The sequence below is a fragment of the Pannonibacter phragmitetus genome (assembly GCF_050510895.1).
GTDB classification, from domain to species: Bacteria; Pseudomonadota; Alphaproteobacteria; order Rhizobiales; family Stappiaceae; genus Pannonibacter; species Pannonibacter phragmitetus_B.
Genome location: NZ_JBNINT010000001.1, coordinates 3,877,769 through 4,107,178, shown reverse-complemented (window position 1 = coordinate 4,107,178; position 229,410 = coordinate 3,877,769). Strand labels below are relative to the sequence as shown.

190 protein-coding genes and 36 pseudogenes (1 of these 226 running past the window's edge) are annotated in these 229,410 nt (G+C 61.8%); 117 read left to right on the top strand and 109 right to left on the bottom strand.

Features of this window, described 5'->3' with window-relative positions:
* Positions 1-116 precede the first annotated feature (116 nt).
* Both ACQB61_RS19765 and ACQB61_RS19760 read left to right on the top strand, forming a co-directional pair.
* Entirely contained in the window at positions 117-1,340 is a 1,224-nt protein-coding gene (locus tag ACQB61_RS19765; RefSeq protein ID WP_430514426.1) for a hemolysin family protein, read from the top strand.
* A gap of 96 nt (positions 1,341-1,436) precedes the next feature.
* Positions 1,437-2,327 carry a sulfite oxidase heme-binding subunit YedZ gene (locus tag ACQB61_RS19760; protein ID WP_430514004.1) on the top strand — a complete coding sequence of 297 codons (891 nt, stop codon included), beginning with the start codon at positions 1,437-1,439 and terminating at the stop codon, positions 2,325-2,327.
* An 8-nt stretch (positions 2,328-2,335) separates the two neighbouring features.
* Here ACQB61_RS19760 and ACQB61_RS19755 read toward each other — a convergent pair whose 3' ends face one another.
* A complete protein-coding gene (locus tag ACQB61_RS19755) occupies positions 2,336-2,794 on the bottom strand; it encodes a Crp/Fnr family transcriptional regulator (protein WP_430514003.1) in 459 nt (152 codons plus the stop codon).
* Between the two features lie 67 nt (positions 2,795-2,861).
* A complete protein-coding gene (locus tag ACQB61_RS19750; RefSeq protein WP_430514002.1) occupies positions 2,862-3,545 on the bottom strand; it encodes a response regulator transcription factor in 684 nt (227 codons plus the stop codon).
* A 194-nt stretch (positions 3,546-3,739) separates the two neighbouring features.
* Between ACQB61_RS19750 and ACQB61_RS19745 the strand changes: the two genes are divergently transcribed.
* From ACQB61_RS19745 to ftsY, 4 genes and pseudogenes are all read left to right on the top strand, one after another.
* Positions 3,740-4,282 carry a L,D-transpeptidase family protein gene (locus ACQB61_RS19745; protein ID WP_430514001.1) on the top strand — a complete coding sequence of 181 codons (543 nt, stop codon included), beginning with the start codon at positions 3,740-3,742 and terminating at the stop codon, positions 4,280-4,282.
* A gap of 146 nt (positions 4,283-4,428) precedes the next feature.
* The gene (gene dapF, locus ACQB61_RS19740) at positions 4,429-5,346 is read left to right on the top strand and encodes a diaminopimelate epimerase (RefSeq protein WP_430514000.1); all 918 of its coding nucleotides are present in this window, start codon (positions 4,429-4,431) and stop codon (positions 5,344-5,346) included.
* Positions 5,343-6,610 (top strand): annotated as a pseudogene (mtaB, locus tag ACQB61_RS19735) (tRNA (N(6)-L-threonylcarbamoyladenosine(37)-C(2))-methylthiotransferase MtaB). The gene dapF and the pseudogene mtaB overlap by 4 nt, the downstream one beginning before the upstream one ends.
* A 33-nt stretch (positions 6,611-6,643) precedes the next feature.
* Positions 6,644-7,903, top strand: coding sequence for a signal recognition particle-docking protein FtsY (gene ftsY, locus ACQB61_RS19730; RefSeq protein ID WP_430513999.1), 1,260 nt, complete (start codon positions 6,644-6,646; stop codon positions 7,901-7,903).
* Positions 7,904-7,939: 36 nt separating this feature from the next.
* Here the strand turns inward: ftsY and ACQB61_RS19725 are convergent, their stop codons facing one another.
* Positions 7,940-8,377: a hypothetical protein gene (locus ACQB61_RS19725; protein WP_430513998.1), complete on the bottom strand. Its 438-nt coding sequence runs from the start codon at positions 8,375-8,377 to the stop codon at positions 7,940-7,942.
* A 257-nt stretch (positions 8,378-8,634) separates the two neighbouring features.
* Between ACQB61_RS19725 and queC the strand changes: the two genes are divergently transcribed.
* From queC to queF, 4 genes are read left to right on the top strand one after another with little or no spacing between them, the layout of a single operon-like run.
* Positions 8,635-9,324 (top strand): 7-cyano-7-deazaguanine synthase QueC, encoded by a 690-nt coding sequence (gene queC, locus ACQB61_RS19720; protein WP_430513997.1) that lies wholly within the window; start codon positions 8,635-8,637, stop codon positions 9,322-9,324.
* Positions 9,317-9,703, top strand: coding sequence for a 6-carboxytetrahydropterin synthase QueD (queD, locus tag ACQB61_RS19715; RefSeq protein ID WP_430513996.1), 387 nt, complete (start codon positions 9,317-9,319; stop codon positions 9,701-9,703). Before queC ends, queD begins: the two co-directional genes overlap by 8 nt.
* Positions 9,700-10,428: a 7-carboxy-7-deazaguanine synthase QueE gene (queE, locus tag ACQB61_RS19710; RefSeq protein ID WP_430513995.1), complete on the top strand. Its 729-nt coding sequence runs from the start codon at positions 9,700-9,702 to the stop codon at positions 10,426-10,428. The genes queD and queE overlap by 4 nt, the downstream gene beginning before the upstream one ends.
* A gap of 2 nt (positions 10,429-10,430) precedes the next feature.
* Positions 10,431-10,898 carry a preQ(1) synthase gene (queF, locus tag ACQB61_RS19705; RefSeq protein WP_430513994.1) on the top strand — a complete coding sequence of 156 codons (468 nt, stop codon included), beginning with the start codon at positions 10,431-10,433 and terminating at the stop codon, positions 10,896-10,898.
* On the opposite strand, the gene ACQB61_RS19700 is transcribed toward queF, so the two are convergent.
* The 10 genes and pseudogenes from ACQB61_RS19700 to ACQB61_RS19655 all read right to left on the bottom strand — a co-directional run bounded on the left by ACQB61_RS19700 (position 10,880) and on the right by ACQB61_RS19655 (position 20,056).
* Positions 10,880-11,536 carry a CbiQ family ECF transporter T component gene (locus ACQB61_RS19700; protein ID WP_430513993.1) on the bottom strand — a complete coding sequence of 219 codons (657 nt, stop codon included), beginning with the start codon at positions 11,534-11,536 and terminating at the stop codon, positions 10,880-10,882. The two genes, queF and ACQB61_RS19700, sit on opposite strands and share 19 nt — an antisense overlap.
* A gap of 7 nt (positions 11,537-11,543) precedes the next feature.
* Positions 11,544-12,314, bottom strand: a complete 771-nt coding sequence (locus ACQB61_RS19695) for an energy-coupling factor ABC transporter ATP-binding protein (protein ID WP_430513992.1) — start codon at positions 12,312-12,314, stop codon at positions 11,544-11,546.
* 391 nt (positions 12,315-12,705) lie between these two features.
* Positions 12,706-13,349 (bottom strand): annotated as a pseudogene (locus ACQB61_RS19690) (DNA-3-methyladenine glycosylase family protein).
* Between the two features lie 16 nt (positions 13,350-13,365).
* Positions 13,366-13,686 (bottom strand): DUF1992 domain-containing protein, encoded by a 321-nt coding sequence (locus ACQB61_RS19685; RefSeq protein WP_430513991.1) that lies wholly within the window; start codon positions 13,684-13,686, stop codon positions 13,366-13,368.
* Positions 13,683-14,750, bottom strand: coding sequence for an ATP-dependent carboxylate-amine ligase (locus tag ACQB61_RS19680; RefSeq protein WP_430513990.1), 1,068 nt, complete (start codon positions 14,748-14,750; stop codon positions 13,683-13,685). The genes ACQB61_RS19685 and ACQB61_RS19680 overlap by 4 nt, the downstream gene beginning before the upstream one ends.
* A gap of 45 nt (positions 14,751-14,795) precedes the next feature.
* Complete coding sequence (locus tag ACQB61_RS19675) at positions 14,796-15,449, bottom strand: outer-membrane lipoprotein carrier protein LolA (protein WP_430513989.1); 654 nt, start codon at positions 15,447-15,449, stop codon at positions 14,796-14,798.
* A 130-nt stretch (positions 15,450-15,579) separates the two neighbouring features.
* Positions 15,580-17,724 (bottom strand): annotated as a pseudogene (locus ACQB61_RS19670) (DNA translocase FtsK); the annotation flags it as partial.
* The gene (locus tag ACQB61_RS19665; RefSeq protein ID WP_430514425.1) at positions 17,667-18,335 is read right to left on the bottom strand and encodes a DNA translocase FtsK 4TM domain-containing protein; all 669 of its coding nucleotides are present in this window, start codon (positions 18,333-18,335) and stop codon (positions 17,667-17,669) included. The gene ACQB61_RS19665 and the pseudogene ACQB61_RS19670, both read right to left, overlap by 58 nt.
* 122 nt (positions 18,336-18,457) lie before the next feature.
* The gene (locus ACQB61_RS19660; RefSeq protein ID WP_430513988.1) at positions 18,458-19,681 is read right to left on the bottom strand and encodes an aminotransferase class I/II-fold pyridoxal phosphate-dependent enzyme; all 1,224 of its coding nucleotides are present in this window, start codon (positions 19,679-19,681) and stop codon (positions 18,458-18,460) included.
* A 120-nt stretch (positions 19,682-19,801) separates the two neighbouring features.
* A complete protein-coding gene (locus ACQB61_RS19655) occupies positions 19,802-20,056 on the bottom strand; it encodes a DUF1674 domain-containing protein (RefSeq protein WP_430513987.1) in 255 nt (84 codons plus the stop codon).
* A 222-nt stretch (positions 20,057-20,278) separates the two neighbouring features.
* Between ACQB61_RS19655 and htpX the strand changes: the two genes are divergently transcribed.
* The 6 genes and pseudogenes from htpX (at position 20,279) to ACQB61_RS19625 (ending at position 28,811) form a co-directional block, all read left to right on the top strand.
* On the top strand, positions 20,279-21,304 hold the full coding sequence (gene htpX, locus ACQB61_RS19650) for a zinc metalloprotease HtpX (protein ID WP_430513986.1): 1,026 nt from the start codon (positions 20,279-20,281) through the stop codon (positions 21,302-21,304).
* Between the two features lie 196 nt (positions 21,305-21,500).
* Positions 21,501-22,930 (top strand): annotated as a pseudogene (rsmB, locus tag ACQB61_RS19645) (16S rRNA (cytosine(967)-C(5))-methyltransferase RsmB); the annotation flags it as partial.
* A gap of 141 nt (positions 22,931-23,071) precedes the next feature.
* A complete protein-coding gene (locus ACQB61_RS19640; protein ID WP_430513985.1) occupies positions 23,072-24,052 on the top strand; it encodes a heparinase II/III family protein in 981 nt (326 codons plus the stop codon).
* A gap of 72 nt (positions 24,053-24,124) precedes the next feature.
* Positions 24,125-24,820 (top strand): annotated as a pseudogene (locus tag ACQB61_RS19635) (heparinase II/III domain-containing protein); the annotation flags it as partial.
* Positions 24,821-24,928: 108 nt separating this feature from the next.
* Positions 24,929-26,545, top strand: coding sequence for a bifunctional phosphoribosylaminoimidazolecarboxamide formyltransferase/IMP cyclohydrolase (purH, locus tag ACQB61_RS19630; protein ID WP_430513984.1), 1,617 nt, complete (start codon positions 24,929-24,931; stop codon positions 26,543-26,545).
* Between the two features lie 169 nt (positions 26,546-26,714).
* A complete protein-coding gene (locus tag ACQB61_RS19625) occupies positions 26,715-28,811 on the top strand; it encodes a methyl-accepting chemotaxis protein (protein ID WP_430513983.1) in 2,097 nt (698 codons plus the stop codon).
* Between the two features lie 59 nt (positions 28,812-28,870).
* Here ACQB61_RS19625 and ACQB61_RS19620 read toward each other — a convergent pair.
* The 6 genes and pseudogenes from ACQB61_RS19620 to ACQB61_RS19595 form a co-directional block, all read right to left on the bottom strand.
* Positions 28,871-30,226, bottom strand: a pseudogene (locus tag ACQB61_RS19620) (MFS transporter).
* Between the two features lie 10 nt (positions 30,227-30,236).
* Positions 30,237-30,440, bottom strand: coding sequence for a DUF1737 domain-containing protein (locus ACQB61_RS19615; RefSeq protein WP_430513982.1), 204 nt, complete (start codon positions 30,438-30,440; stop codon positions 30,237-30,239).
* Positions 30,441-30,476: 36 nt separating this feature from the next.
* Entirely contained in the window at positions 30,477-31,367 is an 891-nt protein-coding gene (locus ACQB61_RS19610; protein ID WP_430513981.1) for an HpcH/HpaI aldolase/citrate lyase family protein, read from the bottom strand.
* A 224-nt stretch (positions 31,368-31,591) separates the two neighbouring features.
* Positions 31,592-31,987: a response regulator gene (locus ACQB61_RS19605; RefSeq protein WP_430514424.1), complete on the bottom strand. Its 396-nt coding sequence runs from the start codon at positions 31,985-31,987 to the stop codon at positions 31,592-31,594.
* A 36-nt stretch (positions 31,988-32,023) separates the two neighbouring features.
* A pseudogene (gene hpt, locus ACQB61_RS19600) lies at positions 32,024-32,551 on the bottom strand (hypoxanthine phosphoribosyltransferase); the annotation flags it as partial.
* Positions 32,523-33,551, bottom strand: a complete 1,029-nt coding sequence (locus ACQB61_RS19595; protein WP_430513980.1) for a zinc-ribbon domain-containing protein — start codon at positions 33,549-33,551, stop codon at positions 32,523-32,525. The gene ACQB61_RS19595 and the pseudogene hpt, both read right to left, overlap by 29 nt.
* A gap of 195 nt (positions 33,552-33,746) precedes the next feature.
* Between ACQB61_RS19595 and ftsE the strand changes: the two genes are divergently transcribed.
* From ftsE to ACQB61_RS19575, 4 genes are all read left to right on the top strand, one after another.
* Positions 33,747-34,406 (top strand): cell division ATP-binding protein FtsE, encoded by a 660-nt coding sequence (gene ftsE / locus ACQB61_RS19590; protein WP_072242530.1) that lies wholly within the window; start codon positions 33,747-33,749, stop codon positions 34,404-34,406.
* Between the two features lie 164 nt (positions 34,407-34,570).
* Positions 34,571-35,470 carry a cell division protein FtsX gene (locus ACQB61_RS19585; RefSeq protein WP_430513979.1) on the top strand — a complete coding sequence of 300 codons (900 nt, stop codon included), beginning with the start codon at positions 34,571-34,573 and terminating at the stop codon, positions 35,468-35,470.
* A 29-nt stretch (positions 35,471-35,499) separates the two neighbouring features.
* Positions 35,500-36,315, top strand: a complete 816-nt coding sequence (locus tag ACQB61_RS19580) for a YdcF family protein (RefSeq protein WP_430513978.1) — start codon at positions 35,500-35,502, stop codon at positions 36,313-36,315.
* A 62-nt stretch (positions 36,316-36,377) separates the two neighbouring features.
* The gene (locus tag ACQB61_RS19575; RefSeq protein ID WP_430513977.1) at positions 36,378-37,145 is read left to right on the top strand and encodes a lysophospholipid acyltransferase family protein; all 768 of its coding nucleotides are present in this window, start codon (positions 36,378-36,380) and stop codon (positions 37,143-37,145) included.
* 21 nt (positions 37,146-37,166) lie between these two features.
* On the opposite strand, the gene ACQB61_RS19570 is transcribed toward ACQB61_RS19575, so the two are convergent.
* Positions 37,167-37,691, bottom strand: a complete 525-nt coding sequence (locus tag ACQB61_RS19570; protein ID WP_430514423.1) for a gamma-glutamylcyclotransferase — start codon at positions 37,689-37,691, stop codon at positions 37,167-37,169.
* A gap of 103 nt (positions 37,692-37,794) precedes the next feature.
* Here ACQB61_RS19570 and ACQB61_RS19565 point away from each other — a divergent pair, with 103 nt between their 5' ends.
* Both ACQB61_RS19565 and ACQB61_RS19560 read left to right on the top strand, forming a co-directional pair.
* Positions 37,795-38,379 (top strand): DUF2125 domain-containing protein, encoded by a 585-nt coding sequence (locus ACQB61_RS19565; RefSeq protein WP_430513976.1) that lies wholly within the window; start codon positions 37,795-37,797, stop codon positions 38,377-38,379.
* Positions 38,292-38,819 (top strand): DUF2125 domain-containing protein, encoded by a 528-nt coding sequence (locus ACQB61_RS19560; protein WP_430513975.1) that lies wholly within the window; start codon positions 38,292-38,294, stop codon positions 38,817-38,819. The genes ACQB61_RS19565 and ACQB61_RS19560 overlap by 88 nt, the downstream gene beginning before the upstream one ends.
* Positions 38,820-38,989: 170 nt before the next feature.
* On the opposite strand, the gene ACQB61_RS19555 is transcribed toward ACQB61_RS19560, so the two are convergent.
* Positions 38,990-39,478, bottom strand: coding sequence for a GNAT family N-acetyltransferase (locus tag ACQB61_RS19555; RefSeq protein WP_430513974.1), 489 nt, complete (start codon positions 39,476-39,478; stop codon positions 38,990-38,992).
* A 204-nt stretch (positions 39,479-39,682) separates the two neighbouring features.
* On the opposite strand from ACQB61_RS19555, the gene yddG reads away from it, so the two are divergent.
* The gene (yddG, locus tag ACQB61_RS19550) at positions 39,683-40,570 is read left to right on the top strand and encodes an aromatic amino acid exporter YddG (RefSeq protein WP_430513973.1); all 888 of its coding nucleotides are present in this window, start codon (positions 39,683-39,685) and stop codon (positions 40,568-40,570) included.
* 31 nt (positions 40,571-40,601) lie between these two features.
* On the opposite strand, the pseudogene ACQB61_RS19545 reads toward yddG, so the two are convergent.
* From ACQB61_RS19545 to argH, 4 genes and pseudogenes are all read right to left on the bottom strand, one after another.
* Positions 40,602-43,114 (bottom strand): annotated as a pseudogene (locus tag ACQB61_RS19545) (TIGR02302 family protein).
* Between the two features lie 249 nt (positions 43,115-43,363).
* Positions 43,364-44,629, bottom strand: coding sequence for a diaminopimelate decarboxylase (gene lysA / locus ACQB61_RS19540; RefSeq protein WP_430513972.1), 1,266 nt, complete (start codon positions 44,627-44,629; stop codon positions 43,364-43,366).
* A gap of 73 nt (positions 44,630-44,702) precedes the next feature.
* On the bottom strand, positions 44,703-44,858 hold the full coding sequence (lptM, locus tag ACQB61_RS19535) for an LPS translocon maturation chaperone LptM (RefSeq protein WP_430513971.1): 156 nt from the start codon (positions 44,856-44,858) through the stop codon (positions 44,703-44,705).
* 126 nt (positions 44,859-44,984) lie between these two features.
* Positions 44,985-46,370: an argininosuccinate lyase gene (gene argH, locus ACQB61_RS19530; protein WP_430513970.1), complete on the bottom strand. Its 1,386-nt coding sequence runs from the start codon at positions 46,368-46,370 to the stop codon at positions 44,985-44,987.
* A 55-nt stretch (positions 46,371-46,425) separates the two neighbouring features.
* On the opposite strand from argH, the gene ACQB61_RS19525 reads away from it, so the two are divergent.
* Together ACQB61_RS19525 and ACQB61_RS19520 are read left to right on the top strand one after the other, a co-directional pair.
* Positions 46,426-46,662 (top strand): hypothetical protein, encoded by a 237-nt coding sequence (locus ACQB61_RS19525; RefSeq protein ID WP_430513969.1) that lies wholly within the window; start codon positions 46,426-46,428, stop codon positions 46,660-46,662.
* Between the two features lie 26 nt (positions 46,663-46,688).
* Complete coding sequence (locus ACQB61_RS19520; RefSeq protein ID WP_430513968.1) at positions 46,689-47,099, top strand: TlpA disulfide reductase family protein; 411 nt, start codon at positions 46,689-46,691, stop codon at positions 47,097-47,099.
* Positions 47,100-47,256: 157 nt separating this feature from the next.
* Here the strand turns inward: ACQB61_RS19520 and ACQB61_RS19515 are convergent, their stop codons facing one another.
* The 13 genes and pseudogenes from ACQB61_RS19515 to ACQB61_RS19455 all read right to left on the bottom strand — a co-directional run bounded on the left by ACQB61_RS19515 (position 47,257) and on the right by ACQB61_RS19455 (position 56,824).
* Positions 47,257-47,481 carry a hypothetical protein gene (locus tag ACQB61_RS19515; protein ID WP_430513967.1) on the bottom strand — a complete coding sequence of 75 codons (225 nt, stop codon included), beginning with the start codon at positions 47,479-47,481 and terminating at the stop codon, positions 47,257-47,259.
* Positions 47,482-47,538: 57 nt separating this feature from the next.
* Positions 47,539-47,784: a hypothetical protein gene (locus ACQB61_RS19510; protein ID WP_430513966.1), complete on the bottom strand. Its 246-nt coding sequence runs from the start codon at positions 47,782-47,784 to the stop codon at positions 47,539-47,541.
* Positions 47,785-48,146: 362 nt separating this feature from the next.
* On the bottom strand, positions 48,147-48,347 hold the full coding sequence (locus ACQB61_RS19505; RefSeq protein WP_430513965.1) for a hypothetical protein: 201 nt from the start codon (positions 48,345-48,347) through the stop codon (positions 48,147-48,149).
* Positions 48,348-48,410: 63 nt separating this feature from the next.
* Positions 48,411-49,904 carry a class I adenylate-forming enzyme family protein gene (locus tag ACQB61_RS19500; protein ID WP_430513964.1) on the bottom strand — a complete coding sequence of 498 codons (1,494 nt, stop codon included), beginning with the start codon at positions 49,902-49,904 and terminating at the stop codon, positions 48,411-48,413.
* Between the two features lie 7 nt (positions 49,905-49,911).
* Positions 49,912-50,793, bottom strand: a complete 882-nt coding sequence (locus ACQB61_RS19495; RefSeq protein WP_334250827.1) for a 3-hydroxybutyryl-CoA dehydrogenase — start codon at positions 50,791-50,793, stop codon at positions 49,912-49,914.
* 183 nt (positions 50,794-50,976) lie between these two features.
* Positions 50,977-51,915, bottom strand: coding sequence for an electron transfer flavoprotein subunit alpha/FixB family protein (locus tag ACQB61_RS19490; protein ID WP_430513963.1), 939 nt, complete (start codon positions 51,913-51,915; stop codon positions 50,977-50,979).
* A 27-nt stretch (positions 51,916-51,942) separates the two neighbouring features.
* Positions 51,943-52,692, bottom strand: a complete 750-nt coding sequence (locus ACQB61_RS19485; RefSeq protein WP_430513962.1) for an electron transfer flavoprotein subunit beta/FixA family protein — start codon at positions 52,690-52,692, stop codon at positions 51,943-51,945.
* Positions 52,689-52,901 (bottom strand): hypothetical protein, encoded by a 213-nt coding sequence (locus tag ACQB61_RS19480; RefSeq protein WP_430513961.1) that lies wholly within the window; start codon positions 52,899-52,901, stop codon positions 52,689-52,691. Before ACQB61_RS19480 ends, ACQB61_RS19485 begins: the two co-directional genes overlap by 4 nt.
* A 4-nt stretch (positions 52,902-52,905) precedes the next feature.
* A complete protein-coding gene (locus ACQB61_RS19475) occupies positions 52,906-53,601 on the bottom strand; it encodes a rhomboid family intramembrane serine protease (protein ID WP_430513960.1) in 696 nt (231 codons plus the stop codon).
* Between the two features lie 130 nt (positions 53,602-53,731).
* A pseudogene (locus ACQB61_RS19470) lies at positions 53,732-54,306 on the bottom strand (cob(I)yrinic acid a,c-diamide adenosyltransferase).
* A 51-nt stretch (positions 54,307-54,357) separates the two neighbouring features.
* A complete protein-coding gene (locus tag ACQB61_RS19465; protein ID WP_019964346.1) occupies positions 54,358-54,555 on the bottom strand; it encodes a twin transmembrane helix small protein in 198 nt (65 codons plus the stop codon).
* Between the two features lie 91 nt (positions 54,556-54,646).
* Positions 54,647-55,525, bottom strand: coding sequence for an SDR family oxidoreductase (locus ACQB61_RS19460; protein WP_430513959.1), 879 nt, complete (start codon positions 55,523-55,525; stop codon positions 54,647-54,649).
* A 36-nt stretch (positions 55,526-55,561) separates the two neighbouring features.
* Positions 55,562-56,824, bottom strand: a complete 1,263-nt coding sequence (locus ACQB61_RS19455; RefSeq protein WP_430513958.1) for a ubiquinone biosynthesis hydroxylase — start codon at positions 56,822-56,824, stop codon at positions 55,562-55,564.
* Between the two features lie 192 nt (positions 56,825-57,016).
* Here ACQB61_RS19455 and tesB point away from each other — a divergent pair, with 192 nt between their 5' ends.
* Entirely contained in the window at positions 57,017-57,880 is an 864-nt protein-coding gene (tesB, locus tag ACQB61_RS19450) for an acyl-CoA thioesterase II (RefSeq protein ID WP_430513957.1), read from the top strand.
* A 4-nt stretch (positions 57,881-57,884) separates the two neighbouring features.
* Here tesB and ACQB61_RS19445 read toward each other — a convergent pair whose 3' ends face one another.
* Both ACQB61_RS19445 and ACQB61_RS19440 read right to left on the bottom strand, forming a co-directional pair.
* On the bottom strand, positions 57,885-59,087 hold the full coding sequence (locus ACQB61_RS19445; protein ID WP_430513956.1) for a CobW family GTP-binding protein: 1,203 nt from the start codon (positions 59,085-59,087) through the stop codon (positions 57,885-57,887).
* Between the two features lie 27 nt (positions 59,088-59,114).
* Positions 59,115-60,548 carry a D-alanyl-D-alanine carboxypeptidase family protein gene (locus ACQB61_RS19440; protein ID WP_430513955.1) on the bottom strand — a complete coding sequence of 478 codons (1,434 nt, stop codon included), beginning with the start codon at positions 60,546-60,548 and terminating at the stop codon, positions 59,115-59,117.
* 303 nt (positions 60,549-60,851) lie between these two features.
* Here ACQB61_RS19440 and ACQB61_RS19435 point away from each other — a divergent pair, with 303 nt between their 5' ends.
* The 8 genes from ACQB61_RS19435 to ureG all read left to right on the top strand — a co-directional run bounded on the left by ACQB61_RS19435 (position 60,852) and on the right by ureG (position 66,855).
* Complete coding sequence (locus ACQB61_RS19435; protein ID WP_430513954.1) at positions 60,852-61,724, top strand: urease accessory protein UreD; 873 nt, start codon at positions 60,852-60,854, stop codon at positions 61,722-61,724.
* Between the two features lie 26 nt (positions 61,725-61,750).
* On the top strand, positions 61,751-62,053 hold the full coding sequence (locus ACQB61_RS19430) for an urease subunit gamma (RefSeq protein ID WP_019964339.1): 303 nt from the start codon (positions 61,751-61,753) through the stop codon (positions 62,051-62,053).
* Positions 62,054-62,122: 69 nt separating this feature from the next.
* A complete protein-coding gene (locus ACQB61_RS19425; RefSeq protein WP_430514422.1) occupies positions 62,123-62,428 on the top strand; it encodes an urease subunit beta in 306 nt (101 codons plus the stop codon).
* A 65-nt stretch (positions 62,429-62,493) separates the two neighbouring features.
* The gene (gene ureC, locus ACQB61_RS19420) at positions 62,494-64,206 is read left to right on the top strand and encodes an urease subunit alpha (RefSeq protein ID WP_430513953.1); all 1,713 of its coding nucleotides are present in this window, start codon (positions 62,494-62,496) and stop codon (positions 64,204-64,206) included.
* Positions 64,207-64,254: 48 nt separating this feature from the next.
* Positions 64,255-64,866 (top strand): glutathione S-transferase family protein, encoded by a 612-nt coding sequence (locus tag ACQB61_RS19415; protein WP_430513952.1) that lies wholly within the window; start codon positions 64,255-64,257, stop codon positions 64,864-64,866.
* Positions 64,863-65,480 carry an urease accessory protein UreE gene (locus ACQB61_RS19410; protein ID WP_430513951.1) on the top strand — a complete coding sequence of 206 codons (618 nt, stop codon included), beginning with the start codon at positions 64,863-64,865 and terminating at the stop codon, positions 65,478-65,480. The genes ACQB61_RS19415 and ACQB61_RS19410 overlap by 4 nt, the downstream gene beginning before the upstream one ends.
* Positions 65,481-65,521: 41 nt before the next feature.
* Positions 65,522-66,238 (top strand): urease accessory protein UreF, encoded by a 717-nt coding sequence (locus ACQB61_RS19405; RefSeq protein ID WP_430513950.1) that lies wholly within the window; start codon positions 65,522-65,524, stop codon positions 66,236-66,238.
* Positions 66,235-66,855, top strand: coding sequence for an urease accessory protein UreG (gene ureG, locus ACQB61_RS19400; protein ID WP_430513949.1), 621 nt, complete (start codon positions 66,235-66,237; stop codon positions 66,853-66,855). The genes ACQB61_RS19405 and ureG overlap by 4 nt, the downstream gene beginning before the upstream one ends.
* A gap of 21 nt (positions 66,856-66,876) precedes the next feature.
* On the opposite strand, the gene ACQB61_RS19395 is transcribed toward ureG, so the two are convergent.
* Both ACQB61_RS19395 and ACQB61_RS19390 read right to left on the bottom strand, forming a co-directional pair.
* On the bottom strand, positions 66,877-68,319 hold the full coding sequence (locus ACQB61_RS19395) for a TrkH family potassium uptake protein (protein WP_430513948.1): 1,443 nt from the start codon (positions 68,317-68,319) through the stop codon (positions 66,877-66,879).
* 197 nt (positions 68,320-68,516) lie between these two features.
* Positions 68,517-68,900 (bottom strand): VOC family protein, encoded by a 384-nt coding sequence (locus ACQB61_RS19390; RefSeq protein ID WP_430513947.1) that lies wholly within the window; start codon positions 68,898-68,900, stop codon positions 68,517-68,519.
* A gap of 366 nt (positions 68,901-69,266) precedes the next feature.
* Here ACQB61_RS19390 and ffh point away from each other — a divergent pair.
* The 4 genes and pseudogenes from ffh (at position 69,267) to rimM (ending at position 72,187) form a co-directional block, all read left to right on the top strand.
* Positions 69,267-70,846, top strand: a pseudogene (gene ffh, locus ACQB61_RS19385) (signal recognition particle protein).
* Positions 70,843-71,181: a chorismate mutase gene (locus tag ACQB61_RS19380; RefSeq protein ID WP_430513946.1), complete on the top strand. Its 339-nt coding sequence runs from the start codon at positions 70,843-70,845 to the stop codon at positions 71,179-71,181. Before ffh ends, ACQB61_RS19380 begins: the two are co-directional and overlap by 4 nt.
* Before the next feature lie 18 nt (positions 71,182-71,199).
* Complete coding sequence (gene rpsP, locus ACQB61_RS19375; RefSeq protein ID WP_430513945.1) at positions 71,200-71,571, top strand: 30S ribosomal protein S16; 372 nt, start codon at positions 71,200-71,202, stop codon at positions 71,569-71,571.
* Between the two features lie 58 nt (positions 71,572-71,629).
* Positions 71,630-72,187: a ribosome maturation factor RimM gene (gene rimM, locus ACQB61_RS19370; protein ID WP_050474046.1), complete on the top strand. Its 558-nt coding sequence runs from the start codon at positions 71,630-71,632 to the stop codon at positions 72,185-72,187.
* Here the strand turns inward: rimM and ACQB61_RS19365 are convergent.
* The gene (locus ACQB61_RS19365; protein ID WP_430513944.1) at positions 72,133-72,627 is read right to left on the bottom strand and encodes a VanZ family protein; all 495 of its coding nucleotides are present in this window, start codon (positions 72,625-72,627) and stop codon (positions 72,133-72,135) included. The two genes, rimM and ACQB61_RS19365, sit on opposite strands and share 55 nt — an antisense overlap.
* Before the next feature lie 192 nt (positions 72,628-72,819).
* On the opposite strand from ACQB61_RS19365, the gene trmD reads away from it, so the two are divergent.
* The 5 genes and pseudogenes from trmD to ACQB61_RS19340 all read left to right on the top strand — a co-directional run bounded on the left by trmD (position 72,820) and on the right by ACQB61_RS19340 (position 78,351).
* The gene (trmD, locus tag ACQB61_RS19360) at positions 72,820-73,518 is read left to right on the top strand and encodes a tRNA (guanosine(37)-N1)-methyltransferase TrmD (protein WP_430513943.1); all 699 of its coding nucleotides are present in this window, start codon (positions 72,820-72,822) and stop codon (positions 73,516-73,518) included.
* A 249-nt stretch (positions 73,519-73,767) separates the two neighbouring features.
* Positions 73,768-74,253, top strand: a complete 486-nt coding sequence (gene rplS, locus ACQB61_RS19355) for a 50S ribosomal protein L19 (RefSeq protein WP_430513942.1) — start codon at positions 73,768-73,770, stop codon at positions 74,251-74,253.
* Positions 74,254-74,513: 260 nt separating this feature from the next.
* Positions 74,514-75,925, top strand: a pseudogene (gene leuC, locus ACQB61_RS19350) (3-isopropylmalate dehydratase large subunit).
* A gap of 284 nt (positions 75,926-76,209) precedes the next feature.
* Complete coding sequence (locus ACQB61_RS19345) at positions 76,210-76,767, top strand: HNH endonuclease (protein ID WP_026355668.1); 558 nt, start codon at positions 76,210-76,212, stop codon at positions 76,765-76,767.
* Positions 76,768-76,944: 177 nt separating this feature from the next.
* Entirely contained in the window at positions 76,945-78,351 is a 1,407-nt protein-coding gene (locus ACQB61_RS19340; RefSeq protein WP_430513941.1) for a pilus assembly protein TadG-related protein, read from the top strand.
* Positions 78,352-78,439: 88 nt separating this feature from the next.
* Here the strand turns inward: ACQB61_RS19340 and acs are convergent.
* Positions 78,440-80,376, bottom strand: a pseudogene (gene acs / locus ACQB61_RS19335) (acetate--CoA ligase).
* A 181-nt stretch (positions 80,377-80,557) separates the two neighbouring features.
* Positions 80,558-81,225, bottom strand: a pseudogene (locus ACQB61_RS19330) (YggS family pyridoxal phosphate-dependent enzyme).
* A 330-nt stretch (positions 81,226-81,555) separates the two neighbouring features.
* Here ACQB61_RS19330 and leuS point away from each other — a divergent pair.
* From leuS to holA, 3 genes are read left to right on the top strand one after another with little or no spacing between them, the layout of a single operon-like run.
* Positions 81,556-84,162, top strand: coding sequence for a leucine--tRNA ligase (leuS, locus tag ACQB61_RS19325; RefSeq protein ID WP_430513940.1), 2,607 nt, complete (start codon positions 81,556-81,558; stop codon positions 84,160-84,162).
* Entirely contained in the window at positions 84,149-84,712 is a 564-nt protein-coding gene (lptE, locus tag ACQB61_RS19320) for an LPS assembly lipoprotein LptE (RefSeq protein ID WP_430513939.1), read from the top strand. Before leuS ends, lptE begins: the two co-directional genes overlap by 14 nt.
* 12 nt (positions 84,713-84,724) lie before the next feature.
* The gene (gene holA, locus ACQB61_RS19315) at positions 84,725-85,768 is read left to right on the top strand and encodes a DNA polymerase III subunit delta (protein ID WP_430513938.1); all 1,044 of its coding nucleotides are present in this window, start codon (positions 84,725-84,727) and stop codon (positions 85,766-85,768) included.
* A 71-nt stretch (positions 85,769-85,839) separates the two neighbouring features.
* Here the strand turns inward: holA and ACQB61_RS19310 are convergent, their stop codons facing one another.
* The 9 genes and pseudogenes from ACQB61_RS19310 to hemE form a co-directional block, all read right to left on the bottom strand.
* Positions 85,840-86,763: a ParB/RepB/Spo0J family partition protein gene (locus ACQB61_RS19310; RefSeq protein WP_430513937.1), complete on the bottom strand. Its 924-nt coding sequence runs from the start codon at positions 86,761-86,763 to the stop codon at positions 85,840-85,842.
* Between the two features lie 110 nt (positions 86,764-86,873).
* Positions 86,874-87,698 (bottom strand): ParA family protein, encoded by an 825-nt coding sequence (locus ACQB61_RS19305; protein WP_430513936.1) that lies wholly within the window; start codon positions 87,696-87,698, stop codon positions 86,874-86,876.
* A complete protein-coding gene (rsmG, locus tag ACQB61_RS19300; RefSeq protein WP_430513935.1) occupies positions 87,695-88,417 on the bottom strand; it encodes a 16S rRNA (guanine(527)-N(7))-methyltransferase RsmG in 723 nt (240 codons plus the stop codon). Before rsmG ends, ACQB61_RS19305 begins: the two co-directional genes overlap by 4 nt.
* On the bottom strand, positions 88,395-90,275 hold the full coding sequence (gene mnmG / locus ACQB61_RS19295; protein WP_430513934.1) for a tRNA uridine-5-carboxymethylaminomethyl(34) synthesis enzyme MnmG: 1,881 nt from the start codon (positions 90,273-90,275) through the stop codon (positions 88,395-88,397). The genes rsmG and mnmG overlap by 23 nt, the downstream gene beginning before the upstream one ends.
* Before the next feature lie 346 nt (positions 90,276-90,621).
* The gene (gene mnmE / locus ACQB61_RS19290) at positions 90,622-91,974 is read right to left on the bottom strand and encodes a tRNA uridine-5-carboxymethylaminomethyl(34) synthesis GTPase MnmE (protein WP_430513933.1); all 1,353 of its coding nucleotides are present in this window, start codon (positions 91,972-91,974) and stop codon (positions 90,622-90,624) included.
* Positions 91,975-92,295: 321 nt separating this feature from the next.
* Entirely contained in the window at positions 92,296-92,871 is a 576-nt protein-coding gene (locus ACQB61_RS19285) for a GNAT family N-acetyltransferase (RefSeq protein ID WP_430513932.1), read from the bottom strand.
* A 112-nt stretch (positions 92,872-92,983) separates the two neighbouring features.
* Positions 92,984-94,248: pseudogene (gene rho, locus ACQB61_RS19280) on the bottom strand (transcription termination factor Rho).
* A 280-nt stretch (positions 94,249-94,528) separates the two neighbouring features.
* Positions 94,529-94,957 (bottom strand): protoporphyrinogen oxidase HemJ, encoded by a 429-nt coding sequence (gene hemJ / locus ACQB61_RS19275; RefSeq protein ID WP_430513931.1) that lies wholly within the window; start codon positions 94,955-94,957, stop codon positions 94,529-94,531.
* Positions 94,958-94,967: 10 nt separating this feature from the next.
* A pseudogene (gene hemE, locus ACQB61_RS19270) lies at positions 94,968-95,994 on the bottom strand (uroporphyrinogen decarboxylase).
* A gap of 432 nt (positions 95,995-96,426) precedes the next feature.
* On the opposite strand from hemE, the pseudogene ACQB61_RS19265 reads away from it, so the two are divergent.
* The 5 genes and pseudogenes from ACQB61_RS19265 (at position 96,427) to dnaQ (ending at position 100,166) form a co-directional block, all read left to right on the top strand.
* Positions 96,427-97,276 (top strand): annotated as a pseudogene (locus ACQB61_RS19265) (pyruvate, water dikinase regulatory protein).
* Between the two features lie 33 nt (positions 97,277-97,309).
* Positions 97,310-97,902 (top strand): annotated as a pseudogene (locus ACQB61_RS19260) (Maf family protein).
* Complete coding sequence (locus ACQB61_RS19255) at positions 97,899-98,741, top strand: shikimate dehydrogenase (RefSeq protein WP_430513930.1); 843 nt, start codon at positions 97,899-97,901, stop codon at positions 98,739-98,741. The pseudogene ACQB61_RS19260 and the gene ACQB61_RS19255 overlap by 4 nt, the downstream one beginning before the upstream one ends.
* Complete coding sequence (gene coaE / locus ACQB61_RS19250; RefSeq protein ID WP_430513929.1) at positions 98,738-99,325, top strand: dephospho-CoA kinase; 588 nt, start codon at positions 98,738-98,740, stop codon at positions 99,323-99,325. The genes ACQB61_RS19255 and coaE overlap by 4 nt, the downstream gene beginning before the upstream one ends.
* A gap of 118 nt (positions 99,326-99,443) precedes the next feature.
* Positions 99,444-100,166 (top strand): DNA polymerase III subunit epsilon, encoded by a 723-nt coding sequence (gene dnaQ / locus ACQB61_RS19245; RefSeq protein ID WP_430513928.1) that lies wholly within the window; start codon positions 99,444-99,446, stop codon positions 100,164-100,166.
* A gap of 313 nt (positions 100,167-100,479) precedes the next feature.
* Here the strand turns inward: dnaQ and ACQB61_RS19240 are convergent, their stop codons facing one another.
* Positions 100,480-101,466, bottom strand: a complete 987-nt coding sequence (locus ACQB61_RS19240; protein WP_430513927.1) for a 2-hydroxyacid dehydrogenase — start codon at positions 101,464-101,466, stop codon at positions 100,480-100,482.
* A gap of 268 nt (positions 101,467-101,734) precedes the next feature.
* Here ACQB61_RS19240 and ACQB61_RS19235 point away from each other — a divergent pair, with 268 nt between their 5' ends.
* Positions 101,735-102,286, top strand: a complete 552-nt coding sequence (locus tag ACQB61_RS19235) for an SH3 domain-containing protein (protein WP_430513926.1) — start codon at positions 101,735-101,737, stop codon at positions 102,284-102,286.
* Positions 102,287-102,384: 98 nt separating this feature from the next.
* On the opposite strand, the gene fabI is transcribed toward ACQB61_RS19235, so the two are convergent.
* From fabI to fabA, 3 genes and pseudogenes are all read right to left on the bottom strand, one after another.
* The gene (gene fabI / locus ACQB61_RS19230) at positions 102,385-103,197 is read right to left on the bottom strand and encodes an enoyl-ACP reductase FabI (RefSeq protein ID WP_430513925.1); all 813 of its coding nucleotides are present in this window, start codon (positions 103,195-103,197) and stop codon (positions 102,385-102,387) included.
* Between the two features lie 78 nt (positions 103,198-103,275).
* Positions 103,276-104,490: a beta-ketoacyl-ACP synthase I gene (fabB, locus tag ACQB61_RS19225; protein WP_430513924.1), complete on the bottom strand. Its 1,215-nt coding sequence runs from the start codon at positions 104,488-104,490 to the stop codon at positions 103,276-103,278.
* A 111-nt stretch (positions 104,491-104,601) separates the two neighbouring features.
* Positions 104,602-105,107 (bottom strand): annotated as a pseudogene (gene fabA, locus ACQB61_RS19220) (3-hydroxyacyl-[acyl-carrier-protein] dehydratase FabA).
* Between the two features lie 501 nt (positions 105,108-105,608).
* Between fabA and irrA the strand changes: the two are divergent.
* Positions 105,609-106,049 carry an iron response transcriptional regulator IrrA gene (gene irrA / locus ACQB61_RS19215; protein WP_430513923.1) on the top strand — a complete coding sequence of 147 codons (441 nt, stop codon included), beginning with the start codon at positions 105,609-105,611 and terminating at the stop codon, positions 106,047-106,049.
* Between the two features lie 4 nt (positions 106,050-106,053).
* Here irrA and ACQB61_RS19210 read toward each other — a convergent pair whose 3' ends face one another.
* Positions 106,054-106,590 (bottom strand): GNAT family N-acetyltransferase, encoded by a 537-nt coding sequence (locus ACQB61_RS19210; RefSeq protein WP_430513922.1) that lies wholly within the window; start codon positions 106,588-106,590, stop codon positions 106,054-106,056.
* Positions 106,587-107,369, bottom strand: coding sequence for an endonuclease III (gene nth, locus ACQB61_RS19205; protein ID WP_430513921.1), 783 nt, complete (start codon positions 107,367-107,369; stop codon positions 106,587-106,589). The genes ACQB61_RS19210 and nth overlap by 4 nt, the downstream gene beginning before the upstream one ends.
* A gap of 75 nt (positions 107,370-107,444) precedes the next feature.
* On the opposite strand from nth, the gene ACQB61_RS19200 reads away from it, so the two are divergent.
* The gene (locus tag ACQB61_RS19200; RefSeq protein ID WP_430513920.1) at positions 107,445-107,984 is read left to right on the top strand and encodes a DUF2244 domain-containing protein; all 540 of its coding nucleotides are present in this window, start codon (positions 107,445-107,447) and stop codon (positions 107,982-107,984) included.
* Positions 107,985-108,074: 90 nt separating this feature from the next.
* Positions 108,075-108,719, top strand: a complete 645-nt coding sequence (locus tag ACQB61_RS19195; protein WP_430513919.1) for a DUF2799 domain-containing protein — start codon at positions 108,075-108,077, stop codon at positions 108,717-108,719.
* A gap of 16 nt (positions 108,720-108,735) precedes the next feature.
* Here ACQB61_RS19195 and ACQB61_RS19190 read toward each other — a convergent pair whose 3' ends face one another.
* From ACQB61_RS19190 to ACQB61_RS19165, 6 genes and pseudogenes are all read right to left on the bottom strand, one after another.
* Positions 108,736-109,908, bottom strand: coding sequence for an MFS transporter (locus tag ACQB61_RS19190; RefSeq protein WP_430513918.1), 1,173 nt, complete (start codon positions 109,906-109,908; stop codon positions 108,736-108,738).
* 205 nt (positions 109,909-110,113) lie between these two features.
* Positions 110,114-111,397 (bottom strand): TRAP transporter large permease, encoded by a 1,284-nt coding sequence (locus ACQB61_RS19185; protein ID WP_430513917.1) that lies wholly within the window; start codon positions 111,395-111,397, stop codon positions 110,114-110,116.
* On the bottom strand, positions 111,394-111,924 hold the full coding sequence (locus ACQB61_RS19180; RefSeq protein WP_430513916.1) for a TRAP transporter small permease: 531 nt from the start codon (positions 111,922-111,924) through the stop codon (positions 111,394-111,396). Before ACQB61_RS19180 ends, ACQB61_RS19185 begins: the two co-directional genes overlap by 4 nt.
* Before the next feature lie 5 nt (positions 111,925-111,929).
* Positions 111,930-112,916 (bottom strand): TRAP transporter substrate-binding protein DctP, encoded by a 987-nt coding sequence (gene dctP / locus ACQB61_RS19175; RefSeq protein ID WP_430513915.1) that lies wholly within the window; start codon positions 112,914-112,916, stop codon positions 111,930-111,932.
* 37 nt (positions 112,917-112,953) lie between these two features.
* A pseudogene (locus ACQB61_RS19170) lies at positions 112,954-113,900 on the bottom strand (hydroxymethylglutaryl-CoA lyase).
* Positions 113,897-115,084 (bottom strand): CaiB/BaiF CoA transferase family protein, encoded by a 1,188-nt coding sequence (locus ACQB61_RS19165; RefSeq protein WP_430513914.1) that lies wholly within the window; start codon positions 115,082-115,084, stop codon positions 113,897-113,899. The pseudogene ACQB61_RS19170 and the gene ACQB61_RS19165 overlap by 4 nt, the downstream one beginning before the upstream one ends.
* 107 nt (positions 115,085-115,191) lie before the next feature.
* On the opposite strand from ACQB61_RS19165, the gene ACQB61_RS19160 reads away from it, so the two are divergent.
* Positions 115,192-116,124: a LysR family transcriptional regulator gene (locus tag ACQB61_RS19160; RefSeq protein WP_430513913.1), complete on the top strand. Its 933-nt coding sequence runs from the start codon at positions 115,192-115,194 to the stop codon at positions 116,122-116,124.
* 12 nt (positions 116,125-116,136) lie between these two features.
* Here ACQB61_RS19160 and mutS read toward each other — a convergent pair whose 3' ends face one another.
* The gene (mutS, locus tag ACQB61_RS19155; protein ID WP_430513912.1) at positions 116,137-118,881 is read right to left on the bottom strand and encodes a DNA mismatch repair protein MutS; all 2,745 of its coding nucleotides are present in this window, start codon (positions 118,879-118,881) and stop codon (positions 116,137-116,139) included.
* Positions 118,882-119,025: 144 nt separating this feature from the next.
* On the opposite strand from mutS, the gene ACQB61_RS19150 reads away from it, so the two are divergent.
* A complete protein-coding gene (locus ACQB61_RS19150) occupies positions 119,026-121,308 on the top strand; it encodes an NADP-dependent malic enzyme (RefSeq protein ID WP_430513911.1) in 2,283 nt (760 codons plus the stop codon).
* 77 nt (positions 121,309-121,385) lie between these two features.
* On the opposite strand, the gene ACQB61_RS19145 is transcribed toward ACQB61_RS19150, so the two are convergent.
* Positions 121,386-123,380, bottom strand: coding sequence for a methyl-accepting chemotaxis protein (locus tag ACQB61_RS19145; protein WP_430514421.1), 1,995 nt, complete (start codon positions 123,378-123,380; stop codon positions 121,386-121,388).
* 407 nt (positions 123,381-123,787) lie between these two features.
* On the opposite strand from ACQB61_RS19145, the pseudogene ACQB61_RS19140 reads away from it, so the two are divergent.
* Together ACQB61_RS19140 and trpB are read left to right on the top strand one after the other, a co-directional pair.
* Positions 123,788-124,353 (top strand): annotated as a pseudogene (locus ACQB61_RS19140) (phosphoribosylanthranilate isomerase); the annotation flags it as partial.
* A 108-nt stretch (positions 124,354-124,461) separates the two neighbouring features.
* Positions 124,462-125,667 carry a tryptophan synthase subunit beta gene (gene trpB, locus ACQB61_RS19135; protein ID WP_430514420.1) on the top strand — a complete coding sequence of 402 codons (1,206 nt, stop codon included), beginning with the start codon at positions 124,462-124,464 and terminating at the stop codon, positions 125,665-125,667.
* A 160-nt stretch (positions 125,668-125,827) separates the two neighbouring features.
* Here trpB and ACQB61_RS19130 read toward each other — a convergent pair whose 3' ends face one another.
* Positions 125,828-125,983, bottom strand: coding sequence for a hypothetical protein (locus ACQB61_RS19130; RefSeq protein WP_430513910.1), 156 nt, complete (start codon positions 125,981-125,983; stop codon positions 125,828-125,830).
* A 335-nt stretch (positions 125,984-126,318) separates the two neighbouring features.
* Here ACQB61_RS19130 and trpA point away from each other — a divergent pair, with 335 nt between their 5' ends.
* The 3 genes and pseudogenes from trpA (at position 126,319) to ACQB61_RS19115 (ending at position 129,614) form a co-directional block, all read left to right on the top strand.
* The gene (gene trpA, locus ACQB61_RS19125) at positions 126,319-127,146 is read left to right on the top strand and encodes a tryptophan synthase subunit alpha (RefSeq protein WP_430513909.1); all 828 of its coding nucleotides are present in this window, start codon (positions 126,319-126,321) and stop codon (positions 127,144-127,146) included.
* Positions 127,147-127,182: 36 nt separating this feature from the next.
* Positions 127,183-128,097, top strand: a complete 915-nt coding sequence (gene accD, locus ACQB61_RS19120; RefSeq protein WP_430513908.1) for an acetyl-CoA carboxylase, carboxyltransferase subunit beta — start codon at positions 127,183-127,185, stop codon at positions 128,095-128,097.
* Positions 128,098-128,298: 201 nt separating this feature from the next.
* Positions 128,299-129,614 (top strand): annotated as a pseudogene (locus tag ACQB61_RS19115) (bifunctional folylpolyglutamate synthase/dihydrofolate synthase).
* A gap of 231 nt (positions 129,615-129,845) precedes the next feature.
* On the opposite strand, the gene ACQB61_RS19110 reads toward ACQB61_RS19115, so the two are convergent.
* The 3 genes and pseudogenes from ACQB61_RS19110 to ACQB61_RS19100 all read right to left on the bottom strand — a co-directional run bounded on the left by ACQB61_RS19110 (position 129,846) and on the right by ACQB61_RS19100 (position 132,819).
* Complete coding sequence (locus ACQB61_RS19110) at positions 129,846-130,217, bottom strand: cupin domain-containing protein (protein ID WP_430513907.1); 372 nt, start codon at positions 130,215-130,217, stop codon at positions 129,846-129,848.
* A 90-nt stretch (positions 130,218-130,307) separates the two neighbouring features.
* A complete protein-coding gene (locus ACQB61_RS19105; protein WP_430513906.1) occupies positions 130,308-131,156 on the bottom strand; it encodes an AraC family transcriptional regulator in 849 nt (282 codons plus the stop codon).
* A 137-nt stretch (positions 131,157-131,293) separates the two neighbouring features.
* A pseudogene (locus ACQB61_RS19100) lies at positions 131,294-132,819 on the bottom strand (YifB family Mg chelatase-like AAA ATPase).
* A gap of 202 nt (positions 132,820-133,021) precedes the next feature.
* Between ACQB61_RS19100 and ACQB61_RS19095 the strand changes: the two are divergent.
* Positions 133,022-133,843, top strand: a complete 822-nt coding sequence (locus ACQB61_RS19095; RefSeq protein ID WP_430513905.1) for a cyclase family protein — start codon at positions 133,022-133,024, stop codon at positions 133,841-133,843.
* A 27-nt stretch (positions 133,844-133,870) separates the two neighbouring features.
* On the opposite strand, the gene gshB is transcribed toward ACQB61_RS19095, so the two are convergent.
* From gshB to ACQB61_RS19055, 8 genes and pseudogenes are all read right to left on the bottom strand, one after another.
* Complete coding sequence (gene gshB / locus ACQB61_RS19090) at positions 133,871-134,815, bottom strand: glutathione synthase (protein ID WP_094462570.1); 945 nt, start codon at positions 134,813-134,815, stop codon at positions 133,871-133,873.
* 202 nt (positions 134,816-135,017) lie between these two features.
* Positions 135,018-135,800: a succinate dehydrogenase iron-sulfur subunit gene (locus ACQB61_RS19085; protein WP_019964270.1), complete on the bottom strand. Its 783-nt coding sequence runs from the start codon at positions 135,798-135,800 to the stop codon at positions 135,018-135,020.
* 55 nt (positions 135,801-135,855) lie between these two features.
* Positions 135,856-136,635 (bottom strand): FkbM family methyltransferase, encoded by a 780-nt coding sequence (locus ACQB61_RS19080; RefSeq protein WP_430513904.1) that lies wholly within the window; start codon positions 136,633-136,635, stop codon positions 135,856-135,858.
* A gap of 74 nt (positions 136,636-136,709) precedes the next feature.
* Positions 136,710-138,448: pseudogene (gene sdhA / locus ACQB61_RS19075) on the bottom strand (succinate dehydrogenase flavoprotein subunit).
* 92 nt (positions 138,449-138,540) lie between these two features.
* The gene (sdhD, locus tag ACQB61_RS19070) at positions 138,541-138,924 is read right to left on the bottom strand and encodes a succinate dehydrogenase, hydrophobic membrane anchor protein (RefSeq protein WP_430513903.1); all 384 of its coding nucleotides are present in this window, start codon (positions 138,922-138,924) and stop codon (positions 138,541-138,543) included.
* Positions 138,925-138,935: 11 nt separating this feature from the next.
* Positions 138,936-139,340 (bottom strand): succinate dehydrogenase, cytochrome b556 subunit, encoded by a 405-nt coding sequence (sdhC, locus tag ACQB61_RS19065; protein ID WP_430513902.1) that lies wholly within the window; start codon positions 139,338-139,340, stop codon positions 138,936-138,938.
* A gap of 252 nt (positions 139,341-139,592) precedes the next feature.
* Positions 139,593-140,496: pseudogene (locus tag ACQB61_RS19060) on the bottom strand (glutaminase).
* 72 nt (positions 140,497-140,568) lie between these two features.
* On the bottom strand, positions 140,569-141,237 hold the full coding sequence (locus ACQB61_RS19055; protein ID WP_430514419.1) for a sulfate transporter family protein: 669 nt from the start codon (positions 141,235-141,237) through the stop codon (positions 140,569-140,571).
* A 290-nt stretch (positions 141,238-141,527) separates the two neighbouring features.
* On the opposite strand from ACQB61_RS19055, the gene ACQB61_RS19050 reads away from it, so the two are divergent.
* Positions 141,528-142,256, top strand: a complete 729-nt coding sequence (locus ACQB61_RS19050; RefSeq protein ID WP_430513901.1) for a class I SAM-dependent methyltransferase — start codon at positions 141,528-141,530, stop codon at positions 142,254-142,256.
* A 13-nt stretch (positions 142,257-142,269) separates the two neighbouring features.
* Here ACQB61_RS19050 and recR read toward each other — a convergent pair.
* The 10 genes and pseudogenes from recR to ACQB61_RS19000 form a co-directional block, all read right to left on the bottom strand.
* Positions 142,270-142,877: pseudogene (gene recR, locus ACQB61_RS19045) on the bottom strand (recombination mediator RecR).
* A gap of 311 nt (positions 142,878-143,188) precedes the next feature.
* Positions 143,189-143,509, bottom strand: coding sequence for a YbaB/EbfC family nucleoid-associated protein (locus ACQB61_RS19040; protein WP_430513900.1), 321 nt, complete (start codon positions 143,507-143,509; stop codon positions 143,189-143,191).
* Positions 143,510-143,526: 17 nt separating this feature from the next.
* Positions 143,527-144,606, bottom strand: coding sequence for a tryptophan--tRNA ligase (gene trpS, locus ACQB61_RS19035; RefSeq protein WP_430513899.1), 1,080 nt, complete (start codon positions 144,604-144,606; stop codon positions 143,527-143,529).
* Between the two features lie 269 nt (positions 144,607-144,875).
* A pseudogene (locus ACQB61_RS19030) lies at positions 144,876-146,269 on the bottom strand (lipid II flippase MurJ); the annotation flags it as partial.
* Between the two features lie 79 nt (positions 146,270-146,348).
* Positions 146,349-149,168: a [protein-PII] uridylyltransferase gene (locus ACQB61_RS19025; RefSeq protein ID WP_430513898.1), complete on the bottom strand. Its 2,820-nt coding sequence runs from the start codon at positions 149,166-149,168 to the stop codon at positions 146,349-146,351.
* 127 nt (positions 149,169-149,295) lie between these two features.
* Positions 149,296-149,667, bottom strand: coding sequence for a helix-turn-helix domain-containing protein (locus ACQB61_RS19020; RefSeq protein ID WP_430513897.1), 372 nt, complete (start codon positions 149,665-149,667; stop codon positions 149,296-149,298).
* A 36-nt stretch (positions 149,668-149,703) separates the two neighbouring features.
* The gene (locus tag ACQB61_RS19015) at positions 149,704-150,321 is read right to left on the bottom strand and encodes a Smr/MutS family protein (protein WP_430513896.1); all 618 of its coding nucleotides are present in this window, start codon (positions 150,319-150,321) and stop codon (positions 149,704-149,706) included.
* The gene (locus tag ACQB61_RS19010; protein WP_430513895.1) at positions 150,318-151,127 is read right to left on the bottom strand and encodes an MltA domain-containing protein; all 810 of its coding nucleotides are present in this window, start codon (positions 151,125-151,127) and stop codon (positions 150,318-150,320) included. Before ACQB61_RS19010 ends, ACQB61_RS19015 begins: the two co-directional genes overlap by 4 nt.
* Positions 151,128-151,191: 64 nt before the next feature.
* Positions 151,192-151,548, bottom strand: a complete 357-nt coding sequence (locus ACQB61_RS19005; RefSeq protein ID WP_430513894.1) for a hypothetical protein — start codon at positions 151,546-151,548, stop codon at positions 151,192-151,194.
* Positions 151,545-152,272, bottom strand: a pseudogene (locus ACQB61_RS19000) (Tim44/TimA family putative adaptor protein). Before ACQB61_RS19000 ends, ACQB61_RS19005 begins: the two are co-directional and overlap by 4 nt.
* Positions 152,273-152,548: 276 nt before the next feature.
* Between ACQB61_RS19000 and ACQB61_RS18995 the strand changes: the two are divergent.
* The 3 genes and pseudogenes from ACQB61_RS18995 to polA all read left to right on the top strand — a co-directional run bounded on the left by ACQB61_RS18995 (position 152,549) and on the right by polA (position 157,270).
* The gene (locus ACQB61_RS18995) at positions 152,549-153,034 is read left to right on the top strand and encodes an FxsA family protein (protein ID WP_430513893.1); all 486 of its coding nucleotides are present in this window, start codon (positions 152,549-152,551) and stop codon (positions 153,032-153,034) included.
* 166 nt (positions 153,035-153,200) lie between these two features.
* A pseudogene (locus ACQB61_RS18990) lies at positions 153,201-154,195 on the top strand (acyltransferase family protein).
* Positions 154,196-154,270: 75 nt separating this feature from the next.
* A pseudogene (gene polA, locus ACQB61_RS18985) lies at positions 154,271-157,270 on the top strand (DNA polymerase I).
* A gap of 25 nt (positions 157,271-157,295) precedes the next feature.
* Here the strand turns inward: polA and ubiB are convergent.
* Positions 157,296-158,879 carry a 2-polyprenylphenol 6-hydroxylase gene (ubiB, locus tag ACQB61_RS18980; protein WP_430513892.1) on the bottom strand — a complete coding sequence of 528 codons (1,584 nt, stop codon included), beginning with the start codon at positions 158,877-158,879 and terminating at the stop codon, positions 157,296-157,298.
* Between the two features lie 3 nt (positions 158,880-158,882).
* Positions 158,883-159,630 (bottom strand): annotated as a pseudogene (gene ubiE, locus ACQB61_RS18975) (bifunctional demethylmenaquinone methyltransferase/2-methoxy-6-polyprenyl-1,4-benzoquinol methylase UbiE).
* Between the two features lie 268 nt (positions 159,631-159,898).
* Between ubiE and mutM the strand changes: the two are divergent.
* The 8 genes and pseudogenes from mutM to gyrB all read left to right on the top strand — a co-directional run bounded on the left by mutM (position 159,899) and on the right by gyrB (position 170,266).
* The gene (gene mutM, locus ACQB61_RS18970) at positions 159,899-160,804 is read left to right on the top strand and encodes a bifunctional DNA-formamidopyrimidine glycosylase/DNA-(apurinic or apyrimidinic site) lyase (protein ID WP_430513891.1); all 906 of its coding nucleotides are present in this window, start codon (positions 159,899-159,901) and stop codon (positions 160,802-160,804) included.
* Positions 160,805-160,952: 148 nt separating this feature from the next.
* On the top strand, positions 160,953-161,726 hold the full coding sequence (locus ACQB61_RS18965) for an enoyl-CoA hydratase (protein ID WP_430513890.1): 774 nt from the start codon (positions 160,953-160,955) through the stop codon (positions 161,724-161,726).
* A 176-nt stretch (positions 161,727-161,902) separates the two neighbouring features.
* Entirely contained in the window at positions 161,903-162,169 is a 267-nt protein-coding gene (rpsT, locus tag ACQB61_RS18960; RefSeq protein ID WP_019964246.1) for a 30S ribosomal protein S20, read from the top strand.
* A 649-nt stretch (positions 162,170-162,818) separates the two neighbouring features.
* Complete coding sequence (locus tag ACQB61_RS18955; protein ID WP_430513889.1) at positions 162,819-163,247, top strand: rhodanese-like domain-containing protein; 429 nt, start codon at positions 162,819-162,821, stop codon at positions 163,245-163,247.
* A 165-nt stretch (positions 163,248-163,412) separates the two neighbouring features.
* On the top strand, positions 163,413-164,900 hold the full coding sequence (dnaA, locus tag ACQB61_RS18950) for a chromosomal replication initiator protein DnaA (protein ID WP_430513888.1): 1,488 nt from the start codon (positions 163,413-163,415) through the stop codon (positions 164,898-164,900).
* Positions 164,901-165,111: 211 nt separating this feature from the next.
* Positions 165,112-166,230 carry a DNA polymerase III subunit beta gene (dnaN, locus tag ACQB61_RS18945; RefSeq protein WP_430513887.1) on the top strand — a complete coding sequence of 373 codons (1,119 nt, stop codon included), beginning with the start codon at positions 165,112-165,114 and terminating at the stop codon, positions 166,228-166,230.
* A 295-nt stretch (positions 166,231-166,525) separates the two neighbouring features.
* Positions 166,526-167,637 (top strand): annotated as a pseudogene (gene recF, locus ACQB61_RS18940) (DNA replication/repair protein RecF).
* A gap of 175 nt (positions 167,638-167,812) precedes the next feature.
* A complete protein-coding gene (gene gyrB / locus ACQB61_RS18935; protein WP_430513886.1) occupies positions 167,813-170,266 on the top strand; it encodes a DNA topoisomerase (ATP-hydrolyzing) subunit B in 2,454 nt (817 codons plus the stop codon).
* A 98-nt stretch (positions 170,267-170,364) separates the two neighbouring features.
* Here gyrB and ACQB61_RS18930 read toward each other — a convergent pair whose 3' ends face one another.
* Positions 170,365-171,342: a sugar-binding transcriptional regulator gene (locus ACQB61_RS18930; RefSeq protein WP_430513885.1), complete on the bottom strand. Its 978-nt coding sequence runs from the start codon at positions 171,340-171,342 to the stop codon at positions 170,365-170,367.
* 300 nt (positions 171,343-171,642) lie between these two features.
* Between ACQB61_RS18930 and ACQB61_RS18925 the strand changes: the two genes are divergently transcribed.
* From ACQB61_RS18925 to ACQB61_RS18905, 5 genes are all read left to right on the top strand, one after another.
* Positions 171,643-173,052 (top strand): PTS galactitol transporter subunit IIC, encoded by a 1,410-nt coding sequence (locus ACQB61_RS18925; RefSeq protein ID WP_430513884.1) that lies wholly within the window; start codon positions 171,643-171,645, stop codon positions 173,050-173,052.
* A complete protein-coding gene (locus tag ACQB61_RS18920) occupies positions 173,049-173,516 on the top strand; it encodes a PTS sugar transporter subunit IIA (protein WP_430513883.1) in 468 nt (155 codons plus the stop codon). Before ACQB61_RS18925 ends, ACQB61_RS18920 begins: the two co-directional genes overlap by 4 nt.
* Positions 173,517-173,546: 30 nt before the next feature.
* Positions 173,547-173,834: a PTS sugar transporter subunit IIB gene (locus ACQB61_RS18915; RefSeq protein ID WP_019964237.1), complete on the top strand. Its 288-nt coding sequence runs from the start codon at positions 173,547-173,549 to the stop codon at positions 173,832-173,834.
* A gap of 75 nt (positions 173,835-173,909) precedes the next feature.
* The gene (locus ACQB61_RS18910; RefSeq protein ID WP_430513882.1) at positions 173,910-175,019 is read left to right on the top strand and encodes an HPr family phosphocarrier protein; all 1,110 of its coding nucleotides are present in this window, start codon (positions 173,910-173,912) and stop codon (positions 175,017-175,019) included.
* Positions 175,020-175,021: 2 nt separating this feature from the next.
* Entirely contained in the window at positions 175,022-175,858 is an 837-nt protein-coding gene (locus ACQB61_RS18905) for a phosphoenolpyruvate--protein phosphotransferase (protein ID WP_430513881.1), read from the top strand.
* 124 nt (positions 175,859-175,982) lie between these two features.
* On the opposite strand, the gene ACQB61_RS18900 is transcribed toward ACQB61_RS18905, so the two are convergent.
* Positions 175,983-176,645 carry a tannase/feruloyl esterase family alpha/beta hydrolase gene (locus tag ACQB61_RS18900; protein WP_430513880.1) on the bottom strand — a complete coding sequence of 221 codons (663 nt, stop codon included), beginning with the start codon at positions 176,643-176,645 and terminating at the stop codon, positions 175,983-175,985.
* A complete protein-coding gene (locus tag ACQB61_RS18895; RefSeq protein ID WP_430513879.1) occupies positions 176,549-177,667 on the bottom strand; it encodes a tannase/feruloyl esterase family alpha/beta hydrolase in 1,119 nt (372 codons plus the stop codon). The genes ACQB61_RS18900 and ACQB61_RS18895 overlap by 97 nt, the downstream gene beginning before the upstream one ends.
* A 287-nt stretch (positions 177,668-177,954) precedes the next feature.
* Here ACQB61_RS18895 and ACQB61_RS18890 point away from each other — a divergent pair, with 287 nt between their 5' ends.
* The 13 genes from ACQB61_RS18890 to ACQB61_RS18830 all read left to right on the top strand — a co-directional run bounded on the left by ACQB61_RS18890 (position 177,955) and on the right by ACQB61_RS18830 (position 189,434).
* Positions 177,955-178,428: a low molecular weight phosphatase family protein gene (locus ACQB61_RS18890; protein WP_430513878.1), complete on the top strand. Its 474-nt coding sequence runs from the start codon at positions 177,955-177,957 to the stop codon at positions 178,426-178,428.
* A 145-nt stretch (positions 178,429-178,573) separates the two neighbouring features.
* Positions 178,574-178,948: a DedA family protein gene (locus tag ACQB61_RS18885; protein ID WP_430513877.1), complete on the top strand. Its 375-nt coding sequence runs from the start codon at positions 178,574-178,576 to the stop codon at positions 178,946-178,948.
* An 8-nt stretch (positions 178,949-178,956) separates the two neighbouring features.
* Complete coding sequence (locus tag ACQB61_RS18880) at positions 178,957-179,718, top strand: hypothetical protein (protein ID WP_430513876.1); 762 nt, start codon at positions 178,957-178,959, stop codon at positions 179,716-179,718.
* Positions 179,712-180,593: a phosphatase PAP2 family protein gene (locus ACQB61_RS18875; protein ID WP_430513875.1), complete on the top strand. Its 882-nt coding sequence runs from the start codon at positions 179,712-179,714 to the stop codon at positions 180,591-180,593. Before ACQB61_RS18880 ends, ACQB61_RS18875 begins: the two co-directional genes overlap by 7 nt.
* Positions 180,594-180,697: 104 nt before the next feature.
* Positions 180,698-181,129 (top strand): YeeE/YedE family protein, encoded by a 432-nt coding sequence (locus ACQB61_RS18870; RefSeq protein WP_430513874.1) that lies wholly within the window; start codon positions 180,698-180,700, stop codon positions 181,127-181,129.
* 5 nt (positions 181,130-181,134) lie between these two features.
* A complete protein-coding gene (locus ACQB61_RS18865) occupies positions 181,135-181,593 on the top strand; it encodes a DUF6691 family protein (RefSeq protein WP_430513873.1) in 459 nt (152 codons plus the stop codon).
* Positions 181,594-181,616: 23 nt separating this feature from the next.
* Positions 181,617-182,510 (top strand): MBL fold metallo-hydrolase, encoded by an 894-nt coding sequence (locus ACQB61_RS18860; RefSeq protein ID WP_430513872.1) that lies wholly within the window; start codon positions 181,617-181,619, stop codon positions 182,508-182,510.
* A 129-nt stretch (positions 182,511-182,639) separates the two neighbouring features.
* Positions 182,640-184,424, top strand: a complete 1,785-nt coding sequence (locus ACQB61_RS18855) for a SulP family inorganic anion transporter (protein ID WP_430513871.1) — start codon at positions 182,640-182,642, stop codon at positions 184,422-184,424.
* 191 nt (positions 184,425-184,615) lie between these two features.
* Positions 184,616-185,617 (top strand): alpha/beta hydrolase family protein, encoded by a 1,002-nt coding sequence (locus ACQB61_RS18850; RefSeq protein WP_430513870.1) that lies wholly within the window; start codon positions 184,616-184,618, stop codon positions 185,615-185,617.
* 96 nt (positions 185,618-185,713) lie between these two features.
* Positions 185,714-186,889, top strand: coding sequence for a hypothetical protein (locus tag ACQB61_RS18845; RefSeq protein WP_430513869.1), 1,176 nt, complete (start codon positions 185,714-185,716; stop codon positions 186,887-186,889).
* Between the two features lie 4 nt (positions 186,890-186,893).
* Positions 186,894-187,403 carry an MmcB family DNA repair protein gene (locus ACQB61_RS18840; protein WP_430513868.1) on the top strand — a complete coding sequence of 170 codons (510 nt, stop codon included), beginning with the start codon at positions 186,894-186,896 and terminating at the stop codon, positions 187,401-187,403.
* Between the two features lie 67 nt (positions 187,404-187,470).
* Positions 187,471-189,090, top strand: a complete 1,620-nt coding sequence (locus tag ACQB61_RS18835) for an FAD-binding domain-containing protein (protein ID WP_430513867.1) — start codon at positions 187,471-187,473, stop codon at positions 189,088-189,090.
* The gene (locus ACQB61_RS18830) at positions 189,087-189,434 is read left to right on the top strand and encodes a DUF2256 domain-containing protein (protein WP_430513866.1); all 348 of its coding nucleotides are present in this window, start codon (positions 189,087-189,089) and stop codon (positions 189,432-189,434) included. The genes ACQB61_RS18835 and ACQB61_RS18830 overlap by 4 nt, the downstream gene beginning before the upstream one ends.
* On the opposite strand, the gene ACQB61_RS18825 is transcribed toward ACQB61_RS18830, so the two are convergent.
* Together ACQB61_RS18825 and rsmI are read right to left on the bottom strand one after the other, a co-directional pair.
* The gene (locus ACQB61_RS18825) at positions 189,326-189,658 is read right to left on the bottom strand and encodes a YraN family protein (RefSeq protein WP_430514418.1); all 333 of its coding nucleotides are present in this window, start codon (positions 189,656-189,658) and stop codon (positions 189,326-189,328) included. The two genes, ACQB61_RS18830 and ACQB61_RS18825, sit on opposite strands and share 109 nt — an antisense overlap.
* Positions 189,576-190,637 (bottom strand): 16S rRNA (cytidine(1402)-2'-O)-methyltransferase, encoded by a 1,062-nt coding sequence (gene rsmI / locus ACQB61_RS18820; RefSeq protein WP_430513865.1) that lies wholly within the window; start codon positions 190,635-190,637, stop codon positions 189,576-189,578. The genes ACQB61_RS18825 and rsmI overlap by 83 nt, the downstream gene beginning before the upstream one ends.
* A gap of 120 nt (positions 190,638-190,757) precedes the next feature.
* On the opposite strand from rsmI, the gene ACQB61_RS18815 reads away from it, so the two are divergent.
* The 16 genes and pseudogenes from ACQB61_RS18815 (at position 190,758) to ACQB61_RS18740 (ending at position 207,888) form a co-directional block, all read left to right on the top strand.
* Positions 190,758-192,020 (top strand): penicillin-binding protein activator, encoded by a 1,263-nt coding sequence (locus tag ACQB61_RS18815; protein WP_430513864.1) that lies wholly within the window; start codon positions 190,758-190,760, stop codon positions 192,018-192,020.
* Between the two features lie 11 nt (positions 192,021-192,031).
* Positions 192,032-193,247 (top strand): annotated as a pseudogene (gene coaBC / locus ACQB61_RS18810) (bifunctional phosphopantothenoylcysteine decarboxylase/phosphopantothenate--cysteine ligase CoaBC).
* Between the two features lie 231 nt (positions 193,248-193,478).
* Positions 193,479-194,207 (top strand): annotated as a pseudogene (locus ACQB61_RS18805) (transposase).
* Between the two features lie 174 nt (positions 194,208-194,381).
* Complete coding sequence (locus tag ACQB61_RS18800) at positions 194,382-194,981, top strand: glycosyltransferase (RefSeq protein ID WP_430513863.1); 600 nt, start codon at positions 194,382-194,384, stop codon at positions 194,979-194,981.
* Positions 194,965-195,594 carry a glycosyltransferase family 4 protein gene (locus ACQB61_RS18795; RefSeq protein ID WP_430513862.1) on the top strand — a complete coding sequence of 210 codons (630 nt, stop codon included), beginning with the start codon at positions 194,965-194,967 and terminating at the stop codon, positions 195,592-195,594. The genes ACQB61_RS18800 and ACQB61_RS18795 overlap by 17 nt, the downstream gene beginning before the upstream one ends.
* Before the next feature lie 57 nt (positions 195,595-195,651).
* On the top strand, positions 195,652-197,106 hold the full coding sequence (locus ACQB61_RS18790; protein ID WP_430513861.1) for a lipid II flippase MurJ: 1,455 nt from the start codon (positions 195,652-195,654) through the stop codon (positions 197,104-197,106).
* Complete coding sequence (locus ACQB61_RS18785) at positions 197,106-198,074, top strand: D-glucuronyl C5-epimerase family protein (protein ID WP_430513860.1); 969 nt, start codon at positions 197,106-197,108, stop codon at positions 198,072-198,074. Before ACQB61_RS18790 ends, ACQB61_RS18785 begins: the two co-directional genes overlap by 1 nt.
* Positions 198,074-199,201 (top strand): hypothetical protein, encoded by a 1,128-nt coding sequence (locus ACQB61_RS18780; RefSeq protein WP_430513859.1) that lies wholly within the window; start codon positions 198,074-198,076, stop codon positions 199,199-199,201. The genes ACQB61_RS18785 and ACQB61_RS18780 overlap by 1 nt, the downstream gene beginning before the upstream one ends.
* A complete protein-coding gene (locus ACQB61_RS18775) occupies positions 199,195-199,746 on the top strand; it encodes an O-antigen ligase family protein (protein WP_430513858.1) in 552 nt (183 codons plus the stop codon). Before ACQB61_RS18780 ends, ACQB61_RS18775 begins: the two co-directional genes overlap by 7 nt.
* On the top strand, positions 199,746-201,638 hold the full coding sequence (gene asnB, locus ACQB61_RS18770; RefSeq protein WP_430513857.1) for an asparagine synthase (glutamine-hydrolyzing): 1,893 nt from the start codon (positions 199,746-199,748) through the stop codon (positions 201,636-201,638). The genes ACQB61_RS18775 and asnB overlap by 1 nt, the downstream gene beginning before the upstream one ends.
* Positions 201,625-202,644, top strand: a complete 1,020-nt coding sequence (locus ACQB61_RS18765; protein WP_430513856.1) for a class I SAM-dependent methyltransferase — start codon at positions 201,625-201,627, stop codon at positions 202,642-202,644. The genes asnB and ACQB61_RS18765 overlap by 14 nt, the downstream gene beginning before the upstream one ends.
* A pseudogene (murJ, locus tag ACQB61_RS18760) lies at positions 202,641-204,121 on the top strand (murein biosynthesis integral membrane protein MurJ). The gene ACQB61_RS18765 and the pseudogene murJ overlap by 4 nt, the downstream one beginning before the upstream one ends.
* A gap of 58 nt (positions 204,122-204,179) precedes the next feature.
* Positions 204,180-205,265 (top strand): non-hydrolyzing UDP-N-acetylglucosamine 2-epimerase, encoded by a 1,086-nt coding sequence (gene wecB / locus ACQB61_RS18755; RefSeq protein WP_430513855.1) that lies wholly within the window; start codon positions 204,180-204,182, stop codon positions 205,263-205,265.
* A 206-nt stretch (positions 205,266-205,471) separates the two neighbouring features.
* Positions 205,472-206,062, top strand: a complete 591-nt coding sequence (locus ACQB61_RS18750; protein WP_430514417.1) for a sugar transferase — start codon at positions 205,472-205,474, stop codon at positions 206,060-206,062.
* A gap of 5 nt (positions 206,063-206,067) precedes the next feature.
* Positions 206,068-206,358 (top strand): hypothetical protein, encoded by a 291-nt coding sequence (locus tag ACQB61_RS18745; RefSeq protein ID WP_430513854.1) that lies wholly within the window; start codon positions 206,068-206,070, stop codon positions 206,356-206,358.
* A gap of 375 nt (positions 206,359-206,733) precedes the next feature.
* Positions 206,734-207,888, top strand: coding sequence for a DegT/DnrJ/EryC1/StrS family aminotransferase (locus ACQB61_RS18740; RefSeq protein ID WP_430513853.1), 1,155 nt, complete (start codon positions 206,734-206,736; stop codon positions 207,886-207,888).
* A gap of 106 nt (positions 207,889-207,994) precedes the next feature.
* Here the strand turns inward: ACQB61_RS18740 and ACQB61_RS18735 are convergent.
* From ACQB61_RS18735 to ACQB61_RS18705, 7 genes and pseudogenes are all read right to left on the bottom strand, one after another.
* Positions 207,995-208,246 (bottom strand): annotated as a pseudogene (locus ACQB61_RS18735) (transposase); the annotation flags it as partial.
* A 94-nt stretch (positions 208,247-208,340) separates the two neighbouring features.
* Positions 208,341-209,432 carry a DegT/DnrJ/EryC1/StrS family aminotransferase gene (locus ACQB61_RS18730; RefSeq protein WP_430513852.1) on the bottom strand — a complete coding sequence of 364 codons (1,092 nt, stop codon included), beginning with the start codon at positions 209,430-209,432 and terminating at the stop codon, positions 208,341-208,343.
* Between the two features lie 10 nt (positions 209,433-209,442).
* Entirely contained in the window at positions 209,443-210,018 is a 576-nt protein-coding gene (locus tag ACQB61_RS18725; RefSeq protein ID WP_430513851.1) for an acyltransferase, read from the bottom strand.
* Positions 210,015-210,959, bottom strand: coding sequence for a Gfo/Idh/MocA family oxidoreductase (locus tag ACQB61_RS18720; protein WP_430513850.1), 945 nt, complete (start codon positions 210,957-210,959; stop codon positions 210,015-210,017). Before ACQB61_RS18720 ends, ACQB61_RS18725 begins: the two co-directional genes overlap by 4 nt.
* Before the next feature lie 9 nt (positions 210,960-210,968).
* Positions 210,969-212,267, bottom strand: coding sequence for a nucleotide sugar dehydrogenase (locus ACQB61_RS18715; RefSeq protein WP_430513849.1), 1,299 nt, complete (start codon positions 212,265-212,267; stop codon positions 210,969-210,971).
* A 600-nt stretch (positions 212,268-212,867) separates the two neighbouring features.
* Positions 212,868-214,826 (bottom strand): polysaccharide biosynthesis protein, encoded by a 1,959-nt coding sequence (locus tag ACQB61_RS18710; RefSeq protein ID WP_430514416.1) that lies wholly within the window; start codon positions 214,824-214,826, stop codon positions 212,868-212,870.
* Between the two features lie 142 nt (positions 214,827-214,968).
* A complete protein-coding gene (locus tag ACQB61_RS18705) occupies positions 214,969-215,442 on the bottom strand; it encodes an Lrp/AsnC family transcriptional regulator (RefSeq protein ID WP_430513848.1) in 474 nt (157 codons plus the stop codon).
* A gap of 105 nt (positions 215,443-215,547) precedes the next feature.
* Between ACQB61_RS18705 and ACQB61_RS18700 the strand changes: the two genes are divergently transcribed.
* The 8 genes and pseudogenes from ACQB61_RS18700 (at position 215,548) to ACQB61_RS18665 (ending at position 224,120) form a co-directional block, all read left to right on the top strand.
* Positions 215,548-216,072, top strand: a complete 525-nt coding sequence (locus ACQB61_RS18700) for an aminotransferase class V-fold PLP-dependent enzyme (protein WP_430513847.1) — start codon at positions 215,548-215,550, stop codon at positions 216,070-216,072.
* A complete protein-coding gene (locus ACQB61_RS18695; protein ID WP_430513846.1) occupies positions 216,069-216,998 on the top strand; it encodes an aminotransferase class V-fold PLP-dependent enzyme in 930 nt (309 codons plus the stop codon). Before ACQB61_RS18700 ends, ACQB61_RS18695 begins: the two co-directional genes overlap by 4 nt.
* 78 nt (positions 216,999-217,076) lie before the next feature.
* Positions 217,077-217,988 carry a methylated-DNA--[protein]-cysteine S-methyltransferase gene (locus ACQB61_RS18690; RefSeq protein ID WP_430513845.1) on the top strand — a complete coding sequence of 304 codons (912 nt, stop codon included), beginning with the start codon at positions 217,077-217,079 and terminating at the stop codon, positions 217,986-217,988.
* Between the two features lie 163 nt (positions 217,989-218,151).
* Positions 218,152-218,508 carry a hypothetical protein gene (locus tag ACQB61_RS18685; protein ID WP_430513844.1) on the top strand — a complete coding sequence of 119 codons (357 nt, stop codon included), beginning with the start codon at positions 218,152-218,154 and terminating at the stop codon, positions 218,506-218,508.
* Positions 218,505-219,464: a histidine kinase dimerization/phospho-acceptor domain-containing protein gene (locus ACQB61_RS18680; protein ID WP_430513843.1), complete on the top strand. Its 960-nt coding sequence runs from the start codon at positions 218,505-218,507 to the stop codon at positions 219,462-219,464. Before ACQB61_RS18685 ends, ACQB61_RS18680 begins: the two co-directional genes overlap by 4 nt.
* Positions 219,356-220,552: a response regulator gene (locus ACQB61_RS18675; RefSeq protein WP_430513842.1), complete on the top strand. Its 1,197-nt coding sequence runs from the start codon at positions 219,356-219,358 to the stop codon at positions 220,550-220,552. Before ACQB61_RS18680 ends, ACQB61_RS18675 begins: the two co-directional genes overlap by 109 nt.
* 278 nt (positions 220,553-220,830) lie before the next feature.
* Positions 220,831-221,726 (top strand): annotated as a pseudogene (locus ACQB61_RS18670) (GNAT family N-acetyltransferase).
* A gap of 534 nt (positions 221,727-222,260) precedes the next feature.
* Positions 222,261-224,120 (top strand): transglycosylase domain-containing protein, encoded by a 1,860-nt coding sequence (locus tag ACQB61_RS18665; protein ID WP_430513841.1) that lies wholly within the window; start codon positions 222,261-222,263, stop codon positions 224,118-224,120.
* Here the strand turns inward: ACQB61_RS18665 and ACQB61_RS18660 are convergent, their stop codons facing one another.
* From ACQB61_RS18660 to hemW, 5 genes are all read right to left on the bottom strand, one after another.
* Positions 224,121-224,858, bottom strand: a complete 738-nt coding sequence (locus tag ACQB61_RS18660; RefSeq protein ID WP_430513840.1) for a M48 family metallopeptidase — start codon at positions 224,856-224,858, stop codon at positions 224,121-224,123.
* Positions 224,859-225,039: 181 nt separating this feature from the next.
* A complete protein-coding gene (locus tag ACQB61_RS18655) occupies positions 225,040-225,462 on the bottom strand; it encodes a DUF2852 domain-containing protein (RefSeq protein ID WP_430513839.1) in 423 nt (140 codons plus the stop codon).
* A gap of 258 nt (positions 225,463-225,720) precedes the next feature.
* Entirely contained in the window at positions 225,721-227,316 is a 1,596-nt protein-coding gene (phaZ, locus tag ACQB61_RS18650) for a polyhydroxyalkanoate depolymerase (RefSeq protein WP_430513838.1), read from the bottom strand.
* 417 nt (positions 227,317-227,733) lie between these two features.
* Entirely contained in the window at positions 227,734-227,952 is a 219-nt protein-coding gene (locus tag ACQB61_RS18645; protein ID WP_430513837.1) for a hypothetical protein, read from the bottom strand.
* A gap of 421 nt (positions 227,953-228,373) precedes the next feature.
* On the bottom strand, positions 228,374-229,410 hold the 3' portion of the coding sequence (gene hemW, locus ACQB61_RS18640) for a radical SAM family heme chaperone HemW (RefSeq protein WP_019964187.1). It continues 121 nt past the right edge of the window; 1,037 of the gene's 1,158 nt are visible here — the last part of the coding sequence; its start codon lies off the right edge, out of view; the stop codon is at positions 228,374-228,376.

The window sequence follows — 229,410 nt, the reverse complement described above, 5'->3', positions numbered from 1 at the left end:
ATGGCATCCGGATGCCGGCATGACGCAGATATCGGCTTCCAGCTTGCGTGGATCAGCCCGTGTATTTCGAAATTGCCATCGTCGTCTGTCTCACCTTGCTCAATGGCGTTCTGGCCATGTCGGAACTTGCCGTTGTCTCGTCCCGGCCCGTGCGGCTGAAATTGCTGGCCGATCAGGGAAGCCGGGGAGCGGCGGTGGCGCTGCGGCTGTCGGAAGATCCGGGGCGGTTTCTTTCCACGGTGCAGATCGGCATCACGCTTGTGGGGGTTCTGTCGGGCGCCTTCTCCGGTGCAACGCTGGGCGCACGCCTCTCCGGCTGGCTGCTGACGCAGGGCCTGCCGCCTGCCGCTGCCGATGCATTGGGTGTCGGCTCGGTGGTTGTTGCCATCACCTACATGTCGCTGATCGTAGGCGAACTCGTGCCCAAGCAGATCGCCCTGCGCGCGCCCGAAAGCGTTGCCGCCCGCGTTGCTCCTGCCATGTTGATCCTGTCAAAGGTGTCGGCACCCCTCGTCTGGCTGCTTGACCGGTCGGGACGTGGCGTGCTGCGGCTTCTGGGCCAGCAGGACGGCGCGGGTGAAACGGTGACGGATGAGGAAATCCGCACGGTTCTGGCAGAAGCACAGAGCGCGGGCGTCATCGAGAACGAAGAGTCCGAGATGATCTCTGGTGTCATGCGCCTTGCCGACCGCACCGCGCGGGGCCTGATGACGCCGCGCCGCGATGTTGAGGTGCTGGACCTGGAGGACAGCCCGGAGGAAATCCGAACCTTCCTGCGCCGCACCACCCGGTCACGCCTGCCAGTGCGGCGGGGAAGCTCGGACGAGGTGTTGGGCGTTGTCACCGTCAAGGATGTGCTCAGTGCCTATCTGGATGCAAGAGATGCGGCCATTGAACCGCTGATGCGCCACGCGCCGGCCGTGTCCGACCGGGCAGGCGCGCTGGCCGTCATCCAGACGCTGCGCAAGGCTCCGGCGCATATGGTTCTGGTCTATGACGAATATGGCCACTTTGAAGGCATCATCACCCCCGGTGACGTGCTGGAAGCGGTGACCGGCGCCTTTGAAGATGAGAATTCAGCAGAACCTGCGCTGTTCCAGCGCGAAGATGGCTCCTGGCTGGTCGCAGGCTGGATGCCGGTGGACGAGTTCGCCGCCGGGATGGGTTTTCCGCTCGATCCGGACCCGGATTACGAAACCGTCGCAGGCTTCGTGCTCGACACGCTCAAGTATCTGCCCAGCCTCGGCGAAAGCTTCACTGCCAAGGGCTGGCACTTCGAAGTCCTCGACCTCGATGGCCGGCGGGTCGACAAGCTGCTGGTGCGCAAGCTGGAAGAGTGAGGCGCAAACTCACGCAAGCTTGAAAAATCCTGAGGCGCAGGTGTTCCGTAGACAGGCTAGAACCTGGCTTGTGGATTTTCCGGAGCGATTGACAAGATGAGCAATGTATCAGGCCTGCGCCCGGTGGCGGTGTTTCTGCCCTGGACGGACCGGCAAGGGCGGCTGTCGGGCCTGAAGCTTGCCGTCTTCCTCATCGCCCTTGCTCCGGCGCTCTGGTATCTGACCCGCGCCTCCATGGGGCTGATCCAGCCGGAACCAGCGCGCCAGCTCGTTTTTGTCAGCGGTGACTGGGCCATGCGCTTTCTCGTGGCAACACTGGCCGTCTCACCGCTGCGGCGCATCACCGGCTGGGGCAAGCTTGCCGGTATCCGCCGCATGCTGGGGCTGACCGCTCTGGCTTATGGCCTTGCGCACCTGATGCTCTATGTGATCCGTGAAAATCTCGACCTGTGGCGGGTCACGTCCGAAATCGTGCTGCGCTTCTATCTCACAATCGGCTTTGCCGCGCTGGCGGCCATGGTGGCGCTGGGGGTGACCTCGACGGACAGCGCCATCCGCCGCATGGGCCCGCGCTGGCACAAGCTGCACAAGCTCGTCTATCCAGCCACCGCACTGGCCGCCTTCCATTATTTCCTGCAATCCAAATCGGATGTGAGCCAAGCCACCCTGCTGGCGGGGCTGTTCCTGCTGGTGATGATCTACCGGGGAGCGGCGCGTCTGAAACTGCCGCTCGCCTCACCGCTGGCACTGGCGGGGCTTGCCCTTGTGGCCGGGCTTGGAACGGCAGGGACCGAATATCTCTGGTATCACCTTGCCACGGGCGTTCCGGCGGAGCGGGTGTTCCTTGCCAACTTCAATTGGCAGCTCTTCACCATGCCCGCACAGATCCGGCCGTCCTGGTGGGTGGTACTGGCGGGCCTGCTGACCGCCCTGATGCCGCTGATCAGCGCAAGACTGCTGCCGCAACCGGCGCGGCGGCGGCACTGAATGAAAGCCTATTCGCCTTTCACGCGCGCCTTCAGCTCATCCATGATGGTGTTCAACTCGGCCATTTTCTCGCCGATGGGCACAAGTCCCGCGACCGTGGTCTGATAGCGCGCTGCGTAGCTGTCGAACAGGCGGCGGGCGAGCTCGGGAAACTCCTGCACCATGCGCTTGAACAAGGCGCGGCGGATGCGGATGACCCGCACCGGGCCAATGCAGACCGCACGGGCGGGGCGCCGGGTTTCCACCAGCATGGCAGTTTCGCCCAGCAGCACACCGGGCCCCACCATTTCCACTTCCAGGAAACCGTGGGTGCTCTTGCGCTGCAGGCTGACATTACCCTTGGCAATGACGATGCCGCTGTCGGCCCGCTCACCCTCGTCAAAGACAAAGGACCCTGAAATCAGATCCATGGCTTCAGCGCTGAAGGCAAGCAGGCGCAACTGGTCGTCGGAAAAATCCGACAACATGGGAATCTGCCGAAGAATCGCGATGTCCTGAACGAGGCTCATGCCTCAGTGTTATGCCGCAAATGGCTCACGGCACAAGCTTATATCCACCGGCTTCCGTCACCAGAAGCTCCGCATTGGAGGGGTCACGCTCGATTTTCTGCCGCAGGCGGTAGATGTGGGTCTCCAGCGTGTGTGTGGTGACGCCGGAATTGTAGCCCCAGACCTCATGCAGCAGCACGTCGCGGGTCACCGCCCGCTCGCCTGCCCGGTACAGGAACTTCAGGATCGAGGTTTCCTTTTCTGTCAGGCGCACCTTGCTGCCGCGCTCGTCCACCATCAGCTTGGCGGCGGGGCGGAAGGAATAACGGCCGATCGTAAAGGTCGCGTCCTCGCTCTGCTCGTGCTGGCGCAGATGAGCGCGCACGCGGGCCAGAAGCACAGCAAACTTGAAGGGCTTGGGCACATAGTCGTTGGCACCTGCCTCAAGGCCCAGGATCGTGTCACTGTCCGTATCATGCCCGGTAAGCATGATCACGGGCGCCTTGAAACCGGCCTTGCGCAGAAGCTTTACACCCTCGCGCCCATCCAGATCCGGCAAGCCCACGTCCATCAGCAGAAGATCAACCTGTCCTGCCTTGGCAGCAGCAATTCCTTCCGAAGCAGTTGATGCCTGCTGCGTGGTGAATTCGTCATAGAGCGAGAACTGCTCGACCAGCGCCTCGCGCAGGTCATTGTCGTCATCCACGATGAGAATGGTGCGTGCGTTCATCTGCAGTCCTCGTTCCCTTTCGGCACTTCTGGCCAGATCGGCTTCGGCAAATTCAGTGCCTTTCATGCAATGGCGTAAAGATGGGAAAAAATCACCGTGGTTTTTAGTTTGATCCGTCAATTCTGCTTCACATCCACTTTACATCCGATTGATGACGATGGATCAACCCGATGCAACGCGAGCCAAAAGAGACCATGACCTATCCTGCCGCCTCTGCGGAGAAGAGCCTCATCGTGCGCGCCCTGCCAGGCAATCCCTGCCGCGGCACACTGACACTGGGCGCACTGACCGTACCCTGTGCCCTTGGCAAGGGCGGCTTGACCTTGCGCAAGCGTGAAGGCGACGGGGCGACGCCGGTTGGCCGCTTTGCCGTGCTGGACGTGTTCTACCGGCCTGACAGAGGACGCCGGCCGGAAACGGCCCTGCCCGTCACGGCACTGAGCCCGGATGACGGCTGGTGCGATGATGCGCGCCATCCGCGCTACAATGCCCCTGTCCGCCTGCCCTTTGCCGCCAGCCACGAGAAGATGTGGCGGCAGGACGGGGTCTATGACATCGTCGTGGTGCTGGATTACAATCTGAAGCCAGCCGTCAAGGGCAAGGGTAGCGCCATCTTCTTCCACCTCGCCCGGCCCGGCTACACGCCGACCGAGGGCTGCGTGGCCGTGGCGGAACCCCACATGCGCCGCCTGCTGAAGGCCCTGCGCCCTGGCGCGGTGATGGACATCCGGCGTTAAGGGCAGCTCAGCGAAGCTATTGGCCGAACCTCTGGCAATCCGCCGCCATTTCCGCCATATAGAGGGAAACGGGGTCCGCTGACCCTGGACCTCCCGGCACAAACCTTCTGCAACCCGGCTTGCAGAACCTGACAGGCACCGCGCCGATGCGCAGACCGTTTTTGAAGATGAATGGCCTTGGCAACGATTTCGTTGTCTGGGATGCCCGCGAAGCACCGCTGCGGCTGAGCCATGAGGTGATTGCTGCACTGGGCGACCGCGCCTCCGGCATCGGCTTTGACCAGATGATCACCGTCGAGCGTTCGCCTTCCGGGGCGGATGCATTCATGCGCATTCACAATTGCGACGGATCGGAAGTCTCTGCCTGCGGCAACGCCACCCGCTGCATTGGCCGCCTGCTCCTGGAGGAACAGGGCGTTGATGCCGTGAGCATCGAAACCCGCGCCGGACTGCTGCTGGCCCGCAAGGCAGATGAAAGCGCACGTTCAGTCACCGTCGACATGGGCGAGCCGCGCTTCAACTGGAATGAGATCCCGCTCGCCGAGGAGTTTGCCGACACCCGTGCGGTGGAACTGCAGATCGGCCCGATTGATGAGCCCATCCTGCACACGCCCGCCGTCGTCAGCATGGGCAATCCGCATGCGGTGTTCTGGGTATCCGACGTGGAGGCCTATGACCTTGGCCGCATCGGCCCGCTGCTGGAGCATCATCCGCTGTTCCCGGAAGGGGCCAACATTTCTCTGGCGCAGGTGATTTCGCGCAAGGAGATCCGCATGCGGGTGTGGGAGCGTGGCGCAGGCCTCACCCGCGCCTGCGGCACCGGTGCCTGTGCCGTGGCCGTGGCAGCCGCCCGTGACAACCGCGCCGACCGCACCTCGACTGTGCATCTGCCTGGGGGCCCACTGACCATCAGCTGGCGGGAGAGCGACAATCACGTGCTGATGACCGGCCTGACAGAAGTTGAATACGAGGGTGAAGTGGACTTCGAGACCATGACCTTCACCTGCACCGGACCGGGGGATGCAGAGCTGGATGCCGCCCCCGCCATGGAGACCGCCCTGTGAGCATTGATGTCGTCACCTTCGGCTGCCGGCTGAATTCCTATGAATCGGAAGTGATGAAGCGCGAGGCGGAAGCTGCGGGCCTCAAGGATGCCATCCTGATCAACACCTGCGCGGTTACCTCCGAAGCGGTGCGTCAGGCGCGTCAGGCCGTGCGCAAGGCCCGCCGCGACAATCCGGAAGCCAAGATCATCGTCACCGGCTGTGCCGCCCAGACCGAAACATCCAAGTTCTCCGAAATGGAGGAAGTGGATCTGGTGCTCGGCAATTCGGAAAAGCTGGAACGCGCCTCCTATGGCCGCATCGCCCAGTTCGGCCTTGATGCCAGCGAGAAGGTGCGCGTCAACGACATCATGAGCGTGCGCGAAACCGCTGGTCACTTGATCGACGGGCTGGAAGGCCGCGCCCGCGCCTTCGTGCAGGTGCAGAATGGCTGCGATCACCGCTGCACCTTCTGCATCATCCCCTATGGCCGGGGCAATTCGCGCTCGGTGCCCATGGGCGTCGTCGTCGATCAGGTGCGCCGCCTCGTGGAAAACGGCTACCGCGAAATCGTCATCACCGGCGTGGACATCACGTCCTATGGCGCCGACCTTCCCGGCACGCCGCGCCTTGGCACGCTGGTGGCCAAGATCCTGAAACTGGTGCCGGAGCTGAAGCGGCTGCGGCTGTCATCCATTGACTCCATCGAGGCCGATGACGAGCTGATGCGCGTCATTGCCGAAGATGAACGGCTGATGCCGCATTTCCACCTGTCGCTGCAGGCCGGCGACGACATGATCCTGAAGCGCATGAAGCGGCGGCACCTGAGGGCGGACACCATCCGCTTCTGTGACGAGGTGCGACGCATGCGCCCGGATGTGGTCTTCGGCGCCGATATCATCGCCGGTTTCCCGACCGAGACGGAGGAGATGTTCGCCAACACTCTGGCGATCGTCGATGAATGCGGGCTGACGCATTTGCATGTCTTCCCCTTCTCCCCCGCCCGGGCACGCCGGCAGCGCGCATGCCGCAGCTGGCCAAGGGCCTGATCAAGGAGCGTGCCGCACGGCTGCGCCTCAAGGGCGAGGCGGCGCTGGCGGCTCATCTGAGTGCCGAAGTCGGCCTGCTGCGCCCCATTCTGCTGGAGCGCGAAGGGCTGGGGCGGACCGAGCAATTCACACAGGTCGAGGTGGATGGCGGCGAGGCCGGGCAGATCATCGAAACCCGCATCACCGGCCACACCGGGCGCCATCTTCTCGGCGCGCTTCTTTCACAGGCCGCCTGAGGGCGGGACAGACTTCAGCGGCAGGACAGGTTCATGAGCGAGAAGAAGCGCGGCTTTCTGGGCCGTTTGTTCGGCGGCAAGGACAGCGCCGGCACGGCTGCGGACGAATCCCGGCCCGAGGCGGAACTGGAAACGGAAATCCTGGCCGGCGAAAAGGCTGCATCTCCGGCCCCAGAGGCTAAGGTTGAGGCTGAGGCTGAGGCGGAATCCGCTGAAGAAGTAGCCATCGAGACGGCACTTCCCGCAGAACAGCCGGAGCCTGAGGCCGCAACCGAGGCTGAGCCCGAACTGGTGAACGAACCGGCGGAAGAGGCAGCGCCGCTTGCTCCCGTCCCCGTTCCTGCGCCGGTTGCCATTGCTGAACCGCAAGGGAAGCTCTCCTGGTTCCAGCGCCTGCGCAAGGGCCTTGCCCGCTCGTCCTCGGCACTGACCGAAGGCATTTCGGCGATTTTCACCAAGCGCAAGCTGGATGCGGGGATGCTGGAGGATCTGGAGGACATTCTCCTTCAGGCAGATCTTGGCCTCGAGACGGCTGGTGCCATTACGGAGCGCCTGTCGGAAGGCCGGTTCGACAAGGAAATCTCGCCGGAGGAAGTCCGCAAGATTCTGGCCGATGAAGTCCGCAAGGTTCTGGAGCCTGCCGCCCGCCCGCTGGACCTCAACCGGGGCCACAGCCCGCATGTGGTGCTGATGGTGGGCGTCAACGGCACCGGCAAGACCACAACCATCGGCAAGCTGGCGGCAAAGCTCTCTTCGGAAGGCAAGACCGTGATGCTGGCGGCGGGCGACACGTTCCGCGCCGCCGCCGTCGAACAGCTGAAGATCTGGGGCCAGCGCACCGGTGCCGAAGTGGTGGCCCGGGAAGCGGGCGCGGATGCCGCCGGTCTAGCCTTTGATGCCATGCAGGAGGCGAAAGACAAGGGCGTGGATGTTCTGCTGATCGACACGGCAGGCCGGCTTCAGAACAAGGCTGAATTGATGGCGGAACTCGAAAAGGTGGTCCGTGTCATCCGCAAGCAAGCGCCCGATGCCCCGCATGACGTGATCCTGACGCTGGATGCCACAACGGGCCAGAACGCCATGAACCAGGTGGAAATCTTCGGCAAGGTGGCAGGTGTCACCGGCCTCGTCATGACCAAGCTGGATGGCACCGCCCGCGGCGGCATTCTTGTTGCCATCGCTGCCAGGCACAAGCTGCCGGTGCATTTCATCGGCGTCGGCGAAGGCATCGACGATCTGGAACCCTTCTCCGCCGAAGACTTTGCCGAGGCGATCGCCGGACTGGCGCGGTAAGGACCGCAAGCCTAAGCGGCGGCGGCACTCACGTCGCTAGATTGACGGCGTGATGCTCGATCTGGCCGCCGTGATCCTCGTAGGCGTGGCGGACGACGGCGGGGGTTGATGGTCGCGGGTGGCCCGTTGCGGCAGGGAACGGTTGCTGGAAACTGAGCTATGGGGACCTGATGGCTGGCGCAGCGCCTGCTCGGCCGCAGCCCTGTAGGCGGCAATGCCATCCAGCGTATGACTGACTTCCGGGCTCGTATCGACCAGAACGGCTGGCTCCTCGGCCTGAGGTTCCGAAGGATCTGCAGCAAGCGTATGGTTTTCGCCTGCCAAGGCTCCTTCAAAGCCCTCGCCAGATTGCTGTTCCCCAGCCTGTTGTTCGTTGTGCTGCTCGTGCTCCCGCTCGCGGCGGCGCTGGTCGCTGTGTTCGGTTGCCTGCACGATGCTGGCTGACGGCAACACCCGTTCCAATCCTGATGACATGGGGCCCTCCTGGCCATTTTGCTGCCTGTGGCGGCCTGCCGGGCCTTCTGGCCCTCCGTCTCTGTCCCATTTCAAACGGGACGTGGCCGAATCATCTCAACAAAGAGTTAACGATTCTTTACGCAAGGTAAACGGCAAAATCCGGGCGCTTTTCCCTTCCCTTTTACGGAACTGCTGCTAAAAGGCGCCCGTCTGCCTTCCGGGGCAGTCAACCGGTCGCAGCCTACCCGGTTCCAGCGAAAACAAGGGACACATCTTTGAAAACGCTTGTCGTCTGTTCCGGCGGAATGGATTCCGTCACCCTTGCGCACAAGGTTGCGCAAGAACACGAGCTGATCGGGCTCGTTTCCTTCAACTACGGCCAGAGGCACCTCAAGGAGCTGGACTTTGCCAGAACCTGTGCGGATGATCTGGGCGTCGAGCATATCGTTATCGACATTTCCGGCATCGGCCGCCAGCTCTCCGGCTCGGCCCTGACGGATGACGTGGCCGTTCCCGATGGCCACTATGCCGAAGAAACCATGCGCATCACCGTGGTGCCGAACCGCAATGCCATCATGCTGGCCATTGCGTATGGCATTGCCGCAGCGCGCGGGGCAGAAGCCGTGGCAACCGCCGTGCATGGCGGGGATCACTTCATCTATCCAGATTGCCGCCCCGGCTTCACAGAGGCCTTCGAGACCATGCAGCGCCAGGCGCTGGCAGGTGTAGCGGATGTGCGGCTCTACACGCCCTATGTCAACACGGACAAGGCCGCCATTGCCGCAGAAGGTGTACGGCTTGGCGTCGACTACACCCGCAGCTGGTCCTGCTACAAGGGCGGCGAGATCCACTGCGGGCGCTGCGGCACATGTGTGGAGCGGCGCGAGGCCTTCCATCTGGCGGGAGCGGAAGATCCAACCATCTATGCCGACCCGGATTTCTGGAAGGAGGCCTGCGGTGTTTAGGATCGCCAAGGAGTTTCACTTCTCCGCCTCCCACCAGCTCTTCGGCCTGCCCGAAGATCATCCCTGCGCCCGGCTGCATGGGCACAATTATGTGGTCGAAGTGGAGCTGATGTCCGAAACGCTGGACAGCGTTGGCTTCGTGCGGGACTACCGGGAGCTTGGGCCCTTCAAGAACTGGCTCGACGACACCCTCGACCACCGCCACCTCAACGATGTGCTCGGCAACGATAACGTCACCGCCGAGCGCATGGCCAGGCTCTTCTACGACTGGTGCAAGGCGCGCTGGCCCGAGGTGAGCGCAGTGCGCGTGCGCGAGACGCCAAAGACCGTGGCCGAGTACCGTCCGAAAGGCAGCTGCGGCTGCGGGTGCGGCGCATGAGCGGCGAGACCTTGCGCATCAGCGAAATATTCGGTCCCACCATCCAGGGCGAAGGCGCTCTGATCGGCATGGCCACTGTCTTCGTGCGCACCGGCGGCTGCGATTTCCGCTGCTCCTGGTGCGACACGCTGCATGCAGTGGACAGCGCCTACCGGGACACCTGGACGCCCATGAGCGCTGACGCCGTAATGGACGAAGTGCGGCGCCTGTCCGGCGGCGAGCCGCTGATGGTCACCGTTTCGGGCGGTAATCCGGCCATCCAGCCGCTGGGGCGGCTGATTGAACTGGGCAAACGCGAGGGCTACCGCTTCGCGCTGGAAACGCAAGGCAGCCTGTCGCGGGACTGGTTCAGGGCTCTCGACGTCCTCAGCCTCAGCCCCAAGCCGCCGTCCAGCGGCATGGCTTTTGACCGCAAGGCACTGGCTGATGCGGTGGCAGCGGCTGGCCCCAACACGGCAATAGCGCTGAAGTTCGTCGTCTTTGACGAGGCGGATTACGCCTTTGCCAGAGAGGTGGCGCGCGCCTATCCGCATCTGCCGGTCTATCTGCAGCCCGGCAACCACACACCGCCGCCTGCGGACAAGGAAGATGCGGTGATCGACATTCCCGGCATCATGGCGCGGCTGCGCTGGCTGATCGACCGGGCCGCCAATGACCGCTGGTTCGAGGCCAGCATCCTGCCGCAGCTTCATACCCTCATCTGGGGCAACCTTCGCGGAGTATGACCATGAGTGACAAGACCATCTATCAGAACCTGACCCAGCTCGGGTCCTCCACCGCCCTGCCCCAGAGCCCGGAAGACGCCGTGCTGGAGCGCGTGCCCAACCCGCAGGCGGGCACCGGCTACATGGTCCGTTTCGTGGCACCCGAGTTCACCTCGCTCTGCCCGATCACCGGCGCGCCGGATTTCGCCCATCTGGTCATCGACTATGTGCCCGGCGACTGGCTGGTGGAGAGCAAATCCCTGAAGCTTTTCCTCGGCTCCTTCCGCAACCATGGCGCCTTCCATGAGGATTGCACCGTGTCGATCGGCAAGCGGCTGGTGGATTTCCTCTCGCCCCAATGGCTGCGCATCGGCGGCTACTGGTATCCGCGCGGCGGTATCCCGATCGATGTGTTCTACCAGACTGGCCCGGCACCTGAAGGTGTATGGATCCCCGATCAAGGCGTGCAGCCCTATCGCGGGCGGGGGTGAGGGGCCTCAGCCCCTTTTCTTCCCCCGTTCCGCCGTACCGAACCCGTCAGCGCCGCCGCGTGCAACAAGGGCTTCGCCCACGTGGTCGGCCATGGCAAGGGCCTGAAGGGCAAAGGGGCGAGAAGCCGCCAGCTGCTGCGCTTGCCGGTGCGGGCCTGATAGGCTTCCCGCTGGGCAGCGCTCAGCGCCAGCAGCACCGGCACGAAGCGCAGAACAAGTGTAACGGCCAGCGCCGGGCGGCGCGGCGAAACGCCAAAGAAGGCCAGCGGCCGGAACAGGGGCGAAATCGCCTCCAGCATGTCATCCATGCGCGTTGTCATGGTGACGAGATTGGCCAGCATCACCAGCAGCAAAAGCCGCAGCAGCACCACAACGCCGCCCATGAGCGAGCCGGACAGCCAGTGCAACGCCAGCAGCACGGCAAACAATGGCAGCAGCGGGCGCAAGAGCGAGAGCTGCCGCAGAGCCGACCGGCCCAGCGCCGCATAGGCGGCCAGAACCAAACCACAGCCAGCCGCCAGAATGACGGCATTTTCCACGGGGAAGAGCATCAGGCTGGCGGCAGCCAGACCGATGAGTTTCGCGCCCGCAGGCAGGCGGTGGAGAAGGCTGGTTCCGGGCAGATAAAGCGAGATCACGCGCGCCTCACAACAGGCCGGAGACGGCGGCGCGCCGCTCGATATCATCCACATAGGCGGGCAGTACCGCGCCAGGCTCGCCGTCCATGCGGATCTGACCGTCCTGCAGCCACAGCACCCGGTCGAAATCGCGGATCAGCTCCAGATCATGGCTGACCATGATCAGCTTTTGCTCCAGCCCCCGGATCAGCGACATGATCTGGCGCGTGGCAAGGCCATCAAGGCTGGAAAAGGGTTCGTCAAAAACGATAAGCCCCGGCTGCATCACCAGCACCGCCAGAATGCAGATGAGCTGCTTCTGCCCCTCCGACAAATCGAGGAAAGGCCGCTCTGCCAGATGAGCGCAGCCATGAGCCTCCAGAAAGCGCCGGGCATTCAGCCGGGCGTCTTGCCGGAATTGGCCAAGCTGTGTCAGGCCGAAGGCAATCTCCTCCTCCACCGTCGGGAAGATCGCCTGATGATCCGGGTTCTGGAAGACAAAACCGACATGGCGCGGCAGGTTCGCCCGCGCCTGCCGCGTGTCCGCGCCGTAGATCTGCAAGATGCCACTGTCCGGCAGCAGCAGGCCGTTGAGCAGGCGCACGAAGCTGCTCTTGCCAGACCCATTCAGCCCGATCAGCGCAATCCGGCGCTCGCTCAAGGTGAGGCTCAGCCCGTCCAGCACGGTCTTGTCCCCGCGCTTCAGGCTCACCTGATCAAACACGGCATAGTCGGCCCGGCGCGGGTCGCAAGCCGTCTCCGTCTTGCCGCTGCCGGGTTTGAGGCGCCAGAAGGCCATGGGCAGTGATCCGTTTTGCTCTGTTGCAGCCTGAATAGAAGAAAGATGGCCCTCTGCCTATGGGGTATTCCGGCACTCCTCATCCTGGAAAGGACCGGACACCGCAGGCGCCCTGCCCTTACCGGCTCATGCCTCGGGCATAAAGATAAGCGCCCAAGCAGAACAGGCCCGCGAAACCAGCCAGGATGGCAATGTTCAAAGCCGTAAAATCATCCCACTCAAAAAGAAAACAGCCAGAAGAACAAAGCCGGAGGGGATCATGAGAACCCAGCCGAGCATTCCAAACAGAATGTCAAAACACGCTCTCAGGAAATTCATGCAGGCTCCATTGGCCGGGATGGCGAGCAAGTCTTGAACATCACGAATGCCGCAGAAAAACGGCGGGTCTGCCTCAAAGCGGCTGGCTGTCGCGCCCCTCGCGGGCAGCCTTGTACCAGGCCCAGAACAGGCGGGCGGCGACACCGCGCCAGGGAGCCCAGGTCTCCGCCAGCTCATCCAGCGCGCGGGGGCTGGGGCGCTCAGTCAAGGCGAAAGCATCACGCACCGCATTTTGCAGGGCAATGTCGCCGCTGGGAAAGATGTCCGGATGACCGGCGCAGAAGAGAAGGTAGATATCCGCCGTCCAACGGCCGATGCCCTTGACCTGGCATAGCTCCTCCCGGGCCACATCGGCCGGAACGCTCGCAAGCGCCTGAAGATCCAGCCCCCGCTGACGGCATCAGCCAGCGCCCGCACGGCACGGATCTTGGGCCGCGACAGCCCCGCGCCGCCCAGCGCCTCTTCCGTGTGGGAGAGCAAAACATGCGCCTCCAGCGGATCGACGAGGGCGGCGAGCCTTGCGCCGATGGCATTGGCGCTGGCGACGGACACCTGCTGCGAGATGATGATCTGCACCAGCGCCGCAAAGCTCGGCGGACGGCGGCGCAGGGGAACTTCGCCAGCAAAGGAAATCACCGCTGGCAGGCGCGGATCAGCGGCGGCAAGAGCGGCAAGGCCCGCAGCGATATGCTCCGGCGTTTCGATGATCACGCTCATCCCCACAATCCCCGCTTCATCCGCCGAAGAAACTGCGGCGGGCTTCCCGCTCCATCTCCAGCCGCATTTGCAAATCAGCGAGCTTCCGCATCTCGCGCTTGCGGGCGTCTTCGCCCACCGTCTCCTGGAGAATACGGGCCTGGTCCTGCACCGCCTTCTGAAGATCGATTTCGCGCGGCAGCGCGCCAGCCTCGGCCATGATACGGAAGCCGATGGCCTCCGCGCTGCCGCCATCGGCTGCCAGGTTCAGCGGCTTGCCCGCGCCCTTGAGATTGTCAAACTGGCCTTCGGCCTGCGCCTTGAGAATCTGGCTCTCGGCAAGATCAGAAAGTCTCATGCTGCTTCTCCGGCGCGGCCGCCAGACGACAGATGACGGGTCAGCGCGTCAAAGATCTTCGCATAGATTTCTTCCACACGCAGCGCCTCTTGCGGGCCAAGCCGGTGAAAATGGCTAAGACCCGGCGCCGCATTCACCTCAAGAATGGCATAGGGTCCGGACGTTGCGGCAATGTCCGGGCAGATGAGATCAAGACCGAACAGCCGCAAGCCCACGGCCTCACCCGCCTTGCAGGCGACTTCCGTGAAATGAGGGCTGATCGTGCCGGTCACATCCACCGCACTGCCGCCGGAAGAAAGGTTCGCATTCGGCAGCAGAGCCACGGCTGCACCGGCTTCCGGCACATGGTCAAGATCAAGGCCGCTGGTGGCAAGAAAGGCGAGAATACGCGGATCATCCGCGGCAATCTTCGAGCCCTTGCCGCCGGCGGCAAAGCCCTGCGTTGCCCGCGTGATCAGCGCCCGCAGAGAGGAAGCGCCATCGCCGGTCACAGAGAAGGGCCGCCGCTCGAACACGGCCAGCACCTCCCCATCCAGCACCAGCACCCGGTAGTCGCGCCCCCTCACCTCTTCCTGCACCAGAATGCGGTCGTAGGAGCGCCCCAGAACGGCGAGTGCGGCAGAGAGGCCCTGTTCGTCCTGCACCCGCAGAATGCCGCGCCCTTCCGAATCGTCATTGGGCTTCACGAACAGCGGAAATCCCGTTTCGCGGGCAAAGGCGATTGCCTCAGCCTCGCCATTCAGTTTCGCTGCAACCGCCGGGTTCTTCACCTCGATGTCGCGGATGAAACCGGGCGAACTGATCAGCATCCCGCGCGGCACACTGAGACCGGCAGCTTCCAGAAAGAAGGCGCCATAGGCCTTGTCGCGGGCAATGGCAGAGGCAGCGGCAGGATTGATGTCGAAGCCTGCGCCCTTGAAGAAAGCGCGGCGCCCGCCCGGTGCCTCCACATAGCCGGCATAGCCGTATGCGGGTTCGGCAAACACAATCAGCCCATGTGCCGCCGCATGACGGCGCAGCAGCACAAGAGCCAGTGGTTCACGGCGGGAAGGATCGGAAGTCATGCAGCGGCAAGGCCCTGAAGCAGGCAGCCGCTGCAAGGGGCCGGATCAATTCCGGTTCTGGCGGGCGGCAGCCAGATAGTCGATGACGAAGAGCTTCGGATTCGAAGGCCCGTTCGCCGTCACATTATAGATTGCCACCGACGTGTCCATGCCTTGCGAATCCGTGACGGTCCACTGCTTCAGATCAAAGGTCTGGGCATCGAAGATGAGTGTCAGCTTGCCGGAATTGAAGGTGGTCTGGTCCTCCACCACCACCGTCACAAGGTCAGGCTCCACCACCACGCCAACCACATTGGTGTCCTTGGTGAGGTCGATCTGCTCGGCCAGCAGGAAGCGCAGCGGGGTCTCGCTCAGAGGCCAGATGTCCTGCGTCTGCACCTTGCGGTCCAGCACGGACACGGACTTGCCATCGGCGATGATGTCGAGCTGTGCGGGCGGATTGTAGTAGAAGCGGATCTTGCCCGGACGTTCCAGATAGAACTTGCCTTCCACCTGCCCGCCCTCGGGGCCAAATTGCACGAAGTCGCCATGCATGGTCTTCACCGAGTTGAAGTAGGTGTTGACCTCGTTCAGCGTCTCCTGCTCCTGCGGGCTCAGCGGCGCGCGCTGCTGCGCGGCGGCAGGCGACAGGGCCGCTGCCAACGTCAGCACGATGGCTGCGGACCAGGACAGGATGCGATGCGAGCGGATGGACATCATGATAGTGCTCAGGGCTCCTTCAGGGCGGCTCGGGAGGAAAGCAGTCTGAAAGCAACCTGGCCGCTTCCCTCAATGCCTGTTGCCCTGTTCTAGTTCCCGCTTGTGGCGAGGTTGCGGCGGACGGGGCGGATCAGTAGTCCTCGTCCACCCCGTTCTTCACCAGAATCTCGCGCTTTCCGGCGTGGTTGGCGGCGCTGATCACGCCTTCTTGTTCCATCCGTTCGATCAGCGAGGCGGCGCGGTTGTAACCGATGCCAAGGCGGCGCTGCACGTAGGAAGTCGAGACCTTCTTGTCGCGCAGCACAACGGCCACTGCGCGGTCATAGAGATCATTGCTCTCGTCAGAGCCGGAGACCGCATCATAGGGGTTCTCCTGCAGCTCTTCCTCTTCGGTGACCGCCTCCAGATACTGGGGCGAGCCCTGCAGCTTCAGATGCGCAACGATCTGCTCCACCTCGTCATCGGCGACGAAGGGGCCGTGGACACGCTGGATGCGCCCGCCGCCAGCCATGTAGAGCATGTCACCCATGCCCAGAAGCTGCTCGGCGCCCTGCTCGCCCAGAATGGTGCGGCTATCGATCTTGGACGTCACCTGGAAGGAGATGCGCGTCGGGAAGTTGGCCTTGATCGTACCGGTGATCACGTCCACGGATGGGCGCTGGGTGGCCATGATGATGTGGATGCCGGCGGCACGGGCCATCTGGGCAAGGCGCTGGATCGCGCCTTCGATGTCCTTGCCGGCCACCATCATCAGGTCGGCCATTTCGTCGACGATGACCACGATGAAGGGCATCGGCTCCAGCGGCAGATCTTCTTCCTCGTAGATCGGCTGGCCGGTCTCGCGGTCAAAGCCCGTCTGCACCGTGCGGGAGAAGCTCTCGCCCTTTTCCAGCGCCTGCTTCACGCGCATGTTGTAGCCGTCGATGTTGCGCACGCCCATCTTCGACATCTTCTTGTAGCGCTCTTCCATCTCGCGGACGGTCCACTTGAGCGCCACGACCGCCTTCTTCGGGTCGGTCACCACCGGGGTCAGAAGATGCGGGATGCCGTCGTAGATCGACAGTTCCAGCATCTTCGGGTCGATCATGATCATCTTGCACTGGTCCGGCGTCATCCGGTACAGCAGCGACAGGATCATGGTGTTGATCGACACCGACTTGCCCGAGCCGGTGGTACCGGCAACGAGCAGATGCGGCATGCGGGCCAGATCCGCGATCACGCTTTCGCCGTTGATCGTCTTGCCCAGCGCCATGGCGAGCTTCGCCTTCGACTTCTCGAAATCCTCTGCCGCCAGCAGTTCGCGCAGATACACCGTCTCGCGCTTCTGGTTCGGCAGCTCGATGCCGATGGCGTTCTTGCCGGGGATCACGGCAACGCGGGCGGAGATCGCGCTCATGGACCGGGCGATATCATCGGCAAGGCCGATGACGCGGGACGACTTGATGCCGGGCGCAGGCTCCAGCTCATAGAGCGTTACCACCGGACCGGGGCGCACCTCGATGATCTCGCCGCGCACGCCGAAGTCCTCCAGCACACCTTCGAGGATGCGGGCATTCTGTTCCAGCGCATCGGCGGACAGACCCGGCGTCTTTCCGGCCGGCTTGGGCTCGGCCAGAAGCCGCAGCGGCGGCAGTTCATAGGAATCCGGCCCGTCCAGAAGTGAGGTCTGGGCCTCGGCCTGAACACGGCGGCCCGGTTGCGGGCGCGGGGCCTGCGGCACGACGCGGGCACCGCCCTGTGCCTGGGCGCCCGGCGCGGCGCGTCCCTGATCCGGGCTTGCAATGCCAACGGGACGGCCCAGCGGCGGACGGTCCAGCGGCGCCTCTTCGCGCGCCCGGCCACGGCCACGCGGAGCAACCGGCACAGGCTCTTCCACATCGTAGCCGTCATCGTCCATATCGAACGGCGGCTCGTCATAGGCGGAGGCGTCTTCCTCGTCCCCGTAGTATTCCTCGTCCTCTTCCACCTGCGGCGCCCGGCCCATGACCGGACCACGCGACGTCACGCGGCGCGGCGCCTCGCGGGTGCCGCGGGCATCGGGATAGAGATCGTCAAGGCCATCGTCCTCCTCGCCGGGAACGAAACGGTCCTTCAGCGCACGCCGCAGCGACCCGAAACGGCTTGTGGGCGGAGCAGCGTATTCGTCCTCTGCATCTTCCTCCACATAGTCGTCTTCCTCATCCTCCCGCACACGGCGCCGGGACAAGCCAAGCCCGGTCATGCGCTGCACGGCCGACTGGGCCTGCAGGCGCCAATGCGCGGCAGCACCCATAAGGGCGGCGAACCGCGGTTCGCGCTCGTCCTCGTCGTCGTCATCAAAGTCCAGCTGTTCCTGCACCTTTCGGCCGCGCATCTGCTGGCGGGCGGTGCGGGACGGCAGGGAGGGACATCCTCCTCCTGATCCTGATAACGCTCGCGCATGTCGCCAAACCAGGCGCCGGCAGCCACGAGCAGGAAGACGGCCGGAAGCCCCAGCCCCAGCACTCCCGTGATCGTCGCAGCGCCGGGCGTCAGGTTCTGCGTCAGCAGCGAGGGGACATAGTGCATGGCATCCCCGGCAAAGCCGCCGAGACCCGTCGGCAGGGGCCAGCTTTCCGGCACGGGCAGCGCCGCAACGGCCCCGGCACCCAGAAGCGTACCCACAAACCAGAACATGATCCGGCGGAAGCCGATACGCATGGTCTTGCCGGAGAGAAGCCGCCAGCCCCACAGCACCACAGGCACCAGAAACACAGCTGTCGCCAGGCCGATGGACTGCATCAGGATATCGGAGATAATAGCCCCCGGTGTGCCCAGCGCATTGCGCACAGGCTCGCCCGTCGCATGGTTCAAGCTCGGATCATTCACCGACCAGGTGGCAAGGCTCGCCGCCAAGGCGGCCGCCATAGCAATCACCAGAAGCCCGGCCGCGCCCACCAGATTGCGGCGGACGAAGCGCTTCAGCGGGCTTTCGGTGTCGAGAATATGCGCTGCACCCCGTCCGGAGCCGCGCATGGCTGTTGCCCGTCTCATGCCGCACCTCCCAGCCAGCGCGCCACGCGCTCCAGCGCCTCACCCGTCAACGCGGACGGGGCACACAGGCCAACGCGGATATAAGGATCACCCGGATTGCGGCCACCGGCATGGGTGGACGCCAGATAGGAACCGGGCAGCACCTTGACGCCCGCCTCGCTCCACAGCCGCTCGGTCACGCTGACCGCACCACCCCAGCGGCTCACATCCAGCCACAGGAAAAAGCCGCCTTCCGGCGTGACTGGCCCCAAAATGGGCGACAGCAACCTTTCGGCGATTTCGTATTTCTCGTTGTAGAGGCGGCGGTTTTCCATCACATGCGCCTCGTCGCCATAGGCGCGGGCGGCGAGCGCCTGCGCAGGCAGCGGCACCTGCGGCGCGGCAAGACCGCGGAACTTCACCCAGCGCGACAGGAACTCCGGGTCACCCGCAGCAAAACCGCAGCGAAGACCAGCAAGATTCGACCGTTTCGACAGGGAGTTGAGCGCCACCACCATGGAATAGCCCTCGCCGAGGGCATGGGCCGCTTCCAGAACGCCCGGAGGCGGCGTGCTGCGGTAGATCTCCGAATAGCACTCGTCGGCAAAGATGTAGAACCGGTGGCGGCGGGCAAGGCCTATCAGTTTCTGCCAGTAGGCAAGGCTCGCCACCGCTCCCTGCGGATTGGCGGGCGAGGCCACGTAGAAGGCGATGGTGCGGTCCAGCAGCTCCGGCTCCAGTGCATCCAGATCCGGCAGGAAGCCGGTTTCTGCGCCCGTATCGAGCATGACCGCCTCGGCCCCGGCAATATGGGCTGCGGCTGCATAGGTCTGGTAGAACGGGTTGGGCAGGATCACCGCCGGGCGGGCCACGTCCTTGGCCAGCTGATCACGGGCAGAAATCGCGCCGAAGGACAGGCCCTCGCGCGAGCCGTTGAGCGGCAGAACGCCCTTGTCCTTGTCGATGGTGCCGCCGAGATTGTAGCGCCGGTCCAGCCAGGCCGCTATGGCCGCACGGAAGGCGGGAGAGCCTTCGATCGGCGGATAGCGGCGGAAATCAGCCAGATTTTCCATCAGCACTTCGCCCGTGAAGGGCGGCAGCGCATGCTGCGGCTCGCCAATGGTCAGCACAATAGGGTCCGCACCGGGGCGCGTATCGCCCAGAAGCGCGGCAAGGCGCTGGAACGGATTGGCGTCGGGCAGGGCCGCGCGCGGATTTGAGGCAGGCATCGTGGACGTCATCTGACCTTCCGGACACTCGAACACACTTTGCCCGGACGTTAACGCGCCTCTGGTAAATCCCTCATTAACCAAGCAGCCATCACAGCTCGTTACCGCTGCTGCACAGGCAGTTGTCCACCGTCAGAAATCGACGGTGATCCCCTTGATTTCCCAATCCTCATAACGGGTTGGCTCCAGTCCGCCGCGCCCGTCCAACTCTTTTGCCATCGCCTGCTGGCGGGCGTCGATTTCTGCACGGCGCGCTTCGGCTTCCTTCAGCGCACGCTGCGCTGCGGGGAAGGTCCTCGAATCGCCGCTGCGGTGCGGGGGCCGGCTCTGCCGTGGCCTCAGGCTCTGCGGGCGCGGCACGCTGGGGAAAGGGAACGACCACGCCACGGTTCTCTGAAACACCGGCTTCGGGGCCGTTTGCTCCGCTGTTCTCGTCGTCGTGCATGGAGATCTCCATCTGCTGCCCCGCCAGACGCCGCTCCAAGACAGGTTGAAGACTGGCAGACTTGCGGGAAATCGGGCTGATACCCATCATATAGGGTACTGGCGGGAGCGCAAAACTCCCGTCCGGCTTAGCGCCGCAATTAAGCGCGACGAGGACCGAAGGCAATGAACTATTTCCGCACTGCCATGCTTCTGGCCGCCATGACCGCCCTGTTCATGGGCGTTGGCTTTGTGATCGGCGGACAGAGCGGCATGATGATCGCGCTGGTGATCGCCGGTGCGATGAACCTGTTCAGCTACTGGAATGCGGACAAGATGGTGCTGTCCATGCACCATGCGCAGGAGGTGGACGAGCGCAGCGCGCCCGAACTGTTCCGCATGGTGCGCCAGCTGGCGCAGAACGCGCAGCTGCCGATGCCCAAGGTCTATATCATCAACAACCCGCAGCCGAATGCCTTTGCCACGGGCCGCAACCCACAGAATGCCGCCGTGGCCGCAACCACCGGCCTGCTGGAGCGCCTGAGCATGGAAGAAGTTGCCGGCGTGATGGCGCATGAGCTCGCGCACATCAAGAACCACGACACGCTGATCATGACGATCACTGCGACGATTGCCGGTGCCATCTCCATGCTGGGCAACTTCGCCTTCTTCTTCGGCGGCAACCGGGAGAACAACAATCCTCTCGGCTTCATCGGCGTGCTGGTGGCGATGATCGTCGCCCCGCTTGCTGCCATGCTTGTGCAGATGGCGATTTCCCGCACCCGGGAATATGCCGCCGACCGCATGGGCGCCGAAATCTGCGGCCAGCCGATGTGGCTCGCCTCGGCGCTCGCCAAGATCGCGGGTGGCGTGGAGCAGATCCACAATCCGGATGCGGAGCGCAGCCCGGCAACGGCGCACATGTTCATCATCAACCCGCTGTCAGGTGAGCGGATGGACAACCTGTTCTCCACCCACCCGAACACCGCCAACCGCATCGCCGCCCTGCGCGATCTGGATGGACAGATGGGCGGGCGCGGCAACAGTTCCGGTGGCTTTGGCGGGAGCTGGAACCCGGCTCCGGCGCAAACCCGCAGCCAGCCGTGGGGTGGCGCCGGTGGCAGCACAGAAAACGGATCGGGCCCTTCAGGACCTTGGGGAGGCCGTGAATCTTCCCGTCCTTCGGACAAACCCAAGGGCCCATGGGGCTGAAACCGCTTGGGGTTGAGCCGGAAGACTGATCTGCGGTAGAAGCTCTGGATCATAACCTTGAGCGCAACAGGCGGCACCTCAGCCTGCCAAGCGCCGAAGGACCACCAGACATGTTATGCCAGAGGCGCGGCGAGCACCGGTTCGCGGCGCCTTGACTCAATCCGGCAACATAGCCAACCCAACAAAGGCCACTGCTTTGAACGAACCCACCGGCTCCCGCCCGAAATCCCCCTCCCGCTCCTCCGGCGGCAAGGATGCGCCGTTCCGCAAGCCGGGACAGGGCGGCAAGGCAGCTGGCGCGGCGAATGGCAGCAGCTCCCCCGGTCGGCCAGCCCCCGGTTTTGCCGCCCGCAAGGTGGCCGCCGACATTCTGGGCAACGTGGTGCACAAGCACCGCACGCTGGATGCCGAATATGACGTGACCTCGGGCCATTCCGGTTTCCGGGCACTGGAGCCGAAGGACCGGTCACTGGTGAAGGCCATCGTCGCGGCAGCCTTGCGCCGCCGGGGCCAGCTCGATGCCATTCTGGCGGAACTGCTCGACCGGCCCATTCCGGAGCGCACCGGCCGCGTGACCGACATCCTTCACGTCGCTGCCGTGCAGATCCTTTTCCTTGATGTTGCCGACCATGCGGCCGTGTCCCTGGCTGTGGATCTTGCCGGATCTGACAAGCGGGCAAGGCCTTACAAGGGCCTCGTCAACGGTGTGCTTCGCCGCCTGGCGCGGGAGAAGGACACGCTGTCCACCATTACTGGCTCCGGTCCAGCGGGCCTGCCCCTGTGGCTCGCCACCCGCTGGCGTGAGACCTATGGCGCGGATACCTTTGAAGCGATCCTGCGCGCCCATCTCGAAGAGCCGGCACTCGATCTCACCGTCAAGAGTGATGCGGAAGGCTGGGCAGAACGCCTCGGCGGCCGTGTGGTGGCAGCCGGATCGGTCCGCCTGTCGCGCAAGGGCGCGGTAGACGGGTTCGAGGGCTTCAATGAAGGCGGCTGGTGGGTGCAGGATGCCGCTGCCTCCCTGCCCGCCTGCCTGCTGGGAGACCTCACCGGCAAGCGCGCCGCCGACCTTTGCGCTGCTCCCGGCGGCAAGACCGCACAGCTTGCCACGCAAGGCGCCGATGTGACGGCAGTGGACATTTCCGAAAAGCGGCTGAAGCGCGTACATGCCAATCTGGAGCGGTTGGGCCTTTCAGCCCATGTCGTTGCCGCGGACCTGCGCAAATACGAGCCGGACGCGCCATTCGACGCGATCCTCCTCGATGCCCCCTGCAGCGCCACAGGCACCATGCGCCGCCATCCGGACGTGGCCTGGACCAAGCGACCCGCCGATGTGGCGACGCTGGCCGCCATTCAGGCAGAACTGCTGCGCAAGACCGTGACCTGGCTGAAGCCGGGCGGCGTGCTGGTCTATTGCACCTGTTCCATGGAGCGCGAAGAAGGCGAAGACCAGATTGCCGCTCTGCTGGCCGAGGTGCAGGAATCGCGCTGGAGCCAGTGCGGCCCGAAGAAATCGGCGGCCTTGCCGAGTGCATCACGCCGGAGGGCTATCTGCGCACCCTGCCCTGCCATCTCGGGGGCGGCACGGAGCCGGAAGGCGGGCTCGACGGTTTTTTGCCGCCCGTCTGCGGCGGCTTTAACTGCCCTGTAACCACTCTGACCCGCAATGGACAGCTGAGAGCTAACCCTAACAGTTCGTTACCTCTTATGGTGAAAGGGCAAGTCAATTTCATTCCGGCGCCAGCACAAGGGCGGTGAGACACTGCCATGACGATCCGGGCGATGGGTGAGCAGGGGCGCATAGGGCGCCTGCTGCTCCATCATCTCTGGCAAAATGGCCTGCGCTGGCTGCATGGCGGACCCCTGTTCCGCTGGCAGCCATTTGCGGGAACGCCCTCCCGTTTGCTCATCGCCCCCCAGGATCTGCGCACCGCCGACCAGACCAACGCCCTTGATATCTATGGCGGCCGTTTCCTTTTCTCCGGCAAGGTGGTCGAAGCCAAGGGCCGTTCTCCCTTCGAATTGAAGGGTGAAGATCCCGCCTGGCAGCGCGAGCTGCACAGTTTCGGCTGGTTGCGCGACCTGCGCGCCGCCGAAAGCCTCGTCGCCCGCCAGAATGCCCGTGCTCTTGTCGATGATTGGATCCGCCTGTGCGGCCGCTGGGCCCCCATCGCCTGGGAACAACCTGTCGTGGCGCGGCGCGTACTGTCCTGGCTCGCCCAGTCGCCACTGGTGCTCGAAGATGGCGATGCCGAGTTCTACCGCCGTTTTCTGCGATCGCTCGGGCGTCAGGTCCGTTATCTGCGCCGTACCATCAACGAGACCCCTGATGGCGTGCCACGCCTTCAGGCGGCGCTTGCCGTTGCAGCTGCCAGCATTTCCATGGCAGGTCAGGGCCGCTACGTGCGCCAAAGCCTCAGGCGGCTGGAGCACGAGTTGCAGCGCCAGATCATGCCCGATGGCGGCCACGTGTCACGCAATCCCAGCGCGATCCTCGACATTCTCACTGATCTTCTGCCCATCCGGCAGGCCTTCGTGACGCAAGGGCTGGAGACGCCCGCCGGCATGATGCAAGCCATCGACCGGATGATGCCGATGGTGCGCTTCTTCCGCCACGTGGACGGCGCCTTCGCCCATTTCAACGGCATGGGCTCCACCCCCACCGACCTGGTGGCGACGATCCTTGCCTATGATGATGCGCGCGGCGCCCCTCCCGGCAATGCCCCTTCTCCGGCTATCAGAGGCTGATGGGCGGGGACACGGTGGTGCTGATGGACACCGGCACACCGCCGCCGCCACTGCTGAGCGAGATCCGCCCATGCTGGCTGCCTGTCCCTCGAAATGTCCTCCGGACGCCACCGGCTGATCGTCAATTGCGGCGTTTCCGGCTGGGCCAGCGAAGGCTGGCGGCAGGTCGCCCGTTCCACGGCGGCCCATTCGACGGCTGGCATGGAAGACAGCTCCTCCTGCCGCTTCCTGACGGAGAAGCCTTTCACCGGATGGCTTGGCACCCCGATCCTGACCGGTCCGACCAGCGTGCCCGTCAACCGCGAGGAAGACGCCATGGGAACGCGCGTCACCGCCTCCCATGACGGCTATGCCCACCGCTACAATGTGCTTCATGAGCGCGACATACGCCTGTCCAGCGACGGATCCGTTCTGGATGGCATTGATCTGTTCTCGACGCTGGGCGCCCTGACTCATCACGATCATTTCACCATCCGCTTCCATCTGCATCCGCTCATCAAGCCCAGCCTTCTGCGCGCAGGCACCGCCGCGCTGCTGATGGCACCAGATGGCGAAGCCTGGGAATTCAATGCCTCTGGCGCGGAACTGGCACTGGAAGAATCCGTCTATCTGTCGGATGTCTATGGCCACCGCCGCACCCAGCAACTGGTGCTCTATGGCCGTATCAGCCAGTCCAGCCAGGCCGCATGGCAGTTCCGCCGCACGGCCACTGCCCGCCATGGGCGGCGCGAGCGGACCGGCACGCAGGAACCGGAACTGCCGCTGTAAGCAAACCGGAAGCTGATTCGCGTCCTGTGGCTTCTTGCGCTTCCGTTTATGCCCCGTTCGTGCTAGGGCCACGGCCACTTTCCATCCTCAGATCTGCGAGGCAAGGCCATGGCCGTGGTGTCCAAGGGGGTTCCCGTTCCCCCGCTCGTTTCCGTCAAGCGCGCCCTTCTTTCCGTTTCCGACAAGACCGGACTGCTCGACTTTGCCCGCGGGCTGTCTGAGCGCGGCGTGGAGCTGATTTCCACTGGCGGCACCCGCAAGACGCTGGCGGACGCCGGCCTGCCGGTGAAGGACATCTCGGAAGTGACCGGATTCCCGGAAATCATGGACGGCCGGGTCAAGACCTTGCATCCGATGGTCCACGGCGGCCTGCTGGCCATCCGCGACGATGCCGAGCACAAGGCTGCCATGGACACCCATGGCATCGGCGGCATCGACCTGCTCTGCGTCAACCTCTACCCCTTCGAGGACACGGTTGCCTCCGGCGCGGACTACGCAACAGGCGTCGAGAACATCGACATCGGCGGCCCGGCCATGACCCGAGCTGCCGCCAAGAACCACGCCTATGTCACCGTTGTTGTCGACCCGGCAGACTATGCTGCGGTTCTGTCCGCACTGGATGAGAACAACGGCCAGTCGCCGATCGATCTGCGCAAGAAGCTGGCACAGAAGGCCTTTGCCCGCACAGCAGCCTATGATGCAGCCGTGTCGAACTGGCTGGCTTCGCAGATTGGCAACGAGGCCCCCGATTACCGCGCCATGGGCGGCAAGCTGGCCGAAGTCATGCGCTACGGCGAAAACCCGCACCAGACGGCAGGCTTCTACACCACCGGCGAACGCCGCTCTGGCGTCGCCACCGCCCGCCAGCTGCAGGGCAAGACGCTGTCCTACAACAACATCAACGACACGGACGCCGCCTTCGAGCTGGTCAGCGAATTTGACCCCAACCGCACCAAGGCCGTTGCCATCATCAAGCACGCCAACCCCTGCGGCGTTGCGGAAGGCTCCAGCCTGAAGGCCGCTTACGAGCTGGCGCTGCGCTGTGATCCGGTCTCGGCCTTCGGCGGCATCGTCGCCCTCAACGATACGCTGGATGCGGAAGCGGCCGAAGAGATCGTCAAGATCTTCACCGAGGTGATCATCGCCCCGGCTGCCACGGACGAGGCCATCGAAATCGTGGCGAAGAAGAAGAACCTGCGCCTGCTGGTCACCGGCGGCCTTGCCGATCCGCGTGCAGCCGGTCTTGCCATCAAGTCCGTCGCCGGCGGCCTGCTGGTCCAGTCGCGCGACAATGGCGTCATCGACGATCTCGATCTCAAGGTGGTGACGAAGCGCGCCCCGACGGCGCAGGAACTGGCCGACCTCAAGTTCGCTTTCCGCGTTGCCAAGCACGTCAAGTCCAACGCCATCGTCTATGCCAAGGACGGTGCCACGGTTGGCGTGGGTGCAGGCCAGATGAGCCGCGTCGACAGCGCCCGCATTGCCGCCCGCAAGGCGCTCGATGCGACTGAAGCTGCCGGTCTTTCCACGCCGCTGACCAAGGGCTGCGTGGTCGCTTCCGATGCCTTCTTCCCCTTCGCCGACGGGCTGCTCTCCGCAGCGGAAGCAGGCGCTACGGCCGTTATCCAGCCGGGCGGATCCATGCGTGATGATGAAGTCATCGCTGCTGCGGATAAAGCAGGCCTGGCGATGGTACTGACCGGCATGCGTCACTTCCGCCACTGAGAAAAGGTGCATCGCAAATCACCACAACCCATAATACTTGAACTTTTTAGCTTCCAGAGGCGCCAAACCTGCTTCTGGAAGCTTTTTCTTAACGGGCTTCAGTGTTTCCTGACCCTACGAGAGTTCTGCCAGGACAAAAGAATTCCTGGAGGCCAGAAGGGGTCCCTGAATGTTGAAGCAGGCAAAGATCGCAACCAAGCTTGCGGCGGTCAGCGTGACTGCGCTGGCGGGTGTTCTTGCTGTCGGAATTGGTGTCATTGGATATCAAGCGACGTCTGCAACCAGGCAGCTTGCGATCCAGCAAGTTGAAGCCATCGCGCAGGAACAGGCAGAGTATGTTTCAGGCGTACTTGAAGCAGGACTTATGCCTGCTCAAGGTCTTGGCAATGCGTTGAATGCGCTGAAGCGCAGCGGCCCCATCGACAGGCAGGGGTGGACCAACATCCTGCAGGATGCGATGCAGACCTACCCCAACCTGGCCGGCAGCTGGGGCATGGTTCTCGAAAACAATCTGGATGGACGTGACGCGGAATTCGCCAACCAGCCAGGTCATGATGAGGCCGGAATCTGGCGTCCCTACTTCTACCGGAACCAGGGCAAGGTCGACTTCAGCCCCATCCCTCCGCTTAAGCCATCGCCTGAAGGCGACTGGTTCCACGTTGCCTACAAGACTGGCAAAGACTTCGCCACGGAACCCTACACCTGGGAGACCGACGGCGTTGTCATGACAGGCATTTCATTCAGCACCCCGATCCGTGATGGCAGCAAGGTCATCGGCGTAACCGGCGGCGACCTTCTGCTCACCGATCTGACGACAACCCTGTCTGCCCAGAAACCCATGGGCACCGGCCAGGTAAGCCTTCTGTCACAAGCCGGGGTCTGGGTCGCCAACACAAATCCGTCGCTTCTCGGGAAAGCGTGGACGGAGGCCAAGGGACCTGAAGAGGCCGCTTTCGGCGCTCAGGTTCTCAATGCGGTCAAGTCAGCCCAGCCCTTCTCCTACACCGCATATGCTGAAGCGGCTGAGGGAGACATGATCAATATCATCCGCCCCGTCGCGATCGGCGATACGGGCGCCACCATGGCAGTGGTGGTCAGCGTTCCGATGGCGACCGTGAATGCCGCCTCGACGCAAATCATCTACACCATCCTTGGTATTGGCGTTGTCCTGCTCGCGGTCGTCGCATTCGCGGTCATGTTCTTCAGCAACCGCATCGTCCGCCGTCCGCTGGAACGGGCCGTCACAACCATCAACGCCCTGATCGATCAGCGCTACGACATCGCCATTCCCGACAAGGAGCGCGGCGACGAGATCGGCCATATCAACCAGGCCCTCGAAATCTTCCGCGAGAAGGCGAAGCAGGCGGAAGAGCTTGTCGAGCAGCAGGAAGAGCAGCAGCGCCAGCGCATTCTGCGCGCCGAAGCGGTGCGGGATCTGTCCCAGTCCTTCGATGCCCGTATTTCCAAGCTCACCGCGACGGTCTCGAGCCTCGTAGGCGACCTCAACAACGCCTCCAACGTGCTGACTTCCGGCGCAGATGATACCAGCGCCAAGAGCACAGCAGTGGCTGCCGCCTCCGAAGAGGCTGCCGCCAACGTGGAAGCCGTTGCGTCTGCGGCCGAAGAGCTGCTGGCCTCCGTGTCCGAGATCCGCCGCCAGATGGAACAGTCTGCCGGAATCGCCGGCCAGGCCGTGCATCAGGCGCAGGCTACCAATGGCAAGATCGAGGCTCTGGCCGATGCTGCCAGCCGCATCAACGAAGTGGTGGCGCTGATCCAGGCCATCGCCGAACAGACCAACCTTCTCGCCCTCAATGCCACCATTGAGGCGGCCCGTGCCGGCGAGGCAGGCCGCGGCTTTGCGGTCGTGGCGGCAGAAGTGAAGGAACTGGCCAACCAGACCGCCAAGGCAACGGAGGAAATCTCCAGCCAGATCCAGTCGGTCCAGTCGGAAACGGCCAATGCGGTGAAGGCCATTCAGGAGATTTCCTCGACCATCGAGCAGATCAACGAAATCTCCGGCAGCATCCAAGTTTCCGTGGACCAGCAGGGCCTGGCAACCACCGAAATCGCCCGCAACATCCAGGAAGCCTCGAACGGCACGCAGGAAGTGACACGCAACATCGTTGCCGTGTCCGCTTCGGCCAATGAGACCGGCGAAACGGCCCGCAAGGTCAGCTCTTCGGCCGCAATCCTGCAACAGGAGGCAAGCGAGCTGCGGCAGGAAGTGGAGCAGTTCCTTCGGGACATCCGCCAGAGCGCCTGAGAGGCAATAGCATCCAGCTTAAAATCACAGCCCCGGCCAACGCCGGGGCTGTTGCCGTTTCAGCGCCGCTTCAAACCGGCAAGAACAAAAGCACCGGCAGCAAAGAAGACCAAAATGACCGCCATGCCCGCCGCCTGACTGGCCGTGGCTGTCGTGACAAGAGCAACGGAAAGCGGGGCGAGGAAACTCGTCACCTTGCCGGAGAGCGCGAGAAGACCGAAAAACTGGCCCTGCCGGCCCACGGGCGCCAGATGCACCAGAAGGCTGCGCGCCGCTGATTGCAACGGTCCGGCGAGCGCGCCGATACAGCCCCCAGAACCAGGAACATCAGATCCGGCAGGGACCCGAACAGGGCACCAGGCGCGGCAGGCGTTACACCAACGATGAAGAACACGGTGTCCCGATCTACAGAGACAAGGCCGAGACCGCACAGGAAAAGCCCGGCGAGCGCTCCGAGAATGACCGGGCGCGAACCGATACGGTCATCCAGCCAGCCGCCGGTCAATGCGCCGACGGTGCCGGTGATCGTAAGCAGGATGCCGAAGGTGCCGATCTGGATCGTGCCCCAGCCGAGCACGCCGGCCGCATAAATGCCGCCAAAGGCAAACAGCGCCACAAGCCCATCGTTGTAAAGCATGTTGGCGACGAGAAACCGCGCCATGCCAGGCACTTGCCGCACTTCGGCAAGGCTGTGGCGCAGGGAAGCAAGGCCCTGCCGGACGGCAGCCCCGCCCCCATGCGGCGCGGCTCGTCGGGCGTGAAAAGGAACATCGGCAGCACGAAGACAAGGAACCACAGCGCCGAGAACGGTCCTGACGCCCTGTCCCCTCGCGCGAGGCCGGATCAAGCCCGAAAAGCGGATCTGCGCCCAGCAGGGTCTTGCCCGTTTCCGGATTGGCCGCCATGAAGCCCAGCACGATGACGAGGCTGACGAGACCGCCCAGATAGCCGACCGCCCAGCCAGCACCCGACAGACGGCCGAGCCTGTCACGCGCCACCAGCGAGCCCATCATGGAATTGTTGAAGACGGTGGCAAATTCAACGGCGAGCGTGCCCAGCGCATAGCCCGCCAGCGCCACGGCAATGCCGTAGCCGGTGCCGGGAATGGCCCACCAAAGGGCAATGCAGGACAGCACGTAAGGCACAGCCAGAGCTGCGATCCAGGGCTTGCGCGCGCCACCCGCATCGGCAACGCAGCCAAGGAACGGGGCGAGCAGCGCAATGACCAGCCCCGCTACCGAGGTGGCATAGCCCCAGAGCGCCTGCCCTTCCGCCGGGCTGGCGGCAAGGGCGGAGGCAAAATAGGGCGCGAAGACGAAGGTCGTTACCAGCGTGAAGAAGGGCTGGGCTGCCCAGTCGAACAGAACCCAGCCAGCGACGCCAGCAGCCCCTGCCTTCGGCCCCTTGGTACCCATCAAACGCGGCTCAGTAGTCGCCGAGCTTGATTTCCGGGGAATAGTCGCCCGGCACTTCCTTGGTCACGGCCTGACCGCAGACAACGATGCCGCGCGTGGCATCAAAGGTCAGTTGCGGCGCACCGGCCAGTTCCCAGCCCTTATTGAGGGCCTGGGTGACGCGGTGGCAGAACTGGCTGTCATCGGGACCGGTGATAAAGCGGTAGAGTTTCATGGCAATCTTTCCAGGAACAAGGATGACTCCGGCATATCATTCCTGCGCAGATGCCGCCATGGCCTTGGCAATGGCCAGCACGCGAAGCCCCATGTCTGCATGCAGCCGCTCCACCATCTTGCCGTCGATCTGGATGGCCCCCTTGCTGGCATTCTCCGGCAGGGCGAAGGCATCATTGATCTTCTGTGCCCAGGCGATCTCCGCCTCCGAGGGCGAAAAGGCCGCATGGCAAGCCTCGATCTGCTTCGGGTGGATCAGCGTCTTGCCATCCATGCCCATCTCCGCCCCTTGCGCGCATTCGGCGGCAAAACCGTCCAGATCGTTGAAATCGTTGTAGACGCCATCAAGAATATCGAGCCCTCCTGCCCTTGCCGCGGCAACGCAGGTCATCAGCCAGGGCATCATGACGGCCCTCCCCGGCAGCAGACGGGCGCGGGTTTCCTTGGCAAGGTCATTGGTGCCCATGACGAGGCAGGCAAGCCGGGTTTCGGGATCCCGCCCCGCCGAGGCAATGCTGGCCGCATGCAGCATGGCGAGCGGTGTCTCCATCATCGCCCAGAGCTTCACGGAGACAGGAGCGCCTGCCAGCTTAAGCCGGTGCGCCACCCGCTCCACATCAGCAAGCGACGAAACCTTGGGCAAGAGGATGGCATCGGGGGCAGCCGCAACAGCTGCCTCCAGATCCGCCTCGCCCCATTGGGTATCAAGGCCGTTGATGCGGATCACCGCTTCACGCCCTGCGAAGGCGCCAGCGCTCACGGCCTCGCACACCTGCTGGCGGGCGGCCTCCTTGGCGTCGGGCGCCACGGCGTCTTCCAGATCCAGCAGCAGGCAATCCACGCCGAGGCTGCGCGCCTTTTCCAGTGCTCTGGCGTTTGAACCAGGCATATAGAGCGCCGAGCGGCGGGGCTTGAAGCTTGCGGTCACGAGCGGTCCTCCTGCGTGTCTTTGCGGCAGTGCGTTTCTGCAGTGCGAAAGCGAGAGCGCAAAAGCTAGACGGTGGCCGCCACTTTTTCCACTCGCCTTTCGGCGGGTGTGTTTTGAAGCTCGCGGTGGCAGAGTGCCAAGCCACCCAAAACAAAAACCCGGCGAAAACGCCGGGTTCACACATGGCAGAGCTGTTACGTCCTGTAAGACAGCAGCTTGGCTGCTCAGGCTGACAAGCGGCGCTGTTCGCGGACCACGCCGTGGATGGCGTCACGCACGGCCTGACGGATATCAGCCAAGGAAAAGGGCTTGGTGATGACATCATGCACCAGCTCGTCGAGGCCGTTCGTACGCTCACGCTGATCGGCGAAACCGGTCATCAGCAGGATCGGAAGGCTCGGCCAGTCGCGGGCAGTGGCCAGCGCCAGCGCGATGCCATCCATCACCGGCATCTTGATGTCGGACAGCAGCAGATCGAAGCTGCCTCTCTCACGGACAAGCGTTTCCAGTGCCGCTCCGCCATCTTCCGAGGCACAAACGGTGTGGCCATCCAGTTCAAGGGCGCGTTTCACAAAGCTGCGAACCGCCTCGTCATCTTCCGTCAGAAGAATCCGGGCCATATCACACTCCCGTTGTTTCGCGAGGGGTGTAGCCTCTTCCTCGGCCACATACCCGATGAAGGGCAACTGCCGCCAAGCGTGCCCCATGTCCATCCCGTAACCCACCACAAACTTGTCCGGACAGTTAAAGCCCACATAGTCAGCCTGAATATCGGCCTTTCTGTGATGCGGTTTGTCCAGAAGTGCGGCGACCTTGACCGAACGCGCGCCCCGTTCAAGAAGCCTGTCCTTGGCAAACTTCAGGGTACGTCCGGATTCCAGAATATCATCCGCCAGTATGATATCGCGATCCTTAACAAGACTTTCAACGTCACGCAGAACCTGAACATTTCCAGAGCTTACGGTACCTGCCCCGTAGCTGGACAAATGCATGAACTCCATTTCGAGTTCCAGGCCGGCACGGTGCATGGCGCGCACCAGATCTGCGGCAAAAATGAAGCTGCCCTTGAGCACAGCCACGACCAGCAACTGATGCGGACGGGACGAGGCAACTTCCCCAGCAAGGCTCTCCACCCGTGCGGCGATCTCTGCTTCATCATAAAGTGTATGGATCACCGGCTTCATCTTGTCGCTTCTGCTGCTTGTCCTGAGCGGCGGTCCACAAAGCGGACCTGAATATCTGCGGCGTCTGCGGGGGATCTGTCAGCCTGGTCCTGAAGCGCGTGTCTGCGCCAGGCTCCAATGCCACCGCACGCGGTTCGAGGGTCCAGGCGTAAATCTCCTGCTGATCCTCGCTTCGCAGCGACAGTCGTACCGCAGGTACTGCGGCAGGCTCTTCCGAAACGCTCTGGATTGTCCCCTCGACAACCAGAACGATGGTCCCCTCATCGACTTCCCTGAATGTTCTCAAATCACGGAACTCAAGTCCGCGCAAGTTCACCGGAAGTCCCATCATGTCGAACAGACTGGCAAGGTCCGGAGCGTGTTTGACCACAAACTGGCGGTTCGTGAAGATAAGTGCACTGAACCCTGCCGCCAAAAGAAAGATCAAAAGGCCACCAGTGCGGCGCAGGTTGTTTACTGTCACGTGACGGGTCAGGAATGACCAGTCGCGCTCCCGCTTGGGTTTTTTCTTGTTAACCTTGATCTTCTTGCGCTTGGCAAGGGACTCGATGTCAATTGTACGGCGAGCATTTTCATCCTCGTCCGTTTCATCATTCTCATCGGAGGCCACTACATCTGGGTATTCCGGAGGAGAGTCTCTACCAGTCTTTGATTTACCTTGAGTATCCACAGATCCTTTGGCAGGCTCGGGCTCCTCGTCCTCAAGCGCACGTCCCTGGGCAAGGGCTTCTTCCTCCGTGGCATCCTCTGCCCATGCCGCTTCATCCTCGTCCTCATCCGTCTCCGGCTCATCCTCGATGGCCATTGCAGGCTTCGCGGCCGCTCTTGCGGCACCTCCCGAAGATACGGCTGCGGGAGCCGGCGCGGGGATGTCTTCCTTGCGTGGACTGATGAACCAGCGGTTCCCGCAGCGCGCGCATTTCACGCTGCGCCCTTCCGGGCCAACCATTTCCGGCTTTATGTCATACGAAGTATCGCAGTCCGGACAGGTGATCTTCATGTTTGGGAGACCCTCGCTCCACGGCCTCACGGGGCCTTGATGGTGCCATCCATGATGCGGATGATAGCAGTCCGGTGCTGAATTGGGGGAAGACCTGCGTCAGAGCTCCCCAATTCTGGTCCAGAGGACAATCATATGTTTAATGAAGCGTTAAAGGGATGGCACTAGGGTGAGCGCCGTCCACGGAGGTTTTGCGTGATCCGTTTTGAGAACGTCGGGCTGAGATACGGCATGGGGCCGGAAATCTTGCGCGACCTGACATTCAGCATCGAGCCACAGTCGTTTCAGTTCCTGACCGGGCCCTCCGGCGCGGGCAAGACAACGCTGATCCGCTTGCTGTTTCTGTCGCTGCGGCCCACGCGCGGCCTCATTCGCGTGTTCAACCGGGACATGGCGACGATCGCCAAGAAAGAGCTGCCGGAGCTGCGCCGCCGTATCGGCGTGGTGTTTCAGGACTTCCGGCTTCTGGACCATCTGACGACTTACGAAAATGTCGCCCTGCCGTTGCGCGTTCTGGGCAAGGAAGAGGCAAGCTACCGCTCGGACGTGGTGGAACTGCTGAAATGGGTGGGCCTTGGCGAGCGCATGCATGTGCTCCCGCCGGTGCTCTCGGGCGGCGAAAAACAGCGTGCAGCCATCGCGCGGGCGCTGATCACCCGGCCGGACATGCTGCTGGCGGATGAGCCGACGGGAAACGTCGACCCTCCCCTTGCCCGCAGGCTGTTGCGGCTGTTCATTGAACTCAACAGGCTTGGCACATCCGTCGTGATTGCCACCCACGACATTACCCTGCTTGAACAGGTGGAGGCGCGCCGGATGGTTCTGGCGGACGGACGCCTTTCCATTTTCGACTGAGGGCATGGGGAAGGCACCACAGATGGCATCCAAGGCCCCGCCGCAAAAAGACCAGCGCGAAAGCGCCGCAACAGCAGAAGAGCCGCCCCAAGCTGCCGCGCCCTTCACTGAAGCTGTCTTTGCGCGGCAAGATGAAAACTGCCGCAGGCAGGCAGGATACCCGCTTGCGGCCGTCAGCGGCCATCGTGCCATCGCAGTCTGTCGCAGGGCGCGCCCTGACGCTCGTCGTCGCCATCATGAGTTTTCTGGCCTGCCTCACCGTCGGCTCCGTGTCCGTCGTTTGGGAAGCGGCCCATGACTGGAGCAATGACCTCGTGCGGGAGGTGACCGTGCAGATCCGCCCCGCCGACGGGGTCGACATGCTGCGCGAGATCGACAAGGCCGTGGCGCTGACACGGGAGTTTCCCGGCATCGGCACGGTGCGCGCCCTGTCGGATGAGGAAACCCGCGAGTTGCTGCAACCCTGGCTCGGCGCAGGCCTTGACCTCGAAACGCTGCCAGTACCGCGCCTGATCCAGGTGACGGTCAGCAATCCGCAGGAACTGGATCTTCCGGCGCTGAAGCAGTCGATCGAACAGAATGTCCGCGGCGCCAGCCTCGATGATCACAGCATCTGGACCTCCCGCCTGGCCGCCATGGCCGGCGCTGTGGTGGCCGGAGGCTTCGGCATCCTGGCGCTGGTGCTGTTTTCCATGGTGCTGAGCGTGATCTTTGCGACCCGTGCGGCCATGGCCGGAAACCGCGACGTTGTGTCCGTGCTGCATTTCGTCGGTGCAAGTGACAGCTTCATCGCCCGGGAGTTCCAGCGCCACTTCCTCGTGCTGGGCCTGAAGGGAGGAATTGCCGGCGGGCTTGCCGCTTCCTTCTGCTTCATTCTGCTGGAAGTCTTCACCCGGCAAACATCCGGCATGGCCGGTGCGGACCAGATGTCGGCACTGTTCGGTTCCGTGGCAGTCGGCACGCCGGGTTACTTCGGAGTGGTCGGCATCGTCTTCATCGTCGCGGTGCTGACGGCGGTGACTTCCGGGCTTGCGGTCAAATCCCACCTTGCCAAAATCGACTGACTGCAACATCCATCCAAGAAACAGCCGAATTGGTCTATAATCTCCGCAAGATGAAACCTGCGCCTTCGGACAAACAGCCTGATGCTGCCGCCCCTGCACCGGTCCCGGAGGACCGGCTGCGGGCCGAAGCTCTGCTGGCTGCTGCTGAAGACCAGGCAAGTCACGAGGCTGATCAGACCTTTGCGCCCGAAGCAGAGCAGCAGGCTGCGCCGCAGACGCCGCCGCCACGCCGCAGGGGCTACAAGCGCTGGCTTCTGCTGAAGGCGCTGGGGATTGCCGTTGCGCTGGTGGGCCTGTGGCTGCTCGTTTCCTTCATCCGCTTCACCATCGATGTCGTCACCATCGATCAGCCGCAGAATCCGCGCGCCGATGCCATCGTGGTGCTGACCGGCGGCCAGGAGCGGATCGAGACCGCGGTCCAGCTGCTGCAACAGGGCCGCGCCCAGCGCCTGCTCATTTCCGGCGTCTATCCGGCCACCACCGCACGCCAGTTGCGGCTGCGCACGGAGGCGGAGCGGGACCTCTTCAACTGCTGCATTGATCTGGACAAAAAGGCCCTCAACACCATCGGCAATGCCACCGAGGCAGCCATATGGGCCAAGACAAACGGTTATGCCTCGCTCGTGCTCGTCACCAGCGCCTATCACATGCCGCGCGCAGAGATGGAGCTGAATGCGGTCATGCCGGATCTGGTAGTCATTCCATATCCGGTCTTTGCAGGCGACTTCAATGTGGAGCGATGGTACGCGGAGCCGCGGACCTTACGGCTTCTCCTGAGGGAATTTGTGAAGTATACCCTCGCGCGGCTGCGGGTGAGCACGCTTGGCGTTTCTGCTGGCGGCTGAGGGCTGGCCTGTTCCGCCACTGTCCGTTTCTGCCTTGCTTCTAGCTCCGATGCGGTTTTCTCATGATCTATCTGCGCTCGCTTCTTTTCCAGATTGCCTTCTATCTGCTGACACTGGTCCAGATGGTGGTCTACAGCCCCTTCGTCTTCCTGGCGCCGCGCCGGATGGCCTGGGTGGTGGTGCCGGTCTGGGCGAAGGTCAATCTGGCGCTGCTGCGCTGGATCGCCGGGCTCAAGGTGGAATACCGGGGCGTCGAAAACATCCCGCAGGGCGGTTTTCTGGTGGCCTCCAAGCATCAATCCGTCTGGGAAACCTTCGCGCTCATCCCGTTCTTTCCGGACCCGACCTACATTCTGAAGCGTGAGCTGCGCTGGATTCCGATCTTCGGCTGGTATACGGCCAAGATGAAGCAGATCCCCATCAACCGGGGCAAGCGCTCTGCGGCCCTTGCGGCCATGATGGCGGCTGCCCGTGAGGCGATTGCCGAAGGCCGCCAGATCCTCATTTTTCCGGAAGGCACACGCCGGCCGGCCGGGGGCGAGCCTCAGTACAAGTATGGCATTGCCCACCTTTACCGGGACCTCGCCTGCCCGGTCCTGCCGGTAGCGCTCAATGCAGGGCTCTACTGGCCGCGCAAGAGCTTCCTGATCCATCCCGGCACAGTGCTTGTCGAGTTCCTGCCCGCCATTGAACCGGGTCTTGAGCCGGCGGTCTTTTTCGAGACGCTGACGGAGCAGATCGAAAGCACATCCAACCGCCTCCTCGAGGAAGCCCGGCAGGCAGAGCGGCCCTCGCCGGTTCTGGCCAGAATTACGCCCCGCAACGTCTGACCCGGCTAAAGCCTCCAGGGCTCAGGCCATTTGCCTCAGCCGCAGAGCCAGCCAGGAAACGCGGGCATCGTGGATGCCCAGCTCTTCCAGATGGCTGGCCGTGTTCAGCACATATTCCGGGTTGGCGCCGGACTGGCCCACAGCCCCATCCACCAGCTCCAACTGACGTTCCAGCGGCAGCACGCCCGCATATTGCGGGTGCTGCCGGTCAACGAGATACGTGAGCGCCGTGGCCATTGTACCATCAGCAAAGCGCACGGGCCGCAAGGCCTCCAGATAGACCATGGTCGCCTGTTCGCGGGCACGCAGATATTCGATTGTCTCGCCCCGGTCCCTGTCCGCCACGCGGAAGGCCATGCCCCGGCAGGCGCCGCCGCGGTCCAGCCCGAAGACAAGACCCGGCCGCTCCGGCGTGCCCCGGTGCACCCAGGAATAGACGCAGAGCGAGCGGTGGGCACCGTGCAGCAGCGCCGGACGCTTCTCCTCAAACGGGAAACCGGGCTTCCAGATGAGAGAGCCGTAGCCAAAAACCCACAAATCGCCCATATCGGTCACGATACCTTGTTTTGCCTGAGCCGCGCACTTAGCAATGCGCCGGGCAAGTTTCAATGGCCGTGCTGCGGCAGCGCCGCGGCATCAGAGGACAAACATGACCGAAACGACTTCCGCGCCGCGCAAAACCTCCAGCCGCAAGTTCATCTACCTCGCCGGAGCCGTGGTCCTTGTGGCTGGTGGATGGAGCGCGGCCTGGGTTGCAGCCCGCAGCTTCGTCAACAGCCAGATTGATGCCACCTTGCAAAACGCAGCGGCCATGGGATTCGAGATCGCTTGCAGCGAGCGGAGCCTTGGCGGCTATCCGTTCCGCTTCGAGCTGACCTGCAAGGACTTTGCCCTGCGCACACCACCGGGCCATTTTGTCAGTGTCGCAGAGCTTCGCGCCGTCGCACTCGCCTATAACCCGCAGCACATGATCATCGAAGCAGACAGCCCCATGGCCTCTTTTTCGCCCGGCGATGGGCCCATCCAGGAAGGGGCTTGGGAGAGCCTGCGCGCCAGCCTGCGTTTTGACGGCATGAGCCTGCGCCAGCTGGATGCAGTGGTCTCTGCCCCCGTTTCTTTTCGTCCGAAAATCCGGGTGCAGGCGAAGTGTCCCTGGCTGGTGGCGAGCTCCATCTCAGGGCCAATCCGGCCCAGCCGAAGGATCTCGATCTTGCTCTCAGCTTTACAGGCCTGAAGGTGAAGGCGGAGGACCAACCCGGTGACGGCAGCTTCGTAGGACAGATTTCCGGCGGTGCGCCGCTGTTGTCCGGCACCGTTCCGCAGGACCTTTTTGCCAGCACGGATGGCCACCCGGCATTGACAGTGTCTTCGCTGAAGCTCAGCTCCGGCAGCACGAGCCTTGCAACCTCCGGCCAGATCCGGCTTGAGACCAACGGCACCCTGTCCGGCGAATTGCCGCTGACTGCAGTCGAGCCCAATGGCATCAAGGGTGCCCTCGCGCCCTTCTTTCCCGAAACCTCCGGTTTCCCCGAGGCACTGCAGGGTGCTGTCATCAGTTTCGGCAAGGCAACGCAGGTGGAGGGCAAGGCGGCGGTGGAAGCCAAGGTACAGCTCACCAACGGCTCTGCCCGCATCGGAATCCTGCCTTTCGCGCAGATTGATCCGGTGTATTGAGGGGAGCTTCAAGTTCCTTTGACCACGTGAGACCCCACCGCATTCGTCATGCCATGATCAAGTCATGGCATGACGAAAAAGAGGGCGGAGCAAGCGCGTCTGTGGCCAATACTCCGCAAGGCTGCCCCGGATCTGGCATGCAGCATCCGGGGCGCTTCGCAGCAGGCTTCTCAGGCAGACGCCAGCCGGTCGATGGCGATGATGTAGCTCTTGTGGTGATCGGGCTCAGCGATCTGGTCATAAAGAGCAAGTGCAGGGGCGTTCTTGCTCGGCACGATCCAGCGCAGCTGCAGCCAGCCACGGCTTTGCCCCTCGGTGACGAGAGCCTGGATCATCTTCCGGGCAATGCCCTTCTGGCGGAATTCCGGACGGACATAAATGTGGTCCATCTGCCCGGAGCGCAGACCGGTGATCAGTTCCGGCAGATCGAAGAAGACCGCAAAGCCGACAAGCTGGCCATCTGCAAAAGCGCCGATCACCTCGGCGGAACGGTCGCCCAGAATGCGCTCGGCATAGAACTGGTCCGGACGGCGCGGGGCGCCGCGCTTGAGGGCCTGGGCATTTTCAGCAATCAGGGGCGCAAGGTGCAGGGCATCGTCGGGGCCAAGAGCCTTGATGTCGAGCTTGGTCAATTCGGTCTCCGCTATGGATCGGATCATCGTTACATGCGCAACATGTCCCGAACCGGCGGGACGATCAAGCACCTGATGCGGCGGCATAACCTGCCCAAGGGCGCTTGAGCCTTGCTAAAGCTGTTGCAGCTGCACAATGCACGCAGATGAGGCATGCCTGTCCTTGCGCCACCTCAAGGACTATGTATTTCTGTCACTGCAAAACCTGCCGCAACGTTTCCTCAGGATGCCATGACTGACCAAGCCGCCCGATTCCGCGCCACACTCATTGGCCTCACGGCCGTGCTCATGTGGGCCACTCTTGGTGTCTTCGGTGCCGGGTCCGGCGCAGTGCCGCCATTTCTGCTCAACGCGCTCTGCTTCGGTCTGTCGGGTCTTCTGGCATGCCTGTGGCTCGCCTTTCGCGGAAAACTGTACACCTTGCGCCAGCCGCTGAAGGTCTGGGCCTTCGGCACGCTGGGGCTGTTCGGCTTTCACTTCTTCTATTTCACCGCGATCCGCAACGCGCCGCCGGTCGATGCCAATCTCATCAACTACACCTGGCCGCTGCTGATCGTGGTCTTCTCCGCCCTGCTGCCGGGCGAGAGGCTGAAGCTGCATCACGTCCTGGGAACCGTGCTTGGCCTCGGCGGTGCGGCCCTGCTGGTCAGCAAGGGAGAAGGGCTCAGCCTTGATCCCGCCTTTGCCCTTGGCTATGGCGCGGCTGTGGCCTCTTCCCTGTTCTGGTCCACCTATTCGGTGCTCTCCCGCCGCCTGGGCGAAGTGCCGACGGAAGCGGTGGCAGGCTTCTGCCTGATGACCGCGCTGCTCTCGGCCCTGTGCCATCTGGTTCTGGAAGACACTGTTTGGCCATCCGGCACGGTGGAGTGGGCCAGTGTCGTGGCCCTTGGCCTGTTGCCGGTCGGTCTTGCCTTTTTCACCTGGGACATTGGCGTCAAGCGCGGCGACATTCAGGTTCTGGGCGCGGCGGCCTATTCGGCCCCGCTCCTCTCCACGCTGCTTTTGATCGCCTTCGGCTTCGGCACCTTCACCTGGATCGTCGGCGCCGCCTGCATCCTGATCACCATCGGCGCGGTCATCGCCGCAAAGGACATGATCTTCAAACGCGCCGCCGCGTGATTGACGAGGGCGCCAATCTTGCCCCTATCCGTCAGTAGCTGCGCAGCAGCCGCTCCAGATAGTCGAGTTCCAGCTTCGGACGGGCGGGATCTGAGAAGCGGCGGCGCAGCTCCTCAAGGATGCGGCGCGCCCGCTGCACGTCGATCTCGTCCGGCACCTTCACCTGGCTGCCAAGATCCGGCCCCTGATTGCGGCGCGGACGGCCAAGAGGGTCCGTATCCATGGGCGAGCGCTGGCTCAGACCCTGCCCTTCACCCATGCCCATCATCTGCTCGCCCAGCTGCTGGGCACCGCGGCGCAATGCGTCAAGGGCATTTCCCTGCTCACCGACGGCCTGATCGCCCTGCCCCTGCCCAAGGGACCGCTGGGCCTGGCCCATGGCGTCGCCCGCCTCGCCCAGCCCCTCGTTCTGCGACAGGCCATTGCGCTCCATCTGCTCCATCAGCTGCTGAAGCTGTTGTGCAAGGTCACCCTGGCCCTTCTGCAGCTGGTCGAGCAGGTCGCGCAGCTGCTCTTCAGTCATCTGCTGGCCCTGACCACCGTTCTGCCCGCCGTTCTGGCCATCCTGCTGGTCACCTTCGCCCTCGCCCTGCTGCCGCTCGCCATTCTGGCCATATTCGCCCTGCTGCTCTTGCTGCTGGTTGAAACGGTGGGTCTGGTCCATCAGCTCCTGCTGGCGCTGGATCATCTGGCCAAGCTGGTTCAGCATCTCCATCATTTCGTTGGTGAGGCCGTCCGGCGCCATCTGCGGGCGCCCAGTCTGCAGATTCTCCATCATCCGCTGCATCTGTGCCAGAAGATCGCGGGCTGCATCGCGTGAGCCGCTACGCGCCAGTTCCTCGATCCGGTTCAGCATCTCATCGAGATCACGCGTGCTCAGGCTCTGCTGATTGGGATTGAAAGGCTGCATGGCCTGCGGGTTCTGGCGCAGCTGTTCCGTCAGCGCCTGCATATAGTCCTGCAGGGCCTCCCGCAGCTCCTGCGTCAAACGGGCAATCTCTTCATCGGATGCCCCTTCTTCCAGAGCCTTGCGCAAAGCCTCCTGCGCATCGCGCAAAGCCCGCTCGGCCATGGAAAGGTCACCATCCTCGATGGTCAGCGCCAGATCCCACAAGAGCGGCAGCAGCTCCTTCAGCTGCTCGTCGCTTCGGGCGGCAATCAGATTGCGATAGGCAAAGGCAAGGCCAAGATGCACGCGCGGCTCAACGTCAAAAGCTTCCGGCGCCAGCAGCAGCGCATCAAAGGCATCGATCACGCGAAGCTGGGAATTGGCATCCAGCGCCAGATCCCGGCGCTGCTCCACCACGGCTCTGGCGAGCGGCTTGGAAAAGCGGCGCTGCGGCAGGGTGAAAGCTGCCGGTTCCGACATGCCTGTCTGCCCTGCCTCATCGCGGGCAATCAGCGTCAGCAACACTTCGGAGCCTGCCCAGGGATGGGACGTCAGGTCGCGGATCGTCTCGCCGGGCTTGGCCGAACCAGACGCCTGCGGCGGCACAGAAAGGGGAACTGCGGCGCCTCAACCAGCGGGCGCGGCTCTGCATTGGTATCAGACGCTTTCGGTGCAGGCGCGATCTGCGCCTCTGCACCGGTGACGCGGTAGTCGTCCTGCGCCAGATAACTGAGTTTCAGCGCACCGCTGAGCTGGGCCTCCGGATCATCCAGCAGGCGGATAGTCGGGGGCAGATCCGGCTGCACGTCAAACGGCCAGGCGGCGATGACTGTGCCATCCTGCTGCAGCTCATAGGAGCCACTTTCGGAAAGCGTCAGCCGCTGCTCTTCAACACCGGTGGTCTGCGTTGCAGCGGCATCATCCTCCTGCGCCGGAGTGACCGGCGCGCCATCCTTGTAGATGGCAAGGCCCGAGGTACCCTGCGCCCGCAGGGTCAGTACGCTGCCGGCAGGGACCTTCAGCGGCACGGAAGGATCGCGCAATGTGGCGCTCTCCCCGGTGAGATAGATGGGTGCGCGGGCCGTGTAGAGCGGCGGCGTCACCCAGGCATCGATGCGGCTGGCCACTTCCTCCACATCCACCGGCGAGGTGAAGGCCGAGCCAAGGCGGTTCAGTCTCATCCCGTCCTGCGTGACCGCAAATCCGGTCACCAGCAGCATCAAGGCAACCACGCGCAACGCATAGGGATCGCGGCGGAACGCCTCGGGGTGGGCAAGGCCGGACCGCATGGACCGCAGCGTTTCGGCCATGCGGCGCTTGTGCATTTCCCACAAGGCCAGCGTTTCAGGGCTGGCACTGCCGGATGGCAGGTCATCCTCAATCGCCGTAAGAGGCCGGTGGGAGTGCCCGCTGACCAGCTCCACACGGTGCAGGGCCTCCTGACGGCTGGGCCAGCGCAGGCCCGCAAGCGGGCGCAACGACCAGAGGAACGCTCCGGCCAGCGCAGCCACCAGCAGAAGCCGGAGCCAAACGGGCACGATGAGCCAGGTTCCCACCAGCGAAAGACCGGCGAACAGGGCAAGAATGATGAAAGGCAGATAGAGCGCAGGCCAGAGCCGTTCCCAGAACAGCGCAACACGGCTGCGCCAGACCACGGCCTTGAGACGCTTGTCTACCGCCGCCCGCGTCAGATCCTGCGGAAGAGACAGCCTGTCGCTGTCCGTCACGGCAATCTCCTGCCCGGATGGAAAAGCACGCTCAACTGGGCCCTGTTCCGCCAAACCGTATCTCTCCGCGTTCAGCCCTCAACCCCGCAATGATCTAGAGTGGGGCAAAGCGGGTCTGACGGCAACCCGCCCAGGTGATCAAAGACAATCAAATCCGCCGTGATCGTCTTGCCCGCGTCAAAGCCAATCCGGCATCTTGTCCAGTGCCAGCAGGTCCTCATAGGACGGGCGCGGACGGATCACGGCATATTGTGAGCCATTCACAAGGACTTCGGGCACCAGAAGCCGCGAATTATAGCTGGAGGATTGTGTCGCGCCGTAGGCACCGGCGGTGTAAACCGCCAGGAGATCCCCTGCCTTCACCTCCGGCAGCTCGCGGCCCAGGGCGAGATAGTCGCCCGTTTCGCACACCGGGCCCACTACGTCGGCGATGATTCGCCCACTGTCTGCAGCCGGCTCCACCACCGGTCCAACCTCGTGCCAGGCATCATACAGCGTCGGCCGGATCAGATCGTTCATGGCCGCATCGACAATGACGAAGGACTTGTCCTCGCCCTTCTTCACATAGATCACGCGGGTGACCAGAATGCCGGCATTGCCTGCAATCAGGCGGCCCGGCTCAAAGATCACCTGACAGTCCAGCCGCTCCACATGTTTGCGAACGACGGCTGCATAATCGTCCGGATGCGGCGGCGGGGTGTTGTCAAAGACATAGGGCACACCCAGGCCACCGCCGAGATCGACATGATCAATCTCGTGCCCGTCGGCGCGCAGCTGTGCCACAAGCTCGCCGAGCCGGGAAAACGCCGCATCGAAGGGCTCCAGCTCGGTGATCTGCGAGCCGATGTGCATGTCGATGCCGCTGACCTTGATACCCGGCAGGCGCGCAGCCTGGGCATAGACCTCACGGGCGCGCTTCCATGGAATACCGAACTTGTTTTCCGACTTGCCGGTGGAGATCTTGGCGTGAGTACGCGCATCCACATCCGGGTTGATACGCAGCGACACCCGCGCCGTCTTGCCCAGCGCTTGCGCCACACGCGAGAGCTGGATCAGCTCCGGCTCGGATTCCACATTGAAGCAAAAGATACCCTGCTCAAGGCCAAAGGCATGCTCGGCCTCGGTCTTGCCGACGCCGGAGAACATGATGCGCTCTGCCGGTGTGCCGGCGGCCAGTGCACGGCGGGCCTCGCCTTCAGAGACAACATCCATCCCTGCGCCCAACCGTGCCAGCGTGCGCAGGACGGCCAGATTGGAATTGGCCTTCACCGCAAAGCAGACCAGGGACGGAATGCCCTGCAACGCCTGCGCAAAGACACGGTAGTGCCGCTCCAGCGTCGCCGCAGAATAGCAATAGAACGGCGTGCCCACTGCTTCCGCCATGGCCGTGACACTGACGTCCTCCGCATGGAGAACGCCGTTTTTCATCTCGAAATGATGCATGGCAAATCCCGGAACACCGCAGGCCGCACGCCCTTACGGCAGAAGCATCAGGCTTTCAGAACGGGCTGGCAGATCAGGCCAGCTGAGCGGCAGCCAGATGCGGCATCACCTCAATGGCGGCAGCGGGACGCGGCTTTTCAAGGGAACCACGGCGGCCACAGGCCGAAACGGCCAGACCCAGGCAGAGAAGGCAGGTGGCAGCAGTCAGAAAGCGCCGGTTCTTCAGCATGTCAGACCTCGTATCTTGAAATTCCCGGATGCGATGTCGTCGCACGCCTTCCCGCGTACGGCAAGCCCCGCGCCGGGCACAAAGGAAAGCGCCCATCCCGGTGGAGACGGGCGCCTTGCCTGTTCCTCAACCCTTGGCCAGCTGCTTCAGCCAGCGGCGGGCCTGCTTGCGCACATTGGCCGGAGCCGTGCCGCCATAGCTGGTGCGGCTCTTCACCGACTTGTCGACGGTCAGCACCGAATAGATCTCGCGGGTGATGCGCGGCTCAATCTCCTGCATCACCGCCAGAGGCACCTTTTCAAGTTCAACGCTCTCAGCGACCGCATAGCCGACAATCTTGCCAGTGACGTGATGAGCATCACGGAAAGGCATACCAAGCACCCGCACCAGCCAATCGGCCAAATCCGTGGCCGTGGAATAGCCGGAGCCTGCGGCCTTCTTCAGGCGCTTCAGCTGCGGCTCCATGTCCCGCACCATGCCGGTCATGGCGGCAAGTGCCAGCGACAGGGACGGCAGGGCGTCGAAAGCCTGTTCCTTGTCTTCCTGCATGTCCTTGGAATAAGCGAGCGGCAGGCCCTTCATCATCACCAGCAGCGCCATCATGCCGCCGTAGATACGGCCAGTCTTGGCGCGCACCAGTTCAGCGGCATCCGGGTTCTTCTTCTGCGGCATGATCGAGGAACCGGTCGAGAACTTGTCCGACAGCTTGATGAAGCCGAACTGGGCCGAGCACCACAGCACGATTTCCTCGGCAAAGCGCGACAGGTGCATGGAGCAGATGGACGCAGCAGCCAGCGCCTCGATGACAAAGTCACGGTCGGACACGCCGTCGAGGGAGTTCGCCATGGGCCGGTCGAAGCCAAGCGCCTTCGCGGTCGCTTCCCGGTCGATCGGGAAGGACGTGCCGGCAAGTGCGGCAGACCCCAACGGGGACTCGTTCATGCGCTTGCGGGCATCTGCAAAGCGGCTGCGGTCGCGGGCGAACATCTCAACATAGGCCATCATGTGGTGGCCGAATGTGACCGGCTGAGCGGACTGGAGATGGGTGAAGCCCGGCATCACGTCGGCGGCATGGGCCTCGGCCTTTTCGGCCAGCGCCACCAGCAGCTCGGCCAGCTGACCATCAAGCGTATCGAGCGTGTCGCGCACCCACAGGCGGAAATCGGTCGCCACCTGGTCATTGCGCGAGCGGGCGGTGTGCAGGCGTCCGGCCGGCGCACCAATCAGCTCGGCCAGGCGCGCCTCGATGTTCATGTGGATGTCTTCGAGGGCACGGGAGAAGGTGAATTTGCCCGTTTCGATCTCTGACAGGATCGTGTCGAGACCGTGAACAATTTTTTCTGCATCCTCGCCCGCGACAATCTGCTGCGCGGCCAGCATGCGGACATGGGCCTTGGAACCCTCTATATCCTGCTTGTATAGCTTCTGGTCGAAGCCGATGGACGCGTTGATCTCTTCCATGATCGCGTCCGGGCCTTCGGCGAAACGGCCGCCCCACATGCGGTTGCTCATATGACTGCCTCTTGATAGACGCCCCGGAGAGGTGCCCTTGCCAGGTGAAGAAGACATGAAGCCGACAAGACAGACCCGCAACGGTTACAGACGTCCGCTGGTTGCGGTCGCTGCGGCCGGTCTGCTTTCAGCCATTGCGGCGGTATACGTGATTGGCAGCCCCGGTGGCAACACAAGCGCAGGGAAAAGCTGCCAGGCTTCGCTGGCATCGGCCTCCGCTGCCAAACCCTTTGCCAAGGGCGACGTCGCCGCTTTCCTGCCCGCAAAAATCCTCTTGATCTCAGCGATCTGAAGTTCAAGGGACCGAATGGAGAAGATGTGAGCGTCGCTCAATTCACCGGCAAGACGGTCCTGTTGAACCTCTGGGCCACCTGGTGTGCCCCTTGCCGCAAGGAAATGCCTGCACTGGACCGGCTGGCTCAGACACGCAATGGCGATGACTTTGCGGTGGTGACAGTGAATCTGGACCGGGGTGGACCCGAGAAACCCAAGACTTTCCTTGAGGAAATCGGCGTCGAGTCTCTGACCTACTACTCGGATGCATCCAACGCCGTGTTCCAGGACCTGCGCAGCAAGGCCCGCGCAACAGGTTTGCCCACGACGATCCTTGCCGGACCTGACGGCTGCGAGATCGGAACCATGTACGGTCCGGCCGAATGGGACCAGGAGGATGCGCTGCAGCTGATTGATGCGGTACGGGCAAAACCGGCAGGGGACGCCGCAGGCTGACACTCGAATCTGGGACATTTGCGGCTTCGCAGAAAGACGAAGCCTCTCTGCTCCAGCCCGCAAGCGGGTTCAAGACGGATCAGAAAAAATTGAGCACTCGACGGCCAAAGCCCCGCGAAAGCGGGGCTGTGGATTTCTTTTGATGTGACAGCCGCCGTCAGGCGGTGATGTCCACCGCATTGCCGAGACCAGGAATTTTGCGGGTTTCGCGCTGCTCTTCCTGGCGGGACGTCTCCTGCACGGTCTCACGCTGCTCTTCGGTCTGACGTTCCGACGCCTGACGCTCGACCCGGGCCGTGTCCTGCGCAGCCCTTGCGGAATAGTCAGAGCGCAGGTTTGCCGTTGCAAGGTCAGCCGATGCAGTTCCGGAAATTGCAACCATAACTCAAGCCCTTTCCAGTTGATGCCTGCGCCAGCCAGAGCCCGGAGGATGCCGGGATCAGGCCGTCACATCAACGCGGTTGCCCATGCCGGCGACAGCACGGCGCGCGATGCGATCGGCATCTTCACTCAGTTGCTCTGCGCGGTTCGCCTTACTGTTCGCTTCTCGGTTGACCGCTTCGGCCAGCATGGCGCTGCGCCGGGCGTTAAACTCCTCGAACCGTTCAGTGCGGCGTTCCGAGAGGTTTTTGTCCTCCCTCAGCGCAGAGGCTGGAACACCGCGGTAACTTTCGATCTCCGCCATGTGAACCTCCATCGTGAGCATCGGCCGGCGAACGGCCAGAATGCTGGAATGCCACGAAGGGTAATATAGGCCACAGACCCAAAGCAAACATTAGTACGAATCAGGCAAATTGTATAAAATTTTATTAAAATTTGTAATTACGCTAGGTTAGATCAGAAATAACGTTATAAAATCAGATTGCCGCCAATAGATTGTTAACTATTGATTAACCATGATCTCGGAATGCCCAAATATTGCGAGATCCCTAACCCGGCTTGCGCCAGTTGATTTTATCAGAGGAAAACTTGGTAAACGGCCTAAAGGCTCCGCCCGGCACCGGTCTTGATCCGGCCGGGCGCTCAATGAAGCAAATTTTGAGGGGGTCAGACGGTAACGTCGACGAGACCGCCGGTTCCTGCGGCAAGCGGCGCAGATCCGGAACCGGAGGAAGCTGCCTGATCCAGCATGGCCACGATGGACTGATCCGGCTGCATGGACATCTTCAGCATCTTGGCCTGAAGCTGCTGCTGGGTCTGGGCCTGCGTTGCCCCGACAAGCGCGGCTGCGATGGATGCGCTGCTCATGGATCTACCTTTCCTGACGGCGTCCAGTGTCGCGCCAGAAGGTTAATCTGCCGTTAACACCTTTCAGAATGCTTCACGCCACAGCGCCTTGCGCTGCAGCTTGCCCGAAGGCGTGCGGGGCAGATCCGGCAGAAGACGGTAGACCTTGGGCCGCTTGTATTCCGCCAGCCGTTCCGCCGCGAAGATGGCAACAGCATCTGTGTCCAGCACCGCAGCGTCGCGCGGTACAAGGAAAGCCGTGACAAGGCTGATGCCATTTCCGGCAGGCACTGCCGTCACAGCCACATCCGCCACATCTGGATGGGTGGCCAAGACCCGTTCCACTTCTTCCGGCGCAACGCGATAGCCGAAGGCATTCATCACATCGTCGGCACGCCCTTCATACCAGAGATAACCATCCGCATCCTGCCGGGCCCGGTCGCCTGTTAGGAACCAGTTGCCGCGCATCACCTCCGCCGTGTCTTCGGGCCGCTGCCAGTATCCGAGCATCAGGCCCGGATCATCCCGCGAAACGGCCAGGAGGCCCGTTTCGCCAAAGGGCAACGGGGTATCACCGCCCTCCTCCGGCAGAATGGCGACGGAGCGTCCGGCCTGCGGCTTGCCAGGGCTGCCGGGACGCGTAGGCACCTGCGGGCCGCTGGAGACATAGGTCGATATCTCGCTCATGCCCAGCGCTTCATAGAGCGGGCGACCGCTGCGGCGCGTCCACTCCTCATGGAGCGCGGCTGGAAGCGCCTCTCCTGCCGTCAGTCCGTGGCGCAGGGCCGGGAAGCGGTGCAGCGTAACATCGCCGTATTTCAGAATGCGCCGGTAAAGGCTCGGCACCGCCGCAAAAAGCGTTGCGCCTGTGGCCTCCAGCAGGTCCGGCCACACTTGCGGATCGCGCGGGCCGTCATAGACAACACTGGTGGCACCATTGGCCCAAGGGTCCATCAAGCCAACGCCGAGTGTGTAGGTCCAGTTGAAGGCGCCTGCATGCAGCAGCCGGTCAGAGGACGAAATGCCGTACCACCCCTGATCCATGGGACGGCGCCCAGACGCGGCACGCTGCGCATGCAGCACGCCCTTGGGGCGGCCGCTGGTGCCGGAGGTATAGACGATGAAGGCCGGATCATCCGGCTGGGTGGCAGCAAAGCTGCCCTGCGGCGCGCTCTTAAGCGTGGTTATGCTTTCCGGCCCGATGAAGCGGATCCCGGCACACGGCTGCGGCAAAGGCGTTTCCCCGTCATGAATGACGGCAACAGCCCCGCTGTCAGCCAGAAGCATGTCGCATTCCGGCCCGGTCAGGAGCGCGGAACTGGGCACGGGCACCAGACCGGCGGCAATGGCGCCAAAGAAGAAGAGCGGAAAATCGCTGGAATGGCCGATACGCAGGAGAACCCGGTCCCCTTGCCTCAGCCCCTCACCCGCAAGGCCTCCTGCAACAGACAGCACACCTGCGGTCAGATCCCCATAGGTCCAGCGTTCCAGCATTGCCCCGCCCGGTCCCACCACCTCCAGCGCGACTGCGCCCGGATCGGGCGCTGCGCGGGTGAGGCAGTAGCGGGCGAGGTTCACGGTAGCCTCAGCGGGTCGGAACCGGGGTCTCGCCGCGATAGTCGTAGAAGCCGCGACGCGTCTTGCGGCCAAGCCAGCCGGCCTCGACATATTTCACCAGCAGCGGGCACGGGCGGTACTTGCTGTCGGCAAGGCCCTCATAGAGCACCTGCATGATGGAGAGGCAGGTGTCGAGACCGATGAAGTCGGCCAGCTGCAGCGGGCCCATCGGATGGTTCGCGCCCAAACGCATGGCCGTGTCGATGGATTCCACCGAGCCAACGCCCTCATAGAGCGTATAGATGGCTTCGTTGATCATCGGCAGCAGAATACGGTTGACCATGAAGGCCGGGAAGTCTTCGGCAACGGCCGTGGTCTTGCCAAGGCGGGCCACGAAGCCCTTGGCGGCCTCGAATGTCTCGTCTTCGGTGGCAATTCCGCGCACCAGCTCCACCAGCTCCATGATCGGAACCGGGTTCATGAAGTGGATGCCGATGAAACGCTCCGGCCGGTCTGTCGAGGCGGCAAGGCGCGTAATGGAAATGGACGAGGTGTTGGTCGCCAGCATCGCTTCCGGCTTCAGCACCGGGCAGAGCTGGGAAAAGATCTTGCGCTTGACCTGCTCGTTCTCGACAGCAGACTCGATGACGAGATCCACATCGGCCAGCATGTCGAGGTTTTCCGCGCCATGCAGCCGGTCGAGAGCTGCGGAGCGGTCTTCCTCGGAAATCTGGCCCTTGGACACCTGACGGGCCATGTTGCCATTGATCGATGCCAAACCGGATTCGATCCGGTCGCGGGACAGGTCGTTCAGATAGACCTGATATCCGGCCACGGCGCAGACATGGGCAATGCCACTGCCCATCTGACCCGAACCGATCACACCGACTTTCTTGATCTCGACCACCATCGTCTCATCCGATCCTGTTGCAGGCCATGGCGCAAATGCACGCAAGCCGCGCTATTCTTTACAAGGTTCATCGCATCGGGCAAGGACCAGCGCAACAAAAGCGGGTCAATCCGTCTGCCTGCCCCTTCAGAAGCAGTTCAGGCTGCCGGGAGATCCGCGGCAGCCTTAACCATGTGTGTGCCCTCAGGCCTTTTCGAGTTCTGCCTTCAGCTGCGGCAGGATTTCGAACAGGTCCCCAACGAGGCCGTAGTCCGCCACTTGGAAGATCGGAGCTTCCTCGTCCTTGTTGATGGCGACGATGACCTTGGAGTCCTTCATGCCGGCGAGGTGCTGGATGGCACCGGAAATACCGCAGGCAATGTAAAGCTGCGGAGCAACCACCTTGCCGGTCTGGCCGACCTGCCAGTCGTTCGGGGCATAGCCCGCATCGACTGCAGCGCGCGAGGCACCGACAGCTGCACCCAGCGCATCCGCCACCGGCATGATGACTTCCTGGAACTTCTCCGCAGAGCCCAGCGCACGGCCACCCGAGATGATGATCTTGGCCGAAGCCAGTTCCGGACGGTCAGAGCGGGACAGCTCTTCACCGGCAAAGCTGGACAGGCCGCCGTCTGCAGGCGCTGCCACATCCTCGATGGCCGCCGAACCGCCCTCGCCTGCAGCGGCGAAGGAAGCGGTGCGCACGGTGATCACCTTCTTGGCATCGCCCGACTTCACGGTCTGGATGGCGTTGCCGGCATAGATCGGACGCTCAAAGGTCTCGCCGTCGATCACGGTGGTCACGTCAGAGATCTGCATCACGTCGAGCAGGGCTGCAACGCGGGGCAGGATGTTCTTGCCGCTGGCGGTGGAGGCGGCAACGACGGCGTCGTAGCTGCCAGCCAGCGAAACGATCAGGTCTGCCACCGGCTCGGCCAGCTGATGAGCAACAGCACCGCCTTCAGCCACCAGAACCTTGGCAACGCCTGCGAGCTTTGCGGCGGCCTCAGCTGCAGAGCGGGCGCCTTCACCAGCAACCAGCACATGCACATCGCCGCCGAGCTTTGCCGCAGCAGTCAGGGCCTTGGCGGTTGCATCGTTCAGGGTGCCACCGGCGTGTTCGGCCACAAGAAGTGTCGTCATGGGTTTTTATCCTCCTGTGACGGGTCCTCAGAGGACGCCGGCCTCGTTCTTCAGCTTGGACACGAGCTCGGACACCGAGCCAACCTTCACGCCCGCCTGGCGGGATGCCGGCTCGACCGTCTTCAGCACGGTCAGGCGCGGGGAGACATCGACACCGAAATCATCCGGGGTCTTCTCGTCGATCGGCTTCTTCTTCGCCTTCATGATGTTCGGCAGGGACGCATAGCGCGGCTCATTGAGGCGCAGATCCGTCGTGACGATGGCCGGAAGCTTCAGCGTTACGGTCTGCAGACCGCCGTCCACTTCACGGGTCACGTCCACACTGCCGTCACCGACGCTGACCTTGGAGGCAAACGTGCCCTGGCCCCAGCCGAGCAGCGCCGCCAGCATCTGGCCGGTCTGGTTGCTGTCATCGTCGATGGCCTGCTTGCCGAGGATCACGAGACCCGGCTCTTCGGCTTCAACAACCTTCTTGAGGATCTTGGCAACGGCCAGCGGCTCCACCGTGGCGTCGGTCTTCACCAGGATGCCCCGGTCAGCGCCCATGGCCAGCGCGGTGCGCAGGGTTTCGGTGGCCTGAGCCGGCCCGATGGACACCACAACCACTTCCGTCGCTTTGCCCGCTTCCTTGAGGCGCAGGGCCTCTTCAACGGAGATCTCGTCGAAGGGGTTCATCGACATCTTCACGTTGGCCAGCTCGACACCGGAACCATCCGGTTTCACGCGAACCTTGACGTTGTAGTCGATCACCCGCTTTACGGGCACAAGGATTTTCATGGGTCTTTTCCTCCCGCTTCGGCGGCTTTTTTGCCGCACTGCGTCAACAGGTAGAGCCAGCTTACAATCCCGCAGAGAAAATGGCGGGTTTCAGCCAATACTTGCATTCGGGGCGCGACGGTAAACACCCGGACGCCGGGTGTCAACGATGGCGCTACGGAAGCTCCGTCCACTTCTTGCTGCGTTGCAAAGGCCTGGCTGCGCCCCATACGCTCATGCCTCCAGGCCACGGTCGAACAATCTCACGCCCGGGCGGCGCATCACCAGCACAAGAACGGCACCAGCCATAATGCCCCCGGCATGGGCCACCCAGGCGACCTCACTCCTCTGGAACAGGAAGAGATTGGCGATCTGCACGATAATCCAGCCGCCCAGCAGCCACAGGGCAGGCAGACGCAGAGGGATGCGCCCCATGAACAGCACCCAGACCCGCACCCGTGGATGCAGCATCAGATAGGCCGAAACAATGCCGGAAACTGCCCCGGATGCGCCGATCAGCGGCACATCCGAAGCCGGGTCGAGCAGCGCGAAGGCAAGCCCGCCCGCCGCCGCGCACAGAAGATAGAAAGCGAGAAACTTCAGATGCCCCATGGCGTCCTCGACATTGTCGCCGAAGACCCAGAGGAACAGCATGTTTCCCGCCAGATGCATGACATCTCCATGCAGGAAGGCATAGCTGACAAGCGATGCCTTCGCAGGCAGAATCATCAGCTCCGGTGCCAGATCCTTCGTGTCAAAGAACACGGACGGGATGAGCCCGTAGGAATAGGCGCTGGCAATGGCCACATCACCAAGGCCCCCGCCTTGAATGAGCAGATACACCAGCACATTGGCCAGGATCAGCGACCAGGTGACCACGGGCCTCAGCACGTGGCGCAAGGGGTTATGGTCGTAGAGGGGAAAGAACATCCGGCTCTGCCTGATCCCTGTTTTCTCTCTTGCCAGGTCTTAAGATGCTAACGCATCAAGCCCTGAATTGCTCAAACGCCGCACGGGCTTGGACCCTATCCCGACGAGTCCGGCTCATCGGGATAGGGTCTTACCGGTTCTTGCCGGGCACCCAGAGGACGTCGCCTGCGCCCTTGTCATTCAGATACCGGGACGCGACAAAAAGAAGTCAGACAAACGGTTCATATAACGCGTGGCCGCCGGGTTGATTCGCTCCTCCGCCGCCAGATGCACCATCAGCCGCTCGGCCCGGCGCGAGACGGTACGGGCAAGGTGCAGATAGGTGGCCGCCGGTGTGCCGCCCGGCAGCACGAAGGAGCGCAGCGGCTTTAGGTCCGCATTCAGCAGATCGATGGCATTTTCCAGCGCCGTAACCTGTGCATCGGTGATGCGCAGCGGCTCGTAGCCCAGATCCTTGTCCGTTTCCGGCGTTGCCAGATCGGCGCCAAGGTCGAACAGGTCATTCTGGATGCGGCCGAGAATGGCATCCACCTCAGCATCTACCCCCTCAAGCGCCAGACGGACGAGACCAACCACCGAGTTGGTTTCATCCACCGTGCCATAGGCCTCGATGCGCAGGTCATACTTGGGCCGCCGCTCACCGGAGCCCAGCGCGGTCGTACCGTCGTCGCCCGTCTTCGTATAGATCTTGTTCAGAACAACCATGCTGCATTACCTCCCGGGCGCTTGTGTCTTGATGCGGCTCTCAGGCGCGCGTCAGGGTTTGGGTCCCAGGAAATAGAGCGCAGCCATGATGATGACGATGGCAAGAAACTGCAGGCCGACACGCCAGCGCATCAGCTGCTGCGAGCGGTTGGATGAACCGCCGCGCATCATGTTCCAGAGTCCGAGCAGCAGCACGACTGCCACCGCGCCAACCGCAACCGGAACCAGATAATAAAAGAAACTGCCCATTTCCTGTACCCCTCAGGCGGCGGGATACCCGCCACCGCTGTGCCTCGCTTACGCAAATCTGCCAGACGCAGACCTGCACAAGAAGACGATCTCACTCTTCCCCGTCCGCCGCCTTCAGCAGCACCCGGTCCAGAGCACGGGTGGTGAGGAACCGGCGGACAATGTTCATCCAGATGGTTGGTTTGGTCACCCGGTAGCGCGCCCTCGGCCGGCTGGCCTCAACGGCGTGCGCCAGCTTTTCAACGACGGCTTCCGGCGGAAGTTTCCAGGGACCGGGTTCACCGTTCTCCATCCGCTTCAGCCGCCGCTCATAGGTGGCCCGGTGCGGTGAGGCCATCATGCCTTCCTTGCCGATCCAGCGATGGAAGTTTGCCAGCGCATTTTCGGTAAAGCGGGTGCCGATCGGTCCCGGCTCGATCAGGCTGACGTGGATGCCCGTGCCATGCAGTTCCTGCCGCAAAGTGTCGGAATAAGCCTCCAGCGCGAATTTCGACGCCGTGTAGGCACCCCGGTATTTCATGGCGATGAAACCAAGGATGGACGAGCACTGCACGATGCGCCCTGCCCCTTGGGCGCGCATCACCGGAATGACCTGCCGGGTCAGATCGTGCCAGCCGAAGAAATTCGCCTCGAACAGTGCCCGCAAGGCATCGACGGGGAGATCCTCCACCGCACAGGGCACTGCATAAGCACCGTTGTTGAACAGCGCATCAAGCCGCCCGCCAGTCTTCGCCAGCACGCTTTCCAGCCCGGAACGGATGGTTTCGGGCCGCTCATAATCAATGAGCACCGCCTCAAAGCCTTGCGCAGCCAGCGCTTCCACGTCTTCCGGCTTACGTGCCGCCGGAAAGACCCGCCAGTTGCGCCCGCGCATAAGACGGGCAGAGGCTGCTCCAATTCCGCTGGAGCAACCCGTGATCAGGATGGTGCGCGGGCCAGCATCGGCACCGGCAGAAACTGTTGCCGTCATCTTCCCCCTGATGCCCAACTAACCCCTGATGCCAGCTCAGATCGCTTCGCCGGTCAACAACCGGGGCGCAGGCCCGGCAAAGCCGGCAGCTTCGCGGATGAACATGCCCTTGAGCTTCGGCAACCGGTCCACCAGGCCAAGGCCGAAATCACGAATGCCGCGCACCGCATCCACATCGTTGGAGAAGAGCCGGTTCAGCACATCGGTGACGACGCCCATCTGGAACGTGTCGAACCGGCGCCAGCGCTGATAGCGCTCCAGCACGTCGAGCCCGCCGATATCCTGTCCCAGGCGCCGGGCCTCGACGATGACTTCCGCCAGCGCCGCAACGTCCTTGAAGCCGAGATTGAGGCCCTGCCCGGCAATAGGGTGGATGCCATGGGCCGCGTCACCCGCAAGGGCAATGCGCGGGCGGACGAAATCACGCGCCAGCGTCAGGCCCAGAGGATAGGCATGGCGCGGGCCGTCCAGCTCCAGCTTGCCGAGATGGTGGCCAAAGCGGCGCTCCAGTTCCAGCTCGAAGGTGAAATCATCGGCACGCACCAGCCGGTCCGCGTCTCCTGTCCGTTCGGTCCAGACCAGCGAGGAGCGGTTGCCCGGCAGCGGCAGGATGGCGAAAGGCCCGGCAGGCAGGAAATGCTCTTCCGCCCGGCCATTGTGCGGGCGTTCATGCTTCACAGTGGTGACGATGCCCGACTGGCCGTAGGACCAGTGCACGGTGCGGATGCCCGCCAAATCGCGCAGGCGCGAGCGCACGCCGTCAGCCGCCACCAGAAGCTTGGCCTTGATGCGCCCGCCGCTGGCCAGCGCCACGCTGACGTGATCGCCCGCCTGATGGAAATCGCGCGCCGTATCGGGCGCATGGAACTGCACGCCCAGCGCCAGCGCCGCCTTGTAGAGGGCGGGCAGCATGGCGCCGTTCGGAATCATATGAGCGAAAGGCTCGTCCCCCTGGGCGCTGCCGGTCTCACCCGCAAAGGTCAGGAACACCGGGCGCACCGTATCGCGCAGCTTGCTGTCGGTGACGATCATCTCGTTGATCGGCTGGGCGGTGGCGCGGATGTCCTGCCAGATGCCGAGCTGGTCCAGCATGCGGCAAGCCGCCGCAGCGATGGCAGACGCACGCGGGTCCTTTGCAAGGCTGTCCATGGGCTTGGGATCAACGACAGCCACATCCATTGACGGATCCGCCTGCTTGAGCGCCAGAGCGAGGGACAGACCGACATATCCGCCGCCGGCGATCACCACATCGGCCACACTCTCCTGAGCAAGGCTGTCAGCGGCTCGGGACTCTCGCATCTTCATCTCCTTCGTCGCCCGGAACCGGTCTGCCCCGCATGGGCACGGCTCACAAAATCAGGCGGTTTCCCTTTGGTCAGCATTGACACGGACCGGAGGCCGCGTCCAATCAGGCGTTCCCGGACTGTGCGCCACGGGTGCCTCGAATGCACTCATTTAGCCCCATGCACCCATTTAGCAAGGAATGCGGCAATGAACACGGCCATCAACTCACTTTTGTCCATTCTTGACCTCGAACAGCTGGAACACAACCTGTTCCGTGGCCGCAGCCCCCAGGCGGGCTGGCAGCGGGTCTATGGCGGGCAGGTGATCGGCCAGGCCCTGGTGGCCGCCTCGCGCACTGTGGTGGAGGAGCGGCACATCCATTCCCTGCATGGCTATTTCCTGCGGCCCGGCGATCCGGCGGTGCCGATCATCTATGATGTGGACCGCATCCGCGACGGCGGCAGCTTCACCACGCGCCGCGTTGTGGCGATCCAGCACGGGCAGGCGATCTTCTCCATGTCCGCCTCCTTCCAGACGCTGGAAGATGGACTGGAACACCAGATCGACATGCCAGACGTGCCGATGCCGGAAGAGCTGCCAAGCGAGCAGGAACTCAAGGAAAAGTTCCTGAAGGTGGCACCGGAGAACGTGCGCCGCTACTGGGAGCGGGAACGCCCGATCGAACTGCGCCCTGTCGACCTGACCCACTATTTCAGCGAGAAGAAGCTGGCGCCGCAGCAATATGTCTGGGTGCGCGCCACCAGCCCCCTGCCAGACGAAACCCGGATCCATCAGTGCGTTCTGGCCTATGCCTCGGACATGACGCTGCTGGATACCTCGCTCTTTCCCCACGGCAAGTCGGTGTTCAGCCCACAGATCCAGGCTGCCAGCCTTGACCATTCCATGTGGTTCCACCGTCCGTTCCGGGCCGATGACTGGCTGCTCTACGCCACCGACGCCCCCTCTTCCTCCGGCGGGCGCGGCATGAACCGGGGCCTTCTCTACGACCGCAGCGGCCACCTCATCGCCTCAACCGCGCAGGAAGGCCTGATCCGGCTGAAGCGCAGTTGAGGCGTCACCCCGGCTTGAAGCCGGAGATGGCCAGAGGGTTGTCCATCATGGCCTGAGCGTCCGGCGTGTCGCTGACCATGGCGCCGGTGAAGGCATCGAACAGGCGGCGGACGAAGCCCTCGGCAAGGTCATAGGTGATGAAGACCAGCCGCGTGCGCCGGTCGCCATCCGGCCAGCCTGCCAGCGTGACCGGCGGGTGGAACACATGCTGCACACCGTGAATGACCACGGGCCGGTCCGGATCTTCGGCGATCTGGATGATACCCTTCACCCGCAACAGCTTCGGCCCGTGGGCGGAGCGCAGGAGATCGAGGAACATCTCCAGCGCTGACGCCGGCACCGGGCGGTTTGCCGTCAGTGTGAAGGCACGGATCTTGTCATCGTGCCGGTTCACATCGTGATGGTTATGATCGTGCCCGTGATCGTGGTGATGATGGCCGTGGGCGTGGTCATGCCCGTGATGGTGATGCCCGTGAGATTCATAGGCCTGCGCATTCAGCCAGCGCGCCACATCGGGGATCTTGGTGGCAGGATCATAAAGCCCGGCATTGAACAGATGCGCGGCATCTGCCTCACCCTTCTGCCCGTTGAGAAGCTGCGCACCAGGATTGAGCGCTTTCAGCCGGGCGGTCAGGGCCTCAAGGGTTGCCTCTCCGGCATCGCCCTCCAGCAGATCGGTCTTGGTCAGCACCAGACGGTCGGCAACGGCGGCCTGACGGACAGCTTCCTGATGGGCGTCGAGTGTCGCCGAGCCGTTGACCGCATCCACCAGCGTCACGACGCTGTCCAGCCGGTAGCGCAGCATCAGATAGGGATGCAGCATCACCGTGTGCAGGATTGGAGCCGGATCGGCGAGACCCGTCGTTTCGATCACCACCCGCGCCAGACGCTCCATGCGGCCGTTATCAAGCCGGCGCAGCAGGTCTTCCAGCGTGTTGATCAGATCGCCCCGTATGGTGCAGCACAGGCAGCCGGAGGACAGCTCCAGAATGCCCTCGCTTGACTGATCCACCAGCAAGTGATCCAGCCCGACGTCACCGAATTCGTTGATGATGACAGCCGTATCAGCCATCGCCGGATCCTTGAGGATGCGGTTCAGCAGCGTCGTCTTGCCTGCCCCCAGGAAGCCCGTGATGATGGACAGCGGAATGGGCGGCTTCGGGCCGCGTTGCGGTGTGACGCTCGCAGCATCCTGAGCTTCGGTCATCTTGAATATCTTTCGCGCAGTTCTGCGTCAGTTGCCGTTCTTGGCCCGGGGTACGGCGGATGCCGGCACATTGCCGTTGAAGAGGGAACCGAAGGCCGGGGTGGTCTGGACCGCGCCCTGTGCCGCGCCCGGCATCACGACGGAAGGCCGCAGATCCAGCGGCTTCGACGACGGCAGACGGACGGAAGGCAGTTCAGCCGCAACCGCAGCGGCAGCTGCCGCCGCAGGGGCTATGGCCGCAGCAGCCGGAACAGATCCTGGTGCCAGACCCGTGCGCACCGTGATGGGCGCATAGGCCACCAGCTCAGTGCCGACCGTGCGGTCGAGGATCATGTTCCAGTCAACCTTGCCGGACTTGGAGGAGAATTCCGCTCCCTCTTCGCCCGGTTCAGCATCACCTGATGGAATCGCAATGACCGGACGGCCCTCGCCCGTGGACCGGAAGGACACCGAAGCACGTGTCTTGCCCGCAGCTTGCCTGATGTCGTAGCGGGCGAGAATCTGTTCCGGCCCAAGCTTGGGATTGCGCTTGCAATAGCCATCTGCCGGAAGCCCAGCGCCGCTTGGCGGCAGGGTGGAAACATGCTGGCCGCGCCCGCCAAGCCGGAAACCGCGGTCAATGACCTCACGGGTAAAGGCAGTACGCTCAAGCCCGGAGCCGGCACCCAGCACGACCGCAATGATGGTGCGGCCGTTGCGCGTGGCGGACGCAGCGACATTATAACCAGAGTTGCAGATATAGCCGGTCTTGAGCCCATCAGCCCCCGGCACACGCTGCAGAAACTCGCGGTTGGCAGAGCGCAGCATCTTCTTTCCGAACTTCAGGCCCGGATGCCCGTAATATCTATGGGCCTCGGGAAACTCGCGCTTCAGGGCCAGAGCCAGAATGGCGAGATCTGCGGCGGAGGACACCTGCCGGTTGTCAGGCAGGCCATGCGGATTGACGAAATGGGTGCTGCGCATGCCAAGACGGCGCGCTTCCGCGTTCATCATGGCAATGAAATTCTCTTCGGTGCCGCCAACAGTCTCACCAATCGCCACGGCCAGATCATTGGCCGACTTGACCATCAGAATGGTCAGCGCCGTCTCGAGCGTCAGCTGCGTACCCACTTTGAAGCCCATCTTGCTGGGCGGCTGGGCGATGGAGTTGGCGGACTGGGTAACCGGCGAGGTCAGCTCAAGCCTGCCCTCGCGCAGAGCCTTGAGGGTGACATAGGCTGTCATCATCTTGGTCAGCGAAGCCGGGTACCACGGCCGGGTTGCCTCATGCTCTTCCAGCACGGTGCCGGTGGCGGCATCCACCAGAACATAAGGCCCGATGTCCGCATGGACAGGTCCGCTCAGCCCAAACAGGGTCAGCCAGCCCGAGATGGCGGCAAGACCCAGCAGGCGCTTGTCAATCAAACGCGAAAACACGACACCCTCGTCATCCGAATGCTCCGGGTCAGCCCCGGAACGCAACCCCCATCTCTCCATACCCGATCAAGGTTAAGGAATGCAAAGCCCTGCAAGGCGCAGCGAAGGGCCAGGAACCGGGATGTGAAGAGCCGTGAACAGGCATATTGCACCATCTGCGGGCAGTTGCCCAATCTTTACTCACCTGATCCGCAAGCCCGGATGCCAGATTCACGGGCACACGGGGCGCATGAAGATGGCCCCGGCTTTGCTAGGATCATCCTCCGGAAGTGCCCTGCTTGCACATGGAGTGGCTTCCGGCACAAGATCAGCCAAGCCCGTAACGGGCCAAGGAAGAGAACGGGGAGCATGCGGGCGGAAACGGGCATTGAGGGCGGCGGAGCAGGCAGCAGTGGCGGGCCACGGCCAGCCATACAGCGCGCCCGTGGCACGGCACGCGTGTCCTTTGCCCTGCGCGATGGCCAGACCCGGCTGGAGGGCCTTTATCAATCGGGCTCCGCCAAGATCCGCCTGCCGAAGGTTTACGACAGCGTGCCGATGGCCGTGCTTCTAAACACCTCGGGCGGCATCACCGGCGGCGACCGCCTCAGCTACACCGGGCACCTCGCCGCCGGAACCCGCGCCATTCTCACCTCGCAGACCGCCGAGCGCGCCTATCGCAGTTCCGGCGGCACCGGCGAGGTCCTCAACAGCCTCTCGGCGGACGACGGCGCCCATCTGGAGTGGCTACCGCAGGAGCTGATCCTCTTCGAGGCGAGCGCGCTCTCCCGCAAAATGGACGTGCGGCTTGAAGGCTCTGCCCGCTTTACAGGCCTGGAAATGGTGGTGCTTGGCCGCAAGGCCATGGGCGAAAGCGTGAAGACCCTTTCGTTCCGCGACCAATGGCGCATCTGGCGCAATGGCCAGCTCACCTTTGCCGACAATCTCGCCATCGGGCCGGACACGCAAATGCTGGAAGGGCTCGCCACTGCCGCAGGTGGCTGTGCCTTTGCCACTTTCATTGACAGCGGCCCGGATGCGGAAAACGGCCTTGCCCGAGCGCGCCGCTGTCTTGAAGAAATCACCCCCGAGGGAGGCCCCTTGCGCGGTGGTGTCAGCGCCTGGAACGGCCAGCTTGTGGCCCGTTTCGTCAGCGCCGACAGCCGCAGCCTGCGCGACGGGCTCATCACCTTTCTTGAAACCTGCCGGCAGGCGCCCCTGCCCCGTCTCTGGTCCTGCTGACCAAGACCCCATAACGGAGGACCCACGTGAACCTGACCCCGCGCGAAAAGGACAAGCTTCTGATTTCCATGGCTGCCATGGTGGCCCGGCGCCGGCTGGAGCGAGGCGTGAAGCTGAACCATCCCGAAGCCATCGCCCTGATCAGCGATTTCGTGGTGGAAGGCGCCCGCGACGGGCGCACGGTGGCCGAACTGATGGAAGCGGGCGCCCATGTCCTCACCCGCGACCAGGTGATGCCGGGCATCGCCGAAATGATTCATGACGTGCAGGTGGAAGCCACTTTCCCCGATGGCACCAAGCTTGTCACCGTCCACCAGCCAATCCGTTAAGCGCAGCAGGGACGGAATTTCTGGAGTTTGGCTGTCAGGCCCGCACGAAGGCCACGAGGAGATGCAATGATGATCCCCGGAGAGATTTTTCCCGCTGATGGCGAGATCGAGCTGAATGCCGGTGCGCCGGTGACGGAACTGGAAGTGGCCAACACCGGCGACAGGCCCGTTCAGGTTGGCAGCCACTATCATTTTGCCGAGACCAACCCGGCGCTTGCCTTTGACCGTGAGGCCGCACGCGGCCAGCGGCTGGACATTCCGGCAGGCACGGCCGTGCGCTTCGAGCCGGGGCAAACCCGCCAGGTGCGGCTTGTGCCCTTTACCGGCGACCGTACCGTCTACGGCTTCAACCAGAAGGTCATGGGACCACTCTGACCGCTTGAGACGCTGCGCCCTGTCCCTGATGCCCTGTTTTCACACGTGATTTTCGAGGTTCTCTCATGTCCTTCAAGATGCCCCGCGCCGCCTATGCGGACATGTTCGGCCCCACCACCGGCGACCGCCTGCGCCTGGCCGACACGGATCTGATCATCGAGGTGGAGAAGGACTTCACCGTCTATGGTGAAGAGGTGAAATTCGGCGGCGGCAAGGTGATCCGTGACGGCATGGGCCAGTCGCAGCATCCCCGCTCGGCCGGGGCGGTGGATACGGTGATCACCAATGTGCTGATCATCGACCACTGGGGCATCGTGAAAGCCGACGTGGGCCTGAAGGACGGGCGCATCGCGGGCATCGGCAAGGCCGGCAATCCGGATGTGCAGCCGGGCGTCACCATCATCGTCGGTCCCGGAACCGAAGTGATTGCCGGAGAAGGCCGCATTCTCACTGCCGGTGCCCTCGACGTTCACATACACTACATCTGCCCGCAGCAGATCGACGAGGCGCTGATGTCCGGCGTCACCACCATGCTGGGCGGCGGCACGGGACCGGCCACCGGCACCAACGCCACCACCTGCACCCCCGGCCCCTGGCATCTGGCGCGGATGCTGCAGGCCGCCGACAGCTTCCCGATGAACCTTGCCTTTGCGGGCAAGGGCAACGCCTCGCTGCCCGCCGCCCTCGAAGAACAGATTCTGGCGGGCGCCTGTGCGCTCAAGCTGCACGAGGACTGGGGCACGACACCGGCGGCGATCGACACCTGCCTGTCCGTGGCGGACGAATATGATGTGCAGGTGATGATCCATACGGACACGCTGAACGAAAGCGGCTTCGTGGAAAACACCAAGGCCGCCTTCAAGGGCCGTACCATCCATGCCTTCCACACAGAGGGCGCAGGCGGCGGCCATGCACCGGACATCATCAAGGTGGTGGGTGAGGCGAATGTCATCCCCTCTTCCACCAACCCGACCCGCCCCTATACGAAGAACACCATCGACGAGCATCTGGATATGCTGATGGTGTGCCACCACCTCGATCCGTCGATCCCGGAGGACGTGGCCTTTGCCGAAAGCCGCATCCGGCGCGAGACCATTGCGGCAGAAGACATCCTTCATGACATGGGGGCGATGTCGATCATCTCCTCCGACAGCCAGGCCATGGGCCGCGTCGGCGAAATCCTGATCCGCACCTTCCAGACCGCCCACAAGATGCGGGTGCAGCGCGGGCGCCTGCCCGAGGAGACCGGCGAGAACGACAACATGCGCGTCAAGCGCTACATCGCCAAGGTGACGATCAACCCAGCCATCGCGCACGGGCTGGACGAGCATATCGGCTCGGTCGAGGTCGGCAAACTGGCTGATCTGGTGCTCTGGTCTCCCGCCTTCTTCGGCGTGAAGCCGGACATGATCCTGAAGCTCGGTACGATTGCTGCGGCACCCATGGGCGATCCCAACGCCTCGATCCCGACACCTCAACCGGTGCATTACCGGCCCATGTTCGGCGCCTTCGGCAAGGCAATGGCGGCAAGCCGCGTCACTTTCGTTTCAAAGGCTGCACATGACCATGGCATCAAGGAACGGCTTGAGCTGGACAGTCTTGTCCTGCCGGTGAAGAACACGCGCAGCGGCATTTCCAAGCACTCCATGATCCACAACAGCGCCCTGCCCCATGTGGAGGTGCACCCGGAAACCTACGAAGTGCGCGCTGACGGCGAATTGCTGACGTGCGAACCGGCAGAGGTTCTACCGATGGCGCAGCGTTATTTCCTGTTCTAAAATAAGATGTTGTGCGCGCAAGAAAGCGCACCGCAGGAGGAAACCGGAATGTACAAGGTTATTGGCGTACCGCAGAGCCGCGCAAGCCGCATCTACTGGCTTCTGGAAGAGCTTGGCCAGCCCTATGAAACCCTTTCGGTAAAGCCGCATACCCCCGAAGTTGACGCAGTCAATCCAACCGGGAAGATCCCGGTGCTGATGGACGGGGATGTGGCCCTGGCCGACAGCACCGCCATCCTGCACTACCTTGCCGACAAGCACGGCGGCTGCACCTTCAAAGCCGGCACCATTGACCGCGCCGTTCAGGACAGCTTCACCATGTTCTGTCTGGACGACATCGAAGGCCCGCTTTGGACCAGCTTCAAGAACACCGTGGTGCATCCGGAAGGTGTCCGGGCACCGGAAGTCATGCGGGCATGCAAGGTCGAGCTTGCAAAGGCGCTCGACATTCTTGCAAAGCGTCTCGGCACAAAGACCTATGTCATGGGTGACACGTTCACGGTCGCGGACATCATCATCACCAACTGCCTGATGTGGGGCTCAAGCATGCCCGAATTCGGCGTTCCGCAGGAAGGTCCGATCGCGGACTATCTGAAGCGCACCACAAGCCGCCCGGCCTTCAAGGCCGCCGGAAAGCGCATGGCGGAGGCCCAGAAGTGAGCAGTTCCTTGCGTGCGGGTCTTGTTCGTCCGGCCGGAACCTGGCCGGACTGGTCGCTGGACACCATCACCCTGGGCGGCGAAGACCGCCACCGGCGCCGTGCGCTGCTGGCAACAGATGGCGGCACCAGTTTCCTGCTGGACCTTCCCGAGGCCGTCTGGCTGCGCCATGGCGACGGACTTCAGCTGGAAGATGGCCGGATCATCAAGGTTCAGGCTGCGCCGGAGGCTGTTACCGACATCACCGCGTCCTCACCAGCCGCGTTGATGCGGATTGCCTGGCATCTGGGCAACCGCCACCTGCCGACACAGCTGATGGACGGGACCTTGCGCATCCTGCAGGACCACGTGATCGAGGACATGGTGGTCCGCCTCGGCGGCGCCATCGCCCATAAGATGGCCCCCTTCGACCCGGAAGGCGGCGCCTATGGCCAGGGCCGCACGCATGGGCACGACCATGGGCATGGGCATGGGCATGGCGGGCATGGACATTCGCATAGCCACAGCCACTCACACAGCCATTCTCATACCCATTCTCACGGGCATTCTCATGCTCATGGCCACTCCCATTCCCACGATGATGATCACTCTTCCGGTTGCGGGCACGGACGTTGAGCGCTGAGGTCCACCCTGATTCATGTGAAACACCCCTGCTGATGAAGGGGTTGGAAGAGCTTTACCGGCTGCAGGCCTTCTTCTCGCCAGCCTTTCCGGTGGGGGCCTTCAGCTACAGCCATGGGCTGGAGCAGGTGATCGAGGATGGCGAAGTGGTAGATGCCGCAAGCCTGCGCCTATGGCTTTGCGGCATTCTGCGCCATGGATCTGGCCGGACGGATGGCATTCTTCTGGCGCAGAGCTGGCGCGCCGCCATGGTAGGCGATGCGGTTCACCTGCGCGAACTGGCCGCCCTGGGCCTTGCCCTCTGCCCCTCGCGCGAACGCTATATCGAGACAAGCGCCCAGGGCGCTGCCTTCCTTGCAACGGTCCGCAATGCCTGGAACAGCAGCCAGCCGGACGCGAGCCTGGCCGCAACCGTATTCCAGGACCTCGCGCAAGACGGCGCAGGCGCGGAGCAATGGCCCTATCCGGTGGCCGCCGGGCTTGCGCTGGCGGCATCCGGCCTGCAGCTGGACGCAGGACTTTCCGCCTATCTGCATGCCTTTGCCGCCAACATCATTTCCGCTGCGGTGCGTGCTGTGCCCCTTGGCCAGACCGATGGCCAGCGCGTGCTGGCAGGGGTGATGACACAGGTTCTGGAGACGGCACAGACCGCCGCCGCCAGTGGCCTTGAGGAACTTGGCACCTGCACCTTCATCGCGGACATTGCGTCCATGCGTCACGAAACCCAGTACACAAGGCTGTTCCGCACATGACCTCTCCCAACGGACCCTTGCGCGTCGGCATCGGCGGCCCCGTCGGCGCCGGCAAGACGACGATCACCGGCCAGCTCTGCAAGGCGCTGCGCGACCGTTATTCCATCGCCGTCATCACCAACGACATCTACACCAGCGAGGATGCCGAGGCGCTGATGCGCGCGCAGGCGCTGCCAAGCGAACGGATCCGTGGCGTCGAGACGGGCGGCTGCCCGCACACGGCTATCCGCGAGGATGCCTCCATCAACCTTGCTGCCGTGCAGGATCTGAACAGGGCTTTTCCGGATCTCGACGTCATCCTGATCGAATCCGGCGGCGACAATCTGGCGGCCACCTTTTCGCCGGAACTGGCCGACCTGACGCTTTACGTGATCGATGTGGCCGCCGGTGAGGACATTCCCCGCAAGGGCGGGCCGGGCATCACCCGCTCGGACCTTCTCATCATCAACAAGACCGAGCTTGCTCCTCATGTGGAGGTGAGCCTTGAGGTGCTTGAGCGGGATGCCGCCCGCATGCGCAAGACGCGGCCATTCGTCTTTGCCAATGCCAAGACCGGCAAGGGCATGGCTGAAGTGGCAGAATTCATCATCCGCGCGGGCGGACTGCCGCAGGCCTGATGCGGACCAGCTGGCGCGGGTTCAGGTCTCGCGCCAGAAATCCGGGCTGAACACTAGCAACCCGCCGATGAGTTCCAGACGGCCTAGGATCATCTGGAAGCCGAGCAGCCATTTGGCGCTGTCGGGCAACTGGCTGAACGTGCCAGACGGGCCGATCAGCGGCCCGATGCCGGGCCCCACATTCGCCTGCGCCGTAATCGAGGCGCTGATGGCAGTTTCAAGGTCGAGGCCGATCATGGCGTAGATGACCGCAAACACCCCGAATGTGCCTGCATAGAGAATGGAAAAGACGAAAACGCCTTCCATGACGCTGGGAGTGACCGGCGCGCCGGAAAATCGCGGCTCGATGATGCGGTGGGGATGAACCGCGCGCTTCAGAAGCGCACGGATCGAGCTGAGCAGAATCTGGATCCGGAAGATCTTGAAGCCGCCTGCGGTGGAACCGGAACAGCCGCCGACGAAAGTCAGCAGGAAAAACAGCACGATCGCGAAATTGCCCCAGAGAAGATAGTCGGTGCTGGCATATCCCGTGGTCGTGACCACCGACACGACGTTGAACATCGCGTGCGTGAAAAGCGTGAAGGGCTCGGTATCTACCCGGTCCCGAACGCCGACAAAGACCACAAAGCTGACCACCAGGATCAGCAGAAGAAAGAAACGTACCTGCTGCGGATGAGGTGACTCGCGCCGCTCCGCAAGCTTGATCAGATAGAGAAACGGCAGGCTCGACAAGGTCATGAAGACAATGGCGATCCAGAGAATGGCCATGCTGTTGAACTGGGCAATCGAACTGTCGGAGGTGGAAAAACCGCCGGTAGATACCGTTGTCAGCGCATGTATCAGTGCGTTGAAGGCTGACATGCCGGCAAGATAGTAGAGCAGCCCGCAGAAAACGGTCAGCAGAAGATAGAGCGACAGCAGCCGGAGAATGAAGGGCTCGATCCGGCCATAGGGCTTGCTGGTCTTCTCCGATGATTCGATGGCGAAAAGCTGCGACCCACCGACCCGGAGACCCGGCAGCAGCCAGATACCAATCACGACGATGCCGATGCCGCCGATCCATTGCAGCAGGCCGCGCCAGAGCAGGATCCCAGGCGGCATGTTGTCGAGACCCGTGATGACCGTGGAACCGGTTGTCGTCAGGCCCGAAGCCGCTTCAAAGAAGGCATCTGCCATGGTCAGGCCGATGCCGCTTGCATAGAGCGGAATGGCACCGGCAAAGCTGAAGGCAAGCCAGGCCGCATTGACGAAGATGAAGGTTTCCCGCGGCCGGAACCTGAACTCCTGCCGGTCCAGCGCTGCCGAGATCAATGCGCCGACGCACACCAGAATGGTGGCAGAGGTCGCAAAAACGACCCAGTCCGGATTGCCTTCGATCAGATCGGCAATCGCAGGTGGGATCATGAATAGGGCAACTATGATCAGCAGTCTGCCAATCGGCAGGATTACAGCGCGAAAATCCATCGTGTCTCTTTCGCCAGCAGTCATCACGGACCGTAATAGGCCCTGATGACTGGCCGGACAGGGCAGCGTAAAGGCTGGGAAGCTGTACCCTTCCCTGTGCCTGACGCGCATGTTCCCTGTTCCGGCGGCGATTTCAAGCCTTGCCGGCAGCAAGACCTGTGCGGAGGACCTGTAGGCGGGACGGTCAGCCCTCGACCTCAGCCGTTGAAGACGGCCGCAATCTTGTTGCCGGAGGGATCACGAAGATAGGTTGCATACCAGTCTGGCCCGTAATGCGGGCGCGGACCGGCTGCTCCCTCATCCACGCCCCCATGCGCCATTGCAGCAGCGTAGAAGGCATCGACTTCCTGCGGTGAGGCAGCGGGAAAAGCCGCCATCGTGCCATTGCCGGCCGAAGCCGGTTCACCGTTGAAGGGCTCGCAGATCCAAACGGTGACGCCTTCGCCCTTGCCACCTTTCGAATATCCCTGCCAGCCGGGAAACTGCGCATGGGACGCCCAGCCAACCGTTGCCAGTACCGCATCATAAAAGGCGACGGATGCCGCCAGATCACGTGTGCCGAGGGTAATGTAGAAATTCATGGTGGCCTCCCGTTGGAACCTTCCGGACCTTACGCCTCGAGAAAGAACAAATAAAGAACATTTGATCCAAAGAGCGCGGAATTTTGCGCCGATGCCGTGCATTCCTTGACTCGCTTGCCATTTCCGCTGTATGTCCGGCGCACTTCACGAAAGTGACGCCAGACATGATCAGCCGACCGGGACCCGCAAAGGTATAAAGAGCGCCCGGAGGTCAACACCCGGCAGCGCGATGCGCCCCCGGGTGTCAAACTGCTTTGCGCAAGGTTTCCTTGGCTCAAGGCTGGAGATCGGGATGGCCGCACCTTAGATGGAGGGGCACCGGCACATTAAGCCGGGGCAGGACCGCAACACGAAAGGACGAGCGCCATGTTTGAAAGTCTGTCGGAGCGCCTCAGTGGCATTCTCGACAAGCTCACCGGCCGTGGTGCGCTGTCGGAGGCTGATGTCAACGAGGCCATGCGTGAGGTTCGCCGCGCGCTGATCGAAGCTGACGTTGCCCTTCCCGTTGTCCGTTCCTTCACCGACAAGGTGCGCAGCCGTGCCGTCGGCGCCGATGTGGTCAAGTCGATCACTCCGGGCCAGATGGTCATCAAGATCGTTCACGACCAGCTCGTGGAGATGCTCGGCTCTGACGCTGACCCGATTGACATCAACGCCCCCGCCCCTGTCGCCATCATGATGGTCGGCCTGCAGGGCTCGGGCAAGACGACCACCACCGCCAAGATCGCCCGCCGCCTGACCCAGCGCGACAAGCGCAAGGTGCTGATGGCCTCGCTCGACACGCGCCGCCCGGCGGCACAGGAGCAGCTGAAGGTTCTTGGCGAGCAGAACGGCGTCGACACGCTGCCGATTGTCGCCGGTCAGGGACCGGTGGAGATTGCCCGCCGTGCCATTCAGGCCGCGCGCCTCGGCGGCTACGATGTTGTCATGCTCGACACCGCCGGCCGCATTCACATCGATGAATCGCTGATGCTGGAGATGGCCGAGGTCAAGGCCGCAGCCAATCCGCATGAAATCCTGCTGGTCGCAGACTCCTCACCGGTCAGGATGCGGTGAACCTTGCCACCAGCTTTGACGAGCGCGTCGGCATCACCGGCATCGTGCTGACCCGTATGGATGGTGACGGCCGCGGTGGTGCGGCCCTGTCCATGCGTGCGGTCACCGGCAAGCCCGTGAAGCTGATCGGTACGGGCGAAAAATCCGACGCGCTGGAAGACTTCCATCCCCGCCGCATCGCCGACCGCATTCTCGGCATGGGCGACATTGTCTCGCTGGTGGAGAAGGCTGCCGAAGCCATCGACGCGGAAAAGGCCGCGAAGATGGCGGCCAAACTCCAGAAGGGCAATTTCGATCTGGAAGATCTGGCCGACCAGCTGAAGCAGATGGAAAAGCTCGGCGGCATGTCAGGCATGATGAGCATGCTGCCAGGCATTTCCAAGTTCAAGAAGCAGATGGATGCGGCGAATATCGACGAGCGCATGTTCAAGCGCCAGATCGCCATCATTCAGTCCATGACCCCCGGCGAGCGCCGCAAGCCCGACATCCTCAAGGCCAGCCGCAAGAAGCGCATTGCATCCGGTTCGGGCGTCGATGTGGCTGAGGTCAACAAGCTGCTGAAAATGCACCGCCAGATGGCCGACGTCATGAAAATGATGGGCAAGAACAAGGGCATGCTTGGCAAGATGATGGGCGCACTCGGCGGCAGCATGGCCGGCGGCATGCCCAATATCGATCCGAAGCAGCTGGAAGAACTGGCCAAGAGCGGCAAGATCCCCGGTGCCGGTGACCTGCTCAAGGGCATGCCCGATGGCGGCGCAGGCGGCATGCCCGGCGGCCTGCCTCCGGGTCTTGGCGGCATGGGCGGCCTCGGCGGTCTGCCGAAGCTTCCTGGCCTTGGCGGCATGGGCGGTTTCCCCGGCCTTGGAGGAAAGGGCAAGAAGCGATGAACGATCTGCAGAAGACCGCCGCCGACACCCAGCTCGGCGAAACCCCTGCCATGACCGAGCTGCGCGCTCTGCGCGCCTCGATCGACAATATTGATGCCGCGCTGATCCACATGCTGGCCGAGCGCTTCAAGTGCACCCAGAAGGTGGGCCACCTCAAGGCCACTCATGCGCTGCCGGCCGCTGATCCGGCGCGCGAACAGATTCAGATCGAGCGGCTGCGGCGCCTTGCTGCCGATGCCAATCTCGATCCTGACTTTGCCGAGAAATTCCTGGCGTTCATCGTCAAGGAAGTCATCCGGCATCACGAAGCCATTGCCGCCTCGAACGGCAACTGAACAACTGGAGAAACTCAAATGGCTACGAAAATCCGTCTCGCCCGTGGTGGCGCCAAGAAGCGTCCTTACTACCGCATCGTCGTTGCTGACGTCCGCGCTCCGCGTGACGGCCGCTTCATCGAGAAGGTCGGCTCCTACAACCCGATGGTTTCCAAGGACTCCGCAGAGCGCGTCGTGCTCGACATCGACCGCGTCAAGCACTGGCTCGCCAACGGCGCAACGCCGACCGACCGCGTCGCCCGCTTCCTGGACGAAGCTGGCCTCATGAAGCGTGAAGCCCGCAACAACCCGAAGAAGGCCGAGATGGGCAAGAAGGCTGCCGAGAAGGTTGCCGCTGCCAAGAAGAAGGCCGAAGAAGCTGCTGCTGCCGCAGCTGAAGCTTCCGAGTAATGCAAACTGCGGGCAGCGCCATGCGTGACATCAGCCTTGGGACACAGGAAGCCCGGCAATGACGAAAGCTCCTGAAAACAAGGTCCTGATGGCCGTGATTGGCGCCGCCCACGGCATTCGTGGGGAAGTGCGGGTCAAGCCTTTTGGCGATGATCCGCTCTCCTTCACGGATTATGGCGTTCTGGAGACCGCCGACGGCTCCCGCCGCTTCACCGTCTCCAAAGCCCGCGTGCAGAAAACTGTCGTCGTCACCAAGTTCAAGGAGATCGGCGACCGCAACGCGGCTGAAGCCCTCAATGGGCTGGAGCTCTACATCCCGCGCGACCGTCTTCCCGAGACGGAAGAAGACGAATTCTACCATTCAGACCTGATCGGCATGGATGCCGTGGATGCAGACGGAAATCCCGTCGGCAAGGTGGTGATGGTACAGAATTTTGGCGCCGGTGACCTTCTGGAACTGCGCCCCGCAAGAGGCCGTTCGTTCTACATTCCCTTCACACGGGATTTCGTGCCCGAAGTCAGCATGGCCGATCGCCGTGTCGTCACCGCGATTCCGGACGGTTACCTGTCCGAGACCCCGCGCGATGACGGGGATGATGACAACCGGATGGGCTGAAGCTCTCCGAAGCCTTCCGTCTCATCCGCTTGCACTTCCGTGTCGATCTTCCGGCTTTCCATGCGCCACAGCACGATGGCAGCCACGACGATGACCACACCGATCCCGTTGGCGACCCCGTCCATGAACGATGCTTCGCGGCCGGGAATGAACATCTGCACCCCCTCACCGGCAAAGCCCAGCGCCACGGCAGCAACCGCGGAGATACGCAGGCGGCAGCAGAAGAACGCGTGGATCGACAGGGTCAGCAGACCGTAGAAGCCAAGATGCAGCAGCTTGTCATAGGGATGCTGCAGGCCGTGATTGAAGATCACCCCCGTCAGCAGCCCAAAGACGCAGAGCGCCGCCAGCGGCAGCACCCGGCTGAGTGATATGTCGAGATAATCCCGGTCCACATAGTAGGCGACGATATGCGGCAGGCGGAAGCGGATGCGGGGCACGGGCAATCTCCGGTCTTGATCGCCCCAGTGTCGGCGGCAGATGTTAAGGTCCCTTTGCGCGATGCGGCAAACCTGCAACCATGGTTGACACTCTCTTGCTGGAATTCCGCAAACAGCGCCACCGTTGCAAAGCCCGGCGTTTCGTCGCATAGCAGCCGCAGGACATCCGACCCGCAGGAACAGGAACCCGCGATGAGCTTTGCCGCGACCGTGTTGACCCTTTACCCGGAAATGTTTCCCGGCCCGCTCGGCATCAGTCTGTCCGGCCGGGCGCTGAAGGAGGGCACCTGGTCGCTGGAAGCGCGGCAGATCCGTGATCATGCCACAGACAAGCACCGCTCCGTGGATGACACGCCCGCCGGCGGCGGCGCAGGCATGGTGCTGCGGGCAGACATTCTGGCCTCAGCGATTGATGCCGCCACCCTGCCCGGCGACACCCGCCCGCGCCTGCTGATGAGCCCGCGCGGCAAGCCGCTGACGCAAAGGCGGGTACGGGAACTGGCCGGTGGTCCCGGTGCGATCATCATCTGTGGCCGCTTTGAAGGCATTGATCAGCGGGTGATCGACTCACGCCATCTCGAGGAAGTTTCCATCGGCGACTACATCCTCTCAGGCGGCGAGATTGCCGCGATCACCGTGCTGGATGCCATCGTGCGGCTTCTGCCGGGCGTGATGGGCAATCAGGAAAGCGGCGAGACCGAGAGCTTCGAGACGGGACTTCTGGAACACCCGCACTACACAAGGCCCGCCGAATTCGAGGGCATGCCCATTCCCGAGGTTCTAACATCCGGCAACCACCGCAAGATCAACGAATGGCGCAAGGCGGAAGCCGAGCGGCTGACGCGGGAGCGGCGGCCGGATCTCTGGGCGGCCCATCAGGCGAAGGACTGACGGGCAAAGGACTGGCGGGCGAACGCGGCTTTTCAGCCGGTTTTTCCAGATTCTACATGACAAGGCATCCGTCTTCCTGTAAGGAGCCAGCCGTTGTGGCCGGTTCTGTGCGCCGCGCATTGCTTTTGCGCGATCCTGCGGACAGCCGGGTATCTCCAACATGGCCCGAAGACGGTGAACCCCGTCCTTTCCACATCATGTGGGCTGGACGCTCTGGCTGTCTTTGAAAACTGACAAGGGAAATATGCCATGAACCTGATCGAACAGCTGAACGCGGAAGAAAAGGCAAAGGTCGAAGCCGTCCGCAAGCTCCCCGAATTTTCTCCGGGCGACACCATCAAGGTCAACGTCAAGGTGACCGAAGGCAACCGCACCCGTACCCAGGCTTACGAAGGTGTCTGCATCGCCCGTTCCGGCGGCAGCATCAACGAGAGCTTCACCGTGCGCAAGATCTCCTACGGTGAAGGCGTGGAGCGCGTGTTCCCGGCCTGCTCGCCGATGATCGAGAGCGTTGAAGTCGTCCGCCGCGGTAAGGTCCGCCGCGCCAAGCTCTACTACCTGCGTGACCGTCGCGGCAAGTCGGCCCGTATCGTCGAGGCCACCAACGTCCGCGCCAAGCGCCTCAACGAAGAAGCCCGCGCTGAAGTCGCTGCTGCCAAGGCAACTGCCGCCGCCGAGAAGGCTGCTGCTGCTGAGGCCGCTGCTGCTGCAGCTGCTGCTGCTTCCGCCGAATAAGACCGGCGCTGCATCGCAGATTTCTGAAAGGCGGTCTTCGGGCCGCCTTTCTTTTGCCAGCTTTCAAGCCCGCAGCACGGCGCCACTTGAACAAAGCTCAAGAGTGGCGGACTGCGAAGCATATTGACCCCCATGTTGCTTCGGGGCATTGAAGAGGCAAGACCGGAACAGGCTGGAAACGGCCAATCCGTGCAAGGGACAAGGGGCAGGACCGCCACGGCGGATGATCAAGGCCCCGCCCGGTTTCAGGAGACACCCCGATGACCAAGCCGAGAACGCTCTACGACAAGATCTGGGATGACCATGTGGTCGACACCCAGGAAGACGGCACCTGCCTGCTCTACATCGACCGCCACCTCGTCCACGAAGTGACGAGCCCGCAGGCGTTCGAAGGCCTGCGCATGACCGGCCGCAAGGTGCGCCGTCCGGAGAAGACGCTGGCCGTCGTCGACCACAACGTGCCGACGACCGACCGCAGCCAGGGCATCGACGATCCGGAATCCGCGTTGCAGGTGCAGACGCTGGCTGACAACGCCGCTGAATTCGGCATCGAATATTACAGCGAGCTGGATCACCGCCAGGGCGTGGTGCACATCGTTGGCCCCGAGCAGGGCTTCACCCTGCCCGGCATGACCATCGTCTGCGGCGACAGCCACACCTCCACCCACGGCGCGTTCGGTGCGCTGGCGCACGGCATCGGCACTTCCGAAGTGGAACACGTTCTGGCCACCCAGACGCTGATCCAGAAGAAGGCCAAGAACATGCTCGTCCAGGTGGACGGCAAGCTGCCGGAAGGCGTCACCGCCAAGGACATCATTCTTGCCATCATCGGTGAGATCGGAACTGCCGGCGGCACCGGTTACGTCATGGAATATGCAGGCGAAGCCATCCGCTCGCTGTCCATGGAAGGCCGCATGACCATCTGCAACATGTCGATCGAAGGCGGCGCCCGCGCTGGCCTCATCGCGCCGGATGAAACCACCTTCGCCTATATCCAGGGCCGTCCGAAGTCTCCGAAGGGCGAAGCGTTGGAGCGCGCGATTTCCTACTGGAAGACGCTGCACACCGACGAGGGCGCGCATTTCGACAAGGTGGTGAAGCTGGACGCCGCCAACCTGCCCCCGATCGTCACCTGGGGCTCCTCCCCGAAGACGTGATCTCCGTGACCGGCGTCGTGCCGAACCCGGATGACATCGCCGACGAGAACACCCGCAAGTCCAAGTGGCGCGCGCTGGAATACATGGGCCTGACGCCGGGCACGAAGATGACCGACATTCCGGTCGATGTCGTCTTCATCGGCTCCTGCACCAACGGCCGCATCGAGGATCTGCGCGCTGCGGCTGCCATGATCGGCAACGGCAAGGTGAAGGACGGCATCAAGGCTATGGTCGTTCCGGGCTCCGGCCTCGTGAAGGAACAGGCTGAGGCTGAAGGCCTGGACAAGGTGTTCAAGGCTGCCGGTTTCGAATGGCGCGAGCCGGGCTGCTCCATGTGCCTTGCCATGAACGCCGACAAGCTGCAGCCGGGCGAGCGTTGCGCCTCGACCTCGAACCGCAACTTTGAAGGCCGTCAGGGCTTCAAGGGCCGCACCCATCTGGTCTCTCCGGCCATGGCTGCAGCCGCTGCCATCGCAGGCCATTTCGTCGACATCCGCGACTGGCAGAAGCGCTGATTCGAACAGCCTCGAAACAAGTGGACGGGCGCCCCGCACGGCGCCCGTTTTCTTTTGGCCAAAATCCTTTCCCGGCTTTTCCCTTGAAACGCGAAGCTCTTTTGATTTCAGGTAGTTGATGACCAGATGGAGCGCAGTAAGGCGGCATCTCCATCTTCGGCACTGCGGCACTTTTACAGGCTTCACAAGAGTGTCACACCGGCACTACTATATGTCTCGCATGTAGAGGTAGAGCCCGGCATCGGGTCTGCGGTGCCGGTACCTTGAGAGACAAGGAGCCGAAGGTGACGATAGCCGTACCATCGGGCGCCCATCCGGCCTTGGTGCTGAATGCGGACTACAGGCCCTTAAGTTATTATCCCCTGTCACTCTGGTCGTGGCAGGACACCATCAAGGCTGTGTTCCTCGACCGGGTGAACATCGTGTCGGAATACGAGACCACGGTCCGAAGTCCGAGTTTCGAGTTCCGATTACCCAGCGTGGTTTCGCTGAAGACCTTCGTCAAACCGTCGCGCTACCCGGCCTTCACCCGCTTCAACGTTTTCCTGCGCGACCGATTCCAGTGTCAGTATTGCGGTTCCCGCGAGGATCTGACCTTCGATCACCTGATCCCACGCTGCCGGGGCGGCCAGACCACTTGGGAAAACGTGATCACCGCCTGCTCTCCCTGCAATCTGCGCAAGTCGAACAAGTCCTGCGAACAGCTGGACATGTGGCCGATGCACATGCCGTTCAGACCCTCCATTCAGGACCTGCACAACAACGGCCGCGGTTTTCCGCCAAACTATCTGCACGAAAGCTGGCTCGACTTTCTGTACTGGGATACGGAACTGGAGCCGTAAACAGATACTATTTACCGCTGACCAAGCTGCTTAAACGCTCGTAAACCAAGGTTCGACTTTAAGTCCCAATTGACTACAATTTTAGTGTTGGGAAACAGTTTCTGATGAATATGAACTCCTGAAAACCTTCGGAGTTCATACATGTGCAGATCCAGGATCCGCCAGCTTCTGCGGCAGATGAGCCAGTTTGGCCGGAAAAATGACGGCTCCATCCTGCCTCTGGCGGCTTTTTTGATCGTCATCATGATTGTGATTGCTGGTTCCGGGGCCGATTATGGCCGGGCGATCATTGTGCGCAGTGCAGTCACAAATGCGCTGGATGCTGCCGTCTTGAGCGTTGCCCGTCAGCTTTCAACCACCGTTCTCACAGACAGCCAGATCAAATCCGCGCTGGAGTCCGCATTCAACGCCAACCTGACGTCGACAGGCGTGGACAACGTCCAGCTGGCAAATCTGACCTACACACTCAATCCGGCAGAGGGCATCATCACCGCCGATGTCACCGGAACGATCGGCACGTACTTCGTCTCAATTGGTGGTATTGGCCCGGAAACAATACCCGTGCGGTCCTCATCGCAGTCCACCTACTCCAGGTTCGACGTAGAACTGGCACTGATCCTGGACGTTACCGGCTCCATGTCAAACGACATGGATACCTTGGAAACGGCAGCCAATAGTGTTGTGAAGATTCTTCTTGCGGAACAGGACAGCAATTCCCGTTCAAAGGTCCGCATTTCGCTTGTTCCCTATAGCCAGGGTGTAAATCTCGGCGACAAGGCTAAAACCGTCACAAATGGGGCCTCCCTTGGAGCGAATTGTGTGACGGAGCGCATGGGCCCGAAACAATTTACCGATGCAGCCTATAACTATAACGACAAAAACTCGGAGTTTTTCGGTGGCGGATCCAACGCCTGCTCCTCCGGCTCGCCACTTCTGCCCCTGACAAGCTCCGCTGGCAGCCTGGAGACAGCCATCAAGAACCTGGTTGCCAGCGGCGGCACTGCGGGCCAGACCGGAATTGCCTGGGGCTGGTACACCCTGTCGCCAAACTGGTCGAACCTCTGGCCATCAGCCAGCGCACCAAGCGCCTATGGCAGCAACAAGGTCAAAAAAATCGCACTCATCATGACAGATGGTGACTTCAATGACTTCTATGACAAGGTATCTCTGACACGAAACCAATGCCAAGACAGGTCTGGCTACAATTGGTACAATGGCTATCAAGGTTGGAGCTACCACGATACAAGGCCTGGATACTATTGGCTGTACGAAACGATAAACAACGGATGTAGCTGGTCTGCCAAGAAATATTGGCTGGGACAGTATTATGAAAATGCGACCTACGACGACCCTCCAGCTGTTCGCGCAAGAAAATTCTGCGACGCTATGAAGGAAAATAAGATCACGATCTATACCGTTCTTTTCCAGAACAGTTCAGGCTCATTGCCTTCTTCCGAAAGGCTGATGAAATATTGCGCCACCAACGAGGCAACGACTTACTTCAAGGCAACTGACGGAGAGACCTTGATCAAGGCCTTCTCAAACATCGCCAGACAAATTCAGTCGATTTTCCTGTCGAAGTGACCAGCAGACTGGGAAAAGACGCAGCAAAAGGGCCCGCATTGCGGGCCCTTGGTGCGTTCAGGACAAAGACTGAGTATGCCGGAGAGGATCAGGCCCGGTTCTGCCGGTTCTCGATCAGATCATCCACCACTGCCGGATCGGCGAGAGTGGACGTATCACCCAGGTTCTCGAAGCTGTCCTCGGCGATCTTGCGCAGAATGCGGCGCATGATCTTGCCGGAGCGGGTCTTCGGCAGGCCGGGGGCAAACTGGATGAGATCGGGCGAGGCAATCGGGCCGATTTCCTTGCGCACATGCGCCACCAGCTCCTTGCGCAGCGCCTCGCTAGGCTCCTCACCCGCCATCAGCGTGACATAAGCGTAGATGCCCTGCCCCTTGATGTCGTGCGGATAACCGACAACCGCCGCCTCAGAGACCTTGGGATGGGCCACCAGCGCGCTTTCCACCTCAGCCGTACCCATCCGGTGGCCGGACACGTTGATCACGTCATCAACGCGCCCTGTGATCCAGTAATAGCCATCCGCATCGCGGCGGCAGCCATCGCCGGTGAAATACATGCCCTTGTAAGTGGAGAAGTAGGTCTGCACGAAGCGGTCATGGTCGCCATAGACCGTGCGCATCTGGCCGGGCCAACTGTCGAGGATGACGAGGTTGCCCTCCGTCGCCCCATCCAGAATGTTGCCTTCCGCATCGACCACCGCCGGCTGGACGCCAAAGAAGGGCCGCGTTGCCGAACCTGGCTTCAGCGGCGTTGCGCCCGGAAGCGGCGTGATCAGGATGCCGCCGGTTTCCGTCTGCCACCAGGTATCAACGATCGGGCAGCGCTTATCGCCAACCACATTGTAGTACCACATCCAGGCTTCCGGATTGATCGGCTCTCCCACGGACCCAAGCAGGCGCAGGCTCTCGCGTGAGGTACGGGTAACATGCTCGTCCCCTGCCCCCATGAGCGAGCGGATCGCCGTCGGTGCGGTGTAGAAGATGTTGACCTTGTGCTTGTCCACCACATCCCAGAAGCGGCCTGCGTTCGGATAGGTCGGGATACCCTCGAACATCAACGTCGTGGCGCCATTGGCCAGCGGGCCATAGACAATGTAGCTGTGGCCGGTGACCCAGCCCACATCCGCCGTGCACCAATAGATATCGCCGTCGTGGTAGTCGAAGACGTACTGGTGCGTCATCGATGCATAGACGAGGTAGCCGCCGCTGGTGTGCAGAACGCCCTTGGGGCTGCCGGTGGAGCCGGAGGTGTAGAGGATGAACAGCGGATCTTCCGCATTCATCTCTGCCGGGGTGTTTTCGGCCGAAACCTTGGCTGCTTCCTCATGATACCAGACATCGCGGCCACTGGTCATGGCAACAGAGCCGCCCGTGCGCTTCACCACGATCATGGTATTCACAGGTGCCTTATCGGCAGCCCTGTCGGCATTGACCTTCAGCGGCACGGTGCGCCCGCCGCGCAGGCCTTCGTCGGCCGTGATCAGGCAGGTGGACTTGCAGTCGGCAATGCGCTGCGCCAGGCTGTCCGGCGAAAAGCCGCCAAAGACGATGGAATGAACCGCGCCAATGCGGGCGCAGGCCAGCATCGCATAGGCCGCTTCCGGAATCATCGGCAGGTAGATGGTGACCCGGTCGCCCTTCTTGACGCCATGGGCCAGCAGCACATTGGCGAAGGTGCAGACTTCGCGGTGCAGGTCCTTGTAAGTGATGACCTTATGATCCGCCGGATCATCGCCTTCCCAGATAATGGCCGGCTGATCACCGCGCTTTTCCAGATGGCGGTCGATGCAGTTGGCCGAGACATTCAGCGTGCCATCCTCGAACCATTTGATCGAGACATTGTGCGGGTCATAAGAGGTATTCTTGACCTTGCTGAAGGGCTTGATCCAGTCGATGCGCTTGCCGTGCTCCCCCAGAAGCCAGCAGGGTCATCAACCGATTTCCGGTACATTTCCAGATATTTGGCGTTATCGGCGAGCGCACGCGATGCGACTTCGGCCGGAACCGGAAAAACGTTATCCGACATGCCTTCCTCCCAGGATAAAACAGGCGGGCATGCTCTTGGCGGCAGCCCGCATTCCGGGCGCATTATGCTGCCGTGATGCAGGCAGGTCTATACGGGATCGCTCGAACTTTCGTAGAGACTGCCGTCACTTGCAGCAGAATTGATACAAGATGCCGCGTCTTCCGGGGCAGATACGGGCAAATCAGGCCCTTCCGCCAAAGATGGCCGAGCCGACACGCACATGGGTCGCGCCGAAGGAAACAGCAATCTCGAAGTCGGACGACATGCCCATGGAAAGCTGCGTAAGGCCGTTGCGGCGGGCGATCTTTTCCAGGAGCGCGAAATGGGGGCCAGGCGCTTCGTCCACGGGGGAATGCACATCAGACCGATCACGTTGAGGCCAATTTCTTCCCGGCACAGGCGGATGAAATCATCCGTCTCTTTTGGCGCAATACCGGCCTTCTGCGGCTCTTCTCCGGTGTTGACCTGAATGAAACATGGCAAATCCCTGCCCTGCGCCGCCATCTCGCCCTTCAGCGCCCGGGCGATCTTCTCCCGGTCGATGGAGTGGATGACATCAAAGGTGGCAACCGCCTCCTTCGCCTTGTTGGACTGCAGCGGCCCGATGAGATGCAGCTCAATGCCATCATATTCCGTCCGCAGTTGCGGCCACTTGCCCATGGCTTCCTGCACCCGGTTTTCGCCGAAGACACGCTGGCCGGCGTCCAGCACCGGGCGGATATGTTCGGCCTCGAAGGTCTTGGACACGGCGACAAGACAAACGCTGCCGGCGGCACGGTCATGGGCGGCTTCTGCCTCGCGGATACCAGAGAGCACTTCGTTGAGCTGGGTGACAGCGCTGTGAGCCATGTCATGATCCTGAATGCGAGGGGAAGGGGCCGAAGGGATGCCGGTGCGGCCATGGTATAGGGCGCGCACAAGGTCAGTTTCAAGAGTTGAGCAGAGCCACCGCCTGACGCATCAGCGAAATAAGCCGCTTTTCCTGCCAACCGTGTTGACCCATGAGGGAATTTCTGGTGACAGTCCCGCAGAGATGTTTTTGGTTTGTGCGCCGCCTCCCGGCGCGCAATCATCTGGTTTGCGCGCTCCTCAGCGCGTAAATTTACGGTTTGCGCGCTGACCGCGCGCGGGTTCTTGGTTCATGCGCCTTCTGGCGCAAGGGTTGAAACGGCGGAATTGATGGCAACGGAACGCTATAACGCGCGCGAAGTGGAAGCACGCTGGCAGAAGCTGTGGGACGAGAAGGACGTGTTCAAAACGTCCAACGACGATCCGCGCGAGAAATACTACGTGCTGGAAATGTTCCCCTACCCGTCCGGCCGCATCCACATGGGCCATGTGCGCAACTATGCCATGGGTGACGTTGTGGCCCGCTACAAGCGCGCCAGGGGTTTCAACGTTCTGCACCCGATGGGCTGGGACGCCTTCGGCATGCCGGCCGAAAACGCAGCCATGCAGAACAATGTCCATCCCAAGGACTGGACCTACGAAAACATCGCCTTCATGCGCGGCCAGCTCAAGATCATGGGCCTGTCGCTGGACTGGAGCCGCGAGTTCGCTACCTGCGACGTGGAATATTACACCCAGCAGCAGCGGTTGTTCCTGAAATTCCTCGAAGCCGGCCTCGTCTACCGCAAGAAGTCCAAGGTGAACTGGGATCCGGTCGACATGACCGTGCTGGCGAACGAGCAGGTGATCGACGGTCGCGGCTGGCGCTCCGGCGCCCTGGTCGAGCAGCGCGAGCTGACCCAGTGGTTCTTCAAGATCACCGATTACTCCGAGGATCTGCTGGAAGCGATCGACACGCTCGACCGCTGGCCGGAGAAGGTCCGGTTGATGCAGAAGAACTGGATCGGCAAGTCGGAAGGCCTGCGCGTCCGCTTCGAATTCAGCACCCCTGCCCCGACCGGTGACAAGACCCTCGAAATCTTCACCACCCGTCCGGACACGCTGTTCGGTGCGTCCTTCATGGGCCTGTCACCGGATCATCCGGTCTCCGCAAAGATCGCGGAAAGCAATCCGCAGATTGCAGCCTTCATCGAGGAGTGCCGCCGCATCGGCACTTCGGCAGAAGCGATCGAGACAGCAGAGAAGAAGGGCATCGACACGGGCCTGCGCGTGAAGCATCCGCTGGATGCCTCCATCGAGCTGCCGGTCTATATCGCCAACTTCATCCTGATGGACTACGGCACCGGCGCCATCTTCGGCTGCCCCGCCCATGACCAGCGCGATCTCGACTTTGCCCGCAAATACGGATTGCCGGTGCGCCCCGTGGTGCTGCCGAAGGACGCGGATGCATCAAGCTTCACCGTCGCCGATGTGGCCTACACGGATGACGGCACCATCTTCAATTCCGGTTTCCTGGATGGTCTCAGCATCGCGGAAGCCAAGGATACGGTTGCGAAGAAGCTGGAAGCCATTGAGGTCGATGGCGCACCTCAGGCCGCCCGTCAGGTGAACTACCGCCTGCGCGACTGGGGCATCTCGCGCCAGCGCTACTGGGGTTGCCCGATCCCGGTCATCCACTGCGATGATTGCGGCGTGGTACCGGAGAACGATGCGAACCTGCCGGTCAAGCTGCCGGACGACATCAATTTCGACAAGCCGGGCAATCCGCTGGACCGTCACCCGACCTGGCGTGACTGCAGCTGCCCGAAATGCGGCAAGCCGGCACGGCGCGAAACGGACACCATGGACACCTTCGTGGACAGCTCCTGGTATTTCGCCCGCTTCACAGCTCCGCACTGCGATCAGCCGACCGATCCAGCTGCCGCAAATGGCTGGCTGCCGGTGGACCAGTATATCGGCGGCATCGAGCATGCGATCCTGCACCTGCTCTACTCGCGCTTCTTCACCCGCGCGATGCAGAAGGTGGGCGCGCTGGATCTGAAGGAGCCGTTCAAAGGCCTCTTCACGCAGGGCATGGTGACGCACGAGACCTACAAGAGCGCGGAAGGCAAGTGGCTGAGCCCGGCCGAGATCCGCTTCATGGAAGGTTCCGAGCGCAGCGCCGTGGAAATTGCTACCGGCGCGCCGGTTACCATCGGCTCCATCGAGAAGATGTCGAAGTCGAAGAAGAACACGGTGGACCCGACCGACATCATCGAAACCTACGGTGCCGATACGGCCCGCTGGTTCATGCTGTCGGATTCCTCTCCCGAGCGTGACGTGATCTGGACCGAGGAAGGCGTTCAGGGAGCCTGGCGCTTCGTTCAGCGCGTCTGGCGCCTTGTGGGTGAGATTGCAGCGACCCCGGCCCGGAGCAGCACGGCGCCCGAGTTCAGCGATGCCGCGCTGGAGCTGCGCCGTGCCACACACAAGACGCTGGCAGCCGTGTCGAAGGACATCGAGACCCTGTCCTTCAACCGCGCCGTCGCCCGCATCTATGAGCTGGTCAACCAGATCGGCAAGACGGTGCATGGCGGCCTCACCTTCGAGGACGTGTCCTGGGCCTCGCGTGAAGCTGCCGAATGCCTCGTGATGATGATGGCCCCGATGATGCCGCATCTGGCCGAGGAATGCTGGAAGGAACTGGGCCACACCGGCCTTGTTGCCGAAGCCAGCTGGCCGGCCGTGGACGAAAGCCTGCTCGTCGAAGACAGCATCGTCCTGCCGATCCAGATCAACGGCAAGAAGAAGGGCGAGATCACCGTTGCACGAGACGCTTCCAACGAGGTGGTCGAAGCAGCTACTCTGGCTCAGGATTTCGTCCAGAAGGCGCTCGAAGGGCGCCCGCCCCGCAAGATCATCGTGGTGCCGCAAAGGATCGTGAATGTCGTTGCCTAACGCCTCTGGCCGCACTGTCGGCACCAAACTGACCATTGCCCTGCTCGTTGCCGGCGCCGCCCTTCTGGGCGGCTGCCAGGTGCGACCGCTCTATGGCAGCCTCACCCCCGGAGATGCCGCTACAGCGTCTTCGGTCCAAAATGAGCTCGCAGCCATCGAGATCCGGCCGATCGACACCCTGACGGAGACGACCCGCCGCGTTTTGTTGACCGAACTCATGTTCAATTTCGGGCGCGGCAATGCCGCTTCGGCCAAGTCGTATCGTCTTGAGATGGTTGGCAACACGTCCATATCCACTGTTGGTATCGAACAGCTGGCCGATGTTCCGGCTGCCTTGTCCTTGACCATGAATGTCACCTTCGTTCTTTATGACAAGGCGACAGACCGCACGTTGATGACAGGCAAGTCCTTTGCCACCACCTCTTACGACTTCTCCAGCCAGCGCTTTGCCAACATCCGGGCACAGCGCGACGCGGAAGAGCGTGCAGCCAAGGAAGTGGCTCAGGACATGACCGCCCGTATCGCGGGCTATTTCGCCACGCGCAAGTAAGGACAGGTTTCCGTGGTTGCGCTCAAGGCCGGTGACATTGACAGGTTTGTTTCCAAACCGCCGGCCAGCGTCCACGCGATCCTTGTCTATGGCCCGGACACGGGCCTGGTGTCCGAACGGGCCCAGGCCCTTGTGGCTGCCGTCAGCGACGGCAACAACGATCCCTTCAGTCTCGCCAAGATCGACGCTGGCGACATCGTTTCAGACCCGAATCGTCTGATCGACGAGGCTCTGACCATTCCCCTGTTCGGCGGCAAACGCACCATCTGGGTGAAGGATGGTGGCGGCAGAAACCTGTCTCCGGCCGTTACGCCGGTTCTTGCTCTCACCGACTGTCCGGCAGTGGTCATCATCGAAGCCGGAGACCTGAAGAAGGGAACGGGTCTGCGCAAGCTTTTCGAGGCCGACAAGCGCGCAGTCGCCATTCCCTGCTATGCCGACACCGCCCGCGACCTGGAAGCGCTCATAGACGAGGAAACGCGCCTTGCCGGGCTCACCATCAGCCGTGAAGCACGCCAGAGCCTGCACGGACTGCTGGGCGGTGACCGGATGGCCAGCCGGGGCGAATTGCGCAAGCTCTGCCTCTATGCCCTCGGCAAGGGCCGTATCGAGACGGACGACATCGAAGCCATCATTGGTGATGCTTCTTCCTTCGAACTTTCAGAGTTGATTGATGCGGCAGCAGGCGGTGATCTTGCTGCCCTTGATCACGGTCTGGAACGGCTGGAAGCTGCGGGCAGCAATGCCTCAGTCATCGCCGGCCAGGTGCTTGGCCACTTCCAGTGGCTGCACCGCTTGCGGGCTGACGTGGATGCAGGCGGACAGGCCGCCAATATCATCGAGAACGTCAAGCCGCCGGTGTTCTTCAAGCGCAAGGCGGCCCTCACGCGCCAGCTTTCCATCTGGGCCGCACCCGATCTGGAACGGGCCATGACGCGGCTTGCCGAAACCATGCGCACCGCCCGTCTCAACGACCGGATCGGCATGCCGGTTCTGTCCGAAACGCTGTTGACGCTTGCCCGCGTCGCCCGCGCCCGCAGCGCCTCGCGCCGCTGATCTGTCTCCAAAACGCAAAACGGCCCGGATTGGCATCCGGACCGCTTCCGATTCGATTTCGTTAACGCCTGTTAACGCGTCTCGATGCCAAGCTTCCGGCACAGCTCGTCCAGCTGTTCCAGTGAAGCATATTTGATCTTCAATTCGCCCGCATCCTTGCCCGGCTTGTGGCCGATCGCAACCTTGAGGCCCAGCGTATCCGTAAGGCGTTTCTCAAGAGCGCGGGTATCCGCATCCTTCTCGGCCCGGGTCACCGGATCCTTGGGGCCAGAGAGCTTGGAGAGGATTTCCGGATCCTGCGCCAGTTTCTCGGCCTCACGCACCGACAGGCCCTTTTCCACGATCAGTTCAGCCAGCGCAGACGGGTCATCCAGCGTGATCAGAGCCCGGGCGTGACCGGCGGTAATCAGGCCTTCGGACAGATAATCCTTAACTGCGTTCGGCAGCTTCAGCAGGCGCAGGGTATTAGCCACATGGCTGCGGCTCTTGCCAATCAGCTTGGCGAGCGTGCCCTGACTGTAGTTGAACTCGGCCGTCAGCTGTTCGTAGCCGAGTGCCTCTTCGATGGGATTGAGATCGGCACGCTGCACGTTCTCGATGATCGCCAGCTCCAGGGCTTCCTGATCGGTGATGTCGCGGATGATCACCGGCACTTCATGCTGACCTGCCCGCTGTGCGGCACGCCAGCGGCGTTCACCGGCGATGATCTCGAAATGGTTCGGCTTGCCGGCCGCCGGACGCACGAGGATCGGCTGGATGATACCCTTCTCCCGGATGGAGTCAGTGAGTTCCGTCAGATCCTTCTCGACAAAGGTCTTGCGCGGGTTGCGCGGGTTCGGCTCCAGAAACTCGACCGGCACCTTGCGTGAGTCGCGCGGCGGCGCGTTCTCTGCGCTTCTTGCTGCCGGTTCCGCGGCCGTTGCAATGCCTGCGTCACCGATCAGGGCTGCGAGCCCACGCCCCAGCCGCTTGTTGCGTCCGCCTTCTTCCGCCATTGGTCTTCTCCGCTTGCGCGTCACATCATATGAATGAAAGAACGCGGGCCCTGCCCTCACCGGGGCTTTGCTCCGCGTTCCATGAAACCTTCAAGCCTGTGCCGTCAGACTCAGGCTGCCACCTTCCGCAGCTCCCGCTCGCGCTGGATGATCTCGGATGCAAGGCGCAGATAGGCCTGACTGCCTGCGCATTTCAGATCATAAAGCAGCGCCGGCTTGCCGTAGGACGGAGCTTCGGAAATGCGCACGTTGCGCGGGATAATGGTCTCATAGACCGCATCGCCCATCGTCTCGCGCACATCCGCCACCACCTGACTGGAGAGGTTGTTGCGGCTGTCATACATCGTCAGCACGATGCCATGAATGGTTAGCTCGTTGTTCAGCGCATTGCGCACCTGCTCCACCGTGGAGAGCAGCTGCGACAGACCTTCAAGCGCGAAGAACTCGCACTGCAACGGCACCAGGATGGAGTGCGACGCCGACAGGGCATTGATCGTCAGCAGGTTCAGCGACGGCGGGCAGTCCACAAGCACATAGGTGAACTTCATCTCCGCAAACAGCGCCGATGTTGCAAATCGCTCGATCGCCTTGCGCAGCCTGTAGGCACGGTCGGCACTGGAGGCGATTTCCAGCTCAAGGCCGAGAAGGTCCATCGTGGACGGCGCGACCCAGAGGCGCGGCACCGCAGTTTCCTTCACCGCCTCTTCCAGCGAGCAATCGCCGCAGAGCACATCATAGGTCGACAGATTCCGGTCACGGCGGTCAATGCCAAGTCCGGTCGAGGCGTTGCCCTGCGGATCAAGGTCGATCACCAGAACACGTTCGCCAATTGCGGCCAGCGCGGTGCCGAGGTTGATGGCAGTCGTGGTCTTGCCCACACCGCCCTTCTGATTGGCCAAAGCCAGCACGCGCGGCAATTCAGGAAGCCTGCTCATCCGTGGGATCCTTCCTTGATGGAACCGGCCTCGATGGATCGGGGCGACACGCTGGAGAGGGTCAGCATGCGGCTCTCAGGATCAATGAGACTGGTCCGTTCTACCAGATCAAAACTCCAGGCGTGAGACGCTTCATCAATCTCCCGCTGAAAATCGCGCCCTTTGTGGAAAACGGCAGCCGCCCCATCCGCAAGGAAGGGATAGGAATAGTCCAGAAGCTCGGACAATGAAGCCAGTGCCCGGGCGGAAACCGCATCCACCTTGCCATGGGGCCATTGTTGCGCCACCGATTCGATCCGCTGCGGCATCACCGTGCCCTTCGATCCGGTCTCGCGCAAAGCCGTGCGCAGGAAGGCTGCCTTGCGCTGATTGCTCTCGACGAAATAGACATGGGCATCAGGCACATCCGCCAGCAGGATAGCCGTGACGATGCCCGGGAAACCTGCCCCGCTGCCAAGGTCCACCCAGCGCTTTGCCTGCGGACGGCAGAGATGCGGCTGCAGACTGTCCGCAACATGCCGCCGCCAGATTTCCGGAATGGTCGATGGAGCGATCAGGTTCTGGGCTGGCTGCCAGCGCAGCACAAGATCCACATAGATTTTCAGCCGTTCTTCAGTTTCACGTGAAACAGCAATAAACTGGCCGAGGCTCTGCGGACCATCCCTCAGGTTCTTCACAGGCATTTCCACAGGTCCTTCAAGCAGCGCCGCGGCGTTCATGCCGCTTCACCTGAGACAAAAGCAACGTCAGTGCAGCAGGCGTCATACCATCCATGCGTGCCGCCTGCCCCAATGTGCCGGGGCGGACAAGTTCGAGCTTTTGCCGGATCTCATTCGACAGCCCGGCAAGCACGGAGAAATCAAAGTCCTCGGGAATGGCCAGTGCCTCATCCCGGCGCAGGGCGGCAATGTCAGCGGCCTGCCGGTCGAGATAGACTGAATAGAGAGCATCCGTCGCCACCTGCTCGGCAATGGCAGGTTCAACACCTGCCAGCTCTGGCCAGACACCGAAGAGCCGGTCAATAGTCATGTCCGGATAGGCCAGCAAATCAAAGGCGCTGCGCCGCACTCCGTCTTGATTGACCGGCAAGCCATGCTTTGCCGCTTGCGACGGGGTTACGGTCAGACCCTGCATCAGCTCGCGGGCCGCATCAAGCTTGGCGAGCTTGGCAGCAAATGCCTCACTGCGGGCGCTGCCGATGCATGCCAGATCAAGACCTGCAGGTGTCAGGCGCTGGTCCGCATTGTCAGCACGCAGCGAGAGACGGTACTCTGCCCGCGAGGTGAACATGCGGTAGGGTTCCGTAATTCCCCGGGTGACGAGATCATCAACCATCACGCCGATGTAGCCCTGCCCCCGGTCCACCACGAAGTCACGTGAACCGCCTGAAGCCACGAGCGCGGCGTTGAGACCGGCGAGCAGACCTTGCGCGCCTGCCTCTTCATAGCCGGTGGTGCCATTGATCTGACCCGCCAGAAACAGCCCCTCGCAACGCTTGGCTTCCAGCGTCGTCTTCAGCTCTCGCGGATCGACGTGATCATATTCGATGGCATAACCGATCTGCAGCACCTCGACCTTTTCCAGACCGGGGATCGTCCGCAGGAAGGCATGCTGGGCATCTTCCGGCAGCGAGGTGGAAATGCCGTTCGGATAGATCGTATGATCATCCAGCCCTTCCGGCTCCAGGAAAATCTGATGTCCGTCACGGTCACCGAAGCGGACAATCTTGTCCTCGATGGACGGGCAGTAACGCGGCCCCCTGCCCTTGATCTCGCCCGAGTACATGGCGGAGCGGTGCAGGTTCTCGCGGATGATGCGATGCGTTTCTTCCGTGGTGCGGGTGATGTGGCATGGCACCTGCGGCGTGGTGATTGCTGCTGTCAACGTCGAGAATGGCACCGGCTTGTCATCGCCGGGCTGTTCTTCCAGCCGGGACCAGTCAATGGTGCGACCATCGAGCCGTGCGGGCGTACCTGTTTTCAGTCGGCCAAGCGCAAAGCCGATGGCTTCCAGCGAAGCGGAAAGACCCATCGCCGGCTGTTCCCCCACCCGGCCCGCCGGGATCTTCCGGTCACCGATATGAATGAGCCCGCGCAGGAAGGTGCCGGTGGTCAGCACCACCGCACCGCAAACGATCCGGCGGCCATCAGCCAGTGTCACGGCTGAGACACGGCCTTCCGAAGTCTCAAGGCCATGCGCCTCGCCTTCCACCACCGTCAGGTTCGGGATCGCACGGATCTCTTCCTGCATGGCCACCCGGTAGAGCTTCCGGTCGGCCTGAGCGCGAGGACCACGCACAGCAGGACCCTTGCGCAGATTGAGCATCCGGAACTGGATCCCTGCCCGGTCTGCGACCCGACCCATAAGACCATCCAGCGCATCGATCTCCCGGACGAGATGCCCCTTGCCAAGTCCGCCAATCGCCGGATTGCAGGACATGACGCCGATAGTCTCGAACTTGTGAGTCACCAGCGCCGTACGCGCACCCATACGCGCCGAGGCAGCAGCGGCCTCACAGCCCGCATGCCCGCCGCCAATCACCACAACATCAAAGGTCAGAGACTGATCCATAACCATTCAAATCCCGATCCCGGGCGGACACATACTGCACCCGCCTGCGGCGATCACCAGACAGAAGAAATTCACGGCCAGCAACAGCAACCCCAGATCAGAGGCCATCAGAAAAACAAACCAGCCAGTTGACTTCCTTATACGGAAATCACCCCTTCAGGGTCAAAGCTATTTCACGTGAATCAGGTCAGAACCACCCGGATGGATTCACGTGAAACATCCATCACGGCTCAGATATGATTCACGTGAAACACCCTCAGAGCGCATTTCAGGGAAGAGGTGATTCACGTGAAACAGGCTGAAGCATTGATCGAAACCGGAGCCGAACCGGATTCACGTGAAACACTTCAGTTCACTTTCCGATGCAGAACTCCCGGAAAATCACATCCAGCAGATCTTCCACATCGATCCGGCCAGTAATTCGCCCCAGTGCATCAGCAGCGCGCCGCAGATCCTCGGCCCGGAGTTCAGCCGGAAGATGATCCCGGCTGACCGCGTCCTGTAGGGCAGACAGGCATTCGATGAGGTAATGACGGTGCCGCTCCCGGGTTGCCAGGGCCGCTTCCCCGCTCCCAAACGTATCCGAAGCAAAACGTTCGAGGGCCTTGAACAGGCCATCAAGACCCGTACCTTTGGTAACGGATACAGGAAATTCCTGTGTCGTTCCGGAAGAGTCTCGTTTCGAAAGAGTCTCAAGATCAGCCTTTGTGGAGATGGTCCAGACCGGAACCGATTCAGTCCGGATCGCCTCCGGCACCCCCTGCTCTCCATCATCAGGCATTGGACCGCCTGGTTCCACCGCCCAGAGGATCAAGTCGGCCGCCCGGCCCATCTCTGTTGCCCGGCGGATGCCTTCCTGTTCAACACGCCCTGCCCCACTGCGCAGACCGGCCGTATCAGCCAGCGTCACAGGATAACCTCCAAGATCAAGATGAACCTCGATGACGTCACGTGTGGTGCCCGCCTCTTCGGTGACGATTGCCACGTCCCGCCCGGCGATAGCATTCAGCAAGCTCGACTTGCCGGCATTCGGCGCGCCCATCAGCACGACCAGAAGACCATCCCTTAGCCGTTCACCGGAACGGGACCGATTCAAATGGTCGGCCACTTCGCTCTTCAGAATGGCAGCCTCAGCCCAGACCGTATCAGACACACTGCCCGGTACATCCTCTTCATCAGCAAAATCGAAGTCCGCTTCGATCATCGCCCGCATGTGAACCAGCCGCTTGCGCCAGCCTTCATAGATCCGCCCCAACGCACCATCCATCTGCCGGAACGCCTGACGCCTCTGCGCTTCGGTCTCCGCGGCGATGAGATCGGCAAGGCCTTCCACTTCCGTCAGGTCCAGCCTGCCCTTCTCAAAAGCACGGCGGGTGAACTCACCCGGCTCGGCAGGCCGCATGCCGGGGAGGTCTGCCAGTGCCTTCAGGACGGCAGCCACCACCGCACGGCCACCATGGCACTGAAGCTCAACGACGTCCTCACCGGTGAAGCTGGCCGGACCGGGAAAGGTCAGTACCAGCGCCTGATCCAGAGGCTCCTGTGTCTGCGGATCACGCAGCACCCTCAGAGCAGCCTGGCGGGGTTGCGGCATGGACTGGCAAAGAGCGCCGAGAGCATCAAAGGCTGCTGGCCCGCTCAACCGGATCACGGCGACGCCGGAAGGAAGCGCACCGCTGGAAAGGGCGAAAATGGTGTCCTGCATGGAAAAGCCTTGGCAGCTGAAAACCTATTCCAAGGCCCATACCTGCTTCGCCCTTCGCTGCAAAGGGGGAAGCACCCAACCAATCCGCATCCGATTCAAATGAGGTGGGCGAGATGTGCCGCAGAGTCGATCCACCCACCGCGCCATCCCGGAGAGGCACAAAGCGGAGATCCGGGACCTGGGCAGCCACAACGACCCCGATAGAGCCCGGCACGGCTGGGATAGCACGGTGATAAATTGATCTTCCGGGAGAGAGGAACATACCTTCAGTACGGATCCGATTCATTTCCTCCGGGCATACACCGGGGTGTTTCACGTGAATCAACGTGAAACATGATCCACTTCGGTAACGCCCCATTTCTCCCGCGAGAGCCGGTAAAGGACATGCCGCAGCAGCGGGTGACCGGATGGAACAGCAGGATGATCGAAGTCATCAGCCGGGTCATACGTCATACCCAGCCGTTCCATCACCTTTCTGGACGGCGCGTTCTTCACCGTGGTGAAGGCTACGATTTCATCGAGCTCTAGCGTTTCAAAACCGAATCGAAGCCATGCCCGGGCTGCCTCACTGGCATAGCCCTGCCCCCAGGCGGAACGAGCGAAACGCCAGCCGATCTCCACACAGGGCGCAAAAGGGACAGGTGCGGGAAACTGCGGCCGCGCCAGACCGACCATGCCGATGAAGGCACCGTCAGCCTTGCACATCACCGGACGGAAGCAGAACCCGTCTGCCTCCTCCTTCTCTCTGATGCGGGCAATCAGAGCCTGCGTCTCGCCTATGCTCAGAGGCTTAACGAAGTAGCGCATGACTTCCGGGTCGCCACATAGCGCGGCAAAAGGCTCCAGGTCCTCATCCTTCCATGGCCGCAGGACAAGCCGTTCGGTTTCGATGATCATGGCGTCTCTCTCCTTCGATAGTGATTGATACGAAACCGAATCCATAGGCTCAAAGAAAAACCCCCGGCCTTTGTCTCAGCCGGGGGTTTGAATGAACCGTATCCGAATCGGATCAGGTGTTCATGCTGTCGAAGAAATCGTCGTTCGACTTTGTCTGCTTGAGCTTGTCGAGCAGGAACTCGACCGCATCGACCGTGCCCATCGGGTTGAGAATACGGCGCAGAACGAAAGTCTTCTTGAGCCGCTCCGGCGGCACCAGCAGCTCTTCCTTACGGGTACCGGAGCGCTGGATGTCGATGGCCGGATAAACGCGCTTGTCGGAGATCTTGCGGTCAAGGATGATTTCGGAGTTACCCGTACCCTTGAACTCTTCAAAGATCACTTCGTCCATGCGGCTGCCGGTGTCGATCAGCGCGGTAGCGATGATGGTGAGTGAGCCGCCCTCTTCGATGTTACGCGCTGCGCCGAAGAAGCGCTTCGGACGCTGCAGGGCGTTGGCATCCACACCACCGGTCAGAACCTTGCCGGAAGACGGAACGACGGTGTTGTAGGCGCGGCCAAGGCGGGTGATGGAGTCAAGCAGGATGACCACGTCGCGGCCATGTTCCACCAGGCGCTTGGCCTTTTCGATGACCATTTCGGCAACCTGCACGTGGCGGACAGCCGGCTCATCGAAGGTGGAGGAAACCACTTCACCGTTCACGGTGCGCTGCATGTCCGTCACTTCTTCGGGACGCTCATCGATCAGCAGAACGATGAGATAGCACTCAGGGTGGTTCGTGGTGATGGACTTGGCGATGTTCTGCAGGAACACCGTCTTGCCGGTGCGCGGCGGTGCGGTGATCAGAGCGCGCTGGCCCTTGCCGAGCGGAGCCACCAGATCGATGATGCGGGAAGAGAGATCCTTGGACGCCCCGTCTGCAATTTCCATCTTGAAGCGCTCATCGGGATAGAGCGGCGTCAGATTGTCGAAATGCACCTTGTGGCGGGTCTTTTCCGGATCTTCAAAATTGATCGTGTTGACCTTGAGAAGCGCGAAATAACGCTCGCCCTCTTTGGGGCTGCGGATCTGGCCTTCAACCGTATCGCCGGTGCGAAGCGAGAAGCGCCGGATCTGCGAGGGGAAACATAAATGTCGTCAGGGCCCGGCAGATAATTTGCGTCGGGCGAACGGAGAAAACCGAAGCCGTCCTGGAGTACTTCTACGACACCTTCGCCGATGATCTCAACATCCTGGGCTGCAAGCCGCTTGAGGATGGCGAACATCAGCTCCTGCTTGCGCATTGTGCTGGCGTTCTCGACTTCGAGCTCTTCGGCGAAGGCCAGCAGCTCGGTGGGTGTCTTCTCTTTGAGGTCTTTGAGTTTCATTTCCCGCATCAATAGGGATCAATCTCTGTTGGAGGGTGGGTATGTGAAAAGACGCTTCTGGCTCTGGAATGAAAAAACGGAAACAGAAGTGGAAGCTGTCACGGAAGACCGGTCGAGGGGATAACCGGCTTTGCTTCGGCAGTGGTGTATCCGGGATGAGAGCCTCGGTACACCTTACGTGAAGTTGACGCGGAACATAACTCTTAAAACGAAACCCCGCAAGAGCCTTCTGTTCTCGCGGGGTTGATCAAATCGATTGTATCCGCTGCGTCAGATCAGCGCGGAAATGTCAGAATGGCTTACCAATCACAAGAATGACGATAAGGATCATCAGGACTGTCGGCACTTCATTGAGGATACGGTAGAACTTCGCAGGCTTTGTGTTCTCATCGCGTGCGAATACCTTCACCCGGCCTGTCAGATATCCATGGGCTGCGCTCATCAGCAGAACCAGCGTCAGCTTGGCGTGGAACCAGCCGCTGCTGAAGGCATTGATTTCATAAGCAAGCCACAGACCGAAGATCCAGGCCGAGATCATCGCAGGGTTGATGATGGCCTTGAGCAGCCGGCGTTCCATCACCTTGAAGGTTTCCGACTGGACCGAGCCCGGTTCGGCGCTGCAGTGATAGACGAAAAGCCGCGGCAGATAGAGCATCCCGGCCATCCAGGCGATGATCGAGATGACGTGGAGCGACTTAAGCCAGAGATAGAGATCCATCTTATTCTCCTCAGCCCTGACGGACGCGTTCGACCATCCGCGCCACGTGAGCCGGATCGGTTTCAGGTGTTACACCATGGCCAAGATTGAAGATCAGCGGACCTTGCCCCAGAGCCTTCAGCACATGGGTGATACCCTCGTCCAGCGCAGCCCCGCCGGCCACCAGGCGCATCGGATCGAGATTGCCCTGCACCGGAATTTTTTCTGGATTGCCTGGGCGATGGAATCGGGCGCAGTCCAGTCCAGACCCACCGCATCCACGCCAGTCCCGGCCACATATGCCTCCAGACGGGCAGAAGAGGCCTTAGGGAAGCCGATGATGCGTGCGCCGGGGCGGGCACCCTTCACACCCTCGACAATCGCTCTGGTGGGCTCGATAGACCATCTGCGGAAGCCTTCCTCATCCAGAACCCCGGCCCAGGTGTCAAAAATCTGGACAGCATCAGCGCCGGCATCCAGCTGACGGATCAGATAGCGGATCGACGCAGTGACCAGCTGATCGATGAACCGCTGCATCAAGGCCGGGTTGCGATAGGCACCCACACGCGCTGCCGTCTGATCCTGTGTCGTATGTCCAGCGACAGAATAGCAGGCAACGGTCCATGGGGCACCGCAGAAGCCGAGGAGCGTTGTCTCCTCAGGAGCTCGCGGCGCAGCCGCGTTACAGTCTCGATCACGGGATCAAGGTGTCGGTCTGCCCGTGACTGGTCCAGCGTATCGAGGATCGCTTCGCTCAAGGGTTCGAGAACAGGACCACGTCCTTCTTCAAAGCGAACCGGGTAGCCGATGGCATCGGGAACGACGAAGATGTCCGAGAACAGGATGGATGCATCAAAGCCGTAGCGGCGTATCGGCTGAAGTGTGACTTCTGTTGCCAGATCCGGATTGTAGCAGAAATCGAGGAAGTTCTTCGCTTTCGCCCTGACCTCCCGGTACTCCGGCAGATAGCGTCCAGCCTGCCGCATCATCCAGATGGGAGGTGGCCACAGGCGTTCGCCTGCGAGCACCCTCATGACGGCACGGTCGGATGACTTCATGGCTTTGTCCTTTATCCCAGGCAGGTCCCTATAAAGGAGTCTCTGATTGATTTGAATCTGTTTTTTATTCTTGTGAGTGGATTACCGGGATCATTCGTTGTCCACAATCGGTTCAGGTCATTTTCGCGCCGGGAGAAAACGCCGCAGTTTCTGGACAACAGATTTTATTAAAATTGTACGGAACCTGTTACCTGAATGAAATCAGCGGGATGGTCCTTTTTTAAGGAAGTCTTAAGGATTTGGGCATGAGTGGATAACCTGTCAGAAACGAGTCAGGCCCATGTTAATCCACATGTGCGGGGAACCGTTTCGGCGCCGGTTGCCGGAAATTTACGCTCTGTTAAGAAGGTAGAGCCAGCGGGCATAAGTTTTTGCCCTCAAGGGCCGGAAGGGCAACTTGTCCCCGCCCGTCAACAGAGGTGAGGTTTTGTTGTGGGAAAGTCGACACACTACTTTCACCTCCATCTCGTGTCCGATCTCGACCGGCGAAACGCTGATGACAGTCGCCCGGGCAGCGACGGTCCAGTATGACGATGTGCAGTCTATCGAGCATCTCTACCCGCTGGTGCGCAGCCACAAGCAGCTGGACCGTGTGACAGCGCAGATCGAGTCCGCGCCGGGTATCGTGCTCTATACGCTCGTCGATCCGGAGATTTCCGGCCGTCTGGAACGGTTTTGCCGCGAAATCGGGGTTCCATTCGTCAACATTCTTGATCCGGTCTTTGCCGTGTTCCAGGCCTATCTCAATGTGCCGCTGACCCGGCGTATCGGCGGCCAGCACGCGCTTGATGCGGAATATTTCAAGCGGATCGACGCGCTGAACTACACCATGATGCATGACGACGGGCAGATCGCCGGAAAGCTGGAAGAGGCCGATATCGTTCTTGTCGGCATTTCGCGCACCTCCAAGACACCTACCTGCATCTATCTCGCCAACCGTGGAATAAAATGCGCCAACGTGCCGATTGTTCCCGGCATTCCGCTGCCCGATCAGCTTCTCGGCCTCAGATATCCGTTGGTTGTTGGTCTTATTGCCTCGCCGGAGCGCATCCAGCAGATCCGCCAGAACCGGGTCTTGTCCCTCAATGCCGATGGCTACGGTGATACCTATGTGGACCGGCGGGAAATTGCCCGCGAGATTGCTGCGACCCGCCGGCTCTGCGTCGAGCAAGGCTGGCCCTTGATTGATGTGACGCGCCGCTCCATTGAAGAGACAGCGGCCGAAATCATGGAGCTGTTCCGGGACCATCGTCAGACCGCCCGGGAAGCTGGTGGGATCTAGGCTGAAGACGGAAAACCTGGAGGAACTCCCCATATGACCCTTGTTCTGGCCAGCGGCAGCAGCATCCGTGCGACGCTTCTGCGCAATGCAGGGCTCGATTTTGCCGTCGATCCGGCAGGTGTCGACGAGCGCGAGATCGAGCGTCCGCTGTTGGATGCAGGCGCTGAGCCGCAGGAAATTGCCCTTGTTCTTGGCAAGGCCAAGGCGCTGGATGTGGCGTTGCGGCGCCCCGGTGATCTGGTGATTGGCGCTGATCAGGTTTTGGGCCTTGGGGCGACCCGCTTCACCAAGCCTGCTGATCTTGCCGCGGCCCGGGCTCAGCTGATGCAGCTCTCCGGTAAGACGCATGAGTTGCATTCGTCCGTGGTTGTGGCGAAGGGGGCGAGGTGCTGTGGAGCCATGTCTCCACCGCCCGCCTGCACATGCGCGCCTTGAACGATGCCGAACTTGATGCCTACCTCGCCGCTGCCGGTTCTGCCGCGCTGTCCAGTGTCGGTTGTTATCAGCTGGAAGGCCTCGGCATCCGCCTGTTCGAGCGGATCGAAGGCGACTATTTCACCATTCTCGGGCTGCCACTGCTGCCCCTTCTTGGATTCCTGCGGGAGAAGGGAGAAATCCATCCATGACTGCCATTCGCCGCGCCGCTATCACCGGCTGGCCCGTCACCCACTCCCGCTCGCCCCTCGTTCATGGCTACTGGCTGAAGAAACATGGACTTGAAGGAGAATATATCCGCGTGGGCGTCGAGCCGGAGGGGGCTGAAGCCTTCTACCGTGATCTTGCCGCTGCAGGGCTGACCGGTGCCAATGTCACCGTGCCGCACAAGGAGCTGGTGGCCGGACTTTGCGATTGGCTGGACCCTGCGGCCAAGGCCATGGGCGCCGTTAACACGCTCTGGCTGGAAGATGGCCGTTTGATGGGCGCCAACACCGATGGGCTTGGCTTTCTTGGCAATCTCGACCAGTGGGCACCGGGCTGGGACAAGGCCGGGGACACGGCGGTGGTTCTGGGCGCAGGCGGTGCCGGCCGTGCGGTCATCTGGGCGCTGCTGTCCCGTGGTTTCTCTAAAATCCATGTTGTCAACAGAACCGAAGAAAAAGCCAGGATTTTGGAGGATCATTTCGGTGCCGCTGTTGTGGCTCACGGCTGGGATAAGCTGGGGACAGTGCTTGGAAAAGCGTCTGTTCTGGTCAACACCACGTCGCTGGGCATGACGGGCAAACCGCCGTTGGAAATCGATCTTGCTCCCCTGCCCCTTACGGCGCTGGTGACGGATGCGGTCTATTCGCCGCTGCAGACGGATCTGCTGAAGGCGGCGGCGGAACGCGGCAATCCCACGGTGGATGGCCTCGGCATGCTGCTGCATCAGGCGGTCTATGGTTTTGAGCGCTGGTTTGGTGTCCGGCCGGAAGTCGATGCGGAGCTGCGCAGTCTCATCCTCAAGGATCTGGGTATCGCGGAATGATCCGTCTCGGCCTTACCGGTTCCATCGCCATGGGCAAGTCGGCCACAGCGAAGATGTTCGCCGAGGCAGGCGTGCCCGTGCATGACGCTGATGCCACCGTGCATGCGCTTTATGCCGGGCGTGCCGTGCCGCTGATTGAGGCGGCCTTTCCCGGCACCACGGCTGAGGGAAAGGTGGACCGCACGCGTCTCGGCGAAGCGGTGCTGGGCAAACCGGAAGCGATCGCAAGGCTTGAGGCCATCATTCATCCGCTGGTACATGAAGCAGAAGCTGACTTTCTTGCCAGGGCAAGAACGGATGGCCGACGCATGGTGGTTTTGGATATTCCGCTGTTGTTCGAGACCGGCGGCGAAAGGCGGATGGATGCGGTGGTTGTCGTGTCGGCCCCGGCAGAGATCCAGCGCAAGCGGGCCCTTGCCCGTCCAGGCATGAGCCAGCAGCGTCTCGATGCCATTCTCGCCCGCCAGATGCCGGATGCAGAAAAGCGCCGGAGGGCCCATTTCATCATTGATACCGGATCTGGCCTTGAACCGGCCCGCCGTGCGGTCCGTTCGGTCATTCGCGCGCTTGCCGGAAAAGCTTGAACCGAAGCGGCCATGCGGCCGGGGAAAAGCCAAGGAAAGCCTTGCGCCCTGCCCCGTCCGTTCCCACACTCACCCCGGAATACTGGCGGATGCCGGTGCATCAGGATGACAGACAGCCATGCGCGAGATTGCCTTCGATACCGAAACCACGGGCCTTGACCCGCGCAGCGGGGACCGGCTGGTCGAAATCGGCGGCGTGGAACTGATCAATCACGTCGCCACAGGCCGCACCTTCCACGTCTATATCAATCCGGAGCGGGATGTGCCGGAGGGCGCATTCGCCGTTCACGGCCTCTCCACCGAGTTTCTCTCGGATAAACCGAAGTTTGCCGAAGTCGCGGACGACTTTCTCGCCTTTGTCGGCGATGCAACGCTGGTGATCCACAACGCCTCGTTCGACATGGGCTTCATCAACATGGAGCTTGGACGGCTCGGCCGTCCGCCGATCCCGCAGAGCCAGGTGCTTGATACTCTGGCGATGGCGCGGCGGAAGTTTTCCTCAGGCCCGTATTCGCTCGACGCCCTGTGCTCGCGCTTCGGCATCGATAATTCCCGCCGCACCAAGCATGGCGCGCTTCTCGACAGTGAGCTGCTGGCGGAAGTTTATCTGGAACTGCTGGGCGGACGGCAGACAGCGCTCGGCCTCATGGACGACGCAGAACGCAAGTCGGGTAGTTCTGAGGATGCTTCCGGCGGCCCGCTGGTGGCAGCACCAGCCCGCCCCCGGCCTCAGCCGCTGGCGCCGCGGCTGACAGAGGAAGAAAGGACCGCTCACGCGGCTTTTATCGCTAAGATGGGTGAGAGTGCCCTTTGGAAGAAATACGAGCCTGCGGCGGAGTAAGGGGCTGGAGATTGTGCCTTGTGAAGGCGTCTCCCCTCGGTTTCCGTCATGCCATGACTTGATCATGGCATCCATTCCCTTGTCGCCCACTCACCGAAACAGAAAATGCGGGGCGACGGAAAAGGTATGTTTCAAATCTCTGACTAGCTATCGATGGCACGGCATGGATGCCATGGGCGAGCCATGGCATGACGAAAGCTGATGGGGCCGTGTTCACGTTTCCCCTCAGCACTCCGGATACCGGGAACGAACCACCCAACAAAAAGGCCGGAGAGCATCCCCTCCGGCCTTCTTTTAGATCCTTGACCGCTCCTCAGAGCATGGAAGGCAGCACGCGATCCGGCGGGCGGTGACCGTCCATGAAGGTCTTGATGTTGATGATGACCTTTTCGCCCATCTCGATGCGGCCCTCAATGGTGGCCGAGCCCATATGCGGCAGCAGCAGCACGTTGGGCATCTGCGCTAGCTTCGGGTTCACCGCCGGCTCGTGCTCGAACACATCGAGCCCGGCACCGGCCAGATCGCCGGACTCAAGCTGGCGGATCAGTGCAGTTTCGTCGATCACTTCGCCACGAGCCGTGTTGACCACATAGGCGTCCTTCTTCATCAGCTTCAGGCGCCGGGCCGAGAGCAGATGGAAGGTACCAGGCGTGTGCGGGCAGTGGACGGACACAACGTCCATGCGGGCCAGCATCTGGTCGAGGCTCTCCCAGTAGGTCGCCTCCAGCGCATCTTCGATATCCGAATGCAGGCGGCGGCGGTTGTGATAGTGGATTGACATGCCGAAGGCCTTGGCGCGGCGGGCAACCGCCTGGCCGATCCGGCCCATGCCAATGACGCCGAGGCGCTTACCCCAGATGCGGCGGCCCATCATCCAGGTGGGTGACCATCCGGTCCACTCACCCTGCTCCAGCGCCTTCATGCCTTCGGCGATCCGGCGCGGCACGGCGAGGATCAGCGCCATGGTCATGTCGGCGGTGTCTTCGGTGAGCACGCCCGGTGTGTTGGTGACATTGATGCCACGGTTGTTGGCGCTGACCACGTCGATGTTGTCGACGCCATTGCCGAAGTTGGCGATGAGCTTCAGGCCGGGTCCGGCCTGAGAGAGCACGGCAGCGTCAATCCGGTCCGTCACGGTCGGCACCAGCACATCGGCCGTACGCACCGCCTCAACAAGTTCGGCCTGCGTCATCGGCCGGTCGCTTTCGTTCAGGCGGGTTTCGAACAGCTCTCGCATCCGCGTCTCGACCACATCGGGAAGCTTGCGCGTCACGACAACCAAAGGCTTCTTCTTGCCCATGCCACTAGCCTTCTGCGTTGCGTTGAGGGTGCTTTAACCCTAACGGACCTAGGTTCTCACCATGCGGTATCCCCGCATGGCGGTTCGCTCCTGTTTTCCTTATCAGATGGCCTGCGAGATACAAGGGGACCAGCCCTTCGGCCAGTATCGACCTTGGTCGGGGCCGCAGCCAGCGGGCGAGACTCGAGCGGCAAAACCGCACCGCTGCATCTGGCCATTGGGGGTGGCTTTCGCTAAAGGGAACGCAGAAGAGGTGAATGAGGACGGCATGACCCGGTTTGATCAGACCCTGTCTGGCACTATATCCCGCAAACTCCGGCTGCTGGCCGCCGCTGCCGCACTGGTACTCGTTGCGCCACAGCTTCTGGCGCAGACAGCGCAGACCGGCTCCACAGGGCTGCCGCTTCCCCGTTTTGTCAGCATCAAGTCTGATCCGGCAAATGCGCGCATGGGCCCTTCACGCGATCACGAAGTAGTCTGGACCTATGTTCAGGGCGGGCTGCCGGTGGAGATTACGCAGGAATACGAGAACTGGCGCCGTGTGCGCGACTGGGAAGGCAAGGAAGGCTGGCTGTTCCACACCTTGCTCTCGTCGCGCCGGACGGCTCTCGTGACGCCCTGGGAGCAAAGCGAGAATACACCCCTGCATACGGAGCCGAGTTCGGAAGCGGCTATCAAGGCCTATCTTGCCCCCAAGGTGCTGACTGACATCAAGTCCTGCAACGGCACCTGGTGCAGGGTACAGGGCAAGGGCTATGACGGCTGGGTAGAGCAGGTGCGGCTCTTTGGCGTTTATCCCAACGAGAAAATCAGCAACTGACCGGATGCAGCTCTTTCAGGAGCAGGCATGACAAAGGGCCACGCGGGCCCCTTTGCTGTTTCATGAGACTGTTTCACGTGAATCGTGTGACAGGATTATCAGTAGTCGCTGCGGTCCTGACGCTTCAGCTCGTCAAGGCGCGGCATGGACACGATGTTGTAGCCGCTGTCGACGAAGTGAATTTCGCCCGTCACGCCGCCCGACAGTTCGGACAGGAGATAGAGGCCGGAACCGCCGATCTCGTCCAGCGTTACGGTGCGGGCCAGCGGCGAATGGCGCTTCTGGAAATTGTACATCAGGCGCGAATCCGAGATGACCGAACCTGCGAGTGTGCGCACGGGGCCAGCGGAAATGGCGTTGATGCGAATACCCTGCTCGCCATAGTCCATTGCCAGGTAGCGCACGGACGATTCCAGTGCTGCCTTGGCGACGCCCATAACGTTGTAGTTCGGCATGACGCGGGTGGAGCCGCCATAGGTCAGCGTCACAACAGAACCGCCGTCCGGCATGATGGCTGCTGCGCGCTTCACGATTTCCGTGAAGGAGAAGCAGGAAATCAGCAATGCCTTGTTGAAGTTCTCACGGCTGGTGTCTGCATAACGCCCGCGCAGCTCGGTCTTGTCCGCATAAGCGATGGCATGAACGAGGAAATCGATCTTGCCCCACTTCTCCTTCAGCACGTCGAAGACGTTGTCGACGGAGGCGATGTCTTCGACATCGCAGGGCAGCAGGATGCTGGAGCCGATGGACTCTGCCAGCGGCTTGATGCGCTTTCCGAAAGCCTCACCCTGGTAGGTGAAGGCCATTTCAGCACCATGTGCCGCAAGGGTCTTGGCAATGCCCCATGCGATGGAGTGATCATTGGCGACACCCATGACAAGCCCGCGCTTGCCCTTCATCAGCCCTTCCATAAAAAACTCCTGTAGGACTGCCTTTGCTGCGCCTGGGAGACGTTTTGATGGTCCCCGGCTCGGCGGCAATCAATCTGTTTAAGCGTATCGTTTGAAAACCACGGAGGCGTTGGTGCCGCCAAAGCCGAAGCCGTTGGACAGAACGCAATCAAGCTTTGCGTTGTCGACGCGCTCACGCACGATCGGCATATCCGCGAAGGCAGGGTCAATGGTTTCGATATGGGCCGAGGCAGCAATGAAATTGTGCTGCATCATCAGGATCGAATAAATTGCTTCATGCACGCCTGCGGCCCCCAGCGAGTGGCCGGAGAGTGCCTTGGTCGCGGAAATCTGCGGGATCTTGTCGCCAAAGACGGCACGGATCGCCTCGATTTCCTTGACGTCACCGACCGGGGTGGAGGTGGCATGCGGATTGAGGTAGTCCACCGGCAGATCCACCGTCGACAGTGCAAGGCGCATGCAACGTTCGGCGCCTTCGCCGGACGGAGCCACCATGTCATAGCCGTCAGAGGTTGCGCCATAGCCGACGATCTCGGCGTAGATCTTGGCGCCGCGGGCCTTGGCATGCTCCAGCTCTTCGAGAACCAGCACACCGGCACCGCCAGCGATGACAAAGCCATCACGGTTGGCATCATAGGGACGCGAGGCGGTGGATGGGGTTTCGTTGTACTTGGACGACATGGCACCCATGGCGTCGAACAGCGAGGAAAGCGTCCAGTCCAGCTCTTCGCCGCCGCCGGCAAAGACGATGTCCTGCTTGCCCCACTGGATCAATTCGGCGGCATTGCCGATACAGATGTTGGTGGTAGCGCAGGCTGCGGAGATCGAATAGTTCACGCCGCGGATCTTGAACGGGGTGGCCAGCGTCGCCGAGTTGGTCGAGGACATGGCTTTCGGCACCGCCGTCGGTCCGATGCGCTTCGGGCCCTTCTCACGGGTGATGTCTGCCGCTTCCACGATCGCATGGGTGGACGGGCCGCCCGAACCCATGATGATGCCGGTGCGCTCATTGGAGACGTCGCCGTCCTCAAGGCCCGCATCGGCAATGGCCTGCTGCATGGCAATGTAGTTCCAGGCGGCGCCCTGACCCATGAAACGGGTGGTGCGGCGGTCCAGCGCCTCGAACGGGTTGAGCTTCGGAGCTCCATGCACCTGGCAGCGGAAGCCGAGGTCGGCATATTCCTGCGCCTTTACGATGCCAGAACGGCCCGCCTGCAGGCTCTCCAGAACCTCCTGAGCCGTGTCGCCAATCGAGGACACGATACCCATGCCGGTAACAACCACCCGCCTCATCGCGGTCTCCTGTCTTTCCAGGCTGCCCATGCGTCTCGACGCACGGCAGCAAATCCATTCGTCAGATGTTGAAGGGGTGCGGACATGCCGCACCCACTGGCTGATATGGTATCAGGTCTTGGCGAGGCCAACCCGCAGGTCGGTCGCCTTGTAGATCTGCTCGCCATCGGCCTTCAGCCAGCCATCCGCGATGCCGAGCACAAGCTTGCCCTTCATGATGCGCTTGAAATCGACGCCATACTCAACTTTTTGACCGATGGCGTGACCATGCCCTTGAACTTCACCTCGCCGGTGGACAGGGCCATGCCCTTGCCCTCAAGACCGAGCCAGCCAAGGTAGAAGCCGGTGAGCTGCCACAGGGCGTCCAGACCCAGACAGCCCGGCATCACCGGATTGCCCTGGAAATGGCAGGGGAAGAACCACAGGTCCGGATGAATGGCGAACTCCGCTCGGGCGAAGCCCTTGTCAAACTCTCCGCCGGTCTCGGAAAGCTCCGTGATCCGGTCGAACATCAGCATCGGCGGCAGCGGAAGCTGCGCGTTGCCGGGTCCGAACAACTCCCCGCGTGCACAGGCAAGGAGGTCTTCATATTCGTAACTTGAGCGCCGTTCGGTCATTCCGTTCCCGTTTATCTTCTTGTTTGCCCGCCCGGTGAAGCTTGGATTTTTCTGCCGCAGGCCGGACGGTTCTGCAGTCATGTGTTCGTGGCCTTCCTAACACAGCGGGTGAGGGATCGAAAGATCACCAAACGCACAAGAATTGCGAAAGCACGGCCTGAAGGCAAGGATATCGCTGCGTCATTTTGCAGTGGAGGCCTTCCGGGAGGCCCCGCCGCGGTCTGCAACCAGCTCGATCAGGGCATCTACAGCCGTTTATGTGGTCTGCCGGGATTGTTTCATTACGCCAGCGGGCGGGCTTTTGACTGGCAAACCAACGAAAAACTTGCATTCGCGGTCCAAGAAATGGCAAAATTGAATTGTTGATATGAAAAAGTCCCCTAAAAAGGGCCATAGAGACCATCAGGACAGGCATTCACAGCACAGATCTGCGAATGCCTACGAATAGCACCAGGTTCCGCCGCTGAGGCTGGCCGACGAGACAGAGATCCAAAGTCAGACATGACCGCGCCCGATCACGCCGACCACCACCACAGCCATGATGTGACTGAAATGCTGCGCGATTCCGGGCTTCGTCCGACGCGTCAGCGTGTCGCTCTTGCTGAATTGCTCTATTCCAAGGGCCACCGCCATATCTCTGCGGAAATCCTGCATGAGGAGGCGGTTCGCGCCTCCGTGCCGGTGTCGCTGGCTACGGTCTACAACACCCTGCACCAGTTCACCGAAGCCGGTCTGCTGCGGGAAGTCGCCATTGATGGCACGAAGACCTATTTCGACACCAACGTCCACGATCACCATCACTTCTTCATTGAAGGCGAAAACCGGGTCGTCGACATTCCGCACGACGGCATCGGCATCGGCCGCGTTCCGCAGGCACCAGATGGCATGGAGATCGTGCGTATCGACGTGGTGGTGCGGGTGCGCCCGAAGGGCGAAGCCTGATCTTTCAGGCTGCGCGTTCCCAGCTTTTTCTGTCCAGGCAATGCAGCAGCTGCGGCCGTCCCGGCGCGTTGGGCAGGCGGTAATCCTGTACGGCCACCTCGAACCCGAGGTTGGCCAGCAGGTTGTTTGACGCCTCGTTCTGCGGGCTGGTTATGGCCAGAATGCGCGGCAGAGCCAGCGAACCGAAGCCATAAGCGAGCACGGCCCGGGATGCAGCCATGGCATGCCCTTGCCCGCGGGCTTCCGGCAGCAGGGCATAGCCCAGATCCGGCAGATCCAGATTGTCACGCTTGGCCAGACCCGCCATGCCTAGCGCTGCGCCGCTGATCTTGTCAGAAATCACCCAGAAGCCATAGTTTCCGCGCCGGTATGCCGGACGTATGGCGCTGCGGATGTAGTTGCGGGCATCTTCGGCCTGCCTCAGGCCCCTGTCGCCGATATGTTCAAGGAACGCGGCATCGTTCATCAGGCGCATGAGGAACCCATCGTCCGAAAGCTCGAACTGGCGGAAGGAAAGCTGCAGACAATCCGGGATCTTCATGGTGCTGCAGGTGCCCCTGCCGCTAACCCTGCCTCTGCTCCGGCCTGTCTTGCGGCAATTTCCGCCGCCGTGCGCCGTGCGATGTCCGGCACCGCATCCATAGGCACCTTTTCGTCGCTCTTGCACAGGTCATAGATCAGGCAGCGTGCACATTCCGGCTTGCGTGCCTTGCAGATGTAGCGGCCATGCAGGATCAGCCAGTGATGGGCGTGCAGCCCGTATTCGGCCGGCACGATTTTTTCCATGGCCAGTTCCACCGCCAGTGGCGTCTTGCCGGGGGCAATGCCGATGCGGTTGCCAAGACGGAACAGATGCGTATCGACGGCAATTGTCGGATGGCCAAAGGCAATGTTGAGCACCACATTCGCCGTCTTGCGGCCAACGCCGGGCAAGGCCTCCAGTGCCTCGCGGCTTTCCGGCACTTCCCCGCCATGATCACGCAGAAGCTGCTCGCACAGGGCGATGACATTCTTCGCCTTGGTCTTGAACAGGCCGATGGTGCGAATTTCCTCCCGCACCCGGTCCTCGCCCAGGGCCAGCATCTTTTCCGGCGTATCGGCGATGCGGAACAGCGTCTTGGTTGCCCGGTTCACGCCCACATCGGTTGCCTGTGCCGAAAGAACCACGGCGACCAGCAGTGTGAAGGCGTTCACATGGTCCAGCTCGCCTTCCGGCTCGGGATTGTCCGTGTGGAACCGGTCGAAGATCGCGTGGATCTCGGCCTTCGTGTAGCGAGGGGCCGCCTTCTTGCGCCGTGCCGGGGCTGGCGTTTTCGCCACCGCAGCAGCGGTCTTGCCCTTTTTGGTGCTTTTGTGATCTTTGCTTGCGTCATGCCTCCTCTATAAAGCTTTCTCATGAGCGGCACCAAGAGCAATCCTGACGGTCCCGATGACGCGGCGCTGGCGCCGGGTGAGCGGCCGCTCTTTGCCGCCGTGCTGACGCCGCACCGCTCGCTGGGGCCGAAGGGCTTTCTGGTGCTCATGCTGGCTACGGGTGCCGTCTGTTTCGTCTCGGGTCTGATGTTCCTGTCCATCGGGGCCTGGCCGGTCTTCGGCTTTTTCGGCCTGGATGTGCTTCTCGTCTGGGTGGCTTTCCGGCTGAATTATGCGGCGGCCAACCGCTGTGAAGAGGTGATCGTCAGCGCGCATGAAATTGTCGTCCGCAAGAGAGGGCCGGGCCGCCAGCATCAGGAATACCGCTTCAACCCGTTCTGGGTCCGGCTTTCGGTGACGCGGCTTGACGATGAAGGCGTCACCCGGATCACCCTGAGCGCACGCGGAGACACCATAGGCATCGGCGACTTTCTCAATCCGCCGGACCGGACAAGCTTTGCCACCGCCTTTGCGGCAGCGATCGCAGACGCCAAGGCAGGGCGTATCCCGGCCGTTTCCTGATTTTTGACCCACAATTTGCCGGAAACCGGCCTTCCGGTTCTCCCCGGCAAGGCGTATCACTCTCATCTGGGCATCTCGGGGAGGCTTTGCATGAAATTCTGGGTTGGGGCTGCTGCGGCCATGGGCATCGCGCTGCTTTTGAGCGGTTGCGATACGGTTTCCAAGGAACAGTGTCAGGCTGGAGACTGGCGCGCGCTGGGCCGGGCGGATGCTGCTTCCGGTCACGCCGCCAACCGCATCTCCAAGGTGGCAGAAGACTGCGGCCAATATGGCATTTCCCCGGACCCGGCAGCTTATCAGTCCGGCTGGCAGGAGGGTGTGCAGATCTATTGCACCCCGCTCAACGGCTTCAACATTGGCCGCCAGGGCGACAGCAAGGGGGATATCTGCCCGCCTGCTCTCGCCGGTCAGTTTGAATATGCCTATCAGCTTGGCAATCGCATCTATGCCGCCCGGCGCGAGGTCGAGAATGTCGAATCCCGCCTGCGTTATCTGGAATCCTCCACAGACAGCGCCCGCTTCGACCTGTCACGGCTTGATTGCAGCTCCGGCAGCGCCGATGAGCGAAACGCCTGCCGCCAGAAGGCAGACCGCCTGCGCGACCGGATCAGCGACGGCCGTTTCGATATCCAGGACCTGCGCTTCCGTCTGATGCAGCGGCAGGGCGAATATGCAGCGACGGAAGCGGCCGTCAACGCTGAGGCCAGGCGCGTCATTTCGGGCTACGGTGGCTGAGGCCGCATTTCAGGCCTCAGTTTGCATCCCGTGGCGGCCGAAGCTGGCTGAGGGCCACCAGAACGGCAAGGCCGCTTCCGGCTGCCACGAAGACAACGGTGCGGAAATCAAAGGCGCTGGCAATCAGCCCCATGGAGACCGAGCCAATGAAAGAGCCGAGAAACAGCCCGTTCATGTAAAGCGCGGTGGCCCGCCCCGGCTTGTCCGGGGCATAGCTCTGCACGAAGGAAATCGCGACTCCGGCAAACAGGCCGTAGTAAAGCCCTTCGATGGCCGAGAGGATCACCACATGCAGCACGCTGCTGACCTGGGTGAACAGCAGGAAGGTGACCACTGCCAGGAGCGCGGCACCATAGAGCACCGTCCTTGAGCCGAAACGCGCGGCAATGCGCGCAGCAAGGAAAATGGCGACAACTTCGACGATGCACTTGAAAGAGAGCGACAGGCCGGGCGTGTAGCCGGGAAGGCCCACTTCCTTGACATAGTAGAGTGGCATTGCGGCCGTGAAGAGCACATTGCCAACGGCAAAGAGCGTGCAGGTGAAAGCCGCCAGCAGGATGCGCCAGTCAATTCCTTCCAGGGCAGCGGGGCCACGCTGGCGCTGAGGCGCCCGGAAGTCCGCAGGCACAGCAAGATGCCACAGCACAAGCCAGATCAGGGCAAGGCCTGCCGAGATCAGATAGGCCATCCGGAAACCTGCCAGATCAAACAGAATGAAGGTCATGGACGGTCCGATGACCCAGGCCAATGACACCACCATACGCAGCCAGGCGTTATATTCGGTAATCTCGATGCCGGCCCGCTCGGCATAAAGGCGGCCATAGGTGAATTCTGTCGAGGTCGCGCCATTGGCTACCGCCATGATGGGCGCACCAGCAAGGACCAGCACCAGAAAGGCTGGAATGGTGGCCAGCAGCAGGGCCATGGCCAGATAGGCAAGGATGGATATCAGCAGCAGCGGCTTCACGGCCACTGCGCCATCCAGCCTTTCGCCAAAGGTCCGGTTGATCACCATGGTCAGCGGCGCCACGAGGCCGGTGTAAAGCCCGATTTGCCAGGGCTCCTGCTTCAGCCCCTCAACGATGAAGTACCCCATCGCCGGAATGAGGGACGAGGTGCAGAGCGCGCCGAAAAAGACGAGCAGCAGGATAAGGACTGCCTGACGGGGCAGTTGCAGCACGAAAGACATGAAACGGTCCGGGCCGGACATGCCGGCAAGGGGCAAGGCGCAGCGCACAGCCTGCACCCTGGATGGAGAGGCCAACAGCATAAGGTGATTTGGCCGCTCAGTGCCAGTCCTTCGTGGTGAAAGGGCAGCCCCCGGAAGTGCCCGGTCTGGGCACTGTCCGGGGGCGCATCTTCGCGATGCTTCCCGTGATCAGGGAGTTTTCGTTCTAGCGGCCAAATCCGGCTTGTTGCGGCAGCCAAAGGGCCAGTTCCGGAAACAGCCAGACGATAAAGAGACCGAAGATCAGGATGCCGACATAAGGTGCGGCACCGCGCATGATCTCGATCAGCGGCGCACCGGTGATGCCCTTCAGAACGAAAAGGTTCATGCCAACGGGTGGCGTGATCAAGGCAAGTTCGAGGTTGATCATCAGCATGATGCCGTACCATATCGGATCAATGCCGAGGGCCGTCATTGCCGGCAGGATGATCGGCGTCGTGATCAGGATGATGGCGATCGTCTCGAGAAACATGCCCAGGATGAAGATCGCGGCCATGACGGCCAGAATGAAGCCGGTCTGCGACAACTGGAGTGCCGCCACTGTCTCCATCACTTCGGCTGGAAGCCGGATGATGGTGATGGCATGGCCGAACATTCCCGCCGCTGCGATGATCATGAACAGCATGGCGCAGGTGCGCATTGTCTCCCACAGACACTCGCCAAGGTCGCGGAGCGAGACGTTCCGGTAGACGAGAACTGCAACGAGTAGCGCGTAAGCCGCACCAACCGCAGCCGCTTCAGCGGCTGTGAAGATGCCAAAATAGATGCCGCCCAGAATGACCGGAGGCATCATGACGGCCCAGATCGACTTCCAGAACGCGGCAAGTACTGCACGGGTGCCCGGCCAGTCCTGTGCGCGCGTTTCGCCATGGGCGTTTGCCTGAACCCAGGAGAAGACAGCGAAGAAAAGTGCGATCAGCAGACCGGGAAGGATGCCCGCAAGGAACAGGCCGCCGATCGAGGCATTGGTGACAACGGCATAGAGGATCATCGGTCCCGAGGGCGGGATGAGGATGCCAAGCGTGCCACCTGCGGCGATGATGCCGTATGTATCGCGCGGACGGTATCCGAACCGCTGCATCTGCGGGATGGCGGTGGTGCCGATGGTAAGGGCTGTTGCCATGGACGAGCCCGAAATCGTGGCAAAGATCGTGCAGCAAAGGATCGTGGCGAAGCCCAGCCCACCTTTGACGTGACCGACCAGCTTGTTCGACATCTCATAGAGATCATCGACGACCTTGGCCTTGATCATCACGTGCGCCATGAAGGCGAACATCGGGATGGTGGCGAGCAGCGGATTGTTGAGCGAGGCGAAAACCGTATCGGCCATCGCCCAGACCTTGCCTTCGAACACCCACAGAATAGCAAGAGACGTGAGGCCAAGAGCGGCAAAGATAGGCATGCCGGTCAGAAGCAGGATGATCAGCGATCCCAGAATGACAAGGGTCATGTCCGGCCTCCCCGCAAGAAAATGAAGAGGCGCGCGAGGCACACCAGCGTGATCAGAACGCCGCCGGCAATCATGGCCGATTGCGGGATCCACATGGGCAGTTCGAGATAGCCCGGCGAGTAGGCGCCGAAACGGCGTGAGAAGGTCACGGTGTGCCAGCCGGTGATCAGAAGAGCAATTGCAAAGGCCAGCACAGAAAGCTCTGCCCAGACATCAAGCCAGCGGCGCAGCCTTGGAGGTGCCTTGTCCAGGATGATGTCGATGCGGATATGGTCACCCCGCCGCGATGCCTCGGCAGCGCCGAACATGACGATGGCCACGACAAAAAAGCCGGTTGCCTCCTCGACACCGGCGATGGGCTGTCCAACTACGTATCTCATCCAGACGCCAGTGCCGGTGATGACAAGCACCAGAAGGATCAGGACGGAGCTTACGAGACCTCCCGCGCCAGCAACCGCGGCGGCGAAACGGTCGGCGGGTGAGGAAGAGGCGCGTGCCTCCTCCTCCTTTTCAACGGGCCCCTGCATCGGCGCTACTTGATCTTCGCAATCAGCGCCAGAAGCTCGCGGCCTTCCTCTCCGGTCTCGGCCGCAAAGCCTTCTTCAAAGGCCGGCTGCATCGCTGCACGGAAAGCCTCGTTCTCTTCGCTGGTGGCGATGTGAACGGTCACGCCCTTCTCCTCCAGCTGCTTCGGCGCATCGGCGGAAGCTTTCTCCGAGGCTTCGATTGCCCAGATGGCAGCCTTCTTGCCCGCTTCGTCAATCGCCGCCTTCTGGGTTTCAGACAGGCCGTCATACCAGGAGGGCGTCACATAGCCGTGGAGATAGGCCGCGAGAACCGGAACCACCGTCATGTGGTCCTGCACCTCGTAGTAGCGGCGCGAATAGGCGGCTGCGACATCGGTGACGGCGGCGTCGATCACGCCGGTTGCCAGCGCCTGATAGACCTCACTGCCCGGCAGCGACACGGTTGAAGCACCCATGGCGGTCAAGCCACGGTCGAATGCGGGCCCAAGGCCACGCATCTTGATGCCCTTGAAGTCGTCCGGCTTGGTCAGTGCCTTGCCCTTGGACGTGAAGACGCTGACATTGGTCTGGAACATCCATGCGATGTTCTTCACGCCCTTGTCGAGGAGCTTGCCTTCAAGATAGGCCGCAGCCTCCGAGTCCGGCCATTTCTTCCAGGCCTCGATGGAGGACATGGTGTAGGGGCCAATCGTGACGTTCATCAGGGGCAGCGTCTTGCCCCACTGGAAGTTCAGCGAGAAGGCGCATTCAATCTCGCCCCGCGCAACGGCGAGAATGTTGTCATTCGCCTTCACGAGGCTGTCGGCACCGAAAACCTGCACGTCGATCTCGCCGTTGGACAGGGTTTCGACTTCAGCAGCCCATCTGTCGACAACTTCGGCGATGTGGTGGCCCGGCGGCAGCTGATGGCTGCAGCGCATCAGCTCTGCTGCGCTGGCAGCGCTCGTCATGGCTGTTGCTGCGAACAGCGTGGCAAGGAATGTCTTCGTCATTATGATCTCCTCCCGGTTTGACTTATTTCGTGTGGCCTTACATCGCCCCTGCTCCGGCTGCGCGCGGCAACCCTGCGCGGGCCAGCTGGCCGTAGAGCGTTTCTGAAGGCATTTCGCGCTCCAGAATCTCTCGAATCCCGATCAACTTACCAAGGTCGATGCCTGTGGCAAAGCCCTTGGATTCACACAGGAAAACGAGATCCTCAAATACGGCGTTCCCGGTCGCTCCGGGCGCAAAGGGCAGCCTCCCAGGCCCCCGAGCGATCCGTCGAGAATACGGCAGCCTGCATCGAGCGCGGCCGACGCATTGGCCATCGCCATGCCCCGCGTGTCGTGCAGATGAACGGCGATGGCGCGGTCTCCGGCAATCACGCGGGTGCGCCTCACGAGTGCGGCAACCTGGTCCGGCCCGGCAAAGCCGACCGTATCGGCCAGCCCGACGATATCGGCCCCAGCCTCGAAAAGCGCACCGGCAAGAGCCGCCACCTCCTGAGGATCAACCGCACCTGTGATCGAGCAGCCAAAGGCCATGGCGATTCCGGCATTTACCAGAGGGCGATGATGGCTCTCATCACGCAGCGCGCAAAGCCGCTTCACATGGGCAACTGCTTCGGCGCGGCTGCGGCGGGTATTGGCCTGCGAATGCGCCTCGGTCGCCGAGACGACGCACATGATTTCGTCCACGCCTGCCGCCAGCGCATCATCCGCGCCCCGGTCATTGAGAACGAGGCCAACGGCATGGGCGCCCGGCAGCGCCTTCACCGCTGCCACTACCTCCCGCACATCGGCAAACTGAGGAAAGCGGGAAGCAGGCAGGTAGGAGCCAGTCTCGAAATTGCGCACGCCTGCGGCATATTCGCTGTTGATCCATTCGATCTTGGCGGCTGTCGAGGGATAGAATTTCACGAGCTGTAGACCATCACGCAGCCCGACCTCTCGCAGCACCACCCGGTCCGCAGGATAGACATCGTGAAGCCGTGTCATGCAGCCCTCTCCTTTGCCTTGCCGCGGGCAGCGGTGATCTCTGCAACATCAAGGCCGAGTTCGGCCAGAACCTCTTCGGTATCCTGCCCTACCCGTTGCAAATCACCACCCCCTGTCAGCATCTCGCCATCCACTTCGAACGGCAGGGAAGGAGCGCGGAAACTGGAGCCGTCCGGCATGTGCGACGTCGCAAGCCCGCCGGGGCGCATCACATGGGGATCGTTATACATGTCGGCAGGCTTGGCGATCGGCGAATAGGGGATGCCCAGCGCCTCGAATTGCCTGCCGAGACTTTCCGCATCATGGGTGGCAATGGCGCTGGCAACGATGGGTATGGTCCAGCTACGGGCGGTGATCTGGTCCATGCGCGTTTGCAGGCGGGGATCGTCCAACAGCTCCTGCAAACCCAGAAGCGTGCAAAGCGTCGCCCATTGGCCTTCAGTGACGGCACCAACGAAGATCTGATTGCCGTCTGACGTGTCGAAGATGTCGTAGACCGGCCAGGAGAAATCCCGTTCCGGCATCGGCGGCGGGGATGTGCCCTCGAGTTCGAACTGCACCATGTGCTGGGCAACGAGCAGCAGGCAATTCTCGAACAGACCAATACGCAGGTTGCGGCCCTTGCCGGTTTCCTTGCGCTCCAGCAGTGCTGCCAGCACCGAAAAGGCGCCGAAAAGTCCACCCATGATGTCATTTGCCGAAGACCCGACCCGCAGCGGGCGGCCCGAAGGCCCTGTCATATAGGCAAGGCCCGTCATCATCTGGACAACCTCGTCCAGCGCCGTGCGGTCCTGATAGGGGCCGCGCAGGAACCCCTTGTGCGAGGCAACGATCAGCCTGGGAAATTCGCGCCGCAGCGTTTCGCCGTCAGCGCCCATTTTTGCCAGCGACTGGTCGCGGAAATTCTCAATGAAGACGTCGGCTGTGGCCAGAAGCTTGCGGAGTGCCGCCTGCCCGCTCTCGCTGGCAAGATCAAGCTGGACCGACTTCTTGCCACGGTTGAAAAGCGGAAACATCGGGCGGCCCATGCCGGACAGATAACGGGTCTTGTCGCCCTCCGGCGGCTCGACCTTGATCACTTCGGCGCCAAGAAAGCCCAGGAACATGCCGCAGGACGGCCCCATGATCATGTGGCTCATCTCGACGATGCGGATGCCTTCGAGCGGCTTGAACGGTTCCGTCACCTGCTATTCCTCCCAGTGCCTGGCGGCAGCACGCAAGCAAGTTAGCGCTCGACTCGGAGTAGAAAAATTATAAAGTTTATAAGGCTTCATTCTAAAAATGAGAAACCATGGACACGCGCCAGCTCCGCTACTTTGAGGCAATCTTTGAAAGACGCAGCCTCACGACTGCTGCTGGCGAGCTGCGCATTGCCGTCTCGGCGCTGAGCCATCACCTCGCCAATCTTGAGACGGAACTCGGACAGAAGCTTTTCCACCGCAGGCCACGCGGGCTTGAGCCAACGGCTGCGGGCGAGCGGCTTTACGCCCATGCAAAAGCAATCCTGCGTGCCATGCAGGCCGCCGAAAGGGACATCAAGGCTTCAGGCGGCGAAGTTGCCGGTGACGTCACCATCGGCATGGCCTATTCGGCGGTCAAGGCCATCGGCGTGCCGCTTCTGCGGCGTATCCTGACAGGCTATCCCAAGCTCAACCTTTCGCTTTCCGAAAGCCTGTCAGGCACGACACTCGCGCATCTTCTGGCGGCCGATGTGGACATGGCTCTGGTCTACAATCCGCCCACAGACCCGCGGCTGAAGTCGGTTCCCGTGCTGGAGGAAAGCATGGTGCTGATCGGGCAAGAGTCCATCATTGGCGGGACAGGCCAGCCGATCGCCTTCCATGACACGCTCGGACTGCCGATGATCATTCTGCGTCAGGGCATTTCGGCACGTGCGCTGGTCGAAGACGCAACATTGCTGAAGAAGCTTGAAGGCAGTGCGCGCTTCCAGCTCAACTCGGTGCATGCGATTGGCGGGGCGCTGATTGAGGGGCTTGGCTGTGCCATCGGCACCCGGCTGTTCCTGCAGGAGCACATCGAAACTGGGGCCCTCGCCGTCCGCCCCATCATCATGCCGGAACTGTCGCGTACACTGCATCTGTGCCAGATGGCAGACCGCCCGTCTTCCTATGCGCTGGAAGCGGTGCAGCGGCTCGTCATCGAGCTGGTGCATCAGGCCATCGACAGCGGCCTGTGGCAGGCCCGCAAGGTTGAGCAGGCCTGACCTTTTTCTACATCATGCCTTTGCCTTGAGGGCCTTCAGCCGGTAAAGCGCCTCCAGCGCCTCACGCGGGGTGAGGTCATCAGGATTGATTTCACCGAGCGCCTCCAGCACCGGATCAGCCTTGGCCGCAGGCGTTGTGGCAGCGGCCTTGGTGGTCTGGACGACGGCGGCAAAAAGCGGCAGCTCGTCGATCAGGGTTTCCGCCGGGGAGCGGCGGTCCTTTTCCTCAAGCTGGGAGAGAACGGACTTTGCCCGCTCCACCACCGCCGCCGGAAGGCCCGCAAGCTTGGCCACCTGAATGCCGTAGGACCGGTCTGCCGCACCGGGAATGATCTCGTGCAGGAAGACCACGTCGCCGTTCCATTCCTTCACGGAGACGGTGGCATTGGTCAGTCTCGGCAGGCGCTGGGCCAACGCGGTCAGCTCGTGATAGTGGGTGGCAAAGAGCGCACGGGAGCGGTTCACCTCGTGCAGATGCTCGATGGCCGCCCAGGCGATGGACAGGCCGTCGAAAGTGGCCGTGCCGCGCCCGATCTCGTCCAGAATGACCAGCGCCCGCTCGCCCGCCTGATTGAGGATGGCCGCCGTTTCCACCATCTCCACCATGAAGGTGGAGCGGCCGCGTGCCAGATCATCCGCCGCGCCGACGCGGGAGAACAGCCGGTCCACCACGCCCAGATGAGCGCTGGCGGCAGGCACGAAGCTGCCCATCTGCGCTAGAACCGAAATCAGCGCATTCTGCCGCAGGAACGTGGACTTACCGGCCATGTTGGGACCGGTGATCAGCCAGATCTGGCCCGAAGCTTCCTTACCCTGCGGCCCGAGGTTGCTGTCATTGGCCACGAAGGTGTCACCGCCGCCGCGCCTCAGCGCCTGTTCCACCACCGGATGGCGGCCGCCTTCAATGGCAAAGGCAAGGCTCATGTCCACCAGCGGGCGGCAGTAATTCTCGTCCTGCGCCAGTTTCGACAGGGCAGCTGCCACATCGATCACGGCCAGCGCACGGGCTGCCGCCTTCACCGGCTCGCTATCCGCCACAAGCTGCGCTGCAAGCCGGTCGAAGATCTCTAGCTCGATGGCCAGCGCCCGTTCGCCCGCGCTGGCAATGCGCGATTCCAGATCGGCCAGTTCCGTCGTGGTGAAGCGCATGGCGCCCGCCATGGTCTGGCGGTGGATGAAACGCGCCGGGTCTGCCGACAGCTTGTCCGACTGCCCTGCCGGCACTTCGATGAACCAGCCCAGCACGTTGTTGTGCTTGATTTTGAGCGAGCGCAGGCCCAGCTCTTCGGAATACTCCGCCTGAAGCCGGGCGATTACCTTGCGCGATGCATCGCGCAGATCACGCAGCTCATCCAGATTGGCATCGTAACCGGCCGCTACGAAGCCGCCATCGCGTTTGAGCAGCGGCGGTTCGGGATCGAGCGCGCGGGTTAGCTCGGCGCCCAGATCGTGGGGCGCGGCGGCGAGATCGCGCCAGGCCCCGGCAAGTTCCGGCGGCAGATCTTCCGCGCTCTTCATCTGCGTCAGAATGCGTGCCGTTGCCTCAAGCCCTTGCGCGATGGCCAGAAGGTCACGCGGACCGCCGCGCTGCATGGCAATGCGGGACAGGGCACGGGCCAGATCGGGTGCGGCTTTCAGATCCGCTCTCAGGCTGTCACGCAGGATCTCGTTGTCGAGGAAGAAGCCGACAGAGTCCTGCCGCGTGGCGATCTCCGCTGGATCGGTGAGCGGCCCGGCAAGGCGGCTGGCGAGCAGACGTGCGCCTGCGCCCGTGACCGTGCGGTCGATGGACGACAGGAGGCTGCCCTGCCGCTCACCGGAGAGGGTGCGTGTCAGCTCAAGATTGGCACGGGTCGCCGGGTCGATCAGCATGCGCCCGCGTGCCGCCTCACGGGTGGGCGGGTCCAGCGGCGGGCGCTCGCCCAGCTGGGTCTTCTCCACATAGGCGAGAATGCCGGCTGCTGCGGTCAGCTCGGCGCGGGAGAAATTGCCGAAGCCATCCAGCGTCTTCACCCGGAAGTAATTCGCCAGCCGGTCAGCCGCCGTTGCACCATCAAAGAAGGCACGGGGCACGGGCGAGATGGCCGAACCCTGCCCTTCCACCAGATGGCGGATTTCGGTCTCCTGCAGAAGATTGTCCGGCAGCACGATTTCACGCGGGTCGATCTGCGCCAGATCCGCCGAAAGCCGCTGAAGGTCCGTCTCGGCCACCTGAAAGCTTCCGGTGGACATGTCGATCCAGGCAAGCCCAAAGACGCCATCGGCGGTGTCCGCTCCGGCGCGCAGCCTCGTCAGCGCCAGCAGGAAATTGTTGCTGCCCGCATTCAGCAGCCGCTCTTCAGTCAGCGTGCCGGGTGTGACAAGGCGGATCACGTCGCGCCGCACGACGGATTTGGAGCCGCGCTTCTTCGCTTCCGCCGGATCTTCCATCTGCTCGCAGACGGCAACCCGGTGGCCAAGGCCTATCAGTTTCTGCAGGTAATCATCCGCTGCATGCACCGGCACGCCGCACATGGGGATGTCCTCGCCCAGATGCTTGCCGCGTTTGGTCAGCGTAATGCCCAGCGCCTGCGAGGCGATCTCGGCATCCTCGAAGAACAGCTCGTAGAAATCGCCCATGCGATAGAACAGCAGGCTGTCCGGATTGGCAGCCTTGATCTCGATGAACTGCGCCATCATCGGCGTTACGCGGCCATCGCTCGCGCCGGATGCGGGATCGTTCGGGGCGGGGGTGTAGGGGCTCTGATCGGTCGGCATGTGCGGACCCTAGCAAAGCCCTCCGCAGCTTTCACAGCTCCTGTGTCCAAAGGTGCCTTGAGGCGGTAATTTTCCGGGGATAAGGTCTTGGTCCAGATAAGAGAAGCGAAGGCTTCGAAGCACGAGGGAAGGACCGGCCAGACCATGTCGTCATCAGGCAAGAAGGGCAAGACAGGCGTCAGCTTTACAGACCAGGAGGCCCTGCTGTTCCATCAGGAAGGCAAGCCCGGCAAACTCGAAATCAATCCGACCAAGCCGATGGCGACGCAGCGCGACCTGTCGCTGGCCTATTCTCCCGGTGTGGCGGTGCCCGTGCGGGCCATCGCGGAAGATCCCTCGCGGGCCTATGACTACACGACGCGCGGCAATCTGGTGGCGGTCATCTCCAACGGAACAGCCATTCTCGGCCTCGGCAATCTCGGAGCGCTCGCGTCCAAGCCGGTGATGGAAGGCAAGGCGGTGCTGTTCAAGCGCTTTGCCGATGTGGATTCCATCGACCTTGAGGTCGATACGGAAGATGCAGACCAGTTCATCAATGCGGTGCGCTATCTCGGCCCCTCCTTCGGCGGCATCAACCTTGAGGACATCAAGGCGCCCGAGTGCTTCATCATCGAGCAGCGCCTGCGCGAGCTGATGGACATTCCCGTCTTCCACGACGATCAGCACGGCACCGCCATTATCGCCGCCGCCGGCCTCATCAATTCGCTGCATCTGACAGGCCGCGATCTCAAGTCGGTGCGCATCGTTTGCAACGGCGCAGGCGCGGCCGGTATTGCCTGTATCGAACTCGTCAAGGCGCTGGGCGTGCCGCATGAGAATGTCATCCTGTGCGACACCAAGGGCGTCATCTATCAGGGCCGCACCGATGGCATGAACCAGTGGAAGTCCGCCCACGCGGTGAAGACTGACGCCCGTACGCTCTACGAAGCACTGAAGGGCGCGGACGTGTTCCTCGGCGTGTCAGTGAAGGGCGCCCTGACAGAAGACATGGTACGCGCCATGGCCCCGAACCCGATCATCTTCGCCATGGCCAATCCGGATCCGGAAATCACGCCGGAAGAGGTCGCCGCCATCCGCGACGACGCCATCATTGCCACGGGCCGGTCGGATTATCCCAACCAGGTCAACAACGTGCTCGGTTTCCCCTATATCTTCCGCGGCGCGCTGGATGTGCGGGCGACAACCATCAATGACGCCATGAAGGTGGCCTGTGCGCAGGCGCTCGCAGCCCTTGCCCGCGAGGAAGTGCCGGATGAAGTGGCCGCCGCCTACCGGGGCAGCCGTCCGAAATTCGGCCCGGACTACATCATCCCCGTGCCGTTTGATCCGCGTCTCATCTCCACCATTCCGCCCGCCGTGGCGCAGGCAGCGATGGACACGGGCGTTGCCCGCCGCCCGATCATCGACATGGACCAGTACAGGCACCAGCTTTCCGCCCGCCGCGATCCGGTGGCCGGAACGCTGCAGCGCATCTTCTCCAAGGTGCGTCAGGCGCCCAAGCGCGTGGTCTTTGCCGAGGGCGAGGAAGAGCCAATGATCCGCGCCGCCGTCAGCTTCGTGAACCAGGGGCTGGGTGAAGCCATCCTGATTGGCCGCGAGGATGAAATCCGGGAAGCTGCCGCTGGTGCAGGTGTTGATCTCGCCCGTGCGGGCATCAGCATCCAGAATGCCCGCAATTCCACCCGCAACTCCGACTACGCGCAGTATCTTTACACCCGGCTGCAGCGGAAGGGCTATCTGCTGCGCGACTGCCAGCGCATGGTCAACAACGACCGCAACTACTGGGGCGCCATCATGGTGGCGCGGGGCGATGCGGATGCCATGGTCACCGGCATCACCCGCAACTATTCCGTCGCGCTCGACACCATGCGCCAGTGCATCGACACCAAGCCCGGCCACCGGGTGATCGGCGTGTCCGTGGCGCTTGCGCGCGGGCGCACCGTGCTCATCGCCGACACCACGGTGCATGACATGCCCAATGCGGAAGAGCTGGCGGACATTGCCGAGGAAGCTGCCCATGTCGCCCGCCGGCTTGGCTACGAGCCGCGTGTTGCCATGCTCGCCTATTCCACCTTCGGCCACCCGAAGGGTGAGCGTGCCGAGCGTGTGCAGGAAGCAGTCCGCATCCTCGACCGCCGCCGCGCCGACTTCGAGTATGACGGCGAAATGGCCGCGGACGTTGCGCTTAACATGGACAAGATGGCGGCCTATCCCTTCTGCCGCCTGACCGGCCCGGCCAACGTGCTCGTCATGCCGGCCTTCCACTCGGCTTCCATCGCCACCAAGATGCTGCAGGAACTGGGCGGCTCCACCGTTATCGGCCCGCTGCTCGTCGGTTTCGACAAGCCGGTGCAGATCGTCCCCATGGGCGCCAAGGACAGCGACATCGTCAACATGGCCGCGATTGCCGCTTACAATGTGACGTAAGAGGGTCGGCAGGATTTGTTAAAGCAAAACCCCCGGCAGGAAGGTCCTGCCGGGGGGTATTGATTTGCTGCCAATGATCAGCCGTGGCGGACCTGGCGGACGAAGCTCGAAACCTGGTCCTTCAGGTTCTCGGCCTGGCCGACAAGTTCGCTTGAGGTTTGTAGCACGGTCCGGGAGGCTTCACCCGTACGCTGGGTGGCTTCGGCTATGGAATGGACGTGGTTCGCCACCTCGTCTGTGCCCTTGGCTGCCTCATGCACATTGCGAGAGATGTCATCCGTTGCCATCCCCTGCTGTCCCATCGCTTCCGAGATGCTGGCGGAATACTCACTCATTTCGTCGATGATGTTGCGGATGGAGGCAAGCGCTGCGACCGTACCTGTTGTCGCTTCCTGAATGGCTGCCACCTGTTCGCCGATCTCATCAGTCGCCTTGGTCGTCTGTGTGGCCAGAGACTTCACTTCTGTTGCCACCACGGCAAAGCCCTTGCCGGCTTCTCCGGCACGGGCGGCCTCGATCGTGGCATTGAGGGCGAGAAGGTTGGTCTGCGAAGCGATCGCCTGAATGAGATTGACCACTTCTCCAACCTTGGCGGCGGCCGATTCCAGCTCCCGGATGCGGCTGTCAGAGCGGTTGGCCTCGTCCACTGCCTTGCGCGCGATCTCGGACGAAGCAATTGCCTTGTTGGCGATTTCATTGATCGATGCGCTCATTTCCTCCGATGCGGCCGCAACCGTGCGCACGCTGCCAGCCGCCTGTTCCGTGGCTGAGGCAATCGTTGTGGTGCGTTCGGTAGCACCGGCGGCAAGTTCATTCATCGACTGTGCCGACTGACGCATGTCTTGCGCCGACCGGGCAACGGTCTCAACAATGCCACCCACGGCAGACTCGAAATCCTGCGCAAGCCTTGCCATGGTCTCGCGGCGCTCTTCGGCTTCGCGTTCCACCCGCTCGCGCTGGGCTTCTGCATCTGCGATGGCGCGCTCCCTCAGATTGTCACGGAAGTTTATGACGGCCTGACCAATGGTTCCGATCTCATCACGGCGTGCAGCCTCCGGAACTTCGGCATTGTGGTCACCCGCAGCCATCCGGTTGAGAACACTTCCCAAATGCTGGAGCGGCCGGCCGGCAAGAAATGTAATCAGGACGTAAAGCAACAGGATTGCAGAACCGATGGCTGCGACCGACACGATGATCATCGTGCGCCTGTTTTCAGCGGTTGTCGCATTCAGCACATCAAGGGGCACTTCGATGACCATGGCCCACAGGTCTTCACTCGCGCCTGCCTTGACGGGTATGGCCAGATAGCGCCAGGTCCGCCCGTCTGTTCCAGCGGTATCCAGGATGGCCTGATTTCCGTCCTTGATGGCTTGCGCGGCGGCTCTGGCTGTACCCGGATCGATATCCGCCAGCGGTTTGCCCAAAGCATCCGGGTTGGGATGACTGACCGCCAGCCCTCCGGCAGACACGAGAGCCACATACCCGGCATCGAAAGGCTTGACCTGATTCAGTTCCGCGCTGAGCTGGCTGAGATCCACATCAACGCCCGCTATACCTGTAAAACTGCCATTGATCAGGATCGGCCGGACGAACGAGGTGATGAGAACCTCCTTGCCGCCCACCGGATAGATATAAGGCTCGATGGCAACACTGCGGCGGAGTTTCTTCGGCAGCTGATAGTAGTCTCCGGGCCCTGGATTGTCATAGTCCACCAGCGCCTCGCGCACCGGCGTGCCACTACCCCGATGCCAGTAGGAAATGAACCGTCCGCTGGCGTCCGAGCCATCCGTATTGGCGAAGTCCTTGTCCTTGCCGTCCAGTTCATTGGGCTCATAAGCTGTATAAGTGCCCAGAACTTCCTTGTTCAGTTCCAGCACGGAGCGGAGCATGGCGTCCTGCACCGTGCGGTCTGTCTGCCCGGTTGATTTGAGCGCAAGAGCTGCCGCTTCGATGTTCTGAGCAATTCGTGCTGTGAGATCGAGCTGCTTCGTAACGGATTCAGCCTGAGCTGCAGCCATGTTCTCCAGAATGGCTTCATTTTGTTTGTCGAGAGCATCTGCACTTTGACGCATCATGATGAGGGAGCCCGCACCGAAGACGATGGCCAGACCCAGAGCGCCAGATATTGCTATTTTTAGCGATAAGGAGCGTGAAAGCATAAGTGACCTGGTACTGATGTTATTATTTTTAAGTACACATCCACATGAATTACCAATCAATTAACAAATATACGCTCGAAATGTAGTGCTCAATATGTAATCAATTTGCAAAAATATGCGGCAAACAGAGGCAAATAAGTTCATTTATCGATATCAACTACACGCACGCATACTTGTAAACCTAACCTAACGTACAATTTTCTTTGAAAAATAGTGCATTGCGAAATCCAAACGAAAGATGATCTGTCAACTTGCGGCAAATCGTGCGAAAACGCCAGAACACAGCGGACAGATTGCTGATTGTCGGCTAATGAAGAAAAATGACGAAAACCATCATCAAGATTTGCGGTCTTTCGACCCCTGAAACCATGGAAGCTGCCGTCGAGGCCGGGGCGGATATGGTTGGCCTGGTGTTCTTTCCCAAGAGCCCGCGCCATGTGACACTCTCTGATGCCTGCCGCCTTGCCGATATTGCCCGTGGGCGCAGCGAGATTGTTGCCTTGACGGTGGATATGGATCTGCATGGCCTCCAGCGCATCAATGAGCTGGTGCAGCCGGACATCTTTCAGTTTCACGGCCAGGAAACGCCGGAGGCCTGTGCTGCTGCACGTGTGATGATGCGCAGGCGCATCATCAAGGCAATTGGCGTGAGCGAGAGGGCTGACCTTGAAGCCGCCCTGCCCTATGTCAATGTGGCTGAGCGGATCCTGTTTGACGCCAAGCCCCCGAAAGACTCCGATGTGCCCGGTGGCCACGGGGTGCCCTTTGACTGGACACTGCTGAAGGCGCTTGACCTGCCGTGTCCCTTCATGCTTTCCGGGGGCTGGATCCGGACAACGTAGCGCAGGCGATTGCGCTCAGCGGCGCCACGGCTGTCGACGTCTCTTCGGGCGTCGAGCGCAGCAAGGGCGTGAAGGACAGCGGGTTGATACGTGCTTTCGTGGCTGCAGTCCGGAGCGCGGAACATGCGAAGGAGTGACGAGAGTTGACCACGATGGCGAACACCCTGCGGTCTGGCCCGGACGAGCGGGGCCATTTCGGGATTTTCGGCGGCCGCTACGTGGCCGAAACCCTGATGCCGCTCATTCTCGATCTGGAAAAGGCCTATGACGACGCCAAGGCCGATCCGGCCTTCAAGGCGGAGCTGGACAACCTCAACACCCATTACACGGGCCGGCCGTCGCCGCTCTACTTTGCGGAGCGTCTGACCGAGCATCTGGGCGGTGCCAAGGTTTACTTCAAGCGCGATGAGCTGAACCACACCGGCAGCCACAAGATCAACAACTGCCTTGGCCAGATCCTGCTGGCCAAGCGTATGGGCAAGACGCGCATCATCGCCGAGACGGGTGCCGGGCAGCATGGCGTGGCAACGGCCACCGTCTGCGCCCGCTTCGGCCTGCCCTGCGTCGTCTACATGGGTGCCACAGACGTAGAGCGGCAGAAGCCAAACGTCTTCCGCATGAAGCTGCTGGGCGCCGAGATCGTTCCGGTCACCGCTGGTGCAGGCACGCTGAAAGATGCCATGAACGAGGCCCTGCGTGACTGGGTCACCAACGTTGACGACACCTATTACCTGATCGGCACGGCCGCAGGCCCGCATCCCTATCCGGAGCTGGTGCGCGATTTCCAGTCGGTGATCGGCAAGGAGACCCGCGAGCAGATTCTGGCTGCAGAAGGCCGTCTGCCGGACGCAATCGTGGCTGCCGTCGGCGGTGGCTCCAATGCCATCGGCCTGTTCCACCCCTTCCTTGATGACAAGAGCGTTGAGATCTGGGGCGTTGAGGCAGGCGGACGCGGACTTGACGGCCACGAGCATTGCGCCTCGCTGAATGCCGGCAAGCCGGGCGTCCTGCATGGCAACCGCACCTATCTGCTGCAGGATGACGATGGCCAGATCCTCGAAGGCCACTCCATTTCGGCGGGCCTTGATTACCCCGGCATCGGGCCGGAGCATTCCTGGCTGAAGGAAATCGGCCGCGCCAATTACGTGCCGATTACCGATGACGAGGCAATGGCCGCATTCCAGCTTCTGACCAAGGTGGAAGGCATCATCCCTGCGCTGGAACCTGCACATGCGCTGGCCCAGGTGGTCAAGATGGCGCCGAAGATGGGCAAGGACCAGATCATCGTCATGAACCTGTGCGGCCGCGGCGACAAGGACGTATTCACCGTCGGCAAGATGCTCGGCTTCGATCTGTGATCTGAGGCTTTGCCTTGCCTGGCTGGGACCTCTTATGTGGCCATTGTAACGGGCTCATCTGACCGCTCTGGAACCGAGTGGTCCCCAGACCTTCCCCACAAACACCAAAGGCCCCGCAGTTCTCTATACTGCGGGGCCTTTGCATGAGAGCCCAGTCTGTTCAGCGGCCCGTGAGGCCGCCGGCGAACATGGCGGTGAGATAGAACTCGAATGCGCCCGGGCCGTTGCGGTCCTTGCGCGGGAGGGCTGCCTGCGGTTCACGGTCGCTAAAGATGCGGCCAATCCCGGCGAGGCGCGTTCTTGTTTCATGGGTCATGGCGGAGGCTCCTTTTCTTGTTGTTCATGGCCAGCCCGGCCTTGTCTTCAAGAGATAGAGGCGCACAATGTGCGCATCAAGAGGTACCCTTGCAGACCAACCCTGCAACCGCTGCATGGCTCAAATGACAGGATTTCTGCCGCTGTGGCATCTCTACCTCGCGTGAAAAGCCGCACGATTCAGCCTTTCTTGTCTTTCCCTGCCGCGATGCGTTGACAGAAGGCCTTGAAGCCCCCTACATCCAAGCGCTGGTTTCAAGGTTCAGTGCGCCCGCCATCCGGGTTGCCTGCCGGCAAACCAGATCTGCGAACAGATCCTCAAGGATGGGAAGCTGAATGACCGGGACGCGCATCGACCGCCGATTCAAGGCCTGTGCCGAAAAGGGGCGTCCGGCCCTTGTCACCTTCATCACGGCGGGTGATCCGGATCTGGCCACATCGCAGGCGATCCTTGAGGCCCTGCCCGCGGCAGGGGCCGACGTGATCGAACTGGGCATGCCCTTTTCCGATCCGATGGCGGAAGGCATTCCCATTCAGCTTGCCACCCAGCGGGCGCTGAAGGCCGGCCAGACCATGGACCGGACGCTCGCCATGGTGCGCAAGTTCCGCGAAAAGGATCAGGATACGCCCATCGTGCTGATGGGCTACTACAACCCCATCTATGTGCGCGGGCCGGAGGCTTTTGTTGCCGAGGCGCATGCCGCAGGTGTGGATGGCCTGATTGTTGTCGATATTCCGCCGGAAGCTGACGACGAGCTCTGCATCCCGGCGCTGGAAGGCGGCATCAACTTCATCCGCCTGGCAACGCCGACCACGGATGACCGCCGCCTGCCGGCGGTGCTGAAAAATACGTCCGGCTTCGTCTATTATGTCTCCGTCACCGGCATCACCGGGTCGGCGGCCTTGAATACCACCAATGTTTCGGCGGCGGTGAAGCGGATCAAGAGCCATACGGACTTGCCGGTTGCCGTCGGCTTCGGCGTCAAGACGGCTGAGGATGCTGAGGCCATTGGCAAGGATGCAGACGGCGTGGTCGTCGGCTCCGTGCTGGTGGAGGCGATCCGCAACAGCCTCGATGCAGATGGACAGGCAACGGACAAGACCGTCGCCGCCGTGACAAATCTTGTGTCCTCCCTGGCCGGAGGCGTGGCGCGCGCCCGCTGACCGGCTGACAGGCACCAACAACGAACGGGATTTGCCGTGAACTGGATCAACACTGTCGTACGGCCCAAGCTGCGCAGCTTCCTGTCGCGCCGCGAGATGCCGGAAAACCTCTGGATCAAATGCCCGGAAACGGGCGAAATGGTGTTCCACCGCGATCTGGAAGCTAACCTGTGGGTCGTGCCGAACTCCGGCTACCACATGCGCATTCCGGCCAAGAAGCGCCTCGAATCCTTCTTCGACGGTGGTAGCTATGACCGGGTGGCAACGCCTTCCGTGACCGCTGATCCGCTGAAGTTCCGCGACACCAAGAAATACGCCGACCGCCTGAAGGAATACCGCACCCGCACCGGCGAGGATGACGCGGTTCTGGTGGCGCGCGGCCGCGTCAACGGCCTTGATTTCACCGCAGCGGTGCAGGATTTCGACTTCATGGGCGGGTCGCTCGGCATGGCCGCAGGCGAAGCCATCCTGACCGGCATGATGACCGCCGTAGAGCACAAGACCCCCTTCGTGCTGTTTGCTGCCTCCGGCGGTGCCCGCATGCAGGAAGGCATCCTGTCGCTGATGCAGATGCCGCGCACCACCATCGGCATCCAGATGCTGCGCGAGGCACGCCTGCCCTACATCGTGGTGCTGACCAACCCGACCACGGGCGGCGTTTCGGCCTCCTACGCCATGCTGGGTGACGTTCACATCGCCGAGCCGGGCGCGCAGATCGGCTTTGCCGGCCGCCGTGTGATCGAGCAGACCATCCGCGAAAAGCTGCCGGATGACTTCCAGAGCGCCGAATACCTGCTGGCCCACGGCATGGTGGACATGGTGGTGAAGCGCCACGACCTGAAGGACACCATTTCGCGCCTCGCCGGTATTTTCATGAAGCGTGAGCTGACCCTGCCGGACCTTGATCCGCCTGCGGAAGAGGCCGCCCCGGATCAGGCCTCCGCAGCCTGAAAAATAACCCGCAGGGCGGCCTGCCGATGCTTCATGTCTGTTTGACACAAGCATGAGAGGCTCGCCTTGCGGGATCATCCGTTCCCGCAAGCCAGCGCAAGGCCCTTGAAACGGCCGGCCTGAAAGCAAAGAGACGGGGCTGACCCGGCAGAATATTGCCACCGGCAGCTCCAGAATGTTTGTGCCATCCGCAGGGAAACCATGGACCAGATCACCGCCATTCTCGACCGGCTTCTCGCCTTGCACCCGCGCCAGATTGACCTGTCGCTGGACCGCATGCACCGTCTGCTGGCGGCGCTGGGCAACCCGGAACGGCGCCTGCCGCCGGTGATCCATGTGGCGGGCACCAATGGCAAGGGCTCGGTCACGGCCACCATGCGCGCCATTCTGGAGGCCTCCGGCAAGCGCTGCCACGTCTATACGTCACCGCATCTGGTTGCCTTCAACGAGCGCATCCGCCTCGGTGAGCATGGCAAGCTGGTCGATGATCCGCGCCTCATGGCCGCGCTCGACCGTTGCGAAGAGGCGAATGCCGGGAACGAGATCACCTTCTTCGAAATCACCACGGCCGCTGCCCTGCTGCTGTTCTCGGAACAGCCTGCCGATGTGCTGCTGCTGGAAGTGGGTCTTGGCGGGCGGCTTGACGCGACAAATGTGATTGCGCAGCCGCTAGTGTCGGTCATCACCTCCATCTCTCATGACCACGAGAAATTCCTCGGCAACACCTTGAGCGAGATCGCGGGCGAAAAGGCGGGCATTATCAAGCCCGGCTGCCCCGTTGTCTCAGCCCCGCAGGAGGATGAGGTGCAGGCGGTGCTGGACCGGGTTGCCGCCCGCAACCGCGCGCCCATCATCCGCTTTGGGCAGGAATATACCGCCAGCGAGGATCAGGGCAGGCTGTGCTATCAGGACGATGACGGGCTCTACGACCTTCCGCTGTCGAGCCTGACCGGCGGCCACCAGATCATCAATGCCGGGTTGGCGATTGCGGCGCTGAAGACCGCAGGCCTGCTGCCGGACGAGGCCACCATCGCACGCGGGCTCAAGCATGTGGTCTGGCCGGGGCGGCTGCAGGTGCTCACCCATGGCCCCTTTGTCGATCAATGCCCGGAAGGGGCGGAAATCTGGGTCGATGGCGGCCACAATCCGGGCGCTGCCTTGCGCGTTGCCGCCTTCATGGGCGAGCAGGAGGAGCGCCACCCGCGCCCGCTCTACATGATCTCGGCCATGCTGACGACCAAGGATCCGATCGGCTTCTACCGCGCCTTCCACGGCCTCGTGCGCCATGTGGCCACCGTACCGGTCAAATCCACCAATGCGGCGCATGATCCGTTCGAGCTGGCCGACTTCGCCCGCACCGCCGGTCTGGAAGCCACGCCCTTCGACAGTCTGCAGGCCGCCGTCGCCGATATCCGCCGCTGCGCCGCCCGCGACGGCGAGCCCCCCGCATCCTCGTCTGCGGCTCGCTCTACCTCGTGGGCGACGTCCTCGCCGCCAATGGAATGGCGCCGAGGTAGGGGCGCCGAAGGAGTACCCGGCTGCGAAGACGCGAGAGAGGGCAAGCCCCTCCTCCTCGACGGAGGTCATTCCGTTTTGCCGCGGCGCCCCTCTCCCCCTTGAGGAGGGAGAGGAGTTGGAGCCCCACTGGCGGTCCCTTGTAAACACTGCCCCGCGCGAGGCGGAGGAGTGCTGAAACACCGTGCCAAGGTAAGCTCACGGCGTTGAGGCACAGGCCTGCAACCCGTACCTCAGATCCAGAGATCGTTCTGTGCGGTGCGTTCCCCGCCAGCATGGCCGGTGTTGAGGATGCCGCGTGGCTCGATCAGCAGAAGATGCACCTCCTGCTCCGCATAGGGTTTGTGTTCCACGCCTTTTGGCACGACGAACATCTCTCCGGCACCAATCAAAACGGCACCGTCGCGGAAATCAATCCGGAGCTGCCCTTTCAGTACGATGAAGGTTTCATCTGTCTCTGGGTGGTCGTGCCAGACGAAATCCCCTTCGATCCGCACCAGCTTGAATTGATACTCATTCATCTCGGCAGCAACGCGGGGCTGCCAGAGTGCGTCAATCAGCGCCAGTTTTTCAGCGAAATTGATGGCCTTGTATGTCTTGTCCATGCTGTCCTGCTCCGTTGCGGGGGAACAGCAGGCTAGACCGGACCGGTGGGCGGCTTCTTGAACGATCGTGCAAGCTGCGCGTCAGCGCGATCAGGTCTGGCAGATGAGCCGCCGCCAGCGGGCGGGCGTGATGCCGAAGCTGCTTCGGAAGTGGCGGGTGAAATGCGCCTGATCGGCAAATCCAGCCTCGAGAGCTGCCTGTACCAGAGACGTACCACCACGGATGAGCGCCCTTGCGTGATCAAGCCGGCGCAAAGTCAGATAGCGGTAAGGGCTGGTGCCGAAGAGAGCCCGGAAATCGCGCGACAACTGCCAACGGTCCTGTCCCGTCACCTGCTCCAGTTGCTCCAGGGAAATGGCGTGCCTGTAACCCTGCCGCAAAAAGTCGTGCGCCATATGGGCGGCCCGGCTGTCCGGTGCACGTATGACCCTGGCGGCAGAGGGCTCTCCTGCGGCCTGCAGGGCAAGTGCCAGATCATAGACGGCATCGTTGTATTGCAGCGTCTCCATGGGCTCGCCGATGTGCCCAACGAGGCCGGAAATTGCCTTGAGCAGCCGCGGATCGCTGCTGATGCCACCGGGAATGAACGGCAGGGGCTGATGCGCGCCGAGCGCGGTCTGAACAAGAGCAGGGTCGAGATAAAACATCCGGTAATGGAAGCCGTCTTCGGTTCCTGCCTGACCGTCGTGCAGCTCATCGGGATGAATGACCATCGCGGTGCCCGGAAGGCCCTCGCTCACCCCACCCCGGTACCGGAACTGCTGCACGCCAGAGAGTGTGCAGCCGATGGCATAGGTGTCGTGCCGGTGCGGCTGATACGCCGGACCCGAGAAATAGGCCTCTATGCGTTCGCAGCCCTCCATGCTGGACGCCAGATTGATCCAGCCCGCAGCCCTGCCGCCCGGCGTCTCTTCCAGCTTGCCCGTTCCTGCATGCAAGGTTCTGTCTTCCTGATCCTCCGAAGACCGGTGGCCAAAGCCGCTGTCCCGGAACAAATACTCAGCTTTGCCGATTATGCCGCCGGGCGGAATGCCGGACAACCGGGACAGCCTCGAAAATCCGCCTATTCACCCCCTCATGCAGCCTGCTTGAGAACATCCTGCCCCCGGTAACTGAGGGCCTCGGCGAGGTGAATGCGGGTGACGGTGGGGTCGCCGTCGAGGTCGGCGAGGGTGCGGGCGAGTTTGAGGACGCGGTGATAGCCACGGGCGCTGAGGGAGAGGCTGTTGGCGGCATCGGTGAGGAACTGGCGGCCTGACGGGTCCAGCGCCACTACCTCCTCCACCACGGCAGCAGGCATCTGCGCATTGGTGCGGGCGGAAAGCCCCAGTGCCCGGTAGCGCGCCTCCTGCTGATCGCGGGCCATGGCCACCCTTTCGGCCACGGCGGCAGAGCTTTCCGCACGGCCGGGCGTGAGCAGATCGCTGGCGGTGACGGCGGGGACCTCGATCCTGAGGTCCAGCCGGTCGAGGAAGGGGCCGGAAACGCGGGACTGATACTCGCTGGCGCAGCGCGGGCCCCGGCGGCACTGGTGGCCCGGCTCGCCCGCATGGCCGCAGCGGCAAGGGTTCATCGCCGCAATCAGCTGGATGCGCGAGGGATAGGTGACCCGGTGATTGGCCCGGGCAATGATGGTTTCCCCTGCCTCCAGCGGCTGGCGCAGACTGTCGAGCACCTGCGGCTGGAACTCCGGCAGCTCATCCAGAAAGAGCACGCCGTTGTGGGCGAGCGACACTTCCCCGGCCGCGCCCGCAAACCGCCGCCGACGAGCGCTGCCATGGACGCAGAGTGATGCGGCGCACGGAAGGGGCGCCGGTCGGTCAGCTTGCCATCGGCCAGCTCTCCGGCGAGGGAGGCAATCATGGACACTTCCAGGAGTTCCTTCGGCGAAAGTGGCGGCAGGATGGAGGCAAGGCGGCTGGCCAGCATCGACTTGCCAGCGCCCGGCGGGCCAACCATCAGCATGTTGTGGCCACCGGCTGCGGCAATTTCCAGCGCACGCTTGGCCGTCTCCTGCCCCTTCACATCGGCAAGGTCCGGCAGGTTGGCCGGCAGGCCCCGCAGGCGCGGGGATGGCCGGGAGAGCACCTGGGTGCCCTTGAAATGATTGGCAAGCTGGATCAGCGATCGCGGGGCAAGAATGGACATCTCCCCATCGGCCCAGGCCGCTTCGGGCCCGCATTCCTCCGGGCAGATCAGCCCCTTGCCAAGCCCGTTGGCGCCCATGGCCGCAGGCAGCACCCCGGCCACCGGCGCCAGCGTGCCATCGAGCCCCAACTCTCCCAGAACCACATAGTCGGCCAGCATGTCCGGCGGAATGGCGCCAATGGCAGACATGATACCCAGCGCGATCGGCAGGTCGTAATGGGAGCCTTCCTTCGGCAGATCGGCGGGGGCGAGATTGACGATCACCCGCTTGGCAGGAAGCGCCAGACCCGAGGCATGCAGGGCGGCACGCACCCGCTCCCGGCTTTCGGCCACCGCCTTGTCCGGCAGGCCCACCACGGTGAAGGCCACCATGCCGGGCCCTACCTGCACCTGCACATCAACGGGCACTGCCTCGATGCCCTGAAATGCGACTGTCGTCACCCGGCTTACCATACGCGCCTCCCCCATGGGTCGCATTCGAGATTACGGCAACTTTTCAGGAGTCAAGAACGTAAACAGAACATTAACGCCGCTTCTTTGGTCTTGCGCTTTTTCGGGACAGGTTGCAGCATCTTTTCATAATACCAAGGCTCTGAGATGCTGACGCATCACGCCTTGAAAAGGCTCAAGCCCAGACAGGCAAAGGGGACCAGCCATGTGTGATGTGTGTGTGATGAATGCCGTGAAGGAGCGGATGCTGTCGCGGCGCGATCTTTTCCGGGCCGCGGCCGTGGGCGGCGCGGTGGCGGCCGCTGCCGCGGTGAGCGCGCCCTTTTCCGCTATGGCGGCGGTGCCCAGCAAGGTCAGTGACCTGACCCATGAGCTGCACGAGGCCTTCCCGACCTTCTTCGGCCAGCAGCAGTTCTTTGCCGAAAAGCTGTTCGACTATGCCAAGGACAAGTTCAACCTGTTCGAGCTGCGCGTGAACGAGCACACCGGCACCCATGTGGATGCGCCCTTGCATTTCTCGGCTGACGGGCTGTCGGTTGCGGAAATTCCGGTGGCCAATCTCGTTGTGCCGCTCTGCATCATCGATATCCGGGCAAAGGCTGCGGAAAACGCCGATGCGCAGCTGACGCCTGACGATATCAATGCCTGGACGGCCGCCCATGGCGATCTGCCGGAAGGCGCCTGCGTTGCCATGCTGTCCGGCTGGGACAAGCATGTGAACACGGAGAAATTCCGCAACGCCGATGCGGATGGCAAGATGCATTTCCCCGGCTTCCATGTGGAAGCCTCGCAGATGCTCCGGGAGACGGGAAATATCTCCGGCATTGCCTCCGATACCCTGTCTCTGGACTACGGCATGTCGCCGGACTTCGCGGTGCATTACGACTGGCTGCCCTCAAACCGCTGGGGCATCGAGTGCATCGCCAATCTGGATCAGTTGCCGGCCAAGGGCGCAACACTGTTCGTTGGCGCGCCCAAGCACCGGGGCGGCACCGGCGGCCCGGCCCGCATCTTCGCGCTGGCGTAAAGCCCGGGCGGGAGAGAGTGCCGGGCTTTACGCCCGGCGCTTGGCCTCGATCACGTCCCAGACGCGGGCAGCAATATCCGGCCCGCCGAGGCGCTTGACGGCGCGGATGCCGGTGGGGGCGGTGACGTTGATTTCCGTCAGGTTGCCGTCGATCACATCAATGCCGACGAGGATCAGCCCCTTGGCCTTGAGGGCGGGCCCGAGGCGGGCGCAGATCTCGCGCTCGCGGTCACTCAGTTCGGATTCCTTCGGCGAGCCGCCGCGCACCATGTTGGAGCGCAGATCGCCCGGAGCGGGCACGCGGTTGACGGCACCGGCGTATTCGCCGTCCACCAGCAGGATGCGCTTGTCGCCGTGCTTCACATTGGGCAGGAAGCGCTGGATCACCCAGGGCTCGCGGAAGGTGGCGGCGAAGAAGTCGTAGAGTGAGCCGTAGTTGAGGTCATCATTGGTGATACGGAACACCGCCGCCCCGCCATGGCCAAACAGCGGCTTCATGACGATGTCGCCGTGCTCCTCACGGAAGGCGTCGATTTCGGCGCGGTCGCGGGTGATCAGCGTCGGGGGCATCAGGTCGGCAAATTCGGTGACGAACAGCTTTTCGGGCGCGTTGCGCACCTCCGCCGGATTGTTGACCACCAGCACCTGCGGGTGAATCTTCTCCAGAAGATGGGTGGCGGCCACATAGGCCATGTCGAAGGGCGGGTCCTGGCGCATCAGGATCACGTCGATCTGCGACAGGTCTGTGCGCTGCTTCTCGCCCAGCGTGAAGTGGTTGCCCTTCTCGTCGCGCACCGTCACAGGCTCCAGCGCGGCGAAGACCTTGCCATCCTTCAGCGCCAGCCGGTCGGGGGTGTAGTGGTAAAGCTCGTGCCCGCGCGCCTGCGCCTCCAGCATCAGCGCAAAGGCGCTGTCACCGGCAATGTTGATGGACGAAATATGGTCCATCTGGACCGCGACCTTCAGGGCCATGCCTGTTCTCCGGAAAGCTTTGTCAGGTGCCGCTGTGCGGCAGGGCACTTACATATGTGATTTCTGGACCGGTTTGTCCAGAATAGGCAGCCGGATCAAAGACCGCCTCCCTGTCATAAAGAAGGCCCGCCCTGCCCCGATCCTGGCGGAAGGGACAGAGCGGGCCCTGATCAGCTGTCAGCTGCGTGTACCTTGCGCAGGGTCAGACGCGGCGGTCCACCAGCATCTTCTTGATCTCCGCGATGGCCTTGGCCGGGTTCAGGCCCTTCGGGCAGGCCTGCGCGCAGTTCATGATGGTGTGGCAGCGGTAGAGGCGGAACGGATCTTCGAGGTTGTCGAGACGCTCGCCCTTGGCCTCGTCGCGGCTGTCGATCAGCCAGCGGTAGGCCTGCAGCAGCACGGCCGGGCCGAGGTAGCGGTCACCGTTCCACCAGTAGGACGGGCAGGAGGTGGAGCAGCAGGCGCAGAGAATGCACTCATAGAGGCCGTCCAGCTTGGCGCGGTCCTCATGGCTCTGGCGCCATTCCTTTTCCGGCGCCGGGGAAACCGTCTTCAGCCAGGGCTCGATGGAGCGGTGCTGGGCGTAGAAGCGGGTCAGGTCCGGCACAAGATCCTTCACCACCGGCATGTGCGGCAGCGGGTAGATGCTGATGGCTCCCTTGGACACTTCATCCATGCCGCGGGTGCAGGCAAGGGTGTTGGTGCCGTCGATGTTCATGGCGCAGGAGCCGCAGATGCCTTCGCGGCAGGAGCGGCGGAAGGTCAGCGTCGGATCGATCTTGTTCTTGATGTAGATGAGACCGTCCAGGATCATCGGGCCGCAGTCGTCGAGATCGACGAAATAGGTGTCGATGCGGGGGTTGCGCCCGTCATCCGGATTCCAGCGGTAGATCCGGTATTCGCGCAGGTTGGTGGCGCCCGCCGGCTTGTCCCAGACCTTGCCCTCGGTCACCTTCGAGTTCTTGGGAAGCGTCAGCTGAACCATTATCGTCGCTCCGCGTTACGGCGCCGGATGGATGTCCGGGCCAAACAGTTCCCCGTCAGGCATCGAGCCGGAACAGGATGTTGTCTCTGGTTTCACCGGCCTTCGCATAACCGAGAAGTGCCAGATTGGTCAGGCAGTCCTCGGCCCAGTGCGGCCGGCAGTTTGTTTCAATCAGGATCGCCCGGGGCCACAGGTCCCGGTCTGCCGTGCGCAGATAGGGCAAGAGGACCCGATCCTCAAACCCTTCCACGTCCAGCTTCATGACATCCACCCGCTCAAGCCCGGCTTCACTGATCACATCGAGCAGCGGGCGCACCGGAACGGTGACATTGGACCAGTTTCCGGCCCATTCGCCGGTGGTCAGATCTTCCACCACAGTGGCAAAGCCTGCGTTGGACGGCTCGCGCCAGAGGGAGAGTTCCCCCTCCCGGTCGCCAACCGCCGTGCGCACCAGCGTGATGTTGCCAACGCCATTGGCCGCAATGTTGAAGGCCAGCTTTTCCGCCGTCTCCTCGCTCGCCTCCACCGCCAGCACACGGGCACCGGCAGCAGCGGCAAACAGGGAATAGGTGCCTACATTGGCGCCCACATCCACAAAGACCGCGCCGCGGTGGATGAGCGGTGCCAGAAGGCCGTGCTCGGCCCGCTCCGGCAGCCGGCCCCGCGCCAGCATCTTGCGGTCATCGTAGTTGGCGCCTGGATAGACGCGGAACTTCAGCCCTTCCACCACCGTGTCATAGGGGCCGCCGAACAGGCGGGCCACCAGTGATCTGATCCGCTTGCGCAGAGCGGCGGAAATGTCATGCCGGTCCGCAAGCCGCCAGGCAAGACGCACCAGACCCTCGGCACGGTAGGTGCCGAAGGGGAGCTGGTGTCTGACCGGGCGGTTGCGGACATCGGGTGCCGTCCTTAGTAGACGCGTGCCTTGGGGGCGATCTTCTTCGGGTCGATGCCGCCCTGCTCATAGGGCGTCAGCGGCTCGAGGACGACCGGACGGTAGTCCAGCTTGACGTTGCCGGCCTCATCCACCCAGGACAGGGTGTGCTTGCGCCAGTTGTCGTCATCGCGGCCACCCAGCGGACCATCCTTGTAGTCCTCGCGGGCATGGGCACCACGGCTCTCCTTGCGGGCCTCGGCGCCGTAAACCGTGGTGATGGCGTTGGCCATCAGGTTCTGCAGCTCGAGGGTTTCCACGAGATCCGAGTTCCAGACCATGGACCGGTCGGAGACCTTCAGGTCGCTCATTTCGCCCCAGATGGCGGAGAGGCGCTTGCAGCCCTGCTCCAGGCTTTCCTGGGTGCGGAACACAGCCGCGTCTTCCTGCATGGCGCGCTGCATCTTCTCGCGAAGAGCCGCCGTCGGCGTGCTGCCGCTGGCATGGCGCGTCTTGTCGAAGCGGGCCATGATCTCCTCGCAGGAGCGTTCGTTCGGCGTGGGCACTGCGGACTTGGGATCCACAACCTCGGCTGCGCGGATGGCAGCGGCGCGGCCGAAGACCACGAGGTCGATCAGCGAGTTGGAGCCAAGACGGTTGGCGCCATGCACGGATGCACAGCCCGCCTCACCCACGGCCATCAGGCCCGGCTGGATGCGGTTCGGGTTGGCGGAATCCGGGTTCAGCACTTCACCCCAGTAGTTGGTGGGAATGCCGCCCATGTTGTAGTGCACGGTCGGCAGAACCGGGATCGGCTCCTTGGTCACATCCACGCCCGCGAAGATCTTCGCGGATTCGGAAATGCCCGGCAGACGCTCGGCCAGCATGGCCGGATCCAGGTGGTCGAGGTGCAGGAAGATGTGATCCTTGTTCTTGCCGACGCCGCGGCCTTCACGGATCTCCAGGGTCATGCAGCGCGAAACCACGTCGCGGGAGGCAAGGTCCTTGGCGGAGGGAGCATAGCGCTCCATGAAGCGCTCGCCTTCCGAGTTGACCAGATAGCCGCCTTCGCCGCGGGCACCCTCGGTGATGAGGCAGCCGGAGCCATAGATGCCGGTCGGATGGAACTGCACGAATTCCATGTCCTGCAGCGGCAGGCCCGCACGGGCCACCATGCCGCCGCCGTCGCCGGTGCAGGTATGGGCCGAGGTGGCGGAGAAATAGGCGCGGCCATAACCGCCGGTCGCCAGAACAACCATCTTCGCAGAGAAGCGGTGGATGGTGCCGTCATCGAGGTTCCAGGCAATCACGCCCTGGCACACGCCGTCTTCCGACATGATCAGGTCGAGTGCGAAATACTCGATGTAGAATTCGGCGTTGTGGCGCAGGGACTGGCCATAGAGCGTGTGCAGGATGGCGTGGCCGGTACGGTCAGCCGCTGCGCAGGTGCGCTGCACCGGGGGCCTTCGCCGTAGTTCTGCATGTGGCCGCCAAAGGGGCGCTGGTAGATGCGGCCATCTTCGGTGCGCGAGAAGGGCACGCCATAATGCTCCAGCTCATACACGGCCTTCGGCGCTTCACGGGCCAGATACTCCATGGCGTCGGTATCACCGAGCCAGTCGGAGCCCTTCACCGTGTCGTACATGTGCCATTCCCAGCAGTCCGGCGTCATGTTCTTCAGCGAGGCGGCAATGCCGCCCTGTGCAGCCACCGTGTGGGAGCGGGTGGGGAACACCTTGGTGATGCAGGCCGTGCGCAGGCCCTGCTCGGCCATGCCGAGGGTGGCGCGCAGGCCGGCACCGCCGGCGCCGACCACCACCACATCGTGGGTGTGTTCGACAAATTCATAGGTCTTGGCCATGTGGATCAGCCTCCAAAGGCAATCTTGATGACCGCGAACACCGATCCGAGGCCGACAGCGGCACAGAAGAAGATGTTGGCCATCAGGGCGAGGAACTTCACGCCGTCACCGTGGACATAGTCCTCGATGATGACCTGCATGCCGAGCTTCATGTGATAGATGCCGGACAGGATGACCAGCAGAAGCAGGATCGACAGCAGCGGGTTCTTCAGGGCTGCAACCAGTTCCGTGTGGCTTGAGCCCTGCAGGGAAATGACCAGCACGATGAAGAACGAGATGAGGAAGACGTTGGCAAAGGCCGTGACGCGCTGGCGCCAGAAATGCTCGGTGCCTTCCTTGGCGGAGCCAAGGCCGCGGACCTTGCCGAGGGGAGTGCGCATATCGCTCATGATCAATCTCCTCAGCGGACCATGTAGCCAATGATCCACAGCAGGATCGTCAGCACGACGGAGCCAATGATGGTGGCACGGGCCAGCCATTCGCGCGCGTCACGGCTGAAACCTGCGCCCATGTCCCAGATGAAGTGGCGGATGCCGCCCAGCATGTGGTGAACAAGGGCCCAGGTGAAGCCGAACAGCACCAGGCGGCCAAGGATCGAGCCCATCAGGCCATTGACGAAATCATAATAGGCCTCGCCGGAGGCGGCGGCGATGAGCCACCAGGCCAGCAGCAGGGTCCCGAAATAAAGCGCCCCACCGGTGATGCGGTGGAGGATCGACATCACCATCGTCAGGATCGGCTTGTAGATCTGAAGATGGGGCGACAGAGGGCGGCTGCCCTTCACATCGACATCCGGCATGGACATTCTCTCCCGTCCGACGCCATGCTACCGTTTACGTAAACGTCAGCAATCTGCGGCGTTGTCTAGTGGGGTAATAGCGCCAAGAACACGGTACGTCAAAGTATCCTGAGGGTGAAAACTGCATTGAGTTTCTTTCCTCCAATACGAAGCCCGGATTCTCGCGGGTTTGAACGATTGAAAGACCAGAGCAGGTTAATATGGCGTGAAGTTTATGCAGGCGCGGAAACAGCTTTAACTTGACGAGAATCTTCAGGTTTATCCAAAGACAGACCAGCCCGTCTTGCGCGCAAAGGTCTCCATGGCTTCCGTTCCCAACTTGGAATTGCCGTACTGGTTCAGGCCTGGAGACCAGACGGCGATGGCGGCACGGCCCGGCGCGATGACGAGTATTCCGCCGCCAACACCGCTTTTTCCCGGCAGGCCAACGCGGAAGGCGAAGTCGCCCGAGCCGTCGTAATGCCCGCAGGTCATCATCAGTGCGTTGATGCGCCGGCGCCTCTCGCGCGAGATGAGGCGCGGCATGTCCGGCCCTTCGAGCAGCAGCCGCCCGGCCAGCGCCAGCTGGCGGCAGCTCATGTCGATGGCGCACTGGTGACAGTAAGTGCCAAGTACCTTGTCGGTGCTGTTCCGCAAGTTGCCAAAGGAAGCAAGGTAATGGGCAAGGGCGAAGTTCCGGTTTGCGGTTGCAATTTCTGATTGTGCAACATTTTGGTTGATGCGGATGTCTTCAAAATCGCAGGCTGCCTGCACAAACCGCACCATCTGCCCCAGCGCTTCGCGGGGAGGAGTCCGCCAGATAGGTGTCGGTGGTCACCAGCGCCCCGGCATTGATGAAAGGGTTGCGAGGAATTCCGCTCTCGTGTTCAAGTAGCAAAAGACTATTGAACGCAAGGCCCGATGGCTCCCGCCCTACCCGGTGCCACAGTTGGTCACCCACCTTGCCCAGCGCCAGAGCGAGTGCGAACACCTTGGATACGGATTGGATCGAGAAGGGCGTATCCGCATCCCCTGCGGCATAGACCTCGCCGGATACGGTGGCCACGCAGATCCCGAACTGATTCGGATCAATCCGGGAAAGCTCCGGGATATAGTCCGCCACTTTGCCCCTGTCGTCCGAGGCCATGGCGTCGCTGACGATTGCGTTCAGAAGATCCTGCATCTGCTCCCGCCCATGATCTGTCTGCGGTCTGCGGCAGGCTCCTCCTCTGCCGCTACCGGGTGGCGGACCCAATCATACCCGGCGGGCCAAGGAAAGCCGTTTGAACAGATGGACCATGAAAATCGTGGCAAATACGGGCGTAACGAGGTTCAGCAGTGGCACGGCCAGCACAGCGGCAATCAGCAGACCGGCGATGAACACCTTGCCGCTGTGCGCCTGCCGCAGCCGCCTGGCTTCCGCTTGCGGCATGAAGCGGGAGGCGGCGAACTCGAAGAACTCACGGCCCAGCAGGTAGGCATTCACCACGAAGAAGGCGATGAGGTTGATGCCCGGCACCAGCAGCAGCACCAGCGCAAAGAGATTGCCCAGAATGACCACGCCGGTGAACCGCAGCGTCGAGATCAGCGATGTTCCCAGCGGCATGGCCTTGCCCGGCAGATCGGCAGAATAATTCGTCCGCTCGACAATTTCGGCGACATTGTCTTGAAAGAAACCGGCGAAGAGGGCCGTTACCGGCGCCACCAGAAAACCCAGCGCGAAGATTGCGCCAATACCGGTCAGGATCGTGACGACCGTATCGAGCCAGGGATAGGGCAGTTCCACAAATCCGGCGACCAGCGCTTGCAGCCCGATCCAAACCACCATCAGCACGGCCAGCGTGAAAGCCAGGGATTTGATGAGGATTGCCCGGAAAGCCGGCTCAAAAACCTGCCCCAGTGAGCGGATTGCATCGGAAATCATCGGCAGCTTCCAGTCCTTGCGCGTCTCATACCAGCTCTCGATGAGCCCGGCTCGTCGAGAGCTGGTCGAGCCCGTACGGCATCTGAGCAATTTCAAGGCGTGATGCGTCAGCATCGAAAGCCTTGGTATCACGGTCTTTCAGGCGAGAGATAAGCGCCGCCTGCACCGGCCACAAGACAGGAACCCCAAACCGCATTTCACAGTTCAGGTTGCAACAGCGTCCATTGGTGACCCGGGTAAATTGGTGTACCATGCGGGACGGTTGCGGCCTATTTCCGTGGGAGGAGAGCATGCCGGCAAGCAGCAAGCAGAACGCAGCGGATCTTTTCCGCTTTGAATGGGGTATCTACCGCAAGCTCACCAGCTCCGGTCTTTTCGGCCATGTGGAGGTGGCCGAAGTGCTGGAGCGGGAGATTTCCGCCCGGTTTTCGGCGCCCTTTTCCGTTCTTGAGCTGGCCTGCGGTGATGCCACAGTGACAAGTAGTGTGCTGAGCCGCTGCCCGGTTTCTGCCTATCGCGGCATTGATCTGTCGGCCATGGCTCTGTCGCTGGCACGCGACAACCTTGCCTCTGCCCCCTTCCCGGTCACGCTGGAGGAAACCGACATGTTGAGCGCTCTGTCGTCACAGACCTGCGGACCGGTGGATGTGATCTGGTGCGGCCTGTCGCTTCATCATCTGCCTCAGGATGAAAAGCGCCAGCTTTTTGCCCTTGCCCGAAATGCTCTGAGCAAGGGTGGCATGCTTGCGGTCTATGAGCCGGTTTTGCCGGACGGCCAGACCCGCGATGCCTTCATGGCGCGCATGGCGGGAGAGTTGCGTCAGGCCTGGGCGGTGCTCGCCCCGCATGAGTTCGACCACATGTGGCAGCACATCAACAGCTTCGATTTTCCCGAGACGCTGGATGGCTGGAAGTCGCTCGGCCGTGCCGCAGGCTTTGCGCAGGCACAAGAGGTGTTCCGCCTTACTGGTCCCATGCCCTGCTCTTTCCTCGTCTACGAGGCAGGTCCCTCTCACTGAAACGAAAAGGGCATCAAAGACGGGTGCGGGCTTTCAGAGCCTGAGCCAGCGTGCCCTCGTCGAGATAATCCAGTTCCCCACCGACCGGCACGCCGTGGGCGAGGCGCGAGACCGTGACGCCGGAGGCGGCCAGCTCGCCGGTGACGTAATGGGCTGTCGTCTGGCCTTCCACTGTGGCACTGATGGCCAGAATCACCTCGCGGACGCCGCCCCGGTTCACCCGCTCCACCAGCGAAGCGATATTGAGATCCTCCGGCCCGACGCCATCCAGCGGGGACAGGGTGCCGCCAAGCACGTGATAGCGGGCGTTGAGGGCTGCCGCCCGTTCCAGCGCCCAGAGATCTGCCACATCCTCAACGACGACAAGCAGACCCTCATCACGGGCCGGATCGCAGCAGATGGCGCAAGGATCGGAGGTATCGACCGTGCCGCAGACCGAGCAGACGCCGACCTTCTCCACGGCCACGGCCATGGCGGAGGCAAGCGGCACGAGCAGTTGTTCTTTTTCTTGATCAGATGCAGCGCCGCCCGGCGTGCCGAACGGGGCCCAAGGCCGGGCAGCTTCGCCAGAAGCTGGATCAGGCGTTCAATCTCGGGTCCTGCGACCTTTCTGCTGGCCATGCTGCCCCCTTGTGATCCGCAGCTGACGCTGGTCAGAAACTGCCGTTCTTCTGTTTGCAGGCAAGTGCCCGCAGATACAAGCCGTTGACTAGGACACCCCTCTCCCCCTTGAGGGGGAGATGCCCCCGGTAGGGGGCAGAGGGGGTAACTGACTGTCTGCTCGTAAGAGAGGTCCTGCCTTGCTCAAGCGCTGCTACCCCCTCTGTCTGCTGACGCAGACATCTCCCCCTCAAGGGGGAGAGGGGCGCTGCGGCCAAAGGAAAGTAGCTTCCTCTTCTCTTACAGCCGGAGACAACTCCGGCCCCATTCTCTCAGAACGGCAGCTTGAAGCCAGCGGGCAAGCCCATGCCGCTCATGAGTTCCTGCGTCTTCTCCGCCATCATGGCCTCGGCCTTGGCCTTGGCATCATTATGGGCCGCAAGGATCAGGTCTTCGAGGATTTCCACCTCGTCTTCCTTGGCTAGAGACGGATCGATCTTCAGGCCCTTCATCTCGCCCTTGCCGGACAAGGTGACGGTGACAAGACCGGCGCCAGCGCTGCCGGTCACTTCAACGGCGGCCAGGCTTTCCTGCAGGGAGCCCATCTTCTCCTGCATCTGCTTGGCCTGTTTCATCATCTTGAGAAAGTCCATGGGTATCTCCTTTTGGCTCAGCGCACGTCGAGGAAGCCGATGATCTTGCGCATGTCGCGCAGCACCGGTTCGGCAATCGCCGAAGCGCTTTCCGCGCCTGCCTTCAGCACTTTGTCGATTTCGGCCGGATCGGCCATCAGGCGGCGCATTTCGCCCGAAAGCGGCGCCAGCTTGTCGACGGCAAGATCTGCCAGCGCCGGCTTGAAGACGGAGAAGGGCTGCCCGCCGTAGTCGCGGATGACCTCTTCCTTCGTCTTGCCTGCCAGAGCTGCAAAGATGCCAACGAGATTGTCCGCCTCGGGGCGGCCCTTGAGGCCTTCCACTTCGCTCGGCAGCGGCTCGGGATCGGTTTTGGCTTTCTTCACCTTCTTGGAGATGGCGTCTGCATCGTCGGCGAGGTTGATACGCGACAGGTCGGACGGGTCCGACTTGGACATCTTCTTGGTGCCATCGCGCAGGCTCATGATGCGGGTGGCGGGGCCGGCAATCATCGGCTCAGGCAGCGGTAGATAGAGCTCGTCCGGCACTTCCGGCGAGGGCGTCGGGTTCGGCACGCCGATGCCCAGCTCCTTGATGCGCTCTGCGAAGTCATTGTTGAACTTCTGCGCGATATCGCGGGTCAGCTCCAGATGCTGCTTCTGGTCATCGCCCACCGGCACGTGGGTGGCGCGGTAGGCCAGAATGTCGGCGGCCATCAGGTTCGGATAGGCGAACAGGCCAACGGAGGCGTTCTCGCTGTTCTTGCCCGCCTTGTCCTTGAACTGGGTCATCCGGTTCAGCCAGCCCATGCGGGCCACGCAGTTGAAGATCCACGCCAGTTCCGCGTGTTCCTTAACCTGGCTCTGGTTGAAGATGATGGAACGCTTCGGATCGATGCCAGCGGCGATGTAGGCAGCAGTCACCTCACGGGTCGCGCTCATCAGCTCCTTTGCGTCAGGAAAGCCTGCGGTGATCGCGTGCATGTCCACAACACAGAAGATCGACGGCATCTGGTCCTGCAGCGGCACCCAGCGGGAAACGGCGCCCAGATAATTGCCGAGATGGAGATTGCCGGTTGGCTGGACACCAGAAAAGCAGCGGGGCTGGAAAGCCGTCATGATCAAGTCCCTGAGAGTTGGCCGGTTGGAAGGGCCCGGTAATGGGAAGGCAGAATGCCGCTGTTCTTATGGCGAACCGCTGGCAGCAAGGCAAGCGGTGAGCGGGAGCATCAATCCGACATGAAGCCGGGCATGGAATCGCGTTTGTCCCCATCACCGTTCTCCCGGCCCTTGCGCAGACGGCGGGTGAAGCCGATGAGGTCAGCCCCGCCGGTGATCTGCGCAAAAAGCGCGAAGATGGCCATTCCGGATCCCGTCAGCAGCAAAAGCCCCATTAGCCGGACGGAGAGGTGGCCGCTGGTCAGCAGCGGAGCAAGCGGCCCGGACAGGAGTTCCACCGCTGCGCCCATCAGCAGGCTGGCGAGGAACAGCAGCGCCACCTTGCGCAGCACCAGCCGGTCCGGCACGAAATAGCCGCTGCGCCACAGGGCAAGACCGAGCAGTGCGGTGTTGACCCAGCCAGAGATGCTTGTCGCCGCCGCAATGCCCGTATGGCGGAACTCAGGGAACAGCAGCAGCGACAGGACAAGGTTGATGACGGCGCTGATGCCTGCGCACCACATGGGGGTGCGCATGTCCTCGCGGGCAAAAAGCCGGGGGCAAACACCTTGTGCAGCACAAAGGCAGGCAGACCCCAGGCAAAGGCGGCCAGCGCCAGCGCAGTGCCTGCCACGGCCTCCTGGCCGAAAGCACCGCGCTGGAACAGCACCGAGACGATTTCCTGCGGGATCAGCACCAGCGCCACTGAAGCAGGCAGCGTCAGGGCTAGAGAAAATTCCATCGCTCCGTTCAGCGTCTGGCGGAAGGCCGCACCCTGGCCGGACCGCAGCTGCCGCGTCAGGCTGGGCAGCAGCACGACACCTACCGCGATGCCTATGACACCCAGCGGGAGCTGGTAGAGCCGGTCTGCATAGTAGAGCAGTGCATTGGCGCTGGCCTCGCCAGAGGCGATCACTTGACCGACAACGATGTTGATCTGGGTGATGCCGCCCGCAATCACCCCCGGCACGCCAAGCAGGGCCAGCCGCCGGACGGCCGGGGTCAGGCGCGGGCGCAGCACCGGCACGTGAAAGCCGAGGCGTCTCAGTCCTGTCAGCACGAAGGCAAGCTGTACGATGCCTGCCACGGCAACGCCGCCGCTGAGAGCCAGGGCCAGGGTTTGCTCATCAGAAATACCGGCAAACGCAATGGCTGCGAGGACGCCACACATCACCACATTCAGAACCACAGGAGCGACAGCTGCTGCCGCAAAGCGGTGGTAGGTGTTGAGAATGCCGGCGGCAAAGGCCAGCATGGACATGAACAGCAGATAGGGGAAGGCGATCCGCGACATCAGCACGGTGAGGTCAAACTTCTCCGGCTCTGCCAGAAAGCCCGGCGCAAGTACCCAGACGACCACCGGCATGAAAAGCTGCGCCAGCGCCGTCAGCGCCACAAGCGTCCAGAACAGGGCGGCGGCAATTTCGCCCGCCACCCGGCGCGCCGCTTCCTCGCCCTCTTCCTCCAGCGTCCGGCCAAAGAGCGGCACGAAGGCAGAATTGAAGGCGCCTTCTGCAAAAAGGCGGCGGAACAGATTGGGCAGGCGGAAGGCGACCACAAAGGCGTCCGCCACCGGCCCGGTGCCAACGACAGCGGCCAGCATGGCGTCGCGTGCAAAGCCCATCAGGCGGCTGGCGAGGGTGGCGCCGCCGACAGTGGCAAAATTCCGCAGCATACTCATGGAGAGTGGGTCCGCCTGCCTGTCAGGATTGGGTCACCAGTGTCGCCACCCCGGAGTTTGTTTCAAGCTTGCCGTCAACCGCCTGCGCCAGCCGCTCGCGGATCACATCCTGCCGGGCAACGTTGGAGATTTTCTGCCCTGTCAGGTCCGTGACATAGAACACGTCTACCACCCGCTCGCCGAAGGTGGAAATGTGCGCCGAGCCGATGTTGAGGTTCAGCGTCGCCATGGCGCGTGTGAGGTCATACAAAAGGCCTGGCCGGTCGAGACCGCTCACCTCGATGATGGTGTAATTGTCTGAGGACGAGTTGTTGACGATCACATCCGCATTGATGCGGAAAGCCTTCATCCGGCCCTTCACCGCCGTCTTCTTGCTCACGTGCTCGGGAAGGGGAGCCTCGCCGCGCAGCGTCTTGAGAATGAGATCGGTGATCCGCTCGCCCCGCCGCCTTTCATCCGCATCATCTGGCAACTCGCGGCTGACGAAAATCGTGTCGAGCGCAAAGCCATCGGTCGTCGTGTCGATCTGGGCGTCGACGATATTCGCGCCCGTCACGAAGCAGGCGCCTGCAATGGAAGACAGAAGGCGCGGATGGTCCGGCGCCAGAAGGGTGATTTCAGTCACGCCCTCGAAAGCGCGCGTGGTGACGGCGGCGGCAAATCGCTCATGCTTGAGGTCGGCATTGTAGATCAGCTCGGCGTGGGCGAGCGTGCGCTCCGGTTCGGTGCGCAGCCAGTAGGCCGGGTAATGCCGTGCCACGTAGTCCTGGCGAGCAGCTTCCGGCCAGGACGACAGCTTCTCTTCCAGCCGTGCCTTCGCATCGGCCACCCGCTCCTTGCGGCTCAGCTGGCTGTGACCGCCGGTCAGTAGCGGTTCGCATTCGTAATAGAGCGTGCGCAGCAGCTGGCCTTTCCAGCCGTTGAAGACACCCGGCCCCACGGCGCGGATGTCGGCCACTGTCAGGATCAGCAGCAGCTTCAGACGCTCCATGCTCTGCACGATATGGGCAAAGTCGGCGATGGTCTTGCGGTCGGAGAGATCCCGCGATTGGGCATAGGTGCTCATGTCGAGATGATGCTCCACCAGCCAGGCGACCGTATCGGTCTCGGAAGCACTGAGGCCGAAGCGCGGGCAGATCTTGCGCGCAATACGCGCGCCGGCGATGGAATGATCCTCCGGCCGGCCCTTGGCAATGTCATGCAGGAACATCGCCACATAGAGAACCTTCCGGTTCTGGATGGTCTTGATCAGTTGGGTTGAGAGCGGATTGCCCTCCCCTGCATCGCCGCGTTCGATTTCGGCCAGCACGCCGATGGAGCGGATCAGATGCTCGTCCACCGTATAGTGGTGGTACATGTTGAACTGCATCATCGCCACCACCTTGCCGAAATCCGGCACGAAGCGGCCCAGCACGCCTGCCTCGTTCATAGCACGCAGGGTTTCTTCCGGGTGGTTGCGGGAGGTGAGGATGGAGAGGAACAGCCGGTTGGCTTCCGGATTGTCACGCAAGGCACCGTTGATCAGCGACAAGGAGCGGTGGATGCGCTTCATCAGCTCTGGATGGAGATGGTGTTCCAGCCTGTCCGCCACCTGAAACACGCGGATCAGATTGACCGGATCATCCTTGAACACGGTATCTGATGCGGCGTTGATGCGTCCGTTCTCGACGACGAAACCGGGTGCTTCGCGGATCGGCTGGACATTGCTGCCGCGCCCACCGCGCAGGCGCAGCATCAGCCCGCCGATGCCTGAGCCATGGGGTTTCTTCACGTGCTGGTCTTCCAGCGCCGAGCAGAAGATGCGCGTCAGGTCGCCCACATCCTTGGCCACAAGGAAGTAGTGCTTCATGAAGCGCTCCACATCCTTCTGGCCGGGATGCTGAGTGTAGCCGAGGCGGATGGCGATTTCCCGCTGAAGATCAAAGGAAAGGCGCTCTTCCGGCCGTCCGGTGAGGAAATGCACGTGGCAGCGCACTGCCCACAGGAAATCCTCGCATTTGACGAAGCGGTTATATTCGGCCCGGGACAGCACGCCCTGCGACACCAGATCGGACTGGGTACGCACACGGTAGTGATACTTGGCGATCCAGAACAGGGTGTTCAGGTCGCGCAGGCCGCCCTTGCCTTCCTTGATATTCGGCTCGACCAGATAGCGCGAGGTACCCTGCCGTTTGTGGCGGTCGTCGCGCTCTGCCAGTTTGGCTGCGATGAATTCGGAGCTGGTCCCGGCCACGACTTCCGCATCGAAACGGGTCTGCAGGTCCTCGAACAGCGGCTCCTCACCCCAGACGAAGCGGGCTTCCAGAATGGCTGTGCGGATCGTCATGTCCTGCCGGGCGAGGCGGATGCATTCGTCGATGTTGCGGGTGGCGTGGCCAACCTTGAAGCCAAGATCCCACAGCATGTAGAGGATATATTCCACCACCTGCTCGCCCCAGGGGGTCTGCTTGTAGGGCAGCAGGAACAGCAGATCGATGTCAGAGCCCGGTGCCAGCGTGCCGCGCCCGTAGCCGCCCACCGCCACAACGGCCATGCGTTCGGCGGCAGAGGGGTTCTTGATCTGGTAGACATGGCAGAGCGCAAAATCATAGATGACGCGGATCAGCTCATCCTGCAGGTGGCTCAGGCGCTGGGCGCAGGCAAGGCCGCTGCCATCGCGCTTCAGGCCTTCCTGCGCCAGATCGCGGCCAGTCTTGTAGGCTGCCTTCAATTCCCCCAGAACGGCGGCGCGCACCTTCAGATCCGTTCCCTTGCCGTCATGAGGCGCGGTCAGGGCCGTCAGCCTTTCACGCAGGGCAATGGCATCAATAAGTTCATTCAGGTCTGCTGCGGGAAGCTTCATGTCTGGTCGTCCTGTCCGGGCCCGCCGCATTGCTGCAGGCCTGCGCCGCGCCGGACCCTATATCGCTCCAACGCGCCCTGAAAGCCTCTAAACTGTGCAGGTCCTGAAATAAGGCACGACCTGTCTGTCAGACACCATCTCTGGCGGCGACGACCCTGAGCTGGTGCAGCAGGTGGTCGAGAGAGTCCGGGGACAGTCCCTCGATCTTGCGCGCCAGAAGATTGGTGAACTCCGTCGCCTTCGGGTCCAGCCCGGAGGTGTCGATTGTCACCTTTGGGTCGGAAATCTCCGCCAGACGCTGGATTTCCTCTGCTTCATCCCAGATGACATTGAAAAACGTTATGATTCGCTGAACCAGAAACCAGGTCGGCTTGCCGCGCTTGCCATGCTCCAGCGCCGAGAGATAGGCACTGGACACGGCAAGGCCCGCTGCCATTTCCTTCAGCGAGATGCCACGCTTGGCCCTCATTTCCCTGATTTTGGCTCCCAGCGGTGTCATGCCATCTCTTGCCCCTGTTTTGGCCCTGCCCGTCCATCACACCTTGCGCTTGCGCAGGCGCACATAGAGTGCGCCGGACCCGCCGTGGGTCAAATGCGCTTCCTCGAACCCAAGAACGATATGCCGCAGATCCGCCATGGCAAGCCATTGCGGCACGACACGGCGCAGGATGCCGCGCTCGTCCATGTAGGGTGCGCCGTGCCCGGAGCCGGAATCGCGGCCGCTTCGCCCGCCCTTGCCAGTGATGACGAGCACGATCACATGGCCGCGTTGATAGGCCACATGCAGGAAGCCGCGCAATTGGTCATGCGCCTCATGCTGGGTCATCCCATGCAGATCGATGCGGGCGTCGAAACTGCGGATGCCGCGCACCAGCTTCTGCCGCACGCGCCGCTCCAGCGGTGCCAGCGGCGGCGGGCCCTTCGGTTGAGCCGGGGAGCGAATCGCCGTCTCCGGGGTGCCTGCGTCCTGCCCGGCGTGGGTCATGGCGATCCCGGCGCGCGCCATTTCCTCGGCAAGGCTCAGCTCATGCTCCAGGTCCGGCTCTGGTTCCAGCGGGCGCGTGGTCTTGAGCGGCGTCAGCGTTGCCGCCACCTTCGACCAGATCTGCCTGTCCTCCGTGGAAAGATCCTTGCGTCCCCGCCGTCCGCTCATGACCCTTGCCCCGGCGATTGCGGCGTCAGGACACGCGGCAGCAGAATTGTGAAAGTGGCCTTGTGGCGCACCGCTCCGGCGGCAGCCCCTGCTGCATCGCCCGAGCCCATGAAAATGTCGCCGCGCGCGGCCCCGCGGATGGCCGATCCTGTGTCATCGGCGATCATCAGCCGTTGCCAGTGCGGCTGCGAAAGACCGGCGCCTGACAGATCCGCTCCGACAAAGACCGGCAGTCCGTAGCTGTGAAACCTGGGGTCAACGGCAAGGCTTCTGCCGGGCACCAGCGGCAGATTTGCCGCGCCGATTGGGCCAAGCTCCGGCCCCACTTCGGTCACCTCACGGAAGAAGATGAAGGAGCGGTTGCGGCGGAAAAGTCCATCCATCCGCTCCGGATTGGCCATCAGCCAGGCGCGCAGGCCCTGCATGGTGAAGTCTTCCGGCGTGCCTTCGCCAGCGTCCACCAGGACCTTTCCGATGGCGGTGTAGGGGTGTCCTGTCTTGCCTGCATAGCCCGCCCGCATCACTGATCCATCTTCCAGGCGGATGCGGGTGGAGCCCTGAACATGGACGAAATAGGCATCAATCGGATCGGCCAGCCAAACGAGTTCCAGACCTTGGTCCTTGAGCGCCCCATCCATGATGGCGCCCCGGTCAGGCATTTCGGCGAGGCCTTTTGACGTGCTGAGGGCATGTGTGAACCCGGCAAGGCTCTGCGGCGTGGTCTCCGGTTGTAATGGGGTCAGACCTTCCGGCGCCCGGTAGAGCGGGGTGGCATAGGTGGCTGATGGCTGACGCGACCCGCGCACCTCCGGCTCGAAATAGGCCGTGACGAAACCTCCGGAGGCGACGCGGAAGGGCCGGAACTCCCGTTCAAAAAGGCACGGGCGGCCGCATCCGTCGCCGGTGCTTCCCCTGTGCCTTGCCGCAGGCTGCCGTCAGGGCGCGCTGCAAGGCTTTCGGGCCGTCAAATCCCTGCTTGCCGCTGGAGCAGAACCGGAGGAAAGCATGCAGGGCGGCCAGATGGCCGTCCTGCGCCCAGCCCGGAAGGCTTTCAAAGCCGGTGGGCTGCAGAGGTAATTTGGTGTCGAAGGTCATGGCCCCTGCCCCGCCAGTTCCCCAGATGCACACTGCTGCGGCAAGGCCCCGCAGCGCATGCAGCCGGAAACGCAGAAAGGCCGCAGCAGGGGCTGCGGCCCATCTCAATGCCTGATCCGGAAACGCAATCATCCTGCTGATTCGGTTGCGACCAGCTTCCAGTTCGGATCGCGCGTCGTGGTGTCGCGCGCGAAGGTCCAGATATCGACCACTTCGCTCACCCGGTTGGGATCGCCATCAATCACGTGGCCGTCCTTGTCCCGGGTGGCGGAAATCAGCTCGCTCTGCAGCCGTACGGTTACCTGCGCTATGCTGCCCTTCATGCCGGCTTCCACAATCTCGGCCTTGTCGATGCCGACAAAGGTGGATTCGATCGTTTCCCCCGCCCTTCGCGGTCGGAGATGGCGCTGTTGAAGCCGTCGAAGACTTCGCGGGACAAGAGCGGCTTGAGCGTCTTGCGGTCACCTTCGGCAAAGGCTGTGACAATCATCTCGTATGCGGCCTTGGCACCTTGCAGGAACTGCTCCGGTTCAAAGCTGCGGTCTGCTGAAAGAACCTGCCGAAGCGCCTCGTTCAGCGCCGACCCTGCGGGGGCCACCTTGTCTGCCAGTTGATCCGGGTTTGCCTGGTCTTCCAGCTCCTGGCGCTGCTGCTGCGAGCCGGGCAGCGGCACCACGTTGTCACGCGGGCTTTCAGCGCGGGCCTGCCCGTTCTTGTCCGGTGCAGGCTTGGAATAGGGATCAAACGGCGGACGCTCGTTGCCCGTGCGGCGGCCAAGCACGGAGCGGAGCTTGAAGAATATGAAGATCGCCAGCCCCAGAAGAATGATGTTCGTTACGTCAAAAATATCGTTCATTTGGTGCTACCGGGCTCTCTCCGCGATCCGCGTGTCCCTCAAACCGGAGAAGCCGGTTGCAAAGGGCCGCAGGCCAATCATCCATTCCCATATGTAGGTTCTGTTGAACCAGCATCCAGTGCGCGGGGCAAGTGTCTTGTCCATCTGTGCGGCGCTCTTTGGAAACTTAGCCCCTCCGCAACGGCACAAGAATGGCAAAATGCGCAGATCCCTCGCATTTCCCGCCGTCAGAGCCTATCTTGTACCTGTTATATAACTGTCAACGGGTTTGAATCCTTGCCTCTGCTGATCCTTGCCGGCCTGATCCTGCTGCCGCTTTCCGAAATCGCCGTCTTCATCATGGTGGGCGAAGCCATCGGTGTTCTGCCGACCATCCTGCTCACGGTGCTGACCGCCGTGGCCGGAACCGTCCTTCTGCGTCAGCAGGGGCTCTCTCTTGTCCGGCGCATGCAATCGGAGCTGGACGCAGGGCGCGTTCCGGGCGACGACATGATGCAGGGCGCGATGATCGTTCTGGCAAGCCTCTTCCTGCTTCTGCCGGGCTTCCTGACGGATACGGTTGGCCTTCTGCTGTTCATTCCGCCGCTGCGCGCCGCGCTGGCACGGTTCTTCTCCCGCCGGGCCTCCATCGTGGTCGTCAACCGCCGCCGCAAGCAGGGTGAGCCGGTGGTGGATCTGGACGGTGCCGAATGGACCAGCACACGCCACAAGCCTGATGACGGCGACACTCCGCGCATCAGCCCCTGGCGCGACGGAAACTGACACTTGCCCTCACACAGAAGTGACTGCCACCAGCCGCCGTTATGCCGGATAGAACTTCGAACGGCGGTGCAGGTCAGTGCTGCCACGAGGCCATTGCATGTCTTGCGGCCTTGCGGGTGATCCCTTACGCAAAGGGCTGATCCAAGCGGTCTCACGGGGGAGCGGAATGGGGGAAGCGGGGCGAATCGGCTGGGTTGATCATGCCAAGGGCATTTGCATCTTCTTTGTCGTGATGATGCACTCGGTGCTGGGCGTGGAAGATGCTGCCGGGCAGACCGGGTGGATGCATCCGGTGGTACAGTTCGCTGCGCCCTTCCGCATGCCGGATTTCTTCATGATCTCGGGGCTTTTTACGGCCCTTGTCCTGTCCCGCCCCTGGCGGCTCTATGCCGACCGCAAGGTGCTGCACTTCGCCTATTTCTACATCCTGTGGCTCACGATCCAGTTCGTGATCAAGGCACCGTCCTTTGCCGTTGAGCTTGGCTGGTGGGGGTCTTGCGGGAGTATCTGATCTCCTTCGTCCAGCCCTTCGGCACGCTCTGGTTCATCTATCTGCTGGCGGTCTTTTTCGTTGTGACGAAGGTTCTGCATGACCTGAAGGTGCCCTGGCAGCTGACGCTGGCAGGGGCTGCTGTGTTGCAGATCCTTCCCATCGAAACGGGTGTCTACATCGCCGACTATTTTGCCGAGCGGTTCGTTTATTTCTTCGGCGGCTATGTGTTTGCGAGCCGCCTCTTCGCACTGGCGGACTGGGCCGCAGGCAACAGGTCCGCAGCACTGGCCGGGCTTGGGCTCTGGGCGCTGGTGAACGGGCTTGCCGTCTTTGCTGGCTACAGCGGCCTGCCGGGCGTTTCCCTGGCGCTTGGCTTTGCCGGAGCGGTGGCCATCGTGCTCGCCTCCAGCCTGCTGGCGCAGCTTCCCCTTCTCGATCCGCTGCGATTCATCGGCCAGAACTCCATCGTCATTTATCTCGCATTCTTCTTCCCCATGGCAGTGTCGCGCGTGCTGCTTCTGAAAGCCGGTATGCTGGATACCGGTACGGTTTCCCTGCTGGTGACGCTTGCCGCAGCCTTCTCACCACTGCTGCTTTTATGGTTCATCCGCCGCACCGGCTGGTTCGGCTTCCTGATCGAGCGGCCCGCCTGGGCGCGCATTGCCTGAGACGAAGCAGCCATCCGGCAGAACCTGACTGGGCAAAGCCGCTATTAGGCCTTTCATCCGCACCCGTTCCCCGGCATGATCCGCGCCATGTCGAACGATGCTTCTCTCCCCGCCCTCACCGCCAATGACCACCTGATCCTGGTCGATGGTTCCACCTTCATTTTCCGCGCCTATCACGCCTTGCCGCCGCTGACGCGCAAGAGCGATGGACTGCCGGTTGGGGCCGTCTCCGGCTTCTGCAACATGCTGTGGAAGCTGCTGACCGAGGGCCTGACCCCGGAGAAGGGCGACGAGCCGACGCATTTCGCCGTCATCTTCGACCACTCCTCCAAGACCTTCCGCAGTGAAATCTACCCCGCCTACAAGGCCCAGCGCCCGGAGCCGCCGGAGGATCTGATCCCGCAGTTCGGCCTGATCCGTCAGGCGACCCGCGCCTTCAACGTGCCCTGCATCGAGCAGGAAGGCTTCGAGGCGGATGACCTGATCGCCACCTATGCCACGCAGGCCGCCGCCATGGGCGCGCGCGTCACCATTGTTTCCGGCGACAAGGACCTGATGCAGCTGATCGGCCCGCGCATCGGCATGATCGACACGATGAAGAACAAGATCATCGGCGAGCCGGAGGTGTTCGAGAAATTCGGCGTCGGCCCGGACAAGGTGATCGAGGTGCAGTCGCTGGCGGGTGACGGCGTCGACAACGTGCCCGGCGTGCCCGGCATCGGCCTGAAGACGGCAGCGCAGCTGATCCTCGAATATGGCGACCTTGAAACCCTGTTGGCCAATGCCACCAGCATCAAGCAGCCCAAGCGCCGGGAAAACCTGATCGAATTTGCCGAACAGGCCCGCATTTCCAAGCAGCTGGTGACGCTGAAATGCGACGTTCCGGTAGAAACCCCGGTCACCCATTTTGCCGTGGAAGCCGTCAACGGCCCGAAGGCCGTGGGCTTCCTCAAGGCGATGGAGTTCACCACCCTCACCCGCCGCATTGCCGAGGCAACAGGCGCAGAGGCGGGCAACATCGACCCCACGGAGCTGACCATCCCCGGCTGGCATGCGCCCGATGCAAAGGGCCGCATGATGGAGCGCGGGCCCGATGCAGCTTCTTCCGCGCCCGCCGCATCCGGTTCCACAGCCCCGGCTGCTCCGGGCAGCGCGCTTGCTCCGGACGGCATGATGACGCCGCGGAGCCTTGCCGCTGCCCGTGCTGAGGAAATCCGCCGCATTCCGGTCGATCACTCGGCCTATGAAACGGTAACGGATATCGAGCGCCTCAAGGCCTGGGTGGCCGAGGCGATGGAAACGGGCATCGTTGCCTTCGACACGGAAACCACTTCGCTGGACGCCATGCAGGCCGAACTTGTCGGCGTGTCGCTGGCCACTCGTCCGGGCCGTGCCTGCTATGTGCCGCTTGGCCATGTGGATGGGGAGGGCGACCTTCTGGGGGCGGTGGTCTCGTGCCCGGCCAGATCCCGCTGCGGGCCGCGCTTGATGTGCTGAAACCCATGCTGGAAGACCCCGGCGTGCTCAAGATCGCGCAGAACCTCAAGTATGACTGGCAGGTGATGGCCCGCCACGGCATCGAGGTTGGCCCGCATGATGACACCATGCTGCTGTCCTACACGCTGGATGCGGGCAAGGGCGGCAACGGCATGGACGAGCTGTCCGGGCGCTGGCTTGGCCACACGCCCATCCCCTTCAAGGAGGTGGCCGGGTCAGGCAAGTCGATGGTGACCTTCGACAAGGTGGAGATTTCCCGCGCTTCGGCCTATGCCGCCGAGGATGCGGATGTAACCCTGCGTCTGTGGCTGGTGCTCAAGCCCCGCCTTGCGGCGGAAGCCATGGCCACTGTCTATGAAACGCTGGAGCGGCCCATGGTGCCGGTGCTGGCGCGGATGGAGCGGCGCGGCATTTCCATCGACCGGCAGATGCTGTCGCGCCTTTCCGGCGAGTTCGCGCAAGGCATGGCCGCCGTGGAGTCGGAGATCTATGCCCTTGCCGGGGAGACCTTCAACATCGGTTCACCCAAGCAGCTGGGCGATATCCTGTTCGGCAAGATGGGCCTGCCCGGCGGCAAAAACCAAGACCGGCGCCTGGTCCACTTCCGTTTCGGTGCTGGATGATCTGGCCGCCGAGGGCCATGAGCTGCCGGTGAAGATCGTCGAATGGCGTCAGCTTGCCAAGCTGAAGTCCACCTACTCGGATGCACTGCCCGGCTTCATCAATCCGGAGACGAAGCGCGTTCACACGTCCTACTCGCTGGCCTCGACCACGACGGGGCGCCTGTCCTCGTCCGAGCCGAACCTGCAGAATATTCCGGTGCGCACGGAAGCGGGCCGCAAGATCCGTAAGGCATTCGTGGCGGAAAAGGGCAACAAGCTGATTTCCGCCGACTACAGCCAGATCGAATTGCGCGTGCTGGCCCACATTGCCGACATTCCGCAGCTGAAAAAGGCCTTTGCCGATGGGCTCGACATCCACGCCATGACGGCGAGCGAGATGTTCGGCGTGCCGGTGAAGGACATGGACCCGATGGTCCGCCGCCGCGCCAAGGCGATCAACTTCGGCATTATCTATGGCATTTCGGCCTTCGGCCTTGCCGCCCAGCTCGGCATTTCACGCGGGGAGGCGGGCGACTACATCAAGACATATTTCCAGCGCTTCCCCGGCATCCGCGACTATATGGAAGCGGTGAAGAAGGAAGTGCATGAGAAGGGCTTTGTCACCACGCTCTTCGGCCGCAAGGCACATTATCCGGATGTGAACACGTCCAACCCGTCGATGCGTGCCTTCTTCGAACGTGCCGCAATCAACGCGCCCATTCAGGGCTCAGCTGCCGACATTATCCGCCGTGCCATGCTGCGGATGGAAGATGCGCTGGTGGATGCAGGCCTCAACATCCGCATGCTGCTGCAGGTGCATGACGAACTGATCTTTGAAGCGGAAGAGGCAGAAGTCGAAGCCGCCATCCCGGTGATCCGCCGGATCATGGAAGGGGCGTGCGAGCCGCTGTTGCAGATCTCCGTGCCGTTGCAGGTCGATGCCCGGGCGGCAGACAACTGGGACGAAGCGCACTGACAAGGCGCCGCGCCAAGGCCTGGCTTCAGAACCAGGCCTTGGCAGCTATTGCTGCAAGCGATACAGCGATGATCCAGAGCGCAATCCGGCCCGAACGGTTGTGGCGGGCTTCGGAGCGGCCGATGGCTTCCGCCGTCGCGGCATCAAAGCGCAGGCCCTCATGGGCCATCTTTTCCAGCTCTTCCGACATGCGTCCTACCCGGTCGGCGAAAATGGGCAGGTCGCTGGCGATACGGCCGAGAGCGTTTACCGCAGCCCCGGCATCGCGCAGACGTCCTGCAGGCCCCAGATGCTGGGCGATCCAGGCACCCACCACGGGCTCGGCCGTGCGCCACATGTCGAGGCGCGGGTTCAGTGTCCGGGCAACACCCTCCACCACCACCATCGTCTTTTGAAGCATGATCAGCTGCGGCTGAGTGTGCATCTGGAACAGCTCCGTCACCTCGAAAAGCTGGGTGAGAAGCCGTGCCATGGAGATTTCCGAGGCATCATGGCCGTGGATCGGCTCACCAATGGCGCGGATCGCCTGGGCGAACACATCCACATCCTGATCGGCAGGCACGTAACCGGCCTCGAAATGCACCTCCGCCACGCGGCGGTAATCGCGGGTGATGAAGCCGTAGAGGATTTCGGCGAGGAACCGGCGCTCGGCCTTGCCAAGGCGCCCGGTGATGCCGAAATCGACAGCCACCAGCGTGCCATCGGCCTCGACGAAGAGATTGCCCTGATGCATGTCGGCATGGAAGAAGCCGTCGCGCAGGGTGTGGCGCAGGAAGCTCTGGATCACATTGGCCGCCAGAAGCTCCAGATCGAGGCCCTGAAGGGTCAGCCCTTCTACGTCGGACATCTTGGTGCCGTCGATCCATTCCATGGTCAGCACGCCCTTGGCGGTGCGTATCCAGTCCACGGAAGGCACGCGGAAGCCGGGATCTTCAGCAGTGTTCTCGGCCATTTCGGAGAGGGCAGCCGCTTCCAGCCGGAAATCCATCTCCAGCGCCACGGAGCGGGCCAGCGTGTCGACCACGGCCAGCGGCCGCAGGCGGCGGGAGGGTTCGTGGAAGCGTTCGGCAAGACGCGCGACCAGATAGAAGCTTTCCAGATCGCGCTGGAAACGGCGGGCCACACCCGGGCGCAGCACCTTGACGGCCATCTTGCGCAGCGAGCCGTCGCTCTGGCGCACCATGGCCGGGTGAACCTGCGCGATGGAGGCGGCGGCCACGGGCTCGCCGAACTCGACGAAGACCTCGTTGACGGGCCGCATCAGCTGCTCAGCGACCCAGGCTTCGGCCTCGCTCTGGCTGAAGGCAGGCAGCCGGTCCTGCAGATAGGCAAGCTCCGCTGCCGCTTCCTTGCCAACCACATCGGCGCGAGTGGCGAGAAACTGGCCAAGCTTCACATAGGAAGGCCCCAGCCGGTTCATCGCGTCAGAAAGGCGGGAGCGGGCGCTCTTGTCGCGCACGGAGCGGCGCTCGAACAGGCGGGCAAAGCGCAGCGCCAGCCTTGCGGCAGGCGGCAGGTCCGGAATGTTGAACAGGCCGAAGACGCCTTCACGCGCCAGAACAAAACCGGCCTGCGCCAGACGCAGCAAGGGACGTATTGCAAGGGCCATGGATCAGAGTTTCCAGCCCGAATGCAGGGCGGCGATGCCGCCGGTGTAGTTGCGGTAGGTCACCCGCTCGAAACCAGCGGTACGGATCATGTCTGCAAAGCGCTCCTGATTGGGGAACTTGCGGATGGATTCCACTAGATAGCGGTAGGGTTCCCCGTCACCGGTCACGGCCTGCCCCATCGCCGGAATGGCGTGGAAGGAGAAGGCATCATAGATCTTGTCGAGGCCGGGCATGTCCACTTCGGAAAATTCGAGGCACAGGAACCGGCCGCCGCGCTTCAGCACGCGGTAGGCCTCGGACAGCGCCTTGCCGATTTCCGGAACGTTGCGGATGCCAAAGGCGATTGTGTAGGCGTCAAAGCTGCGGTCCGGGAAGGGCAGCACTTCGGCGTTGCCCTGCGAGAAGCGGATGGAGCCGGACAGGCCCGCCTTGTCTGCCCGGTCCTGTCCCACGGCCAGCATGGAGCCGTTGATATCCAGCACCACGGCTTCCACCGCCCGGCCCGAGCGCTCGACGATGCGCGTTGCAATGTCGCCGGTGCCGCCGGCCACATCCAGCACCTTCCAGCCGCGGCCCGGTGTGTGCGGGGGCAAGGGTGGAGACCATTGCATCCTTCCACACCCGGTGCAGGCCGCCGGACATCAGATCGTTCATGATGTCATAGCGGGTGGCGACCTTGTGGAACACGTCGTTGACGAGGCCCTGCTTCTCGCCTTCTCGCACGGTGCGGAAGCCGAAGCTGGTCGGCATGTCCTCGGGCGCGCGGCTGGAGGCATAGGCGCCTGCGGAGGAAAAGCCAGTTTCGTCGGTCATGCGGGTCACTCCCTGAATGACGGTCGCGGAAGCAGCACTGCTTCCGCAACGCGCGGCCCGGTGCCGATGTTCCGGGCGCCGGTCGTAATTGCGCGGACCTTAGTACAAGCCGCAGGCCAGCGCCATTGTTGCGCCGGGCCCGCGTCTCATATAGGCGGTTTGTGCTGTCCATATAGTCTTTTGCTCAAGATCGGTAGGTCTTCCCATGCCCGAATTGCCCGAGGTCGAGACGGTCAGGCGCGGCCTGCAGCCGGATTTTGAAGGCGCGCGCATCCTCAAACTCGAATGCCGCCGCCCGGATCTGCGCTTTCCATTCCCCGAACGCTTCGTGGAGCGGGTGGAAGGGCGGATTGTCACAGCCCTTTCCCGCCGGGCGAAATATCTGCTGGCGGACCTCGAAAGCGGCGAAGTTCTGGTCATGCATCTGGGTATGTCCGGGTCCTTTCGGGTTGAGCGGCAACAGGTGAGCCACATGCCCGGTGATTTCACCCACGCCCGTTCACGTGATGAAAAGCACGACCATGTGGTCTTCCACCTCTCGGCCCCCGGCAGCACGGCCTCCCAGACGGCAAGCCGCATCATCTATAATGATCCGCGCCGCTTCGGTTTCATGCAGCTGGTGGCCCGCAACGGCCTCAGTTCCCACCCGCTGTTTGCCGCCATCGGCATTGAGCCTTTGGGCAATGCGCTGAATGCGGATCTGCTTGACCGGCTTTTTGCGGGCAAGTCCGCGCCCTTGAAAGCGGCGCTTCTGGATCAGCGCCTGATTGCCGGTCTTGGCAATATCTATGTCTGCGAAGCTCTTTGGCGCTCAGGCCTCAGCCCGGAACGGGCGGCGGGCGACATAACGGGACCGGGCAAGCAGCGCGTGGCCGCGCGCGAGCGGCTGGCAGCGGCAATCCGCAAGGTGCTGGAAGAGGCGATAGCTGCTGGCGGCTCCACCCTGCGCGACCATGCGCAGACCGACGGCACCCTGGGCTATTTCCAGCACAGCTTTGCCGTCTATGGCCGCGAGGGCGAGCCATGCCGCACGGAAGGCTGCAAGGGCACAGTTCTCCGGCTGGTGCAATCGGGCCGGTCTACCTTCCACTGCGCGAAGTGCCAGCGCTGAGGCTCCGCCAAAAAGGCGGGAGGGCAGCGCCTTGCACGTGTGCGGCGTGTCAGATACCCCTTGATGTCATGGCCCGGACGGAGGGGCGCCAGAGAGCGCTGCCGCTGGGTGCTGCCAAAGGGGCACAGCCCGTCAGCGGAGGACTGCAATGGCATATGAGAACATCCTGACCGAAAAGCGCGGCAAGGTGGGCATCATCACGCTCAACCGGCCGAAGGCCCTCAACGCCCTCAACGCGGCCCTGATGGCTGAGGTGGCGGCTGCGCTTGATGCCTACGAGGCGGATGAGCGCGTCGGCTGCGTCATCATCACTGGTTCGCAGAAGGCCTTTGCGGCTGGAGCGGACATCAAGGAGATGCAGCCCTTTGATTTCGCCAAGGCCTATATGACCGATCTCATCACCCCGTGGGACCGGGTGGCGCGCAACCGCAAGCCGGTCATTGCGGCGGTGGCTGGCTACGCGCTGGGCGGCGGCTGCGAGCTTGCCATGATGTGCGATTTCATCCTGGCGGCTGACAATGCAAAGTTCGGCCAGCCGGAGATCACCCTTGGCGTTCTGCCGGGCGCCGGCGGCACCCAGCGCCTCACACGCTTCATCGGCAAGTCCAAGGCCATGGAAATGTGCCTGACCGGCCGTTTGATGGACGCGGTGGAGGCCGAGCGCTGCGGGCTTGTTTCGCGCATTGTGCCGTTGGATGACCTTATGGAAGAGGCCGTCAAGGCAGCAGAGAAGATCGCGGACTTCTCCATGCCTGTGGTGATGATGACCAAGGAAAGCGTCAACCGTGCCTACGAGACGACGCTGGCCGAGGGCATCCGCTTCGAGCGGCGCATGTTCCATGCGGCCTTTGCCACGGAAGACCAGAGCGAGGGCATGGCCGCCTTCATCGACAAGCGCACACCCCAGTTCCGCAACAAATGACGCTTTGACTCGGGTTTTGGCATTGACGGACCGGTTGGGCGGGACTATAAGCCTCGGCCAACCGGTGGCGATCAAATCGCCGCCGCATTCGTTTGACGCAGGGCAGTTTCAGGCCTATGTCTGCCGCCCTGACGTTCTACGGATTTTTGTTTCACACTCGGACCAGGATTGAGCCAATGGCCAACACTCCCTCGGCCACCAAGGCGGCCCGCAAGATTGCCCGCCGGACGGCTGTTAACAAGGCACGGCGGAGCCGCGTGCGCACCTATCTGCGCAAGGTCGAGGAAGCCATTGCTTCCGGCGATTACAACGCCGCCACCGAAGCTCTCAAGGCTGCCCAGCCGGAGCTGATGCGTGCTGCTTCCAAGGGCGTCGTTCACGGCAACACCGCTTCACGCAAGGTGTCCCGTCTGAACGCCCGTGTGAAGGCTCTTCAGGCCTGATACAGCCTGTCAGAAAAGCTTCAAAACCCGGCTCAAAAGGCCGGGTTTTTTGTTGCCTGGGCAAGCATATGAAAAAATTATCAGGATAAAACTATCACTGTGTACCGGGAAATACTCATGCCGGACGTTGGCAGCTTTTTCTCAATTTTTTCAATGGGTTATGCATATGTCGGCACTCCTGTTGCCAGGCCTGCCGGATTCGACCGGAGTCAAGTGCGTGGCGAAGTTTTTTTGGAGAAGCCGCAGCCTCTTGAGGGCGCGCGAACACACCGGAAAAAGACCTTGAGTCAGAACGGATTTGGCTCCGGAGGTGATCACGGAGACGTTAAACTGACGGGCAGGGAGGGCCGCCGGGAGCCATTTTGTGAGTAGGCAACTGTTGCCGCCTTCCGGCTGCCTGTGTATGTTCAATCCATCGGGGTAAGCTCGAAATTTAAATAAAAAACACAGCAGATCGTGGGCCAGAAAAATGACAATGAAGGCAAAGAGACAGAACTGGCAGAGTTCAGAAAAAGTTTCCTTGCGTTGTAATGTTGTTTCGGTTGGTTCAACGATCGGCGAGCGGTTCTAAGCCCAGAATTCTCCTCAGCTTTTGGTGTCGATAGAGCGCAATACGAAGTGTTGCGAAGGGGGTCCTTTGTCGAATTCTATGTCTTATGCAGGGGACGTCGACGTCAACGCGGCTTATGCAGCACTCAGTGCCAGCCCAAATACTGTGCTGGTTGATGTGCGTACCCGGGCCGAGTGGAATTTCGTCGGCGTGCCCGATCTCCGTGCCCTGGGCAAGGAGGTCATTTTCACGGAATGGCAGGGTTTTCCGGCCGGTTCACCTGTTCCGGACTTCGTTGCCACACTTTCGTCCGAACTGGAGCGGAAAGGACTGGACAAAACGGTTCAGATCTATTTTCTGTGCCGCTCCGGCGCCCGGAGCCTGAATGCAGCCATTGCGATGACGCAGGCAGGATACGGGGCGTGCTTCAACATTGCCGATGGTTTCGAGGGCCCGCTTGACGGGACCAGTCACCGGGGCAATGCCGGCGGATGGAAGGCCAGTGGCCTTCCCTGGATCCAGAGCTAGGGTCCTTCTTGATATATTCTGGCAGACCCAACGGGACCACCTCCCTGGTTCCGGCAGGTTCTGTCGTTCTTGAAACATGGGACAGCCCTTGGGCGTCCTGACCGTATGAAACGGGAAAGCGGCTGTGGCGGACTGCTTTCCGAAACGAACGAGAGGCGAGGCGACATGCAAGTTCAGGAAGATATGGGCGCTGAACAATGGAACCGCGTCAAAAAGAGCCTGCGTGCAGAGCTTGGCGATGACGTCTTCTCCAGCTGGTTTGCACGTGTGGATCTGGAAGAAAATGCAGACGGCACTGTACGTCTGTCCGTGCCCACCCGCTTTCTGAAGCAGTGGATCCAGTCTCATTACCGCGACCGGCTGATGGGTCTGTGGAAGCGTGAGTGCGAGAATGTTCATCGCATCGAACTGACCGTGCGCGGCGCCATGCGCCCCCGTCAGGTCGAGATGCCTATGGCCAGCAGCAGCAGCCTGTCCGCACCCGCCCGCCCGGTGGCGCCGGCTGCCTCCGAGGCGCGTCCGATCTCGCTCAGCGAGCCGACCAATGCGGTCGCCGCTGCACAGGCAGCCACTGCCGCCCTTGCCCGCGCCGAAGCCGACATGGGCAGCCGCGACGTGCTGCAGGGTGCGGCTCTTGATCCGAAGTACACGTTTGAGACATTTGTCGAGGGCGAGTCCAATGGTCTGGCCCTGGCCGCTGCCAAGCAGGTGGCTGCAGGCGGCGCCGTCACCTTCAATCCGCTGTATCTTCATGCCTCGGTTGGTCTCGGCAAGACCCATCTGATGCAGGCTGTCGCTGCCAAGGCGCGCGCTTCCGGCCGCAAGGTGCTCTATCTGACCGCCGAGCATTTCATGTACCGCTTTGTGGCGGCGCTGAAGGCCCAGTCGGCTCTTTCCTTCAAGGAAACCCTGCGCAGCATTGATCTTCTGCTCATCGACGACATGCAGTTTCTGCATGGCAAACAGGTGCAGCAGGAATTCTGCCACACGCTGAACGCTCTCATTGACGGTGCCCGTCAGGTGATCGTGGCCGCTGACCGCGCGCCGTCCGAGCTGGACACGCTGGACGACCGGGTACGCTCACGCCTGTCTGGTGGTCTGGTGGTCGGCATCAACGAGCCGGACTTCTCCCTGCGCCGCAACATCCTGTCGGCCCGCGTCGCCAATCTGAAGAAGTCCTACCCGGCCTTCGCCGTTCCTGACACGGTTCTGGACTATGTGGCCCGCCATGTTGTGTCCTCCGGACGCGATCTGGAAGGCGCGCTGAACCGCCTCGTTGCCCATAACCAGCTCACCAATCAGCCGGTGACTCAGGAAATGGCCGAGATGACCCTGCGAGACCTCATCCGCTCAAGCGAACCGCGCCGGGTGAAGATCGAGGACATCCAGCGGATCGTCTCCAAGCATTACAACGTGACGAAGGCAGACCTTCTGTCGGCCCGCCGCACTCGCACCATCGTGCGCCCGCGCCAGATCGCCATGTATCTGGCCAAGGTGATGACGCCGCGCTCGCTGCCAGAAATCGGCCGCCGCTTCGGCAACCGCGACCACACCACGGTGCTGCATGCCGTGCGCAAGATCGAGGAGATGGCCCGTGCCGACGTGACCCTGGCACAGGAGCTGGAGTTGCTGAAGCGCATGCTGGACGCGTAAGCCCAAAGGCTTGCGTGGCGGCGTGGGATAGCGGGGGAAACTGCCTCCCACCTTGCGAAGATTGATGTTTTGAGGGCGTCCAACCGGGCGCCCTCTTGCATTTTGTGGCCATAAAGGGCAGGTTCGATGCCCCGCTCCTGCCCTGCCGGAGCTTACGGTTTCCTGCGTCAGGCCGTCCGGTCTGACCGTCACGAGTACACGGAAGACGCGCATGAAAGCGACCCTCGAACGGACCGACCTGCTCAAGTCCCTGACCCACGTGCACCGGGTTGTCGAGCGCCGCAACACGATCCCGATCCTGTCGAACGTGCTGCTGCGCGCCGACCAGGGCTCGCTCAAGCTCAAGGCGACGGACCTTGATCTTGAGGTCGTGGAGACGGTGCCTGCGATGATCGAGCGGCCCGGCGCGACGACCGTGCCCGCGCACATGATCTATGACATCGTGCGCAAGCTGCCCGAAGGCTCGCAGGTTGTGCTGGAAACCTCCAGCGACAACGCCACGCTGGAACTGAGGGCCGGGCGCTCGCGCTTTGCGCTGCAGATGCTGCCCGAGACGGATTTCCCGGATCTGACGGCTGGCACCTTCACCCACCAGTTCACGCTCGCTGGCGGCGCGATCCGCAAGCTGATCGATACCACCCAGTTTGCCATCTCCACCGAGGAGACGCGCTACTATCTGAACGGCATCTACCTGCACACGGTAGCCACTGATCAGGGCCAGATGGTGCGTGCGGTTGCCACCGATGGCCACCGCCTCGCCCAGGCCGAAGTGCCCGCACCTCAGGGTGCTGCCGGCATGCCGGGCATCATCGTGCCGCGCAAGACGGTCGGTGAAGTCCAGAAGCTGCTGGAAGACCGCGATGCCGAAGTGACGGTAGAGATCTCCGACACCAAGATCCGCATCACAAATGGTCCGGTGGTCCTGACGTCGAAGCTGATCGACGGCACGTTCCCCGACTATGGCCGCGTCATTCCGCAGCACAATGACAAGGAAATGCGCGTCGACCGGGACGAGTTCAAGGAAGCGGTGGACCGCGTGTCGACCATTTCTTCCGAGCGCGGCCGGGCCGTGAAGCTGTCCATGTCGGAAGGCCGTCTGGTTCTGGCGGTGAACAACCCGGATTCGGGCAGCGCTACGGAAGAGCTGGCCGTCGAATATGACGCCGAACCGATGGAAATCGGCTTCAACTCCCGCTACCTGCTGGACATCGCCGCTCAGCTGACGGGTGATACCGCCCTGTTCCGCCTTGCAGATTCCGGCTCCCCGACCCTCGTTCAGGACAACGCCACCGGCGACAGCCTTTTCGTGCTGATGCCGATGCGTGTGTGACGGGCCGTCAAGCGGGATACTTGGTTCAAACAGTACTGTCAGGCACCAGCTCCTCTCCCCTTGAGGGGGAGATGCCCCCGGCAGGGGGCAGAGGCGGGTAACGGCCTTTCAGGTTCACTAGAGGCTCAGCCTTGTTGAAGCGCTGCCACCCCCTCTGTCTGCTGGCGCAGACATCTCCCCCTCAAGGGGGAGAGGGTGCTGCAGCGGTATTTCAGGCGTGCCAGCCAAGCCTTCTGGATACTGCCCCCCGTATGCCTTTGCGTCCTGCCACACCTCCTTGCCGTGACGGGGGACCATGACCGGCATCAGCCAGGTGGCGATCGAGCGCCTCACGCTGACGGATTTCCGAAACCATGCGCATTTCGCCCTGTCACCGGAGCGGAAACTCGTGGCGCTGGCCGGAAACAACGGCATCGGCAAGACCAATATTCTGGAAGCTATCTCCCTCCTGAGCGCAGGCCGGGGCCTGCGCCGCGCCAGCCTGCCGGATATCGCCCGGCGCGGCGGGGACGGTGGTTTTGCCGTCAATGCGCTGATTACCGGCCCTTTGGGCGAAACGCGGCTTGGCACAGGCTATGGCCCGGGCGACAGCGGCCGCCGGGTACGGATTGATGGTGCGGAAGCCCGGTCTTCCGAGGCACTGCTGGAGTATCTGCGGGTGCTGTGGCTGGTTCCAGCCATGGACGGTCTGTTCACGGGCCCCGCCGGAGACCGGCGCCGTTTTCTTGACCGGCTGACGCTGTCGATTGATCCGGCGCATGGCCGGCGGGTGAATGATTTCGACAAGGCGCTTCGTCATCGCAACAAGCTGCTGGAAGACGGCGGTTCACCGGCCTGGCTGGAAGCGATCGAGGCCCAGGTGGCTGAACTCGGCATCGCGCTGGCGCTTGCCCGGCGCGAGACCGTCAGTCTGCTGCAGGGGCGGATCGAAGCGCTGGATCAGCTGGGGCTGCCCTTCCCCCGCGCCCTGCTGGTGCTGGATGGTGAGTTCGAGAGCGACGTCACAGGCCTTGCCGCGAGCGATCAGGAAGACCTGCTGCGCCGCCGTCTGCGCGAGGGCCGGGCAAGGGACCGGGCGGCGGGGCGAACCCTCACCGGTCCGCACCGCAGTGACCTGATCGTGACCCATGCGGCCAAGGTGATGCCTGCGGCGCTCGCCTCTACGGGGAGCAGAAGGCACTGCTGATCGGGCTTGTTCTGGCCCATGCCGACCTCACGGCGGCTGTCTCGGGCATGACGCCCATCCTGCTGCTGGACGAGGTGGCAGCGCATCTGGACCCAGGGCGGCGCGAGGCGCTCTTTGCCCGCCTGACCGAACTTCAGGCTCAGGTTTTCATGACCGGCACGGACAAGGCCCTGTTTGATGCCCTGCCGGACAGCGGCGAGATCCATCTTCTGGGCAGCTAGGCTGCGGAAGGCCTGCTACCGCAACGCGAGACCCGCCCTCAAAAGGCCGGTTTTCTATGGTTTTTCCACTGGTGAAACCCCTCATGCCCGGCCATTTGGCCGGGTTGGTTGAACCCTCCGGCCAGTGCCGTATAAGGGTACATTAATCCCCTGGACCGAATGGTGACTGATTCGGATGAGCGATACTTCGATTCCCGAGAACACCCCGTCTGCGGAAAGCTCTGCAGCACAGGAATATGGCGCTGACAGCATCAAGGTGCTGAAGGGCCTCGACGCTGTGCGCAAGCGCCCGGGCATGTACATCGGCGACACCGACGACGGCTCTGGCCTGCACCACATGGTCTATGAGGTTGTCGACAACGCCATCGATGAGGCTTTGGCCGGCCATGCCGACCATGTAACCGTGACCCTCAACGCCGAGGGCTCCGTCACCGTGACGGACAATGGCCGTGGCATCCCCACCGACCTGCACCCGCAGGAAGGCGTGTCTGCCGCTGAGGTCATCATGACCCAGCTGCACGCAGGCGGAAAGTTCGACCAGAATTCCTACAAGGTGTCTGGCGGCCTGCACGGCGTGGGCGTTTCCGTGGTGAATGCCCTCTCCACTTGGCTGGACCTGCGGATCTGGCGCGGTGGCAATGAGCATTACATGCGCTTCCGCCACGGTGATGCAGAGGCTCCGCTGAAGGTGACGGGTCCCGCAAATGGCCGCAAGGGTACGGAAGTGACCTTCCTGCCTTCGCCGGAGACCTTCACCAGGATCGAATTCGATTTTGACACGCTGGAGCACCGCCTGCGCGAGCTGGCGTTCCTGAACTCCGGCGTGCGCATTATCCTGACGGACAAGCGCGGCGTCGAGCCGCGCGTGGTCGAGCTGTTTTATGAGGGCGGTCTGGAAGCCTTCGTGCGCTATCTCGACCGGGCCAAGCACCCGCTGCTGGACGCGCCGATTTCCATGTCGGCGGAGCGGGACGGCATCACGGTTGAAGTCGCCATGTGGTGGAACGACAGCTACCACGAGCAGGTGCTGTGCTTCACCAACAACATTCCCCAGCGTGATGGCGGCACCCATCTGGCCGGTTTCCGTGGGGCACTGACCCGTCAGGTTACCGGCTATGCGGAAAGCTCCGGCCTTCTGAAGAAGGAAAAGGTGTCGCTGACCGGCGATGACTGCCGCGAAGGCCTGACCTGCGTTCTGTCCGTCAAGGTGCCAGACCCGAAGTTCTCGTCCCAGACGAAGGACAAGCTGGTGTCTTCCGAAGTGCGTCCGGTGGTGGAGAACATCATCAACCAGGCGCTGGCCGAATGGCTGGAAGAAAACCCGGCCAAGGCGAAGTCACTGGTGTCCAAGGTGGTGGAAGCGGCTTCCGCCCGCGAAGCGGCGCGCAAGGCGCGTGAGCTGACCCGCCGCAAGGGCGCGCTCGACATCGCCTCCCTCCCCGGCAAGCTCGCCGACTGTCAGGAGCGTGACGCCTCCAAGGCCGAACTGTTCCTCGTCGAGGGTGACTCGGCCGGCGGCTCGGCCAAGCAGGGCCGCCACCGCGAGAACCAGGCCGTGCTTCCGCTGCGCGGCAAGATCCTCAACGTGGAGCGTGCCCGCTTCGACAAGATGCTCTCCTCCAATGAAATCGGCACGCTGATCACCGCGCTCGGCACCGGCATCGGCAAGGAAGAGTTCAACGTCGAGAAGCTGCGCTACCACAAGATCATCATCATGACGGACGCCGACGTGGACGGCGCCCACATCCGCACCCTGCTGCTGACCTTCTTCTTCCGGCAGATGCCGGAGCTGATCGAGCGCGGCTACATCTACATTGCCCAGCCGCCGCTCTACAAGGTGAAGCGCGGCCAGTCGGAGCAGTATCTCAAGGACCAGACGGCGCTTGAGAACTATCTGATCGGCACCGGCCTTGAAGACACCTCCCTGGCGCTCGCGAATGGCGAGGTGCGCATGGGCGCGGATCTGCGGCAGGTGGTGGAGCAGGCCCGTGCCATCAGCGGCATTCTGGATGGGCTTCACTCGCGCTACGACCGCTCGGTCGTGGAGCAGGCTGCCATCGCCGGCGCGCTTAATCCGGACACGCTCAACGACCGGGAGAAGGGCGAGCAGGCGGCAGCCTATATCGCCCGCCGCCTCGACATCCTCGCCGATGAATTCGAACGGGGCTGGACGGCCGAGGTGCGCGATGATGGTGCGCTTGTCTTCCGCCGCACCGTGCGCGGTGTGGATGAGGTGGCCACCATTGATCCGGCGCTTCTGGCTTCGGCTGATGCCCGCCGCCTCGATGCTCATTCGGCGCATCTCAACGAGATCTACGGCAAGGCCGCCGTCCTGCGCCGCAAGGATGCCGAAACGGCGATCCGCGGGCCGCAGGCGCTGCTGTCCACCATCTTTGCCTTCGGCCGCAAGGGCCTCAGCCTGCAGCGCTACAAGGGCCTTGGCGAGATGAACCCGGAACAGCTGTGGGAGACGACGCTCGATCCGAACGTCCGTTCGCTGCTGCAGGTGAAGGTCAAGGAGGCCGATGCGGCTGACGACATCTTCACCAAGCTGATGGGCGATGAGGTGGAACCGCGCCGCGAGTTCATTCAGGACAACGCCCTCAGCGTTGCCAATCTGGACGTCTGATACCGGTCCGGCGGGTTGACCCCCGCCGGGTTCTGCTGCTTTTGGAGCATGTGCCGGGCCTGCGCTGATGCCTGTCCGGCTGTCTAAGCCCTTCTTCCTTACGCTCCCTTACGGGCCAGCGCCTGGGCGATTTCCTGATCAATGATGATGGTGCGGGCAAGGCCTGCCTTCATCACGGCTTTCAGAGGCTCGGTCTTGCGTGCTCCGGAGGCGATGATGACATTGGTGCCGCGCTGAAGTGCTTCAAAGGAGATGCCGACGCGGCGCTCGTTGAGGGCGCAGTCCACCAGACTGCCGTCTGCGGCCAGCAAAAAGCCGCCGATCTCGCTCACGGCCCCGGCCCGGATGGCATCATCCACCTCCGAAGCACCAATACCTGCCAGCCGGAAGAATGTCCCGCCCGGCTGCACGCCGCCGCAGCTGAGCAGATTGAGCACTGCCGTCTCGCCCTTGTCGAGCATCGCCCGCAGCACCGGGTCCTGCTCCAGTGCCCGGCGGGTGTCAGCGCTGCCCACGTGGCTGGGTAGAGGCAGGGTGCGGGCCGGGCACCCGATGGTGGCAGCCAGCTGCAGGGCCACCGAATAGGAGCTCACCCCGTCATCAATGGATGAGGCACCGATCATCGCCACCACGAGGCAGTCGCTCTTGGAAAGCTGGCGCATGGCATCGGCCATCCGGGCAATGGTCCGTCCGCCGGCGACACCCAGGATCATGTCCGGCGTGCTCAACAGAATGCGGGAGAGATAGTTGCTGGCGGCAATGCCGACCGATTCGCGCCCCAGCCGTTCGGCCAGTTCCGGCTCGGAAGACTGGGCTTCCAGTGGCGGCGTCAGCACGCATTCCTCTACGCTGTAGCGCTGACTGATCCAGTCGCTGAGCGCGAGGGTTTCTGCCATTTCATGCTCGACAGAGATCTTTACAAGACCCGTGTCGCGGGCCTGCGCCAGAAGCCGCGTCACCTTGGTGCGTGATAGATTGAGCCGCCTGGCCACCTGCTCCTGCCCCAGTCCATGGACGTAGTAGAGCCATGCCGCGAGCACGCCCAGATCGTCGTCGCCGGACTTGGGTCTTGCCATGTTTCCTCCCTCAAACCTTGCCGCAGCAGATCCTGTTGCACCTAGATGATGCAGACTGGGCGCTACGGCAACCTGAACAAATGTTCAATAGCAGCACACTTGACACATATCCACTCACGGGTTTAGACAAAAGTGCATGTGATGCACATTTGCCCGATCTTTTGCCGGAGAGGGACTTTGAGCATCAGGTCAGCGGAGAGTGCGGCAGGCGCCCTGGAGGGAGAGCGCAAGCCGCTTGGAGACCTCTCCGCGTCCGCATTTTTCCGGCGCTGCCAGCCGGAACTTTGGGAGGAGGAAAGCATGGATAGCCTGTTGTCAGGGCTGAAGACTGTCGTCGACGGGTTGGGTGCGACGGTTCTGCTGCCGATCATCATCTTCATCATTGCCGTGGTTCTGGGGGCCCGCCCCGGCAAGGCGTTCCGGGCTGGTGTCACCATCGGCGTTGCCTTCATCGGCATCAATCTCGTCATCGGCCTGATGTGGACCAACCTCAGCGAGGTGGCGCAGGCCATCGCCACGAACACCGGCGTCACCCGCGACATCGTTGATGTGGGCTGGCCGTCCTCGGCGGCCATCGCATTCGGCTCGCAGGTCGGCCTCTGGATCATCCCCATCGGCATCGCCGTCAATGTCGTGATGCTGCTCGCCGGCCTCACCCGTACGCTGAACGTGGACGTGTGGAACTTCTGGCACTTTGCCTTTGTCGGCTCGCTGGTGGTCGCTGCCACCAATTCGCTGGGCATGGGCCTTGCAGCCGCCGCCATCATCGCCGTCATCTGCCTGATCTTCGCTGACTGGAGCGCCAAGGCCGTGCAGCGTTTTTACGGCCTGCCAGGCGTTTCGGTGCCGCATCTTCTTTCCGTTCAGATTCTGCCGATTGCAGTCGCCGTGAACTGGGTCATCGACCGTATTCCGGGCCTGCGCGACATCGACCTCAGCACCGACCATATCCAGGAACGCCTCGGCGTGCTCGGCGAGCCGGTGGTTCTGGGTCTCGTCATCGGTGTGGTGCTTGGCGCCATCGGCTTCTGGAACCCGGAAGACATCGCCGGCATGATCACCAAAGTGCTGAAGACCGGCATCAACCTTGCCGCCGTGATGCTGCTGCTGCCGCGCATGGTGAAGATCCTGATGGAGGGCCTGATCCCGGTTTCGGAAGCTGCCCGCGAATTCGTGCAGAAGCGCGCCGGCAACCGCCAGATCAACATCGGCCTCGACTCGGCCATTCTCATCGGTCATCCGGCGGCCATTTCCAGCGCACTGCTGCTGGTGCCGATCGCCATCCTTCTGTCGGTGGTGCTGCCGGGTAACCGGGTCATCCTCTTCGCCGATCTGGCGGTGATCCCCTTCGTCGTGGCGCTTGCCGCACCCATCGTGCGGGGCAACGTGCTGCGCATGGTGATCATTGGCACGATCACGCTGGGCATCGGCTTCTACATGGCCGGTTCGCTCGCCCCGCTCTTCACCAAGGCAGCAGTCTCTTCCGGCTTTGCGATGCCCGCAGGCGCCTCGCAGATCACCGCCATCGGCGACGGCTTTGTCTGGCTGGCTTGGGCAACGGTGGAGCTGGTGCAGGTCTTCGGCATCATCGGACTGGTGATCCTGGGCATCTGTGCCGCTGCCGCCCTTCTCGCTCTCGTCACCAAGCGCGCTGCACTCGAAAAGCTGGCAGGCGGCGAAGATGATGCTTCCGAAGGAGCGAATGCATGACGGAATCCCTTGCAGACTGCGTGGCTGAGGACGGCATCTTCCTCAAGGCGCAGGCACAGGACGCAACCTCGGTGATCGGCCTTCTGGCCGGTCACCTCAGGGCCAAGGGCCTTGTTGCCGAAACCTACGTTCAGGCGGTCATCGACCGTGAAATGGTGATGCCAACCGGCCTGCCGATGGAAGACGGACTGGCGGTGGCTGTGCCACACACCGATCCGCAGCATGTCATCCGCTCCGGCATTGCCATCGCCACGCTGGCGGAACCGGTCGCCTTTGCCAGCATGGACGACCCGGACAACGAACTGGCAGTCCGCGTGGTCTTCGCATTGGCACTGAAGAGCAAGGATGAACAGATCGGCATGCTTCAATCCATCGGCAGACTGCTGCAGGATGGGGAGCGAATCCGCAAGCTGATCGAAGCATCCGACCCGCAGGAAGCGCGGGCGCTGCTGAACGCAGCCTGAGGGCCGTAGAAGAACAACAGGAGGAAACTGATGGCGCAGACCAAGACCGTTCTCGTGGCATGCGGCACCGCCGTCGCCACATCCACCGTGGTGGCCAACAGCCTGGAAGAGGCCATGGCCGCCCGCGGCATCCGCATCGAGACCCGTCAGTGCAAGGCGACAGAAGTGCCGAGCCTGATCGATCAAGCCGATCTCGTCGTCTCCACCACGCCGCTGCCGCCCAACCTGCCCAAGCCCGCAATCGTCACCCTCGCCTTCCTCACCGGCATTGGCCGGGAAGCGGAAATCGAGAAGATCGCCAAGATCCTTGCTGGCTGAACGGACGCCAGGACCAGAAGACGGAACAGGACCGATGGAGACGATGAAGCGCGTGCGCGTTGGCGTCGAGGGGGCTTGCATGCCCGCCCGGCTGCCGAGCTCGTTCGCCTCGCCAAAGGCTTCGAGGCAGAAATCGTGATCGAAGCCGGGGCGCAGACCGCTCCCGCCCGCTCTTCGCTGAAGCTGCTGCTGCTCGGCGTGAAGGAGGGTGACGAGGTGGAACTGCGCACCAGCGGCCCTGAAGCTGCTGAGGCCCTGTCCGCCGTCTCCGGGTTTCTTTCAGGCGGCGCGGCGCATACACCGGCTGCCACGCTTGCATCCGAGGTCCGTGAAACGTCTCCCACGCCTGCTGCGGACACGGCTCCTGCCGTTGACGCAAGGCCGGCGGGTGCCCTCAAAGGCATCGGTACGGGTGGCGGACCTGCCATCGGTCCGGTGTTCCATTTCATCCAGCCCGCGCTGGAGGCCCCGGCTGGCCCCACCCCGTCGGAAGCCCGCAGCGTAGAACTGGAGAAAGTTGAGGGCGCCCGCGTCCGGCTGCTTCAGCAGATCCATGAGGACGCCGCCCAGGCCGCTTCCCCGCAGGCCCGGGATATTCTGACCGCAATCGCCAGTCTGGCCGAAGACGCGGATTGGGCCGCCACGATTGCAGCCCATGTGGCCGACGGGCAACCGGCCATCACCGCCATTCTGACCGCCGGACGCGAGATGGCAGCCGCGCTTGCCGCCCTTCCGGACCCATATGCCCGTGCCCGCGCCGAAGACATGGATGCGGTGGCCCGGCTGCTGGCACTTGCCGTCAACGGTCTCAAGCCTGTTTCGCTTGCCGACTGCCCGGAAGGGGCAATCGTCGTGGCTGAAGATCTGACTGCGCTGGAAATCGGCGCGGCGGACCTGCGCCGCACTGGTGGCCTCATCTGCCGCAATGGCTCGGCCACCAGCCATGCGGCCATCCTTGCCAAGGCTTTCGGCATTCCCGCCGTTTTCGGTGTTGCCGATCCGGAAAACAAGCTCGCCGCTGCGCGTATGGTCGCGCTCGATGGCACATCGGGGCTGGTCTACCCGGACCCGTCATCTGATATTGCGGAAACCTTCAAGGCCCGCTGCGCCGAGGCCCGCGCCGAGGCAGAGCGGCTTTCCGCGCTGCGGGATGTTTCCCCGTCACGCGCGATGGCACGCCGGTAACCGTGGCCGCGAACATCGGTTCGGTGAAGGACATTGAGCTGGCAAAGGAACACGGCGCCATGGGCGTCGGCCTGATGCGCACCGAATTCCTGTTCCTCGGGCGCACCGCCCTGCCGGATGAGGAAGAGCAGTTCACCACCTACCGGACCGTGCTGGAGGCTTTCCCCGGCCATCCTGTGGTGATCCGCACCCTCGACATCGGGGGCGACAAGCCGGTACGCGGCATTTCCGTGCCGCAGGAAGAAAACCCTTTCCTTGGCTTGCGTGGCATCCGGCTGTGCCTAGCCAATCCGGCCCTGTTCAAGGTGCAACTGCGTGCACTGCTGCGCGCGGCCCCTTACGGCGATCTCAAGGTGATGCTGCCTATGGTCAGCGACCCGGCGGAAATCGCCAGCACCCGTGATCTCATCGCGGACTGCGAAGCCGAGCTGACGGCAGAGGGCAAGGCCTTTGGGAGTTTTGATCTCGGCACCATGGTGGAGACGCCCGCCGCCGCTCTCATCGCCCATGATCTGGCGGCGGTGACGGCCTTCTTCTCCATCGGCACCAATGACCTCACCCAATATGTCATGGCCGCCGACAGGATGAACCCGTCCGTTGCCAGTCTCTGCCAGACGCACCATCCAGCTGTTCTGCGCGCTATCCGCATGGTCGCGGAAGCCGCGCAGGCAAATGGCATCTGGTGCGGCATCTGCGGCGAGGCAGCTTCCGATGCAAGCCTGCTTCAGACCTTCCTCGATGCCGGTGTGCGCGAGCTCAGCATGGCACCAGCCTCCATCCCCCGCATCAAGCAGGCCATCGGCGCTGCCACCCTCTCCTCCCCGCCTCAGACCCCCTGAGGTCAGACGCCACCTGCCCCGGAAGACCGCTTCCGGGGCATTTTTCTTGGTTAAGCCCGTGCGGCGCTTGAGCGCCTTCAAGGCGTGATGCGTCAGCATCTCAGCGCCTTGGCATTACAGGATCTCACTGACAGGTGAAGCTCTCCGCCGACGCGGGGTCGCTGCCGGTGTAGCGGGCCACCTGCGGATGCGGGCAAAGCTTGCGCGTCACCTTGCCCAGCGCCGCGATGCCCTCCTTGTTGCCATCCGTCACGGAGGCAATCACCGCACCGGGAGCCTCGTCCTTTTCCACCCAGTCCGTCAGGCTCGCGAAAAAGTCGAAGCCGTCTGCTGTTGGTCCGCTGGCGCCATGGGGCATGCCGGCAATCCGGTAATAGCGGATAAAACCGTCCAGATCCGTGCCAGCATTGGCCGAGAGTTTCTCGAACCAGGCATCCGTGTCGCGGATGGAGAACACCGGATCACCTGCCCCATGGAACAGGACAATCTTGCCGCCCGCCGCCCGGAAGGCTGCAAGATCGGGATTGCCCGCGCCCGGCGGGGTCATGAACTCCATGGCGGATTCGGGAAAGTCATCCGTCTTTGCGAAGATCTTCGGCGCGTCCGTGTCGAAATTGAAGGCGGCGAGATAAGCCATCAGCGCCTCGGGCGTGCCGTCAACACGGGTGGGCGGTGTTGTGAAAATTTGCGCTAGTGAGGGAGCGCCCAGCGCAACGATGCGCGGTAGGCTGGCAAAGGCTTCCGCCTCGCTGTTGACCCGCCACATGCGCCAGTTGGATGAGGCCATGCCCGCATCCCAGACCCAGGGGCATAAAGCTGCTCGCCCTTGCTGTTGTGCGGCCCCTTCAGCATCGTCTGCAGCGCTTCGATCTTTGGCTGGCTGAGGCAGCCGGTTTCCTGCCCGGCCTTGCAGGCGAGTGCGGATATATCAAAGGCCTTCTGGCAGCCATCGATATTCTGCGCCAGACCATCCGTCAGCCCGTCCAGCCCGTCACAGGCGGCCAGAATGCCTTTGGCGAGAACATCCGTATCGTCCTTTGACAGGGAGGTGCGGATATCGCCGGAAATGGCCGCCAGTGCCTGAAGGTCATGGGCATGCTGCACGGCAGCTTTAGGCAGATTGAAGCCGGGATAGGCGATCAGCAGCCCGTCGAAGGCATCGGGCATGCGCTCTGCCGCCACCATGGCATGGCGCCCGCCATTGGAACTGCCCAGACCGTAAGACCGCTGCACAGGCTGGCCATAGAAGGTCTCGACCATCTGCAAGGCCACCGGATTGAGCCGCGCGACGGCACCATAGCCATAGTCCCGGCGGGCCTGAGGATCGAAGCCGAAACGCGCCCCGCCCGCAAGTCCGGCATCCTTTACTGCAGCACCATCGTGACCGGCATCACTGGAGACGACCGCATAACCGCGGCCAAGCGCCGTCTGGCTCTTGTCTCCGCCCAGCACCTGACCAAGGGCAGGCACCACCCGGCCATCATTGCCGCCATTGAATTGATGCACGAAATCCCCGTTCCAGTTTTCCGGCAGGCGCAGTTCAAAGGAAATGGCGTAGGGCTGGCCATCCACACCGTTGCGCTGGTCCAGCTTGCCCTGAACCACGCAATGGGCCACAGGCGCAGCATTGGAGCGGCCAATCGCGGCATCTTTGGCAACCGCCTCGCTGCCGGTGACGTCCAGCCCCTCGATCTGGAACAAGCTTGCAGCGGCATTGCAATCTGCCGCTGCCTGTACATTTTCCGTGGCAGCCACAGGCAGCAGCGGCGCCGTCAGCAGGCTGGCAAGCAAGGCTCGTCTGAATTTCATTCCGTCCTCCCGAAACCAAATCCGGTCTGCGTCGTTTTCTGCCTGTGATGCAGCTCCTCCTGTGGTCACAGCCAGAAAGTGCAGTCCCGATGCAATCCGTATTGCAGGTCGTATGCTAGTGGGCATCCTTTTGGCTGGACAAGTCAAAACCGCGCTACAGCCATGCACCAGCCGCCTTGCCGGTCCTGCTGTGGCATCCGGTTTTGCACGAACTGCCGCTGTCACACGTCCGTAGTGTCATCTGACTAAACAGACGCCCAAGGGGCGATGATTCGAAGAGGCCTGGAATGACCCCGTCGACTGTGCTTTTCGTCTGTCCGGACAACGCCCTTCTCGGGCCACTGGCTGAGGCTTATCTGAACAGCCTTGCGCCGCAGGGAATTCGTGCCTTTTCTGCCGGGCCCAATCCGCGCGGCACGCTGCATCCGCTGGCCCGCCGCCTGCTGCAGGATCACGGGCTGGACGCGCAGGGTCTTGAACCCAAGAGCTGGGACATCTTCATGCTGCCCCATGCGCCACAGCCTGACAGAGTGGTGGCGCTGACGGATAGCGTGGCTGGGGGCCATCAGCCGGACTGGCCCGGAAATCCGCCACGTACGCTTTGGCAGGTGGCGGCCTGTGAGGCTGATAGCCGTCCCGAAAGCCTTGCGGCCTGCAGCGAGTATTTCCGCCGCATTCGCCACTGCATCGATCAGACGCTTGCCCAGCAGATTCCACCCGTGCACCGGCAAGCGCAGGAGCTGCTTCTTGCCTCTTGCTGAAACCACATGCACCTTGCCGAAACTTTCTGGTGCTAGATACCTGTTGAGCACATAGGCCGATACTTATATGCAGGCGGCCTGGGCCCGGAAAATCTGCAGCCATGCGCGTGAGGCCTAAAGTGTTGCGATCAGGTGGAAGCCTTTCTTGACCGAGTATCTCAATCAGATCGTCACGTTCCTGGGGGACAACCCCGAACTGGCCGGGCTCATCTGCTTCCTCATCGCCATGGGCGAGGCCCTTTTCATCGTCGGCCTCTTCGTGCCCAGCACCGTGGTTCTGGTCGGTGCGGGCGCGCTCGCCGGTCTTGGCAAGCTTGATCCGCTGTCGATCTTTTTATGGACCACTCTCGGCGCCATCGCCGGTGACGCGATTTCCTATTGGGTTGGCTATTTCTACAAGGACCGGCTGCGCAATGTCTGGCCCCTGTCCCGCTACACCAGCATCATGGAGCGGGGAGAAGCCTTCTTCCGCCTGCATGGCGGCAAGAGCGTCTTCATCGGCAGGTTCGTGCCGGGGTAAAATCCGTCGTGCCGGGCATCGCCGGCATGGTGGGCATGGACGCCTGGTACTTCACCTTCGTCAACGTCACCTCGGCCATTGCCTGGGCTGTCTCGCATCTGGGACCCGGCTTCATTGCCGGCACCGCCCTCAGCGCCATCGGCGAGGTCAGTGGCCGTCTGGCGGTGATGCTGGGCGTGCTCTGCGTCATCCTCTTTGTCGTGATCATGCTGGGCCGCTGGCTGATCCAGATCATCATGCCGCTGTTTGCCGGCACCCATGGCGCCATCATCGGCTGGTTTGCCCGCCGTCCCGGTCCGGTCTCGAAGTGGGTGGCCCGCTCTTTTGATCCGCAGCATCCCCGCTCCACCGGCATGCTGGCATCTGCGCTCCTGCTGATCATCACCATGCCTGCCTTCTTCTGGCTGGTGACGCAGCTCACGCCCGGCGACACCCTGACCCAGGCGGATCTGGCGATCCGCAACCTGTTCGAGAGCCTGCGCTCTCCGCTGGGTGACCGCATCCTCGTGCCTATCACCATGCTGGGCGATGGTTTTCTGCTGACCATCTTTGCGCTGCTGGTCGCGGCCTATCTGTTTGGCCGCAAGGCCTGGCGCAGAGGCACAGGCTTCCTTATCGCCGTCAGCACAACGGCGCTTTTCGTGCCGCTGATGAAGGCTCTCGTTGTACGTGAGCGGCCCAACGCCTTTGGCGACGGAGTGCATGGCTTCAGCTTTCCTCCGGCCACACGACGGTCACCACCGTCATCTTCGGTATCATTGCCGTGCTGATCGCCCATGAGCGCTCTGCCTGGTCCAAGGCCGGCATCTTCACCATCACCGCCATCTATGTGCTGACCATGGCCTTCTCGCGGGTCTATCTCGGCGTGCACTGGACCAGTGACGTGCTGGCGGGCCTGCTGTTCGGCACCGCCATGGTCGCCGCCTTCGCCTTCGTTTTTGGCCATGTCCACAACGAAAAGGTGGGCCGGGGTGTTCTGGCGGCCATCGTGGCAAGTGCCTTCGTCGTGTTCGGCGGTTGGCACATCACACGCAACCTGCCAGCAGCCCTTGCCACCTATAGCCCCGTGCCGTACGAGCAGGTGCTTGGCGAAGCGGACTGGCTGGACAGCAGCTGGACGCGCGTTGCACCGCGCCGTGTTGGTCTCAGCGGCGATGAGGAAGAGCCGTTGATCGTGCAATATGCAGGTGATTTGGGCGCTCTGGCCCTCAGACTGGAACAGGAGGGCTGGCAGAAGGCGCCGGCCTGGACCGTGAGATCTGCCGCAGGGTTCATTGAAGGCCAGACGAGCGCGGAGATTCTGCCTGCTCTGCCGAGGACCCATTACGGGCGCTATGCCGCCCTGGTGATGATCCGCAACAGCAATTCGCCGGACAAGAATGACGATATCCGTCAGGTGCTGCGCCTGTGGCCTACAAGCTTCGTCATCAAACGCGGGAATGACGTCACGCCTCTTTATGCTGGCGGCATCATTTCGGAAGAAATCCTGCATCCTCTGGGCGAATTCTCTGCACCCAAGACGGAACAGGCCGCACCGCCGGCCAGCCGCAACCCCTTCCTGCAGCTTCCGGGAGCGACCGCCCGGCAGCGCCCGGATGGTTCGGCGGTGACGTTGGTCCCTGCGCTGCCCGCAGCCGCGCAATAGTTTCATTTTTTGAAAATACATCTTGGCGCAACCCAGCTAGTTTCTTATATGTGAAACAAGCGGCCATCCTTGGCCGTCTTCAGGCATCTGAAGAGAGGGTTAGTATGCCAACCGAATTCACGCCGCTTCTGTCGCTGGCAGGGGGTGCACTCATCGGCCTTGCCGCCGTTGCCTTGATGGCTGTTCATGGCCGCATTGCCGGGATCACCGGCATTTTGGGCGGGTTTCTGCCGGGCTCGGGCGAAAGTGACCGGGGCTGGCGCATCGCCTTCATCGCCGGAATGGTCTCTGCCCCTATCATTGTCATGGCCTTGACCGGCAGCATGCCGCAGATCGCTGTGCCGGTCTCCACACTTGCGCTGGTGGCCGGCGGATTTCTGGTTGGCATTGGCGCCACCTTCGGCTCCGGCTGCACCAGCGGCCACGGGGTCTGCGGTCTGTCGCGCCTCTCCGCCCGTTCCATTGCCGCCACGCTGACCTTCATGGCCACCGGCGCGGTCACCGTCTTTCTTGTCCGTCACGTCTTCGGAGGCTGAGACCTATGCGTATTCTATCCGCCTTTGTGATCGGCACCGTCTTTGGCCTCGGCATTCTGCTGTCGGGGATGATCAATCCGGCCAAGGTTCTAAACTTCTTTGATGTTGCCGGAACATGGGACCCGAGCCTCGCCTTTGTCATGGGCGGCGCGCTGACCGTTACCGCTATCGGCTACCAGGTCCTCTTCCGTAAGGCAGGCGCACCGCTGCTGGCCCCGCGCTATCTCGTGCCTGCCCGCAAGGACATTGATCCGAAGCTCATCGGCGGCGCGGCCGTCTTTGGTATCGGCTGGGGCCTGTCCGGTTTCTGCCCCGGTGGGCTTGTGCCCGCGCTCGGGCTTGGCCAGAGTGAACCGTGGATCGCCTTCGCGGCCGTGGTCGCAGGCATGCTGGCTGCCCGGGCCGTTGGCATGTTGCAGCCGCAGCCGAAACCAGTGCGTCCGACACTTGCATCTGGCGAATGACCTGAGCCCTCAGGAGAAGCATCATGAGCACGCAGTCCTATCCGGTTGACATGACGGTGACCCCCGAGGTCACCGCCTTCTTTGATCCGCTGACCAACACCATCAGTTATGTGGTGAAGGATCCGGCTTCGGAGGCCTGCGCCATCATCGACAGTGTCATGGACATCGACTACGCCGCCGGGCGGATCAGTTATGTCTCGGCAGACCAGATCATCCGCTTCGTCGAGGAGAACGGCCTCAGGGTGGAATGGCTGATCGAGACCCATGTCCATGCCGACCACCTATCCGCAGCGCCCTACATCCAGGGCAAGCTGGGTGGCCGTCTCGGTATCGGCAGCCAGATCACCGTGGTGCAGGAAACCTTCGGCAAGATCTTCAACGAAGGCACCGAGTTCCAGCGCGACGGCAGCCAGTTTGACCGGCTGTTCGAGGATGGGGACACCTATCAGGTCGGCAGCATGACCTGCTTTGCCATCTACACCCCCGGTCATACGCCTGCCTGCATGACCCATGTGATGGGCAATGCCGCATTCGTGGGTGACACCCTGTTCATGCCCGACGGCGGCTCGGCCCGTGCCGATTTTCCCGGCGGGGATGCGGGTACGCTCTACGATTCCATCCAGAAAGTGCTCGCCCTGCCGGACGAAATGCGCCTGTTCATGTGCCATGACTACGGCCCCAATGGCCGCGACATCCAGTGGGAAACCACGGTGGGTGAGGAAAAGGCGCATAATATCCACGTGGGCGGTGGCAAGACGCGGGAGGAGTTCATCGCCTTCCGTACCGCCCGCGATGCTGAACTCGACATGCCGAAGCTGATCATCCCCTCGCTGCAGGTCAACATGCGTGCTGGCAAATTGCCTCCGGCGGACGATAGCGGCAAAACCTTCCTGAAGGTTCCGGTCAACGGGCTTTGAGGGGCGCATCGTGGCAGGGTGCCCCCACCCACCCGCGCCCGCCCGGAGGAGCGCGGTGATGGGCGTCGGCTCTTTGCCTTGACCGGACCTGTTCCCCGCTTCCGTTTTCTCCCACCAGCGAGCCCTCCAATGAACCGGCTTCAGCGTTATTTTCCGATCCTTGACTGGGGTCGCACTTATGACCGGGCGGCGGCCACCAATGATCTGATTGCGGCCGTGATCGTGACGATCATGCTGATCCCGCAATCGCTTGCCTATGCACTGCTGGCGGGGCTGCCGGCAGAGGTGGGGCTCTATGCCTCCATCCTGCCTCTGGTGGCCTATGCCATCTTCGGCACGAGCCGGGCGCTGGCAGTGGGTCCTGTGGCGGTGGTGTCACTGATGACGGCCTCTGCGGTGGGAGAACTGACGGCGCAGGGAACGGCGGAATATCTGGGCGCGGCCATTGCGCTTGCCTTCCTCTCCGGGCTCATCCTTATCGCCATGGGCCTGTTCCGCCTTGGCTTTCTCGCCAATCTCCTGTCACATCCCGTGATTTCCGGCTTCATCACCGCGTCTGGGCTGCTGATTGCGGCAAGCCAGCTGAAACACATTCTCGGAGTACCTGGCGGCGGAACCACGCTGGTGGAGATCGGCTCATCGCTGGCCGCTAATCTTGGCCAGATCAACCCCATCACCCTGTCCATCGGGCTGCCCGCCATCGGCTTCCTGTTCTGGGTGCGCAAGGGCCTGAAACCGCTTCTGATCCGTGCCGGACTGCAGCCAAGGCTCGCGGACAGCATCGCCAAGGCGGGTCCCGTGGCTGCCGTGGCTGTCACAACGGCGCTTGCTGCAACACTCGACCTCGGCAAAGAAGGTGTGAAGCTCGTTGGCCACATTCCCGGCGGACTGCCCACGCCCGTGCTTCCGCCCTTTGACGCAAAATTATGGCTCGATCTGCTGGTCCCTGCCCTGCTCATCTCGGTCATCGGTTTCGTGGAATCGGTTTCCGTGGCGCAGACGCTGGCCGCCAAGAAGCGCCAGCGCATCATGCCGGATCAGGAGCTGATCGGCCTTGGCGCCTCCAATGTGGCCTCGGCCATCTCCGGCGGCTATCCTGTGACAGGCGGCTTTGCCCGCTCGGTCGTCAATTTCGATGCAGGCGCCGAAACCCCGGCGGCAGGCGCCTACACCGCTGTGGGCATTGCACTGGCCACGCTGTTCCTGACGCCGCTGCTCGCCAGCCTGCCGCAGGCAACCCTTGCCGCCACCATCATTGTCGCCGTGCTGTCGCTGGTGGATTTTCCGGCCCTTCGCCGTACCTTCATCTATTCGCGCAGCGACTTTGCCGCCATGGCTGCCACCATCCTCGTCACCCTGCTGGTGGGGGTGGAAACAGGCGTCACAACGGGCGTTGTGCTGTCGGTGCTGCTGTATCTGTTCCGCACCAGCCGCCCGCATATGGCTGTCGTCGGCATTGTTCCGGGCACGGAGCACTTCCGCAATGTTCAACGCCACAAGGTGGTAACCGGCAGCACGGTGCTGACCGTCCGCGTCGATGAAAGCCTTTACTTCGCCAACAGCCGCTATCTGGAAGACCGCATCCTGGAACTGGTGGCAGAACGGCCGCAAATCCGCCACGTGGTACTGATGTGCACCGCCGTGAACGTGATCGACGCCAGCGCCTTCGAGAGCCTTGAGGAGTTGAACCGGCGTCTGAAGGATTCCGGTGTCACCTTCCACCTGTCAGAGGTGAAGGGTCCGGTGATGGACCGGCTGAACCGCACCGATTTCACCCAGCACCTCACGGGCCAGGTGTTCCTCACCCAGTATGACGCCCTGTGTAGCCTTGATCCCGAAACCGCGCACCTCTCCGAAGCCCGCCACCCCAAACGCCGCGCCATGAGCTCACTGTGGGGCGGGCCAGAGATTTGAGTGTTCTGCCCTGACGGATAAAGGAGACCCCTTTCTCGCAAGACAGAGATGGCGCAGTCGCAGCTTGCCCTCATCTGGACGCAGCTGATACCTGTCAGGCCCTCAAACGCCTCATTGGGCTGCGAGCTGACCCTGCGTGCAACTTTGCTCTTTGTCATGCGGGTCAGCTTCCTGAACATGCCGGAAGATCAATGACACTTGCACGGAACCTGTTTTTGCTGCTCTTCGCTTTGTGCAGCAGTCTCCCCGGCCCTGCCGCACTGGCGGCTTCCTACAAGGCTGGTGTGACACGCGTGACAGGTGAGGAAGCGGGCGGCCAGATCACGGCCTTCGTTTGGTACCCGGGCTCCGCAGAAGAAGCACCTTGGCAGGCGGGCCCGTTCGAGATCCGGGCGGCGCGCAATGGCCCGTTTGCGGATGGCCGTTTTCCTGTGGTGCTGTTGTCCCACGGGCGAGGGGGCGCTCCGCTGAGCCACCGTGAGCTCGCAGCCAGCCTCGCCCGCGAAGGCTTCATTGTCGTGGCTCCGGTCCATCAAGGTGATACTGCCGGCCAACCGTCTGCAAGTCTGCCCCTGATCCTGACACGCCGCCCGGCACAAGCCATTGCGGCACTGGACGCTGCGCTGGCAGACAGCCGGATTGCTCCGCATGCGGACACTGGCCGGATCGGCATGATCGGCTTTTCCGCAGGCGGATACACCGCACTGACCGTGGCCGGGGCCAAGCCGGATTTTGAGCTCGCCCTGCGTTTCTGTCAGACACCGGCAGGGCGCAGTGATCCTGGGTCCTGTCCTCCCGATGACGATGGCATACAGACCGCTCTGGCGGATTTGAAGGCCTGGGAGGCCCCATCTGAATCCCGGTTCAAGGCGCTGGTCTTGCTGGATCCTCTGGCCATCATGTTCGATGCCCGCGCGCTTGCGGATGTGAAACTCCCGGTCATGCTGGTCCGCCCGCAAGATGATCTTTACATGCGTTCGCAAGCCAATGCACTTGCCCTTGCGCAGAACCTTCCAGCTCCACCGCAACAGCTATCCATGCCTGGACGGCACTTTGTCTTTATTGACCCGTGCCCTCCAGCCTTGGCAGAAGAGGCGGAGCTGATCTGCAAGGATGCGCCAGGAGTTGACCGGGCTGTCATCCACCGGACCCTTGAGGCCGCTATTGCCGCATTCCTGAAAGAGAACCTCTAGCGCGAACCAGACAGTGCGCATTGCTCTCTGCGCGGCCTTTCCCAGAGATCACCTTTCGCTTGCCTTCCGCACATCACCCGGGCAAGGGTCGCGGCCATGGAACAGACGCCCCAGCCCATACCTGTACAAGACCCGCCCGAGGCAAGTCTGCGGCAGCGGTTCGTATCCGGCCCGCAGAGCGGCGGGAGCGGCATTCTGGTCATCGTCTATTCGCAGGTGCGCGTGCCCGAAGACCGGTTTGGGCTGGAACGGCTGTTCATGGACACCCGCCACGCCTGCCTCTTCCTCAATGACCTGCGCTGGCGCTGGTATGAGGGGCAGACGGCGGCCATCGACACGGCGATTGACGCTGCCATCGCTCGGGCAAAGCCTTCGCGCATCATCCACTATGGCTCGTCCATGGGCGGCCATGCGGCGCTGGCGGCGGGCTTGCGCCGGGGAGATGGCGAGGTCCACAGCTTCGGCCCGGAGCTTGAGCCCGGACGGCCCGGCACACAGAGCGCGGACTATGGTCTTGCCTCACCCGGTACGCCAGCAGAGGCGCTGGCGCTTGCACCGGAGTTCGCACGGCTTGAAACCCCGCCCGGCCATCCGCTGCATCTTTACTTCGGGCATTTCGATGCCGCCGATGCCGCTGGTGCGGCGCGGGTGCTGAGCCGCAAGGCGGAAGTCCCGGCGATGGCGGGTATCCACGTGCATGAACTGGCCTCCTGCCACGCCAGCCATGACCATCTCTACGCGCTGAACGTGATCCGCAAGATCATCCGCACCTTTGAGCGCGATCCGGCGGCGGAACTGGCGGCCCGCGATCTGCTGCAAACCCTGCAGCCTGCGTTCCATGCCGGCTTCTCGCAGGCCGCCGAACGTCTGGCGCAAAGCACCCTGCCGGATGAAGCAGATCTTCTGCGGCTTGACGGCCTTGCCCCAAACCACATCGGCCTGCTGCGCCTCAGGGCGGAAGTGGCTGCTGCACGCGAAGACCTGGAAGCCGCCCTTGCCCTGATGACGCGGGCCGAAGCGCAGATTGCCAGCCACCCCAGCCTTGCCGCCCTGCCCAAACGCTGGCGCAAGGACCTGACGCTCGCCCGCATCCGTTGGCTGGCGGACCTTGGACGACAGGCGGAGGCGCAAGAACGTCTGACCGTGCTTGCAGCGCAGATGCCCCATGATCCAAAGGTGGTGGCACTGGCGGGGAGCTTGGCATCACACTGCCGGAAAGCTGAAAAACGGCGGGAGCCAGCTTGCATTTTTCGAACAAATGCGGAACATTGACCGAATGAACCCGTTGGACCGCCCTTTTGGCAACCGCATTGCCCTGGATGACCCGCTGACGGATGGACGTCAGTCTGAAACCGCGCTCAAGGTCTGGCGCGGGGCGGCGCGGCTCATGCGCCTGCAAGGCTATGCCTGCTTGGCCGAACTGACACTGGCCTCCGGGCGGCGGGCCGACCTTATCGCGCTGGGCCCGAAACACGAGATCATCATCATCGAGGTCAAATCCTCCATTGCGGACTTCCGGGCGGATAGCAAATGGCCGGACTACCGCACCCACTGCGACCGGTTCTATTTCGCCACCCATGTGGACGTGCCTTCAGAGATTTTCCCTGAGGATGCCGGGCTGATCCTGTCCGATGGCTATGCGGCCGATATCCTGCGCGAGGCCCCGCACCATCCCCTGGCCGCCGCGACGCGCAAGGCCGTCACCTCCCGCTTTGCCCGTCAGGCGGCGCTGCGCCTGCATGACCTCCTGGACCCGGACGCAAGAGCCATCGCCAGCGTTCTCTGATCCTTCGCGCAAGGGCTGGCGTAAGAGGGAAAGTCTCCACGTAACCACGTCCTTGCCAGCACCCGTCATGCCCTCGGCCTCTAAACCCTCCTCCTCGTCCGGCCTGCAGGTTGTCTGGTTCAAGCGGGACCTGCGCACCTTCGATCATCAGCCCCTGTTCGAGGCGGCCCGCCTTGGGCCGGTGCTGCCGCTCTACATCGTGGAGCCGGGTCTGTGGGCGCAGCCGGACATGTCCGGCCGCCAGTTTGCTGTCCTGCGCGAATGCCTTGAGGAGCTGCGGGAGGCGCTCGCCCGGCTGGGCCAGCCGCTGATCATTCGCACGGGTGAGGCGGTTCAGGTGCTTTCCGCGCTGCACCGGGCGCGGGGCATTGCCGCGCTCTGGTCGCATGAGGAAACCGGCAACCTGTGGACCTTCCGCCGCGATCTGGCGGTGAAGGCTTTTGCACGGGCCGAAGGCATTCCCTGGCATGAGCCGCGCCAGACTGGCGTGATACGCCGCCTTTCAAGCCGCAATGGCTGGGCAGCACGCTGGGATCACGACATGCGCAAGCCCCTGCTGCCGGAAGCGCCGCTCATTCCGCTGGCAAGCCTTGGCCTCACCATTGATCCCGGTCCTTTGCCTTCGGCAGAAAGTCTTGGCATTACGCCGGATCCCTGTCCTCAGCGCCAGCCCGGCGGGCGCAAGGCAGGACTTGCCTGTCTTGAGAGCTTCCTTCACCGGCGCGGCAAGACCTACAGGTCCGGCATGTCGAGCCCCGTCTCCGGCTTCGATGCCTGCTCCCGCCTCTCACCTCACATTGCCTTCGGCACGTTGTCCTTGCGAGAGATTACGCAGCGGGCGGAAGACCGGCTCATCCAATTGGTCCATGAGGGTGCTGCGCCGGGTGCGGTCTCATGGCGCGGCGCTGTCAGCTCCTTTCTTGCCCGGCTGCACTGGCACTGCCACTTCATGCAGAAGCTGGAGGACGCACCGCGCATTGAGACGAGCAACCTGCACCCCGCCCATGATGGCCTTCGCCCGCGCGAGCCGGACCGGGCGTGGCTCGAGGCGTGGATGAAGGGCGAGACCGGTTTGCCCTTCGTGGATGCCACCATGCGGGCGCTCCTGGCCACCGGCTGGATGAACTTCCGCATGCGCGCCATGCTGATGGCCGTCTCCAGCTATCACCTGTGGCTCGATTGGCGGACGCCGGGAGAACATCTCGCCCGATGCTTCACCGACTATGAGCCCGGCATCCACTGGCCTCAGGTGCAGATGCAGTCCGGCACCACGGGCATTAACACCATCCGCATCTACAATCCGGTGAAGCAGGGGCTGGATCAGGACCCGGACGGCCGTTTCATCCGCCGCTGGGTGCCGGAGCTCGCCGCCATTCCCGATGCCTTCCTGCATGAGCCGTGGAAGGCGCCCAATGCAGGCGCCGTTCTGGACAAGATCTATCCTTTGCCTGTGGTGGATCATGTGGCGGCGGCACGGGCGGCGCGGGACAAGGTCTGGTCCTTGCGCAAGGACCGCGAATTTCACAAGGCGGCAGACACCATTCAGGAGCGGCATGGCAGCCGCAAGGCCGGTATCACCCGGCGCGGGCGGGATGGCGGAGCACGGCGCAAACGCGCGGCAGACACAGGCACTCAGCTCAGCTTTGGCCTGCTGTTGCCGGAGGAGGGAGGCAAGGGCACCCCATGAAAATGCGCAAGAAATCCGATCTTCCGGTCAAGACCTGCCGCACCTGCGCAAGGCCCTTCACCTGGCGGCGCAAATGGGCCCGCAACTGGGACAACGTGATCTACTGCTCAGACCGCTGCCGGGGGCCCGCAAAGGCAACAGCCCGTTGCCTGAAGATCCGGCGGGGAGACGCAAGGTTCCGCCCGCAGGCGCTAGAGGCATCAGCTCATGCTCCAATGCAGCACCAGCGCTGGCTTCAGGCGAGCCCATCCGGGCGGAAGGCGTCCACCACATGTTCGGGCCAGCGCAGAGGCACCACCAGAACCAGATCAAACCTCAGCGTCTGCGCGGCAAGGTGCGGATGATGCAGCAGGTAGATCTGCGCGGCGCGGATGATGCGGTTGCGGGCAGTGGGAGTGACAGCCTCCAGCGCGGCGACCCTGGTGCGCCGGGCCTTGACCTCGACGAAAGCGACTACATCGCCGCGCTCGGCAATGATGTCTACCTCACCGGTTGAGGCCTTGAAGCGGCGCTCCAGAATGCGCCAGCCGCGCAGGCGCAGCGACAGGGCTGCAAGGCTCTCGGCCAGATGACCCAGCCGGTAGGCTTTCCGCCGCTTGTGCCGCCGCCCCTGCTCCGTCATGATCCTGCCTCTTCCCCTCATCCTCTGCGGAGGCTTTCAGCGCCAGCGCGAGTTTGTAAACCTCGTTCCGGTCAAGCCCCGTGCGCTTCGCCACGTCCTTGGCGGCTGCGGCGACGGGCATGCCCGCAAGGGCTTCGGCGAGCAACGCTTCCACATTGGCAGCGTCTTCCTCATGAGCCTGCACCTCTGGTGGACCGATGAGAACGACGATTTCACCCTTCGGCGGATTTTCCTCATAGTAGGCGGCGAGTTCCGCCAAAGTGCCGCGCTGGAAGGTCTCGAATTTTTTCGTGAGTTCACGGGCGACCACGGCAGCCCTGTCGCCCAATACCTCAGACATGGCGGCAAGCGAGGCCGCGAGCCGGTGAGGCGATTCGAAAAAGGCAAGGGTTGCCGGAATGGCCGCCAGTTCCGCCAGCCGGCGGCTCCGCTGACCGGCCTTCTGCGGCAGAAATCCGGCAAACAGAAGCGTATCGCTGGGCAGGCCAGAGGCGACAAGCGCGGCAAGCGGCGCGGAGGCGCCCGGAATGGGGATGACCCGGTGGCCTGCCTCCAGCACATCGCGCACCAGCCGGTAGCCTGGATCAGAGACAAGCGGCGTGCCCGCATCGGAAACCAGCGCCACCGCCTTGCCTTCTGCGAGAGCCGCCAGCAACCTCGGGCGCTGCCGCTCCGCATTGTGCTCGTGATAGGGCAGCAGAGGCGCGCGCAGACCGAAACGCTGAGCCAGCGTCGCCGTGACGCGCGTATCCTCACAGGCAATCACATCTGCGCCAGCCAGCGTTTCCAGGGCGCGCAAGGTGATGTCCCCAAGATTGCCGATCGGCGTCGAGACGACATAGAGCGCGGCTTCCTGCCGTGGTGCCTCGACAGTCTGTCCGGCCACAAAATAACGCCGCTCGGGCGGGCTTTCAGCCATCGTCATGTCAAAACTCCGGGCAACATCAGCTTAAGGGGTGTCCAACACGTGATCCAGCCTCGTGAAACTGGACAGGAACGTTCTGAATTCGTAAAGGTTTTTGAACGCGGACGCGAGGAGGCCATAGTGCAAAACACGATTGAAGCCGCCAAGGGCATGAAAACAGCATCCCCACATGCGTCCGGGCGCAGCTTTCTGCGACGGAGCCGGCTTCGTTTCGCCGCCCTTGCCGGGGCGCTCGGCCTTATGGCAGGCTGCATGCCTTCCACCATGGGGCCGGTGCAGGACGGTTCTTCCTTCCCTGCCACGCCATCCGCGCCCACTGTGGCAGGCGAAATGATTGGTGATGGGTCGATTCGCGTTGGCCTTCTGCTGCCGCTCAGCGGCGGCGGTTCTGCCTCGTCCATCGCCACGACCTTCAAGAATGCCGCACAGCTGGCGATCAATGACTTTCAGGGCTCCAACATCCAGATTCTGGTGAAGGACACGCAGGGCACGGCAGAAGGCGGGCGCGCGGCGGCCGAGGCGGCCATGTCGGAAGGAGCGGAGCTGCTGCTCGGACCGGTCTTTGCTCCCGCCGTTACCGGCGCTGCCAACGCGGCGCGCAACGCAGGCCTTCCGATCGTTGCCTTCTCCAGCGACACGGCTGTCGCAGCCCCCGGCGTCTATCTGCTCAGCTTCCTGCCTGCCGGCGACGTGCGCCGGATCATCGGTTACGCGGCACAGCAGAACCGCAAGTCCTTTGCTGCCCTGTTGCCGGATGATGCCTATGGCGCTGTTGCCGAAGCGGCCTTCCGTCAGGAAGTGGGCCGCGTGGGTGGCCGCATTGTCGCCATCCAGCGCTACAAGCTGACGGGCAGCGACACGTCGGATCTGGCGGCCAAGACGCAGCAGCTGGCTCCGAACCTGCCGCAGATTGATGCGCTGTTTGTGCCCGCGGGCGGCGGTGTTGCGCCCTTCGTGGTGCAGACGCTGGTGCAGCAGGGGGCCAACCTTGGCACGGTCAAGCTGCTCGGCAGCGGCCAGTGGGAAACCCAGCAGGTGACCAACAGTCAAATGATGACCGGAGCCTGGTTCCCTGGTCCGGAAAAGAGTGGCTTTGATGCGCTGGCCAGCCGCTATCAGGCAGCTTACGGCAGCCCGCCGCCGCGCAACGCCTCGCTCGCCTATGACGGCACCATCCTTGCCGCCGGGCTCGTGCGCTCTGCCGGCCCGCAGCGCTTTGCCACGCAGACGCTGACCAACCGCGACGGCTTCCTCGGCATCGACGGAGTGTTCCGCTTCCTTCAGAACGGCCAGAACGAGCGCGGCCTTGCGGTCTATGAGATCACCGGTTCGGGCGTGAAGCCTGTTTCCCCGGCCCCGCGCGATTTCCGCAGTCCCAGCTGAGAAAGCCCATCATGACCGGCGGTAAACGGGTTCTCCTGATCATCGGCGGCGGCATTGCCGCTTACAAGTCGCTGGATCTGATCCGCCGCCTGCGCGAGCGGGGGCGAAGGTGAAGGTGGTGATGACAGCTGCTGCGCAGCAGTTCATCACGCCGCTGGCTGCTGGGGCGCTGACTGCCGATAAGGTCTACACCGACCTCTTCGACCGCGAGGCGGAGCAGGATGTGGGCCACATCCGCCTGGCCCGCGATACCGATCTCATCATCGTGGCGCCAGCCACGGCGGATCTGATGGCGAAGATGGCGCAGGGTCTTGCCGGAGATCTGGCAAGCACTGTGCTTCTGGCCACCAACCGGCCCGTGCTTGTGGCACCGGCCATGAACCCTGCCATGTGGGCCCACCCTGCGACGCAGCGCAATGTGGCCACTCTCAAGGCAGATGGCATCGCCTTCATTGGTCCGGAACGCGGTGAAATGGCCGAAAGCGGCGAGGCAGGCCTTGGCCGCATGGCCGAGCCGCTGGCCATCGTTGAAAGTGCGCTGGGCCTGCTTCAGGCTGGCAGCGCGCCGCAGGCGGGACCGCTCAGCGGAAAGCATGTGGTCATCACTTCCGGCCCGACCCATGAGCCGATCGACCCCGTGCGCTACATTGCCAACCGCTCGTCCGGCAAGCAGGGCCATGCCATTGCCGCCGCCGCAGCTGAAGCTGGCGCCCGCGTGACCCTCATCTCTGGCCCTGTCACTCTGCCCGACCCGGCAGGTGTCTCGGTCATTCACGTGGAAACGGCCAAGGAAATGCTGGCTGCTGTCGAAGCGGCATTGCCCGCCGACGTGGCCGTCATGGCTGCCGCCGTCGCTGACTGGCGGGTGGCGCAGGAAGGCAGCGAGAAGATCAAGAAAGACGGCTCGGGCCAGCCCCTGCCCTCGCGCTCGTTGAGAACCCGGATATTCTCTCCACCGTCGGCCACCTCGCCGGCAACCGGCCGAAGCTCGTCGTCGGCTTTGCCGCCGAAACGCAAAACCTCGTCGCCAATGCGCAAGGCAAACTGCAGCGCAAGGCAGCGGACTGGATCGTCGCCAATGACGTCAGCCCTGCAACCGGCGTCATGGGAGGCGACGCCAACACCGTGCGCATCGTCACCCATGATGGCATCGAGGATTGGCCAACCCTAGGCAAGACCGAAGTCGCCCGGCGCCTGGTTGCCAGGATTGCGGCGGCGTTGGATTAGGCCGGGCCAAAGGGCACTCTCCCTCGCCAGACGCACTACCCTCAGGCGAAGGGAGAGACCTTCACGTGCTTGTGATAGCTGGTGTATCTCTAATAATCTGGGCCATTTGAGACTGGAGTTTTTCACTTATGTTCCTTGCGGGGAAGAAAAGCAGAATTCGATGAAGGTCCTGAAACTTTCACTGCGCTGTCATTAGGTTCGGAAACCCAGATCGCATTCGTTCTGAAGTAAGTGGAGGATGGAACTCCAATAGGCCAGGTCTGCCGGAAGGCAGGAATTTCTGATTTAACCTGGTACGACTGTCGCAAAAGATATGCTGGCTTGATGCCCATCGGAGATGAGGTGTCCTTGTCAACTCGAGCATGAGAACACGAAGCTAAAGCGGGTCGTGGCGGACCTGTCGCTGGACAAGGTCATGCTGCAGGACGTGCTCCAAAAAAGCTCTAGGGCCTGCTTGTAAGCGTCAGAAGGCGGACTGGAAGGTCTCGTCCGGTGCGCGTGTGCGATTCTGACGATCGACCTACCGCTTTATGTCTATAGGTCCAGGCGTAGCGAGCAGGCCGAACTGAAGCTGAAAATCAAAGACATCTCAAGATGCGTGTGCTCTATGGATGCCGCCGTGTCCATGTCTTGCTCCGACGAGACGGCTGGGCCGTAAATCCTAGACGAAGCTATTGCCTTTGCAAGGAAGTGGGCCTTCAGCTCTGCCAAGCTTCCCAGACGCTTGAACGGGTTTGCCGACAAATTGGTTACCTGGTCACTATTCGGGATGGCAACGGCAGTGAGTTTATTTCTCGTGATCTCTACCTGTTGGCCAATCACAAGGACGTTGTGCTCGACTGCTCCCGGCCTGGAATGCCGACTGACAAGAGCTACAACGAGTTCCGGTTACTTAGCGCGATCGGCAACAAGGCGCTGATTTTGTTCATGAATGGTTCGTCAGCGCCCCCGCCGGCGTGAGCTTTGCTCACCGGAAAATTTCAGCGCGCGCGCCCATATGCTGGCAGTTGCCAAGAAACGTCTGGGGCGAACTCAGAACGGGATGAAACTCAGAGTCTAGGTCATTGACATTGGAGCGGCAATCGTGTTCCTGACTGGATAAATTTTGTACGCAATCAAACTAGTGCTTTCCCGATGAAGATACTTATTTTGCACCACTATGCGTTACCGCCTGGTGGCGCCGGGGGAACGCGGCACTTCACTCTGGCACGACACCTGGTTCAGCGCGGGCACGAAGTGAGCATCATTGCCTCTCGTCATGCCTATACAGGAGCTGGGACGGTATCGGATGCGCCCGAAGACACGATTGATGGCGTTCGCTTTGTTTGGAGTGACGCTGGAGGACGTGGAAAGTGGATCGGTGGGCGTGGCCTTGGTATGCTTGGTTTTGCCCGCGATGCTTATAAACGCGCGATAGCTTTGGCGCGAGCTGGACAAGATTTTGATATTGTTGTCGGAACGTCTCCGCAGCCTTTTGCTGCGGTATCTGCTGCGCGGGTCGCACGTAAACTTCGAGTGCCATATGTTCTAGAGATACGAGATCTCTGGCCTATGTCTGTGCGCGATCTGGTCGGGTGGGGTGACTACCATCCCGGATGGCTGCTCTTACGCCAGATAGAAAAATACCTCTACCGCAGTGCTGATCATATCATGACACTCTTGCCCGGTTCTCAGGAGTGGATCTCCTCATCGGGGGGCGCGCGAAAAGATAACGGTCGTGCCCAACGGTGTTGATGTTTCGGCAATGCCTGCGCCAGAGCAGCTTCAAAATGACTCTCATTTTACATGTGTCTATGCAGGGGCGCATGGCGTGGCCAACGGCTTGGATACAGTCGTGCGGGCGGCCGCATTGTTGCCGAATCTTCCAGGCGGAGAGCGTGTTCGTGTGCGGTTGATCGGAAGTGGGCCAACAAAGACTAGCCTGCAAGAGCTGGCAACTGAGCTAGTCACACCTGCCTTGGAATTCTGCGACCCAGTGCCGAAGTCGCAGGTTTCGGCTGAGCTGGCGGCGGCTGATGCCTGCATTTTGCATCTTCGCCGGATGCCGACCTTCCAATATGGGGTAAGTCCGAACAAACTGTTCGATTATCTGCTGGCCGGCCGCCCGGTCATCTATGCGGTCGAAGCGTCGAACGATCCGGTCAAGGATGCAAAGGCAGGTATAAGTATACCTTCCGAAAACCCACAGGCACTTGCTGAAGCGATGATCACACTTTCCCAGAAAAGTGTAGAAGAGCGTCAAAATATGGGAATGCGTGGGTACCAATATGTGAAGCAAAGCCACGATTGGTCTGTTTTGTCAGAGCGTGTAGAATCGGTTCTGGAAACCGTTCTAAAATCGCGTTGAGCACTTAGGTGCAAGTTCTCAGTTGTAGAACGCAGAAAAAATAGAGAGCAAGCTTGCATGATTAAGACAGGCGCATTGGCCGTTTTGGTCGTCATGATGAGCTTTTTGCTTGGCTTTGCACGCGATCTTTCTATCGCGGCGCGTTTCGGCACGTCAGCTGAAGCCGACTTTATCTTCTTAGCCCTGTTAATTCCTGCCATTGTCGAGAATATTTTTGGTCTGTCTGTCCGCGATGCTTTGATCCCATACCTGAATGCCGCAAGAGCCGCCGGACGGGAGGTGGCTCGTGCCGTTGCAGCACGGATTGGATGGCCTTTGCTGTCTGGCGCGCTGGTCTTGACACTTACGCTGATCATGGCGCCGGAAACTGTGATCCGTCTGCTTGTCCCCGGATGGAGCGCAGATCTGGCCACCGCTGCCGCACCATCTTTTCAAGTGGGGGCTGTGGTCATCCTGTTGTCCGTGTGGGCCTACTTTCTGGCTGCGCTGCTGCATCTGGAGGGGCAATTCGTCCTGCCGCTGTGGCGCACAGTCTTTATGAATCTAGGTGCCCTCTTGGCAATGTGGCTGTGGACTGCGTCCGCCGTTGTAGTTCTCTGGGGTATTGCGGTCTCTCTCGCGCTGCATCTGGGATGGATGCAGATCCGGCTGGGGCGCGATGCTTTTTTACCGCGGCGCACGAGCAAGGGGCCAAAGCCCTTCGCACGTTTCTTTGTGCCCTTGCTTGTTGCCACGTTGGCTACTCAGATCAATGTCTTGGCCGAGCGCTTCTTCGCCTCATGGCTTGATGAAGGGACGATTTCACAGCTTTCGTATGCCTACCGGATCGCGACCATCCCACTGACTTTGTTCTCGTTGTCTGTACTGAGCATCGTTTTCACGCGCCTCACTCAGGCTCAGGATCGCGGTGAAACAGACACGGTGAATGGGCAAATAGCTTTCGCACTCTCCCTGACGTTTTTCCTGATGGTTCCAATGGCGGTCTTCTTGGCGGTTTGGTCTGCAGAAATTGTGGAGTTGCTTTTGCAGCGGGGAGCTTTCAGCGCAACTGATACACAGGAAACCGCCGCAATGCTCAGAGCCTATTGTCCTGGTGTGCTTTTTCTAGCGCTAGGGCTATTGCTCAGCCGGGTTTCGCTATCTCTGGGCCGTGTAAAACCTATTCTGGTCTCCGGAGTTGTATCAGTGAGTGTCACACTTGGGCTGGACTATGCACTGATTAGTTCTATGGGCGGGCAAGGGCTGGCACTGGCAATGTCGCTTGGAGCCTTTGCAGGAAGTGGGCTGTTGTTGGTGTGGCTCAGATTTGATGCGGTTGAACTTGTTCGGCGTGTTGTGGTGTGGGCCGCTTGCGGCAGTGCTATTTTTGTGGTTCTGAGTCTTTGGCCTATCGGCGGCTTAATCGGGATACTGCTGTCGGCTGTTCCAGTTGCAGCGATCACCTTGGGAGGTGGCCATCTTGATCCCTTTCTGAGAGCTGAGGGACTTAAGTTGCGCAGGGGCGAATCATAATGGTCAAACGTATCTTTGCTTTGCTCCGACGCTATATGAGCTCTTCAAGTAGTGTTTCTTTCTGGCATACTTCTATTGATAGAGTGGTCTATGATTACAAGTCACTTGCAGATTATTATATTGATCTAAGTGCAAAAGCTGAGTACGCGGGTCCCTTTGATGTGAATGGGATTCCATTGCTCGATTATACTGGCGCAATCGGGGTCCAGTATAATCCTTGTGCGTGCGCACAATATGCGCTGGGTCAGTTCCAGCTTTGGAAGAGATCAGGCAACGAACTAGCTCGGGAGCGCTTCTTTCAGATCGCCGACTGGCTATGCCAAACGCAAGCTCTCGAAGATGCAGGCACTAAAGGCTATTGGCTGTATCATTTTGATCTGGATGCTTATGAGGTAGATGCGCCTTGGAAGTCTGGACTGGCTCAGGCACAAGCTATCAGTGTGCTGGCACGCGCTGTGAAGTTTGCACCGGATGAGACCCGCAAAGAGGTCTACCAAACTGCACTCGATCTCGGGTTCGCCGGATTAATAACCTCTGTTGAGGAGGGTGGCCTGACGCTTACCGAAGGGGAAGATCTGTGGGTCGAGGAAGTTGTCGCCAAGCGCCGTGTCGCTATACTCGACGGATGCCTCTTTGCCTTGTTTGGTGTGCGGGATTACGCTGATCTAACAGGTTCTGCAGACGCAGAAGCCTTGTTTGAGAGCGGAACAGACACGATTTTGCGATATCTGCCCACATTTGATATCGGCTATTGGTCTCGCGCTGATCTTTACCAAGAAAAACCACCCATGCCCGCAAGTCATTTCTATCACGGCCTGCACATCCATCAGCTGCATGCGATGCACGCCCTGACTAAGGCCCCTGCGTTCGCGGAATACGCTGAACGATGGGAAAAGTACCAAATGTCATGGCTAAATCGCAAACGTGCTTTGGTGGCCAAGATCGTCTTTAAGATCGGATACTATTGATGTCGCGTTCTTTGCTGAATTCAATCGAACACTCCCCTCGCCACCAGTTAGTATGGCTTGGATTAGTTTTTGTCTTGGCTGCCTTAGCAAAACTTCCCTTGGAGGGGGGTCTGGTGGTTACATTGGGTGTTTTCTTGATTGCTGGCATCGCGGCTTTCACCCCATGGCTAGGCTTGCTTGCACTTTTTCCTTTGAGCTTTGCAATCAGTCCTGCTCCTGAAACTATGGGGTTGCGAGAAATCTCGTTTGCAGCCCTTTGCAGCGCGCTCATGTTGGGCACGATGGTGCAGGTCGTACGGGACGGGCTGCTAAGACGTGAGCTGCGCAAATGGGGAGCGTTGATCGGCGTGGCCTTGGCATTTCTGGCCATAAATTTTTTCGTGGCGCGAGCGAATTTGGTGCCAATCGAATATTGGGTTCGTGGATTGATCCCATTTGTCTTTCTATTGCTATTCTGGCCCGTCTTTGTGCTTTTGCAATCTCGTGAGGATCGTATTACATGGCTTGGTCTATCGCTTTTTGCGATGGCACTGCTTTTCGTCAGTCAGGTTTTGGTCATCTATTTTGCGGAAGGTCTCTACAAGCCGTTTTATTATTTGCTCATCAACGGCGAATATGTGCTGACAGATCCGCCCGTTAATCCCGGCGAGATGGGGGACAAGCTCGGACCATACTATCTTCGTGTAACCACATTGCTGGCACAAGCCACCGATGCGCTCTTACCAGTAACTTTCTCGGTCTCATTTGTGGTCAGTGTTCTGGCTTCCTCGCAGCGTGTGCGATGGATTGCGTTTTGGGTTACCTGTTTAGCGTCCACGTCGATTCTTGCGACCTATACTAGGTCTATGCTGCTATGCGCGTTGTTTTCGGTCAGCATTTTCAGCCTGTCCCTGCTGGTGTTCGAGCCATCCAAATTTCTGACCGCACTCAAGAAGGGCATTCTTGTGATCTTGGTGTCCGTTGCGATGGTCTTTGCCATCAATCTTGATGCCGTGTGGTACAATCGAAGCTTGGAGTTGTATCATTCGCTTCGTGCAGTTTTTGTGGAGCAGCTCGTTGCTTGGTTTAGGGGGCTGTCGACGTCGTATGGGATTGGCTTTTCCGGCCGCACCATGTTGATATGGTGAGCAATAACCCCGTCACCGATAGCCCGATTGGAATGGGGCCGCCTGCTGAAGTTGTTGAAGATATTGACAACGCCGCTTTTGCAACTGACGTGAACGTCATGACTCGCATTGAAGAATATCGGATTGCGCTGGACCTCTTTCATGCGCAGCCCGTTACAGGTGCCGGACTGGGCATTCGTCATGAGATCGTTTTCGAAACAGCGAGAGGTGAAAAGCTGATTCAGAACGTCGGGTATGTGCATAATTGGGTTTTCTATTTCCTGATGGTTGGCGGTTTAATCGGCACGGCGCTTTACGGTGCCTTGATGACAGTTCCACCAACGATGGTCGGTATCCGCCTCTGGTTGGCTCGAAAAATGCCGGATCGAGAGCGTTTCTCGGAGATGGTCCTCATGTTCAATGCCGTTTGGGTTGGCCTTCTGACAATGGGACTTTATTCGCTGTTTTTCGCTGTTTTTCGGCTGATTTCCTATAATCTGCTGATGGCTGCTGGGCTGGGTATTAGTGCGCATATCTTCACAACTTTGCGGAAGAGGGCATCCTGATGTGCGGCGTTGCTGGTTTGATCGGACGATCCGCAGATCTGTCCGCAATCTTCGAAATGACCCGAGTTCAGGCTCACCGCGGGCCTGACGGCCATGGGCATTTGTTTGTAGGCGCTCAAGGCGCCAAGTTCGTGCACAATGAAGGTGACGGCAGTCCCGATCAGACGCATTTTGCCGCCCTCGGGCATCTTCGTCTTTCGATCCTGGATTGCTCTGAAGAGGCGGGCCAGCCGATGAGGCTGAGTGTCGGCGACGACTGGATCAGCTACAACGGAGAAGTCTACAACTTCATTGAACTGCGCGCTGAACTCGAAGCGTTGGGCTACGTGTTCCGTACCACAGGGGATACTGAGGTACTGTTGGCTGCCTATCGTGAATGGGGCACTGACTGTTTTGCCCGCTTTAACGGCATGTGGGCCATCTTGATTTGGGATGCTCGCAAAGGGCGGTTTGTGATCTCACGAGATCGTTTCGGGGTCAAACCGTTGCACTACGCGGCGCAAAGAGGAATGCTCTACCTTGCTTCGGAGATCAAGGGCATTCTGGCTGCTGCCAGAGATTTGCCGCGCCGGGCAAATCGCCGCGCCATCCTTGAATACCTCAAGTTTGGTACAGTGAACCAGTCTAACGAAACTTTCTTCGAGGATATTCTTGCCTTCCCTCCCGGACATTTCGCTGTAATTGATCCAGCGGATCCCGAGCGCGTCTCTCCGAAGCGGTTTTGGGACTATACTGACCCTGCACCGCAGGATATCACGCAAGAGGAGGCAGATGCTGAGTTCACGCGCCTGCTCGAAGACGCTGTACGTATCCGTATGCGCTCGGACGTGCCCGTTGGATCCTGCCTGTCGGGTGGGCTGGATTCATCTGCTATCGTTGGTCTGGCTGCAAAAGGCCATGAAGGGAATTTCCATACCTTCACCTCCTGCTTTGACGACAAACGCTTTGACGAGCGCCGTTGGGCTGAACTGGTCAACGCCAAGATGCAGACCCAATCACATTACGTCACGCCGTCGCAGAGTGGCTTTATGGCGGATCTAGACAATCTGATCTGGCATCAGGAAGAGCCATTCACCACCACCAGCATTTTTGCCCAATGGTGCATCATGCGAGAGGCCCGAGCTTCGAAGATTCCAGTTCTTCTGGACGGGCAAGGTGCGGATGAAGTGCTCTGCGGCTACCGCAAATTCACGATATATTACCTGCGGGATCTGGTTAAAACCTGCCAGTTTGGACGCCTTGCCTGCGAGCTTTTTGGCCTGATACGCCGCGGGGACCGAGGCCTGCTGAATTTTAACGATGCCCAACGCTACCTGCCCTCCTGGCTGCGCAAACGCACCCGCGACGCCAGCGCTTACCTCTCGCGTGAGACGCAGGCTGATTATGCAGCCACACAAAGCCAAATCGCAGTTAGTCACACTGTCAGCGGGCGCCAGAAACTAGATGTGAGCCATTTTTCGGTTCCCAGTTTGCTACGCTATGAGGATCGCAATTCCATGGCCTTCTCCGTCGAAAGCCGGGTGCCCTTCCTTGACTACCGACTCGTGGACTGGGCCATCAGTCTGCCCACGCACATCAAGATCACGGCCGGTCAGAGCAAAGCCATTTTGCGCCGCGCCATGCGAGGCACTGTACCCGATGACGTTCTGGACCGTCGCGACAAGATGGGATTTGTGACGCCGCAGAAAGTCTGGATGGAAGAAGAGCTTGGCAGGCAGATGAAAGCCACTTTTGCCAAGCCGGAATTGCGCATAGCTCCTTTCGTGGACGCCGAGGCACTCCGCGCGGACATGGCCGCTTATAGCGCGGAGGGCAAAACCATCTCCGACAGCATCCTGTTCCGGTTCTTCATACTGGAGGCATGGATGGAGAGGTTCGATGTCACCACGTGAGCTTATCCTCGAGACGATCCCTAGATGTCCAGTTTGTGCCTGCCCTCAGGCGCAACATCTCGATGCAGTCTCTGATACCCTGATCCCCGAGATTAACCGGTACCTCCCCGCGACAGAGCAACCGCTTCAACCGGTGACAAATACACGAGTGAAATGTTCCAATTGTGATCTGGTCTACCTGTCGCCTCGGCTCGACGCAGACAGCCTGCGGGAACTCTACCGCTTGTGGTATGGCTATGCCTATCGCAGTATCTTCTCGGATCCACGCCACCAGAGAGATCGTGATCAGGAGTTTCGTGAGTACCACCTGAGTTACCTACAACGTCACGCTCCGCAAGGCGGGCGTCTGCTCGATATAGGCAGCGGCAGTGGCATGTTTCTGGGTATTGCCAAAGACCATGGTTGGGACGGAACCGGAATTGAGCTGGACCAAGGTACTGCCGAATGGGCGTCTGCTAAATACGGCGTAAACGTGCGATTTGGCACCGTCCAGAGCGCGCTTGAAGATAATGAGCGCTTCGACGCCATAACCATGTTCGACTATCTTGAGCACACAGACCGGCCCGGCCTTGATCTCGCAGCAGCTGCGGATCATCTGAAATCCGGCGGTCTTCTGGTGATCCGTGTCCCCAATCAGGCCGGCTGGCAGTCGCGCTTCATGAAACAGAACTGGATTGCCGTCATTTCCAACCACCTGACTTATTTCACTCCGGACAGCCTCGCCCGCGCGCTCGAGCAGAACGGGTTCGACGTGCTCGAATGCACTGCGCATAATTATCGCGGACAGGCAGATATTCTGCGCCAGCGCTGGCAGTGGCTGCGGGGCAAACTGGGCGAAGCGCCCTCCGGCGCCGTTCAGCAAACAACACAGCCTGGCGATGCAAAGCGCGGCGCTTTGGGACAGATCGGGCGGCTAGCTCATAGTCTGTTGATTGAGCAAATTGACCACATTGGGGGTTGGTTCGGTAAGAGTAATTTCCTGATGGTGGTGGCCCGTAAACAATGAAACTGGCAAGCCTACAAGCAATCGGAACCGTGGCGGCGTTGACATTGGCCACGAATATTCTCGGTTTTGGTCGCGAGGTACTTGTCGCCCGTGCTTATGGCGCAACAGACACTGCTGATGCATTTGTAACAGCATACGCTATCGTTGCCGCGTGCTTTCTGGTCTTTACTGGTGCAACAGTGCAATCGACATTCATGCCGCGCTATCAGACCCGGCTGACCGAAAGCCCCGCCAAGGCTGCTTGGCTCTTCCAGAATAGTTTTCTCTATCTTTTCTTGATCACCGGCGCGATTACTCTAACGCTGATGAGCTTCGCCATTCCGATGGTTCGCCTCGTCGTTCCTGGATTTGACGCAGACAAACTAGTTCTGACCGCAACCCTGCTCCGATGGCTCGCCCCAGTGATTGTCTTCATGGGCACCGGCGTCCTGTTGCAGTCGGTCAGCCATGCAACAAACCGCTTTCTCGCCCCTGCCCTAGTCCCTTTTCTGAGCAATGTAATCATCATCACCTGCTTAATCGTGCTGGTTCCTGGAATCGGCGTCGCCGGATTGGCGATCGGTTATGTCGCAGGCGCGATGCTATGGTGGAGTCTCGCTGTTCTCCTGCGCAAAGAAATTTTCGCGGCGCCGTTCAAACGGCTAGAGCGCGAGGAAATGCTCGGTCTGCTATTGGTCACCCTGCCGCTGATCTGGTTGCTAGTTGCAGACCAGCTTAGTGCAATTATACAAAAAACCCTCGTGTCCGATCTGGAGACTGGCTCCATTTCAACGCTGAACTACGCCGCACGCCTCGCTGGCCTCCCCTTGGCGTCTTTGCATCCGCCATTGCCACGGTCTACTTTCCCATGCTTGCGCGCGCGCAGGCAAAGCAAGACAAGGCCGCCGCCCGCGCCAGCTTCCGCGACGGTCTTGCAGCTACGATCGGCGTCATGCTGCCAGTCAGCCTCATGTTTGTCTGGGGCGCAGACGTTATCGTGCGCACCGCCTTTGAGCGAGGCGCTTTTGATGCCTCGGCTTCCGAAAGGACTGCATATGCGTTGGTCCTTTATGCTGCCGGAATGGTGCCTCAGGCTTTGATCGTCTACCTAAACCGGGCCTTCTTCGCGGTGCAAAACACACGCACGCCAATGATCGTGGGGCTGGTTTCCGTGGTTATACACCTCGCGGCCAATGTAGTTCTAGTCGATCAGATCGGATATGCCGGAATTGCTCTGGGAACTACTATATATGGCGTAATCTATGCCGTCTTGCTGCTCGCAAATCTGCATAAAGCCAATCTAGAAAATGCGTGGGCCGCCATAATCTCGTTGTGGCGTATCATTTTGGGGGCCATCCTGGCCTACGGCTGGCTTTGGATTGTTCCGGCTAACAGTTTGAGTGGATTTCTTCTCTGTTGCTCCATCTCCACTGCGCTCTATGTGATGGCCTTGGTGTTCCTGCGAGAACCCCTGACAAAACGTCTCCAAAAATGGTAGATACGGGTCAAGGCAACCCGTACCCCATCACAGACCTTTCAAACAAAGCAGATACACGATGAAAACGATTACTGTTCTTGGTGCCCGCCCTCAGTTCATCAAAGCCGCTCCCATGTCCCGCGCCGCAGCCAATCACGGCGGTGTGACAGACATTATCGTTCATACGGGCCAGCACTACGACAGCAACATGTCAGATGTCTTCTTTGAAGAACTAGGTATCCCGGCACCTAAATACCATCTTGGCATCGGCGGGGGCACACATGGCCAGATGACTGGACGCCAGTTGGAGGCTATTGAAGGTGTTCTTCTGGAGGAAAAGCCTGATGTTGTACTGGTCTACGGAGACACCAACTCTACAATCGCCGGTGCATTAGCCGCTTCGAAACTGCATATCCCGGTGGCTCACGTCGAAGCCGGCCTGCGCTCGTTTAACAGGCGGATGCCTGAAGAAGTTAACCGCATCCTGACGGATCATATTTCGCAATGGTGCTTTGCCCCGACACAACGGGCCGTGGATCTTCTGGCAGCCGAGGGCATTTCTGGAGATGCTGTCAAACTTGTCGGCGATGTGATGTATGACGCCGCTCTGATTTTCGGAGAGAAAGCCGAAGCCACCTCTACCATTCTGCGGGACCTGTCACTGGCCCCCGGCAAATTCGTGCTCTCCACAATCCACCGTCAGGAAAACACGGATGACCCGGCTCGTCTTGGCGCCATCCTGGAGGCGCTGCGCACTTTATCCGAAGACATTCCCGTAGTGTTGCCCTTGCATCCACGCACCCGCAAGATTCTGAGCCAACAAGGCGATTTAAAGGACCAAACGGCTGGTTTGATCCTTACGGATCCGCTTGGCTTCTTTGACGTCACCGCTCTGACGCGAGCGTCCTGTTTGCTAATGACCGACAGCGGAGGAATGCAGAAAGAGGGGTATTTCCACCGCAAACCAGTGGTTATCTTGCGCGATGAAACAGAATGGGGTGAGCTGATTGACTTGGGTTGGGCGAGGCTAGTTCCACCTACATCCAGTGTTGCGATCCTAACTGCTGCCAATCAGATGCGCGGGACAACCGGAGATCTGGTTGCTAAACCCTATGGCGACGGTCAGGCTGCAAAACATATCCTCAACGCATTGATTGATATGTGACGCTTCGTGCTCAAAGGGGACAGGCCGTAAAGCGTAAGTGGTCCAAAAACCGCTCACTGAGGGCCAAGTTGTGTTTTCTGAATAGGTTGCTCCGATGAGGGCCTGAACTGGCGTATTGCTGTCAATTGGCCGGGCGTTGTTTTCTCGAGCCGATCTACTATACGTTCCGTCATATCGCAGATGGAGAGTTACTTTTGTCCAATACAATGAAACGCGTGATGGACATAGTGGGTGCAGGGCTTGGTCTTATCCTTTTGTCGCCTGTCATCGCGGTACTGGCGTTGCTGATCCGGCGCAATCTGGGGTCGCCGGTGCTCTTTCGCCAGACGCGCCCGGGTCTGCACGGCCAACCTTTCGAGATGATCAAGTTTCGCACCATGCGCGATGCTCTTGGCCCCGATGGTACGCCCCTGCCTGATGCCGAGCGCATGACGGCTCTGGGGACCAAGCTACGCAGCACCTCGCTTGACGAGCTTCCAGAGCTTTGGAATGTGCTGAAAGGCGAGATGAGCCTTGTCGGCCCTCGGCCTTTGCTGATGGAATACCTGCCGCTCTATTCTGAGCGTCAAGCGCTCCGCCACGAGGTTCGCCCTGGTGTGACGGGGTGGGCGCAGATCAACGGACGCAATGCGGTCAGCTGGCCGGAAAAGTTTGAGATGGATGTGTGGTATGTCGAAAACCGCTCGTTTTGGCTTGATCTAAAAATCATCGTGCTCACGATCAAGAAAGTGATAAAGCGGGATGGCATTTCTGCGGCAGGAGAAGCGACTATGCCAAAGTTCAAAGGTGAGAGATGAACAGCTTGCGCATCATCGGCGCGGGGGGACACGGCAGGGTGCTGGCTGATATCGCCGAAGCGATGGGCTATAGCGACATTGCCTTTCTTGATGCCGCCTACCCCGATTGTGCCCAAGGCAGCATATGGGATGTTATGGGGAAGCCGGAGGCGCTCGGTACGGAAGACTATGCGCTTGGTATCGGCAATAATCAGACCCGGCTGCGCTTGTTAGAGACACAAACGCGCGCGCCAGTGACGCTAATTCACCCCTCCGCAATCATTTCCCCCATGCCGAAATCGGTGCCGGTTCAGTGATCTGCGCAGGGGCTATCATTGCCCCTTTTGCTAAGCTAGGACGCGTCTGCATCGTCAATACTGGCGCGTCAGTTGACCATGATTGTGTGCTCAGCGACGGGGTGCATATCTCGCCAGGCGCGCGCCTCGGCGGCGGGGTTTTTGTCGGCGCGCGCACGTGGATTGGGATTGGCGCTGTTGTGCGTGAGTATAAATCAATCGGCGCTGATGTAATGATTGGCGCGGGTGCAGCTGTGTGCCGTGATGTGCCAAACGGCGCACGAATGGGCGGTGTCCCCGCCAAGGAATTTTAACACAAGGAGCGCCGGAATCTTTTGCAGATTTTGGCCCGCTTTCGCAGAGTGAAAGCGAACACCCGGAACAACAGGTGCGAATATGCTCAACGGTCCGTTCTCTCCATGGCCCTCTTTCACCGTCGAGGAGGCTAACGCTGTTCGTGACGTGATCCTGTCTGGCAAGGTCAATTACTGGACCGGCCAGATCGGACGCGCGTTTGAGACAGAGTTTGCTGCCTTCGCAGGCACGAACCACGCCATTGCACTGGCCAATGGCACTGTAGCGCTAGATCTTGCTCTGCAAGGGCTGGGCATCGGGCGCGCTTATGGCGGCGCTGAGAGTGATGAGGTGATTGTCACCCCGCGTAGTTTCATCGCCTCTGCATCAAGCGTTGTGAACGCAGGCGCACGTGCTGTATTTGCTGATGTAGACAGGGACAGCCAGAACATAACACCTGCCACAGTCGCGCCAATGATCACCGAGAACACCCGCGCCATTATCTGTGTTCATCTGGCCGGCTGGCCCTGCGACATGGAGGGACTCCGTGCCCTGGCAGAGCCGCGTGGTATCAAGCTAATCGAGGATTGCGCGCAGTCCCACGGCGCAGCCCTGCATGGGAAGTCCGTGGGTGGTCTGGGCGATGTGGCTGCCTGGTCTTTCTGTCAGGACAAGATCATGACCACCGGTGGCGAAGGCGGCATGGTCACCTGCAACGACGACGCGCTTTGGCGGCGCATGTGGGCATTCAAGGATCACGGAAAAAGCTGGGAAGCGGTCTATGAGCGCGAGCATGCCCCAGGGTTTCGCTGGCTGCATGAAAGCATAGGCACCAATTGGCGTTTGACCGAAGCTCAATCGGCCTTAGGTCGCATTCAGCTGGCGCGCATGCCCGATTGGCACGCCGCGCGTGCGCGCAATGCCGCCGTGATCATGGAGGCCGCCCGCAGCAATCCCCTCTTCCGAGTGCCTGAGATCCCCAACTCTGTCACGCATGCCTGGTACAAGGCCTATGTATTTGTGAATGGCGATGCCGCGCTCCGTGATCGCGTGATGGCCGAGATCTCTGCGCAGGGCGTGCCCTGCTTCTCCGGCTCCTGCTCGGAAATCTATCGTGAAAAAGCCTTTGGCGGTCTGCCTGAGCGTCTGCCCGTGGCTCAGGAACTGGGAGACACCAGCCTGATGTTCCTTGTGCATCCAACGCTTACGGAGGCAGAGCTCGAGAAGACGGCTGCTGCGATCCGCTCGGCCCGTTAAAGTACCTGCGTCCTAGGGAGATGATTGCCGTCTATCGGCGCGTTTCAGTCAAAGCGCGCACGGCGGCAGCATCGCCTGCCTGCACTGACTTGCCCGCAGATTTTATCCAGAAGCGTTTGCAAGTCCAGAGATTGAGACGGTTGCAGATTGTGGTCGAAGGAGCATACCCTTCTGGGGTGTCTCGCCACCGGCACCCAACTTTGAGGACGTCAATGATGCCGGAGAGCACTCTGCGATGACCGGCCCAACGAGCGTCACCCATGTCTCTTGGCAGAAGCGGATTGATTGCTATCCATTGATCATCCGACAGCCAAAACAGGCGTCCCGTACAAGCTTCCAAATTAGTAATTTGGAACATCGAATCTGATTTGAGAATTCATATCAGATTCGATGAGTTCTGACTCTAGAAGAGACCGGCCGCGCTCACCTCGGAAGCGAAAGAGCTAAAAACGTCATCCGTTTAGCGCGACACGGACTGCATTAACGATCTGGATCTGGTCTTCTTCGGAGAGGTGGGGGCTCATTGGCAGGCTTACTACTTCGCTGGCAACCCGATCGCCAGTTGGCAACTGCGCTTCTGGGTCAGCAACTGCGGGCTGCTTATTGAGTGGGATGGGGTAATGCACTGCGGTGGGAATGCCTGCCTGTTTGAGGCTTTCCTGCAAGGCTTCCCGGCTGGGCGTGCGGATGGTGTATTGCGCCCAGGCGCTCCGGTTGAAACTCTCGACGAACGGAGTTGTGGTCACGCCTGCAGCGTTCAAAAGACTGTCATAGCGTTCGGCCACTACCTGACGTGCAACAAGCTCGGTGTCGAGATGGGCGAGCTTTGGCAGCAGCACTGCAGCCTGAATCGTATCGAGCCGGCTGTTCACGCCGATGCGAATGTGGTGGTAGCGGCGATCTTGGCCATGGCGGGCGATTTGCCGGATTATTTTGGCCAGCTCGTCGTCATTGGTGAAAACTGCTCCGCCGTCACCGTAACACCCCAACGGCTTTGAGGGGAAGAAACTGGCACAGGCGATCAGACTGAGATTGCAGCTCTTGCGGCCCTTATAGGTCGCGCCGAAGCTCTGAGCCGCATCCTCGATGACCGGCAGACCGTGACGGGCGGCAATCTCGTTGATCGCATCGAAATCCGCACACTGACCATAGAGGCTGACCGGGATAATCGCCTTGGTGCGCGGCGTGATGGCAGCCTCAAGACACGCCGGATCAAGATTGTAGGTGCGAGGATCGACGTCGACATAGACCGGCTTGGCGCCCAAAAGCGCAGCGGATTCTGCCGTCGCGATGTAGGTAAAGCCAGGGGTTATGACCTCATCGCCCGGCCCAATTCCGAGCGCCATCTGAGCGATCTGAAGCGCATCGGTTCCATTGGCAACGGTGATGCAATACTTGGCCCCTACATAAGCTGCAAGTTTCTCCTCGAGTTCAGCGACCTCGGGTCCGAGAATGTACTGACCATGTTCGAGCACTCGGTGAATCCCCGCGTCGATCTCTGCTTTCAGAAGCTCGTACTGGGTCTTGAGATCAATGAACTGCATTTTCGTGCCCTCACAACTTCCTAACGCGGCCGTCTTGCAAGACATATGTATCGCCCGTGTGGGGACAGACCGTCCGTCCCGTTCCGGTCAGAGGTAGATCCAGCCGTTCACCGAATTCGCTCATCCAGCCTACCTGACGTCCCGGAACGCCAACCATCAGAGCATAGTCGGGCACATCCCGATTGATAACGGCGCCTGCGCCGACAAACGCAAAGGCTCCGATCGTGGTGCCACAGACAATGGTGCAATTGGCCCCGAGCGTAGCGCCACGGCAGACCCTTGTGCTGCGGTATTCGCTCTTACGCTCAATCAGCGATCGCGGATTGTATACATTCGTGAACACCATACTTGGACCACAGAACACCCCCTCTTCAAGGGTGACGTTCTCATAGACCGAGACATTGTTCTGGATCTTGCACCTGTCGCCTATCACGGTCCGGTTGGCAACGAACACGTTCTGGCCCAGCGAAACGCCGCAGCCGATAACCGCGCCGCTACAGACATGGACGAAATGCCAGATCCGCGATCCGTCACCGATCTGGGCTCCCTCGTCTATGATAGCACTGGGATGGACCTGGACACTCACCGCAAGCGCCTCACGAAGGGGTGAACCGCCGATCCACCTTGCTGGATCGGAGCTGTGCGGATTTCCTCAACCGTCTCGATGCAGTGACGGGCGTCGGACAGACCGTAACCGCGGCCCGCCAGAATCTCCTCGTAGCTGACCGTGTGAAGGTCGGTAAAGCCTTCCGAGAACTCAAGCTGCTCGCCGCTGATATCGATGTTGCGGTAGGTCGGCTTCTTTCCCTTGACTTCATCGGGAAGGTCGTCGGCATCAATCGACAGGAACCAGATCACCCGCGCGCGCTCATACTCGAGATAACCGGCTGCCTTGCTCTCGGAAGCATAGTGAACAACGTTCTGCTGCAGATTGCCGAAAATGAAGTGCAGCATGTCGTAAAAATGCACGCCTATATTGGTCGCCACGCCAAAGGATTTGCGCGGATCGCCCTTCCAACTTTCCATGTACCATTTGCCGCGGCTGGTGATGTAGGTCAGATCCACGTCGAATTTTTTGTCCGCGGGCGCGGCAGCGACCTTTTCGCGCAGCTTGAGGATAGCGGCGTGATGGCGCAGCTGAAGAATGTTGAATACACGCTGTCCGGTTTCGCCTTCCACCAGAGCCAGTTCATCCATAAGTGCCGATGTTGGAACCAGTGGCTTCTCGCAGATGACATCGCATCCCAGGCGCAGTCCAGCCGCAATGTGAGCATGGTGCAGATAGTTCGGGCTGCACACGCTGACATAATCGAGCCTTGTCGCCGGGTCACGTCTCAAGACATGCGCATGTTCATGGAAGCGCTCGAACTCGGTGTAGAATTCACTCTGCGGAGAAATGCTGTCGATCACACCAACAGAATCATTAATATCGTAGGCGACCGCAAGGCGGTTTCCGGTATCCTTTATGGCCCGCATATGACGGGGGGCGATGTAACCGGCAGCCCCAATGAGCGCAAAATTCTTCATTTTCAATTCCTAAAGACGAAATACGGTGAAGCCCTGGTCAGCAAGAAGCGTGCGATCATAAAGGCTTTTCAGATCCGCTATCACAGGTGTTGGGGCAGGGCGGCAATAAGACCTCAGAACAGCCGGATCGAGCTGGCGGTACTCGTTGTGACCAACGGCCACGACCAGGCTGTCGACCTGGGCATCGGGGGACAGTTCGGACAGCTCATAGCCATATTCGTGTTTAACCTCCTCGGGCAGCGCCCAAGGATCACACACCACGACCTTCACATTCCAGCTTTCCAGTTCGCGAATGAGATCAACAACCTTGGAATTACGGATATCAGGACAGTTTTCCTTGAAGGTGAGCCCGAGAACGCCAACGGTGCTGCGGGCTACGTCAATTCCGTTCTGCAACATCCGGCGTACAACTGAGCGCGCGGCATATCGCGCCATGTTGTCATTGATCCTGCGTCCGGCGAGAATAACCTGGGGGTTATAGCCCAGCATCTCAGCCTTGTGGGTGAGATAATAGGGGTCGACGCCGATGCAGTGCCCACCGACCATTCCCGGACGGAATGGCAGGAAGTTCCATTTGCTCCCGGCCGCCTCAAGCACCTCAAGCGTGTCGATGTTCATTCGGTCAAAGACTACCGACAGCTCGTTGACAAAAGCGATGTTGAGATCGCGTTGGCTATTTTCGATCACCTTTGCGGCCTCAGCAACACGGATCGAACTGGCCTTCCAGGTCCCGGCCTCGATGATGGATGAATAAAGGTCATCTACGGCGTCAGCCACCTCGGGTGTACTTCCCGACGTGATCTTGCGGATCTTGGTCAAGGTGTTGACTTTGTCGCCCGGGTTGATGCGTTCGGGACTGTAGCCACAGTAGAAGTCAACATTGAATTTCAGGCCACTGGCCTCTTCGAGCACGGGGACGCATACTTCTTCGGTGGCGCCAGGGAAAACGGTCGATTCGTAAATGACGACATCGCCAACCTTTAGCGCGGCTCCAATGGTCCTGCTCGCTTTCTGCAGTGCCGTGAGATCCGGGCGGTTTGCGCCGTCGATCGGGGTCGGCACAGTCACGATGAAGATCGTTGAATCATTCAGATCAGCCGGATCAGACGAGAACGACAGAGCTTTGGCCTGCGCCAAAGCATCTGGATCCACCTCTCTTGTACTGTCTTTACCAGCCTTAAGCTCTCCTACGCGAGTTTCATTTACATCAAATCCTAAAACCGGACGATGCTTACCAAACTCAACAGCCAGTGGCAGGCCAACGTAGCCCAAACCAACAACTGAGATTTTTCCAATCAACTTTTTCAACAGTAATAGCTCCAGTTTCTCTTCCAGGCCTCAGCGTTGAATACATATCAAACTACGTCTATGACCAGTATATTTAAAATTCAAGGGCCTCGCAACAGTAACCAATGAATTCGGATTTTATGGGCTGGCATGTGGACAATAAGTTCATTTTTATTGGGTTGCAAACGCTCTATAGAAGGTGATCCGGCAAAATCAGACGCTTTGAACCGCACGGGTTTGCTGGTGGCTGTGACCTGCTGCCGTGAATCCGGGCCATGCTGAGCTGGTGTTTTCCACTTATGTTCTCTGAGGGCTGGAACAGGAGAATTTGATGAAATCTTGAAGTCTTCGGAAGCGCAGACCGTGTTCATTTTGAAGAAAATGGAGAAGTGCGTCCCAACCGGGAAGATTTGCCTCTATCCTTGACTTTTTGCAAATAGCTAAACAGACCGAAAGCTGCAAAATCGAGAACTTCAACGGCAAATTCCGAGCTGTGACGATGTGCTGTCGATGCAGGAGGATAAACTTAGAGACTATAACGAGATCCCGCCACATAGAGCGATCGGCGACAAGATGCCGGATCGCTCACGAGCGGCTCATCGTCACCCATCTAAATGAGTCCTAACCCCGGAAATTTCCAGCTCCCGCTAGCCGAAATGAGGGTAGCACATCAGTATGTTCGACATGAATCCAGTCAACAATCCTGCTTGAGCTGACGTAACCCGAGACGAGCTCGCTCATCAGCGCGCGGATGGCTGCAACGTCGTTCTGGCGGACAATGTGGTCCAGTTCGGCCAGCTTCGCCTCAAGCTCCATCCAGGGCAGAAAATGCTCATGCGCCTTCATGATACGCGGATGAGATGTCTTTGCCGGATTGTCACCGATCAACAGCTCTTCATAGAGCTTCTCGGCCGGGCGAAGGCCGGTGATTTGAATCTCGATATCACCATCCTCATTCTCCTCGTCCTTCACGGTGAGGCCGGAAAGCTCGATCATCTTCCGGGCAAGATCAATGATGCGAACGGGATCACCCATATCGAGAACGAAAACATCGCCGCCGGATGACATGGCCCCAGCCTGAAGCACAAGCTGGGCCGCTTCAGGCACAGTCATGAAGTAGCGGGTAATTTCGGGATGGGTGAGCGTGATGGGGCCGCCGTCCCGGATCTGCTGGCGGAACTTCGGCACCACGGAGCCGGAGGAGCCCAGCACATTGCCGAATCTGACCATGGAGTAAGTGGTTGTGCGCGAGGTCTGTGCAAAGGCCTGCAGAACCATTTCCGCCAGCCGCTTGCTCGCGCCCATGATATTCGTCGGGCGCACGGCCTTGTCGGTGCTGATGAGCACGAAATCGGAAACACCTGCCTCCTGCGCCGCCTTTGCGACACACAGCGTTCCGAACACATTATTGCGGATGCCCTCCGAGGGATTATGCTCCACCAGCGGCACATGCTTGTAGGCGGCGGCGTGATAGACGGTCTCGGGAGAGAAGGATTTCATGATCAGCTGCATGCGCTGGGGATCAGCAACGGAAGCAAGAAGCGGGATCAGATTGATTCCTATGTCCCGGTACTTCTGCTCCAGTTCCTGATGAATATTGTACAGCGCGAACTCGCTCTGTTCGACGAGCAGCAGCCGCGCGGGACCTGCCGCCATGATCTGGCGGCAAAGCTCGCTGCCGATCGACCCGCCTGCGCCCGTAACCAGAACCGTTTTGCCTGCGATGTTCTTGGCCAGCAGAACCGGATCCGGCGAAATTGGCTCCCGTCCGAGAAGGTCATCGATATCCAGATCCTGAAGATCTGAAATGGCAACACGGCCCCGCGCAAGGTCAGCGACGCTCGGCAATGTACGCACAGCCACGCCCCGGCCCCGCAAACGGCTGATGATCTCATTCCGGCGGGCGCGGGCAAGATTGGGAACGGCAAGCAGCACATGAGCGATATCATGTGTTTCCACCAGACTCTCGAGGCTGTCGGGCGAATGGACCGGCAAGCCGTTGAGAAGCTTCCGGTGCAGCATCGGATCATCATCCAGAAAACCGATGACCTTCATCTCGGGGCTGTTTGTCAGGGCAAGGGCCAGCTGATGGCCAAGGCGGCTTGCCCCGTAGATAAGCACCTTGGGCCGGCTCGACAGTCGCAGGATGCTGTTATAATGGCCGCCAAGCCAGAACCGGGCGAGAAGCCTGGAGCCGCCAATGAAAATGCAAAGCAGCAAGGGCTGGATGATGCCAACCGTGCGTGGAACATTCGGCAGGCTGACAGCTGTGAAAAGCGCCGCATAAAGAATGCCGTAGATGCCAATGGCACGCGTCACAGCCATCAGGGCGGGCAGGCCGCTGTAGCGGAAAATGGCCCGATAGAGTCCGGTCACCACAAAAATGGGGAGAGCGAGGCCGACGGAAGCAATGGCCGCCCACAGGGCGTTGCCTGTCAGGGGCACAAAGTCTCCCAGCCGCAGGAAGAAGGCAAGCCACACTGTGAGCACGCAAATTCCGGCATCGGCCAGAAGCGCAATGACGCGCTTGGCGCTGCGGGGCAGCGCAAGAATTGGCCCTACGATCTGATCCATCTGCATCAGTGACATTTTAGCTGCTCAATAACCGTCAAAGCTTCCGGAAGCTGCGGATATCACGTCAGCACAACAGCGTACAGTGAAATAGGCGCACACAACTTTTGATACTCACCGCATCGCGCGATTCCCCAGAGCACAAAGCCCTTCACCGTTCCTTCGTCTCTCGCACCGGCAGAGGGCGCTGTTCCTCGATGGCTTCCATGGCGAAGTAGGACGTGACGCTGTCGAGTTCGACGCCGGAGATCAGGCGGCGGTAGACGGCGTCATAGCTGGCCATGTCGCGGGTGACGACTTTCAGCATGTAGTCGTAGTCACCGCCAATGCGGAAGAAGTCGATGACTTCCGGGATCTGCACCACATGGCGGCGGAAGACCTCCAGCCATTCCGCCGAATGATGCCGCGTGCGGATCATCACGAAGACGACCAGATCAAGGCCCAGCCGGGTGCGGTCGAGCTGCACCGTCTGACCGGTGATCACGCCCTCCTTCTTCAATGCCTGAATGCGGTTCCAACAAGCATTGGGGGAGAGATTGACCTTCTCAGACAGCTCGCGCTGGGTGAGGCTTCCATCCTCCTGCAGCGCCTTGAGGATGGCCTTGTTGAACTGATCAATCATCATGCGCCTTCTTCGAACGGATTCATGGCTATGAGGTGCGATGATGTGAAATATGGGAACAATTCTCAAGCCTGATCGCATAATTTTCGACGCATCAGTCTTTTTCCATTGGAACCATCCCATGCCGATGAGCCTAGAAGCCTTCCAGAGCCGCCTTCGCACCGCCAGGACCGTCGAGGCGCTGCGCGCCGGATTGATCGGGGAGGGGGCGGAGATCGAGGGGCTTTCGGCCCGCGCAAGATCACCTATGCGGACTATACCGCTTCGGGCCGGGCGCTGCGGCAGGTGGAGGAATTCATCCTCACCGAAGTTCTGCCGTACTATGCCAACAGCCACACGGAAGCCTCCTATTGCGGGGCGCGGATGACCACGCTGCGCCGAGAAGCGCGGGCAGAAATCGCCCGCTGCACCGGTGCGGATGAAAACTACACAGTGATCTTCACCGGTTCCGGTGCAACGGCGGGCATCAACCGTGCGCTCAGCCTGTTCGGCTTTTGCGCCTTGGGACAGGAAGCTGGCCGCGCTGCCGTTCTCATCGGCCCCTATGAGCATCACTCTAACATCCTGCCCTGGCGCGAATGCGGCGCGGAGGTGGTCGAGATCCCGGAGGCGCCAGAGGGGGGCCGGACATGAATGTGCTGGAGGCCGAGCTGCTGCGCCTCAAGGACCGGCCACTGGTGCTGGGCGCCTTCTCGGCAGCCTCCAACGTGACGGGTATCCTCACGGATGTGGATGCGGTGACCCGGTTGCTGAAGCGCCACGGTGCGCTGTCGCTTTGGGACTACGCGGGCGGAGGGCCCTATCTGCCCATCGCCATGGCGCCTGAAGCAGACTGTGCCAAGGATGCGGTGGTGGTGTCGCCGCACAAGTTTCCCGGCGGGCCGGGGGCCTCGGGCATCCTGATCATCCGCAATGCGGCGGTGCGTGCCAGCAAGCCCACATGGCCGGGTGGGGGAACGGTATCCTTCGTCTCGCCCTGGGGGCATGACTATTCCGCCTCACTGGCAGCGCGCGAGGAAGCTGGCACGCCGAATGTGCTGGGGGATATCCGAGCCGGGCTCGCCTTTGCCGTGAAGGAGGCGGTGGGCTGCGATTTCATCCTCGCCCGTGACAAGGAACTGGCCCGCATAGCCTTCGAGGCCTGGGACAGACATCCTGCCCTGCGCATTCTGGCGGCGGATCAACGAAACCGCCTGCCCATTTTCGCTTTTCAGGTTCTGGATCAGCAGCGAACGCCGGTTCATCCGCAGCTTTTCACCCGGATGCTTTCTGATTTTTATGGCATTCAGGCTCGTGGCGGCTGCGCCTGCGCCGGGCCTTATGCCCACCGGCTGCTGGATATCTCGCCGGAGCGCTCGCAGAGCCTGCGCGCGTCAATCCAGGCCGGGGACGAGATCGAGAAGCCCGGCTGGACGCGGCTCAATTTCAGCTATCTGATGAGCGATGAAACCGCCCGCTTCATTCATCAGTCGGTGGCGGAACTGGCGGCGGATGCGGGTGAGCGGGCGAAGCTTTATGTGGCTGACACGCGCACGGCCCGTTTCCGTAAGGCGGGCTGAAGGCTCGCTTATCGGGTGGCGCAGCAGAAGGGCCGGGGTTAGGGTCAGGATCTGACATTCACCGGACTTGCCGTTGCCATGACCCAGCTTTTTGACCTGAACCTTGCCGGACGCGAGGCGGCTGCCGTTCCCGAGACGGGGGAGGCGGCCGCGCGCGACTATGCTATCGTCCGCCAGACGCTGGAGCGCATCTCGGATACCTGGCGGGATCAGCCGGCGCTGGAGGATCTCGCCCGGGAGGCGGGGCTTCAGCCAATCCAGCTGCAGCGGGTGTTCTCGCGCTGGGCCGGACTGACGCCCAAGCAGTTCCTGCAGGCAATCACGCTGGACCATGCCCGTGACCTTTTGCGCGATGCAGCCAGCATTCTGGAGACCTCCTATGAGGTGGGGCTGTCCGGGCCCGGGCGGCTGCATGATCTGTTCGTCACCCACGAGGCGATGACGCCGGGCGACTACCGCAACCGTGGAGCCGGCCTCACCATCCGCTACGGCTTTCATCCCTGCCCCTTCGGCCAGGTGCTGATCATGGCGACGGACCGGGGGCTTGCCGGACTTGCCTTTGCCGATGAGGGTGATGAAGCCTCTGCCTTTGCCGACATGTCCGGCCGCTGGCCTGCTGCGGCTTTCGTGGAAGATGACGTGGCAACAGCGCCCTATGCGGCGCGGGTGTTTGATCCGTCGAGCTGGTCTGAGGAAACACCGCTCAAGGTCATTTTCATCGGCAGTGACTTCGAGATCCGCGTCTGGCGCACCCTGCTGAAGATCCCCATGGGCAAGGCGACCACCTATTCCGATATTGCCCGCAGTCTCGGCAAACCCAGCGCGGCTCGGGCCGTGGGCTCCGCGGTGGGGCGCAACCCGATTTCCTTTGTGGTGCCCTGCCACCGGGTGCTGGGGCGCACCGGCGGGCTCTGCGGCTATCACTGGGGCCTGACGCGCAAACGCGCCATCCTCGGCTGGGAAGCCGGCATCACCGGCATGGGAGTTTGAAAGGGGAGCCTGAATGGCTGCTGAGTGAGGCAAGTGAAAAGCCTAAAATTCGAAAGGCTTTTTCAAGGGATTGCACTGCAAGCTTGTGTCCGGCTGTGCCCGCAGAACTTTGGCGGGCCTTCATCAGGATCAGGTCTGCTGCGCAGGCCGCTGGGGACAGGGCATGCGACCGCAATCGGCAGACGGAAACGGCAGCAAAGCTGAAGCGGAAGCGGGCCTGCAGGCGCAACAGCCGGACGGCCCTGAGCGCCCGGAGGGGCAGAAGCGTCCGCAAAGCCCGAAAGACGCAAAGCGTCCGCCGAAGGGGAAGGCCGGTCAGCCCGGATCTGCGCCGGAAGAGCCGGATGCCCTGACCCGCGCCGGGCGCAGGTTCGGTCACGAGCGGGTTCTTACACTTGCCGCAGGTATCGGCATTCTGGCGCTTATTGCTGCCTTTTGCTGCTTGGCGGCGGCCCATATGAGCGGCTCCTGGCACTGGCCCTCGGTTTTGCCGCTGGCGGGCTTTCGATCGCCTGTATGATCCATGACGACCGCCACCGCTTGCAGACCGCACTCGGCACCGCAGCGGTGGAAACCCACCGGCTGAACCAGCGCATCGAAGAGCTGGAAGATGCCGCCTGGGAGCTGCGTGAATCCGACGAGCGCCATGCCAGCATTCTCCATGCGCTGGGCGATGTGGTCATCCGCCGTGACATGGAAGAGAACGTCATCTACGCCAATCCCGCCGCTGGAAGCCTGTTCTGGCCTGAGCAGAGCCCGCGCCCCGGCGAAAAGCTGGAGCTGCCCTTGGCGGAAACGCCGGAGGATCTGCTGAGCGCAGAAGCCACCGGGGTCTTCGGGGACATCCTGCTCGACACCCGTGAGGGGCCGCGCTGGTTCTCCCGTATCGACGTGACAGTGCGCGAAGGGCCGCGTGGAACGCCTGTGCTGCAAACCGTTTTGCGTGATGTGACCGCACGGCGCAAGATGGAAGAGGAGCTTCTGGCCGCCCGCCAGAATGCCGAAAGCGCCAGCGAAGCCAAGTCCCGCTTTCTGGCTACCGTCAGCCATGAGGTGCGCACGCCGCTCAACGGCATTCTGGGCATGGCGGCGCTCCTGTCCGACACGCATCTCACCCATGAGCAGAGAGCCTATGTGCGGGCGCTGGAAACCTCTGGCGAAACGCTGCTGCTGCTCATTGACGAGCTTCTGGACTTCTCTCGCGCCGAAGCCGGCAAGCTGACGATCCAGCCCGGACCAGTGGATCTGGAGAGCCTTGCCGAGCATGTGGTGGAGCTGCTGGCGCCGCGTGCCCATGCCAAGGGGCTGGAGATCGGTTTCACCGCCGATCCGGCAATCCCCGCATTGTCACGGCTGATGCCAACCGGTTGCGGCAGATCCTGTTCAATCTGGCTGGCAACGGCATCAAGTTTACCGAAGAAGGCGGCGTCCTCATCAGTCTCGCCATTGCGCCGCAGGGCAGCGGCAGCCTGCTGACGCTGGAAGTCCGGGACACGGGCATCGGCTTTTCGGCTTCGGATGCCGAGCGGCTTTTCGGTGAATTTGAGCAAGTGGACCACGGTCCGGCCCGGCGCTTTGGCGGAACAGGGCTTGGCCTTGCCATCGTTCGCCGGCTCGCAGGACTGATGGATGGCACGGTTGAGGCGCTGGCGGAGGAGGGCAAGGGTGCACTGTTCCGCATCTGCCTGCCGTTGCCGGAAGCTCCCGATGCTGCGCCAAGGGCCGGGGAGGGCCTCGCAAGCCTTGAAAACCGGCGGGTGGTCATTGTCTCGCAAGGGGTGATCGAGGGCGAAGCGCTGGCGCTGCAGTTTACGGGACACGGCGCCAGAGTGCAGATCGTGCAGCCGGGAGATGACACGCTGGCCGACGCACTGCCCCATGCAGACCTTGTGCTGCTGGAACATGGCGCGGTTGCCGATGGCGCGGGCTGGCTGGCCACGGCCCGTGCAGCGGGCTGCGCGGCTCCGGCCATTGTCCTGGTCACCCCACAAGAGCGGGACCGGCTGGACCGGCTGCGTGAGGCCGGCTTCTCCGCCTATCTTGTGCGGCCCGTGCGCGGGCGCACGCTCCGCCGCATTATTGCCAGCCTCATGGGGGAAGGCGGCGAGACATTGGCCTGGGAGGCGGCTGTGGACCTGCCGCCGGAGCGCATTCCGGGCGCACCGCACCGCCTTGCCCCGGCCCGGCCACTGCGGCTGCTGCTGGCGGAGGATAATGACATCAACCGTCTTCTGGGCGAAGCGCTGCTGCGCAAGCTCGGGCATGAAGTGACGGTGGTTCCTGATGGCCTGGAAGCCTGGCGTGCGGCCAGCGAACAGACCTTCGATGCCATCCTGATGGACCTGCACATGCCGGGACTCGACGGGTTGGATGCCATGGCCCAGATCCGCGAGATCGAGACCGCCCGCGGACGCCCGCATGTGCCAGTGATGATCGTCACCGCGGACGTGATGCCGGCCGCTCGTGACCGTGCGCGGGCGAGCGGAGTTGCCGGTTTCCTCACAAAACCGCTGTCCCGCGAAGCCGTTGAAGAGGCGTTGGAAAATCTGCCATCCCGGACATAGTGCCGCTCCCGGTTTGTTACCATGACGAAATATTGTGAACGCTGGCCGTTGTCATGCTAGTGTTGGAAAACTATGGTCTACGGCAAGATCAGGATTTCGCCGGTTAAAGGGATGAGAATCGCTGCAGCGGCGTAGCAACCTGACAGGACAAACGAGGCCTGCGGCACCGGTTTCGCAGGGCCCCCGGTGGGAAACAACCGAGGCAGATAGGGGACCGAATCTCGATGATGCGGCCAGGTCTATTTTCTCCGCGCAAGCTTGTGCAGAAGTTCGTGCCCATGATGGGTGAACAGAGCATTTCCGCGCGTTTCTTTCCCGGCTTTGCAAAGCCCTTGCATGGTGAAGCAGGTCCTGTAGGTGATGTTTCCCTTGGCCGCGTGGGCTCGCTGGAAGTGCGTCTCGCCCGCACCGCGCGTGAGGTGAAGAAGGCGCAGCGCCTGCGCTATCACGTCTTCTACGAGGAAATGTCTGCCATTGCCGATGCGCAGACCCTTGCTGCCCGCCGCGACATGGATGCCTTTGATGCCATCTGCGATCACCTGCTGGTCGTTGATCACGCCTCGATGAAGCGCAACAAGCTGGGGCGCCTGCAGCCGCAGATCGTCGGCACCTACCGCCTGCTGCGCCAGGAAGTGGCAGAAGCACACGGCGGCTTCTATACCGCCAGCGAATTTGACATCCAGCCGCTGGTCGATGCCAATCCGGGCCTGCGCTTTCTGGAGCTGGGCCGCTCCTGCGTGCTCAAGCCCTACCGCAACAAGCGTACGGTCGAACTGCTGTGGCACGGCATCTGGGCCTATGTGATCCGTCACCGCATCGACGTGATGATCGGCTGTGCCTCCATCGAGGGCACAGATCCTGACCGGATCGCCGGGCAACTCTCCTTCCTGCATCACCACGCGCGTGCGCCGGGTCCTGGCGCGTGCGCGCCGTGGCGGACCGCTATGTCGAGATGAACCGTATCCCCCGCGAGGAGCTCAATGAAAAGGCCACCTTGCGCGAGCTACCACCGTTGGTGAAGGGCTATCTGCGCCTTGGCGCCTATATTGGCGACGGCGCCGTGGTCGATTACCAGTTTGGCACCACGGACATTCTCATCGTGCTGCCCGTTTCCCAGATGAACGAACGCTATGTGAACCACTACGGCGCGGATGCATCACGCTACGCCAGCTGAGCCTGTCCACATACGTCTCCCGAACACCGGCCGCTGCCTCATTGAGGCAGCGGTTTTTGTTTGCGCTGGGGCTTCATGGCGGGGGGCATCGCCTTGTGGACACTCCAACGGCGGCGCTCAAGGCTTAACGCCGCCTTAAACCAGCCGGTCTAGTTTGATGCAGAATGCCTGTGCTCTCCGCGCAGGCCCGCAGAGCGACGAGAGGCACATGGCACGCCGCCCGGCAGGCAGCAATCGGATTGAACCGGCGTTTGGCTCTGCCAGCGGCGATCTTTACGATGTGCGCCCGGGAACCGGTGAGCGTGCAGCAGGTGCCCCGCCCAAGCGGACAAGGCGCCCGCGAGCCGATGATGCCGCCGATGCCCCGCCCCCCGCCGCAAGCGCCCCGCAAAGGCTGGCGGCAAGGACAAGGCGAAAAAGAAGGCCCGGCGCAGCCGTGCCCGCTCGTCCAATCCGCTGTTCTGGCTGATCCGCAAGCTGTTTTACTGGGGCTTCGTACTCGCCATCTGGGGCGGCATCGCTGCCACTGGTGTTGTGGTCTATTACGCCGCCCACCTGCCTCCCACCTCCGAATGGAAGGTTCCGGCCCGTCCGCCCAATGTGAAGATCGTTGCCACCACCGGCGAGCTTCTGGCCAACCGTGGAGATACGGGCGGTGAGGCCGTGCGGCTGGAGCAGCTTCCAGCCTATCTGCCGCAGGCGGTCATTGCGATTGAGGACCGGCGCTTCGAATCCCACTTTGGGCTGGACCCGATTGGGCTCGCTCGTGCCTTTGCCATCAACATGACGTCTGGCCATCTGGTGCAGGGCGGCTCCACACTGACCCAGCAGCTGGCAAAGAACCTGTTCCTTGAGCCCGACCGCACCTTGAAGCGCAAGGTGCAGGAGGTCGTGCTGTCGCTGTGGCTGGAAGCCAAATACTCCAAGGAAGAGATCCTGGAGATGTATCTCAACCGCGTCTATCTGGGTGCGGGTGCCTATGGCGTGGATGCCGCCGCGCGGCGCTACTTCGGCAAGTCGGCAAGGCTTGTCACCCTGCAGGAAGCGGCCGTTCTTGCGGGATTGCTGAAGGCGCCCAGCCGCTATGCTCCCACACGCAATCCTGAGCTGGCGTTTGAGCGTTCCAAGGTGGTGCTCGCCGCCATGCGCGATGCCGGGTTCATTGATGCGGCGACCGCCCGGACGGCCATGAACGAGCCCGCCCATGTGGTCAGCGACAGAAACACGGCCAGCGCCAATTATGTCGCTGACTGGGTGATGGATCTGCTGCCGCAGTTTGCCGGTTCCATTGACAGCGACATCATCGTCGACACCACCATTGATCCGGCGATGCAGCAGGCAGCTGAAGCGGCACTTGTGACTGCGCTCAACGCTCATGGCCGGGAACTGGGCGTCTCGCAGGGCGCCGTCGTCATCATGGACACGGCAGGTGCCGTGCGGGCGATGGTTGGCGGACGGGATTACCAGAAAAGCCAGTTCAACCGTGCCACAAATGCCCGGCGTCAACCCGGCTCCGCCTTCAAGCCTTTCGTCTATCTGACAGCACTGGAAAGCGGCCTGACACCGGATACGATCCGCCGGGACGAGCCCTTCTCCCTCAAGGGCTGGCGGCCACAGAACTATACCAAGCAGTATTATGGCGATGTCACGCTGACTGATGCGCTGGCCATGTCGCTCAACACCGTCGCAGCACGGCTCGCGGTGGAAACAGGGCCCGGCAAGGTGGTCAAGGTGGCGCAGCGGATGGGCATCAAGTCATCGTTGGCCGCCAATCCGTCTCTGGCACTTGGCACTTCGGAAGTGACGCCGCTGGAAATCACAGCCGCTTACGTGCCCTTCTCCAATGGAGGGTATGGCGTGGTGCCTCATGTCATCCGCCGCATCCGCACTGTGGAAGGCCGCACCCTCTACGCCCGGCAGGGCGATGGTGCGGGCAAGGTGATCGACGGGCTTCATCTGGCCCAGATGAACCACATGATGGCGCAGACGCTGGTGACCGGCACTGGCAAGAAGGCGATGCTGGCAGATCAGCGCCCTGCAGGCGGTAAGACGGGCACCAGCCAGGATTTCCGCGATGCCTGGTTCATCGGCTACACCGGCAATCTGACGGCCACCGTCTGGCTCGGCAATGACGACAACAGTCCAACAAAGAAAGCGACGGGTGGCTCACTGCCGGCCGAAATCTGGAAGGCGGCGATGGACAAGGCGCATGCCGGTCTGCCCGTGGCAGGCCTGCCGGGCGTGGCCGAACAGCTGCCGCAGGACTATGGCCCCGTGCCCACCGACAATGCCCCGCTTCCCCCGGCCGATGTGGGGGCCGATGGCCGTGTGATTCCGCCGCCGCCCTCGGAAGGCGGGCCGCTCGGCTTCATTGGCAGGCTCTTCGGCGGCTGATCAGCCGAACAGGTGCAGCTTGCCGCCCTCCTCCTTCAGCCACTGGCGCGCCTGCGGCGTATGCGGGGCAAGCTGGCGGCAAAGTGCCCAGAAGCGGTCGGAGTGGTTCATTTCCCGCAAGTGCGCCACCTCATGGGCGGCGACATAATCCAGGATTTCCGGCGGGGCGAGGATCAGCCGCCACGAGAACGACAGCCGCCCGTTCGACGCGCAGGAGCCCCAGCGGCTTCGGGTGTCGCGCAGGGAGATGGCCGAGGCTTTTACCCCTAGCGCCGCTGTGTGCCGGGCCACAGCCGCTTCGATATCTTCCCGTGCCTGCCGTTTCAGCCAGTCCGCCACCTTCCGGCCCGTGTGCTCTGGCGCGCCGGGCACGTTGAGCACCGCATTGCCGTCCGCATCAAGACCTGCCGTCACCAGACCGCGCAGGCGTCCCGAGGGCTCGATCCGGTGCCAGATGCCCCGGACGGGAACAACCGACCCGGCAGCAAAGGGTGTCGTCTGCGGCAGAGCGGCGAGCTTTTCTTCCAGCCAGCCGATGTGTTTTTCAGCAAAGCGCTGGGCGGTGGCGAGCGAGCCTCCCTTCGGGATGGTCAGCACCGGGCCGGACTGGTCATGCGGCAGGCGCAACAGATAGCGGCGCGCCCGCGGATCAGGCCGCAGGCGCACGGCAATCTCGCCGCCGCTCAGCGCCAGCATGATGTGATCAGGCAGAACAGGCCGCCGCAGCCGTGAGAACATTCCGCTTCCCTGCAAGGCCGCAGACGCATGCTGCGGAAGATGATTCGAACCTGTCAGAGGGTATCCGGTTTTGCGGGCAGAGGGAGCCGCTTGCAGGCGGGGAACCACGCCCTGCAAAACGGCGAAAGCGGCGCAAGCTGCGCCGCTTCCCGCGTGGCTGCCGTAACTGACCGCTTGCCGGTCAGGCGGTGCCAGTGTGGCCAGAGGCGCCGGTGCTGCGGCCCCGGGCGGACATGAAGCGGTCGAACTCTTCCTGATCCTTGGCCCGGCGCAGTTCGCGCAGGAAAGTATCGAATTCGGCCCGCATGGCATCCAGCTTTGCGCGCTCTTCTTCCAGCCGCTTCAGTTCGCGTTCCCGGTAGTCATCGAAGGCAACATTGCCGGTCCGGCCAAAGCTTCCCGTGTTCATGTTGTTCACCGCACTCTTGATCGGGCTTCTGTTCCACTGGTCGCGCGCATCCTGAAACAGTGTCTGGAAGCGGTCGCCCCAAAGAATATAGGCAAGCATTGCCAGTCCAAGAGGCCAGAACAACACGAACCCAAGCACCATCAGTGCGATGCTTGCCGCGTTCCATCCGGGCCTCAACACAGTGTTCCAAGTCATCGTCATCCCCTTTCGGACTTCTACAGACAAAGACGTGGGAACTCAGCCCGGTCCTTTCAAGAACACCATAAGGCGGCCTGCTGATTACATGGAAATCTGGCCTCTTGACGAAACTGACGCAACGGCGGAAGGGTGTCTGGAATCAATGCTTTGGAAGCGGGCAAGGCATGTACAGCAGGCATGAAAAACCCGGCTCCGCCCTGATTGCCCGCAGTGAAGCGTGCTGTCAGAAGACGGAGCCGGGCGCTATCCTTTGTCTCAGGCGACCGTTTCGGCCAGCTTGCGGGCCTGTTCGATCCAGTTGTCACGGGCGATGCGGCCACGGAAGTCGAGCCGGTCGTCCAGTGCTTCGATCTGCGGGCCCGTCAGGCCGGCAATCTGCCAGTAGTGGAAAATACCCGCTTCGTTGAGAGCCTTTTCCAGCTTCGGGCCAACGCCGGTGATTGCCTTGAGATTGTCGGCAACACCCTGGGGCTTGGCCAGAAGGATCTCCGCCAGCGGATCCGCCTTGGCTCCGGACTTGGAGACGGGCTTCGTCTCGGCCTGGGGAGCAGAGGTGGCGGGCTTGGCAACTTCAGCCGAAGTTGCAGGTTTGGCCGCAGCCTTCTTCATGCGCTCGCGGTTGGCCTGTGAGTGGGTCAGGATGAAGTCGATCATGCGCGGGGCAATTTCGGCGCGGAAACGCGATCCGTTGAACACGCCATAATGACCCACGTTCGGCTGTTCGTAGTGTGCCTTCATGTCCTCCGGCAGGCTGGTGCAGAGCGTGTGAGCCGCACGCGTCTGGCCACGGCCGGTAATGTCGTCCTTCTCGCCCTCGATGGTCAGAAGGGCAGTGTTGCGGATCGCTCCGCAATCGACCAGCTCGCCGCCGTGCTTCATCTTGCCGAGCGGCAGGGAGTGTTCGATGAACACGCTCTCCACCGTCTGCAGGTAGAACTCGGCCGTCAGGTCCATGACTGCCAGATATTCGTCGTAGAATTCGCGGTGCTTCTCGGCGCTGTCACCATCGCCCTTCACCAGATGCTTGAAGAAGTCGCGGTGGGCGATCAGATGCCGGTCGAGGTTCATGCTCATGAAGCCCGAAAGCTGCAGGAAGCCCGGATAAACGTAGCGCATCATGCCCGGATGCGGGAATGGCACCTGCATGATGACATTGCGCTTGAACCAGTTGATGCCCTTGGACATGGCCAGATCATTGACGGCGGTCGGCGCGACGCGGGTGTCGATCGGCCCGCCCATCAGCGTCATGGTCGAGGGTGCATAAGGATCGTTGTGCGCTTCCATCACTGCGACGGCGGCAAGCACCGGCACGGAGGGCTGGCACACCGCCACCACATGGGTGTCCGGCCCGAGGAAATGCAGCATGGAGATGACGTAATCGATGTAGTCATCCAGATCGAACTTGCCGTCCGAAAGCGGCACCATGCGGGCGTCAATCCAGTCGGTGATATAGACGTCAGCGCGCGGCAGCATGGCCTCCACCGTGCCGCGCAGCAGCGTGGCATAGTGGCCGGACATGGGGGCCACGATCAGGATCTTCGGATCATTGCGGCGCTGGGCGGTGCCACGCTCGAAATGCAGAAGGTCGCAAAAGGGGCGGCGCCAGACAACGCGCTCGCTCACCGGCACCTTCATGCCGCCGACGGTGGTTTCCGGCAGTCCGAATTCAGGCTTGCCATAGCGCCGGGTCGTGCGCTCCAGCACCTCGCAGGCGGCCGCAACCTGTCGGCCGAGCTGGGTGTGGCTCATCGGATTGAACGGGTTCTGGAAATAGAGCCGTGTTGCATCCGCTGCGGCGCGCACCGGGCCCATGGCCGCATGGTTGATCTCATAGAGATGATAGAAGGGCAACACTTCTGATCCTTCGTCGCTGGCCCGGCGAACACGCGCTGTCTATGCCGCGTATATCAAGCCCGGCTTCTGGCATTGCAGCAGAATAGGCCCATATTGCCCTCTGCATCAATAGCCCGATTGTGAACAGCCTGACACCAACAGGTTGACAGCCTGTGAAGCCAGTTGAGGATCTTGTATCATCCTGAAGACTATTTGCTGCACCGCTGTTGTCGCAGTGCAGCATGAAAATAGAGAGAAATCCTATTTTGCGTAAGGACTTATTGCCGGTGAGTTGAAGCCCCCGGCGGGGCTGTCCCGGTGGCAGGAGCAGGGGTGCCTGGTTCAGCGCCTGAGAAAATACTCTGCCTTAGGCCGTATGTCCGCAGATATGCATTCCGAGTGATGGCCCCGCACATTGTGCGGGGCCATCACTCGTCAGCCGAATAAGTCGCCTTGGATAGGCTCCACGTCCGGGAATTTCTTGCCCGTATTGATCTCGCTTACTCTTCCTTGGTTCATTTCGAGAAGAGCGGCGATTTCGTGCTGATACATACCGGTTTTAAGGAGCGCTTTGATGATCGCAGCTTTTTCCGGCGTTACAGTGGATGATTTCCGCTTGCGCGGAGGCGGCACAACAAGAGGGGGCATATCCATGGCGGATAAACTCCTTGAAATTGCGCCATCGCACTTGTCCCGGAAAGAGGGACACGATATCGTTTTGCCGTGTAAAAGGAGGCTGCCGATATCGGCTCCTTCTCTCCAAGTGACCCGTTTGCGATGGCTAGTTGCTTATGCGGGTCATTTTGATTCTGGGGTCGGCGCTGAAGGGTGAGATTTTCAACGCCGATCTCAGATGTCTCTCGATCATCAAGATCGAAACACACAACCCAAGCTAAGCTATAACGGGATTCGTTTGGAGTCGTATGGACGGTAGGCCACCTTTGTCCACAGAGCTAGCCGTAAGAGACTAAGAATGTTCTTCTTTTGTTCTATATTCCAGCATGAAACACAGAGCCCGTGAAAATTTTGCATTAGGGCACGAACACAATTCCTTAGCCACGCATACACAATCCGCTCAAGCCGCCAGATCCGCCACAACGGCGTCCAGCACGAAGAAGCCGTCGCGGGTGGCGCGGACACGGGTTTCGTCGAGCTTTTCGACCATGCCGTGCTCCAGCAGGTCGTTGAGGCGGCGCGGGTCGATGGAGCGGCCGGACAACCGCTCGTAGCGGCGCATGTCGACGCCCTCGATCAGCCGCAGGCCCATCAGCAGGTATTCATCTCCCTGCTCCTCGTCACTCAGCGGCAGGTCTTCCACCATGCCGTGACCGCGCTCCTCCACATGGGCAAGCCATGTCTCCGGATGGCGCTCGATGGCGGTGGCGCGCTTGGTGGCGCCCAGCGACAGGCGGCCATGGGCGCCCGGGCCAACACCCACATAGTCGCCGTAGCGCCAGTAGACGAGGTTGTGGCGGCACTCCGCGCCCGGGCGGGCGTGGTTCGACACCTCATAGGCCGGCAGGCCGAGATCGGCGGTCAGATCCTGCGTCAGTTCGTAGAACTCGGCGCCCAGATCCGGGTCCGGCACGATCAGCTTGCCCGCCTGATAGAGGTTGAAGAAGGGCGTGCCCTCCTCGATGGTCAGCTGATACAGTGACAGGTGATCGGCGGCGAGCTTCACCGCCTGGCGCAGCTCTGCCTCCCAGCCGGTCACCGTCTGGCCGGGCCGGGCATAGATGAGATCGAAGGAGAGGCGCGGGAAGGTTTCGCGGGCAATCTCGATGGCCTGCAATGCTCCGGCCACGTCATGCAGACGGCCAAGCTGGCGCAGGTCCTGATCGTTGAGCGCCTGCACACCCAGCGACACCCGGTTGACGCCCGCCGCCCGGTAGCCACGGAAACGCTCGGCCTCGACGCTTGAGGGATTGGCCTCCAGCGAGATTTCCACGTCCGTATCGATCGCCCAGTGCCGGGCGATGGCTTCCAGAATGCGTTCCACCGTGCGCGGCAGCATCAGCGATGGAGTGCCGCCGCCAAAGAAGATCGATTGCACCGTGCGGTTCGGCGTCCAGGCGGCAAAATGCGCCAGTTCCCGCTCAAAGGCCGCAACAA

Coding starts and splice junctions, on each gene's coding strand:
- ACQB61_RS19765 (WP_430514426.1), top strand. CDS start 117: ATGTCGGAACTTGCCGTTGTCTCGTCCCGGCCCGTGCGGCTGAAATTG.
- ACQB61_RS19760 (WP_430514004.1), top strand. CDS start 1,437: ATGAGCAATGTATCAGGCCTGCGCCCGGTGGCGGTGTTTCTGCCCTGG.
- ACQB61_RS19755 (WP_430514003.1), bottom strand. CDS start 2,794: ATGTTGTCGGATTTTTCCGACGACCAGTTGCGCCTGCTTGCCTTCAGC.
- ACQB61_RS19750 (WP_430514002.1), bottom strand. CDS start 3,545: ATGAACGCACGCACCATTCTCATCGTGGATGACGACAATGACCTGCGC.
- ACQB61_RS19745 (WP_430514001.1), top strand. CDS start 3,740: ATGACCTATCCTGCCGCCTCTGCGGAGAAGAGCCTCATCGTGCGCGCC.
- dapF (WP_430514000.1), top strand. CDS start 4,429: ATGCGCAGACCGTTTTTGAAGATGAATGGCCTTGGCAACGATTTCGTT.
- ftsY (WP_430513999.1), top strand. CDS start 6,644: ATGAGCGAGAAGAAGCGCGGCTTTCTGGGCCGTTTGTTCGGCGGCAAG.
- ACQB61_RS19725 (WP_430513998.1), bottom strand. CDS start 8,377: ATGTCATCAGGATTGGAACGGGTGTTGCCGTCAGCCAGCATCGTGCAG.
- queE (WP_430513995.1), top strand. CDS start 9,700: ATGAGCGGCGAGACCTTGCGCATCAGCGAAATATTCGGTCCCACCATC.
- queF (WP_430513994.1), top strand. CDS start 10,431: ATGAGTGACAAGACCATCTATCAGAACCTGACCCAGCTCGGGTCCTCC.
- ACQB61_RS19695 (WP_430513992.1), bottom strand. CDS start 12,314: ATGGCCTTCTGGCGCCTCAAACCCGGCAGCGGCAAGACGGAGACGGCT.
- ACQB61_RS19685 (WP_430513991.1), bottom strand. CDS start 13,686: ATGAGACTTTCTGATCTTGCCGAGAGCCAGATTCTCAAGGCGCAGGCC.
- ACQB61_RS19680 (WP_430513990.1), bottom strand. CDS start 14,750: ATGACTTCCGATCCTTCCCGCCGTGAACCACTGGCTCTTGTGCTGCTG.
- ACQB61_RS19675 (WP_430513989.1), bottom strand. CDS start 15,449: ATGATGTCCATCCGCTCGCATCGCATCCTGTCCTGGTCCGCAGCCATC.
- ACQB61_RS19665 (WP_430514425.1), bottom strand. CDS start 18,335: ATGGCGGCCGCCTTGGCGGCGAGCCTTGCCACCTGGTCGGTGAATGAT.
- ACQB61_RS19660 (WP_430513988.1), bottom strand. CDS start 19,681: ATGACGTCCACGATGCCTGCCTCAAATCCGCGCGCGGCCCTGCCCGAC.
- htpX (WP_430513986.1), top strand. CDS start 20,279: ATGAACTATTTCCGCACTGCCATGCTTCTGGCCGCCATGACCGCCCTG.
- ACQB61_RS19640 (WP_430513985.1), top strand. CDS start 23,072: ATGACGATCCGGGCGATGGGTGAGCAGGGGCGCATAGGGCGCCTGCTG.
- purH (WP_430513984.1), top strand. CDS start 24,929: ATGGCCGTGGTGTCCAAGGGGGTTCCCGTTCCCCCGCTCGTTTCCGTC.
- ACQB61_RS19625 (WP_430513983.1), top strand. CDS start 26,715: ATGTTGAAGCAGGCAAAGATCGCAACCAAGCTTGCGGCGGTCAGCGTG.
- ACQB61_RS19615 (WP_430513982.1), bottom strand. CDS start 30,440: ATGAAACTCTACCGCTTTATCACCGGTCCCGATGACAGCCAGTTCTGC.
- ACQB61_RS19605 (WP_430514424.1), bottom strand. CDS start 31,987: ATGGCCCGGATTCTTCTGACGGAAGATGACGAGGCGGTTCGCAGCTTT.
- ACQB61_RS19595 (WP_430513980.1), bottom strand. CDS start 33,551: ATGAAGATCACCTGTCCGGACTGCGATACTTCGTATGACATAAAGCCG.
- ACQB61_RS19575 (WP_430513977.1), top strand. CDS start 36,378: ATGATCTATCTGCGCTCGCTTCTTTTCCAGATTGCCTTCTATCTGCTG.
- ACQB61_RS19570 (WP_430514423.1), bottom strand. CDS start 37,691: ATGGGCGATTTGTGGGTTTTTGGCTACGGCTCTCTCATCTGGAAGCCC.
- ACQB61_RS19565 (WP_430513976.1), top strand. CDS start 37,795: ATGACCGAAACGACTTCCGCGCCGCGCAAAACCTCCAGCCGCAAGTTC.
- ACQB61_RS19555 (WP_430513974.1), bottom strand. CDS start 39,478: ATGATCCGATCCATAGCGGAGACCGAATTGACCAAGCTCGACATCAAG.
- yddG (WP_430513973.1), top strand. CDS start 39,683: ATGACTGACCAAGCCGCCCGATTCCGCGCCACACTCATTGGCCTCACG.
- lysA (WP_430513972.1), bottom strand. CDS start 44,629: ATGCATCATTTCGAGATGAAAAACGGCGTTCTCCATGCGGAGGACGTC.
- lptM (WP_430513971.1), bottom strand. CDS start 44,858: ATGCTGAAGAACCGGCGCTTTCTGACTGCTGCCACCTGCCTTCTCTGC.
- argH (WP_430513970.1), bottom strand. CDS start 46,370: ATGAGCAACCGCATGTGGGGCGGCCGTTTCGCCGAAGGCCCGGACGCG.
- ACQB61_RS19525 (WP_430513969.1), top strand. CDS start 46,426: ATGAAGCCGACAAGACAGACCCGCAACGGTTACAGACGTCCGCTGGTT.
- ACQB61_RS19515 (WP_430513967.1), bottom strand. CDS start 47,481: ATGGTTGCAATTTCCGGAACTGCATCGGCTGACCTTGCAACGGCAAAC.
- ACQB61_RS19510 (WP_430513966.1), bottom strand. CDS start 47,784: ATGGCGGAGATCGAAAGTTACCGCGGTGTTCCAGCCTCTGCGCTGAGG.
- ACQB61_RS19505 (WP_430513965.1), bottom strand. CDS start 48,347: ATGAGCAGCGCATCCATCGCAGCCGCGCTTGTCGGGGCAACGCAGGCC.
- ACQB61_RS19495 (WP_334250827.1), bottom strand. CDS start 50,793: ATGGTGGTCGAGATCAAGAAAGTCGGTGTGATCGGTTCGGGTCAGATG.
- ACQB61_RS19490 (WP_430513963.1), bottom strand. CDS start 51,915: ATGACGACACTTCTTGTGGCCGAACACGCCGGTGGCACCCTGAACGAT.
- ACQB61_RS19485 (WP_430513962.1), bottom strand. CDS start 52,692: ATGAAAATCCTTGTGCCCGTAAAGCGGGTGATCGACTACAACGTCAAG.
- ACQB61_RS19480 (WP_430513961.1), bottom strand. CDS start 52,901: ATGGGGCGCAGCCAGGCCTTTGCAACGCAGCAAGAAGTGGACGGAGCT.
- ACQB61_RS19475 (WP_430513960.1), bottom strand. CDS start 53,601: ATGTTCTTTCCCCTCTACGACCATAACCCCTTGCGCCACGTGCTGAGG.
- ACQB61_RS19465 (WP_019964346.1), bottom strand. CDS start 54,555: ATGGGCAGTTTCTTTTATTATCTGGTTCCGGTTGCGGTTGGCGCGGTG.
- ACQB61_RS19460 (WP_430513959.1), bottom strand. CDS start 55,525: ATGACGGCAACAGTTTCTGCCGGTGCCGATGCTGGCCCGCGCACCATC.
- ACQB61_RS19455 (WP_430513958.1), bottom strand. CDS start 56,824: ATGCGAGAGTCCCGAGCCGCTGACAGCCTTGCTCAGGAGAGTGTGGCC.
- tesB (WP_430513957.1), top strand. CDS start 57,017: ATGAACACGGCCATCAACTCACTTTTGTCCATTCTTGACCTCGAACAG.
- ACQB61_RS19445 (WP_430513956.1), bottom strand. CDS start 59,087: ATGACCGAAGCTCAGGATGCTGCGAGCGTCACACCGCAACGCGGCCCG.
- ACQB61_RS19435 (WP_430513954.1), top strand. CDS start 60,852: ATGCGGGCGGAAACGGGCATTGAGGGCGGCGGAGCAGGCAGCAGTGGC.
- ACQB61_RS19425 (WP_430514422.1), top strand. CDS start 62,123: ATGATCCCCGGAGAGATTTTTCCCGCTGATGGCGAGATCGAGCTGAAT.
- ureC (WP_430513953.1), top strand. CDS start 62,494: ATGTCCTTCAAGATGCCCCGCGCCGCCTATGCGGACATGTTCGGCCCC.
- ACQB61_RS19415 (WP_430513952.1), top strand. CDS start 64,255: ATGTACAAGGTTATTGGCGTACCGCAGAGCCGCGCAAGCCGCATCTAC.
- ACQB61_RS19405 (WP_430513950.1), top strand. CDS start 65,522: ATGAAGGGGTTGGAAGAGCTTTACCGGCTGCAGGCCTTCTTCTCGCCA.
- ureG (WP_430513949.1), top strand. CDS start 66,235: ATGACCTCTCCCAACGGACCCTTGCGCGTCGGCATCGGCGGCCCCGTC.
- ACQB61_RS19395 (WP_430513948.1), bottom strand. CDS start 68,319: ATGGATTTTCGCGCTGTAATCCTGCCGATTGGCAGACTGCTGATCATA.
- ACQB61_RS19390 (WP_430513947.1), bottom strand. CDS start 68,900: ATGAATTTCTACATTACCCTCGGCACACGTGATCTGGCGGCATCCGTC.
- ACQB61_RS19380 (WP_430513946.1), top strand. CDS start 70,843: ATGAACGATCTGCAGAAGACCGCCGCCGACACCCAGCTCGGCGAAACC.
- rpsP (WP_430513945.1), top strand. CDS start 71,200: ATGGCTACGAAAATCCGTCTCGCCCGTGGTGGCGCCAAGAAGCGTCCT.
- rimM (WP_050474046.1), top strand. CDS start 71,630: ATGACGAAAGCTCCTGAAAACAAGGTCCTGATGGCCGTGATTGGCGCC.
- trmD (WP_430513943.1), top strand. CDS start 72,820: ATGAGCTTTGCCGCGACCGTGTTGACCCTTTACCCGGAAATGTTTCCC.
- rplS (WP_430513942.1), top strand. CDS start 73,768: ATGAACCTGATCGAACAGCTGAACGCGGAAGAAAAGGCAAAGGTCGAA.
- ACQB61_RS19340 (WP_430513941.1), top strand. CDS start 76,945: ATGAGCCAGTTTGGCCGGAAAAATGACGGCTCCATCCTGCCTCTGGCG.
- leuS (WP_430513940.1), top strand. CDS start 81,556: ATGGCAACGGAACGCTATAACGCGCGCGAAGTGGAAGCACGCTGGCAG.
- lptE (WP_430513939.1), top strand. CDS start 84,149: ATGTCGTTGCCTAACGCCTCTGGCCGCACTGTCGGCACCAAACTGACC.
- ACQB61_RS19310 (WP_430513937.1), bottom strand. CDS start 86,763: ATGGCGGAAGAAGGCGGACGCAACAAGCGGCTGGGGCGTGGGCTCGCA.
- ACQB61_RS19305 (WP_430513936.1), bottom strand. CDS start 87,698: ATGAGCAGGCTTCCTGAATTGCCGCGCGTGCTGGCTTTGGCCAATCAG.
- rsmG (WP_430513935.1), bottom strand. CDS start 88,417: ATGAACGCCGCGGCGCTGCTTGAAGGACCTGTGGAAATGCCTGTGAAG.
- mnmG (WP_430513934.1), bottom strand. CDS start 90,275: ATGGTTATGGATCAGTCTCTGACCTTTGATGTTGTGGTGATTGGCGGC.
- mnmE (WP_430513933.1), bottom strand. CDS start 91,974: ATGCAGGACACCATTTTCGCCCTTTCCAGCGGTGCGCTTCCTTCCGGC.
- ACQB61_RS19285 (WP_430513932.1), bottom strand. CDS start 92,871: ATGATCATCGAAACCGAACGGCTTGTCCTGCGGCCATGGAAGGATGAG.
- hemJ (WP_430513931.1), bottom strand. CDS start 94,957: ATGGATCTCTATCTCTGGCTTAAGTCGCTCCACGTCATCTCGATCATC.
- ACQB61_RS19255 (WP_430513930.1), top strand. CDS start 97,899: ATGACTGCCATTCGCCGCGCCGCTATCACCGGCTGGCCCGTCACCCAC.
- coaE (WP_430513929.1), top strand. CDS start 98,738: ATGATCCGTCTCGGCCTTACCGGTTCCATCGCCATGGGCAAGTCGGCC.
- dnaQ (WP_430513928.1), top strand. CDS start 99,444: ATGCGCGAGATTGCCTTCGATACCGAAACCACGGGCCTTGACCCGCGC.
- ACQB61_RS19240 (WP_430513927.1), bottom strand. CDS start 101,466: ATGGGCAAGAAGAAGCCTTTGGTTGTCGTGACGCGCAAGCTTCCCGAT.
- ACQB61_RS19235 (WP_430513926.1), top strand. CDS start 101,735: ATGACCCGGTTTGATCAGACCCTGTCTGGCACTATATCCCGCAAACTC.
- fabI (WP_430513925.1), bottom strand. CDS start 103,197: ATGGAAGGGCTGATGAAGGGCAAGCGCGGGCTTGTCATGGGTGTCGCC.
- fabB (WP_430513924.1), bottom strand. CDS start 104,490: ATGAGGCGGGTGGTTGTTACCGGCATGGGTATCGTGTCCTCGATTGGC.
- irrA (WP_430513923.1), top strand. CDS start 105,609: ATGACCGCGCCCGATCACGCCGACCACCACCACAGCCATGATGTGACT.
- ACQB61_RS19210 (WP_430513922.1), bottom strand. CDS start 106,590: ATGAAGATCCCGGATTGTCTGCAGCTTTCCTTCCGCCAGTTCGAGCTT.
- ACQB61_RS19200 (WP_430513920.1), top strand. CDS start 107,445: ATGAGCGGCACCAAGAGCAATCCTGACGGTCCCGATGACGCGGCGCTG.
- ACQB61_RS19195 (WP_430513919.1), top strand. CDS start 108,075: ATGAAATTCTGGGTTGGGGCTGCTGCGGCCATGGGCATCGCGCTGCTT.
- ACQB61_RS19190 (WP_430513918.1), bottom strand. CDS start 109,908: ATGTCTTTCGTGCTGCAACTGCCCCGTCAGGCAGTCCTTATCCTGCTG.
- ACQB61_RS19185 (WP_430513917.1), bottom strand. CDS start 111,397: ATGACCCTTGTCATTCTGGGATCGCTGATCATCCTGCTTCTGACCGGC.
- ACQB61_RS19180 (WP_430513916.1), bottom strand. CDS start 111,924: ATGCAGGGGCCCGTTGAAAAGGAGGAGGAGGCACGCGCCTCTTCCTCA.
- dctP (WP_430513915.1), bottom strand. CDS start 112,916: ATGACGAAGACATTCCTTGCCACGCTGTTCGCAGCAACAGCCATGACG.
- ACQB61_RS19160 (WP_430513913.1), top strand. CDS start 115,192: ATGGACACGCGCCAGCTCCGCTACTTTGAGGCAATCTTTGAAAGACGC.
- mutS (WP_430513912.1), bottom strand. CDS start 118,881: ATGCCGACCGATCAGAGCCCCTACACCCCCGCCCCGAACGATCCCGCA.
- ACQB61_RS19150 (WP_430513911.1), top strand. CDS start 119,026: ATGTCGTCATCAGGCAAGAAGGGCAAGACAGGCGTCAGCTTTACAGAC.
- ACQB61_RS19145 (WP_430514421.1), bottom strand. CDS start 123,380: ATGCGTCAAAGTGCAGATGCTCTCGACAAACAAAATGAAGCCATTCTG.
- trpB (WP_430514420.1), top strand. CDS start 124,462: ATGGCGAACACCCTGCGGTCTGGCCCGGACGAGCGGGGCCATTTCGGG.
- ACQB61_RS19130 (WP_430513910.1), bottom strand. CDS start 125,983: ATGACCCATGAAACAAGAACGCGCCTCGCCGGGATTGGCCGCATCTTT.
- trpA (WP_430513909.1), top strand. CDS start 126,319: ATGACCGGGACGCGCATCGACCGCCGATTCAAGGCCTGTGCCGAAAAG.
- ACQB61_RS19110 (WP_430513907.1), bottom strand. CDS start 130,217: ATGGACAAGACATACAAGGCCATCAATTTCGCTGAAAAACTGGCGCTG.
- ACQB61_RS19095 (WP_430513905.1), top strand. CDS start 133,022: ATGTGTGATGTGTGTGTGATGAATGCCGTGAAGGAGCGGATGCTGTCG.
- gshB (WP_094462570.1), bottom strand. CDS start 134,815: ATGGCCCTGAAGGTCGCGGTCCAGATGGACCATATTTCGTCCATCAAC.
- ACQB61_RS19085 (WP_019964270.1), bottom strand. CDS start 135,800: ATGGTTCAGCTGACGCTTCCCAAGAACTCGAAGGTGACCGAGGGCAAG.
- sdhD (WP_430513903.1), bottom strand. CDS start 138,924: ATGAGCGATATGCGCACTCCCCTCGGCAAGGTCCGCGGCCTTGGCTCC.
- sdhC (WP_430513902.1), bottom strand. CDS start 139,340: ATGTCCATGCCGGATGTCGATGTGAAGGGCAGCCGCCCTCTGTCGCCC.
- ACQB61_RS19055 (WP_430514419.1), bottom strand. CDS start 141,237: ATGATTTCCGATGCAATCCGCTCACTGGGGCAGGTTTTTGAGCCGGCT.
- ACQB61_RS19050 (WP_430513901.1), top strand. CDS start 141,528: ATGCCGGCAAGCAGCAAGCAGAACGCAGCGGATCTTTTCCGCTTTGAA.
- ACQB61_RS19040 (WP_430513900.1), bottom strand. CDS start 143,509: ATGGACTTTCTCAAGATGATGAAACAGGCCAAGCAGATGCAGGAGAAG.
- trpS (WP_430513899.1), bottom strand. CDS start 144,606: ATGACGGCTTTCCAGCCCCGCTGCTTTTCTGGTGTCCAGCCAACCGGC.
- ACQB61_RS19025 (WP_430513898.1), bottom strand. CDS start 149,168: ATGAAGCTTCCCGCAGCAGACCTGAATGAACTTATTGATGCCATTGCC.
- ACQB61_RS19020 (WP_430513897.1), bottom strand. CDS start 149,667: ATGACACCGCTGGGAGCCAAAATCAGGGAAATGAGGGCCAAGCGTGGC.
- ACQB61_RS19015 (WP_430513896.1), bottom strand. CDS start 150,321: ATGAGCGGACGGCGGGGACGCAAGGATCTTTCCACGGAGGACAGGCAG.
- ACQB61_RS19005 (WP_430513894.1), bottom strand. CDS start 151,548: ATGATTGCGTTTCCGGATCAGGCATTGAGATGGGCCGCAGCCCCTGCT.
- ubiB (WP_430513892.1), bottom strand. CDS start 158,879: ATGGCCCTTGCAATACGTCCCTTGCTGCGTCTGGCGCAGGCCGGTTTT.
- mutM (WP_430513891.1), top strand. CDS start 159,899: ATGCCCGAATTGCCCGAGGTCGAGACGGTCAGGCGCGGCCTGCAGCCG.
- ACQB61_RS18965 (WP_430513890.1), top strand. CDS start 160,953: ATGGCATATGAGAACATCCTGACCGAAAAGCGCGGCAAGGTGGGCATC.
- rpsT (WP_019964246.1), top strand. CDS start 161,903: ATGGCCAACACTCCCTCGGCCACCAAGGCGGCCCGCAAGATTGCCCGC.
- ACQB61_RS18955 (WP_430513889.1), top strand. CDS start 162,819: ATGTCTTATGCAGGGGACGTCGACGTCAACGCGGCTTATGCAGCACTC.
- dnaA (WP_430513888.1), top strand. CDS start 163,413: ATGCAAGTTCAGGAAGATATGGGCGCTGAACAATGGAACCGCGTCAAA.
- dnaN (WP_430513887.1), top strand. CDS start 165,112: ATGAAAGCGACCCTCGAACGGACCGACCTGCTCAAGTCCCTGACCCAC.
- gyrB (WP_430513886.1), top strand. CDS start 167,813: ATGAGCGATACTTCGATTCCCGAGAACACCCCGTCTGCGGAAAGCTCT.
- ACQB61_RS18930 (WP_430513885.1), bottom strand. CDS start 171,342: ATGGCAAGACCCAAGTCCGGCGACGACGATCTGGGCGTGCTCGCGGCA.
- ACQB61_RS18925 (WP_430513884.1), top strand. CDS start 171,643: ATGGATAGCCTGTTGTCAGGGCTGAAGACTGTCGTCGACGGGTTGGGT.
- ACQB61_RS18920 (WP_430513883.1), top strand. CDS start 173,049: ATGACGGAATCCCTTGCAGACTGCGTGGCTGAGGACGGCATCTTCCTC.
- ACQB61_RS18915 (WP_019964237.1), top strand. CDS start 173,547: ATGGCGCAGACCAAGACCGTTCTCGTGGCATGCGGCACCGCCGTCGCC.
- ACQB61_RS18900 (WP_430513880.1), bottom strand. CDS start 176,645: ATGGCCTCATCCAACTGGCGCATGTGGCGGGTCAACAGCGAGGCGGAA.
- ACQB61_RS18895 (WP_430513879.1), bottom strand. CDS start 177,667: ATGAAATTCAGACGAGCCTTGCTTGCCAGCCTGCTGACGGCGCCGCTG.
- ACQB61_RS18890 (WP_430513878.1), top strand. CDS start 177,955: ATGACCCCGTCGACTGTGCTTTTCGTCTGTCCGGACAACGCCCTTCTC.
- ACQB61_RS18870 (WP_430513874.1), top strand. CDS start 180,698: ATGCCAACCGAATTCACGCCGCTTCTGTCGCTGGCAGGGGGTGCACTC.
- ACQB61_RS18865 (WP_430513873.1), top strand. CDS start 181,135: ATGCGTATTCTATCCGCCTTTGTGATCGGCACCGTCTTTGGCCTCGGC.
- ACQB61_RS18860 (WP_430513872.1), top strand. CDS start 181,617: ATGAGCACGCAGTCCTATCCGGTTGACATGACGGTGACCCCCGAGGTC.
- ACQB61_RS18855 (WP_430513871.1), top strand. CDS start 182,640: ATGAACCGGCTTCAGCGTTATTTTCCGATCCTTGACTGGGGTCGCACT.
- ACQB61_RS18850 (WP_430513870.1), top strand. CDS start 184,616: ATGACACTTGCACGGAACCTGTTTTTGCTGCTCTTCGCTTTGTGCAGC.
- ACQB61_RS18845 (WP_430513869.1), top strand. CDS start 185,714: ATGGAACAGACGCCCCAGCCCATACCTGTACAAGACCCGCCCGAGGCA.
- ACQB61_RS18840 (WP_430513868.1), top strand. CDS start 186,894: ATGAACCCGTTGGACCGCCCTTTTGGCAACCGCATTGCCCTGGATGAC.
- ACQB61_RS18835 (WP_430513867.1), top strand. CDS start 187,471: ATGCCCTCGGCCTCTAAACCCTCCTCCTCGTCCGGCCTGCAGGTTGTC.
- ACQB61_RS18830 (WP_430513866.1), top strand. CDS start 189,087: ATGAAAATGCGCAAGAAATCCGATCTTCCGGTCAAGACCTGCCGCACC.
- rsmI (WP_430513865.1), bottom strand. CDS start 190,637: ATGACGATGGCTGAAAGCCCGCCCGAGCGGCGTTATTTTGTGGCCGGA.
- ACQB61_RS18800 (WP_430513863.1), top strand. CDS start 194,382: ATGAAGATACTTATTTTGCACCACTATGCGTTACCGCCTGGTGGCGCC.
- ACQB61_RS18790 (WP_430513861.1), top strand. CDS start 195,652: ATGATTAAGACAGGCGCATTGGCCGTTTTGGTCGTCATGATGAGCTTT.
- ACQB61_RS18785 (WP_430513860.1), top strand. CDS start 197,106: ATGGTCAAACGTATCTTTGCTTTGCTCCGACGCTATATGAGCTCTTCA.
- ACQB61_RS18780 (WP_430513859.1), top strand. CDS start 198,074: ATGTCGCGTTCTTTGCTGAATTCAATCGAACACTCCCCTCGCCACCAG.
- ACQB61_RS18775 (WP_430513858.1), top strand. CDS start 199,195: ATGGTGAGCAATAACCCCGTCACCGATAGCCCGATTGGAATGGGGCCG.
- asnB (WP_430513857.1), top strand. CDS start 199,746: ATGTGCGGCGTTGCTGGTTTGATCGGACGATCCGCAGATCTGTCCGCA.
- ACQB61_RS18765 (WP_430513856.1), top strand. CDS start 201,625: ATGTCACCACGTGAGCTTATCCTCGAGACGATCCCTAGATGTCCAGTT.
- wecB (WP_430513855.1), top strand. CDS start 204,180: ATGAAAACGATTACTGTTCTTGGTGCCCGCCCTCAGTTCATCAAAGCC.
- ACQB61_RS18750 (WP_430514417.1), top strand. CDS start 205,472: ATGAAACGCGTGATGGACATAGTGGGTGCAGGGCTTGGTCTTATCCTT.
- ACQB61_RS18740 (WP_430513853.1), top strand. CDS start 206,734: ATGCTCAACGGTCCGTTCTCTCCATGGCCCTCTTTCACCGTCGAGGAG.
- ACQB61_RS18730 (WP_430513852.1), bottom strand. CDS start 209,432: ATGCAGTTCATTGATCTCAAGACCCAGTACGAGCTTCTGAAAGCAGAG.
- ACQB61_RS18720 (WP_430513850.1), bottom strand. CDS start 210,959: ATGAAGAATTTTGCGCTCATTGGGGCTGCCGGTTACATCGCCCCCCGT.
- ACQB61_RS18710 (WP_430514416.1), bottom strand. CDS start 214,826: ATGCAGATGGATCAGATCGTAGGGCCAATTCTTGCGCTGCCCCGCAGC.
- ACQB61_RS18705 (WP_430513848.1), bottom strand. CDS start 215,442: ATGATGATTGATCAGTTCAACAAGGCCATCCTCAAGGCGCTGCAGGAG.
- ACQB61_RS18695 (WP_430513846.1), top strand. CDS start 216,069: ATGAATGTGCTGGAGGCCGAGCTGCTGCGCCTCAAGGACCGGCCACTG.
- ACQB61_RS18690 (WP_430513845.1), top strand. CDS start 217,077: ATGACCCAGCTTTTTGACCTGAACCTTGCCGGACGCGAGGCGGCTGCC.
- ACQB61_RS18685 (WP_430513844.1), top strand. CDS start 218,152: ATGCGACCGCAATCGGCAGACGGAAACGGCAGCAAAGCTGAAGCGGAA.
- ACQB61_RS18680 (WP_430513843.1), top strand. CDS start 218,505: ATGATCCATGACGACCGCCACCGCTTGCAGACCGCACTCGGCACCGCA.
- ACQB61_RS18660 (WP_430513840.1), bottom strand. CDS start 224,858: ATGTTCTCACGGCTGCGGCGGCCTGTTCTGCCTGATCACATCATGCTG.
- ACQB61_RS18655 (WP_430513839.1), bottom strand. CDS start 225,462: ATGACTTGGAACACTGTGTTGAGGCCCGGATGGAACGCGGCAAGCATC.
- ACQB61_RS18645 (WP_430513837.1), bottom strand. CDS start 227,952: ATGGATATGCCCCCTCTTGTTGTGCCGCCTCCGCGCAAGCGGAAATCA.